The 227,096-nt window shown below is 71.8% G+C and carries 197 protein-coding genes, 1 tRNA gene and 8 pseudogenes (1 of these 206 running past the window's edge); 113 read left to right on the forward strand and 93 right to left on the reverse strand.

Annotated elements, in window-relative coordinates:
• The 5 genes from PV419_RS24285 to PV419_RS24305 all read right to left on the reverse strand — a co-directional run.
• On the reverse strand, positions 1-579 hold a 579-nt coding region (locus PV419_RS24285), incomplete at its 3' end, for an AMP-binding protein (RefSeq protein WP_319692185.1).
• A gap of 18 nt (positions 580-597) precedes the next feature.
• Positions 598-1,983, reverse strand: a complete 1,386-nt coding sequence (locus PV419_RS24290) for a hypothetical protein (protein ID WP_319692186.1) — start codon at positions 1,981-1,983, stop codon at positions 598-600.
• Between the two features lie 15 nt (positions 1,984-1,998).
• Positions 1,999-2,232 carry an MbtH family protein gene (locus PV419_RS24295; RefSeq protein WP_319692187.1) on the reverse strand — a complete coding sequence of 78 codons (234 nt, stop codon included), beginning with the start codon at positions 2,230-2,232 and terminating at the stop codon, positions 1,999-2,001.
• Positions 2,233-2,598: 366 nt separating this feature from the next.
• Entirely contained in the window at positions 2,599-3,018 is a 420-nt protein-coding gene (locus PV419_RS24300; RefSeq protein ID WP_319692189.1) for a type II toxin-antitoxin system VapC family toxin, read from the reverse strand.
• Positions 3,015-3,245, reverse strand: a complete 231-nt coding sequence (locus PV419_RS24305) for a FitA-like ribbon-helix-helix domain-containing protein (RefSeq protein ID WP_319692191.1) — start codon at positions 3,243-3,245, stop codon at positions 3,015-3,017. The genes PV419_RS24300 and PV419_RS24305 overlap by 4 nt, the downstream gene beginning before the upstream one ends.
• A gap of 222 nt (positions 3,246-3,467) precedes the next feature.
• On the opposite strand from PV419_RS24305, the gene PV419_RS24310 reads away from it, so the two are divergent.
• Positions 3,468-3,653: a hypothetical protein gene (locus tag PV419_RS24310; RefSeq protein WP_319692193.1), complete on the forward strand. Its 186-nt coding sequence runs from the start codon at positions 3,468-3,470 to the stop codon at positions 3,651-3,653.
• 702 nt (positions 3,654-4,355) lie between these two features.
• Here PV419_RS24310 and PV419_RS24315 read toward each other — a convergent pair.
• The 4 genes from PV419_RS24315 to PV419_RS24330 all read right to left on the reverse strand — a co-directional run bounded on the left by PV419_RS24315 (position 4,356) and on the right by PV419_RS24330 (position 17,111).
• Complete coding sequence (locus tag PV419_RS24315) at positions 4,356-4,946, reverse strand: Imm21 family immunity protein (protein ID WP_319692551.1); 591 nt, start codon at positions 4,944-4,946, stop codon at positions 4,356-4,358.
• Positions 4,886-11,665, reverse strand: a complete 6,780-nt coding sequence (locus tag PV419_RS24320; protein ID WP_319692195.1) for a polymorphic toxin-type HINT domain-containing protein — start codon at positions 11,663-11,665, stop codon at positions 4,886-4,888. The genes PV419_RS24315 and PV419_RS24320 overlap by 61 nt, the downstream gene beginning before the upstream one ends.
• 188 nt (positions 11,666-11,853) lie before the next feature.
• Positions 11,854-15,456: a LamG-like jellyroll fold domain-containing protein gene (locus tag PV419_RS24325; RefSeq protein ID WP_319692196.1), complete on the reverse strand. Its 3,603-nt coding sequence runs from the start codon at positions 15,454-15,456 to the stop codon at positions 11,854-11,856.
• A 77-nt stretch (positions 15,457-15,533) separates the two neighbouring features.
• The gene (locus PV419_RS24330) at positions 15,534-17,111 is read right to left on the reverse strand and encodes a VCBS repeat-containing protein (protein WP_319692198.1); all 1,578 of its coding nucleotides are present in this window, start codon (positions 17,109-17,111) and stop codon (positions 15,534-15,536) included.
• 399 nt (positions 17,112-17,510) lie between these two features.
• Between PV419_RS24330 and PV419_RS24335 the strand changes: the two genes are divergently transcribed.
• A complete protein-coding gene (locus tag PV419_RS24335; protein WP_319692201.1) occupies positions 17,511-18,404 on the forward strand; it encodes an alpha/beta hydrolase in 894 nt (297 codons plus the stop codon).
• A 116-nt stretch (positions 18,405-18,520) separates the two neighbouring features.
• Positions 18,521-20,287, forward strand: a complete 1,767-nt coding sequence (locus PV419_RS24340) for a stealth family protein (protein WP_319692203.1) — start codon at positions 18,521-18,523, stop codon at positions 20,285-20,287.
• A 492-nt stretch (positions 20,288-20,779) separates the two neighbouring features.
• On the opposite strand, the gene PV419_RS24345 is transcribed toward PV419_RS24340, so the two are convergent.
• From PV419_RS24345 to sucC, 4 genes are all read right to left on the reverse strand, one after another.
• Positions 20,780-20,864 (reverse strand) — tRNA-Leu (locus PV419_RS24345).
• Positions 20,865-21,009: 145 nt separating this feature from the next.
• A complete protein-coding gene (locus tag PV419_RS24350; RefSeq protein WP_319692205.1) occupies positions 21,010-22,554 on the reverse strand; it encodes an aldehyde dehydrogenase family protein in 1,545 nt (514 codons plus the stop codon).
• Between the two features lie 39 nt (positions 22,555-22,593).
• Positions 22,594-23,511: a succinate--CoA ligase subunit alpha gene (sucD, locus tag PV419_RS24355; protein WP_319692207.1), complete on the reverse strand. Its 918-nt coding sequence runs from the start codon at positions 23,509-23,511 to the stop codon at positions 22,594-22,596.
• A 14-nt stretch (positions 23,512-23,525) separates the two neighbouring features.
• Positions 23,526-24,662, reverse strand: a complete 1,137-nt coding sequence (sucC, locus tag PV419_RS24360; RefSeq protein ID WP_319692209.1) for an ADP-forming succinate--CoA ligase subunit beta — start codon at positions 24,660-24,662, stop codon at positions 23,526-23,528.
• A gap of 195 nt (positions 24,663-24,857) precedes the next feature.
• Here sucC and PV419_RS24365 point away from each other — a divergent pair, with 195 nt between their 5' ends.
• From PV419_RS24365 to PV419_RS24380, 4 genes are all read left to right on the forward strand, one after another.
• On the forward strand, positions 24,858-26,540 hold the full coding sequence (locus PV419_RS24365; protein ID WP_319692211.1) for a thiamine pyrophosphate-binding protein: 1,683 nt from the start codon (positions 24,858-24,860) through the stop codon (positions 26,538-26,540).
• Positions 26,541-26,552: 12 nt separating this feature from the next.
• Positions 26,553-27,782, forward strand: coding sequence for a formyl-CoA transferase (gene frc, locus PV419_RS24370; protein ID WP_319692213.1), 1,230 nt, complete (start codon positions 26,553-26,555; stop codon positions 27,780-27,782).
• Positions 27,782-29,929 (forward strand): acetate--CoA ligase family protein, encoded by a 2,148-nt coding sequence (locus tag PV419_RS24375; protein ID WP_319692215.1) that lies wholly within the window; start codon positions 27,782-27,784, stop codon positions 29,927-29,929. The genes frc and PV419_RS24375 overlap by 1 nt, the downstream gene beginning before the upstream one ends.
• 76 nt (positions 29,930-30,005) lie before the next feature.
• Positions 30,006-31,397, forward strand: a complete 1,392-nt coding sequence (locus PV419_RS24380) for an OFA family MFS transporter (protein ID WP_319692217.1) — start codon at positions 30,006-30,008, stop codon at positions 31,395-31,397.
• A gap of 142 nt (positions 31,398-31,539) precedes the next feature.
• On the opposite strand, the pseudogene PV419_RS24385 reads toward PV419_RS24380, so the two are convergent.
• Positions 31,540-31,665, reverse strand: a pseudogene (locus tag PV419_RS24385) (oxidoreductase); the annotation flags it as partial.
• A gap of 100 nt (positions 31,666-31,765) precedes the next feature.
• Between PV419_RS24385 and PV419_RS24390 the strand changes: the two are divergent.
• Positions 31,766-32,044 carry a ribosomal protein L7/L12 gene (locus PV419_RS24390; RefSeq protein ID WP_319692219.1) on the forward strand — a complete coding sequence of 93 codons (279 nt, stop codon included), beginning with the start codon at positions 31,766-31,768 and terminating at the stop codon, positions 32,042-32,044.
• A gap of 55 nt (positions 32,045-32,099) precedes the next feature.
• Here PV419_RS24390 and PV419_RS24395 read toward each other — a convergent pair whose 3' ends face one another.
• Positions 32,100-32,777 (reverse strand): GntR family transcriptional regulator, encoded by a 678-nt coding sequence (locus PV419_RS24395; RefSeq protein WP_319692220.1) that lies wholly within the window; start codon positions 32,775-32,777, stop codon positions 32,100-32,102.
• A 106-nt stretch (positions 32,778-32,883) separates the two neighbouring features.
• On the opposite strand from PV419_RS24395, the gene PV419_RS24400 reads away from it, so the two are divergent.
• The 3 genes from PV419_RS24400 to PV419_RS24405 all read left to right on the forward strand — a co-directional run bounded on the left by PV419_RS24400 (position 32,884) and on the right by PV419_RS24405 (position 35,355).
• Positions 32,884-34,299, forward strand: a complete 1,416-nt coding sequence (locus tag PV419_RS24400) for an OFA family MFS transporter (RefSeq protein ID WP_319692222.1) — start codon at positions 32,884-32,886, stop codon at positions 34,297-34,299.
• On the forward strand, positions 34,296-34,406 hold the full coding sequence (locus PV419_RS53365) for an MFS transporter small subunit (RefSeq protein ID WP_415925377.1): 111 nt from the start codon (positions 34,296-34,298) through the stop codon (positions 34,404-34,406). The genes PV419_RS24400 and PV419_RS53365 overlap by 4 nt, the downstream gene beginning before the upstream one ends.
• A 112-nt stretch (positions 34,407-34,518) precedes the next feature.
• The gene (locus PV419_RS24405) at positions 34,519-35,355 is read left to right on the forward strand and encodes an RNA methyltransferase (RefSeq protein ID WP_319692223.1); all 837 of its coding nucleotides are present in this window, start codon (positions 34,519-34,521) and stop codon (positions 35,353-35,355) included.
• A gap of 94 nt (positions 35,356-35,449) precedes the next feature.
• Here the strand turns inward: PV419_RS24405 and PV419_RS24410 are convergent, their stop codons facing one another.
• Positions 35,450-36,124 carry a hypothetical protein gene (locus tag PV419_RS24410; RefSeq protein ID WP_319692224.1) on the reverse strand — a complete coding sequence of 225 codons (675 nt, stop codon included), beginning with the start codon at positions 36,122-36,124 and terminating at the stop codon, positions 35,450-35,452.
• Between the two features lie 183 nt (positions 36,125-36,307).
• Between PV419_RS24410 and PV419_RS24415 the strand changes: the two genes are divergently transcribed.
• Genes PV419_RS24415 through PV419_RS24425 form a run of 3 tightly spaced genes read left to right on the forward strand, consistent with a single transcriptional unit; the run spans position 36,308 to position 41,078 of the window.
• A complete protein-coding gene (locus PV419_RS24415; protein ID WP_319692225.1) occupies positions 36,308-38,257 on the forward strand; it encodes a molybdopterin oxidoreductase family protein in 1,950 nt (649 codons plus the stop codon).
• A gap of 2 nt (positions 38,258-38,259) precedes the next feature.
• A complete protein-coding gene (locus PV419_RS24420; RefSeq protein ID WP_319692226.1) occupies positions 38,260-40,215 on the forward strand; it encodes an NAD(P)H-dependent oxidoreductase subunit E in 1,956 nt (651 codons plus the stop codon).
• Positions 40,212-41,078, forward strand: a complete 867-nt coding sequence (locus PV419_RS24425) for a 2Fe-2S iron-sulfur cluster-binding protein (protein ID WP_319692227.1) — start codon at positions 40,212-40,214, stop codon at positions 41,076-41,078. Before PV419_RS24420 ends, PV419_RS24425 begins: the two co-directional genes overlap by 4 nt.
• A gap of 59 nt (positions 41,079-41,137) precedes the next feature.
• On the opposite strand, the gene PV419_RS24430 is transcribed toward PV419_RS24425, so the two are convergent.
• Positions 41,138-42,094, reverse strand: a complete 957-nt coding sequence (locus PV419_RS24430) for a transposase (protein WP_319692228.1) — start codon at positions 42,092-42,094, stop codon at positions 41,138-41,140.
• 157 nt (positions 42,095-42,251) lie between these two features.
• On the opposite strand from PV419_RS24430, the gene fdhD reads away from it, so the two are divergent.
• The 7 genes from fdhD to PV419_RS24465 all read left to right on the forward strand — a co-directional run bounded on the left by fdhD (position 42,252) and on the right by PV419_RS24465 (position 49,120).
• A complete protein-coding gene (gene fdhD, locus PV419_RS24435; RefSeq protein WP_319692229.1) occupies positions 42,252-43,106 on the forward strand; it encodes a formate dehydrogenase accessory sulfurtransferase FdhD in 855 nt (284 codons plus the stop codon).
• Between the two features lie 139 nt (positions 43,107-43,245).
• On the forward strand, positions 43,246-43,830 hold the full coding sequence (locus tag PV419_RS24440) for a TetR/AcrR family transcriptional regulator (RefSeq protein WP_319692230.1): 585 nt from the start codon (positions 43,246-43,248) through the stop codon (positions 43,828-43,830).
• Positions 43,831-43,913: 83 nt separating this feature from the next.
• The gene (locus tag PV419_RS24445) at positions 43,914-45,323 is read left to right on the forward strand and encodes an MFS transporter (protein ID WP_319692231.1); all 1,410 of its coding nucleotides are present in this window, start codon (positions 43,914-43,916) and stop codon (positions 45,321-45,323) included.
• 54 nt (positions 45,324-45,377) lie between these two features.
• Complete coding sequence (locus tag PV419_RS24450) at positions 45,378-46,136, forward strand: SDR family NAD(P)-dependent oxidoreductase (protein ID WP_319692232.1); 759 nt, start codon at positions 45,378-45,380, stop codon at positions 46,134-46,136.
• A gap of 123 nt (positions 46,137-46,259) precedes the next feature.
• Entirely contained in the window at positions 46,260-47,528 is a 1,269-nt protein-coding gene (locus tag PV419_RS24455; RefSeq protein ID WP_319692234.1) for a serine hydrolase domain-containing protein, read from the forward strand.
• The gene (locus PV419_RS24460) at positions 47,525-48,694 is read left to right on the forward strand and encodes a serine hydrolase domain-containing protein (protein ID WP_319692235.1); all 1,170 of its coding nucleotides are present in this window, start codon (positions 47,525-47,527) and stop codon (positions 48,692-48,694) included. Before PV419_RS24455 ends, PV419_RS24460 begins: the two co-directional genes overlap by 4 nt.
• Before the next feature lie 63 nt (positions 48,695-48,757).
• A complete protein-coding gene (locus PV419_RS24465) occupies positions 48,758-49,120 on the forward strand; it encodes a MerR family transcriptional regulator (protein ID WP_319692553.1) in 363 nt (120 codons plus the stop codon).
• On the opposite strand, the gene PV419_RS24470 is transcribed toward PV419_RS24465, so the two are convergent.
• Complete coding sequence (locus PV419_RS24470) at positions 49,092-49,463, reverse strand: helix-turn-helix domain-containing protein (RefSeq protein ID WP_319692555.1); 372 nt, start codon at positions 49,461-49,463, stop codon at positions 49,092-49,094. The two genes, PV419_RS24465 and PV419_RS24470, sit on opposite strands and share 29 nt — an antisense overlap.
• A 176-nt stretch (positions 49,464-49,639) precedes the next feature.
• Between PV419_RS24470 and PV419_RS24475 the strand changes: the two genes are divergently transcribed.
• The 6 genes from PV419_RS24475 (at position 49,640) to PV419_RS24500 (ending at position 56,228) form a co-directional block, all read left to right on the forward strand.
• The gene (locus PV419_RS24475) at positions 49,640-50,281 is read left to right on the forward strand and encodes an NAD(P)-dependent oxidoreductase (RefSeq protein ID WP_319692237.1); all 642 of its coding nucleotides are present in this window, start codon (positions 49,640-49,642) and stop codon (positions 50,279-50,281) included.
• A gap of 206 nt (positions 50,282-50,487) precedes the next feature.
• Entirely contained in the window at positions 50,488-52,440 is a 1,953-nt protein-coding gene (locus PV419_RS24480) for a sialidase family protein (RefSeq protein ID WP_319692238.1), read from the forward strand.
• Positions 52,441-52,600: 160 nt separating this feature from the next.
• Positions 52,601-53,503 carry an ABC transporter ATP-binding protein gene (locus PV419_RS24485; RefSeq protein ID WP_319692240.1) on the forward strand — a complete coding sequence of 301 codons (903 nt, stop codon included), beginning with the start codon at positions 52,601-52,603 and terminating at the stop codon, positions 53,501-53,503.
• Positions 53,500-54,276, forward strand: a complete 777-nt coding sequence (locus tag PV419_RS24490; protein ID WP_319692242.1) for an ABC transporter permease — start codon at positions 53,500-53,502, stop codon at positions 54,274-54,276. The genes PV419_RS24485 and PV419_RS24490 overlap by 4 nt, the downstream gene beginning before the upstream one ends.
• A gap of 7 nt (positions 54,277-54,283) precedes the next feature.
• On the forward strand, positions 54,284-55,594 hold the full coding sequence (locus tag PV419_RS24495; protein ID WP_319692244.1) for a sensor histidine kinase: 1,311 nt from the start codon (positions 54,284-54,286) through the stop codon (positions 55,592-55,594).
• Positions 55,587-56,228, forward strand: coding sequence for a response regulator transcription factor (locus tag PV419_RS24500; protein WP_319692246.1), 642 nt, complete (start codon positions 55,587-55,589; stop codon positions 56,226-56,228). The genes PV419_RS24495 and PV419_RS24500 overlap by 8 nt, the downstream gene beginning before the upstream one ends.
• Before the next feature lie 63 nt (positions 56,229-56,291).
• Here PV419_RS24500 and PV419_RS24505 read toward each other — a convergent pair whose 3' ends face one another.
• Positions 56,292-57,353 (reverse strand): bile acid:sodium symporter family protein, encoded by a 1,062-nt coding sequence (locus PV419_RS24505; RefSeq protein WP_319692247.1) that lies wholly within the window; start codon positions 57,351-57,353, stop codon positions 56,292-56,294.
• Between the two features lie 183 nt (positions 57,354-57,536).
• Between PV419_RS24505 and PV419_RS24510 the strand changes: the two genes are divergently transcribed.
• The 5 genes from PV419_RS24510 to PV419_RS24530 all read left to right on the forward strand — a co-directional run bounded on the left by PV419_RS24510 (position 57,537) and on the right by PV419_RS24530 (position 63,721).
• Positions 57,537-58,394: a LysR substrate-binding domain-containing protein gene (locus tag PV419_RS24510; RefSeq protein WP_319692249.1), complete on the forward strand. Its 858-nt coding sequence runs from the start codon at positions 57,537-57,539 to the stop codon at positions 58,392-58,394.
• Positions 58,395-58,607: 213 nt separating this feature from the next.
• Complete coding sequence (locus tag PV419_RS24515) at positions 58,608-60,434, forward strand: AMP-dependent synthetase/ligase (protein ID WP_319692251.1); 1,827 nt, start codon at positions 58,608-58,610, stop codon at positions 60,432-60,434.
• A gap of 20 nt (positions 60,435-60,454) precedes the next feature.
• Positions 60,455-61,168: a hypothetical protein gene (locus tag PV419_RS24520; protein ID WP_319692253.1), complete on the forward strand. Its 714-nt coding sequence runs from the start codon at positions 60,455-60,457 to the stop codon at positions 61,166-61,168.
• 223 nt (positions 61,169-61,391) lie between these two features.
• Positions 61,392-62,225, forward strand: coding sequence for an aldo/keto reductase (locus PV419_RS24525; protein ID WP_319692255.1), 834 nt, complete (start codon positions 61,392-61,394; stop codon positions 62,223-62,225).
• A gap of 305 nt (positions 62,226-62,530) precedes the next feature.
• The gene (locus tag PV419_RS24530; RefSeq protein ID WP_319692257.1) at positions 62,531-63,721 is read left to right on the forward strand and encodes a S1 family peptidase; all 1,191 of its coding nucleotides are present in this window, start codon (positions 62,531-62,533) and stop codon (positions 63,719-63,721) included.
• Between the two features lie 100 nt (positions 63,722-63,821).
• On the opposite strand, the gene PV419_RS24535 is transcribed toward PV419_RS24530, so the two are convergent.
• Together PV419_RS24535 and PV419_RS24540 are read right to left on the reverse strand one after the other, a co-directional pair.
• Positions 63,822-64,748: a class I SAM-dependent methyltransferase gene (locus tag PV419_RS24535; RefSeq protein ID WP_319692259.1), complete on the reverse strand. Its 927-nt coding sequence runs from the start codon at positions 64,746-64,748 to the stop codon at positions 63,822-63,824.
• An 85-nt stretch (positions 64,749-64,833) separates the two neighbouring features.
• Positions 64,834-65,139 (reverse strand): 4a-hydroxytetrahydrobiopterin dehydratase, encoded by a 306-nt coding sequence (locus tag PV419_RS24540; protein WP_319692261.1) that lies wholly within the window; start codon positions 65,137-65,139, stop codon positions 64,834-64,836.
• Between the two features lie 94 nt (positions 65,140-65,233).
• Between PV419_RS24540 and PV419_RS24545 the strand changes: the two genes are divergently transcribed.
• On the forward strand, positions 65,234-66,037 hold the full coding sequence (locus PV419_RS24545) for a helix-turn-helix transcriptional regulator (protein ID WP_319692263.1): 804 nt from the start codon (positions 65,234-65,236) through the stop codon (positions 66,035-66,037).
• Here PV419_RS24545 and PV419_RS24550 read toward each other — a convergent pair.
• Both PV419_RS24550 and PV419_RS24555 read right to left on the reverse strand, forming a co-directional pair.
• Entirely contained in the window at positions 66,027-66,413 is a 387-nt protein-coding gene (locus PV419_RS24550) for a nuclear transport factor 2 family protein (protein WP_319692265.1), read from the reverse strand. The two genes, PV419_RS24545 and PV419_RS24550, sit on opposite strands and share 11 nt — an antisense overlap.
• A gap of 152 nt (positions 66,414-66,565) precedes the next feature.
• Complete coding sequence (locus tag PV419_RS24555; RefSeq protein WP_319692266.1) at positions 66,566-67,324, reverse strand: hypothetical protein; 759 nt, start codon at positions 67,322-67,324, stop codon at positions 66,566-66,568.
• A 115-nt stretch (positions 67,325-67,439) separates the two neighbouring features.
• On the opposite strand from PV419_RS24555, the gene PV419_RS24560 reads away from it, so the two are divergent.
• Together PV419_RS24560 and PV419_RS24565 are read left to right on the forward strand one after the other, a co-directional pair.
• The gene (locus PV419_RS24560; RefSeq protein WP_319692267.1) at positions 67,440-68,024 is read left to right on the forward strand and encodes a TetR/AcrR family transcriptional regulator; all 585 of its coding nucleotides are present in this window, start codon (positions 67,440-67,442) and stop codon (positions 68,022-68,024) included.
• Positions 68,021-69,349 (forward strand): annotated as a pseudogene (locus PV419_RS24565) (MFS transporter); the annotation flags it as partial. The gene PV419_RS24560 and the pseudogene PV419_RS24565, both read left to right, overlap by 4 nt.
• Here the strand turns inward: PV419_RS24565 and PV419_RS24570 are convergent.
• The 5 genes from PV419_RS24570 to PV419_RS24590 all read right to left on the reverse strand — a co-directional run bounded on the left by PV419_RS24570 (position 69,350) and on the right by PV419_RS24590 (position 75,715).
• The gene (locus PV419_RS24570) at positions 69,350-70,738 is read right to left on the reverse strand and encodes an amino acid permease (protein WP_319692268.1); all 1,389 of its coding nucleotides are present in this window, start codon (positions 70,736-70,738) and stop codon (positions 69,350-69,352) included. It lies immediately after the preceding pseudogene.
• 37 nt (positions 70,739-70,775) lie between these two features.
• Entirely contained in the window at positions 70,776-73,004 is a 2,229-nt protein-coding gene (locus PV419_RS24575) for a phage holin family protein (protein ID WP_319692557.1), read from the reverse strand.
• Between the two features lie 102 nt (positions 73,005-73,106).
• Positions 73,107-74,144, reverse strand: a complete 1,038-nt coding sequence (locus PV419_RS24580; RefSeq protein ID WP_319692270.1) for a dipeptidase — start codon at positions 74,142-74,144, stop codon at positions 73,107-73,109.
• 139 nt (positions 74,145-74,283) lie between these two features.
• Positions 74,284-75,138, reverse strand: coding sequence for a DMT family transporter (locus tag PV419_RS24585; RefSeq protein ID WP_319692272.1), 855 nt, complete (start codon positions 75,136-75,138; stop codon positions 74,284-74,286).
• Between the two features lie 7 nt (positions 75,139-75,145).
• Positions 75,146-75,715, reverse strand: coding sequence for a MarR family winged helix-turn-helix transcriptional regulator (locus PV419_RS24590; protein ID WP_319692273.1), 570 nt, complete (start codon positions 75,713-75,715; stop codon positions 75,146-75,148).
• A gap of 113 nt (positions 75,716-75,828) precedes the next feature.
• On the opposite strand from PV419_RS24590, the gene PV419_RS24595 reads away from it, so the two are divergent.
• Both PV419_RS24595 and PV419_RS24600 read left to right on the forward strand, forming a co-directional pair.
• Positions 75,829-76,611, forward strand: coding sequence for an MBL fold metallo-hydrolase (locus tag PV419_RS24595; RefSeq protein WP_319692275.1), 783 nt, complete (start codon positions 75,829-75,831; stop codon positions 76,609-76,611).
• On the forward strand, positions 76,608-77,270 hold the full coding sequence (locus PV419_RS24600; protein WP_319692276.1) for a DedA family protein: 663 nt from the start codon (positions 76,608-76,610) through the stop codon (positions 77,268-77,270). The genes PV419_RS24595 and PV419_RS24600 overlap by 4 nt, the downstream gene beginning before the upstream one ends.
• Before the next feature lie 457 nt (positions 77,271-77,727).
• Here PV419_RS24600 and PV419_RS24605 read toward each other — a convergent pair whose 3' ends face one another.
• Positions 77,728-78,495, reverse strand: coding sequence for a 2-phosphosulfolactate phosphatase (locus PV419_RS24605; protein WP_319692277.1), 768 nt, complete (start codon positions 78,493-78,495; stop codon positions 77,728-77,730).
• A gap of 176 nt (positions 78,496-78,671) precedes the next feature.
• Positions 78,672-80,300: an FAD-dependent monooxygenase gene (locus PV419_RS24610; RefSeq protein WP_319692278.1), complete on the reverse strand. Its 1,629-nt coding sequence runs from the start codon at positions 80,298-80,300 to the stop codon at positions 78,672-78,674.
• Positions 80,301-80,459: 159 nt separating this feature from the next.
• Between PV419_RS24610 and PV419_RS24615 the strand changes: the two genes are divergently transcribed.
• The 12 genes from PV419_RS24615 to PV419_RS24670 all read left to right on the forward strand — a co-directional run bounded on the left by PV419_RS24615 (position 80,460) and on the right by PV419_RS24670 (position 91,185).
• Positions 80,460-81,662: a SchA/CurD-like domain-containing protein gene (locus PV419_RS24615; protein ID WP_319692280.1), complete on the forward strand. Its 1,203-nt coding sequence runs from the start codon at positions 80,460-80,462 to the stop codon at positions 81,660-81,662.
• A gap of 118 nt (positions 81,663-81,780) precedes the next feature.
• The gene (locus PV419_RS24620; protein ID WP_319692282.1) at positions 81,781-82,188 is read left to right on the forward strand and encodes a cupin domain-containing protein; all 408 of its coding nucleotides are present in this window, start codon (positions 81,781-81,783) and stop codon (positions 82,186-82,188) included.
• The gene (locus tag PV419_RS24625) at positions 82,185-83,450 is read left to right on the forward strand and encodes a beta-ketoacyl-[acyl-carrier-protein] synthase family protein (protein WP_319692283.1); all 1,266 of its coding nucleotides are present in this window, start codon (positions 82,185-82,187) and stop codon (positions 83,448-83,450) included. The genes PV419_RS24620 and PV419_RS24625 overlap by 4 nt, the downstream gene beginning before the upstream one ends.
• Before the next feature lie 118 nt (positions 83,451-83,568).
• Positions 83,569-84,828: a beta-ketoacyl synthase N-terminal-like domain-containing protein gene (locus tag PV419_RS24630; protein ID WP_319692284.1), complete on the forward strand. Its 1,260-nt coding sequence runs from the start codon at positions 83,569-83,571 to the stop codon at positions 84,826-84,828.
• On the forward strand, positions 84,828-85,085 hold the full coding sequence (locus tag PV419_RS24635) for an acyl carrier protein (RefSeq protein ID WP_319692286.1): 258 nt from the start codon (positions 84,828-84,830) through the stop codon (positions 85,083-85,085). The genes PV419_RS24630 and PV419_RS24635 overlap by 1 nt, the downstream gene beginning before the upstream one ends.
• A gap of 1 nt (position 85,086) precedes the next feature.
• Positions 85,087-85,551, forward strand: a complete 465-nt coding sequence (locus PV419_RS24640; protein WP_319692288.1) for an SRPBCC family protein — start codon at positions 85,087-85,089, stop codon at positions 85,549-85,551.
• Between the two features lie 2 nt (positions 85,552-85,553).
• Entirely contained in the window at positions 85,554-85,883 is a 330-nt protein-coding gene (locus PV419_RS24645) for a TcmI family type II polyketide cyclase (RefSeq protein WP_319692290.1), read from the forward strand.
• 24 nt (positions 85,884-85,907) lie between these two features.
• Positions 85,908-87,674, forward strand: a complete 1,767-nt coding sequence (gene accD, locus PV419_RS24650; protein WP_319692291.1) for an acetyl-CoA carboxylase, carboxyltransferase subunit beta — start codon at positions 85,908-85,910, stop codon at positions 87,672-87,674.
• Positions 87,671-88,279, forward strand: a complete 609-nt coding sequence (locus tag PV419_RS24655) for an acetyl-CoA carboxylase biotin carboxyl carrier protein (protein ID WP_319692293.1) — start codon at positions 87,671-87,673, stop codon at positions 88,277-88,279. Before accD ends, PV419_RS24655 begins: the two co-directional genes overlap by 4 nt.
• 5 nt (positions 88,280-88,284) lie before the next feature.
• Positions 88,285-89,766 carry an acetyl-CoA carboxylase biotin carboxylase subunit gene (locus PV419_RS24660; protein WP_319692294.1) on the forward strand — a complete coding sequence of 494 codons (1,482 nt, stop codon included), beginning with the start codon at positions 88,285-88,287 and terminating at the stop codon, positions 89,764-89,766.
• 66 nt (positions 89,767-89,832) lie between these two features.
• Positions 89,833-90,399 carry a hypothetical protein gene (locus PV419_RS24665; RefSeq protein ID WP_319692296.1) on the forward strand — a complete coding sequence of 189 codons (567 nt, stop codon included), beginning with the start codon at positions 89,833-89,835 and terminating at the stop codon, positions 90,397-90,399.
• A 114-nt stretch (positions 90,400-90,513) separates the two neighbouring features.
• A complete protein-coding gene (locus PV419_RS24670) occupies positions 90,514-91,185 on the forward strand; it encodes a class F sortase (protein WP_319692297.1) in 672 nt (223 codons plus the stop codon).
• Positions 91,186-91,240: 55 nt separating this feature from the next.
• On the opposite strand, the gene PV419_RS24675 is transcribed toward PV419_RS24670, so the two are convergent.
• The 4 genes from PV419_RS24675 to PV419_RS24690 all read right to left on the reverse strand — a co-directional run bounded on the left by PV419_RS24675 (position 91,241) and on the right by PV419_RS24690 (position 96,149).
• Entirely contained in the window at positions 91,241-92,359 is a 1,119-nt protein-coding gene (locus PV419_RS24675) for a methyltransferase (protein ID WP_319692299.1), read from the reverse strand.
• Complete coding sequence (locus PV419_RS24680) at positions 92,356-93,429, reverse strand: nitrous oxide reductase family maturation protein NosD (RefSeq protein ID WP_319692301.1); 1,074 nt, start codon at positions 93,427-93,429, stop codon at positions 92,356-92,358. The genes PV419_RS24675 and PV419_RS24680 overlap by 4 nt, the downstream gene beginning before the upstream one ends.
• Before the next feature lie 96 nt (positions 93,430-93,525).
• On the reverse strand, positions 93,526-94,548 hold the full coding sequence (locus tag PV419_RS24685) for an MBL fold metallo-hydrolase (RefSeq protein WP_415925378.1): 1,023 nt from the start codon (positions 94,546-94,548) through the stop codon (positions 93,526-93,528).
• 353 nt (positions 94,549-94,901) lie between these two features.
• Positions 94,902-96,149, reverse strand: a complete 1,248-nt coding sequence (locus PV419_RS24690) for an aminotransferase class I/II-fold pyridoxal phosphate-dependent enzyme (RefSeq protein WP_319692303.1) — start codon at positions 96,147-96,149, stop codon at positions 94,902-94,904.
• A gap of 161 nt (positions 96,150-96,310) precedes the next feature.
• On the opposite strand from PV419_RS24690, the gene PV419_RS24695 reads away from it, so the two are divergent.
• Positions 96,311-96,847: a hemerythrin domain-containing protein gene (locus PV419_RS24695; RefSeq protein WP_319692305.1), complete on the forward strand. Its 537-nt coding sequence runs from the start codon at positions 96,311-96,313 to the stop codon at positions 96,845-96,847.
• Here the strand turns inward: PV419_RS24695 and PV419_RS24700 are convergent.
• Positions 96,783-97,565: an ANTAR domain-containing response regulator gene (locus PV419_RS24700; protein ID WP_319692307.1), complete on the reverse strand. Its 783-nt coding sequence runs from the start codon at positions 97,563-97,565 to the stop codon at positions 96,783-96,785. The genes PV419_RS24695 and PV419_RS24700 overlap by 65 nt on opposite strands.
• Positions 97,566-97,679: 114 nt before the next feature.
• Here PV419_RS24700 and PV419_RS24705 point away from each other — a divergent pair, with 114 nt between their 5' ends.
• From PV419_RS24705 to PV419_RS24750, 10 genes are all read left to right on the forward strand, one after another.
• Complete coding sequence (locus PV419_RS24705; RefSeq protein WP_319692309.1) at positions 97,680-98,960, forward strand: PAS domain-containing protein; 1,281 nt, start codon at positions 97,680-97,682, stop codon at positions 98,958-98,960.
• 130 nt (positions 98,961-99,090) lie between these two features.
• A complete protein-coding gene (locus tag PV419_RS24710; RefSeq protein WP_319692313.1) occupies positions 99,091-100,056 on the forward strand; it encodes an LLM class F420-dependent oxidoreductase in 966 nt (321 codons plus the stop codon).
• 23 nt (positions 100,057-100,079) lie between these two features.
• Positions 100,080-101,888 carry a thiamine pyrophosphate-requiring protein gene (locus PV419_RS24715; protein ID WP_319692315.1) on the forward strand — a complete coding sequence of 603 codons (1,809 nt, stop codon included), beginning with the start codon at positions 100,080-100,082 and terminating at the stop codon, positions 101,886-101,888.
• A gap of 9 nt (positions 101,889-101,897) precedes the next feature.
• Entirely contained in the window at positions 101,898-102,392 is a 495-nt protein-coding gene (locus PV419_RS24720) for a hypothetical protein (protein ID WP_319692317.1), read from the forward strand.
• 53 nt (positions 102,393-102,445) lie between these two features.
• Complete coding sequence (locus tag PV419_RS24725; protein ID WP_319692319.1) at positions 102,446-103,024, forward strand: gluconate 2-dehydrogenase subunit 3 family protein; 579 nt, start codon at positions 102,446-102,448, stop codon at positions 103,022-103,024.
• A 30-nt stretch (positions 103,025-103,054) separates the two neighbouring features.
• Positions 103,055-104,764: a GMC family oxidoreductase gene (locus tag PV419_RS24730; RefSeq protein ID WP_319692321.1), complete on the forward strand. Its 1,710-nt coding sequence runs from the start codon at positions 103,055-103,057 to the stop codon at positions 104,762-104,764.
• Positions 104,761-105,852, forward strand: a complete 1,092-nt coding sequence (locus tag PV419_RS24735; protein ID WP_319692323.1) for an enolase C-terminal domain-like protein — start codon at positions 104,761-104,763, stop codon at positions 105,850-105,852. The genes PV419_RS24730 and PV419_RS24735 overlap by 4 nt, the downstream gene beginning before the upstream one ends.
• 109 nt (positions 105,853-105,961) lie before the next feature.
• Positions 105,962-107,425, forward strand: coding sequence for an ornithine decarboxylase (locus PV419_RS24740; protein WP_319692325.1), 1,464 nt, complete (start codon positions 105,962-105,964; stop codon positions 107,423-107,425).
• 109 nt (positions 107,426-107,534) lie between these two features.
• Positions 107,535-108,092, forward strand: a complete 558-nt coding sequence (locus PV419_RS24745; RefSeq protein ID WP_319692561.1) for a type 1 glutamine amidotransferase domain-containing protein — start codon at positions 107,535-107,537, stop codon at positions 108,090-108,092.
• On the forward strand, positions 108,089-110,185 hold the full coding sequence (locus PV419_RS24750) for a catalase (protein WP_319692327.1): 2,097 nt from the start codon (positions 108,089-108,091) through the stop codon (positions 110,183-110,185). Before PV419_RS24745 ends, PV419_RS24750 begins: the two co-directional genes overlap by 4 nt.
• Before the next feature lie 57 nt (positions 110,186-110,242).
• Here PV419_RS24750 and PV419_RS24755 read toward each other — a convergent pair whose 3' ends face one another.
• The 3 genes from PV419_RS24755 to PV419_RS24765 are packed head-to-tail and all read right to left on the reverse strand — an operon-like array spanning position 110,243 to position 112,295.
• Positions 110,243-110,818: a TIGR03086 family metal-binding protein gene (locus PV419_RS24755; RefSeq protein WP_319692329.1), complete on the reverse strand. Its 576-nt coding sequence runs from the start codon at positions 110,816-110,818 to the stop codon at positions 110,243-110,245.
• Positions 110,811-111,884 (reverse strand): SDR family oxidoreductase, encoded by a 1,074-nt coding sequence (locus PV419_RS24760; protein ID WP_319692331.1) that lies wholly within the window; start codon positions 111,882-111,884, stop codon positions 110,811-110,813. The genes PV419_RS24755 and PV419_RS24760 overlap by 8 nt, the downstream gene beginning before the upstream one ends.
• Positions 111,885-111,890: 6 nt before the next feature.
• On the reverse strand, positions 111,891-112,295 hold the full coding sequence (locus PV419_RS24765) for a phage holin family protein (RefSeq protein ID WP_319692333.1): 405 nt from the start codon (positions 112,293-112,295) through the stop codon (positions 111,891-111,893).
• Positions 112,296-112,434: 139 nt separating this feature from the next.
• Here PV419_RS24765 and PV419_RS24770 point away from each other — a divergent pair, with 139 nt between their 5' ends.
• The 6 genes from PV419_RS24770 to PV419_RS24795 all read left to right on the forward strand — a co-directional run bounded on the left by PV419_RS24770 (position 112,435) and on the right by PV419_RS24795 (position 116,795).
• Positions 112,435-113,163, forward strand: coding sequence for an SDR family oxidoreductase (locus PV419_RS24770; RefSeq protein WP_319692335.1), 729 nt, complete (start codon positions 112,435-112,437; stop codon positions 113,161-113,163).
• A gap of 207 nt (positions 113,164-113,370) precedes the next feature.
• On the forward strand, positions 113,371-114,537 hold the full coding sequence (locus PV419_RS24775; RefSeq protein ID WP_319692337.1) for a Vms1/Ankzf1 family peptidyl-tRNA hydrolase: 1,167 nt from the start codon (positions 113,371-113,373) through the stop codon (positions 114,535-114,537).
• A gap of 24 nt (positions 114,538-114,561) precedes the next feature.
• On the forward strand, positions 114,562-114,945 hold the full coding sequence (locus tag PV419_RS24780) for a DUF2795 domain-containing protein (RefSeq protein ID WP_319692339.1): 384 nt from the start codon (positions 114,562-114,564) through the stop codon (positions 114,943-114,945).
• Positions 114,946-115,026: 81 nt separating this feature from the next.
• Positions 115,027-115,467 (forward strand): CBS domain-containing protein, encoded by a 441-nt coding sequence (locus PV419_RS24785; RefSeq protein ID WP_319692341.1) that lies wholly within the window; start codon positions 115,027-115,029, stop codon positions 115,465-115,467.
• A gap of 126 nt (positions 115,468-115,593) precedes the next feature.
• Positions 115,594-116,409 (forward strand): class I SAM-dependent methyltransferase, encoded by an 816-nt coding sequence (locus tag PV419_RS24790; RefSeq protein ID WP_319692343.1) that lies wholly within the window; start codon positions 115,594-115,596, stop codon positions 116,407-116,409.
• A 26-nt stretch (positions 116,410-116,435) separates the two neighbouring features.
• On the forward strand, positions 116,436-116,795 hold the full coding sequence (locus tag PV419_RS24795) for a VOC family protein (RefSeq protein ID WP_319692345.1): 360 nt from the start codon (positions 116,436-116,438) through the stop codon (positions 116,793-116,795).
• Between the two features lie 9 nt (positions 116,796-116,804).
• On the opposite strand, the gene PV419_RS24800 is transcribed toward PV419_RS24795, so the two are convergent.
• The 6 genes from PV419_RS24800 to PV419_RS24825 form a co-directional block, all read right to left on the reverse strand.
• Positions 116,805-119,153: a DUF5107 domain-containing protein gene (locus PV419_RS24800; RefSeq protein WP_319692346.1), complete on the reverse strand. Its 2,349-nt coding sequence runs from the start codon at positions 119,151-119,153 to the stop codon at positions 116,805-116,807.
• Between the two features lie 110 nt (positions 119,154-119,263).
• Positions 119,264-119,818, reverse strand: a complete 555-nt coding sequence (locus PV419_RS24805; RefSeq protein WP_319692348.1) for a GNAT family protein — start codon at positions 119,816-119,818, stop codon at positions 119,264-119,266.
• Positions 119,819-120,025: 207 nt separating this feature from the next.
• A complete protein-coding gene (locus PV419_RS24810; RefSeq protein ID WP_319692350.1) occupies positions 120,026-120,784 on the reverse strand; it encodes a 4'-phosphopantetheinyl transferase family protein in 759 nt (252 codons plus the stop codon).
• A 116-nt stretch (positions 120,785-120,900) separates the two neighbouring features.
• Positions 120,901-123,153 carry a prolyl oligopeptidase family serine peptidase gene (locus PV419_RS24815; RefSeq protein ID WP_319692351.1) on the reverse strand — a complete coding sequence of 751 codons (2,253 nt, stop codon included), beginning with the start codon at positions 123,151-123,153 and terminating at the stop codon, positions 120,901-120,903.
• 128 nt (positions 123,154-123,281) lie between these two features.
• Positions 123,282-124,622: a M20/M25/M40 family metallo-hydrolase gene (locus tag PV419_RS24820; RefSeq protein WP_319692353.1), complete on the reverse strand. Its 1,341-nt coding sequence runs from the start codon at positions 124,620-124,622 to the stop codon at positions 123,282-123,284.
• Positions 124,615-125,448, reverse strand: coding sequence for a M55 family metallopeptidase (locus tag PV419_RS24825; protein ID WP_319692355.1), 834 nt, complete (start codon positions 125,446-125,448; stop codon positions 124,615-124,617). The genes PV419_RS24820 and PV419_RS24825 overlap by 8 nt, the downstream gene beginning before the upstream one ends.
• Positions 125,449-125,577: 129 nt before the next feature.
• On the opposite strand from PV419_RS24825, the gene PV419_RS24830 reads away from it, so the two are divergent.
• Positions 125,578-125,934 (forward strand): DUF4333 domain-containing protein, encoded by a 357-nt coding sequence (locus PV419_RS24830; protein ID WP_319692563.1) that lies wholly within the window; start codon positions 125,578-125,580, stop codon positions 125,932-125,934.
• 11 nt (positions 125,935-125,945) lie between these two features.
• Here PV419_RS24830 and PV419_RS24835 read toward each other — a convergent pair whose 3' ends face one another.
• Complete coding sequence (locus PV419_RS24835; RefSeq protein ID WP_319692357.1) at positions 125,946-126,359, reverse strand: ATP-binding protein; 414 nt, start codon at positions 126,357-126,359, stop codon at positions 125,946-125,948.
• Between the two features lie 121 nt (positions 126,360-126,480).
• Here PV419_RS24835 and PV419_RS24840 point away from each other — a divergent pair, with 121 nt between their 5' ends.
• Both PV419_RS24840 and PV419_RS24845 read left to right on the forward strand, forming a co-directional pair.
• Positions 126,481-127,302, forward strand: coding sequence for a helix-turn-helix transcriptional regulator (locus PV419_RS24840; RefSeq protein WP_319692358.1), 822 nt, complete (start codon positions 126,481-126,483; stop codon positions 127,300-127,302).
• Positions 127,299-127,535 (forward strand): DUF397 domain-containing protein, encoded by a 237-nt coding sequence (locus tag PV419_RS24845; RefSeq protein WP_319692360.1) that lies wholly within the window; start codon positions 127,299-127,301, stop codon positions 127,533-127,535. The genes PV419_RS24840 and PV419_RS24845 overlap by 4 nt, the downstream gene beginning before the upstream one ends.
• On the opposite strand, the gene PV419_RS24850 is transcribed toward PV419_RS24845, so the two are convergent.
• Positions 127,532-128,257 (reverse strand): alpha/beta hydrolase, encoded by a 726-nt coding sequence (locus PV419_RS24850; protein WP_319692362.1) that lies wholly within the window; start codon positions 128,255-128,257, stop codon positions 127,532-127,534. The genes PV419_RS24845 and PV419_RS24850 overlap by 4 nt on opposite strands.
• 130 nt (positions 128,258-128,387) lie before the next feature.
• Here PV419_RS24850 and PV419_RS24855 point away from each other — a divergent pair, with 130 nt between their 5' ends.
• The gene (locus PV419_RS24855; RefSeq protein ID WP_319692364.1) at positions 128,388-129,248 is read left to right on the forward strand and encodes a helix-turn-helix transcriptional regulator; all 861 of its coding nucleotides are present in this window, start codon (positions 128,388-128,390) and stop codon (positions 129,246-129,248) included.
• Between the two features lie 185 nt (positions 129,249-129,433).
• Here the strand turns inward: PV419_RS24855 and PV419_RS24860 are convergent, their stop codons facing one another.
• Both PV419_RS24860 and PV419_RS24865 read right to left on the reverse strand, forming a co-directional pair.
• Positions 129,434-130,186 (reverse strand): tectonin domain-containing protein, encoded by a 753-nt coding sequence (locus PV419_RS24860; protein WP_319692366.1) that lies wholly within the window; start codon positions 130,184-130,186, stop codon positions 129,434-129,436.
• Positions 130,187-130,761: 575 nt separating this feature from the next.
• Positions 130,762-131,493: a hypothetical protein gene (locus PV419_RS24865; RefSeq protein WP_319692368.1), complete on the reverse strand. Its 732-nt coding sequence runs from the start codon at positions 131,491-131,493 to the stop codon at positions 130,762-130,764.
• A 66-nt stretch (positions 131,494-131,559) separates the two neighbouring features.
• On the opposite strand from PV419_RS24865, the pseudogene PV419_RS24870 reads away from it, so the two are divergent.
• A pseudogene (locus PV419_RS24870) lies at positions 131,560-131,682 on the forward strand (recombinase family protein); the annotation flags it as partial.
• Positions 131,683-131,754: 72 nt separating this feature from the next.
• Here PV419_RS24870 and PV419_RS24875 read toward each other — a convergent pair.
• The 4 genes and pseudogenes from PV419_RS24875 to PV419_RS24890 form a co-directional block, all read right to left on the reverse strand.
• Positions 131,755-132,150 carry an SRPBCC domain-containing protein gene (locus tag PV419_RS24875; RefSeq protein ID WP_319692369.1) on the reverse strand — a complete coding sequence of 132 codons (396 nt, stop codon included), beginning with the start codon at positions 132,148-132,150 and terminating at the stop codon, positions 131,755-131,757.
• A gap of 5 nt (positions 132,151-132,155) precedes the next feature.
• Positions 132,156-132,296: pseudogene (locus tag PV419_RS24880) on the reverse strand (CGNR zinc finger domain-containing protein); the annotation flags it as partial.
• Positions 132,297-132,336: 40 nt separating this feature from the next.
• The gene (locus tag PV419_RS24885; RefSeq protein WP_319692370.1) at positions 132,337-133,611 is read right to left on the reverse strand and encodes a HAMP domain-containing sensor histidine kinase; all 1,275 of its coding nucleotides are present in this window, start codon (positions 133,609-133,611) and stop codon (positions 132,337-132,339) included.
• Complete coding sequence (locus PV419_RS24890) at positions 133,601-134,278, reverse strand: response regulator transcription factor (protein ID WP_319692565.1); 678 nt, start codon at positions 134,276-134,278, stop codon at positions 133,601-133,603. Before PV419_RS24890 ends, PV419_RS24885 begins: the two co-directional genes overlap by 11 nt.
• A gap of 128 nt (positions 134,279-134,406) precedes the next feature.
• Between PV419_RS24890 and PV419_RS24895 the strand changes: the two genes are divergently transcribed.
• Positions 134,407-136,173 (forward strand): glycosyltransferase family 39 protein, encoded by a 1,767-nt coding sequence (locus tag PV419_RS24895; RefSeq protein WP_319692372.1) that lies wholly within the window; start codon positions 134,407-134,409, stop codon positions 136,171-136,173.
• Here the strand turns inward: PV419_RS24895 and PV419_RS24900 are convergent.
• The 5 genes from PV419_RS24900 to PV419_RS24920 all read right to left on the reverse strand — a co-directional run bounded on the left by PV419_RS24900 (position 136,073) and on the right by PV419_RS24920 (position 143,833).
• Positions 136,073-136,807 carry a class I SAM-dependent methyltransferase gene (locus tag PV419_RS24900; RefSeq protein WP_319692374.1) on the reverse strand — a complete coding sequence of 245 codons (735 nt, stop codon included), beginning with the start codon at positions 136,805-136,807 and terminating at the stop codon, positions 136,073-136,075. The genes PV419_RS24895 and PV419_RS24900 overlap by 101 nt on opposite strands.
• Positions 136,808-136,894: 87 nt before the next feature.
• A complete protein-coding gene (locus tag PV419_RS24905; RefSeq protein WP_319692376.1) occupies positions 136,895-139,444 on the reverse strand; it encodes a SpoIIE family protein phosphatase in 2,550 nt (849 codons plus the stop codon).
• 113 nt (positions 139,445-139,557) lie between these two features.
• Positions 139,558-140,502 (reverse strand): hypothetical protein, encoded by a 945-nt coding sequence (locus PV419_RS24910; protein ID WP_319692378.1) that lies wholly within the window; start codon positions 140,500-140,502, stop codon positions 139,558-139,560.
• A 96-nt stretch (positions 140,503-140,598) separates the two neighbouring features.
• Positions 140,599-142,998 carry an MFS transporter gene (locus PV419_RS24915; protein ID WP_319692566.1) on the reverse strand — a complete coding sequence of 800 codons (2,400 nt, stop codon included), beginning with the start codon at positions 142,996-142,998 and terminating at the stop codon, positions 140,599-140,601.
• Between the two features lie 385 nt (positions 142,999-143,383).
• Positions 143,384-143,833: an SRPBCC family protein gene (locus PV419_RS24920; RefSeq protein WP_319692380.1), complete on the reverse strand. Its 450-nt coding sequence runs from the start codon at positions 143,831-143,833 to the stop codon at positions 143,384-143,386.
• A 200-nt stretch (positions 143,834-144,033) separates the two neighbouring features.
• Here PV419_RS24920 and PV419_RS24925 point away from each other — a divergent pair, with 200 nt between their 5' ends.
• Positions 144,034-144,507 carry a hypothetical protein gene (locus tag PV419_RS24925; RefSeq protein WP_319692382.1) on the forward strand — a complete coding sequence of 158 codons (474 nt, stop codon included), beginning with the start codon at positions 144,034-144,036 and terminating at the stop codon, positions 144,505-144,507.
• 21 nt (positions 144,508-144,528) lie between these two features.
• Here PV419_RS24925 and PV419_RS24930 read toward each other — a convergent pair whose 3' ends face one another.
• From PV419_RS24930 to PV419_RS24940, 3 genes are read right to left on the reverse strand one after another with little or no spacing between them, the layout of a single operon-like run.
• Complete coding sequence (locus tag PV419_RS24930) at positions 144,529-145,689, reverse strand: oxygenase MpaB family protein (RefSeq protein ID WP_319692384.1); 1,161 nt, start codon at positions 145,687-145,689, stop codon at positions 144,529-144,531.
• A gap of 52 nt (positions 145,690-145,741) precedes the next feature.
• Positions 145,742-146,797 (reverse strand): polyprenyl synthetase family protein, encoded by a 1,056-nt coding sequence (locus PV419_RS24935; RefSeq protein ID WP_319692386.1) that lies wholly within the window; start codon positions 146,795-146,797, stop codon positions 145,742-145,744.
• Positions 146,787-147,065 carry a polyprenyl synthetase gene (locus tag PV419_RS24940; protein WP_319692388.1) on the reverse strand — a complete coding sequence of 93 codons (279 nt, stop codon included), beginning with the start codon at positions 147,063-147,065 and terminating at the stop codon, positions 146,787-146,789. Before PV419_RS24940 ends, PV419_RS24935 begins: the two co-directional genes overlap by 11 nt.
• A gap of 205 nt (positions 147,066-147,270) precedes the next feature.
• On the opposite strand from PV419_RS24940, the pseudogene PV419_RS24945 reads away from it, so the two are divergent.
• Positions 147,271-147,669, forward strand: a pseudogene (locus PV419_RS24945) (radical SAM protein); the annotation flags it as partial.
• Here the strand turns inward: PV419_RS24945 and PV419_RS24950 are convergent.
• Both PV419_RS24950 and PV419_RS24955 read right to left on the reverse strand, forming a co-directional pair.
• A complete protein-coding gene (locus PV419_RS24950; protein WP_415925379.1) occupies positions 147,569-148,834 on the reverse strand; it encodes an IS630 family transposase in 1,266 nt (421 codons plus the stop codon). The pseudogene PV419_RS24945 and the gene PV419_RS24950 sit on opposite strands and share 101 nt — an antisense overlap.
• Positions 148,723-148,980, reverse strand: a pseudogene (locus PV419_RS24955) (maleylpyruvate isomerase N-terminal domain-containing protein); the annotation flags it as partial. The pseudogene PV419_RS24955 and the gene PV419_RS24950, both read right to left, overlap by 112 nt.
• 170 nt (positions 148,981-149,150) lie before the next feature.
• Between PV419_RS24955 and PV419_RS24960 the strand changes: the two are divergent.
• The 3 genes and pseudogenes from PV419_RS24960 to PV419_RS24970 all read left to right on the forward strand — a co-directional run.
• Positions 149,151-150,053, forward strand: a complete 903-nt coding sequence (locus PV419_RS24960) for a hypothetical protein (RefSeq protein ID WP_319692389.1) — start codon at positions 149,151-149,153, stop codon at positions 150,051-150,053.
• Between the two features lie 127 nt (positions 150,054-150,180).
• Entirely contained in the window at positions 150,181-151,266 is a 1,086-nt protein-coding gene (locus PV419_RS24965; protein ID WP_319692391.1) for an IS630 family transposase, read from the forward strand.
• A 579-nt stretch (positions 151,267-151,845) separates the two neighbouring features.
• Positions 151,846-152,415: pseudogene (locus PV419_RS24970) on the forward strand (radical SAM protein); the annotation flags it as partial.
• A gap of 36 nt (positions 152,416-152,451) precedes the next feature.
• On the opposite strand, the gene PV419_RS24975 reads toward PV419_RS24970, so the two are convergent.
• Both PV419_RS24975 and PV419_RS24980 read right to left on the reverse strand, forming a co-directional pair.
• Complete coding sequence (locus PV419_RS24975) at positions 152,452-152,808, reverse strand: MerR family transcriptional regulator (protein WP_319692393.1); 357 nt, start codon at positions 152,806-152,808, stop codon at positions 152,452-152,454.
• 48 nt (positions 152,809-152,856) lie between these two features.
• Positions 152,857-153,639: an SDR family oxidoreductase gene (locus PV419_RS24980; RefSeq protein WP_319692395.1), complete on the reverse strand. Its 783-nt coding sequence runs from the start codon at positions 153,637-153,639 to the stop codon at positions 152,857-152,859.
• 58 nt (positions 153,640-153,697) lie between these two features.
• Here PV419_RS24980 and PV419_RS24985 point away from each other — a divergent pair, with 58 nt between their 5' ends.
• Positions 153,698-154,234 (forward strand): GNAT family N-acetyltransferase, encoded by a 537-nt coding sequence (locus PV419_RS24985; RefSeq protein ID WP_319692398.1) that lies wholly within the window; start codon positions 153,698-153,700, stop codon positions 154,232-154,234.
• A gap of 33 nt (positions 154,235-154,267) precedes the next feature.
• On the opposite strand, the gene PV419_RS24990 is transcribed toward PV419_RS24985, so the two are convergent.
• On the reverse strand, positions 154,268-154,927 hold the full coding sequence (locus PV419_RS24990) for a HEAT repeat domain-containing protein (protein WP_319692400.1): 660 nt from the start codon (positions 154,925-154,927) through the stop codon (positions 154,268-154,270).
• A gap of 365 nt (positions 154,928-155,292) precedes the next feature.
• Between PV419_RS24990 and PV419_RS24995 the strand changes: the two genes are divergently transcribed.
• From PV419_RS24995 to pssA, 9 genes are all read left to right on the forward strand, one after another.
• Positions 155,293-157,182 (forward strand): 3-hydroxybutyryl-CoA dehydrogenase, encoded by a 1,890-nt coding sequence (locus PV419_RS24995; protein WP_319692401.1) that lies wholly within the window; start codon positions 155,293-155,295, stop codon positions 157,180-157,182.
• A gap of 97 nt (positions 157,183-157,279) precedes the next feature.
• The gene (locus PV419_RS25000; protein WP_319692403.1) at positions 157,280-158,101 is read left to right on the forward strand and encodes a TetR family transcriptional regulator; all 822 of its coding nucleotides are present in this window, start codon (positions 157,280-157,282) and stop codon (positions 158,099-158,101) included.
• A 375-nt stretch (positions 158,102-158,476) separates the two neighbouring features.
• A complete protein-coding gene (gene ccrA, locus PV419_RS25005; RefSeq protein WP_319692405.1) occupies positions 158,477-159,841 on the forward strand; it encodes a crotonyl-CoA carboxylase/reductase in 1,365 nt (454 codons plus the stop codon).
• Positions 159,838-161,859, forward strand: coding sequence for a protein meaA (locus PV419_RS25010; protein WP_319692408.1), 2,022 nt, complete (start codon positions 159,838-159,840; stop codon positions 161,857-161,859). Before ccrA ends, PV419_RS25010 begins: the two co-directional genes overlap by 4 nt.
• Positions 161,856-162,821: a CoA ester lyase gene (locus tag PV419_RS25015; RefSeq protein WP_319692410.1), complete on the forward strand. Its 966-nt coding sequence runs from the start codon at positions 161,856-161,858 to the stop codon at positions 162,819-162,821. Before PV419_RS25010 ends, PV419_RS25015 begins: the two co-directional genes overlap by 4 nt.
• A gap of 5 nt (positions 162,822-162,826) precedes the next feature.
• Positions 162,827-163,345 carry a MaoC family dehydratase gene (locus PV419_RS25020; RefSeq protein ID WP_319692570.1) on the forward strand — a complete coding sequence of 173 codons (519 nt, stop codon included), beginning with the start codon at positions 162,827-162,829 and terminating at the stop codon, positions 163,343-163,345.
• Position 163,346: 1 nt separating this feature from the next.
• Positions 163,347-164,576, forward strand: coding sequence for an acyl-CoA dehydrogenase family protein (locus PV419_RS25025; protein WP_319692412.1), 1,230 nt, complete (start codon positions 163,347-163,349; stop codon positions 164,574-164,576).
• A gap of 181 nt (positions 164,577-164,757) precedes the next feature.
• The gene (locus PV419_RS25030; protein ID WP_319692413.1) at positions 164,758-165,414 is read left to right on the forward strand and encodes a phosphatidylserine decarboxylase; all 657 of its coding nucleotides are present in this window, start codon (positions 164,758-164,760) and stop codon (positions 165,412-165,414) included.
• Positions 165,401-166,279, forward strand: coding sequence for a CDP-diacylglycerol--serine O-phosphatidyltransferase (gene pssA, locus PV419_RS25035; protein ID WP_319692415.1), 879 nt, complete (start codon positions 165,401-165,403; stop codon positions 166,277-166,279). The genes PV419_RS25030 and pssA overlap by 14 nt, the downstream gene beginning before the upstream one ends.
• 104 nt (positions 166,280-166,383) lie before the next feature.
• On the opposite strand, the gene PV419_RS25040 is transcribed toward pssA, so the two are convergent.
• Genes PV419_RS25040 through PV419_RS25050 form a run of 3 tightly spaced genes read right to left on the reverse strand, consistent with a single transcriptional unit; the run spans position 166,384 to position 168,097 of the window.
• A complete protein-coding gene (locus PV419_RS25040; RefSeq protein WP_319692417.1) occupies positions 166,384-166,767 on the reverse strand; it encodes a hypothetical protein in 384 nt (127 codons plus the stop codon).
• Positions 166,764-166,907: a hypothetical protein gene (locus tag PV419_RS25045; RefSeq protein ID WP_319692419.1), complete on the reverse strand. Its 144-nt coding sequence runs from the start codon at positions 166,905-166,907 to the stop codon at positions 166,764-166,766. The genes PV419_RS25040 and PV419_RS25045 overlap by 4 nt, the downstream gene beginning before the upstream one ends.
• An 8-nt stretch (positions 166,908-166,915) precedes the next feature.
• Positions 166,916-168,097 carry a glycerate kinase gene (locus tag PV419_RS25050; RefSeq protein ID WP_319692421.1) on the reverse strand — a complete coding sequence of 394 codons (1,182 nt, stop codon included), beginning with the start codon at positions 168,095-168,097 and terminating at the stop codon, positions 166,916-166,918.
• Between the two features lie 168 nt (positions 168,098-168,265).
• Between PV419_RS25050 and PV419_RS25055 the strand changes: the two genes are divergently transcribed.
• Positions 168,266-169,354, forward strand: coding sequence for an ADP-ribosylglycohydrolase family protein (locus PV419_RS25055; protein ID WP_319692423.1), 1,089 nt, complete (start codon positions 168,266-168,268; stop codon positions 169,352-169,354).
• A 75-nt stretch (positions 169,355-169,429) separates the two neighbouring features.
• On the opposite strand, the gene PV419_RS25060 is transcribed toward PV419_RS25055, so the two are convergent.
• A complete protein-coding gene (locus PV419_RS25060; protein WP_319692424.1) occupies positions 169,430-170,146 on the reverse strand; it encodes a hypothetical protein in 717 nt (238 codons plus the stop codon).
• 105 nt (positions 170,147-170,251) lie between these two features.
• Here PV419_RS25060 and PV419_RS25065 point away from each other — a divergent pair, with 105 nt between their 5' ends.
• Positions 170,252-170,998 carry an SIR2 family NAD-dependent protein deacylase gene (locus tag PV419_RS25065; RefSeq protein WP_319692425.1) on the forward strand — a complete coding sequence of 249 codons (747 nt, stop codon included), beginning with the start codon at positions 170,252-170,254 and terminating at the stop codon, positions 170,996-170,998.
• A 77-nt stretch (positions 170,999-171,075) separates the two neighbouring features.
• Here PV419_RS25065 and PV419_RS25070 read toward each other — a convergent pair whose 3' ends face one another.
• On the reverse strand, positions 171,076-171,585 hold the full coding sequence (locus PV419_RS25070) for a methylated-DNA--[protein]-cysteine S-methyltransferase (protein ID WP_319692427.1): 510 nt from the start codon (positions 171,583-171,585) through the stop codon (positions 171,076-171,078).
• A gap of 26 nt (positions 171,586-171,611) precedes the next feature.
• Positions 171,612-173,084 carry a DNA-3-methyladenine glycosylase 2 family protein gene (locus tag PV419_RS25075; protein WP_319692428.1) on the reverse strand — a complete coding sequence of 491 codons (1,473 nt, stop codon included), beginning with the start codon at positions 173,082-173,084 and terminating at the stop codon, positions 171,612-171,614.
• 127 nt (positions 173,085-173,211) lie between these two features.
• On the opposite strand from PV419_RS25075, the gene PV419_RS25080 reads away from it, so the two are divergent.
• From PV419_RS25080 to hemC, 5 genes are all read left to right on the forward strand, one after another.
• Positions 173,212-173,706 (forward strand): CU044_2847 family protein, encoded by a 495-nt coding sequence (locus tag PV419_RS25080; RefSeq protein ID WP_319692430.1) that lies wholly within the window; start codon positions 173,212-173,214, stop codon positions 173,704-173,706.
• Between the two features lie 3 nt (positions 173,707-173,709).
• Positions 173,710-176,124 carry a trypsin-like peptidase domain-containing protein gene (locus PV419_RS25085; RefSeq protein ID WP_319692432.1) on the forward strand — a complete coding sequence of 805 codons (2,415 nt, stop codon included), beginning with the start codon at positions 173,710-173,712 and terminating at the stop codon, positions 176,122-176,124.
• Positions 176,121-177,080 carry a MoxR family ATPase gene (locus PV419_RS25090; protein ID WP_319692433.1) on the forward strand — a complete coding sequence of 320 codons (960 nt, stop codon included), beginning with the start codon at positions 176,121-176,123 and terminating at the stop codon, positions 177,078-177,080. Before PV419_RS25085 ends, PV419_RS25090 begins: the two co-directional genes overlap by 4 nt.
• A gap of 3 nt (positions 177,081-177,083) precedes the next feature.
• Positions 177,084-181,235 carry an SAV_2336 N-terminal domain-related protein gene (locus PV419_RS25095; protein WP_319692435.1) on the forward strand — a complete coding sequence of 1,384 codons (4,152 nt, stop codon included), beginning with the start codon at positions 177,084-177,086 and terminating at the stop codon, positions 181,233-181,235.
• Between the two features lie 79 nt (positions 181,236-181,314).
• The gene (gene hemC / locus PV419_RS25100) at positions 181,315-182,250 is read left to right on the forward strand and encodes a hydroxymethylbilane synthase (RefSeq protein ID WP_319692436.1); all 936 of its coding nucleotides are present in this window, start codon (positions 181,315-181,317) and stop codon (positions 182,248-182,250) included.
• Positions 182,251-182,333: 83 nt separating this feature from the next.
• Here the strand turns inward: hemC and PV419_RS25105 are convergent, their stop codons facing one another.
• On the reverse strand, positions 182,334-183,233 hold the full coding sequence (locus PV419_RS25105; RefSeq protein ID WP_319692438.1) for a PhzF family phenazine biosynthesis isomerase: 900 nt from the start codon (positions 183,231-183,233) through the stop codon (positions 182,334-182,336).
• Positions 183,234-183,330: 97 nt separating this feature from the next.
• Between PV419_RS25105 and PV419_RS25110 the strand changes: the two genes are divergently transcribed.
• Positions 183,331-184,233 carry a LysR family transcriptional regulator gene (locus PV419_RS25110; RefSeq protein ID WP_319692440.1) on the forward strand — a complete coding sequence of 301 codons (903 nt, stop codon included), beginning with the start codon at positions 183,331-183,333 and terminating at the stop codon, positions 184,231-184,233.
• A gap of 15 nt (positions 184,234-184,248) precedes the next feature.
• Here the strand turns inward: PV419_RS25110 and PV419_RS25115 are convergent, their stop codons facing one another.
• The 4 genes from PV419_RS25115 to PV419_RS25130 form a co-directional block, all read right to left on the reverse strand.
• Positions 184,249-184,695: a nitroreductase family deazaflavin-dependent oxidoreductase gene (locus tag PV419_RS25115; protein WP_319692441.1), complete on the reverse strand. Its 447-nt coding sequence runs from the start codon at positions 184,693-184,695 to the stop codon at positions 184,249-184,251.
• 90 nt (positions 184,696-184,785) lie between these two features.
• Positions 184,786-186,195: an NAD(P)/FAD-dependent oxidoreductase gene (locus PV419_RS25120; protein ID WP_319692572.1), complete on the reverse strand. Its 1,410-nt coding sequence runs from the start codon at positions 186,193-186,195 to the stop codon at positions 184,786-184,788.
• 62 nt (positions 186,196-186,257) lie between these two features.
• Positions 186,258-187,088 (reverse strand): inositol monophosphatase family protein, encoded by an 831-nt coding sequence (locus PV419_RS25125; RefSeq protein WP_319692442.1) that lies wholly within the window; start codon positions 187,086-187,088, stop codon positions 186,258-186,260.
• 119 nt (positions 187,089-187,207) lie between these two features.
• Entirely contained in the window at positions 187,208-187,648 is a 441-nt protein-coding gene (locus PV419_RS25130; protein WP_319692443.1) for an amidohydrolase family protein, read from the reverse strand.
• 155 nt (positions 187,649-187,803) lie between these two features.
• Between PV419_RS25130 and PV419_RS25135 the strand changes: the two genes are divergently transcribed.
• A complete protein-coding gene (locus PV419_RS25135; protein WP_319692444.1) occupies positions 187,804-188,721 on the forward strand; it encodes a zinc-binding dehydrogenase in 918 nt (305 codons plus the stop codon).
• A 5-nt stretch (positions 188,722-188,726) separates the two neighbouring features.
• Here PV419_RS25135 and PV419_RS25140 read toward each other — a convergent pair whose 3' ends face one another.
• The gene (locus tag PV419_RS25140; protein WP_319692445.1) at positions 188,727-190,859 is read right to left on the reverse strand and encodes a sulfatase-like hydrolase/transferase; all 2,133 of its coding nucleotides are present in this window, start codon (positions 190,857-190,859) and stop codon (positions 188,727-188,729) included.
• A 233-nt stretch (positions 190,860-191,092) separates the two neighbouring features.
• On the opposite strand from PV419_RS25140, the gene PV419_RS25145 reads away from it, so the two are divergent.
• Positions 191,093-191,932, forward strand: a complete 840-nt coding sequence (locus tag PV419_RS25145) for a hydrolase (protein WP_319692447.1) — start codon at positions 191,093-191,095, stop codon at positions 191,930-191,932.
• Positions 191,933-191,944: 12 nt separating this feature from the next.
• On the opposite strand, the gene PV419_RS25150 is transcribed toward PV419_RS25145, so the two are convergent.
• A complete protein-coding gene (locus tag PV419_RS25150; RefSeq protein ID WP_319692448.1) occupies positions 191,945-192,718 on the reverse strand; it encodes a helix-turn-helix transcriptional regulator in 774 nt (257 codons plus the stop codon).
• A 128-nt stretch (positions 192,719-192,846) separates the two neighbouring features.
• On the opposite strand from PV419_RS25150, the gene PV419_RS25155 reads away from it, so the two are divergent.
• Together PV419_RS25155 and PV419_RS25160 are read left to right on the forward strand one after the other, a co-directional pair.
• A complete protein-coding gene (locus PV419_RS25155) occupies positions 192,847-194,025 on the forward strand; it encodes an MFS transporter (RefSeq protein WP_319692573.1) in 1,179 nt (392 codons plus the stop codon).
• A 41-nt stretch (positions 194,026-194,066) separates the two neighbouring features.
• Positions 194,067-194,858, forward strand: coding sequence for a maleylpyruvate isomerase family mycothiol-dependent enzyme (locus tag PV419_RS25160; RefSeq protein WP_319692450.1), 792 nt, complete (start codon positions 194,067-194,069; stop codon positions 194,856-194,858).
• 25 nt (positions 194,859-194,883) lie between these two features.
• Here PV419_RS25160 and PV419_RS25165 read toward each other — a convergent pair whose 3' ends face one another.
• On the reverse strand, positions 194,884-195,486 hold the full coding sequence (locus PV419_RS25165) for an NAD(P)H-dependent oxidoreductase (RefSeq protein WP_319692451.1): 603 nt from the start codon (positions 195,484-195,486) through the stop codon (positions 194,884-194,886).
• A 148-nt stretch (positions 195,487-195,634) separates the two neighbouring features.
• Between PV419_RS25165 and PV419_RS25170 the strand changes: the two genes are divergently transcribed.
• Both PV419_RS25170 and PV419_RS25175 read left to right on the forward strand, forming a co-directional pair.
• Positions 195,635-196,492, forward strand: a complete 858-nt coding sequence (locus PV419_RS25170; protein WP_319692453.1) for a helix-turn-helix transcriptional regulator — start codon at positions 195,635-195,637, stop codon at positions 196,490-196,492.
• 126 nt (positions 196,493-196,618) lie between these two features.
• On the forward strand, positions 196,619-198,175 hold the full coding sequence (locus tag PV419_RS25175) for a serine/threonine-protein kinase (RefSeq protein WP_319692455.1): 1,557 nt from the start codon (positions 196,619-196,621) through the stop codon (positions 198,173-198,175).
• 53 nt (positions 198,176-198,228) lie between these two features.
• On the opposite strand, the gene PV419_RS25180 is transcribed toward PV419_RS25175, so the two are convergent.
• Positions 198,229-198,900 carry a hypothetical protein gene (locus PV419_RS25180; protein WP_319692456.1) on the reverse strand — a complete coding sequence of 224 codons (672 nt, stop codon included), beginning with the start codon at positions 198,898-198,900 and terminating at the stop codon, positions 198,229-198,231.
• 14 nt (positions 198,901-198,914) lie between these two features.
• Between PV419_RS25180 and PV419_RS25185 the strand changes: the two are divergent.
• The 4 genes and pseudogenes from PV419_RS25185 to PV419_RS25200 all read left to right on the forward strand — a co-directional run.
• Positions 198,915-199,740, forward strand: a pseudogene (locus tag PV419_RS25185) (SDR family NAD(P)-dependent oxidoreductase); the annotation flags it as partial.
• Complete coding sequence (locus PV419_RS25190; RefSeq protein WP_319692457.1) at positions 199,730-200,107, forward strand: PIN domain nuclease; 378 nt, start codon at positions 199,730-199,732, stop codon at positions 200,105-200,107. The pseudogene PV419_RS25185 and the gene PV419_RS25190, both read left to right, overlap by 11 nt.
• Positions 200,108-200,210: 103 nt before the next feature.
• Positions 200,211-200,717: a hypothetical protein gene (locus PV419_RS25195; protein WP_319692459.1), complete on the forward strand. Its 507-nt coding sequence runs from the start codon at positions 200,211-200,213 to the stop codon at positions 200,715-200,717.
• A gap of 76 nt (positions 200,718-200,793) precedes the next feature.
• Entirely contained in the window at positions 200,794-201,849 is a 1,056-nt protein-coding gene (locus PV419_RS25200) for a lipoyl protein ligase domain-containing protein (protein ID WP_319692461.1), read from the forward strand.
• A gap of 25 nt (positions 201,850-201,874) precedes the next feature.
• Here the strand turns inward: PV419_RS25200 and PV419_RS25205 are convergent, their stop codons facing one another.
• Positions 201,875-202,435: a TetR/AcrR family transcriptional regulator gene (locus tag PV419_RS25205; RefSeq protein ID WP_319692462.1), complete on the reverse strand. Its 561-nt coding sequence runs from the start codon at positions 202,433-202,435 to the stop codon at positions 201,875-201,877.
• 83 nt (positions 202,436-202,518) lie between these two features.
• Here PV419_RS25205 and PV419_RS25210 point away from each other — a divergent pair, with 83 nt between their 5' ends.
• The 3 genes from PV419_RS25210 to PV419_RS25220 all read left to right on the forward strand — a co-directional run bounded on the left by PV419_RS25210 (position 202,519) and on the right by PV419_RS25220 (position 205,366).
• Positions 202,519-203,205, forward strand: coding sequence for an SDR family oxidoreductase (locus PV419_RS25210; RefSeq protein ID WP_319692463.1), 687 nt, complete (start codon positions 202,519-202,521; stop codon positions 203,203-203,205).
• 73 nt (positions 203,206-203,278) lie between these two features.
• Entirely contained in the window at positions 203,279-204,334 is a 1,056-nt protein-coding gene (locus tag PV419_RS25215; protein ID WP_319692464.1) for an aldo/keto reductase, read from the forward strand.
• A 27-nt stretch (positions 204,335-204,361) separates the two neighbouring features.
• Positions 204,362-205,366, forward strand: coding sequence for an NADP-dependent oxidoreductase (locus PV419_RS25220; RefSeq protein ID WP_319692465.1), 1,005 nt, complete (start codon positions 204,362-204,364; stop codon positions 205,364-205,366).
• 30 nt (positions 205,367-205,396) lie between these two features.
• Here the strand turns inward: PV419_RS25220 and PV419_RS25225 are convergent, their stop codons facing one another.
• From PV419_RS25225 to ggt, 7 genes are all read right to left on the reverse strand, one after another.
• Positions 205,397-206,938 (reverse strand): NCS1 family nucleobase:cation symporter-1, encoded by a 1,542-nt coding sequence (locus tag PV419_RS25225; protein ID WP_319692466.1) that lies wholly within the window; start codon positions 206,936-206,938, stop codon positions 205,397-205,399.
• A 26-nt stretch (positions 206,939-206,964) separates the two neighbouring features.
• Entirely contained in the window at positions 206,965-207,966 is a 1,002-nt protein-coding gene (locus PV419_RS25230) for a TIGR03842 family LLM class F420-dependent oxidoreductase (RefSeq protein WP_319692468.1), read from the reverse strand.
• A 40-nt stretch (positions 207,967-208,006) separates the two neighbouring features.
• Positions 208,007-209,410, reverse strand: coding sequence for a dihydropyrimidinase (hydA, locus tag PV419_RS25235; RefSeq protein WP_319692470.1), 1,404 nt, complete (start codon positions 209,408-209,410; stop codon positions 208,007-208,009).
• Positions 209,407-210,750: an aspartate aminotransferase family protein gene (locus tag PV419_RS25240; protein WP_319692472.1), complete on the reverse strand. Its 1,344-nt coding sequence runs from the start codon at positions 210,748-210,750 to the stop codon at positions 209,407-209,409. Before PV419_RS25240 ends, hydA begins: the two co-directional genes overlap by 4 nt.
• On the reverse strand, positions 210,747-211,589 hold the full coding sequence (locus tag PV419_RS25245) for a nitrilase-related carbon-nitrogen hydrolase (RefSeq protein WP_319692474.1): 843 nt from the start codon (positions 211,587-211,589) through the stop codon (positions 210,747-210,749). The genes PV419_RS25240 and PV419_RS25245 overlap by 4 nt, the downstream gene beginning before the upstream one ends.
• 145 nt (positions 211,590-211,734) lie before the next feature.
• Entirely contained in the window at positions 211,735-213,771 is a 2,037-nt protein-coding gene (locus tag PV419_RS25250; protein ID WP_319692475.1) for a hypothetical protein, read from the reverse strand.
• Between the two features lie 194 nt (positions 213,772-213,965).
• Positions 213,966-215,846 (reverse strand): gamma-glutamyltransferase, encoded by a 1,881-nt coding sequence (gene ggt, locus PV419_RS25255; RefSeq protein WP_319692476.1) that lies wholly within the window; start codon positions 215,844-215,846, stop codon positions 213,966-213,968.
• A gap of 132 nt (positions 215,847-215,978) precedes the next feature.
• On the opposite strand from ggt, the gene PV419_RS25260 reads away from it, so the two are divergent.
• Positions 215,979-216,722, forward strand: a complete 744-nt coding sequence (locus PV419_RS25260; protein ID WP_319692477.1) for a hypothetical protein — start codon at positions 215,979-215,981, stop codon at positions 216,720-216,722.
• Between the two features lie 74 nt (positions 216,723-216,796).
• Here the strand turns inward: PV419_RS25260 and PV419_RS25265 are convergent, their stop codons facing one another.
• The 3 genes from PV419_RS25265 to PV419_RS25275 are packed head-to-tail and all read right to left on the reverse strand — an operon-like array spanning position 216,797 to position 219,434.
• Complete coding sequence (locus tag PV419_RS25265; RefSeq protein WP_319692575.1) at positions 216,797-217,516, reverse strand: FAD:protein FMN transferase; 720 nt, start codon at positions 217,514-217,516, stop codon at positions 216,797-216,799.
• Between the two features lie 37 nt (positions 217,517-217,553).
• Positions 217,554-218,009 carry an FMN-binding protein gene (locus tag PV419_RS25270; protein WP_319692478.1) on the reverse strand — a complete coding sequence of 152 codons (456 nt, stop codon included), beginning with the start codon at positions 218,007-218,009 and terminating at the stop codon, positions 217,554-217,556.
• A gap of 57 nt (positions 218,010-218,066) precedes the next feature.
• A complete protein-coding gene (locus PV419_RS25275) occupies positions 218,067-219,434 on the reverse strand; it encodes a ferredoxin reductase family protein (protein ID WP_319692479.1) in 1,368 nt (455 codons plus the stop codon).
• Between the two features lie 206 nt (positions 219,435-219,640).
• Between PV419_RS25275 and PV419_RS25280 the strand changes: the two genes are divergently transcribed.
• The 4 genes from PV419_RS25280 to PV419_RS25295 all read left to right on the forward strand — a co-directional run bounded on the left by PV419_RS25280 (position 219,641) and on the right by PV419_RS25295 (position 225,634).
• Positions 219,641-220,384 (forward strand): response regulator transcription factor, encoded by a 744-nt coding sequence (locus PV419_RS25280; RefSeq protein WP_319692480.1) that lies wholly within the window; start codon positions 219,641-219,643, stop codon positions 220,382-220,384.
• Between the two features lie 8 nt (positions 220,385-220,392).
• Positions 220,393-221,898 carry a sensor histidine kinase gene (locus tag PV419_RS25285; protein ID WP_319692481.1) on the forward strand — a complete coding sequence of 502 codons (1,506 nt, stop codon included), beginning with the start codon at positions 220,393-220,395 and terminating at the stop codon, positions 221,896-221,898.
• A gap of 117 nt (positions 221,899-222,015) precedes the next feature.
• Positions 222,016-223,623 carry an alpha/beta fold hydrolase gene (locus tag PV419_RS25290; RefSeq protein ID WP_319692483.1) on the forward strand — a complete coding sequence of 536 codons (1,608 nt, stop codon included), beginning with the start codon at positions 222,016-222,018 and terminating at the stop codon, positions 223,621-223,623.
• A 130-nt stretch (positions 223,624-223,753) separates the two neighbouring features.
• On the forward strand, positions 223,754-225,634 hold the full coding sequence (locus tag PV419_RS25295) for a hypothetical protein (protein WP_319692485.1): 1,881 nt from the start codon (positions 223,754-223,756) through the stop codon (positions 225,632-225,634).
• A 21-nt stretch (positions 225,635-225,655) separates the two neighbouring features.
• On the opposite strand, the gene PV419_RS25300 is transcribed toward PV419_RS25295, so the two are convergent.
• Both PV419_RS25300 and PV419_RS25305 read right to left on the reverse strand, forming a co-directional pair.
• The gene (locus PV419_RS25300) at positions 225,656-226,519 is read right to left on the reverse strand and encodes an amino acid ABC transporter permease (protein ID WP_319692487.1); all 864 of its coding nucleotides are present in this window, start codon (positions 226,517-226,519) and stop codon (positions 225,656-225,658) included.
• On the reverse strand, positions 226,516-227,096 hold the 3' portion of the coding sequence (locus PV419_RS25305) for an amino acid ABC transporter permease (protein ID WP_319692488.1). It continues 64 nt past the right edge of the window; 581 of the gene's 645 nt are visible here — the last part of the coding sequence; its start codon lies off the right edge, out of view — the gene reads right to left on this strand; it ends in the stop codon at positions 226,516-226,518. Before PV419_RS25305 ends, PV419_RS25300 begins: the two co-directional genes overlap by 4 nt.

Consider the following 227,096-nt stretch of genomic DNA (forward strand, 5'->3'; position numbering starts at 1 on the left):
CGACGTCACCCCCAACCGCTCCACCTGCGCCGCCAGCAGACTCGCCAACCCCGCATGAGTAACCGCCACACCCTTGGGACGACCGGTGGACCCAGACGTATAAATGACATACGCGGTGTTGCCCACCGACACCGAACCCAGCCGGTCCGCATCCACCAGGGCAGCGGGATCCGCGTGCGCGACCGCCGCGGCGGTCCGCGGATCGTCGAGGCGCAGCACCGGCACCGCAAGCCGCGGCAGTTCACCCACCGTCGCCGTGTTCCCCAGCACCACGCGCGCACCGGAGTCCTCCACCATGAACCCGATCCGCTCAGCGGGATAGTCCGGGTCCACCGGAAGATACGCACCGCCGGCCTTCATCACCGCCAGCACCGCCACCACCCACTCCGGCGACCTCGGCAGCGCCACCCCCACCACCACCTCGGGCCCCACACCACGGCCCACCAACACCCGCGCCAACCGGTTCGCCCGCCCGTCCAGCTCCCCGTACGACACCGACTCCCCACCACACACCAACGCAACCGACCCAGACCGCACCGCCACCTGACGCTCGAACAGTTCGGACATCACTTCCTGCACTTTGAGCCCTCCCCCCGCTCAGACGTCGCGGCGGGGCGGCCGAGTGAACGGGGTGCGCTGGGAGAAGAAGTTCTGCCGCTCCTGCACGTCGGGGAAGTTCGACTGCGTGGCCTTGCCGGTCACGGCGAGCAGCAGCATGTCGGACGATTCCGGCCCGTCGAGGTAGTCGGCGAGCGGGCCGGCGGAGCTCGTCGGGTGGTTCCGCTTGGTGCAGCGCGCCAACGGGTCGGCCGTCGTCGCGTTGTCCCGCATCTTGCGGACGGTACGGACCGCGTCCGGGGCTCCCGTGAGCGACTTGGTCTCGTTGCCCCCGAGGTTGTTGCGCGGGAGATGGAGGTGCATATCGCGCCAGGCGAAGATGAAGACGCGCAGGTCGACGGCGTGCCGTCGCAGGCGCGGCAGGAGCGGGTGGTCGTTGCCGGACTCCTCCAGCTCCACGAGCGTCTGGGTGAACTGCTCGTACAGATCGGTGAAGAGGTGGAACCGCATGCCGACCGAGTGGCTGCCGCTGGTCAGCCCGAGGTTCTCCCGGATCTGGTGGTAGTCGTGAGTGCTCAGGTTGTCGACGATCGGCGGCAGGCACGCCTCGATCACGGCGTACAGCTCGGCCATGCCGTCCAGCATCTCGACGGCGGCGGAGATGCCGCCGTCGCGCGCGCTGCGGGTCGCGATCTCGATCCGGTCGTTCATCTCCCGTACCAGGAGCTCGGGTATCTGGTGGAGCGCCCGGAACTGCGTGAAGTAGGTATCGCCGGTCAGGTGGTGCTCATGGACCGCGTGCCGGAGGTACTCCGAGGCGAGCAGCAGGTCCGTAGCGACGCCGGGCGCGGGGTGTGCCGCCTTGGACAGGTTTGTGCTCCACACGCGGGCGTCGTGATTGGCGATACGGGCGCAGTGCAGGATGCCGTATCCGGGGTTTTCGAGCGAGGACTCGGCGATCGTTGTCTGCACGTCCAGCCCGTCTTCCGCGACTAACTGGGTGAGCGTCTTGTCGAAGCGCTGCAGCGCCGGGAGGAATTCGCCGTAACCCGGGGTCGCGTCGATGGGCCAGCGCGGTGCTTCGCCACTCCAGTCGCCGCTGACGCGAAGCGCGTCGTGGCTGAGGCGAACCAGCACGCGGTGAAAGCTGCGCACCCAGTGCAGGTTTGTCACGCACTGGTCGATGTCGTGGTTGGCCAGGTGGTTGCCGGCCCGGTCGAGGAGGTCGGCGAGGTTGTACAGCGCGATCTCGGCCGACTGGTAGAGGCCGACCAGCAGCGCCTCCTTGGTGGCCGGTTCGACCTGCATGGCCTCGCGCGCGGCCTCGATGGCGCCGAGGCTCTGCAGTGAATAGTAGTGTTCGGCGATGACGCCGCGCTCGTTGTGCGTCGGCGGCAGTTCAGTGGTGGTCTGCTCAGCGGACAAGGGATTCTCCTCGTATCAAGTGCGGCGCACCGCCACGTCGGCGGCCATGGACTCGCGCAGGCTCTTCGGCCGCAGATCGGTCCAGTTCTCCTCGACATGTCCCAGGCAGGTCTGACGGCTTTCCGGACCGAACGCGGTTTTCCAGCCCGCCGGAACTTCGGCGAAGGCAGGCCACAGAGAATGCTGTTCCTCGTCGTTCACCAGAACGAAGAATTGGCCGCCCTCGTCGTCAAATGGATTCGTGCTCACATCTACTCCTCCACCCGCCGCAAGCGCGTTTTGAATGATCACGGAAAGCCTAGCCAGGGGTGATAACCGATCGTTAACGTCGGCGATAACGCGCAGGGCCGGAGGTGGCTGTTCCTGCCGCGGGAGTGGGTCAGGGCTTCCGCGCCCGACACGAAGAAGAGGGTTGTGACCGTAGAGTCACAACCCTCTTGGATATGTACATGCAGAGTGTCCGAGGGGGAATTCGGACCGATGCCCCACGGCTCACGCCGGCACGGAGCCGCACGAGCCCGTGGACAAGACCATCTGGGCGGAGCTGGACTCCCGCCCCGCCTGACCGCCCGCGAGGCACCTCCGAGAGGACGGGAAAACCATGTGGCGGCTGCTTCAGCCGGAGGTCTCGAACGTCTCGATCTCGCAGCGTGCCACGCCGCTCTTGTCGATCCTGGCGTCGCTGGTGATCAACGGCAGTCCCAGACTCTCGGCCAGGGCGACATACTGTGCGTCGTAGGCGGAGAGGTTGCTCGACAAGCCCTTGACGCGCTCCCAGAGGATCAACGTCTCATGCCGGTCGAGCGCCAGATCGCGGTACGTTGCCACGGCCTTGCGGAGCTGCTTCTCGCTCAGCTTGGGCTCGCCGCCACGCCGGCCGCGCGCCAGGCCGAGCAATGCGGACATGATCTCGTAATCGATCAGGTGCGGTGCGGCGAGACGGTCCTCCTTGGCGACACGTTCGCGTACCCGGTGCCCGGTGGGACCCTCGTCGCTCAGGAAGAAGACGAGTGCCGAGCAGTCGACGACGATCAACGGCCCGCCCTCGCGTCGTCGATCGCGGCCAGCACGTCCGACGTACTCAGGCTCGCCCCGGCCTCGGCTTCCGCGCGGGTGGCGGCCTCGGCGAGGGTGGGCCTGGCGGCTTCAGAGACGAGGAGGTCGAGTGCGTAGGCCTGTAGCGACTTGCCCGCCTTCGCGGCGCGCGCCTTCAGCGTGGCAAGGGCATCGTCCGGCACATCGCGAATAGTCAGAGCAGTCATGCCTGCATTTTAGCAGCATTGCATGCGAAGTGCAGTTTCGTTCGCTCGCACTGCTGATGTCGGAGACTGTCAGTGGCTCTCAGTGCGCCGCACCCGAGGCGTGACGGCCCAGGCGTGCCCTCGCACCGGTCGCGGGCTCCACCGACCCCGTCGCATGCGTCGCCTTCGCCTGCAAGTTTCCCGCTCCGTGGCATCCTCGCCGGCCAGGGCTCGGTGCGCGCGATGATCGCCGCCATCGTCATCCGGCCCGAGACGGTGACCACGCTGCCCGGCATCCGCTTCGGACTCATCGACCATGCCCTCCTGTTGCTGGAAGGGACGCTCGGCACGGCGGACCCGAACGCGTGCGTCCTGCTCAAGCGGGACCCGGTCGCGCACCTCCGCAGCGAGGCGATCTCGCTGATCTAAGGGGACCGAAACGACGAACACCCGCGTCCGGCCGGGAGCCGGAGACGGGTGCCGATTCCGCCTGCCCTGGAAACTGACAGTGCGGGGGAAGGTTGTGTCCGAGGGGGGATTCGGACCGATGCCCCACGGATCACGCCCCTCACGACGGTGCTGGTGCTGGCGTAGCCGCGGGTTCGACACGTGAGGGGCGGTGCCCGGGCCACGGCCGGAGAGCGCGGCAGATGCGAAGCGTCTCCTCCCGGCCCCGCAGCGCGAGACCGCCGGCGCCGGCGGGAGAGGCACCGCGCTCAGGTGACCTCCATCAGCCGATGGCCGTCTCTCTATTCGGGCACCCACTCCGACGCCGGGAGAAACCCCCGGATCAGGCACCACTCCACACAGGACGCAACCGATCACGAGACCAGCCCGGCAGGCGCGATCAGGTACGGGTCATCGAACGCGGCGAACAGCGCCGCCGGGGTGTGGAAGACTTTCACTTACGAGGTGCCTTGCTTCGTGGAACTGATGAGGGCGTAGGAACTCCCATCATCCCAAATCAGCAGGCACCTCTTCTCATTTCGTCGTCCACAGACCGACTACCACGCGATGGATCGAGGATCAGTTGGGCGGCCCGAGGTCGACATCCTTTCAATCTCTTCGAGGGCCGTGGATTCAGCGAGTAGCCCCGCCGGAGAGCACCAGCGGGGCTACCGTGCTAATTGGTCACCCGCTTTTTTCAGGGCGGAACTGGTGGAGCCGTCCCGATACATCACTGCCGCGCGAGTAGTCAGCCGTGAAACATTCATAGCGCCCCGGAGGCAAGGAAAGATCCAGGGATTCCTCGCTCGTCAGCGAACCTCCAGAGGCCGCCGCATCAAACATGAGTACCGGTTCGCGCAGCTCGAACAGCGGCCCTTCCTGCCAATCGAGAGGACCTTCGATTGACTGCCGAGCAGCCGAAACTAGTGCGCTCTCGGACGGCGCGTACTGCCATTGCAGAACACACCGAAGATCCGGAATATACGTGGCGGGAAGAGGCTCGTCCGCGACGACGAGCCCCGTCTTTTCTCGTTCCGGTGCCCCAACTCTCACCAGACCGAGATACTCTTCCACTTCGCAGGTAGCGTCGAAGTCAGCCCCGTAACTGCCGAGCCAACCGGGTACGTGCGATACAGGAAGAACCACCAGCGGTCCCCCGGAGGATTCAATCCAGTGAAATCTCTCCCGCGGGCGGGGCCCCTCACGGTCTCCCGTCATTTCTTCCACCTCAATTCGTACAACGGCTTCATCACCGGTGCCAGTTGACGAGCCCATCCTGCCTGCTGCCTGCTGCAAGGCAGGCACTGTGGATAAAGGCGCTGCGGCGTTCCGTCAGGAACCCAGGAACTGATCGGCTGATGGTCGGGAACAAAGTTTCGCCCCTTGGAGAACGGATCAGTCGAACCACAGGTGTGGCAGCCAAACTTATACCCCAAATCATTGATCTGACGCCGCTCTTCGGCCGTGAATTTTTGAGACTTGCTGGCGGCAGGAATGGACTCCTGCGCAAAGTTGCCGATCGTGCAGACACCCTCAGGATCACTGCGGCCGCCCGCATTATGAACGAGTACCGGTGTGGCCCCCGCCAGCACATAGTACGTGTGCTCGCTCGCAACGGTGAGGTTGTAGACCGTGGCTTTCTGAGCCGCCCACCGTTTGACTGCCCCAACCTGAACACGGGTGCCCGCGCTGGTGCGCAGCCATTCCCCGGCCTTCAGGTCTGTGGCCTCGACCCACTCGCCCAGCTCCGGTACCCAGAAGGGATGCCCGTCCGTGGCCGTCACCGAGGCTGTCTTGCTGCTCTTCTCCCCGTCGATGTCGATGGTGACCTTGACAAGGTGCTTCAGCCCCTTGCCCTTGATCTCGGCGGTGACGGTCTGGGTTTTGGTCTCTCCGGTTTCAGGGTCAGTGGCCAGGACCTTGTCGCCGATATCGACGTCCTTGATGGCCTTGGTGGAACCGTCGGCCATCAGTACTTTGGTGTCGGGCGTGAAGCTGTTGCATTCGTCAGCCTCTTTTGCTGCTTTTTTCGCCTTGCGGGACAGGCGAATGTAATCGGCGCTTCTGTCGATCAGGTCGTCGCCGAGCCCCCACAGCCGCTTGCCAAGTGCGGCCGCCTTGTTCCACTGCCACGGCATCCCGTACTTCTTCACCAGCTTGGCGACGATGCCGCCGATTGCGCTCGTGATGATGTTGACCGCGGTGGCCCCGCAAGCTCCCAAGGAACCGGTGGTGAAGCAGTCCAGGGCATCGGTGATGCCGAGTTCGTCGGCGATGATGCCGGCGAGCTCCTTGGCCACAGCGACCGCCCGCTGCTTGGCCACATCTGCCTTCGTCTGAGCCTGACGGGCCTTGTAGCTGGCCGTCGACTCCTTCGGGGCCTGGACTCCGTAGTACGTGTAGTACGTCTTGGTGGCCTTGACGTTCCAGCCGCCGTTGCTCTTCAGGCTGCACTGCACGCCGGTGTAGATGCAGTCGTCCGGCTTGAGGCCGTCCGGGTCGGAGAAGGTGACCGGGTTGTTGTAGCTGTAGGCGTACCCGTTGATCTGCTGCGGGTCCGTGTAGTCGACGATCGGGTCGGCCGAGATGAAGCGGCCTGTCGATGCGTCGTATTCACGGGCGCCGAGGTTCACCAGGCCCGATGTCTCGTCGTTCGTGCCGCCGACGAAGCCCTTGTCGTCCACCCAGCTCGAGGTGTCGGAGGAGTCGGTGTCGCGGTCGTTGCCGAACGGGTCGAGGCGGCGGCGCTGGGTCTCGCCGGTGGTGGCGTCGATGGCCAGTTCGGACGTGCCGTGGCGGTCACCCGCCAGGAACGTGACACCGCCCGAGTCGCGCACCGCCACCGTCTGGTCGCCCAGCGAGTAGTAGCGGGTGGCGGTGACGGCCTTGCTGGACTTGTCGAGATGCAGCTCCATGCCGGGCAGGTAGAACGTCGTCTCCGCCGGCGATTTCTTCAGCAGGCGGCTGCCGCTCGCATCGTAGACGTATGACGATGCGCTGCCGTCGGCGTTGGTGACCTTGGTCAGGTCGTTGTTCTTGTCCCAGGTGAGGGTCTGGGTGTCTCCGTTCAGGACGCGGGTCTCGGTGTTGCCGGTGGCGTCGTAGGTGTACGTGTTCCGGGACTTGACCGCGGGCGTCGTGTCCGTGGCCGTGGTGTCGGTGACCTGGGTTGTCAGCTGGTGCGGGCCGTCGCCGTTCTCGCCGTAGGTGTACGTCTTGGTCGAGGTGGCGCTGCCGTCGATGCCGTGGTTGACCTCCGTCTTGCGGTTGCCGGTGGCGTCGTAGGTGTACGTGTTCCAGTACGGGGCCGTGCCGCCGACCGTCGACGCCGACGCGTCGGGCTTGCAGGCCGCGTCCGTGCCGCCGGTGCCCACCGCGCCGTCCGGGGTCTGCGAGGACGTCCAGTCCTCAGTCATCCGGCGCAGGCCGTCATAGGCGAAGCACTGCACGTCGCGAGTGCCGCCGGTGGGGTTGTCGACCATGGAGGTGACGTTGCCGCCATCGTCGTATGTGTAGTCGGCGTCGTATGCGTTCGAGGGGGCGTCTTCGACGCGGACCAGGGCGTTGGTGAGCTGCTTGGTGCCCTGCTCGTAGGAGTAGTTCAGCCACGTCTTCTTCGCGTCCGCCTCACCCGTGGACAGCTGGAGTTGTTCGAGCTGGTTGGTGGGCGAGTAAACGGCGTCGGAGACGTAACTGCCACCGCCCAGCGAGCTGTTGAGTGCGGTGGGGCGCTGCAGATTGTCGTACTGGTATGAGATGCCCTCGGCCGAAAGGCCGCCCGCCGCTGGGAAATTGGTCCCCTGGACGGTGCCGTCGTCGTTGTACTGGGTGTTGAACTCGTAGGTGCCGCCCAGTTCCGGCTCGGCCGTCTTGGACAGCGTGTACTTCGTCGAGGTCGGCTGGTAATCGTTCTTCTCGTCCAGGACCGGATAGATCACCGACGAGTACGCCGTGCCGTCCCTGTACGTGTACGAGCCGTACAACTCGCCCTTGGCGATGGTGTCGTACGTGGAGACCGACAGCTTCGTGCCCGTGTCAGCGGCGCCCTGCCAGGTCGACTTCACCCGGCTCAGCACGTCGTAGACGGTGGTCGTCGTGTTGTCCCGAGCATCGGTGACCGACGTCTGGCGGTCCAGGTCGTCGTAGCCGAACCTCGAGGTGCCGACGTCCGGATCGACGGCCTTGGTCTTGCGGCCCCGCTGGTCGTACTCGTACGTCCAGGTGTTGCCGTCGTTGTCGACGACCTTGTTCACCTTGCCGTCGGGCGTATACGCGTACTTCGTCGTTATGTAGTCCGCGGACGTGCCCGAGGGCAGCGGGGTGTCGCCCTTGTACTGGCGCAGTTCGACCGTACGGTCCCGGGCGTCTGTGATCGTGGTGGTCGGGGTCCGGCCGTTCGGCGGGTCCACGTGGACGCGGTCGCCGCCGTAGGTGTACGTGGTGCGGTTCTTCTCCTGCCCGGCGACCTTGAAGATCGTCGCGGTGGTGCGGCTGTCGCCGTCGTACTCGGTGACCGTCTGCGCGTCGATATCCGCGTTCAGCGGCACGAAGAGCGTCGAGGACGGGGCACCGGTTGTCCAGTAGGTGTCGTTGGTCTTGACCGTCCGGCCCGAGCCGTCGTAGTAGGTGTCCGCGATCAGACGGCCGCCGTCCTGGCCTTCCGTCTGCACCTGGCGGGGCCGGAGCAGGCCGTCGTACAGCGTGTACTCGCTGCCGTACGTCTTCCCGCCGTTCTCGATCTTCTCCGTCTTGACGTAGTTGGGTCCGGTGGTGCGGATGCCGTACGTGTATTTGATCGACGCGGAGAAATCGGACGCCTTCGGGCGGTCGGGCAACCAGACCGAGCTGAGGCGACCCAGGCCGTCGTAGGCCATGTCGGTGCGCCTGCCGTTGATGTCCACCTGGGCGGTCGTGGCGCCCCATTGGGGGGCGTACTTCGTCGTGGTGGTCCAGCCGAGCGTGTTCGTCTCGGTCTTGGCGGTCGCCAGACCGTACGTGTCGGTGTAGGTGATCGTCTTCGGGGTGCCCAGTGCGTCCTTGAGGGTGAGCGGACGGCCGTACTTGTCGTACGACGTCGTGGACACAGTCTGGTAGGTGCCGGCCGTGCCGTTGTGCGAGGCGAGGCGCTTGACCGTGGTCGCGTTGCCGACCGTGGGGGCCGCGCCGACCGTCGTGGTGTCGTCGTACAGGGTCACGTCGTCGGAGACGACGTCCTTGGTGCGGTCGGGCGTGGTGGCGCAGTCGACATCCACCACCTCCACCCGCGCGGTGAACGCATACAGGTGCTTGGAGGCGTTGTCCGCGTACTCGGTGCGCGTGCACTGGTTGTCAGCCACGTTCAGTTCGCCGTAGTCGGCGACCTGAGTCGCACGGCCGGTGGTGTCGTCGTATGTGGTCGTGGACGCGGTCTGCCGCCAGCCTCCGGCGGCGAGGGCCTCGTAGGTGTCGGTGCGCCAGGGTCTGATGAGCCGGGCGGTGCGGGTGCCCCAGTCCTCCGTCTGGGTCGCGGTGACCTTGTTCCATACCGTGTTGATCGACTTGGTGACGACGTCGTCGCCGTCGTAGGTGGTGGTCTCCAGTTCGAAGCCCGACTTCCAGTCGGAGTCGGTGTAGCTGGTGCCCGTGGAGTCGGTGACCGTGGAGGACTTGGTGCCGCCGTCGGGGTCGGTGTCGCCGTCCAGGCCCTGGAAGAAGACGTGTTCGGTCTTGGTGTTCGAGTCGCTGTTGGTGCCGTCGGAGGTCTCGACGCGGACCTTGCCGTAGCCGCGCCAGTCGCTCCAGGTCAGGTACTCGGACTTGGTGAAGCCGTCGGCCTTGGCTTTGCGCCAGCCCGCGTCACCGAGGTACGTGTACGAGGTGACCTGGTCGGGGCTGTTGCCCACAAGGTCGGTCTCCACGACCGAGGAGACGACGTACTTGTGGAACCAGTCCGTGATCGGGTCCTCTTCGCCTGGCGGATTCCACTTGACCGGGTAGCAGCGGACGGTGGACTTGCCCGCAGTGGGCAGGTTCGAGGAAGTGCACTGGGTGTCTTTGTAGTTGACGGACAGGACGCTGCCGGACTCGCTCTCCACCGCGGACATGCGGAAGCGGATGAACGGCTGGATGTTGTCACCGGCCACGTCGATACGGTTGGCGAGCTGCTTGCCGTGCAACTTCACCGACGGCACGGAGGTGTCGGTGCCGACCTTGCCGGTGTGGTCGATGGAGTTCAGCCACAGGGAGCTGGAGCCGTCACCGTTGTCGGTGAAGACGTGGCCGAGCGACCACACGTCGACGTCCTCGTACGTGGAGTCGCCGGTGCGGATCTGGGTGGTGATCTTGTCGAGCTGCTTGCGGGTCCAGAACGTGGGCGAGTTCTGCCCGGCGCACTTCGTGTCCACCTTGCAGTTGCGGTCCCACGGGACATCGGGCCAGTCGGCAGCCGTGGAGTCCGTCAGTGCGGAGGGCGAGCAGTCGGTCAGGTCGCCGATGCAGCGCTCGGAGGTGGTGAAGGTGACCCGGGCCGCCGGCTTGGTGTCGTAGACCTCACCCGCACGCTGGCCGTAGTCGACACGCTTGAGGTAGCCACCGCGGATGTACGGCTTTCCGTTCTCGTCGGTCTTCAGGCCCTGCGTGTAGTAGTTGGTCTCCTTGCCGTAGAAGTACGACATGGTGTTGCCGTGGATGTCGACGACGTAGTCGAGGTTCCAACGCCAGGCCTGGGTGCAGTAGGCGTCGGCAAACGTACCGTCGTAGCAGGGCTCGCCGGAATCGTCGCCGTAGACCGGGACGGTCCAGGTGGAGTCGGTCTCCTCGTCGCCGGAGGCGTAGCCGGTGAGCTGGTTGAGGCCGAAGTAGTACTGGGTGCCGTCGTTGGTGGTGACCTTCCAGTGCTCGCCGTTGTTGTCGCCGTTGATGGCGCCGGTGAGCTTTTCGACCTTGGAGAAGTCGTCGGAGCTGACGCGCCACTCACCGGTGGTGTCGTCCTTGATCAGCTCGCCGGAGGTGCCGCCGCCCAGCGAGATGGTGGCGTTGTCGCCACCCCAGCACTGATCGCCGTTGGTGTCGTCGTGGCCGTCGTCGGCGCACGGCTGGTAGCGGCGCTCGATGTAGCCGGGCTCGTAGCCGAAGCCCTGGCCGATCCAGGAGCCCTGGTTGTTGGTGGCCGCGGTCTGCCCGTCGATGGACTGCGAGCTGTAGTCGAGCGAGACCTCGGGGGCCAGGCTGCCCGGCACCGGCGGGGCCGTGATCGGGTACGACCAGTTGAAAGCGCCGGAGGCGTTGGACACGCTCCACTTCGAGGACGCGTTCAGCGAGGTGGCCGAGAAGTCGCCCTGGTCGCCGGAGGTGCCGGCGGTGGCGGCGAGCACGGTCACCGGCGCGGAGGCGTCGTCGGCCGCCGACACCTTGGCGGTGAGTGTCTGCTTGGTCGTGTCGTTGCTGCTGGCCAGGGGTTTGGGCGTGCTGCACGCCTTCTTCTGCGGGGTGGTCAGTACGCAGGCGGGGTATTGGACCAGGCTCAGCCGGGAGCCGTAGCTGCCGCCGTAGGCTCCCGCGAAGTCGCTGTAATCGAGGTCAAGTCGGACGGGTGCGGACGTCTCGGCGCCGTCACTGCGGGCCACCGTCATCAGCGGCCCGTCGATCCCGGCAGCCTTGGCCTTCTTGCGGTCCAGGACGGAGACGCGGACCGAGCCGGGACTCGTCTTGCCGGTGGCGGTGACTTTTACCGGAAGTCCGTCGGCCTGAGTGGCATTCTTCGTCTTCGCGGTCGGTGCGAGGGTGACGTCGTCGGATGCGGCCTTGGGCCACTTCCCGCCGTCGGCGGACTTGACCGCGGCCTTCGATGCCTGGTCGGTCTTGCCGTACTTCTTGGCCTTGGCGTTCTTGCCGCCGACCGGGTCGTCCAGGTTCTTCTGGGTAGCTGGTCTGGTCAGACCGCCGTCCTTGGCCGCCGCCACTGGGGCGTATTGCGGCAGCAGGCCGACGGTCAGGGCGATACCGACTCCGAGCACGGTGCTCCGAGCCGGTATTCGCCACCGTGACCGGAAAGGCGAACGCATGACAACTCCATTGGGAGGATGATTTTCGGGGTTGTTGATCCGGTGGATGGACTGCGAAGGGTCCGACGAAGAGGGGCGGGCGCCCCGCGCCCGGGTCCTGTGCCCTGTCGCGGCGGAGCACCCGCCCCTGCTTCATGCCGTCAGGTGACGGTTTCCTCGATGCTCGAACCCGCCGGCAGTACCGCCACCGTGGGCACGGTGGACGCGTCCAGCGCACCGCGGTACATGCGCAGTTCATCGACAGCCCCGTCGAAGTAGTCGGAGCCGGTCGATCCGGTCAGGGTCCGGCCGACCTGGAGCGAGGCGGAGGTGAAGTCCCACGCGTTGTCCCAGGGCGCCTGTGCGGCGAGCGTGCCGTTGACGTAGAGGAGCACGTCACCGAAGACCGCCGAGTACGCCAGGGCCAGGTGGTCGCCGTCACCCTCGCTGCTGGGCAGCACACCGGTGGCATCGGCCGTCGACGTGGTGGCGGTCGTGGCGTCCTTGTCCGTCACGGCCAGCTCCCAGCGGTCCGCGGAGGCGCGGTACCTCACCGTGACCGCACTGCCGCGGGCGCCCGCCAGGGACAGGACCGTCTGGTCCTTCGTCGATCCGGCGGTGGCCAGGCGCGCCCGTGCCGTGAGGGTGAAGCTGTCCTCCTTGGCCAGCAGGCCGGCCGCGCGCGTGGCGTAGGCGTCGCTGCCGTTGAGGACCATGTGCCCGTCACCCCAGAGCGGTTCGGCGGGTGGTACGCAATCCGGGTCGAGCACCGGGTCGCAGGAGTCGTCCGGCAGATAGATCGAGGCGGCGCCACCCAGCGTCAGCCCGGTCCCGCCCGCATCCTCCGGAGCGACACCGCTGGTCGCGGAGTCGACCTGCCAGTAGGCGAGCTGGCTGGCGGAGATGCCACCCAGGACCTCACCCTCAGCCTCGGGGATCACCCGGTCGTAGACCTTGACGTCCGCGATGCTGCCCTTGAAGTTGCTGGTGTAGCCGTCCAGGGACAGCTTGCGGCCGATCTGCAGGCCGCCGGTGGCGTCCCACTTCGTGCGGCGCTTCTGAATGTCCTCCTCGATCAGGTCGCCGTTGACGAACAGGCTCAGGGTGCCGAGCTCGTCGTCGTAGACGCCGATGAGGTGGGTCCAGCTGCCCGGCACGGCGGTCGCCCCGGACACCTTCCAACTGCCCATGGCTTCCAGGTCGTTCATGGGCGTGCGGAACGTCCACGACTCGGTGTCCACGTCATAGCCCAGCTCGAAGCCGGGTGCGCCGGTGCCGTCCTGACTGACGATCGTCACGTCGTCCGTGGGTCGCTCGGGGAGGTTCACCCAGGCGCTCACCGAGAACGTGCCGCTGGTGTCGACCGCGGGCTTGCCCGCATCGAGGTAGGCGTTCGCCGAACCGTCCAGGGTGGCGGCGGTGTCCGTCGGGCCGAGCGGGCCTTCGGCCCCGAAGGTCACGCCGGATCCCGGCGTCGCATCCGGGGAGCCGGTGGTGCCGACCGCGACCGCCGATCCCTTGGCGTCACCCAGCGTCCATCCGGCCGCGGGCGCACGGCCATCGCTGACCATGAAGACGTACGAGGTTGGCGTCTTCTGCGCGTTGCCCGCCCCGTCGACCGCTTTGGCCTCCACATACATCGGGCCCTCGTCCGGGGGCATCCACCGCACGGCCGCCGGACCGCCGGTGGACTCGGCATTTACATTCGTCCATGAGCCGCCCTTGAAACGGTACTTGTACGAAGCGACATCGGTGGACGGCGAATCAAAGGTAAAGCTGCCGTAGTCGCCGACGCCCGCATGCCAGGCGTCGTCGTTCGGATACTGGGCCGAGGTGATCGTCGGGGCCTTGGGCGCGGTGGCGTCGTAGATGAACTCACAGCGCGTGGCACCCCCGCCAAGACTCCATGGTCCCCAGGAGGTGCCGTCATAGCCACGTACCGCCCAGCCGATGGTCACGTTCTGCGGCACGGTGAAGCCTGCCTCTCCGTCACCGGCGACATCGGTCCCCGCAACGTAGGAGAAGGTGGCGATGCCGGTCTGCCCGCTCTTGGACCCGTCGACCGTGCTCTTGGCGGCCGTGGTCGCGTAGTGGTCGACCGTGGTGCTGCCCGAGGTCCAGAACACGTGGAACTGCGCTTGCAGAGTCTCGGAGTTGCTGCCCGTGTCCCCGTGATCCAGGTCCTTGACCGACGCGATCAGCTTCGGCTTCTCTGCCACGTAGTGCTCAGCAGCGTTGCCGTACTCGCACGAACCGCCCGGCGTCATCTTCAGGTCGTCCATGTCGGGCTGCAACGGTGGCCGGTTGTACGTGACCTCAAGGTGCGCGTTGCCGCAGAACCGCTTCCAGTACGAGTAGTCGCCCTCGTCACCCGCCTTGAGGCGGAACGTTGTGGTGTCCCAACCGCTGTCCGCGGCCTTCTGCACCGTGCCCTTCACGTTGAAGCGCACGTTCTGGTTCGTGGACGTGCAGGAACCCGCCGGATTGGTGGGCGACTGCGAGGTGATCGCGTCCTTGAGGGAGGGTTGGTTCTTCCAGGTCGTGCCAGAGTTGATCGCGCTGGCACCGGAGGAGTTGACTCGGCCCAGCTGTACTTCCTTCGCGGAGTCGCTGTAGGTGTGCACCATCGTCACCGCGAACTCGGCTTCGACGATGTCCTTGTCCTCGAACGAACCGGTCGGGATCGCGAAGAACTGCCGCTTCACGTCATCGGAGCTGGCACACGTGTACGAGACGTCATTGGGGCAACGGCCCACGCCCTCGTGGTCGTCGAACTTCCAGAACGACGCACCCGAGTAATGGGAGGACACCATGGTCCAGCCGGTGCGGTTCGCCGTCTTGTACACCGGGTCGATGTAGACCGGGTAGACGGTGTCCTCGCCCTTGAGCAGGTCGGCGTCGGGGGTGAGCGTCACCGTGTCCGCGGAGGCGCTGACCGCGACATCAGCGACCTGAGCGCCGTCGGGCGGCGTGGCCGCGTCGCCCGCGCCCGGATCGACGCTCGCGGAGGCCGACGCCATCCGGCTCGGCGAGGCGGTCGCTTCGCCACTGCTGACTGTATGGCTGGAGTCCCACATCGTCGGCTGCGGCGCCTCAAAGACCGTGCTGCCGCCACCGTTGGTCTTTGCTGCCAAGCCGCCGTCGTCGGTCTCGACCAGCTTCACTGATCCGGTGTCCACCGGGAGTTCGAGTTTGGCCAGTGCCGGATTGGCCGCGGCCTTCGCGTTCTTGACGACCAGGACGTGCGAGAACCCCTCGGCGCTTGCCGTGATCTTCAGGTCCACGCCGTCGAGCACGTTCGCGTACGTGGCCGTGGCCCCGTCCACCTTGGGCTTGGGCAGCTTGTGCGGCCAGGCCAGGGAGAGCGAACGCCCGTCTTTCTCCATCTCGGCGAAGGTGGTGCCCCCGCCGCCGGAGAACGACATCGCCGTCAGCGCGGCCTTCGGCGCGTACGTCCCGTTCGGCTGCTTGACGAGCGTAGTGTCGATGTCCGCCCACTTGCCGCCCGCCCTGGTACGGATCGGCTGGACGTACTCGGTGGTGGTGAAGGTGCCGTCCGGGTTGGCGGTCGTGGTGCTGCGCTCGTCCCGTAGGGCCAGCACTTCCACCTTCTTGCCCAACTTGGCCGCCTTGGACTGGGCATCCGCTGTGCTGGCGGCCGTCAGCGGCCCCGTGTCCGCGGCGGCGGCAGGCTGGTCCCCGCCGAGGTTCGGCAGGACACCGAGTCCGCAGGCCAGGAGCGCGGTGAGCGTTGTCGTGATCACCACCGTCCGTCGCTTGGCACGGGCGCCCGGTCTGTGCCGGTTCTCTCTCGTCTGCTTCTCTCGCGTCATGGCGCCGTTCACCCGACCACGCCGAAGGAGGTGCTTGAGTCGGGGATGCCGCCCGCCCCCGGCACATACGTTGTGGTGCCTGTACTGGCGGTGCCGTTGATGTCCGACCACGGGATCACGTACAGGACGCCCTTGGAGGTGCCGGACTCCTTGCTGTAGGGCACGCCGACGTACAGGTTGGCGGTCCCGGAGGTCAGGCTGATCCCGGTGTAGTCACGGGTCGTGGCCGTACCCGGCAGGACACTGCCGCTGGACGCCCGGGTGAGGATCTTGTCGTTGGCGCCGATGGAGGTGTCGAGCGGCCGCAGGATCTGGACGGCACCCGCGTCCTTGACCCCGCCCACGTCACGACCAGGGATTCCGACCGCGAGGCGGATCGTGGCATCGCTGCTCACCACCGAGGTGTCGGTGTTGGCGAGAGCGACCCGCTGACCGAAGAAGTCACCCTCGGCCGGGAACCCGTCCACCCCGTCCGAGGAAGCGTCGATCGCCGCCAACTCCGTGTAGGTGCCCGAGGGCTGGATCCGGACCACCGACACCGCGCCGGAACTCGTCACCGAGCCGACGGCCTCGCCCGGGGTGCCGATGGCCAGCAGGGCGTCCGAGTTGTACGTCTGGCCGCTGGGCCAGTAGCCGGTCATGTCGATCGACATGCCGAACTGGTCGTTGGACTCCGCGGTACCGGCCAGGCCCTCACCCGAGGCGCCCTGGTCGAGCCCGGCCAGAGCCGTGGGCACGCCGTCGGTGATCGTGTGGTTGAAGACCGTCACAGCCCCGGCGAAGACCGCGTCGTCGCCGATGGTCTCGCCCGGGGCCCCCACCGCGAAGTACCGGTTCGTCCCCGCCAGCGAGTAGCCGAAGCGGTCGTGCGCTTCCACCACGCCCGGCACTCCGGGATCGTCCTGGTTGACCGTGTACCTCGTGGAGCCCTGCAGGTAGTGGATGCAGCCGGCGTCCGCGTAGTCCTTGCCGTCGGCGGTGATGTTCTCGCCCGGTGCACCAGTCACCAGGTAGGAAGCGCCGGCCGACGTGGTGCCCGACTGGAGCGCGAAGCCGAAGCGGTCGTAGGCCTCGGTCACCGTGCTCGTATCGAACTGGTGCTGGGTGTAGCTCTCGATCTTCGACCCGGCGCCAATCCCGGTGGGGGTACCGTGGATGACCCAGATGCCGCCCGCGTCGATGAGGTTGCCGCCGTCCTGCGGCACATCCTCGTACGGCGCTCCGACCACCAGGTCCGTGCAGCCATCGCCATCCGCGTCGTAGGCGGCGCGCGAGTATCCGAACTGGTCGCCCCGCTCCGGTGTCGCGTTCATCCCGCTCGTCGCCTGCGAGATCTCGAAAACGCCCTTGCCACCGCCGAGCATGACGCGGACCAGGCCGGCCCGGACCGCTCCGTTCACGGTCGCGCCCGGGTCCGCGGTGATCGTGTCTGTGACGCCGTCACCGTTGAAATCGGTCCCCGTGCCGGCCGTGCACGTGGCAGCCGCCGCGGCCGGCGGCCCGAGCGAAATCAACCCCCCGGTCGCCGCCGTCATTACCGCGGCAGCCGTGACGGCAAACGCGGCCACACCCATGCGTCTACGCATGAGTTATCCACCCCACCCCTCTATATGTCGTTTTCATGCCCGACCGATGCATGCGCGATGAAACATCCCTCGAAACATGATCACGTCAAGCGAAGGTAAAAGTAGCGACCTGGGAGACCGCCACGTCAAGACCGCGTCCGTTTTATGGCAGAGAATTCAGCGCAATCACTCTAAATGAGTGAATCACCCCCTTCCGCTAAAAACACGGGCAAGCCGGACATGGCGGCAGGTTGGCGCTTGACGAGCCGTCAACTCCAAGTCCATAGTTCGTTCACATCAAAACTGCAGGGCGTTCATGTCTACGAACGCTCGGTGGCGAAGACGCCGCCCAGGAGTGTGCAAATTGGGCAATTCTGGCATGCGTGCCTGTGTCGGAATCGGAGAGCGAGAGAAAATCCTGTGAAACGCCTCTGGGTGAGCTTCGTGGCGTGTGTGGCCCTGATTCTCGGATTCACGACGCAGAACACTGGTACCAGCGAGGCCGCCGATCGCAGTGAGGAGACGTACTCCTACGGTTCGCACACGCGACAGAAACTCGACGCATACTGGAACGCAGCCACCTCGAAACAGCCCGGAGTCGTCATTCTGCACGGCGGATACTGGTACGAGGATTCCGGCTGGGCGACCTGGTCCCGCTATTTCGCCGACAAAGGCTATGCCGTCTTCTCTGTCGATTATCGGCTGAATTTCGACGCCGCCTGGCCCGCCCCGCGCACCGACGCCATCTCCGCGATCGACTGGATCAGGGACAACGCTGCGGCGTTCGACCTCGACGCGGACCGCCTCGTGGTCCTCGGCTCCTCCGCGGGTGGCCAGATCGCGACGGCGCTCGCCACGTACGGCTCGGGCGCCGACCGGGTCAAGGGCGTCGTCGGACTCTCCCCCGTCGCCTCGCCCTACCGGGCCTGGAACGACGGCAACCACGACACCAGCACTGACAAGCAGCGCAAGGTCCGCGACAACGCGACCATCCTGGCCCGCTGCTTCCCCGACTCCACCGACACCGACGCCACCCTGCACGGGAGCTGCTGGGACACCTGGAAGGACATGGTCGTCAAGAACCGCGCCTCCGGCTCCAATGACGCCCCCATGTACCTGATCCACTCTGAAGGCGACTTCGTCCCCGCCCAGCACTCCCTCGACCTCGAGGAGGCCGAGGAGGTGGGTCACGACATGCCCGCGGACGGCGTCACGGTCGAGACCGTCGCGGGAAGCGGCGCCCACGGCGGGGCCCTCCTCGACGAACCCGGTATGCCCGGCAAGATCCTGCAATGGATCGAAAGCCACGTCTGAGCGGCCACCGGGAACTATCTGCGCCTCTTGCGCCTGAAGGGGCATCCCAGCGATTGCTTTTCGATCTCTTGCGGTTCGTACGCCGCCCCGCCCCACAGGGAAGGACCACCCCTGGTATGCCGTCGCGCCTCACCACGATCCATGAGCGCTTCCTGCCCGCCCACGTCCGGCAGGAGCGTGTCGAGCAACGCCTCGCCGCCCAGCGCGAAGCCGACGCGGCAGCAGCCGAACGCCGGCGCTTGGAGAAACTCGCCGCCCGGCGCACCGCACTCCTCGCGCGAGACAGTGACCTGCGCGAATTATCCGGGCAGGGAGAGGTCTACGTCGGCCGCCGGGTCCACTCCCTCGCCGAGACCGACGCCCGCACCCGCAACCTCGTCCTGATCACGGACGCACTGGACCACGCCGGCCTCGACTACTTCCTGGTCCCCGGCCGCTCGCACCTCCGTCACGTCGTCGGCGTCCGCTTCGCCGACCGCAAGTCGTTCCTGACCGCCCTGCGCGAGCTGTACGCCACCACTGCTCTCTACGCGCTTGCGCCTACAAAGGACCGCTGGCCCACGGAAGCCGCCCTGTACGCGGATGGTGCCCTGCCCGCCTCACTCAAACGCCAGGACATCATCCGCTTCGGCGAAATCCTCCTCGGCCCCGACGACCAGATCCTCGCCGACCTCACTCACGGCTGCGACGTCGAGTTCTGGCGCGACGGCCATGCGCTCCTCGCCAAGGCCACCGAGCCCCGCACCGCCGAACGCCTGGCCGCCCTCCGCGTCCAAGCCCCCGCCGCCGTCCTGTCCGACGCCCTCGTCGCGCCCCGCCCCAACACGGTCGCGGACGTCCTACCCACCGAGGCCCGCGTGCCCGCGACCCGCTCGATATCCGGTCGCACCTACCCCACCTGGGACGCTTTCCAGCAGTCGCGCATCGACACCGTCGACTTCCCCATCGACGTCGTCTACACCTGGGTCGACGGCAACGACCCGCGCCTCACCGCCACCCGCGAAGCACACCGCCCGACCGACGCAACCCCGCGCATCCATGCCCGGGAAACCGGTGCCTCGCGCTACACCAGCCGTGACGAACTCAAGTACTCCCTGCGCTCCCTGCTGATGTACGCCCCTTTCATACGCACCATTTACCTCGTCACCGACGGCCAGACCCCTGCTTGGCTCGATACCACCGCACCCGGCATCCAGGTCATCGACCACAAGGACATCTTCAGCGACCCCACCGCGCTGCCGGTCTTCAACTCCCACGCCATCGAAACCCAGCTCCACCACATCGACGGCCTCTCCGAGCGCTACCTCTACCTCAACGATGATGTCTTCCTCGGCCGCCCGATCACCGCCAGCCACTTCTTCCACGGCAACGGCATCGCCAAACTCCCCTTTTCCTCAGCCCAGTTAGGCCTGGGCGCACCGCACCCGGACGAACCCGCCCCCAACTCCGCGGGCAAGAACGTACGCGACCTCATTCAGGCCACTCACGGCCGCCTCACCGTCAGCAAGTTCATGCACACCCCGCACCCACAGATCCGGACGGTGATGCGCCAACTGGAGGACCACTTCGCACAGGAACTGGACCGCACCAGCCGCTCCAGATTCCGCGCCGTCACCGACATCGCCCAGGCCGCGTCCCTGCACCACCACCACGCATACCTCACCGGCCAAGCCGTCCCCGGCAAGTTCAAGCTCCGCTATGTCGACGTGGCGCAGCCCGACGCCCAGGAGAAGATGACGGCACTGCTCGACGAGCGCGCCCTCGACTTCTTCTGCCTCAACGACGTCAACACACCCGTCGACCAGCAAGAACGCATCTCGAAGGAAGTCCACGACTTCCTCGAGACCTACTTCCCGTTCCCCAGCCGCTGGGAAGTGTGCTGACGACAACAGGTGGCCCTTCCCACATCCGGATCGGCCAGTCCGACCGCGTCTAGGTGCCGTAGCAGCCGTAGCAGGGCGAGCAGTGAACCGGGCCCGCCCGGCATCGGCTGCCCTGCCCGGGGGGCACGGTCAGCGTCCGCGGCAGCCAGTCTAGGAGGAACCCCTCTACATGGGCTGCCCGCCACCCCCGGACGACCGTCCGCCGTCCCGCGGTGATGACCGCTGCCGTCGCAGTCGCCCGTAAGGTGATCGCCGACTGCGACACCAAGCTCGCTACCCACCGCGCGGCCCTCGAAGCAGGGCGACGGGATCGCCCGTCTCGTCCGTTCGATCAAAGATCTGGCCGCTGGTACGGCAGGCCGAGGCCCAAGACAAGGCTGAGATCCACCGGCAGCTCGGGGCGCGACTCACGTACGACTCCGGAAAACACAAAGCGCCGACCGAGAGGAAACTCGACCAGCACTCCCGCGAAGTCCCTGGGCTATCAGTAAGTGTCCGAGGGGGGACTTGAACCCCCACGCCCGATAAAGGGCACTAGCACCTCAAGCTAGCGCGTCTGCCATTCCGCCACCCGGACCAGGTGTGCTCCGCGGTTCCCCGCGGCGACAGGGACAACGATACCAAGGTTTTGGAGTGCGTTTCACCTGCGTAAGGGCGCGGCCCCGAGCGGCGTCGACCTGCGGTGACGCGGCTCGGGGCCGGGTGGGGGTCACGGAGGGTGGTCAGGCGGGCATCAGGTGGTAGTCGGGGAAGTTGCCGGGGGTGCGGTCGGGGTCGGCGCCTTCGGTGACGGCGTGGACGAGGAGGTCGCCGCCGACGAAGGCGCCGCGCCAGGAGGCGCCGAAGCCGCCGAAGAGCTCGTCGCGGTCGCCGCGGGAGCGGGGGGTGCCGTGGCCGGTTTTGAAGGCGCGGATCTGGGGGGCGAGGCGCTGGTAGGTGGTGGCGTCGTCGCAGGAGAGGGTGGCGACGAGGGCGCCGTTGCTGGCGTTCATGGCGGCCAGCAGCTCGGCCTCGGTGTCGACCAGGACGACGGTGTCGACCGGGCCGAAGGGCTCGGCGTGGTGGAGCGGGGAGGACGGGGGCGGGTTGAGGAGGGTGACCGGGGCCAGGTAGGCGGAGCGGTCCTGGCCGGGGAGGAAGTGGCCGTCGGCGAGGTCGCCGCGGTGGAGGGGGACGGCTCCGCGGTCGATGGCCTCGGCAACCTGGTCGTCGAGTTCCTTGGCCTTGGCTGCGTTGATCAGTGGGCCGAAGTCCAGTTCGGGGAGGGGATCGGCCGGGTGCTCGACGGCCAGGGGGTGGCCGAGGCGGATGGCGCGTACGGCCGGGAGGTAGACGGCGAGGAAGGCGTCGAAACAGGAGCGCTGGACGACGAAGCGGGGGTAGGCGGTGCAGCGCTGCTTGGCGTAGTCGAAGGTCTTGCGGATCTGTGGGCCGAGTTCGTCCCAGCCGGTGAAGTTCCAGATGCCCCAGGCGCCCCGGCCCTCCTGTTCGAGGATGTGGCGTTTGCCGAGGTCGGCGACGGCGGTGGCGACGCGGGCGCCGGTGTCGCGGCCGCCGACGAAGGAGACACAGCCGATCTCGGGCGAGCGGACCAGGGCCTCGGAAAGCTCGCCGCCGCTGCCGCTGAGGAGGGTGAAGGGGACGCCTTCGCGGGTGGCGAGGGCACAGGCGAGGGTGAGGCAGGCGAGGCCGCCGTCGGTGGGGGTCTTGGCGATCACGGCGTTGCCCGCGAGGGCCTGGACCAGCATGGCGTGGGCGAGGACGCTCATCGGGTAGTTCCAGCTGGCGATGTTGGAGACCGGGCCGGGGAGCGGGGAGCGGCCCTCCAGCATGCGGTCGATCTCCCCGGCGTACCAGCGGACGCCGTCGATGGCCCGGTCCACGTCGGCCTGGGCGAGCCGCCAGGGTTTGCCGATCTCCCAGACCAGGAGGAGGGCGAGCAGTTCGCGGTGGGCGGCGAGGGCGTCGAGGGTGGCGGCGACGCGGGCGCGGCGCTCGGGGAGGGCGATGTGGCGCCAGGCGCGGTGCTGGTCGAGGGAGGCGCGTACGGCCTGGCGGGCGGTCGCCGCGTCCAGGCGTGGCGGGCCGGCGATGGGGGTGCCGTCGATGGGGGTGGTCGCGGGGAGGGGGTGGCCGTCGGCGTGCCAGCGGCCGTCCCACAGGTTGCGGACGCGGTCGTCCCGGAATGCCTCGGGCGCGGCGGCAAGGCTGCGCTGCCAGGCGTCGGCCCAGGTGGTGCCGGGTTTATGGGTGAGGGTGGCTGCCATCTGTGGACTCCGCTCTCGGGGCACGGGCGCGGTCACCGTTCACACCACCTTGCCCGGTCGGGCGCGGCTCGCCTCGCCCGCGTCGGCCAGAAGGGCGAACACCAGCCCGGCGGTCTCCGTCGGGGTGGCCCCGACGCGTACGCCGGCCGCCTCCAGCGCCTCCTTCTTGGCCCGGGCGGTGCCCGAGGAGCCGGAGACGATGGCTCCGGCGTGGCCCATGGTCCTGCCCTCGGGGGCGGTGAAGCCCGCTATGTAGCCGACGACCGGTTTGGTGACATGCGACGTGATGAATGCGGCGGCGCGCTCCTCCGCTTCGCCTCCTATCTCGCCGATCATCACGATCAGGTCGGTGTCGGGGTCCGCCTCGAAGGCGGCCAGGGCGTCGATGTGGGTGGTGCCGATCACCGGGTCGCCGCCGATGCCCACGCACGTCGAGAAGCCGATGTCCCGCAGCTCGTACATGAGCTGGTACGTCAGCGTGCCGGACTTGGAGACGAGACCGATGCGGCCCGGCTTGGTGATGTCGGAGGGGATGATGCCCGCGTTGGACTGGCCCGGCGTGATCAGGCCCGGGCAGTTCGGGCCGATGATCCTGGTGGCGCGGGCCCGGGCGTGGGCCCGGAAGGCGACCGCGTCGTGCACCGGGATGCCCTCGGTGATCACGACGGCGAGCGGGATCCCGGCGTCGGCCGCCTCGGTGACCGCGTCCTTGGCGAAGGGCGGCGGGACGAAGAGGACCGTCACATCCGCGCCGGTGGCGTCCATCGCCTCGCGTACGGAGCCGAAGACCGGCACGGTACGGCCGTCGACGTCGACCCGCGTCCCGGCCTTGCGCGGGTTGACCCCGCCGACGATGTCGGTGCCGGCCGCGAGCATCCGGCGGGTGTGCTTCATGCCCTCCGCGCCGGTCATGCCCTGGACGATGACCTTGCTGTCCTTGGTGAGGAAGATCGCCATGACCCGGAGCCCCCTTATGCGGCTGACGCCGCGAGTTCGGCGGCCCGCGCCGCGGCGCCGTCCATGGTGTCCACCTGGTGTACGAGCGGGTGGGCGCGCTCGGCGAGGATCGCCCGGCCGCGCGCCGCGCTGTTGCCGTCGAGCCGGACGACCAGCGGTTTGGTGAGGGTGACGGTGTCCAGGGCGCGGACGATGCCCTCGGCCACCGCGTCGCAGGCGGTGATGCCGCCGAAGACGTTGACGAGGACGGACCGTACGTCGGGGTCGCCGAGGACGACGGAGAGGCCGGCCGCCATGACCTCGGCCGAGGCGCCGCCGCCGATGTCGAGGAAGTCGGCGGGGCGGGCGCCGCAACCCGCGACCACGTCGAGGGTGGACATGACCAGGCCCGCGCCGTTGCCGATGACGCCGACCCGGCCGTCCAGCTTGACGTAGTTCAGGCCCTTGGCCGCCGCCTCCGCCTCCAGGGGGTCAACGGCAGTGCCGGTGTCCGGCCCGTACGCGTACGTGCGGCGGAAGCGCGCGTTGTCGTCCAGTGTCACCTTGCCGTCCAGGGCCACGATCGCCCCGTCGCGCGTCACCACGAGCGGGTTGACCTCGACCAGCAGCGCGTCCTGCTCGGTCAGCACGGTCCACAGACGGCGCAGGATTCCCGCCACCTCGGCCGGCAGCCCGCCCGCCGCGGCGATCTCGACGGCCTTCGCCTCGGTCACGCCCTCCTCGGGGTCCACCGCGATCCGGGCCACCGCCTCGGGGCGGCGCGCGGCCACTTCCTCGATCTCCATGCCGCCCTCGGCGGAGGCGATCGCCAGGAAGCGGCCACGGGCCCGGTCCAGGGCGTAGCCGACGTAGAACTCACGTTCCACCTCGACCGGTTCGGCGACCATCACGCGGTGGACGGTGTGTCCCTTGATGTTCATGCCGAGGATCTGACGGGTGGTCAATTCGGCCGCCGTCGGGTCCGCGGCGAGCTTGACGCCGCCCGCCTTGCCCCGTCCCCCGGTCTTCACCTGCGCCTTGACGACGACTCGGCCGCCCAGCCTCCCGGCCGCCGCACGGGCCGCGGGAGCCGAGTCCGCGACCTCCGCCCGTGGCACCAACACGCCGTAGTGCTCGAAGAGTTCCCGTGCCTGATGTTCGAACAGGTCCATGCCCGCTCCTTTGGTCCCGGTCGCAGTGGTCCCGGTCGCAGCGCTTGGTCAAACACTTGCCGAACGCCCCCTGGACATCGATCAGTCGATGCGGGATAACAATGTTCATACCGCATAACGTCGACTGTATGCAATCTGCCTTTCGCGAGACCGCGAGACCGCACCTCCACCCCCGACGAAGGGACGCGAATCGCCATGCCCGACGACAGCCAGGACCTCATCTCCGGCGGGCACTTGGTCGCCAAGGCGCTCAAAGCCGAGGGCGTCGACGTCATCTACACGCTCTGCGGCGGCCACATCATCGACATCTACGACGGCTGCGTCGACGAGGGCATCGACGTCATCGACGTACGCCACGAACAGGTGGCCGCCCACGCCGCCGACGGCTACGCCCGGATCACCGGCAAGCCCGGCTGCGCCGTCGTCACGGCCGGCCCCGGCACCACCGACGCGGTCACCGGCGTCGCCAACGCCTTCCGCGCCGAGTCGCCCATGGTGCTGATCGGCGGTCAGGGCGCCCACACCCAGCACAAGATGGGGTCCCTCCAGGACCTGCCGCACGTCGACATGATGGCGCCGATCACCAAGTTCGCCGCCACCGTCCCGGACACCGCCCGCGCCGCCGACATGGTCTCCATGGCCTTCCGCGAGTGCTACCACGGCGCCCCGGGGCCGTCGTTCCTGGAGATCCCGCGCGACGTCCTGGACGCCAAGGTCCCGGTCGCCAAGGCCCGTGTCCCCGAGGCCGGGAAGTACCGGGCCTCCACCCGCACCGCGGGCGACCCCGAGGCCGTCGAGAAACTGGCCGACCTGCTGGTGCGGGCCGAGAAGCCGGCGATCCTGCTGGGCAGCCAGGTGTGGACCTGCCGGGCCACGGACGCGGCCATCGAGCTGGTGCGGACGCTGAACGTGCCCGCGTACATGAACGGCGCGGGGCGCGGCACCCTGCCGCCCGGCGACCCGCACCACTTCCAGCTCTCCCGCCGCTACGCCTTCTCCAACGCCGACCTGATCGTCATCGTCGGCACCCCGTTCGACTTCCGCATGGGCTACGGCAAGCGCCTCTCCCCCGATGCGACGGTCGTCCAGATCGACCTCGACTACCGCACCGTCGGCAAGAACCGCGACATCGACCTCGGCATCGTCGGCGACGCGGGCCTGGTGCTGTCCGCCGTCACTCAGGCCGCCTCCGGCCGGATCGACGGGGGCGCGGGCAAGCGCAAGGAGTGGCTGGACGAGCTGCGCGCCGCCGAACAGACCGCGATCGAGAAGCGGCTGCCGCAGCTGCGGTCGGACGCCTCCCCCATCCACCCGTACCGGCTGGTCAGCGAGATCAACGACTTCCTCACCGAGGACTCGATCTACATCGGCGACGGCGGCGACATCGTCACCTTCTCCGGCCAGGTGGTGCAGCCCAAGTCGCCCGGCCACTGGATGGACCCGGGGCCGCTGGGCACCCTCGGCGTCGGTGTGCCGTTCGTGATGGCCGCCAAGCAGGCCCGCCCCGACAAGGAGGTCGTCACGCTCTTCGGGGACGGGGCGTTCTCCCTCACCGGCTGGGACTTCGAGACGCTGGTCCGCTTCAACCTGCCCTTTGTCGGCATCGTCGGCAACAACTCCTCCATGAATCAGATCCGTTACGGCCAGAAGGCCAAGTACGGCGAGCAGCGCGAGCGGGTCGGCAACACCCTCGGCGATGTGCCGTACGACCAGTTCGCGCGGATGCTCGGCGGCTACGGCGAGGAGGTCCGCGACCCGGCGGACATCGCCCCGGCCCTGCGGCGCGCCCGCGAGTCCGGCAAGCCATCGCTGATCAACGTCTGGGTCGACCCGGACGCGTACGCCCCCGGAACGATGAACCAGACGATGTACAAGTAAAGGGGCCATGAGATGACCAAGGCTCTTGAGGGCGTGCGCGTCCTCGACATGACACACGTACAGTCCGGTCCCTCCGCCACCCAGCTGCTGGCCTGGCTCGGCGCGGACGTCATCAAGCTGGAGTCCGTCACGGGGGACATCACGCGGGGGCAGCTGCGCGACCTCCCGGACGTCGACTCCCTCTACTTCACGATGCTCAACTGCAACAAGCGGAGCATCACCCTCAACACCAAGACCGAGCGCGGCAAGGAACTGCTCACCGAGCTCATCCGGCGCAGCGACGTCATGGTGGAGAACTTCGGGCCGGGCTCCGTGGACCGCATGGGCTTCAGCTGGGAGCGCATCCAGGAGATCAACCCGCGGCTCGTCTACGCCTCGATCAAAGGCTTCGGCGAGGGCCCGTACACCAAGTTCAAGGCGTACGAGGTGGTCGCGCAGGCCATGGGCGGGTCGATGTCCACGACCGGGTTCGACGACGGGCCGCCGCTGGCGACCGGCGCGCAGATCGGCGACTCGGGCACCGGGGTGCACTGTGTGGCGGGCATCCTGGCCGCGCTCTACCAGCGCACCCGCACCGGGCGCGGCCAGCGCGTCAATGTGGCCATGCAGCACGCGGTGCTGAATCTGTGCCGGGTCAAGCTGCGCGACCAGCAGCGGCTGGCACACGGCCCGCTCACGGAGTACCCGAACGAGAGCTTCGGGGACGAGGTGCCGCGCTCGGGCAACGCGAGCGGCGGCGGGCAGCCCGGCTGGGCGGTCAAATGCGCGCCCGGCGGTCCCAACGACTATGTGTACGTCATCGTGCAGCCCGTCGGCTGGCAGCCGATCACGGAGCTGATCGGGCGGCCGGAGCTGGCCGAGGACCCGGAGTGGGCGACGCCCGAGGCGCGGCTGCCCAAGCTCGCCAAGATGTTCCAGCTGATCGAGGAGTGGTCCAGCACCCTGCCCAAGTGGGAGGTGCTGGAGGCGCTGAACGCCCACAACATCCCCTGCGGGCCGATCCTGTCCACCAAGGAGATCGTCGAGGACGCGTCGCTCGCGGCCAACGAGATGGTGGTGAAGGTCGACCATCCGCAGCGCGGCACCTTCACCACCGTCGGCTCGCCGCTGAAGCTCTCCGACTCCCCGGTCGAGGTCGAGCGCTCGCCGCTGCTGGGTGAGCACAACGAAGAGGTGTACGTCGGGGAGCTGGGCCTCGGCGACGAGGAAGTGCGGCTGCTCAAGGCGAACGGAGTGATCTGATGGTGGCAGAGGCAACCTATGACACGGCGGCCGTGCGGGCCGTACTCGATGCCGCGCGCGCCGAGGGGCGCTCGGCGCTGACGGCCCCCGAGGGCAAGCTGATCACCGACGCGTACGGGATTCCGACGCCGGCCGAGGGGCTGGCGGAGTGCGCGGACGACGCGGTGGCGCTCGCCGACCGGATCGGCTTCCCGGTCGCCCTCAAGATCGTCTCCCCGGACATCCTGCACAAGACCGACGCGGGCGGGGTCCGGGTGGGGCTGACGTCGGCGGCCGAGGTGCGCGGCGCGTTCACCTCGATCGTCTCGAACGCCCGCGCGTACGACCCCAAGGCCCGGATCAAGGGCGTGCAGGTGCAGCAGATGGTGCCGGCGGGTGGCCAGGAGGTCATTATCGGCGCGGTCACCGACCCGACCTTCGGGAAGGTCGTCGCGTTCGGCCTGGGCGGGGTGCTGGTGGAGGTCCTCAAGGACATCACCTTCCGGCTGGCCCCGGCGAGCAGGGACGACGCGCTGTCGATGCTGGACTCCATCCGGGCCGCCGAGGTGCTGCGCGGCGTACGCGGCAGGGCGGCGGTCGACCGGGAGGCGCTGGCCGACCTGGTGGTCCGGGTCTCCCGGCTGGCCGCCGATTTTCCCGAAGTGGCCGAGGTGGATCTGAATCCGGTGTTCGCCTCCGCGAGCGGCGTCCTGGCCGCCGACGTACGGATCCTGCTCAGCGACGCGCCGCCCGCCGAGCGCCGCCGCTACTCGCGCGAGGAGATCCTGGCCGCGATGCGGCGGCTGATGCAGCCGCGCTCGGTCACCGTCATCGGCGCCTCCAACGAGCCGGGCAAGATCGGCAACTCGGTGATGCGCAACCTCATCGACGGCGGCTTCCCCGGCGAGATCCACCCGGTGAACCCCAAATCCGACGACATCCTGGGCCGCAAGGCATACACGTCGGTGACGGAGGTGCCGGGCGAGGTGGATGTGGCGGTCTTCGCGATCCCCGCGAAGTTCGTCCCCGCGGCGCTGGAGGAGGTCGGCCGCAAGGGCATCCCCAACGCCGTCCTCATCCCGTCCGGCTTCGCCGAGACCGGCGAACACGAGCTGCAGGAGCGGATCGTGGCGATCGCCGAGGAGCACGGGGTCCGGCTGCTGGGGCCGAACATTTATGGCTACTACTCCACCTGGCAGGACCTGTGCGCCACCTTCTGCACCCCGTACGACGTCAAGGGCCCGGTGGCGCTCACCTCGCAGTCCGGCGGCATCGGGATGGCGATCCTCGGCTTCGCCCGCACCACCCGCACCGGCGTGTCGGCCATCGTCGGCCTCGGCAACAAGTCCGACGTGGACGAGGACGACCTGCTCACCTACTTCGGCGAGGACCCCAATACCCGGTGCATCGCCATGCACCTGGAGGACCTCAAGGACGGCCGCGCCTTCGTCGAGGCCGCGCGCGCCACCGTGCCGAAGAAGCCGGTCGTGGTGCTCAAGGCGGGCCGTACGGCGGCGGGCGCCAAGGCCGCGGGCTCGCACACCGGCGCGCTGGCCGGGGACGACGCGGTCTACGACGACATCCTGCGCCAGGCCGGGGTGATCCGCGCCCCGGGTCTGAACGAGATGCTGGAGTACGCGCGGGCGCTGCCCGTGCTGCCCACGCCACAAGGTGACAACGTCGTCATCATCACCGACGCCGGGGGCTCCGGGGTGCTGCTGTCCGACGCCATCGTCGACAACGGGCTCTCGCTGATGGAGATCCCGGCGGACCTGGACGCGGCCTTCCGCCGCTTCATCCCGCCCTTCGGCGCGGCCGGCAACCCGGTCGACATCACCGGCGGCGAGCCGCCCGCCACCTACGAGGCGACCATCCGGCTGGGGCTGGAAGACCCGCGCATCCACGCGCTCGTCCTCGGCTACTGGCACACCATCGTCACTCCGCCCATGGTGTTCGCCGAGCTCACCGCGCGGGTCGTCGAGGAGTACCGGGAGCGCGGGATCCACAAGCCCGTGGTGGCCTCCCTCGCGGGCGACACCGAGGTCGAGGAGGCGAGCCAGTACCTCTTCGAGCGCGGCGTGGTGGCCTACCCCTACACCACCGAGAAGCCGGTGGCCGTCCTGGGCGCGAAGTACCGCTGGGCCCGGTCGGCGGGGTTGCTCACGTAAAAGCGCACCGTTCTCCCGAGCACGAAGAGTTTGGACAGGGGGCGCTGGCCAGTTCCTTCGAAGCCAAGGGGACGTCATGAGCACAGAGCAACACCGGGATGGGACCGTGCCATTCCGCGAAGTGCAGGACGGCAAGGGGCGCGTCTACCGGATCGGCGAGACCGACCGCGACATTCTCGGCCACAGCCGGAAGTTGATGGTCTATCTGCCGTGGATCGCGATGATGGCCATCAGCGTGTCCGAGTACGCCTACGGGTCGGCCGAGGACACGCTCTCCGAAGCACACGGCTGGAGCCAGAGCAACACCTTCTGGATCCTGAGCGTGTGGGTGTTCTTCCAGGCGGGAATCGCCTTCCCGGCCGGCTGGATGCGGGAGAGGGGGATACTGACCGCCCGCAGGGCGATGTTCACCGGCTCGGCGCTGTGTCTGGTCGGCTTCCTCGCCCTCTCCCACCTCGACAACGTCGCCGCCGCGATCTTCGGCTTCGGCGTCATCGGGGGGCTTGGCTCCGGGCTCGTCTACGCCACCTGCATCAACATGGTGGGCAAGTGGTTCCCGGAGCGGCGCGGCGCGAAGACCGGATTCGTCAACGGCGGCTTCGCGTACGGCGCGCTGCCGTTCATCTTCATCTTCAACTACTGGTTCGACACCGGGAACTACAACGAGGTGCTCGACCTCATCGGTGTCTATGTGCTGATCGTGGTGGCGGTCTGCGCCTGGTTCTTCAAGGACCCGCCCAAGAACTGGTGGCCCGCGCACATCGACCCGATCCGCTTCAGCGGCAACGCCAAGACCGCGGCGAGCCTCGCCAAGAACCCGCCCGCGGTGCGGCAGTACACGCCCAAGGAGGCCATCAGGACGGGCATGCTGCCCCTGATGTGGCTGTCCCTCGTGATGACCGCCGGGGTGTCCATCTTCGGCATCTCCTTCCAGGTCGACTACGCCAAGGACGTGGGCTTCGGCCCGCTGGTCGCGGCCTCCTCGATGGGCGTCATGTCCGTCATCAACGGCGTGGGGCGCGCGGTCGTGGGCTGGCTGTCGGACATCTGGGGGCGCAAGAACACCCTGGTCTTCGTGATCATGATCCTGGGGCTCGCGCAGTTCGGGGTGATCTGGGCCGGCAACCTGCACAACGAGGCGCTGTTTCTCGTCTTCGCCTTCCTCTCCGGCTTCGGCGGCGGCGCCTTCTACCCGATGTTCGCCGCCCTGACCCCGGACTACTTCGGCGAGAACTACAACGCCACCAACTACGGCCTGGTGTACAGCGGAAAACTGGTCAGCGGGCTGTTCGGCGGCGGCCTCGGCTCCATGGTGGTCGACGACTGGGGGTATGACGGGGCGTACGCGCTGGCCGGAGGCATCTCCATAGTGGCGGCCGGGGTCGCCCTGCTGCTGCGCCAACCGGGCCGCCCACGGGTCCGGGACATCGCACCCAACCCGCAGCCGATCAGCCGGGAGGCGGTCTGACGGTGAGGTGAGACAGGCCGCCGGACGACGGCGTGAGGACGGCCGCCCGACGACGGCGGATTCGGGACGGCGGCGCGCCTGGCACCACGGGCGTGCCGCCGTCCCGCGTTTCCCCAAGGGCTACTGGGCGCTCGCGGCGGGCGCCCGGGGACACGACGCTGACCCCGATGTCGCCGCCCGATTCCTGGCGCAGCCCCTCGGAGAGCGCGCGTACGGCGAACTTGGTCGCGCAGTACACGGCGGCGGTGGGCGACACCTCGTACGGGCCGGGCAGCCCCAACGCCCAGGCCCTGCCTCCTCGGCTCCGTCCACGCCACCCGGCGCCGGGCGGATTCCCCGCGCCACCGTGGTCGTTAGTGTTGCGGAGCATGACACTGACAGCAGTAGCCCTGGTCGTTATGGTCATCGCGGTGTTGGCGTCGGCCGTCGAGCGCAAGATCGACAAGCTGAACCGCAGGACCGCGCAGTTGACCCGCAAAGTCGACCTGATTCTCGAGCACCTGGGCATCGAGGAACCCCAGCCGGAACTGGCGCCGGTGCGGGCCCTCATCGTGGAGGGGAAGAAGCTCCACGCCATCAAGGCCTACCGGGAGATCACCGGGGCTGACCTCAAGGAGGCCAAGGAGGCGGTCGAACGCATGGCGTGACACGCCTCCGCGGCACTCCCCGGCGTCGCCCGCCCCTGACCCGCGGCGCGCCCCCTCAGCCGCGCTCGCGCTCGTGGTAGGTGCGCCGGGTGTGCTCGGTGTGGGCGCGCATGACGTCCGTGGCGCGCTGTTCGTCGCGGGCGGAGATGGCGGCGATCAGTTCACGGTGTTCGATCCAGGACTGCTTGCCGCGCTGCCGGGCCACCGGGGTGTAGTACCAGCGGACCCTGCGGTCCACTTGGGAGGCCAACTCGGCCAGGACCGCGTTTCCCGCGAGCTCCATGACCTTGGCGTGGAACTCGGCGTTCGCCGCGACCGCGCCGTCCACGTCGTCGGCGAGCACCGCGCGCTCGCCCTTGACGCACAGCTCCTCCAGGGTCTCGACCCCGGACGGGCCGGCGCTCGCGGCGGCCAGCCGGGCGGCCTCGGCCTCCAGGAGGGTGCGGACCGTGAGCAGCTGGTCGGCCTCCTCCTCGGTGGGCTCGTGGACGAACGCGCCCTGGGCGGGGCGCAGATCCACCCAGCCCTCAGTGTTCAGCCGCTGCAGCGCCTCGCGCACCGGCTGGCGGGAGACTCCGAGGTGGCCGGCGAGCTCGCTCTCGACCAGGTGCTGACCGGGGCGCAGGGCACGCGTGGTGATCAGCTCGAGCAGCGCCTCGTAGACGCGCTCGCGGAGCGGCCCCGGGCGCTCCAGCTTGGGCACCGCACCCTGCGGAAGTCCTCTGGCCAGCATCGGGGCCCCCTTCGGATTGGTTATTGTCTACAGTTTACCCATACTGTCCACGCGGCGCCGTCTGACATCTGGTCAGGCGGTGGCCGGATTCCTTAAAGTCCGGGCCATGCCCTCCACTCCCCGCCTCGCCCTCCTCGACCGCTCCCGCACCCTCGCACCGCCGGGCTGGAGCCGGTGGCTGGTCCCGCCCGCCGCGCTGTCCGTCCATCTCGCCATCGGCCAGGCATACGCCTGGAGCGTGTTCAAGGCCCCGCTGGAGTCCTCGCTCGACCTTTCGGGGACCGCGAGCGCGCTCCCCTTCCAGCTGGGCATCGTGATGCTGGGCCTCTCCGCCGCCTTCGGAGGCACGCTGGTCGAGCGCAACGGCCCACGCTGGGCGATGTTCGTATCACTGGTCTGCTTCTCCTCCGGCTTCCTCGTCGCCGCGCTCGGCGCCGCCACCCGCCAGTACTGGCTGGTGGTGATCGGCTACGGCTTCATCGGCGGCATCGGACTCGGCATCGGATACATCTCACCGGTCTCGACGCTGATGAAGTGGTTCCCCGACCGGCCGGGGATGGCCACCGGCATCGCCATCATGGGCTTCGGCGGCGGCGCGCTCATCGCCTCGCCCTGGTCGACCCGGCTGCTGGAGGCGTTCGGCACGGACAGCTCCGGCATCGCGTCCACCTTCCTGGTGCACGGGCTCACCTACGGGGCCTTCATGACGCTGGGCGTGCTGCTGGTGCGGGTGCCGCCGGACGGCTGGCGGCCGGCCGGCTGGGAGCCGCCGAGTGCCCCGGGCCGCCTGGTCAGCACCGCCCACGTCTCGGCGCGCAACGCCATCCGCACCCCGCAGTTCTGGTGCCTGTGGGTCGTGCTGTGCATGAACGTCACGGCCGGCATCGGCATCCTGGAGAAGGCCGCGCCGATGATCACCGACTACTTCGAGGACACCTCGACCCCCGCCGCCGCCTCCACCGCCGCCTCCGTCGCCGCGGGCTTCGTGGCGCTGCTGTCGGCGGCGAACATGACGGGACGGCTGCTGTGGTCGTCGACCTCCGACCTGCTCGGCCGCAAGAACATGTACCGGATCTACCTGGGCGTGGGCGCGCTGATGTATCTGGCGATCGCACAGCTCGGGGACTCCTCCAAGCCGCTGTTCGTGGTCTGCGCGCTGGTGATCCTGTCCTTCTACGGCGGCGGGTTCGCGACCGTACCGGCGTACCTGAAGGACCTGTTCGGCACCTACCAGGTGGGCGCGATCCACGGGCGGCTGCTGACCGCGTGGTCGCTGGCCGGGGTCCTCGGCCCGTTCATCGTCAACAAGGTCGCCGACCACCAGAAGGAAGCCGGACACAGCGGCCCCGGCCTCTACTCGCTCTCCCTGTCCATCATGATCGGCCTGCTCGCCGTCGGCTTCGTGGCCAACGAGTTGATCCGGCCGGTCCATCCGCGCTACCACGAGCCCGCGGAAGAGCCCGCCGAGCGATCCGGAGCGCAACCCGCCGCGCAAACCGCCGAGAAGGGAACAGACCGATGAGGAACCGCACGGCTCTGACCGTGGCCGTCTGGGCCTGGGTGGTCCTGCCGTTCGGATACGGGGTCTACGAGCTCGCACGCAAGGCCAGCCAGCTCTTCACCGGCTGAGCCGAGATCTGCGACACCCGGCCCTGAGACCCGCCGCCATGCCGGTCGCCTGCCTAAACCCTCTTAGGCTGGCGTGAACACACCCTCAATACTGGCTCACCTTGGAGAACACGTGCCACCGGTCCAGCGAATCACCTCACGCAACGCTCGCTTTCAGCAGTGGGAGTCGCTGCTGAACAACCGCAACAAGCGAACGCGAGCGCGGGAGTTCCTGGTGCAGGGTGTTCGTCCCATTTCGATGGCAGTCCTGTACGGCTGGCCCGTCAAGGCGCTGATATACGACGGCAAGCGGACGTTGTCGCAGTGGGCGGAGGACCTGCTGCGGACCGTCGATGCCGAGCGGATCGCTATGGCGCCGGACATGCTGGCGGACCTGGGGGAGAAGAACGAAAGCGCACCGGAGCTCGTCGCCGTCATCGAGATGCCGGCCGACGACCTCGGCCGGTTCAGCGCCGGCGACGACTTCCTGGGTGTCCTGTTCGACCGGCCGACCAGTCCTGGGAATATCGGCAGCATCATCCGGTCAGCGGACGCCTTCGGGGCGCACGGGCTCATCGTGTCGGGACACGCGGCCGACGTGTACGACCCCAAGTCGGTGCGGGCGAGTACCGGTTCTCTGTTCGCCGTGCCTGCGGTACGCGTGCCCTCGCCCGGCGAGGTGATGGCCTGGATCGAGGCGAAGCGGGCCGAAGGGCAGTCGATCGTCCTGGTCGGCACCGACGAGAAGGGGGATTGTGATATCTTCGACTTCGACTTCACCCAGCCGGTGTTGCTGCTGATAGGCAACGAGACGTCCGGGCTGAGCAGCGCCTGGCGGGGCCTGTGCGACCACACGGTCAGCATTCCGATGGCCGGCTCGGCGAGTTCGCTGAACGCCGCGAACGCCGCGACCGCCGTGCTGTACGAGGCTTCCCGGCAGCGGATCGCCGCGAGGAAGCATCCGGCCTGACTGAGTCGGACGCGGATGAGGACCTCGTGGTCCTGCTCGTCGACACGGAGCACCCTCGGGTGCGGGCCGCGCTTGTCGGAGTGCGCGCGCGAGGCTAGGTTCGGCGACGGCACCAGTCGCGGGTGGCCGGGAGTACGGCCATGACCACGGCACCAGCCCCCGCCAAGGCCGTCAGTGGGGCGATGACGTAGACGACCGTTGCGATGGGCGAGTCCTCCGTCAGGTTCGCGCCCGTCAGAAGGGCTTGTGCGCTCGCGCTCGCGCCCTGCAGGACCACCACGGCGCCGGTTGCCGCGATGATCCGGCGCCCGGCCGGAGCGCGCTGGGACAGCAGCCACGCGCCCGTGACGAGCATGACCATCGCCACCACGCCCACCACCAGATTCGCCCACAACACCCCCATCGGCGCACCGGGCTCGTCCAGGAATCCGGCGGCCTTGTCGACAAGGACCAGAAGCCCTGGGAGGCACAACAACGCCAGCACTATCGCTCCGGTCGCGGTACCGCCACCGTCCTGGATGGCCGGCGTCTGGCGGCCCGCCGCCCGGGGGCCGAGTGGCCGTGTTTCACCATCGTGTTGTGCGGGGCGAGTCGGCTGCGGCCCGCCGCCGGACGGCGTACCGAACAGGTCGCTGAGGTCGAATGTCGGGGTGTCACCATCGTGTCGTACCGGGCGAGTCGGCTGCGGCCCGCCGTCCTCGCCCATGCCGCCCTGCCCGAGAGGGGCCTCCAGCCGGTATCGCCCGGCCAGTTCCAGACCGCTGCGCATCAACTCTCCTCAGCTTGGGAGGCGTTAGCCAGATATACGCCACTTGGCTTGATCAGCTTAAGGGTCGCACCAGGCCTGCTCTGCGGACTTCCCTAACGACTTCAACGGGCATACTGTATTCAATATCCTGTCGACGATGCCGACGTTGCCGACGATGTAACGAGCCGTCATAAGGAGCCCGTCGTGGCCCGTAACCGCAACCGACAGCCCAAGCGCTACCCCCGCCTCACCCATCCGCTCGTACGGGACCCCGCGAGCGGCGAACTGCGCCGCGCCACCTGGGAGGAGGCGCTGGAGCGGGCCGCCGCCGGGTTCGCCGCCGCCACCGGGACGTACGGGCCCGACGCGTTCGGGATGTTCTCCTGCGCCCGCGCCACCAACGAGATGAACTACGTGGCCCAGAAGTTCACGCGTGTGGTCATCGGCACCAACAACGTCGACTCGTGCAACCGCACCTGCCACGCGCCCAGCGTCGCGGGCCTGTCGGCGGTCTTCGGCTCCGGGGGCGGCACCTCGTCGTACGCCGAGGTCGAGGACACCGACCTGATCGTGATGTGGGGCTCCAACGCCCGCTTCGCGCACCCCATCTTCTTCCAGCACGTGCTCAAGGGCATCCACAACGGCGCCCGGATGTACGCCGTCGATCCGCGCCGCACCTCCACCGCCGAGTGGGCGGAGAGCTGGCTGGGGCTCAACGTCGGCACCGACATCCCGCTCGCGCACGCCGTCGGCCGCGAGATCATTCACTCCGGGCTGGCCAACCGCGCCTTCATCGACCGCGCGACCAGCGGCTTCACGGAGTACGCGGCCGAGGTCGAGCCCTGGACGCTGACCGCCGCCGAGAAGGTCACCGGCGTCCCCGCCGCCGCGATCCGCGACCTCGCGCACGCCTACGCCACCGCAGAGCGCGCCCAGCTGTGCTGGACGCTGGGCATCACCGAGCACCACAACGGCACGGACAACGTGCGGGCGCTGATCAACCTCTCCCTGCTGACCGGCCACATCGGCCGCCACGGCTCCGGGCTGCAGCCGCTGCGCGGGCAGAACAACGTACAGGGCGGCGGCGACATGGGCGCCATCCCCAACCGGCTGCCCGGCTTCCAGGACATCCTGGACCCGGCGAGCCGGCACACCTTCGAGACGGCGTGGGACGTGGTCATCCAGCCGCGCTACGGGCTCAACCTCACCGAGATGTTCGAGGCGATGGAGGACGGCCGGCTGCGCGCGGTCTACTGCGTCGGCGAGAACCCGGCCCAGTCCGAGGCCGACAGCGAGCAGGCCGTACGGCGGCTGAAGGCCCTGGACCACCTGGTGGTCCAGGACATCTTCCTGACGAAGACCGCCGAGCTGGCCGATGTCGTGCTGCCCGCCACCGCCGCCTGGTGCGAGACGGACGGCACGACCACCAACAGCGAGCGGCGGGTACAGCGGGTGCGCAAGGCGGTCGATCCGCCGGGCGAGGCCCGCGAGGACATCGACATCATCTGCGAGCTGGCCCGGCGGCTCGGCCACGGCTGGAAGTTCACGGACGCCGAGGAGGTGTGGAACGAGCTGCGCTCCGTCTCCCCCGACCACTTCGGGATGACGTACGAGCGGCTCGAGGAACACCACGGCATCCAGTGGCCCTGCCCCAGCACGGAGCGGCTGGAGCCCAGCTATCTGCACGGGCGGCTGTGGGAGGCGGACCCGGCGCGGCGCGGCCCGCGCGCCCCGTTCGGGCCGGTCAAGCACGACCCGCCGGTCGATCTGACCGACGACCGCTACCCCATCCGGCTGACCACGGGGCGGCGCCTCGACTCGTACAACACCGGGGTGCAGAGCGGTGGTTTCGCCTCCCCGCTGCGGCGCGGCGAGTACATCGAGCTGTGCCCGGAGGACGCGGACCGCTACGGGGTGGTGGCCGAGGAGGAGGTACGCGTGGCGTCGCGGCGCGGCGCGGTGGTGGCGCCGGTGTGGATAGATCCGGGGCTGCGGCCCGGGCTGGCGTTCATGACCATGCACTTCCCCGACGAGGTCGACACCAACTCGCTGACCATCGAGGCGAATTGCCCGATCGCCGGGACGGCCGAGTTCAAGGCGTCGGCCATCCGGATCGAGAAGCTCACCGAACAGCACACAGCCGTGAGGAGCTGAGCGTGGATCTGCACTTCGGCGACAGCAAGCCGACGGACGAGGAGCGGGCCGCCGTCGACGCGCTGCTCGGCCCGCCCGAGTCCGCCTGGGAGGGCTCGGGCGACCGTACAGACGCCGATCTGCGCTGGGCGCGCGGTGGGCGGGCCGCGCGCGAACGGCGCGAGCTGCTGCTGCCGGGGCTGCACGCGGTCAATGACCGCGTGGGCTGGATCAGCGAGGGCGCGCTGGACTATCTGTGTCGTCGGCTGACCGTGCCGCCCGCCGAGGGCTATGGCGTGGCGACCTTCTACGCGATGTTCTCGGTCCGCCCCCGCCCGGCCACCGTCGTCCACGTCTGTACGGACCTGGCCTGCGCGGCCCGCGGCTCCGCGGAGGTGTGCGCGGGGCTCGAGCGGGACCTCGGGGCGGCGGGGTCGGCCCGGGCGGGCGGTGTGGTCTGGCAGCCGAGCCCGTGCCTGGGCCTGTGCGAGCGCGCCCCGGCGGCGCTCGCCATCCGCGCGGGCGCGCCCGGGGCGCCGCCCCCTCCCCGGGCCGCTTCCCCTGCCCCGGCCCCGGCCTCCGCCGACGCCCGTGAGTCGGCGTACGCCACCGCCGTCGTCGGCCCCGCCACCCCTGCCGCCGTCGCCGCGGCCGCCCGCGCGGTGGCGGAGGCGCCGCCCGAGCCGCCCGCCATGGCCGCTGTGCCGCAGGCCGGGGGTGGGGCGGGGGCCGACTGGGGCAGCCTGCGGCTGCTGCGGCGGGTCGGGGTCGTGGATCCGGCGAGCCTGGACGACTACCGCGCCCACGGCGGCTACGCCGCCCTCCGGCGGGCCTTCGCGCTCGGGCCCGCCGGGGTGATCCGCGAGGTGAGCGACGCGGGTCTGGTGGGGCGGGGCGGGGCCGCGTTCCCGACCGGACGGAAGTGGGACGCCACCGCCCGGCAGCCCGACCATCCGCACTACCTGGTGTGCAACGCGGACGAGAGCGAGCCGGGGACGTTCAAGGACCGGGTGCTGATGGAGGGCGACCCGTACGCGCTCATCGAGGCCATGACCATCGCCGGGTACGCGATCGGCGCCCACCACGGCTATCTCTACCTGCGGGGCGAGTACCCGCGCGCCCTCGCCCGCCTGGAACACGCCATCGGCCGGGCCCGCGCCCGCGGCCTGCTCGGCCCGGACGTGCTGGGCCAGGGCTTCGCGTTCGACATCGAGATCCGGCGCGGCGCGGGGGCGTACATCTGCGGCGAGGAGACCGCGATCTTCAACTCGATCGAGGGGCGGCGCGGCGAGCCGCGCAGCAAGCCGCCGTTCCCCGTCGAGAAGGGCCTGTTCGGCAAGCCGACCGCGGTCAACAACGTCGAGACGCTGGTCAACGTCCTGCCGATCCTGACCGAGGGCGCCGAGGCGTACGCGGGCATCGGCACCGAAGCCTCCACCGGCACCAAGCTGTTCTGCGTCTCCGGCGCCGTGGACCGCCCCGGCGTCTACGAGCTGCCGTTCGGCGCCACGCTCCGCGAGCTGCTGGCCCTCGCCGGGCCGCCGCCCACGCTGCGCGCGGTGCTGCTCGGCGGCGCGGCGGGCGGCTTCGTACGCCCCGACGAGCTGGACGTCCCGCTCACCTTCGAGGGCACCCGGGCCGCGGGCGCCACGCTGGGCTCGGGGGTGGTGCTGGTCCTCGACGAGAGCGCGGAGCTGCCGCGCGTGCTGCTGCGCATCGCGGAGTTCTTCCGCGACGAGTCCTGCGGCCAGTGCGTGCCCTGCCGGGTGGGCACGGTGCGGCAGGAGGAGGCGCTGCACCGGATCAAGGACCGTACGGGGGCGGCCGCGGCCGGTGACATCGCGCTGCTGCGCGAGGTCGGGCAGGCGATGCGGGACGCCTCGATCTGCGGTCTGGGCCAGACCGCCTGGAACGCCGTCGAATCCGCCATCGACCGGCTCGGTGTCTTCGGACAACCCCAGAACGGAGCCTCCGTATGACCGCCGTCCCGCTGCAGCCGCCGCGCCGCCTGGTCGACTTCACGCTCGACGGGGAGCCGGTGCGCGCCCCCGAGGGGTCCACGCTCCTGGACGCGTGCCGCGCCTCGGGCAAGGAGATCCCGACGCTGTGCCAGGGCGACACGCTCACCCCCAAGAACGCCTGCCGGGTGTGCGTCGTGGAGGTCGAGGGCGCGCGGACCCTCGCCCCGGCCTGCTCGCGCCGCGTGGAGCCGGGCATGGAGGTGCGTACGGACACCGACCGGGCCCGGCACGGCCGAAAGGTGGTCCTGGAGCTGCTGGCCTCCTCGACGGATCTGTCGACGACGCCGCGCGCCGCCGAGTGGATCGAGGAGTACGGGGCCGAGCCGGGCCGCTTCGGGCCGGACGCCGCCCGGGTGGACGAGCAGCCGAAGGTCGACAACGACCTCTATGTCCGCGACTACGACAAGTGCATCCTGTGCTACAAGTGCGTGGACGCGTGTGGTGAGCAGTGGCAGAACACCTTCGCCATCGCGGTCGCGGGCCGCGGCTTCGACGCCCGTATCTCCACCGAGCACGACGCGCCGCTGACCGACTCGGCCTGTGTCTACTGCGGCAACTGCATCGAGGTGTGTCCGACCGGCGCGCTCAGCTTCAGATCGGAATTCGACATGCGGGCGGCCGGGACCTGGGACGAGTCGGCGCAGACCGAGACCACGACCGTGTGCGCCTACTGCGGCGTCGGCTGCAACCTCACGCTCCATGTGCAGGACAATGAGATCGTGAAGGTCACCTCGCCGCACGACAACCCGGTGACCCACGGCAATCTCTGCATCAAGGGTCGCTTCGGCTACCAGCACGTACAGAACCGGGGCAGGGGCTGACAGGACTGATCGATGTGACTCCACCCACGCGTGAACGCGCGGGCTTCCCGCGTCGCCGGCTAAGCGGCGTCGCAGAGGACCAGCCCGGCCCTGTTGAGAACGTTCAGTGCGCCTATGTGGTCCGCGTTCGCGATGAACCCGCAGGAGACGCATTCGAACTTCGCTTGAGTGATGCGGTTCCTCTCGTCGACGTGCCCGCATGCGGTGCATGTGATCGAGGTGTTGCGGGCGCCCACCGGGATCACGCGGCGACCGGCACTCTCAGCCTTGTCTGCCAGGATTCGGAGGAACTGTCCCCAACCCGCGTCGAGGATGCTGCGGTTCAGCCCAGCCTTCGCGGCGGCCCCGTTCGCAAGGAACGCTCCATCGCGATGAGGGTCGGGCTTGGGTGCGGGCGCTTTGGTCATGCCCGCCGTGTTCAGCTTCTCGTGGGCGATCACGTCGTGCTCCCGCACGAGCGCCAGTGCCCGCTTGTGGTGGTGGTCCAGGCGCTGACGCCGGATCCTGGCGTGCAGCTTGGCGACCTTCCGGGCCGCCGTCTTGTGCTTCTTGGTCCGGCGACGGATGCGCCTGGGGAAGGTGGACAGGTACCGCTGCGCTTCGGCCAGCTCCTCGGCCATGGCGTGCGGGGTGGAGTCCCAGCGGCAGCCGTCCCCGTCCTTCGGGAAGACAACGGTGTCGAAGTGGCCGACGCCCTTGAACCTGGGGTATCCGGGCTTCCCACCGCTCCTGACCCGGCGGAAGAACGCCTGGAACGCCTTGTCGAGCCGCCTAAGAGTCGCCTGCTGGCTGGAGAACGACCAGCGGCCCTGACGCTCCGCATCGAACGCCCGGATCTCCCTCAGCTGCGCCGACTGATCGCCGTACCTGATGCTGGTCTTCGACGCGTGCCGCCAGGCATCGCGGCGCTCCTGCAAGGCCTCGTTGTAGAGCGAGCAGTGGTCCCGCAACATCTCCGTCAGGGCCTGCGCCTGCCGTACGGTGGGCCGCAGCAGGAACTTGTACGCACGCAGCAACGCAGCCCGCCCCCTCAACGTCTCCCCTGGTCAAAGCGTTGCGATCACTCTAACGGTCACCACTGACAACGCAGCGTACTCCGCCGCTTCGCGGCTCCGTTTCAAGAATTCGATCCCCCACCGGCCAAAGCCGGTGGTCCCCTCGAAAGAAGGTCTGATGGGACGGGTCACCGAGCGCCGCCGCGTCATCCGCATCCGGGACGGGGCGGTCAGCACGCGCCCGGACACCCTGGTCGCCGAGGAACCCCTGGAGATCCGGCTGAACGGAAAGCCGCTGGCGATCACCATGCGCACGCCGGGCGACGACTTCGCGCTCGCCGCCGGTTTCCTGGTGAGCGAGGGGGTTCTGGGGCGGGCGGACGAGCTGGCGAACATCGTCTACTGCGCGGGCGCGATCGAGGACGGCTCGAATACGTACAACGTGGTGGACGTGAAGCTCGCGCCCGGCGTCCCCGTCCCCGACATCACCCTGGAGCGCAACGTCTACACGACCTCGTCGTGCGGGCTGTGCGGCAAGGCCAGCCTGGACGCGGTGCGCACCACGGCGCGCTGGCCGGTGGGCGACGACGAGAACGCCCCGGTGCGGATCGAGCCGGAGACGCTCGCCTCCCTCCCCGACCGGCTCCGCGCCGCGCAGCGGGTCTTCGACCGGACCGGGGGGCTGCACGCGGCCGCGCTGTTCACGCCCGAGGGCGAGCTGCTGGACGTGCGCGAGGACGTGGGCCGGCACAACGCGGTGGACAAGCTGGTCGGGCGGGCGTTGCAGCAGGGGCTGCTGCCGCTGTCCGGGGCCGTGCTGCTGGTCTCCGGCCGGGCCTCGTTCGAGCTCGTGCAGAAGGCGGTCATGGCGGGGATCCCGGTCCTCGCGGCCGTCTCGGCGCCCTCGTCGCTGGCCGTGGACCTGGCCGCCGAGACCGGGCTGACGCTGGTCGGCTTTCTGCGCGGCGCCTCCATGAACGTGTACGCGGGCGAGCACCGGCTTGCCCTGCGGACAGCGGCCGGCAGGGCCTGACACCGGTCCGCCCGCTGCACGGGAGACGGACCGGCCGGTGAGGAGCGCCCCCTGCGCCGGCCGGTCCTTCCCCGGGCCTCAGCTGACTGGACCCATCCTTTATTGACTGATCGTTCTTATTGAGTCTAGGGTCTGATCCATGGCCAGGACCAAGGAATTCGACCCCGACGCGGCGCTCCAGTCCGCGCTTGAGCTGTTCTGGCGGCGCGGCTACGAGGCCACGTCGATGGCAGACCTCGTCGAACACCTCGGCATCGGCCGCGCCAGCATCTACGCGACCTTCGGCAACAAGCACGAGCTGTACCTGAAGGCCCTGGACCGGTACGCCGAGACGCGCGACCCACGCCTGGTGGGCGAGCTGTCTCAGCCAGGCCCCGCACTGCCCGCGGTACGGGCGCTGGTGCGCGGCTTCGCCGCCGAGGCCGCCTCCCCCGAGGACCGGCGCCACGGCTGCTTCATCACCAACAGCGCGGCGGAACTGGCCCCGCACGACCCCGCGGTGGCCCGGCGGGTCGAGATCAGCTGGGAGCATGTCGAGACCCCGCTGCACGCCGCGCTGATCCGCGCCCAGGCCCAGGGCGAGCTGCCCGAGGACCGCGATCCGCGCGCGCTGGCCCGCATGCTGCTCGTCCTGATGCAGGGGCTGCGGGTGGTCGGCAAGGCCTCTCAGGACCCGGCCAGGGTGCGGGACGCGGCCGAGCAGGCGCTGGCCCTGCTGGACTGAGCCGCACCCCGCACGCCGGAGCCACTCGGGCACTCTCACCCCTACCCTCATAACGAACCGTTCGGTCAAGAAATCGGAGGGCCATGACCGTCATACGCAGCGACGCGTCAGACGAGGCGAACGCCACCGGCGCCGCCACCGTCCGGCAGACCCGGCACCGCGGCGCCTTCGCCCTGCTCGGCAGCGTCCAGGCCACGCTGATCTTCACGCTCGCCGCGATCTCCGTACCGCTCCCCCGCATCGGGCGCGAATTCGGCCTCCAGCGCTCGGACCTGATCCTGCTGAGCGCCGCCTACGGGCTCACCTTCGCCGGGCTGCTGCTCTTCGGCGGGCGCCTGGCCGACCGGTACGGCGGGCGGCGGACGCTCACCGCGGGGCTCGCGCTCCTCGCCGCCGCCTCGGCCGCCGCCCCGCTCGCCCCCGGCTTCGAGGCCCTGCTCGCGGCGCGGTTCGCGCAGGGCGCGGGGGCGGCGCTCAGTGCGCCCGCGGCCATGGCCGTGCTGCGCGCCGTCTTCCCCTCTCCCGCCGCGTACGGCAGGGCGATGGCGACCTGGGGCGGTCTCTCGGTGCTCGGCGCGACCGCGGGCAATCTGCTCTCCGGTGTCATCTCGACCCTGTTGTCCTGGCGCTGGACCTTCGCCGTACCGCTCGTGGTGGCCGGCGCGGCCCTCGCCCTCGCGCCGCGGCTGCTGCCGGACACCGCGCCGAGCGGGGGCAGGGCGCTCGACCTCCCGGGCGCCGCCCTCGCCACCTGCGGCATCACCCTGGCCAGTTACGGGCTCGTGGTCACCGACGCCCACCCCTGGTCGTCGGCCCGCGTGCTGGTGCCGCTGCTCGCGGGGGCCGTGCTGCTCGCCGCGTTCCGGGGCGCCGAGCGCCGCGCCCGCGACCCGCTGCTGCCGCCCCGCTTTCTGCTCGACCGGCGACGGGCGATGGCGCTGTCGGCGATCGCGTTGACCGCCTGCGGGACCGCGATGACCTTTGTGACCCTCTCGCTCCACCTCCAGCAGGAGCGCGACTGGTCGGCGCTGCGGACCTCGGCCGCCTTCGTGCCGTTCGCCGTCGCGCTGCTCGTCTCGGGGCGAGCGGCGGGGCCGCTCATCGGGCGGTACGGAGCCCGGCCCGTGACCGCCGCCGGGCTCGGCACGGGCGGCGCGGGGCTCCTCCTGCTCGCGCTCGGCGGGCTCGACGCCAGAACGCCGTACGCGTACGGGCTGCTGCCGGGGCTGGTGCTGCTGCCGATCGGTACGGCGGCCTCCTTCGCGGGCGCCGCCGTGCTCGCCACCGACGGTGTGGAGCGGGGGCAGGCCGGGCTCGCGGGGGGCGTGATGAACACGGCGATGGAGTTCGGCCCGACCGTCCTGTTCGCCGTCCTGCTCACGCTCGGCGGCGACGCCTCGTCCCTGGCCGCGACGGGGGCCGCCCTGGCGGCGCTCGCCACCCTCACCGCGCTGAGCCACCGCCCGCTTCCTGAACCACCGCCTGCCTCCTGAACCGCTACGCCACATCACCCATCACCTCACCACCCCTCTCTCAAGGAGCCGTCCATGAACCGCTTCCCCGGCAAGACCGCGCTCGTCACCGGCGCGGGCTCCGGCCTCGGCCGCGCCATCGCGCTCGCCTTCGCCGCCGAGGGCGCGTCCGTCGTGGCCGCGGGGCGTACCGCTGCCACGCTGGACGAGACCGTCGGGCTCATCGAGGCCGCCGGTGGGACGGCCGCCGCGGCCGTGGCCGATGTCACCGACTCCGGGCAGGTCCACGCGCTCGTCCAGGAGACCGTCACCCGGTTCGGCGGGCTGGACATCGCCGTGAACAACGCCGGGATCCTGCGCGGCATGGGGCCCATAGGCGAGGTGAGTGAGGAGGACTGGGACGCGGTGCAGCGGACCAATGTCACCGGTGTCTGGCTGGCCATGAAGCACGAGATCGCGCACATGAAGGACCACGGCGGCGGCGCCATCGTCAACATCTCCTCCAACCTGGGAGCACACCGCCGGATCCCGGGCGCCGCCGCCTACCTCACCTCCAAGGCGGCGGTGTCCGCGCTCACCCGCGCCGCCGCCCTCGACCACATCCACCAGGGCATCCGCATCAACGCGGTCAGCCCCGGGGCCGCCGCCACCTCGATGTCGCTGCGGCCCGGCGAGACGGAGGCCGGGCGGGCCGAGCGGATGAAGCGGGACACCCCGCTGGGCCGGGTCGCGGAGGCCGAGGAGATCGCGGCCGCCGTGCTCTACCTCGCCTCGCCCGCGGCCGGCGCGGTGGTCGGCACGGACCTGGTCATCGACAGCGGGGCCTCGGCCTGACAGTTCGGGCGGATTCCGGGGCTGGGTAGGGCTGGCCATACCGGGGAGGTAGGGCTGGCGTGACCTCGGGACTAGGGCTGGCGTGATGGTCGCGGCGCCACCGCCTCCGGGATGGTGGTAGGCATGAAAGCACCCGCAACGGCACCCTTCATCACAACCACGACGTCCGCGAAGAAGCTTCGATTAAGAGGGCTCGCCGCGGCCGCGGCGCTCGCCCTGGCTGTGACAGGAGGCGTCGCGGCGGTCCCGGCCGCGGCATCCTCCCACGCACCGCTGGACACCTCGCTCAGCCAGGACGAACTGCGGAGTGAGGTGGCCAGGACCATCCGGGAGGCCGGGTTCATCGGCATGACCGTGGAGGTGCGCGACGGCCGTCGGCGGATCCACGCCCGCGCGGGCGAGGCGGAGTTGAACACCGGCCGCCCCCTGCCATACGGCGCCGAATTCCGCGCCGGCAGCGTCACCAAGACGTTCCTGGCCACGGTCGTGCTGCAACTGGCCGCCGAGGGGCGGCTGTCGCTGAGCGACACGGTGGACACGTGGCTGCCCGGCGTCGTCCACGGCAACGGGAACGACGGCCGCCGCGTCACCATCCGGAATCTGCTCCAGCACACCAGCGGCATCTACAACTACGACCTGACAGAAGACCTGGGAGACACGGCCGCGGACTTCGAGCGGACGAGGTTCTACCACGTCAGCCCGGAGCGGTACGTGGCCACGACGATGCGGCACAAGCCCGACTTCCCGCCCGCCGACCCTGACGACCCGGAGCCGGACTGGAACTACTCGAACCCCAACTACCTCCTCGCCGGGATGATCATCAAGAAGGTCACCGGGAAGTCATGGGCCGAGGAGGTGCGCGACCGGATCATCCGCCCGGTGGGGCTGAAGGACACCTACGCGCCCGGGGACGACCCATACCTGAAGCAGCCGTACGCGCACACGTACCACCGCTTCCCCGGCTCCGCTCAGTGGACCGACACCACCGTCCGGAATGTGTCCTGGGCCGATGCAGCCGGGTCACTCGTGAGCACCGAGCGGGACCTGGACCGGTTCTTCGCCGCGCTGCTGGGCGGCCGGCTCCTGCCCGCCGCGCAACTCGCCGAGATGCGCAAGACCGTGCCGGTGAACGCGGACTTCGAGATGGGGTTTCCCGGGATGCGGTACGGGCTCGGGCTGGTGCGGCAGCCGCTGAGCTGCGGTGGATACCGGTGGGGCCACGGTGGCGACCTCGAAGGCGGCACGGTCGTGACCGGATTCAGCCCGGACGGGCGGCGCTCGGTCGTGGTCAGCGCCAGTGGGACATCCTCCGATGACGAGGAGTCGCTCAGGTCCGTAAAGGCCGTGCAGGGGCTCCTGGACCGTGTGATGTGCGGTGAGGTGCGGCGGTGAGCGCGGTGAGGCGGCGGCTGTCCGCGCCCGTGGCCGCCTTGGCGGCCGTCGCCGCTCTGGCGGCCGCGGCCCCCGCCCCAGGGGACGGCGGTGCGGAGATACTGCGGCGCGACACGGCGGCGGTCCACCGGGCCGGGGCGGTGGGGGTCGCGGCCGTGCTGGACACTCCGTCCGGCACCGCCGCGGCCCGCGCGGGAGAGGCCGATCTGCGCACCGGCGCTCCCATGCGGACCGATGCCCACTACCGCGCCGGCAGCACGGTGAAGACCTTTGTGGCCACCGTCGCGCTGCAGTTGGTCGGCGAGGGGCGGCTGGCGCTGGACGACACGGTGGACAGGTGGCTGCCCGGCGTCGTCAGCGGCCATGGCAACGACGGCCGCCGCATCACGGTCCGGCAGCTGCTGCAGCACACCAGCGGGGTGCCCGGCTATACGGGCATCCGCGAGGTGTTCCCCGCGGGATACTCCGCACGCGGCTACTACGAGAACCGCTTCCGCCACTACACCGCCGAGGAGCTGGTGGCCGCCGCGGTGGGCCGTCCCCCGAATTCCGAGCCCGGGGTGGCCTATCGCTACTCCAACACCAACTATGTCCTCATCGCAATGATCATCGAGAGGGTCACCGGCCACCCCTGGCGCACGGAGGTCCACGACCGGGTCATCCGCCCGTTGGGGCTGACCGGGACGACCCTGCCGGGCGACCACCCGTATCTGCCCGCCCCGTACTCCCACGGGTACCACACCTATGCGGAGGACGGGCGCCGCGTCGACACCACGGTCTTCAACTCCACGGCGGCCGATGCCTCCGGTGATCTGGTCACCACCCCGTATGACGTCAACCGGTTCTTCCGCGCGCTCATCACCGGCCGGCTGCTGCGGCCCGCCGAGCTCGACGAGATGCGGCGGGCTGTCCCGATACCCGACGAGCCGGGGCGCCGCGCCGGTCTGGGTCTGGAGACGACCCCGCTGAGCTGCGGCGGCTTCTACTGGCACCACGGCGGCAACGCCCTCGGCTACTCCAGCGAGAACGGTGTCACCACCGACGGGCGCCGCGCGGTGACCGTGTCGACCAACAGCTTCGACGAGTCCGGCACGGGGCGGCAGGAGCAAGCCGACCAGGCGGTAAAGGCGCTGATAGATCACGCCCTGTGCGGGCGCGACGGGTAAACTCTGACATCCATGAGAGGCCTGCTGGGCGACGTCCGGCGGCGGCGTGACGAGGGGAGTGGCATGCGCATCGGTGAACTGGCCCGGCGTACCAAGGTGAACGAGCGGCTGCTGCGCTACTACGAGCAGCAGGGCCTGCTTCAGCCGGAGCGCCTGCCCAGCGGCTACCGCGTCTACGGGGAGTCCGACGTGGCCGCGGTGCACCGCATCCGCTCGCTGCTCGCCGCCGGGCTGTCGACCGCGACGATCTCGCAGATCCTGCCGTGTCTGCGGGACGACGGTGAGCGTCTGGTGCCCACCTGCGCCGACCTGATCGCGCAGTTGGAGGAGGAGCGGGCGCGGATGACGTCGGCCATCCAGGAGCTCGAGACCTCGCGCTCGCTGCTGGACACGGTGATCACGGCCGGCCTGTCGACGGTGGCATAGCGACGCGCCGCTCGTACGCCTCGCGCGCGTCGAGCAGCTCGCCCAGGTGGCGTCGGCCCCACTCGCACGCGGCGTCCATCGGGGCGAGCAGCGAGCGCCCGAGGTCGGTCAGGGCGTATTCGACGCGGGGCGGGTTCTCGGGGTAGGCGGTGCGTGTGATCAGGCCGTCGCGTGCCATCGCACGCAGTGACTCACTGAGCACCTTGGGGGTCACCCGGGCGAGCGGTACCCGCAGCTCGGAGAAGCGGCGCGGGCCTCCTTCGAGGCAGCGGATGATCAGCCAGGCCCATTTGGCGTCGAGCCGGATGGGCATGGCACGGTTCGGGCAGTCGGGGCCGAACATATCGGCGGTCAGCGGCTCGGGGAGGGGCTTGGTCAGGGGCTCGGTCAGCGACTCGGTCACCGTTCCGACGGTAGCGGAGGTGCGTGACCGACATCGCCGACGGGCGCCGATACCTTTGAAGTAACCGGCACTTCCGCGGTTACGGTCCGGGCACTCGATCCGAAGGGAGTGCCGCCATGGCACGTATCGCTGTTTTCGGGGCCGGCGGAAGGGCCGGCCGACTTCTGGTCACCGAGGCGGCCGACCGTGGCCACCAGGTCACCGCGGTCGTCCGCGACCCGGCCAAGTACCCGGGCCTGGCCGCCGGGAGTGTCACGGTCGTGGCGGGCGACGTCGCCGACCCGGCCGGTGTCGCGGCGGCCGTCGCCGGGCACGACGCGGTGATCAGCTCGATCTACCGTGAGGACATCGACCCGACGGAGCTGTACGAGGGCACGGCGCGGGCCCTGCTGGCCGGGCTGGGCGAGGCCGGGGTGGGGCGGCTGGTCGTCGTCGGGCTCGCCGCCACGCTGGAGACCGAGCCGGGGGTACGGGTCCTGGACACGCCCGACTTCCCCGAGTCGTTCCGCACCTTCGCCCTCGGACACGCGGCGGGTCTCAAGGTGCTGCGCTCCGCGCCCCCGCACATCGACTGGCTGGTGGTCAACCCGCCGATGAACTTCGAATGGGAGGGCGCGCGCACCGGCCGTTACCGCCTTTACGGGGGTCAGCTGCCGCCGGGCGGCGGCCGGGTCTCGTACGCGGACTTCGCGATCGCAGCGCTCGACGAGATCGAGACGCCCCGGCACCACCGCACCCAGCTCGCCATAGCCGACTGACCGCCCGCCTCGGCAGACCAACCCAGCAACCCCGGCAAACCAATCCAACAAATCGGCCCAACCCGCCTGGTCCGCACACGATCTGACGCACGGTCCTTGTCCGGCGCGGGGGCGAGACGGGACACTGCTCCGGCAGCACTCGATCAGACGTGGGATGTCTTGATGTCGTGATGTCCAGATGCCACTGAAAGGGCAGGTCGGTGACGATGGCGTCAGATCTTCACGCTCCGTATAAGCGGTCCAGACCATGGCGACGCCGTGCGTCGGTGTTCCTCGCCGCCGCGGCGCTGGCCCTGATTCCGATTCCGGTACGGGCCGCGGAAGCGGATGACTCCGCCTCCGCGGCCCGTACCGACTTCGAGCAGCAAGTCCTCTTCAAGTCTTCCCAGGACAGCGGATACTCGTGCTTCCGGATCCCGGCCATTGTGAAGTCGAAGGACGGCACGCTGCTGGCCTTCGCCGAGGGGCGGACGGACAACTGCGGCGACGCCGGCGATATCGACCTGGTCCTCAAGCGCTCCACGGACGGCGGCCGCACCTGGGGACCGCTGCAGGTGATCAACGAGGGCGCCGGCGACACCCACGGCAACCCGGCGCCCATCGTGGACCAGCGCACCGGCCGCATCCTGCTCGCCAGTACGTACAACACCGGGCGCGACGACGCACAGGGCTGCGATGTGCCCTGTGACCGGACGCCGCACCTCCAGTACAGCGACGACGACGGCGCGACATGGTCCACCCCGCGCGATCTGAGCGACTCGCTCCTGCCCGCCTCGTGGAACTCCTGGTACGCCACCGGGCCCGTGCACGGCATCCAGTTGACGCACGGCCGGCACCGGGGGCGGCTGATCTTCACCGTCAACACCGAGAGCCACGACGGCACCCGGATCACCGCCAACCACGCGGCGCTGGCCTACAGCGACGACGGCGGCGACACCTGGCGTATCGGCGCGGTGGACAGCTGGCCGGTCGCGGCGGACGGTACCTTCCGCCAGAAGCCCTCCGAGATGACGCTGGTGGAGCGCGAGGACGGATCGGTCTACGTCAACGGGCGCGAGCAGGACGGCACGGACCTCGGCCACCGCGACTTCGCCGTCAGCCGCGACGGCGGCGAGAGCTTCACCGGGCCGTTCCGCACCATCCCCGACCTGTACACGCCCCAGGTGCAGGGCTCGATCCTCCGGCTGCGGAGCGAGGACCGGGACGGCTACAGCCGCCTGCTGTTCGCCGCGCCCGCCGACCCCGACCGGCGCCGCACCATGATGGTCCGCTCCTCGTGGAACGAGGGCCGCGGCTGGGACGGCGTCGACCGCGGCAAGGTCGTGACCACCGACTGGTCCGGCTACTCGGACATGGTCGCCATCTCGCATGACGAGGTCGGGCTGATGTACGAGGGCGGCGCGGTCGACGCCCGGGACGAGATCCGCTTCGCCCGTTTCACCGAGGACTGGCTGGGCCCGCGCCGCGGCCCCGACCCGACCACGGCCGACCGGGCGCCCGGCGCCCGCCCGGCCACCGTGCTCGGCGGCCCGGCCGGGACCGAGGGGCGGTTCGGACGGGGGCTCTCGTTCGACGGCACGGACGACGCCGTGCACGTACCCTTCCGGCCCTCGCTGCCGCTGGGCACCCGCGACTTCACGGTGAGCCTGTGGTTCCGCTACACCGCCACCTCGGGCCAGCAGCCGTTCCTGTGGATGGGCGGCATCGGCAACAAGCAGCCGCAGGTATGGCTGCGCGGCGAGCCCTCCAGCGGCCGGGTCCGGGCACTGATCACCACGGTCAACGGCACCGCCACCTTCACCAGCGCCTCGGTGAGCACCGACGCCGCGTACAACGACGGGCAGTGGCACCACGCCGCGCTCACCCGGGCCGGGGGCCGGCTGACCCTGAGTGTGGACGGGGGCACGCCGTTCTCCACCCCCGATGTGCCCGGGCCGGTCACCCGCACCTCGCCGTTCGGCATCCATGTGGGCGAGGCCGTCGACAGCCGCTCGCACCTGACGGGTGATCTGGACGAGGTGCGGGTGTGGGGGCGTGCGCTGTCGGAGACCGAGCTGCGGCGGGTCCGGGAGTTCAACGCCGCCCCGGGCGACCCTGACGGCCTGGGCGGCAAGGACCCCACCGCGCTCGTACGGCTCCCCCTGGACCGCGTCCGCTAGCGCCTCTCATCGCCTGGTTCTCCTGCCCGGAGCCCATAGGACAGCGGCAAGGAGAACCAGGCCGCGCCAGGTCGTACCCCGCCATCCGCCGATCGGCTGATGCTCCTTCGAGCGTGATGGCCGATGTCCGCCCCCGCCCCGCCACGGCACGCTCTTGCGCATGGCAGTCATCGAAGTCAGCGGCCTGCACAAGGCGTACGGGGGCAAGAAGGCGGTCGACGGCGTGTCCTTCGCCGTCGAGGAAGGGGAGATCTTCGGGATCCTCGGGCCGAACGGCGCCGGCAAGACCACCGCCGTCGAGTGCGTGGAGGGCCTGCGCCACCCCGACGGCGGCAGCGTCCTCGTCGCCGGGTACGACCCCGCCGCCGACCGCGACTCCGTCACGCGCGTTCTGGGCGCGCAGCTCCAGGAGAGCGAACTGCAACCCAAGATCACCGTACGGGAGACACTCGAGCTGTACGCCGCCTGCTACCCGGACCCCGCCGACTGGCGCGCCCTCGCCGAGCGCCTCGGAATCACCGACAAGCTCCACACCCGGTTCGCGAAGCTCTCCGGCGGCCAGAAGCAGCGTCTGTTCATCGCGCTCGCCCTGGTCGGCAACCCCGGCATCGTCGTACTGGACGAGCTGACCACCGGCCTCGACCCGCGCGCTCGCCGCGACACCTGGCAGCTCATCGAGGACGTACGGGACAGCGGCGTCACCGTGCTGCTGGTCACGCACTTCATGGAGGAGGCCCAGCGTCTCTGCGACCGGATCGCCCTGATCGACAAGGGGCGGGTCACCGCGCTGGACACCCCGTCCGGGCTGATCGGCCGCACGGCGAGCGGCACCGAGATCTCCTTCAAGCCCTCCACGGCGCTGGACATGCGGCAGTTGGCGGCGCTGCCCGCGGCCGCGTCGGTGACGGAGAAGGACGGGCGGGTCGTCGTCAAGGGCACCGACGAGACCGTCACCGCCCTGCTTTCGCTGCTCGCCGGACAGGGCATCACCGCCCACCAGCTCCGCGTCGTCGAAGCGACCTTGGACGACGCCTACCTCAACCTGACGGGGACGGACGCATGAGCACCATCACCCACCCCCGCCCATCCGCCGTCAAGGGCAGCGCCACCGCCGTTCTCAAGGCCGAGACACGTCTCTTCCTGCGTGAGCCCGCCTCTTTCTTCTGGATCCTCGGCTTTCCCACGATCCTGCTGTGCGTCCTGGGGGCCATCCCGTCCTTCCGGGAGCCCTCGACCGATATCGACGGCCTGCGTGTCGTGGACCTGTACGTCCCCGTCTCCGTTTTGCTCGCCATGATCACGTCCGGTATCCAGGCCATGCCGCCCGTCCTCACCGGCTACCGCGAGCGGGGCATACTGCGCCGCATGTCCACCACCCCCGTGCGGGCGGGCTCCCTCATCGGCGCGCAGATCGTGCTGCACGGTGCCGCCGTGGCGGTTTCCGCGTCGCTCTCCCTCGCCGTGGGCCGGATCGTGTTCCATGTGGCCCTGCCCCGCCAGCTCTTCGGATACCTCGCGGCCTTCGTGCTCGCCACGCTCGCCACCCTGGCACTCGGCGCCACCGTCTCCGCTGTCAGCCGTACAACCAAGATCACCCAAGCGGTGGGCACGGTGGTGTTCTTCCCCGCGATGTTCACCGCCGGTGTCTGGCTGCCGGTGGCGGCCATGCCCGACGTTCTTCAGCGCATCGTCAGCCTCACCCCCCTGGGCGCCGCGGCGCAGGCCCTCGACGAGGCAGCCGCGGGACACTGGCCGAGTTGGACACACCTCGGGGTCACGGCGCTGTGGACAGTGCTGCTGATCGCCGCGGCCCGGCGCTGGTTCAGGTGGGAGTAGTGCGTAGATGACGACGACGGTCGAGGAGCGCTGGGCGCAGTTCTTCCGGTACGGCCCTTACGCCCTGCTGGGCCTCGCCACGCTCACCGGGGCAGCGGCCGCCGACGTGGTGATGACCCGGCGGGAGACGTACGCCGCCGGGGCCCTGCTCCTCGCCGCGCTGGTCCTCCAGGCGTGGTGGACCTGGGCCGTACCGCGGCTGCTGGCGGCGGAGTCGCCCGACGGCCGCGCCCTGGCCGAGAACCCTGTCGGCGTGGCAGGCGCCGGTATGGGCATCGGCGCCCGGGTGCTCCCCGAGGGGACCACCGCGGGGCGCGTCTACTTCGCGCTGCGCACCGCCCTCGCCGCCGTCCTCACCTGGCTCAACCCCTTTTTCGCGGTCTACGCGTGCCTCGGCTACTTCGAGGCCGCCCATCTGTTGTCGCCGCGCGCCGCCCGGGCCGGGCTCGTGCTCACCGCCGTCACCATGGCGGGCTCCCAGTCCGGCGGCCTTCCGCCCGCCTCTTCGATGAACTGGGTCGCCTTCGGCGCACTGTTCGTCCTGAACGCAATGCTCGCCATCGTCTTCAACCACCTCGGCACCAAGGAGGCCGAGAAGACTCAGGAGCGCGCCGAGACCATCGCCGCCCTGGAGCAGGCCCTCGCCGAGAACGCCGCCCTGCAAGCCCAACTCGTCCTCCAGGCGAGGGAGGCAGGCGTCGCCGACGAGCGCCGCCGCCTCGCGGCCGAGATCCACGACACCATCGCCCAGGGCCTGACCGGCATCATCGCCCAGCTCCAGGTGGTCGCCGCCACCGCGGACCCGGACCTGGCCCGCGAGCATCTGGACCGCGCCCAGGCGCTGGCCCGACAGTCCTTGGGCGAGGCCCGGCGCTCCGTACAGAACCTTTCTCCGGTCGCCCTGGAACACGACACGCTCCCCGAGGCACTGAAGAAGACCGTCACCGAGTGGTCAGAACGCACCGGTGTCACCGCCCGGTTCACCGTCACCGGCACCGAGGAGCCGCTGCACGACGAGATCGCCGCCACCCTCCTGCGGGTCGCCCAGGAAGCCCTCGCCAACGTGGCCAAGCACGCCGGCGCCAGCCGCGCGGGCGTCACCCTCTCCTACATGGGCGACGAGGTCACCGTGGACGTACGGGACGACGGGCTCGGCTTCGCCCCCCTCGCCGTGGCGCCGCGCACCGGCACCGGCGGGTTCGGCCTCGACGGCATGCGCGCCCGCGTCGAACGCATGGCGGGCGCCGTCGCGGTCGAGTCGGAGCCCGGTCAGGGCACCGCCGTCAGTGCTCGCGTACCGTTGGTGCGCCATGGCTGACCGGATCATCACCCTGCTGATCGTCGACGACCACCCCGTCGTACGGAACGGTCTGCGCGGCATGTTCGCCTCCGATCCCGGCTTCGACGTCCTCGGCGAGGCGGGAGGCGGCGTCGAGGGAGTCGGCCTCGCCCTGCGCCTCGACCCGGACGTCGTCCTCATGGACCTGCGCATGCCCGACGGCAGCGGGGTCGAGGCGATCGCCGAACTCACCCGGCGCGGCGCCCGCGCCAAGGTCCTCGTCCTGACGACGTACGACACGGACGCCGACACGATCCCCGCGATCGAGGCGGGCGCCACCGGCTACCTGCTCAAGGACGCGCCCCGTGACGAACTGTTCACGGCGGTCCGCGCGGCGGCCGAAGGGCGCACCGTCCTGTCGCCCGCCGTCGCGTCCCGCCTTGTCTCCGCCGTCAGGAAGCCCGCCGCACCCGTGGGCGCGGTGCTCTCGGCCCGCGAGCGCGAGGTTCTCGAACTGGTCGCCAAGGGCACGCCGAACCGTGAGATCGCCCGAGAACTCTTCATCAGCGAGGCGACGGTCAAGACCCATCTGACCCACCTGTACGGCAAGTTGGGGGTGAAGGACCGGGCGGCCGCGGTGGCGGTGGCGTACGACCGCGGCATTCTGGGGTGAGCCCGCCCGCATGCGCCGTTGCCGACTCGCCTGGCCTGGGGGTCGGGACGTCGCGGGCCCCTCTCAGGCGCCGACGGGCGCCTGAGCCTTGTGTGCCTGAGCCTCGTGCGGCTGCACCGTCGCGTGGGCCGGCTCCGGGGCCACCGGCTCCGGAGCCGACCTGGCGAAGCGCCGGGCCAGCACCGCGCAGACCATCAGCTGCATCTGGTGGAAGAGCATCAGCGGCAGCACGGCCAGGCTCGCCTGCGCCCCGAACAGCACGCTCGCCATGGGCAGCCCGGACGCCAGGCTCTTCTTCGACCCGGCGAAGGCGATCGCGATCCGGTCCTCGCGGTTGAAGCCCAGCCGCCGGGACCCGTGCCAGGTGAGCGTCAGCATCACCGCCAGCAGCACCGCCTCGACAGCCAGCAGCGCACCCAGCCGCGCCAGGGTCACCTGGTGCCAGATGCCCCGGACCATGCCCTCGCTGAACGCGGCGTAGACGACCAGGAGGATCGAGCCGCGGTCGGCGTAGCCGAGGACCTTGCGGTGGCGGGCGACGAAGCCGCCGACCCAGGGCCGCAGCAGCTGCCCGGCGAGGAAGGGCGCCAGCAGCTGCAGGGCGATCTTCACCATCGAGTCCGCCGAGACCCCGCCGCCCCCGCTGCCCAGCAGCAGCGCGGCCAGCAGCGGGGTGACGACGATGCCGACCAGGCTGGAAAAGGAGCCCGCGCAGATGGCGGCCGGGACATTGCCCCGGGCGATCGAGGTGAAGGCGATCGAGGACTGGACGGTGGAGGGCACCAGGCACAGAAAGAGCAGGCCGGTGTAGAGCGGGTGCGTCAGCACATACGGCACCAGGCCGCGGGCGGCCGCGCCCAGCACCGGGAAGATGACGAAGGTGCAGGCCAGCACGGTCAGATGGAGCCGCCAGTGGCGCATTCCGTCCAGCGCCTCGCGGGTGGAGAGCCGCGCGCCGTACAGGAAGAAGAGAAAGGCGACCGCGACGGTGGTCGCCCCGTCGGCGGCGGTCGCGGCGGTGCCGCCGGCGGGCAGCAGCGCGGCGAGGACGACGGTGCCGATCAGAGCGAGGATGAACCAATCCAGTGGGAGCCAGGACGGGAGGGTGATCTTGCGGCGGTGCATGTGCTCTCTTTCTCGGCTCTCTGGGCTCTCTGGGCTCTCTGGGGCAATCTCGGCTCTCTCGGCGTCCCGGGCGGCATGGACGGAGGGCCTCTCCAGCATGCTCTTGATCACCGCCATCGGGAATCCCGCTGACCGCTCTGACTGTCATCGCGAACCGCGATGACCGCCGCTTACACTCGCGGTGTGTACGACCCCTCCCAGCTGCGCACGTTCCTCATGGTCGCCCAGACGCTGAGCTTCACCCAGGCCGGCCACCGCCTCGGCCTGCGTCAGTCCACCGTCAGCCAGCATGTGCGCAAGCTCGAGGGCGAGGTCGGCCGGCCGCTGTTCACGCGCGACACCCACGGGGTGGAGCTGACCGAGGACGGCGAGGCGATGCTGGGCTTCGCCCGGACGATCCTGGAGGCGAACGAGCGGGCGGCGAGCTGGTTCCAGGGCACCCGGCTGCGCGGACGGCTGCGCTTCGGCGCGTCGGAGGACTTCGTACTGACCCGGCTCCCCGAGATCCTGGAGGGGTTCCGCCGCGACCATCCTGAGGTGGACCTGGAGCTGACCGTGGAGCTGTCGGGCACGCTGCACGAGCGGCTGGCGGCGGGGAAGCTGGACCTGGTGCTGGCCAAGCGGTCCGAGGAGCGGCCGGAAGGCCGGCCGGTGTGGCGGGACAAGCTGGTGTGGATCGGCGCGGAGCGGCTGCGGCTCGACCCCGACCGCCCGCTGCCGCTGATCGTCTTCCCGCCGCCGGGCCTCACCCGGGCCCGTGCGCTGGAGGTGCTGGAGCGGCACGGCAGGCCCTGGCGGATCGTGTGCACGAGCGGCAGTCTCAACGGGCTGGTCGCCGCGGCACGCGCGGGCCTGGGGGTCATGGCGCATACGCGCGGCCTGATCCCGCCCGGCCTGGCGCGCATCCCGGACCGGGCCGGGCTGCCCGATCTGGGCCCGGTGGAGTTCGTCCTGCTGCACGGGAGACGGCAGCGGGACTCCGCGGCCCGGGCTGCGGCCGACCGGCTGGCCGCCGCGATCCTGGCGGGGCCCGTGCCCTGAGCCGCGCGCCGCCCCGTGCCCCGGCCCGTGCCCCGGCCCGCGCGCCGCCCCGCGCACCCGCCCGTGCCCGATGCATTGACCCGTGCCCCGAACTGTGCCCTGATGGGAGAGATTCGGTGGAGAAAGTCGTCACACATGAGCCGCACAACGGGCTCATCGCCCCAGATCAGATACGGTCACGGCGCTGTGCGGAGCGCTTCAAGGAGCTAGTCATTGCGCGAGTTCACCGTCCCCCCGTTGACGAGCCCTCCGCAGACCGGAGGCCTGGCGGATCCCGTCTTCGAGCATGCGGACGCGGACCCGGACCGGGTGGCGCTGGGGCGCAGAACAGCGGATGGCCAGTGGCTGGATGTGTCCTCGGGCGAGTTCCGTGACCAGGTGCTGGCGCTCGCCAAGGGGCTGCTGTCCCAGGGCGTGCGCTTCGGTGACCGCGTCGCCATCATGTCCCGTACCCGCTACGAGTGGACGCTGTTCGACTTCGCGCTGTGGTCCATCGGGGCGCAGAGCGTGCCGATGTATCCCACCTCCTCCGCCGAGCAGGTCTTCTGGATGCTGCATGACGCGGAGGTCTCCGCCTGTGTCGTGGAGCACGAGGACCACGCCATGACGATCGGCTCGGTGGTCGGGCGGCTGCCGATGCTGGCCCGGCTGTGGCAGCTGGACGCGGGCGCGGTGGACGAGCTGACCGCGGCCGGTGAGTCGGTGGACGACGAGGTGGTGCACCGCCACCGCAAGGCGCTGCAGCCCGAGAACCCCGCGACCATCGTCTACACCTCGGGCACCACCGGCCGGCCCAAGGGCTGTGTCATCACGCACGCCAATCTGATGGCCGAGTGCGACACCGTGGTCGCCCGCTACGAGGAGGTCTTCCACTCCAGACGGGGCGACGAGGCCGCGACGCTGCTGTTTCTCCCGCTCGCGCATGTCTTCGGCCGGATGGTCGAGGTCGCGGCCGTCCGTGGCCGGGTGAAACTCGCTCACCAGCCGAGCCTCACCGCGGCCGCGCTGCTGCCCGATCTGCAGTCGTTCCGGCCGACGTTCTTCCTGGCCGTGCCGTACATCTTCGAGAAGGTCTTCGCCGCGGCCCGCAGAAAGGCCGAGGCGGAGGGCCGGCTCGGCCCGTTCGACAAGGCCGTGGACATCGCGGTGCGGTACGCGGAGGCGCAGGAGGCCAGGGCGTTCGACGTCGGGCCCGGGCCGAGCGCCTCGCTGCGCATGCAGCACCAGTTCTTCGACAAGATGGTCTACAGCAAGGTGCGGGCGGCGATGGGCGGCCGGGTCCGGCACGCCTTCTCGGGCGGCTCGGCCATGGAGCGGCGGCTCGGGCTGTTCTTCGCGGGCGCGGGCGTCACGATCTTCGAGGGGTACGGGCTCACCGAGACCACCGCGGCGGCCGTCGCCAACCCGCCCGACCGGACCCGCTTCGGCACGGTGGGCGTCCCGCTGCCGGGCACCACCGTGTACATCGAGGACGACGGTGAGGTCCTGCTGTCGGGCGACCAGATCTTCGACGGCTACCTCGGCGACCCCAAGGCGACCGACGCCGTGCTGCGGGGCGGCTGGCTGGCCACCGGTGACCTGGGCACCCTGGACGACGACGGCTATCTGACCATCACCGGGCGGAAGAAGGAGATCCTGGTGACCTCCAGCGGCAAGAGCGTCTCGCCGGTGGTCCTGGAGGAGCGGGTCAGGGCGCATCCGCTGGTCGCCCAGTGCATCGTCGTCGGCGACGACCGGCCGTATGTGGCGGCGCTGGTCACGCTGGACGCCGAGGCCGTCGCGCACTGGCTGACGATGCGCGGCCAGCCGGAGCTGCCCGCGCAGGAGCTGGTCCGCGAGCCGGATCTGGAGACGGAGATCCGGCGGGCCGTGATCGCCGCCAACACGCTGGTTTCCCAAGCCGAGTCGATTCGTACGTTCCGGATACTTGCCGCTCAGTTCTCGGAGGAGCATGGTCTCCTGACGCCTTCGCTGAAATTGAAGCGGAAGGCGATCGAGCAGGCGTATGCCGTCGAAATCGAGGCGCTCTACCATTCCTGAGCCGCAAAGGGGGCACGGAAATGATCGACATCATTCTCCCCGAACTTCCCGAGCGCGAGCTGGCACTGGTATCCGAGGAATTCACCGGGCCTTCGGGCCATGTCCCGCGGCGGCCCGCCGCGGCCACCACCCTGGCGGGGCGCGTCGCGCTGGGCGGGCCGCTGTCCGTGCCGGTCACGACGGAACTCGTGGGCCGGGTTCCGGAGCTGAAGGCGTATGTGGAATCGGAGGCCAACAAGGCCAACGAGACAGACAGCGCGGCCTACCACTTGGTGTATTTTTCGGTCAGCTGCCCGCAAGAAACAGCCAATCCCCAACTGCATACGGTCAATCTTGATCTGACCCTCTCGGCCGATCCGGCCGGAAATCGCCGGGCCGTCTTCCAGCCCGTGGCCTGGTCCATGACGCCGCTGCAGCTCAGCGGGGAGGCGCGGGGCGCCGGCCCGGCCCACCTCGGCCCGCGGCTGGGGTTCGTGGGGCAGGACCGAGCCACGCGGGGCGCGCGGGTCTGTCTGGAGGCACGGCGCGAACTCAGGTCCGACCCGGGCTGGGAGATCCGCCGCACCCCCACGGCGAGCATCAAAGGCACCTACCGGCTGGCCATGGTGGTGCGGGCGCCGCGCGCCACGGTCAGCCGGGCCGTGGTCGAGGTGGGCGCGACGGTACGCGAAGGGCATGCGCTGCGGCGGTTCCGGGCGGAGCTCCCCGAACCGCTGCTGCTCGCCACGGGATGAGGAACGGCCGGAGAAGGTCCGCGGTGGCCGAGGCGGCCGCCGCGGGCCGCTCGCCTCCCCGGTGGTGCCGGCCGGGCCGGGAAGCGCCGTGAGTGGCGTGGGTATGGTGCGCGGGCGCGCCGGGTAGCAGCGGACGTAGCGGCCGGCCGGGAATGCGACCCCGCCGTCGACCGTTCACCCTGAAGAGGTACGTACCCGTATTCGACGTAAGGATCGACCGCTCGTGAGCAAGGTCCCCTTCATCACCCTCAGCAACGGCGTCCGGATGCCCCAGCTCGGCTTCGGCGTCTGGCAGGTCCCGGACGACGAGGCGGCCGACGCGGTCAGCACGGCGCTCGACGCCGGGTACCGCAGCATCGACACCGCCGCGATCTACGGCAACGAGGAGGGCACGGGAAGGGCCATCGCCGCGTCGGACATCCCGCGCGACGAGCTGTTCGTGACCACCAAGCTCTGGAACTCCGACCAGGGCTATGACTCCACCCTGCGCGCCTTCGACACCTCGCTGTCCAAGCTCGGCCTCGAGTATGTGGACCTGTACCTGATCCACTGGCCGCTGCCCGCGGTCGACAAGTACGTGGCGACGTGGAAGGCGTTCGAGAAGATCCATGCCGAGGGCCGCGCCAAGGCCATCGGGCTCTCGAACTTCCACCCGGCCCACATCCAGCGGCTGCTCTCGGAGACCGAGGTCACCCCGGTCATCGACCAGGTCGAGCTGCACCCGCAGCTCCAACAGGCGGAGCTGCGCGCCTTCAACGCCCGGCACCGCATCGCCACCGAGGCGTGGTCCCCGCTCGGCCAGGGCAAGGGCCTGCTGGAGGACGACCGGCTCGAGGCCATCGCCGACAAGCACGGCAAGTCCCCCGCCCAGGTGGTGCTCCGCTGGCACCTGGACCTGGGCAATGTGGTGATCCCCAAGTCGGTCACGCCGTCCCGCATCAAGGAGAACATCGACGTGTTCGACTTCGAGCTGGACGCCCAGGACCTCGCCACGATCGACGCGATGGACTCCGGCAACCGCCTCGGCCCGGACCCGGAGACGTTCAACATGGTGTGATGCCGCGCCGCACACACGGCATGCCGAGCGCCCCCGCCCTCCCGAGAGGGCGGGGGCGCTCGGGTAACCGCTGGATCGGCGGCGGCTGTTCGGGTGGCGTCCCCGCGCTCCGGCCCGATCAGCGTGTCCCGGGGCGCCGCGCGGACCGCCTCGGAAGACCGGCTGGGGCGGGCTCGCGGGCGGTCGGGCCGGGTGTGCCGCGGGGCGCAACCGGGGAGAGCGGGCAGATGCGCGGCGCGTGTCGGACCGGCTTACGTTGACGCAAGCCCCCACCCCACAGCCCCGAACCACGGAGGAGACACCCGATGCTCCGCAGCCACAGACCTGCCCTCACCGCTGGTTGTGCCCTCGCCATCGCCGCGCTCTCCCTGACCGCCATACCCGCCCTGGCGTCACCCGCGGCGGCCGAACCCGGCCCCACGGCCGAAGCCCCCACCGGGATCCCCACCGAAGTCCCCACCGAGATGCTGGACGCGATGCGGCGCGACCTCGGCCTCACGGCCGACGAGGCGAAGGCCCGGATCACCAACGAGTACCGGGCCGGTACGGCCACCCCGGCCCTGCGCAGAAGCCTGGGGACCGCGTTCGGCGGCGCGTGGGTGACCGGCAAGACCGCCGAGCTCACCGTCGCCACCACCGACCAGGACCGGCACGGCATGATCACCGCCGCCGGCGCCAAGGCCGTGACGGTCAGCCACAGCCTCGACGACCTCACCGCCGCGAAGGGCGCCCTGGACCGGGCGGCCGAGCTGCGCGCGCCGACGGCCACGGCCGCCGCCGTCTGGTACGTGGATGTGAAGAGCAACAGCGTGGTGATCCAGGCGGCCGACCCCGACGAAGCATCCGACTTCGTCACCGCCAGCGGCGTGGACCGCGGCATGGTGCGGATCGTGGAGTCCGCCGAGCAGCCGAAACCGCTGGACGACGTGCGCGGCGGCGAGGCGTACTACATCAACGGCACAGCGCGCTGCTCGATCGGGTTCGCGGTGACGAAGGCCTCCCAGGACGGCTTCGTCACCGCGGGCCACTGCGGCCAGGCGGGCGCCACCACCACCGGCGTCAACAAAGCCGCCCAGGGCACCTTCCAGGCCTCGCGCTTCCCGGGCAACGACTACGCCTGGGTGGCGGTCAACAGCAGTTGGACGCCCAAGCCCGTGGTGCTCGGCCCCGGCGGCTCGGTCGTCACGGTCGCCGGCTCCCAGCAGGCGCCGGTGGGCTCCTCGGTCTGCCGCTCCGGCTCGACGACCGGCTGGCACTGCGGCACGATCGAGCAGCTCGACACCAGCGTGCGGTACTCCGAGGGCATGGTCAGCGGTCTGTCCCGGACGACCGTGTGCGCCGAGCCCGGCGACTCCGGCGGCTCGTACATCTCCGGCAGCCAGGCCCAGGGCGTCACCTCCGGCGGCTCGGGCGACTGCACGACCGGCGGCACGACGTACTTCCAGCCGGTGAACCCGATCCTCCAGGCGTACGGCCTCACCCTCACCACCGGCTGAGGGCCCGGCGCGCCTTCGGCGACCCTCCCGCGGCCCGGTCGCTCCGGTGACCGGGCCGCAGGCGTGGCCCGATCGCCGGGGCCCGATCAGCTGGGCCCGGTCACCGGGGCCTGACCGCCGCGTGGACGGTCTGCGCACTCAGCCAGAACACGTCCGGCCGGCGCAGCAGCCCCGCCTCGTCGTCCGGGTCGAGCAGCCGGTCGAGCGTGGCGCGGTCCGTCGCGTCGAGGCGGTCGGCCAGCCCCTCCGCCAGGCGGGTGAGGTCGGCGTGCAGCAGGCGGCGGGCCGGGGCGTCGAGCGGGGCGGGCAGGTCGAGCAGGAACGTGCGGCTGGTGGCCCCGGTCAGCCCGGCCGCCGAGAGCATGGCCGGCCAGTCCTCGACCGTCTCCTTGGCGTCGGGCAGTGCGGCCCGCATCTCGGTGAACCCCTCCTCCTGCACGGCGTCGAGGCGGGCCTGCAGGCCGGGGCGGCCGATGCCGATGTCGCGGGGCAGCGCGCGCAGCGGCAGCCCGCCCTCGGCCAGGGCCAGCACCCCGCCGGGGCGCAGCGCGGCGGCGAGCCGGTCGACGGCTCCCCGCTGGTCCCCCAGGTGGTGCACCGCCTTGCTGGACCAGATCAGCTCCGCGTCACCCACCTCGGCCAGCCCGTCGGGCAGTTCGGCCAGGTGGGTCCGTACGCGGTCGGCGACCCCGAGCCGCGCGGCGCGTTCGCGGGCCCGCGCCAGCAGCTCCGGGGTGCCGTCCACGGCCACCACCTCGGCGTCGGGGAAGGCCCGGGCGAACAGGCACGCGGCGCCGCCGGGCCCGCTGCCCACGTCGAGCGCGCGGCGCACGTGGCCCTCATCGAGCCTGAGAAGCCCGCGCAGCCACTCGGCGGCCTGCTCGACGGCGGGGGTGTGCAGATCAGCGCTCAGTTCGAGGAGCTGTCCGAAGGCGGCCCAGTCCATGGGCGAGTGATCGGCGTAGCCGGGGCCGCTGTGGGTGTGGCCGTGAGTGTGGTTGGCGTGGGTGTGCTGGTGTCCGGTCATGCCACGAGCCTGCTCCCGCGCCGCGGGACCGACAAACTTTGTTGCCGATTCCGCAAAACCGGCCGCCCCATGTCCCGGGCGGCGGTTACGCCACGCCCTGCCCGCGCGCGATGTCCTCGATGCGGTGGGCGAGCCGGAGGTCGAGCTCGGTCACCCTGCCGCCGACGCTGTGGGTGTTCACCGAGACGCCGACCTTGTTGTAGCCGAGCGTCAGGTCGGAGTGGTGCCCCAACTCCTCCTGCGCCTCGGCGACCTCGGCCACCAGGCGGGCCGCGGCCAGGTGTCCCGGGAAGGAGTACCCGCGCACCAGCCGGTCCTCCCGCAGCGACCAGCCGGGAAGGTCCTCCAGGCCTCGCTCGATCTCCTCGTTCGCCAGCGGCTCGACTGCCATGGCCCATCCCTTTCGTCGCGGCTCCTCCCACCTTCCCACGCCCCGCGCAACCCGCACGCGAGGCGGGAGTTTCGTGTTCGGTTACCTTCGGGGCATGACGACTGCCGTGATTGCCCCTGGGGTGGGCGCGCTGCTGCGCGAATGGCGGGACCGGCGGCGGATCAGCCAGCTCGAGCTCGCGCTGCGCGCCGACTCCTCCGCCCGCCACATCAGCTTCATCGAGACCGGGCGGGCCAGGCCCAGCCAGGAGATGGTGCTGCGCCTCGCGGAGCACCTCGACATACCCGTGCGGGAGCGCAACGCCCTGCTGATCGCGGCCGGTTACGCACCGCACTACCCGGAGACCTCTGTGGACGACCCGTCGATGGGCCCGCTGCGCGAGGGGATGGAGCGGCTGCTGACGGGCTACGACCCGTACCCGGCCATCGTGGTCGACGGCATGTACCAGGTGGTGGCGGCGAACCAGGGCATGGCGATGCTGCTGGAGGGGGTCGCGGACCACCTCCTCCGGCCGCCGATGAACGCCATGCGCATCACCTTGCACCCGGACGGCCTGGCCCCGCGCATCCTCAATCTGCGCGAGTGGCGCGGCCATCTGCTGGAGCAGATGGAGCGGCAGCTGGCGCTGATGCGGTCCTCCCCGCTGCGGAAGCTGTACGAGGAGGTCAGCGCCTATCCGCTGGGCGCGGGGGGCCGGGAGGAGGCGGCCGTGGGCGGGGACCACGCGCCGTTCGCGCTGCCGATGGTGATCGAGCACGCCGGACAGGTGCTGTCCTTCGTGTCCACGATCGCGACCTTCAACACCCCCATGGACGTCACCGTCTCCGAGCTGGCGATCGAGACCCTTCTCCCGGCCGACCCGGAGACGGCGCAGGCCCTCCGGCGGCTCATGCCGTAGGCGCCGGAGGGACCCGGTCCAGGAAGCCGAGGACGGTGCGGATCCGGCCGTCCTCGGCCAGCATGATCACATCGGTCCCGGCGACCGGTGCGGAGCCGTCGGCCGCCCCGACCAGCTCCCAGGTGAAGCGGGCGGTGTCGTGGTGTCCGTCGACGGTGCCGGTGTGCTGGAAGACGAAGCCGGGGAACTGTTCCTGGCTCCCGGCGATGACCGCCGCGAGCTGGTCGTGGCCGCTGACGTCGGCGAGGGGGTCGGTGTAGCTGCCGTCCTCGCTCCAGGCTGCGGCGACGGCCTTGGCACGGGCCTCGGCGTCGGTCGCGTTCCACGCCTCGAAGTAGCGGGCGACGGCGGTCTCGTACGGCGACTGGGCGGTCATGACAGGGCTCTCCTCATGATGAACATCGCTGGTGGGGCCGGGTTCCGAGCCGGAGTGCGCCGGCCCGGAACCCGATGCCTCAACCTTGCCGCCAACGGCTCGTCCGGTCGATTACCCACCAGGTAATGGAGACGGCCCCGCGCGAGACCTGCTCAGGACATTTCCGACCAGGCCGCGTTCACGATGTCCGCGACCTTCTCGGGCCGGTTGGCCACGCCGCTGCCGGCCGGGCGGATCTGGACGGTGAGCCCGTCGCCCGTGCGCTGGCAGTAGGTGACGTGCACGGAGTCCGCGGCGGGCTCGGAACCGGCGTTGGTGGGCTGGTTGTACAGCACGCACGAGACGTCGCCGAACGTCTTGAGTTCCTCCAGCGGCTTGACCAGGCCGAGGCGCTTCGGGTCCACATAGGTGACGTACGGCTCGGGGGAACGGCTGCGGACCGCGGTCAGCGTCACCGTCGTCTGGCCATCGCCATCGGCATACTGCTTCATCACGGCGGCGGCACCGCCGTACGCCTCGGACAGCCGCTCGCCGCTCTTGCGCTCATCTTTGGTGATGCCGTCCGCGTTCTTCTCGGCCTTGGCCACGCCGTTCGAGCGCTGGATCTCCGCGAGGGGCCTGAGCCCGTCGAGCTTCGCGGGAGCGCTGAGCTCACCCCTGCCGCCCCCGCCGCCGAAGCCCCCGCCGCCGTCGTCGTCCGAGAGCAGTACGGGTATGCCGACCGCGGCGAGGCCGACGACAAGGCCGATGGCCGCGCTGACCAGCGGGTTGCGCAACGAGATCCGGCCCCGCGGCTGCGGGGGCGCGACCGGGACCGCGGCGGGAAGCTGTCCCGGCTGCGGCGGGACGCCCGCGGGCAGCGGGGGAAGCCCTTGGGGCGCAGGGGGCGTCGGGGGCGGCTGCTCAGTCATGTCGGCCTCAAGGTTTCTCACGAGTCGTCACCTATGTGTCGGTGCATCATTTTGGCCCAGCCAGCTGGACTTGAACCTGGTAGACACTGTCTACTCTTCCTGGTAGACAGTGTCTATGAGCGAGCACGACACGGGGCTGCGGTCCCGTTTGATCGAGGTCGGCGTGGAGCTGGTGACCAGGGAGGGGATGCAGTCCCTGTCGCTGCGGGAGATCGCCCGCCGGGCGGGGGTCTCCCATGGAGCGCCGCGCCGCTACTTCCCCACCCACCTGGAGCTGTTGTCCGCCATCGCGCGTCAGGGCTTCGCCGAGCTGGCCGCCGGGGTCGCCGAGGCGATCGGAGACAGGCGGGCGGAGCCCCGCGCCCAGCTGATGGCGCTGGGCCGGGTCTATCTCGGCTTCGCGCTGACCAACCGCGGCATGTTCGAGCTGATGTTCCGCCATGACCTGCTGGAGAGCGACCACCTCGGGCTGCGCGAGACCAGCCTGCCGCTCTTCGAGGTGCTGGTCGACCTGGTCGCCCGGGCGCGGCCGGCGGCCGACGCCGCGCCCCAGGTCGTCGCGGGCGCCCTGTGGGCCAATCTGCACGGCATCGCCCAGCTGTGGGGGTGGGGCAGCCTCCAACTCGCGACGGGCGCCGAGGACGTCGAACCCCTGCTGCGCGCCGCGCTGGACGCGCACCTCGGACTGCAGCCGCGATGAGCTCCCATCGGCTGCTCACGCTCGTCGGCAGCGTCACCGGGGCCGCGATCGTCGCCCTGGACGGGACCGTGCTGACCATCGCGCAGCCCGCCATGCGGCGGGATCTGCACGCCTCGTTCGCCGAGGTGCAGTGGACCAGCACCGGCTATCTCATCGCGGTGGCGGGCCTGCTCGTCTTCGCCGGCCGCCTGGGCGACCGGTACGGCCACCAGCGGCTGTTCGCCCTCGGCACCCTGGGCTTCGCCGCCGCTTCGGCGGGCATCGGCCTGGCGCCCGGGGTCGGCTGGGTGATCGGCCTGCGCGTCGTCCAAGGGGTGTTCGGCGCGCTGCTGCAACCGGCCACCCTCGGGATGCTGCGGGCCGCCTATCCGCCGGACCGGATCGGCATGCCCATCGCGCTGCGCACCAGCGCCATCGGACTGGCGGCCGCGGCCGGCCCGCTGGTCGGCGGGGCGCTGACGGACCAGTTGGGCTGGCGCTCCGTCTTCTTCCTCACCGTGGCGCCGGCGCTGCTGATCGGTGTCCTGGCGCTCGTACTCCGAGTCGTCCCGGGCGCCCCGGAGCCGAAGCGGGTGCCCGCCCCCGGGCTCGATCTGCCCGGCGCCCTCCTCCTCGCGCTGGCTCTGGCGTCCCTGGTGTACACGCTCGTCGCGCTGCCGGAGACCGGCTGGACGGCGGCGACCGCGGTCGGGTTCCTCGCCACGGCGGCGGCCGGCGGCGCGTATGCCTGGCAGGCGCGGCGCACCCCGCATCCCCTGCTGCCGCCGGGCCTGCTGCGGTCGGCGGCCGTCGCCCCGGCGCTCGGCATCCTGGTGGCGGCGTCGGCCGCGGTGTTCGGGGCCCTGTTCCTCGGCACGTACTTCCTGCAGGACGTGCTCGCGCTGGACCCGCTGCAGAGCGGGCTGCGGGCGCTGCCGCTGCCCGCGATGATGGTGCTGGGCGCGCCCGTCTGTGCCGTACTGCTGCGCCGGTACGGGCCCCGCCGGACGGCCATGGCGGGGATGGCGCTGCTCGCCCTCGGCGTCCTGCTGTTCTCCCGGCTCGACGAGGGTTCCACGGCCGTGGCGATCGGCGGCTGCTTCCTTGCGATCGGCGCCGGGTTCGGCGCGGTGATGGTCACCGCGACGGCCGTGGTCGTGCGCCATGCGCCGGTGGACCACGCCGGGGTGGCCGGCGCGCTTCAGCAGACCGCCCTGAACGTCGGCCCGGCGCTGGGCGTCGCGATGGCGACCATGCTGACGGCCCTCACCACGACGGGCACCACACTCGCGGTCCTGGCGGCCGTCGCCGCGGCCGGGGTGCTGCTCGCCGCCGCGCTTCCCGGCTCAGGCGACGGTGCCGACCGCCGGGGCCTCACCGTCCGCGGGAAGCGTCTGCGCGGCGGCCTCGGGGCCGGGCCGGGCGGCGGCGCGGCGGGCGGCCATGAGGATGTAGACCAGCACTCCGGCGAAGAGGAACAGCGTGCCCTGGTACACGGCGGCGTATCCGGCGCCCGCGACCAGCCAGAAGGAGAATCCGAAGCCGGCCAGCGCGAGCACCAGGTCCCGGGCGAAGCGGCCGGCGCGCACCTCGTCGCGGCGCCCCGACAGCAGGAAGTGGACCTGGGCGCCGGCGGCCAGCAGATACGGGACGGTCGCCGAGAAGGTGGTGATCAGGACCAGGGACTCGAAGACCCCGCCCGAGCCTGAGGTGTAGTTGAGGACGGTGAGCAGCGAGGCGAGGGCCGTGCCGACGAGCACGCCGAAGGTCGGCACCCCGCGCCGCTTGGCGGCGAACGCTGCGGGGAAGAGCCCGTCGCGGGCGGCCGCGTACGGCGCCTGGGCGCTCATCAGGATCCAGCCGTTGAGCGCGCCGACGATGGACACCACGGCCGCCAGCGCGATGAGGGTGCCGCCCCAGGAGCCGCCGAACATGGCGTCCACGGCGTCCGAGAAGGGCGCCGTGGAGTTCACCAGGTCCCGGTGGGCGACGGTGCCGAAGACCGACAGCGTGCCGAGCAGGTAGACCACGGCGGCGCCGACGGTGCCCAGCACACTGGCCCGCCCGACGTTGCGCTCCGGGTCGCGCACCTCGCCCGCGCTCATCGACGCCGACTCGACGCCCACATAGCTGTAGAGCAGGATCGCGGCCGCCGCCGACAGCCCGCCGATCGCGCTGCCGCCGCCGGCGTGGAACGGCCCGAGGTTGTCCGGGTCGAAGAAGAAGAGCCCGGCGACGGCCACGAAGAGCAGCGGCACGAACTTCAGCACGGTGGAGACGATCTGCACCGCGCCGACCCACCGCGTGCCCGCCAGGTTCGCGAGCGCCGGGAGCCACAGCGCGAGCAGCGCCACGGCCAGGTCGACGCCCTTGGACTCGTGGCCGGGGGCGAGCACATGGACATAGCCGACGGCCGCGACCGCGAGCGCCGCGTTGCTCACCCAGGTCATGGTCCAGTACGACCAGGCGGACAGAAAACCCGCGAAGTCGCCGAACGCCGCGCGGGCGTAGACGTACGGTCCGCCGGTGCGCGGATCGCGCTCCGCCAGCCGCCCGAAGACCAGCGCGAGCGCGACCGCGCCGACGGTCAGGACGACGAAGGCGAGCAGGCTGACGGTGCCGTACGGGGCGACGGAGGCGGGCAGCAGAAAGATGCCGCCGCCGATGATGTTGCCCATGACGAGCGCGGTCGCCGTGGGCAGGCCGAAGCGGCGGGCGGGGTGCGGGTCGTGCATCCCGCCATGGTCAGGGGAAGGTGCACCGTACACAAAATCACCGGGTTTTGTCCGGCAGGGGCGGCGCGACCGCCGGAGATGCTGCGGTGACATCGCCGGGCCGCCGTGATTCCTCGCCCGGCCTGCCGTCGGCGCCGCCCCTGCCCGCGGCGGCCGCCTGCTCCGGAACCTGTGGCACCTTCGCGACCTGCGGGATCCGCGGGATCTGCGGGCCGTTCGTCTCCCGCAGCCAGCGCCGCAGCACCTCGTGCACCGCCTCGGCCCCCACCAGCTCCTCCCCCGGTCGGATGGGCGGGCTGAGTTCGAGGGGCCACAGCAGAAAGGGATGGCTCTGCGCCCCGCCAAGCCCGCCGTGCGAGCCGATCTGCCCCTCGAAGGCGTGTACCTCGCCGGTCGCCGGGTCGTAGGCGGAGTTGACCATGATGTCGGGGGCGTTCGGGAACCGCGCGGTGCGCCGTACGGCGGCCACGGCGCCGCCCCCGAAGACCCCCAGCGGGCTGTGCCCCACGACCCGGCCGGTGTCGAGATGGTGCTCGGCGCCGTCCGCGCCCAGCACCACGGCGCCGTGCCGCTCGGACCATACGAGCAGGAAGCCCACGCCGGGGTGGTCGGCGAGGGTGCGCAGCAGCGCGGGGTGGCGGCGGTCGATCTCCTCGCGGCTCATCCGGCCCGGCACATCGGGGAAGGACACCAGCCCCAGATTGCCGGAGGCGAGCACCACCGGGTCGGACGGGCCGTGCCCGTCGCCGTCCCGCTCTGGTCTGCGCAGCGCGGCGCGCGCCGCCTCGCGCGCCTCGGCGCCTCCTCCGGCTACCGCTGGGCGGTGCCCCTTGAGGGTGCGCCCGGCGCGCCGGGGCACGGGCAGTGCGCAGCCGGCCCGCACCAGGTCCTCCAGGGTGAGGCCATAGGCGTCGGCGAAGGTCGTGCCGGGGCTCTGCCCGTGGTCGGAGAGCAGCACGATGCGGTAGTCGCGCGGCGCGTGCTCGACGACCTTGGCGATCAGCGCGATACAGCGGTCGAGGCGGCCCAGCACCTGGTGGGTGTCGCGGCTGCGCGGCCCGGAGTGGTGGGCGACCTCGTCGTACGCCACCAGGTCGGCGTAGATCGCGGTGCGCCCGGACAGGATGTCCCCCATCACGGCGGCGACCACGACGTCGCGCTCCACGACGGTGGCGAAGGCGCGGATGAACGGGTACAGCCCGCCCCGCCCCACGCGCGGCGTCTCCCGGCGCAGCCTGGCCCGCGCCGCCTGGCCGAGCTCGCGGAAGACCTCGGCGAGGAAGGAGCCCGCGGTGCGGGTCGCGTTCGCGGGGTCCCTGAAGTACGCGAAGTAGCCGCTCCGGGAGCGGTTGTGCCGGCCGCGCCGGGCGGCCACCGAGAGCACCAGGGCCAGTTCCTCGGCGCCGCCGGTGAACAGGTTGCCGCGGCTGGCCCCGTCGACGGTGAGCAGCCCCTCGTCGCCGGTGCGGGCCGCGGCCCGGCGCTGCAGCTCGGCCGCGCCGGTCGGCCGGTTGCTGACGATGACCTGCCGGGTCTCCTTCTCGTACCAGCGGAAGGCGGGCACGTTCTCGGTGGAGCCGTGCAGGATGCCGAGCTGGCTGGCGCCGGTCTGGCTGGACCAGTCGGTGCGCCAGGGGGTGAGCGTATGGGTGGTGTCCACCCAGCCGGCGACGGTCTCCATGATCGGCGGCCGGTTGCCGCGGGGCCGCACCGCGTCCCGCAGCACATCGTGCCCCACGCCGTCGATCTGCAGGAACACCATCCCGGGCGGCTGCGGCGGCCCGCCCGTCTCGCCCTGCCGGCGCCGTCGGCGCCGTCTGCGGTCCGCGAGCCGCGCCAGCCGCCAGTGGTAGGCGCCGTCGTCCCGTACGGTCAGGAACGTGCTGGTCGCCGAGGACGCGGCGGACATCACGGCCGCGACCACCACGGCGGTCTCCGGCTCGGCGGTGCCGCGCCCGTCCGGTATCAGATTCAGCGCGATCAGCAGCAGCGAGCCGTTGAGCGCGAACACCAGCAGCCCGAGCACGAACGCGGGCACCAGCAGCAGGGCCCGCACCAGCAGCGGCCACACCAGCTCGCTGAGCAGACCGAAGGCCCCGGCGCCGCTCGCGGCGGTGATCGCGGTACGGGTCGCGCTGTCCCCGTCGGCGGACTGCAGCCGGAAGTCGGGCAGGATGCCCGCGAGGGCCAGCATGGTGAGTGTGGACACCGCCCACACCGCGATCACCCGCAGCAGGGCCGCGCCCACGGATTTCCAACGGGGCATCTGCACGCCGCACTCACCTCGCGTATCCACGCCCGCTCGGCACTCGCGGGCCGTCCCCCAGCCTGTCACAGCGGATCTCGGGCCCGGCGGGATCGTCCCCGCTTACCCGGAATGGCTCGCGGGGCGGCCGAGCTCCTTGCGGAACAGCTCCAGGACGTTCCCGCCGAGGATCTTGCGGATGTCGGCCTCGGGAAGGCCCCTGCGGACCAGCGCCTCCGTCACCAGGGGCAGGCCGCGGGGGCCTTCGAGGCCCGGCACCACCAGCTCGGCGTACTCCAGGTCCTCGCAGCACGGCGGGCTGGTGTCCGCGCTGACCTCCTTGATGAAGTCGGGCCCCAGCCCCGCCCGGTCCACGCCCGCGACCTCGACGATGTGCAGGATGTGGTCGGCCAGCCGGTCCACCGTGCGCTCGGCGGGGTCGGTGGCCAGGAATTCGCCGAGGAAGTTCACGCACACCATGCCACCGGTCGCGACGATGCCCCGGATCTGCTCGTCGGTGAGGTTGCGGTGGTGGTCCAGCAGGGCTCGGGCGGAGGAGTGGGTGGCCAGCACGGGCCGGGTGGCCAGCTCCAGCACATGGGCGACGCCCGAGGCGCTGAGATGGGAGACGTCGAAGAGGATCCCCGAGCGCTCCATCTCCGCCAGCGCCTCCACCCCGGCCTCGGTGAGCCGGCTGCCGGTGGCGTCCTCACCGCTGCCGTCGGCCAGGGCGGTACGGCCCCAGTGGGCGATGGACGCCATGCGCACCCCGAGCCGGTGCAGGGTCGGAATCAGCTCCACGTTGGCGTCCAGTCCCGGGGCGCTCTCCAGCGCCAGGACCAGCGCGATCTTGCTCTCGTCCAGGGCGCGGTCGATGTCGTCCCCGTCCAGGCACAGCCGTACCTCGTCCGCGTTGCCCTCGGCCAGGGTGTGTGCGCATTCGATCATCCGCAGCGTCTCGCGCAGCGCGCCCTCGGGGCGGAACTGGTCCTCGATGAAGACCGGCAGCACCTGCAGATCCACCCCGCCCTCGCGCAGCTGGGGGAGCCACTGGTCGCGGAAGAAGGAGGCCCAGCGGCGCGGCGGGCGGGCGGTGACCGCGATCAGCAGGTCGTTGTGGGCGTCGGCGACCACCGCGCGGTGGTGAAGTTCCAGGGACACGTACGGAGGTTTCCTTCGTGCTGGGGGAACCAGCAGGCAGTGGCGGTGGGGCCCGGCAGGGCAAGTCGGGTCATCGTGCCGTACCGGTCGGGCATCGGGCCACGGAATATCTGGCAGGACATCGCGTTGGTGACCGCGGTCAGTTGAGGGCGATCAGCGCCACGGCCGCCACCGCGCCCAGCAGGCCGACGGTCTGTGCCCCGGTGAGCCGCTCCCGCAGCAAGGTCAACGCCAGCAGTACGGGCACGGCCGGATAGAGCGCCGAGAGCACGACGGCGACCGACAGCAACTCCTGCCGCGTCGCCAGCAGATACAGAACGGTGGCGGCGGTGCCCAGCGCACCGGCGGCCAGGGCCCCCGCGGCCGGGCGCGCGGGCAGGGCCAGCGGTGCGCGGGCCACCGGAAGCAGGGCCAGGACCACGGCCACGGACAGGGCCCGGCTGAGCACCACGGGCCACCAGCCCGCGGCCGCCGGGATCCGCGCGAGCGCGACGAAGTGCAGGGCGATACCGAGTCCGGCGACGAGGGCGGCGAGCAGCGCCGGTGGGCCGGCGCCCCGGCCGCCGCTCGCGCCATCGGACCCGCCCCCGCGGGAAACCAGCCACAGCGCGGGCAGGCCGAGCGCGATGCCGGTCAGCGCCGGGAGCGAGGGCCGGTCGCCGAGGAGGGCGAGCCCGGCGAGCACCGGCACTCCCACCGCTGTGACATCGCTGACCGGCACGACCACGCTCATCGGGCCTCGGGCCATCGACCAGTACAGGCAGGCCACGCCGACACCCGTGCCCAGGCCCGACAGGGCCCCCCACACCAGCGCACCCGACGGCGGGGCCGCCGCGCCCCGCGTCACCAGCGCCGGAACGAGGCTCACCACCGTGCCGCCCGCCTGCGCCCAGGCCGCGACCGTCACACCGTGGTGGCGGCGGGAGAGCAGCCCGCTGATGAAGTGCGTCGCGCCGAAGCACAGGGCCGATGTCAGGGCGAGCAGTTCACCCACGGCCCGCTCAACTCCCGGGCGAACCGGGGGCGTCGGGCGTGCGGCCCCGTGCCGCCCGGTCCGCGGCCCCGACGGGGCACTGGCCGCCCTCGGGTGTGCACGCCGCGCGGTCGCACAGTCGGCACATCCGGTCGGCGGCGCCGCAGCCCTGGTACAGCCGGTCGAGCAGCTTCTCCAGCAGCCCGCCCAGGGCCCGGACCTCCGCCTGGTCGAGGGCGTCCAGCGCCGTGGCGAGGTGCGACGTGCGCGCGCTCAGCAGGTGTTCGGCGGTCCGCCGGCCCTTGCCGGTCGGATGGACGCCGGTCCAGTTGCCGACGGTGCGCCGCCGCTCCACGAGCGTGCCGCGCTCCAGCCCGTCGACCATCCGTACCGCCGCCGACTGGGTCAGGCCCACTCTGCGGCCGAGCTCGGTCACGCTCACGCCGGGGTCGGCGTGCAGCACGATCAGCGCGGCGGCGGCGCTCATGCTGAGGCTGGAGGCGGCCACGGGGGCGGTGAGCAGGTCGTCGGTGATGGCCAGCGCCGCGGCCCCGAGCAGGTTCGCGACGCGTTCGGTGTCGTTCCCGCGCACATGCATGAGTCATGCATACCCCGGGGGAGGGCCTGTCAACCGCCGTCGTGCGCAGTGAGAGGATGCGATGAGCACATGCGCCCGCCGGCGCGGGCGGCACGACAGGAGGGAGGCTCCGAGTGTCGGTGGAGATCACCTGGTGGGGGCATGCCACCACCACCGTGCGCGACTCCGGCGTCCGGGTGCTGACCGACCCGCTGTTCGTACGGCGGCTGGCGCATCTACGGCGGCGCCGGGGGCCCGTGCCGCCGCCCGCCGCCGCGGTCGCCGATGTCGCGCTGGTCTCCCATCTGCACGCGGACCACCTCCACCTCCCCTCGCTGATGCGGCTGCGCACCGGCACCCGGCTGGTGGTGCCGCGTGGCGCGGGGCGGGCGGTGCCGGGGCTGCGGCGGGTGGCCCGGGCGCGGGACCTGCGGGTCACGGAGGTGCGGCCGGGCGAGGAGTTCGCGGTCGGCGAGGTGCGGATCCGGGCCGTGCCGGCCGCGCACGACGGCAGGCGGCTGCCGTACGGCCCGAGCCGGGTGCCCGCGCTCGGCTACGTCCTGCGGGGCGAGTCCACGACGTACTTCGCGGGCGACACCGGGCTGTTCGACGGCATGGCGCGGGCGGTCGGCGACTGCGACGTGGCGCTGCTGCCGGTCGGCGGCTGGGGCCCCTACCTCGGCCACGGCCACCTCGACGCCCACCGGGCCGCCCAGGCGCTGGCCCGGCTGGGCGCGCCCAGCGCGGTGCCCGTGCACTACGGCACGTACTGGCCCATCGGCCTCGACGGGATCCGGCCGCACGAATTCCACGCGCCCGGCGACGACTTCGTCCGGCACGCCGGACGGCTGGCCCCTGACGCGGTGGTGCACCCGCTGCGGCACGGCGAACGCGTACGGCTGGAGACCGCCGGATGACCGGCGACGTGCTGGATGCCCTCGGCGAGTTCGCGCGGAGCATACCGCCCGAGTCGACCCAGCGGGCCGTGGGCTATCCCTCGCTGTTCCTGCTGGTGGTGCTGGGCTCGCTGGTGCCGGTGGTGCCGACCGGCGCGGTGGTGAGCTCGGCGGCGGTGGTGGCGATCCACCAGAGCGTGCCGCCCCTGTCGCTGCTGATCGTCTTCTGTGTGGCGTCCTTCGCGGCCTTCCTCGGGGACATCGCCCTGTACTGGCTCGGCCGCCGCGGCTCCCGCTCGAAGAACGGCTCCCGCTGGCTCGCCCAACTCCACGGGCGCGCCGCGCCCGAACGCCTGGCCCAGGCGCGCACCCGCCTCGACGAGCACGGGGTCGCGGTGCTGGTGCTGTCCCGGCTGCTCCCGGCCGGGCGGATCCCGGTGATGCTGGCCTGCCTGCTCTCCCGCATGCCGATGCGCCGCTTCGCGCGCGGGGACGCCCCGGCGGTGCTGGCCTGGTCCGGGACCTACGCCCTCATCGGCATCCTGGGCGGGACGCTCTTCGCCAGGCCCTGGGAGGGCGTGGCCGCCGCGATCGCCCTGACCGTCCTCGTCAGCACCGCCCCCACCCTCTGGCGCCGCACCCGCGCCCGCCGCGAGGCACACGGCGAGGCGACGGGCTGACCTACGCCCTCGCTCCGTCGGCCTGGGCACGGTCCGTCCCCGTGAGTCGCCCGTACACCGCGGCACACCATCTCCTCCCCGGGGCCACCGCGACCACCGCGACCTTCTGGCAGGACAAACCACCTCCAGAGCTACCTCGACGCCCGCTCGGACAAGGACGGCGACTCCGCGCTCCCGGCCGAACGGCTCCGGAGCCTGTCCGGCTACGCCTACCGTGTCCAGGTCCATATCCCCGGCAAGGCCTGGCACGTCCTGGACGGTGAGGCGGAGCTGAAAAGGTTCGTCGCCGACCCTCAGGGTGTGGTCGGACCGGTTGTCTTCCGGCGGCCCGCTCCGTCCGCGGCGGCAGCGCCCGACCCCGTGAAGCGTCGCCTCGGTGACTCATCGGTTTTCGAGGCGACCGACGTGCTGCCCGAAGCCGCACGGTGCCGGGATGCCTGACGCCCCTCCCGGCTGTTCACGCGGTCGTCTCCGACGGACGGGTGAAGGCCCCGTCGGTGAGCACGGGCACGACCGCCGAGGCGTTCGACTCGACCGCGACGGCCACGTCGTCGGCGAATCCGCCCCGGGCCAGTTCGATCCCCGATGAACAGGCGGCGACGGCGCCGGCCACGTCGGGGGTCTGCGCGAAGGAAGACCGTGCGGCAGCCGCCTCGGGAGACAGCGGGCCGACGCCGCGGGCCTCCAGTTCGGCGGTGATGGCTCCGGCCCCCAGCAGATCCTCCAGCGCGGGCCGCAGGGATCCGTCCGGCCAGCGCTCCCCCGCGGCGATCACCGCGAGCGGCCGTTCCGGCGTCCCGTAGCCGCGTCCCGCCAGCCACCGGCCGACGGCCGTCACGTTCCGCAGACAGCCCGCGACCACCGTCGAGCCTTCCGCCGCCGCGGCGATGGCGGACCCGTTGGGCGAGGGCAGCACGAGCCGGGGAGTGAACGGGGCCCGCCGGAGTGCCGCCGGGGACAGTGACCACGGCGAGGCCGCGGTGGCGGCCCGTCGGCCCACGGCCAGTTCCGCGCCGTGCTCCCGGGCGAACACGAACGCCGTCTCGTCACGCCAGGCGTACGGAAAGACCCGGGTGCCCGCCTCGACGGCGACGCTCACCGAGGTCGTGAAGGACAGCACGTCGACCACCACGAGGCAGGCCACGTCCGGCGCGAGCCGCCGGGCGCCGGCGGGACCCCACTCGAATCGCACTCCATGGCCTCGCTGTAGATACCAGTCGCTCATGGGGGTCGAGTCTGGCACCGGACGGATCGACGGGGTGGCCCGGCCCCGCGCGATGAGTTTCGGCGCCCACGCCCTGCTGCGCTGCGGCACTCCCGAGGAGCTGGCCGCGCCCCATGAAGGCCGTACTGGGCCCGGCCGACGCGCGGTCGGCCGAGCCCGCCCGGCTCGGGCTGCAGTCAGCTGCGGCACAGGACGGATTGGAGGACGTCGGTCAGGACCCGCTCCGGCTCGCGCTCGGCGCCCTCGGCGCGCCAGGCGATGAAGCCGTCGGGGCGGACGAGGACCGCGCCTTGGGGGGTGGTGCCGTGGAGTTCGGTCCAGTCGGTGCCGGCGTCGGGGGTCAGGTCGTGGGTGGGGTCGGGGCCGAGGCGGTAGGCGGCGAGGGGGATGTCGAGGCGGTCGGCGACGCGGAGGGCGGCGCCGTGCCAGGCGGCGCCTTCGGGGCCGGTGAGGAGGACGCAGGTGCGCTCGTAGAGGTCGAGGGTGGACAGGCGGACGCCGTCGCGGTCGACCCAGAGGTGCGGGGCGCGGCTGCCGGGTTCGCCGGTGGCGGTGAAGCGGTCGGGGACGACGGGGGTGGCGGGGTCGGCTCCGAGGACCGCGTCGGAGGCGTAGCGGTAGCCCATGGCCACGGCGAGCACATCGCGCTGCCGGCCGGTGGACGGTGGGGCGGTGTAGCCGGGGTGGTTGTGTTCGGCGGAGCGCGCGGCGGCGCGGGCGCTGGTGGCCACGGCGACCGGCTGGCGTTCGGCGCCGTAGGTGTCCAGCAGGCCGGGGCCGGCCCAGCCGCCGAGGACGGCGGCGAGTTTCCAGGCGAGGTTGTGCGCGTCCTGGATGCCGGTGTTGGAGCCGAAGGCGCCGGTGGGTGACATCTCGTGGGCAGAGTCGCCGGCGAGGAAGATCCGGCCGTCGCGGTAGCGCTCGGCCACCCGTTCGGCCGCGTGCCAGGGGGCCTTGCCGGTGATTTCGACCTCCATGTCGCGCACGCCGGTGGCCATGCGGATGTGTTCGGCGCACCGCTCGTCGGTGAAGTCCTCCAGGGTCTCGCCGGTCTCGGGGTGCCAGGGGGCGTGGAAGACCCACTGTTCGACGTTGTCCACCGGGAGCAGCGCCCCGTCGGCGGCCGGGTTGGTGAGGTAGCAGGCGATGAAGTGGCGGTCGCCCACGATGTCGGCGAGCCGCTTGGCGCGGAAGGTGATGCTGACGTTGTGGAACAGCTCGCCGCGGCCGGTCTGGCCGATGCCCAGGCGCCTGCGTACGGAGCTGCGGGGGCCGTCGGCGGCGATGAGGTAGTCGGCGCGCACCACGGAGGTACGCCCGGACTCCCGGTGCTGGACGACGGCGGTCACCCCGTCGGCGTCCTGCTCGAAGGAGATCAGTTCGGTGGAGAAGCGCAGCTCGCCGCCCAACTCCTGGGCGGTCCGCAGCAGGACGGGTTCGAGGTCGTTCTGGCTGCACAGACACCATCCGGAGGGGCTGAGCCCGCGCATGGCGCCGCCCGGGTCGATCTCCCGGAAGAGCCAGTGGTGGTCCACTCCGGTGAGGGATTCGGCCTGCAGGATGCCGTGGTTGCCGGCCAGGACGGACGCGGCTTCGTGGATCGCGGACTCCACTCCAGCGGTCCGGAACAACTCCATGGTGCGGAGGTTGTTCCCGCGCCCGCGTGGGTGGGTGGAGGTGCTCGCGTGTTTCTCCACGAGCAGGTGTCCGACGCCCAGACGGCCCAGGAAGAGTGAGGCGGACAGTCCCACCAGGGAGCCGCCCACGACGAGTACTGGCACACGCTCATCGACATGGGGATTCATCTCGCTGCTATTCCCGGGGTTTTGAGCCTGGTCAGGCGTCTGGCGGGCCCCTTCGCCCGGATGGCTCACATATCTCGCGGCATCCGTGGGAGCGCTCCACGATCGTATCCACGGGCGCCGCGTCCGGCGAAGGACGCCCCCGGAGGAGGAGTGGAATCTATGAGCACCCTGCCCAAGACTTCGCGGGCCGCGAAGTCCAAGACGACGGCCGAGCCCCCGCCTCGGCCTTCCATGCTCACCGACGCCCGGCTGCGTGTGGTGTTGCTGGTGTCGGTCCACGCCGGCGCCGAAGAGCGTTTCCTGCATGCGTACGAGCAGTTGTCCCAGCAGGTGGCCGCGGTCCCGGGACACATCAGCGACCAGTTGTGCCAGTCGATCGAGAACCCCTCGCAGTGGCTGATCACCAGCGAGTGGGAGAGTGCCCCGCCGTTTCTGAGCTGGGTGGAGAGCCCCGCGCACCGCGAGATGGTCAAGCCTCTCCACGGGTGTGTGGAGGACACCCGGTCCCTGCGGTTCAGCGTGCTGCGGGAGACCTCCTCGGCCAAGGGCGCGGCCGGCCGCCGCGCCGCGCCCGCCGTACAGCTGGCCCCGCGGGTCGGCGACGGCCTGGTGCGGCACGCCCTGACCTTCACCGTCAAGCCGGGCAGCTCGCGATGCGTGGCCAAGATCCTGGCCGACTACGCCGCGCCCGAGGCCCGCGTGGACGAGAACACGCGGCTGTGCCGCACCTCGCTGTTCATGAGCGGCAACCGTGTCGTACGGGCGGTCGAGGTCAAGGGCGACCTGGTGGCGGCGCTGCGCCATGTGGCCAGGCAGCCGGAGGTCCGGGCGGTCGAGGAGGCCATCAACCCGCATCTGGAGGAGGACCGCGACCTGGATGACCCGGAGGCCGCGCGGGACTTCTTCATGCGGGCGGCGCTGCCCGTGGTGCACCATCTGACGGCGGACCCCAGCCGCCCGCCCCATCTGCGGCGCCACATGCTGCTGTACCCGGTCAAGGAGGGCTGCGGGCCGGCGGTGGCCAGTCTGCTGGCCCGTCAGGACGACCTGGCGGTGACCAAGGCGAAGGCGGCGATGGCGGCCGGCGGCGGCAAGGGGCAGCACGCGATCGTGAGCAGCACGGTCTTCCAGCGCGACGACATCGTCGTACGCATGGTGGACATGGACGTGCCGCTCGACCGTGAGCTCGCGGTGGCGGCCGGGGTCAGCGGGCCGCGCGCGGCCGCCGTGCTGGGCCGGCTCCTCGACGGGGGTGCCGATGGCAAGAAGAAGATCGATCTGTCGAGCGAGGCCGGGCTGCGGCGCTTCCTCACCGACTGCGACATGGAACCGGTCACCGACCGCCGCGCGGCGGATTACTGACACTTCCCCTCCCCTCATTCCCGTTCCGTTCCCCCTGCCCCCTTGTCCCCTTGCCCCCGTGTCCCCCTCCCCCGTTTTCCGTCGTGCGCGGCGGCCGCGCCGCCTTCTGGAGGCCACTATGACCACGCAGTCCCACCTCATCGTCGACCTGTCCGCGGTCGCCCCCAACCGCCGCCGCGGTGGCGATGTACGGGCCATGCTCACCCCCACCACGGTGGGCGCCACGAGCGGCTTCATGGGCATGGCCGTCGTGCAGCCCGGCGAGCGCGTCACCGAGCACTACCACCCGTACTCCGAGGAGTTCGTGTACGTCGTGTGCGGGGAGCTGGAAGTGGATCTGGACGGGACGGCGCACCCACTCCGTGCCGACCAGGCGATTCTGATCCCCACCCACATGCGCCACCGGTTCCGCAACGTGGGCGACACCGAGGCCCGGATGGTCTTCCACCTCGGCCCGCTGGCCCCGCGCCCGGAGCTGGGCCATGTGGACACCGAGACCGCCGAGCCCGCCGAGGCGGCGTCGTGACCCGACGGGTGGTGGTCACCGGACTCGGTGTCGTCGCTCCGGGGGGCGTGGGCGTTCCGGCCTTCTGGGACATGCTCACCGCGGGCCGCACGGCGACCCGCGGCATCACGCTGTTCGACGCCGCGAGGTTCCGCTCGCGGATCGCCGCCGAGTGCGACTTCGACCCCGTGGCCAGCGGGCTGTCGGCCGAGCAGATCGAGCGCTCGGACCGGTATGTGCAGTTCGCGCTGGTGGCGGCCACCGAGGCGATGCGGGACGCGGGCCTGGAGTCGGGGGGCGAGGACCCGTGGCGGATAGGCGTGTCGATGGGGTCCGCGGTGGCCGCCTCCACCCGTCTGGAGCAGGACTACGTGAAGGTCAGCGAGTCCGGCGCGCGCTGGGACGTGGACCACCGGCGGGCGGGCCCGTATCTGCACCACGCCTTCTCGCCGAGCGCGCTGGCCTCCGGCGTGGCGGAGCTGGCGGGCGCCCAGGGGCCGGTGCAGACCGTCTCGACGGGCTGTACGTCGGGTCTTGACGCGATCGGGTACGCCTTCCAGACGATCGAGGAGAACCGGGCCGATGTGTGTGTGGCGGGGGCGGCGGACACCCCGGTCACCCCGCTCACGGTGGCCTGCTTCGACTCCATCAAGGCGACCTCGACGAACAACGAGGACCCGGCCCACGCGTCCCGGCCGTTCGACGCCCACCGCGACGGCTTCGTCCTCGGCGAGGGCGCGGCCGTGCTGGTCCTGGAGGAGCTGGAGCACGCCCGAGCCCGGGGCGCCCACGCGTACTGCGAGTTCAAGGGGTTCGCCACCTACGGCAACGCCTACCACATGACCGGTCTGACCCAGGAGGGCCTGGAGATGTCCGAGGCGATCAACCATGCGCTCGGCCACGCCCGCATCGACAGCACCGAGATCGACTACGTCAACGCGCACGGCTCCGGCACCAAGCAGAACGACCGGCACGAGACGGCCGCGGTGAAGCGGTCGCTGGGCGCCCACGCGTACAAGACGCCGATGAGCTCGATCAAGTCGATGGTGGGGCATTCGCTGGGGGCGATCGGCGCGATCGAGCTCGCCGCCTGCGCCTTGGCGCTGGCCCACGGCGTGGTCCCGCCGACCGCGAACTACGAGACCCCGGACCCGGAGTGCGACCTGGACTATGTCCCGCGCACCGCGCGCGCCCTGCCGCTGCGCAATGTGCTGTCGGTCGGCAGCGGGTTCGGCGGCTTCCAGTCGGCGGTGGTGCTGAGCCGGGCGGGGGGTTCGAGATGAGCGTGTCTTGGCGCGCTGCGCGGGCTGGACTGAGGAGCCGCGCAGCGACGAAGGAGCGAGCAGTGACGAAGGAAGCCCGCGCGTTGGAGCGCGCTGGGACTGAGCGGGAGGGAGCCGCATGAGTGCCCTGAGCGCCCGGACCTCCGGCCACGCTCGCGGGGCGGTGGTGACCGGGCTCGGTGTCATCGCGCCGAACGGCGTGGGCACCGACGCCTTCTGGAAGGCGACCCGGGAAGGGATCAGCTTCCTGGACCGGCTCACCCGCCGGGGCAGCGAGAACTTCCCGGTCCGGGTCGCGGGCCAGATCCGCGGCTTCGACCCGGCCACGATGATCGAGGAGCGGCTGCTGGTCCAGACCGACCGCTTCACCCATATCGCGCTGGCCGCGGCCGACCTCGCGCTGGAGGACTCGCGGCTGCCGGTCGACACCCTCTCGCCGTTCGCCGTGGGGGTGGTGACCGCGGCCGGTTCCGGGGGCGGCGAGTTCGGCCAGCGCGAGCTGCAGCAGCTGTACGGCAAGGGGCCGCGCCATGTGGGCCCGTTCCAGTCCATCGCCTGGTTCTACGCGGCCAGCACCGGCCAGGTCTCCATCCGCGGCGGCTTCAAGGGGCCCTGCGGTGTGCTGGCGGACGACGAGGCCGGCGGTCTGGACGCGCTGGCGCACGCGCGGCGGTCGATCCGGCACGGGGCGGACGCGATCGTCGTGGGCGCCACCGAGGCGGGGCTCGCCCCGTACTCGATGGTGTGCCAGCTGGGGTGGCCAGAACTCAGCCGGGCCCGTGAGGCGGGCCGGGCCTATCTGCCGTTCACCACCGACGCGTGCGGCTTCGTACCCGGCGAGGGCGGGGCGATGTTCGTCGTGGAGGAGGAGGGGGCGGCCCGGCGGCGCGGGGTGCCGATCCGCGGGTTCATCAGCGGCCACGGTGCGACCTTCACGGGGGCGTCCCGGTGGGAGCGGTCCCGGGAGGGGCTGGCCCGCGCGATCCGCGTGGCGCTGGAGGACGCGGAATGCGCGCCCGAGGAGATCGACGTGGTCTTCGCGGACGCGCTCGGCGTGCCGGAGGCGGACCGGGCCGAGGCGCTGGCGATCGCCGACGCCCTGGGCCGGCACGGCACCCGCGTCCCGGTGACCGCGCCCAAGACCGGCTTCGGCCGGGCGCACTGCGCGGCACCCGCGCTGGACGTGGCGGCCGCGGTGCTCGCCATGGAGCACCGCATGGTGCCGCCCACCCCGTATGTCACCGACGTCTGCCATGAGCTCGACCTGGTCACCCGCAGTCCCCGCCCCGCCGAGCTGCGGTGTGCGCTGGTGCTCAGCCGCGGGCTCATGGGCTACAACGCGGCGCTCGTGCTCCGCGGCCCGGAAGGAGATATGTGATGTCACGTCAATTCAGCCACCAGGAGTTGGCCGCGCTCATGAAGAAGTGCGCCGGCCTGACCGTCGACCCGGCCGCCCTCGCTGGGTCGCCCGAGATGACCTTCACCGAGTTCGGGCTCGACTCGCTCGGTCTGCTCGCGATCGTCGGCGAGCTGGAGAACCACTACGGCACCCCGATCGAGCCAGGTGCCGAGAGCTGCAAGACCCCCAATGACTTCATCGACGTCATCAACGCCTCAATCACCGCAGGAGCATGAGATGCCCGGGCACACCGACAACGAGATCACGATCGCGGCGCCGTTGGACCTTGTGTGGGACATGACCAACGACATCGAGGGCTGGCCGGACCTGTTCAGCGAGTACGCCTCGGTCGAGGTGCTGCGGCGGGAAGGGGACACCACCACCTTCCGGCTGACCATGCACCCCGACGAGAACGGCAAGGTCTGGAGCTGGGTGTCCGAGCGCGAGACCGCCCGCGATGTGCACACCGTGTGGGCGCGCCGGGTCGAGACCGGCCCGTTCGCCTTCATGAACATCCGCTGGGAGTACGACGAGACGCCGCAGGGCACCCGGATGCGCTGGACCCAGGACTTCGAGATGAGACCCGAGGCGCCGATCGACGACGCCGGGATGACGGACCTCATCAACCGCAACTCCAAGGTCCAGATGGAGCTCATCCGGGACAAGATCGAGCAGCGCGCCCGCTCGACGGTGGAGGCCTGACGATGTACCGCACCATGATCGTCGCCAAGATGAACCGGGACGCGGGACCCGACATCGCCAAGGTCTTCGCCCACTCCGACCGGGGCGAGCTGCCGACGCTGATCGGTGTCACCGGCCGCAGTCTCTTCCAGTTCGGCGATGTGTATCTGCATCTGATCGAGGCCGAGCAGCCGCCGGCCGAGCAGGTCGCCCGATACGCCAAGCATCCCGAGTTCCGTGACGTCAGCGCGCGGCTCCAGCCGTTCGTGCAGGCGTACGACCCAAAGACCTGGCGCGAGCCGAAGGACGCCATGGCGCACGAGTTCTACCGCTGGGAGCGCGACCGCGCCTGAGGAGGGCCGGAAGGGAGCACCACTGTGGTCGCGGACTGGGTGCGCTGCGAGCGCTGCGCCGACCTGATCTACGGCAAGAGGTTCGCGCGCACCCTGCGCGTATGCCCGGACTGCGGCTGGCACAGCCCGTTGACCGCACGGCAGCGGCTGGACCAACTGCTCGACGCCGGCTCCGCGGCGCCGGTCGGCGAGGTGCGGCCGCTGCACGATCCGCTGGAGTTCGCCGACACCCGGCCGTACGCGGAGCGGCTGGCGGACGCGCGGGCGAAGACGGGCCTCACGGAGGCGGTGATCTGTGCCCTGGGCCGGATCGAGGATCAGCCGGTGGTCGTGGCGGCGATGGACTTCCGGTTTCTCGGCGGCAGCCTGGGCTGCGGGGTGGGCGCGCTGATCTGCGAGGCGGCACGGACCAGCCTCGCCCGGCGCGTCCCGCTGCTGCTGATCACCGCCTCCGGCGGGGCCCGGATGCAGGAGGGCGCACTGGCCCTGATGCAGATGGCCAAGACCGCGCAGGCGATGGCCGAACTGGACGAGGCCGGGATCCTGACGGTCTCGCTGATCACCGATCCGACGTACGGGGGTGTGGCGGCGTCCTACGCCACCCTCGCCGATGTGATCGTCGCCGAGCCCGGCGCGCGGCTGGGCTTCGCCGGGCCCAGGGTCATCGAGCAGACGACCGGGGAGCGGCTGCCGGAGGGTTTCCAGACCGCGGAGTTCCTGATGGAACACGGCATGGTCGACGACATCGTGCCCCGCTCCGCCCTCCGCCCCACCCTGGCCCGGCTGCTGGCCCTGGGACACGTGGCCCCGCCGGAGCCCGCGACCCCGGCATCCGCCGACGAGCCGGAAGCAACCGCCGCCGGCCCGCGCGGCGGGCGGCACGCGGCCCATGAGGAGACCGCGCGGAGCGCGGTCGTGCGGTGTGTGGGGGAGGTGGTGGAGCGGGACGCCTGGGAGGCGGTGCGGGGGGCGCGGCATCCTGAGCGGCCCACGGTGATGGACTACATCGGCCATATCCTCGACGACTTCCTCGAGTTGCACGGCGACCGGCTCACCGAGGACTGCCCCGCCGTGGTCGGCGGTCCTGGGCGGTTGGGCGGGCGGCCGGTGATGGTGATCGGGCAGCACAAGGGCGGGGCGAGCCTGACGGAGCGTCAGGCACACCGGTTCGGGATGCCCGCACCCAGTGGCTACCGCAAGTCCGCGCGGCTGATGCGGATGGCGGCGAAGCTCGGACTGCCGGTGGTCACGCTGGTCGACACGCCGGGGGCCAACCCGGGCCCGGACGCGGAGCGCGGCGGCCAGGCGCTGGCCATCGCGGAGAATCTGCGGCTGATGGCGCGGCTGCCGGTGCCCGTGGTGGCCGCGGTGGTCGGGGAGGGGGGCAGCGGCGGGGCGCTCGCGCTGGCCGTCGCCGACCGGGTACTGATCAGCGCGGGCGGCGTTTACTCGGTCATCAGCCCCGAGGGCTGCGCCGCCATCTTGTGGAAGAACCCCGAGGCGGCCCGGACCGCCGCGGCGGCCCTGCGGCTGGCCCCGAGGGAGCTGTTGCGGCTCGGGGTGGTCGACGGGGTCGTACCGGAGCCGCCGGACGGCGCCCACCGCGATCCCGCCAAGGCGGCCGCCCTGCTCGGCGACGCGCTCGCCGAGGCGCTGGGCGAGCTGGTGCCGTGGGACCCGGACCGGCTGCTGGGGGCGCGGGCGGAGCGGTTCCGCCGCTTCGGGCTCGATACGGGGGTCCCCGCCGGGTCGGCCGGCGCGCAGCCACACACCGGGAGAGGTGCATCGTGACACCGGACAGCCACATCACGGACCATCGCGAGAACGGGCACCGGCCGGGCGCGGTCGTGCTGCCCCCGCACGCCACGCTTGATTCCCTGTGCCGCAGTGTGACGGAGCTGGCGAAGGCCGCGGACAAGCAGCCGCGCCGTATCACGCTGCGGCACGGGCAGACGTCGGTCGAAATGGAGTGGCCCGATCCGGCCGCGCCCGACCACGCGTCGCCGTCCGTGCCCGCCGCCGCTCCCCCGCCGGCCCCCGCTTCCCCGCCGCAGCCGCAGGTGGCCGCGGCCGGGCCGGCGACCGCCGTGGCCGGCGGGGTGCGGCCGGAGGCCGGTCCGCAGCAGGCGGGGGCCGGGCTGCGGTATGTCTGCGCGTCGACGGTCGGCACCTTCTACCACGCGCCCGAGCCGGGTGCCCCGCCGTTCGTCGGGGTCGGGGACACGGTCAAGCCTGGGCAGCCGGTGGGTGTGCTGGAAGTCATGAAGATGATGAGCACCATCGAGTCGGATGTCGCCGGGCGGGTGGTGGAGATCCTGGTGTCCAACGGGCAGCCGGTGGAGTATCAGCAACCCCTGATCGCGGTGGAGCCCGGGCCCGCCGCCGGGCCGGTGTGATCCGCGTGTTCTCCACCGTCCTCGTCGCCAACCGCGGCGAGATCGCGCTGCGTGTCCTGCGCGCCTGCCGGGAACTCGGCATGCGCACCGTCGCGGTGTACTCCACCGCCGACCGCGACTCGGCCGTGGTCCGGCTCGCGGACGAGGCCGTGCACATCGGTCCGCCGCGGTCGAAGGCCAGCTATCTCAGCGTCCCGGCGATCATCGAGGCGGCGCACCGCACCGGATCGCAGGCCATCCACCCCGGATACGGATTCCTGTCCGAGGACCCGGACTTCGCGGAGGTGTGCGAGGACTCCGGGATCACCTTCATCGGCCCGCCGGCCGCGGTGATGCAGCGGCTCGGCGACAAGGCGGCGGCCCGCGCGCTGATGGCGGAGGCGGGCCTGCCGGTGCTGCCGGGCAGTACGGGCGCGGTGGCCACGCCGGCCGAGGCCAAGGACATCGCCGGGCGGATCGGCTATCCGCTGATCCTCAAGGCGGTGGCAGGCGGGGGCGGCCGCGGCATGGCGGTGGTCCGCGACCCGGACGCCCTGGTGCCCGCGTTCAACGAGACGCGCGCCCACGCCCGCGCGGTGTTCGGCGACGAGCGCCTCTATATGGAGCGGTTCGTGGAGGGCGCGCGCCATGTGGAGGTGCAGGTGCTCGCGGACCGGCACGGCAAGGTGGTCCACCTCGGCGAGCGCGACTGCTCCGTACAGCGGCGGCACCAGAAGATGGTGGAGGAGGCCCCCGCGCCGAACCTGCCCCAGGAGCGGCGCACCGCGATGTGCGCGGCGGCGGTGCGTGGCGCGGCGGCGGTGGGCTATGTGGGGGCGGGCACCTTCGAGTTCGTGCTCACCCCCGACCATGAGTTCTCTCTGATGGAGATCAACTGCCGGCTGCAGGTCGAGCACCCGGTCACCGAGATGGTGACCGGGATCGACATCGTCCGGGAGCAGATCCTCATCGCGGCCGGGCAGCCCCTGACGTTCGGTCAGAGCGAGGTCGTACCGCGCGGGGTGGCGATCGAGTGCCGGGTCAACGCCGAGGACCCGGAACGCGACTTCGCGCCCACACCCGGCTCACTGACGGAGTTCGTGCCGCCCGGGGGGCCTTTCGTACGGGTGGACACGCACGCCTTCCCGGGCTGGCGGGTGGGCCCGGACTACGACTCGCTACTGGCGAAGGCCGTCGCCTGGGCGCCCGACCGCGAGCAGGCGCTCGCCCGCATGGACCGGGCCCTGAGCGAGTTCCGGGTCGGTGGCGGGGGCGTACGGACCACGCTGGGCTTTCTGCGACGGGTGCTGGCGCGCCCGGAGTTCCGGTCGGCGACGCACACCACGGGGCTGATCGATGCGATGGGCCGAAAAGATGACTCGACGTCAGCCCGTTCGCGCGGCGAACGAGTGAAGACCACGGGGATCTCCACCCGGAGGGCTTACAACCAGCCCGAAAGCGGGCCGCGCCAAGTGGCAGCCGGGACCCGCGTCGCTGACGGTTGTTGAGACACCTACGCGATCCCTTTATCTGGCAAATGTCAGTAATCGTACAGGTGCCGGAAGGAATGACTCATGCGATCTACTCGCGCACTCATCGCCGGGGCGACGCTTGCCGCATCCCTGACTCTGGGCGCACCCGCCGCCGCGTTCGCCGCTGACGTCTCGGACCCGGGCGGCCACGGGGGCTACTCCAGCGGTCAGGAGTCGACCGACGACTACGGCTCCGGCGGCTCCTGGAAGGAGAAGGAGAGCAAGGGCAAGGAGGAGGGGGACTGGAGCGGCAAGGGCAAGGAAGAAGAGTCGGGCTACGGCAAGGGCAAGGAAGAAGAGTCCGGCTACGGCAAGAGCGATTACGACAAGGGCGGCTACGGCAGCAAGGAGAAGGAAGAGAGCTGGGGCGGCAAGGGCAAGGAGGAGAGCTGGGGCGGCAAGGGCAAGGAGGAGGGCGGCTGGGGCGGCAGCAGCTCGTACGGCAAGGAGCGCGAGCACGGCAAGCCGCACGGTGGCGTTCACACCGGTGGCGGTGGCATGGCCACCACCGGTGGCGGCATGGCCGCCGGCTCGGTCCTGCTCCTCGGTGGCCTCGGCGCCGGCGCCTACGCCCTGCGCCGCCGCAAGCCCGCCGGGACCGCGATCTGAGCTGACCGCTTTTCGTAGCCTCGCTGCCGTGGCCAACACCGCTTGTGGCGGTTGGCCACGGCAGCGCCACGCTCTTTGCCGGCGAGCTCTCCGCCGGCCGGAAAGGCAGATTTCATGGGCAAACAGGGCGGTGCCGACAGCAACCCCCGCGTCATCCGCTGGGCCGCCGCGTCGGCCCTCATCGGCGTCTTCCTGATCTACAACTCGGTCGACGCGGCCTCCACCCAGCCGGCGCAGGTGAAGCCCGCGGCCTCGGGTCCGACGCTCACCCCCCGCCCGCAGACGGCCGCCCCCCAGGGGATCCGGCTCGGGCCGGCGCTGCCGCGCTCGCCCGCCAGGCATCTGGACATCCCCTCCATCGGGGTGAGCGCGCCGTTCACCGAGCTGACGCTCGACCGGTCGGGGGTGCTGATCCCGCCGCCCGCCGACAACAAGAACCTGGCCGGCTGGTTCAACGGCGGCCCCTCACCCGGCGAGCGGGGCAACGCCATCGTGGCGGGGCATGTGGACACCAAGACGGGCCCGGCCGTGTTCTATCCGCTCAGCGCGCTGAAGACCGGGAGCCGGGTCACCATCACCCGCGCCGACGGGATCGTCGCGACGTTCGTCGTCGACTCGGTGGAGACGTTCAGCAAGGCGAACTTCCCCGACGAGCGGGTGTACGGGCAGACCCCCGACGCGCAGCTGCGCCTGATCACCTGCGGTGGTTCGTACGACCGTGCCGTCCGCGACTACACCGCCAATGTCGTCGTGTTCGCCCACCTCGACGCCTTCCGGTGGGCCTGATCACGCACTGAGTGCCCGCGTGAACACCGTCACGCGGGCACTCGGTTGTGCGCGGTCACGCGGCCGCGCGGCCCGGCACGCGGCTGTCGAAGGCGTGCAGATAGGGGTTGACCGGGCTGATGCCGGTGACGCTCAGCCCGGCCTCCGTCATGCGGGTCACCAGGCTGTCCGAGGAGTGTTTCCGGCCTCCCACGTTGAGGAGCAGGAACAGGTCCATGGCGGTGGTGAACCGCATCGAGGGGCTGTTGTCGAGAAGGTTCTCGATCACCAGCACCCGGGCGCCCGGCCGCGCCGCCGCCACCACGTTGGCCAGGGTGCGGCGGGTGGACTCGTCGTCCCATTCCAGGATGTTCTTGATGATGTACAGATCGGCCTGTACCGGGATCTCACGGCGGCAGTCGCCGGGCACCAGCCGGGCGCGCGAGGCCAGCGGCCCGCCGTCGCGCAGCCGCGGGTCCGCGTTCGCCACCACCTGCGGGAGGTCGAGCAGCGTGCCGCGCAAGCTCGGGTGCTTCTCCAGCAGGGACGCCAGGACATGTCCCTGGCCGCCGCCGATGTCCGCCACCTCCGCGGCCCCGTCGAGGTCGAGGAAGGCGGCGAGCTCCACGGCGGACTGTCCGCTGGAGGTGGTCATCGCCCGGTCGAACACGCGGGCCGACTCGGGCGCGTCCTCGTGCAGATAGGTGAAGAAGTCCTTGCCGTGGATGTCGTTGAAGGCGCAGGTCTCGGAGCGTACGGCCTCGGCGAGCCGCGGCCAGGTCTGCCAGGTCCACGGCTCGGTGCACCACAGACAGATGTACTTCAGGCTGTCGGGGGCGTCCTCGCGCAGCAGCCGGGACATCTCGGTGTGCGCGATGCGCCCGTCCTCGGTCTCGGCGAACACACCGCAGCAGGACAGGGCGCGCAGCAACCGGCCGAGCCGCTCGGGCTCGGCGTCCACGGCGGTCGCCAGTTCCGCGACGGTGGCGGGCCGTTCCCCCAGGGCGTCGGCGACGCCCAGGGCGGCCGCCGCGCGGACGGCCGCCGCCCGGGCGGCGCCGAAGACGAGCTCCCGCAGCTGCGGGGCGGCCTTCGACGGAACGCCCTCGGCGGGGGCCGGGCCGGCGGGGTCGGTGGCAGTGTCAGCGGGGGCGGCGGTCGCCGCGGTGGGCGCAGCGGTCCTTATCGACGTCATGACGTCTCCTTCGCGCACCGGCCTGCGGGCTCGGAGACCGTGCAGGTGTTGCCCTCGAAGGTGTTGCCGGGGCCGGCGTCCCGGTCGGCGAGGTCGGCGGGCAGGTTGTTGGTCAGCACGTTGTCCTTGACGGTGTTACGGGCGTTCTTGGCGCCCACGACGCTGGGGAAGAGCACGATCCCGCCGGACATCGGCGAGGCGCCCACGTTGTCCCGCACCGCGTTGCCCGTGACCCGCGCGTCCTCCACACCGGTGAGGAGGATCCCCGTGCCCTGGATGAAGGCGAGGCGGGGGTTGGGCGGGCAGTACTTGTTGTTCTCGTAGACCTTGTTGTTGATGACCGACAGGTCCCCGGCGCGGGGCGTCCCCTCGTCGCCCACGACGAACACGCCGCCGCAGTTGCCGGTGAGGGCGTTGCCCTGGACGGTGAGGGCCCGAAGGCGCCGGATGCCGACCCCGACGCGGTTCCCGGTCAGCCGGTTGTCGCGGACGACCGCGCCCTTGGTGTCGATGGCCGCGCCCTCCTCGTCGACGGTGTTGGCGAGGAAGATGCCCGACTGGCCGTTGTCCTTGGAGGTGTTGGAGCGGAAGGTGCCGCGGAGGGACTTCTCCTGGCCGATGCCCTGCTGACCGTTCTGCGCGGCGGTCACCTGGCGTACGTCCATCCGGTCGGTGTGCTTCCCCCAGATGCCGTTCTTGGCGAAGCCGGTGACCTTCAGCGAGCGGATCCGCACACGGGTGACGGGGCGTTCGGCCGTACCGGTGACACAGATGCCGGTCTCGGCCTTGCCGCAGTCGTTCGTGGACGCCTTCCCGGGCGGCTTGAGGACGGTCTTCTTGCCCTCCCCCCGCAGGGTCAGGCGCGAGGTGGTGATCAGCACGTTCTCCCGGTAGGTACCGGCCTTGACGAGGATGGTGTCGCCGGGCTTGGCGGCCTTCACCGCGGCCTGGATCGACTCGCCCGGGTGGACGACGTGCTGGGTCTTGGCGTGGGCGGTGGGCAGCGGACCGAGTTCGACGACAAGGGCTGCCGTGAGGACCGCCAGGTAGCGAAGCTGTCGAGTGCGCATGAACAGGAAGCTAGGTGGGGTGCGCACCACCTGCCACTTATGACCACTGATGCACTAATTGCCACGACTCATCAGGGTGCATACCCTCCTGGTGGTTCAGCCGTCGCGGTCGAGCACGCGCGAGCCGCCGACCGGCAGGTCCCACAGCGCCTCGCGCGGCAGGCCCGCCGCCTCCCACGCCGCGCGGACGCGGAGCAGCGGCTGCAGCGGGGGCTCGGCGGAGAGCAGGAAGGTGGACCAGTGCATGGGCATCATCCGCCGCGCGCCCAGATCCTCGAACGCCCGCACGGCCTCCTCCGGGTCGGTGTGCACCGGACGGAGCATCCAGGGCGGGTCGTACGCGCCGATGGGCAGCAGCGCCAGGTCGATGCCCGGGTAGCGGCGGCCGATCTCCCGGAACCAGTGTCCATAGCCGGTGTCGCCCGCGAAGTAGATCCGCCGGCCGCCCGGGGCGGTAATGATCCAGCCGCCCCACAGCGAGCGGCAGGTGTCGGTCAGGGTGCGCTTGCTCCAATGGTGGGCGGGTACGAAGTCGAACCGCACCGGCCCCTTTGGGCCCGGCACTTCGGCCGCCTCCCACCAGTCGAGCTCGGTGACGTCGGTGAAGCGGCGCTCGCGGCACCAGGCGGCGAGCCCGGCCGGTACGAACAGGGGGGTGTCGCGCGGCAGCCGCCTGAGCGTGGGCGCGTCGAGGTGGTCGTAGTGGTTGTGGCTGATGACCACCGCGTCGATGGGCGGCAGATCCTCCCAGCGCACCCCGACCGGGGTGACCCGGGCCGGGGTGCCGAGGATCCGGCGGGACCAGACGGGGTCGGTGAGCACGGTCAGCCCGCCGGTCCACAGCACACAACTGGCGTGCCCCGCCCAGGTGACCGCGGTGTCGCCGGACCCGACGACCGGCGGCGGGCCCGGCTCGAAGGGGAGCTCGGGGATCTGCAGCAGCGCCTCGACGGGCGGGCGCAGCCGCCCCTCCCGGGCCAGCCGGGCGATCGCCCGGACACCGGGCAGCGGGGAGGTGAGGCGGTGGGCGAACGACCGCGGCCAGGTGCGGAGCTCACCGCGGGGGCGCGGGGTGGCCAGGCCCTCCGTGGGCGGTCTTTGAGGCTGGTCCTCCCCCAGCCGCCGACCGGGGGGTGCCCCCTGCGGCAGCCGCCGCGGGGCGCGCGGCGGCAGCCGCAGAGGGTCCCTCCCAGCGGCAGCCGGGGGAGGATCGCACGGCAGAGGATCTCCCCCGTACGGGGCGCCGCGGTCGATATGCCTCCCCCGGCCGCCGCCGGGAGGTGCCCCCTCCGGCGGCGTGGGGGGCGACCCCGACAACCCGGCGAGGCGCCGCAGCCGACGCCGCGGGCCCGAGAAGATCGCCCGGAGAGAGCCCAGCGGGGGCGTCGGCGGGGCGGGGTGGGCCCGCCCGGCGGGGCGTCGCTCGGCAGGTTGAGCCTGGTCGGCCGGTTGGGCCTGGTCGGCCTGATCGGTCATAGCAGAGGGCTCCCTTCGGTGCCGGTCGGCCTCGGCCCGGCCTGGGTCAGCTCGCGGAAGGCCGTATCGAAGGTGGCCAGCGCCTCGGCCACCTGCGGCACCCGCAGCGGGTCCGCGGCGGCGAGGGCGGCCAGCCGCGCCTGGTCCCCGGTGCCGAGCAACGGCAGGGTCGACAGCCGCACCCGCAGGGTGTGCGGGGCGTCGCCGAAGCGGTGGCCGCCCGGCACGGGGCGGCGAAGCCGCCGGGTCAGCTCGCGCTCCAGCTCCACCGAGTCGGTGATACCGCGGGCGGCGAGGCCGCCGCGCAACTCGTCGAGGTCGGCGTACAGCTGGCGGCCGGCCTGCGGGGGGCGGCACAGCGCGCCGACCGCGGTGAGCGCGCGGTACGCCGCCGCGGCCACCGCCCCATGGGCACGGGCCGCGGCCGCCGCGCGCTCGCGGACCGGCTCGGGCTCGTCGAGGGCGTGGGCGGCGGCCGCGGCGACGGGCGGCAGCAGCACGGCCCGCAGCGCGTCCAGGGTGGACAGCACCCGGGCGCGCAACTCGACGCCGCGCTCGGTGGCAGGGAACCGGGCGACCGCGGCGGGCCAGCCGGGCGGGGTGAAGGCGCCCGCCAGGTCGGTGAGCACCACCACGCCCTCCGGACACATCTCGGCGGGGCTGAGCAGCACCGTGCCATGGGGGTGGTGCACGGTGTCCCGCCAGGTCTCGTCGCTCACGATCAGCATCCCCTCGGCCACGGCCGCCTCGCACACCTCGTGCAGCAGCTCGGGCGGGGCGGTGGTGCCGGTCGGGTCGTCGGCGACGGACAGCAGCAGCACCCGCGGCTCACCGCCCTCCGCGCGCACCCGGCGGACGGTCTCCAGCAGCGCGAACGGGTCGGGGACACCACCGCACTCGGCGGGTACCGGCGCGTGGTAGGCGGGGCGGCCGACGAGCCGGGCCAGCGGCGTGTACCAGGAGGCGCTGGGCCGGGTCAGCAGGACGTCGCCGCCGGCCGCGGCGAGCAGGGAAAGCAGCAGCGGCTGCCCGCCGGGGGCGGCCGTGACATGCTCCGGGTCGGTCCACAGGCCGCGCCGCTCCCAGTAGCCGCAGGCGGCGGTGCACAGGGCCGGGCCGCCGCCGACCGGTTCGGGGGCGGTCCGGCCGGCCGCCCCGGCGAAGCGCGCCGCCAGCTCCGGGAGGACCGGCAGACCGCCGTCCTCCGGGTCCGCCGGAGCCGGGGCGGTCAGCTCCCGCTGCATTCGAAACACACCTCCGGATCATCCGACTCGGTCGTGTCCGCTGTGCGACAACTGTCCCGACCTGTCCACCTTCGCAGATCGGCGGATGCGGCGGCGGAGCCGACACGTGGCCGGTGCCGTTTGCCCGGGGCGGCGGCGGGCACCCGGCCCGCATGACAGGGATGCCTCAGCAACGCGACGTGGTGGACCTGCTCACCGCGGACCACCGCGAGGTGCAGGGTCTCTTCGAGGGGTACCGGGCGAGCGCCGACCCCGGGGAGCGGCGGCTGCTGGTGGAACGGATCACCGTCGAGATCGTGCGGCACTCGGTCGCCGAGGAGCAGTACCTGTACCCGACGGTCCGCAAGGCGCTGCCCCATGGGGACGAGGTCGCCGAGCGGGAGATGGAGGAGTTCTCCGAGGCCGAGCGGATCCTGGGCGACCTGGAGCAGCTGGACACCGCGGACCGGCGGTTCGACGCGCTGGTCCGCGAGCTGTACGACGTGGTGTCCATGCACATCCGGGGCGAGGAGGACGTGATCTTCCCCGAACTGCGCGAGCGGCTCACCCCCGAGGAGCGGCTGGCCCTCGGGCTGCGGGTAGGCGAGGCCAAGACCGCCACCCCGGCCGACGCCGGCGGGGCCGGCGAGGGCGTCAGCAAGGATCTTCCGCTGGCCGAGCGGGTGCGGGAGTGGCTTTCCGGTTCCGGCCCAGCCTGATCAGATCACGCTCGATGCCGCGGCCCCGGGTGCGTACGACGGTCTCGGCGAGCTCGGCCAGCTTGCGGTTGGACCGCTGGGAGGTGCGCCGCAGCAGGTCGAAGGCGGCGTCCGCGTCGCAGCCCAGCACATACATCACGATGCCGCACGCCTGGTCGACCACCGGGCGCGTGCGCAGCGCGGCGTCCAGCTGGTCGAGCTCGGTCAGCGCGGCCCAGTAGCGCCGGTCGCGCGCCAGGCTCTCGGTGGCCAGATCGCCGAGCAGCCGGGTGGCTCCCTGGGCCGCCTCCTCCAGCGAACCGGGGCGCAGCCCGTAGAGGGAGACGGTCACCGCCAGGCCCTCGCATACGAAGGGCAGGGTGGCGCTGGAGCGCACGCCGGCCTCCAGGGCCCTGGCCCGGTAGCCCGGCCACCTCCGGTCGTGCAGCAGGTCGTCCGCGCCCGCCGGGCGGCCGGTGGCCCGGGCGGCCGGGATCGGGCCCTCGCCCGAGGCCAGCTGCACCGAGACCAGCGCGGACAGGTCGGGATGGGTGGCCCCGGTCGGCTGCTCCTCGGGGCCGGCCCCGTCGGGGTCCGGGCCGAGGAGCGCGGTGGCGGTGGCTCCGCAGCTGGCGGGGGTGCACGACGCGGCCTGTTCCGCCAGTTCGGCGAGGCCGCGGTCCAGCGAGGGCGTATCGGTCCGGCAGGACCAGCCACGGGTGAGGGCGCGCTCCGGCATGGTCGGGTCCAGTCCTTTCTCTTCGCTCCGTCCGGTGTGACGGGTGATGGGTCCGGCTCTCCTCAATGCATCCCGTTCCTTCGGCTGCCCGCTCCGTCCGGGGGGAAACAGGCGATGCCGACGATGCCCCTCATCCGGGCGGGCTACGGTGTGCGCATGTCCGGGGCACAGGAGTACAGCGCGGAGCTGACGGATTTCCGCAGACGCGTTGCCGAATTGCAGACCGCGCGGGCCCTGCCCTCGCACGAGCGGCTCTCCGTACTGGACGCCGCCCTGATCGAGCTCCAGCACGTGGCGGATGTGCTGTGGCCGTGGTACGAGGAGCTGGCCGCGGCCGCCCGGGTGCCCGGCGGGGGCCGTGCCGACCCGCGCGAACAGCAACTGCTGCGCGCCCTCTTCCAGCGGCTGCCGATCGCCGCCGTGCTGCTGGACCGCGACTGTGTCGTGCGGCGGATGAACTTCTCCGCCACGGAGCTGTTCCAGACCCGCGCGGGCTACGCCACCGGTCGCCCGCTGACCGACTCGCTGCGCCCCGACGGGCGGGCGGTGCTGCGCTCCCAGGTCGCCGCCGTCGCGCGCGGCGAGGGCGGACGCAGCCTGGTGGTGCACCTGCCGGGGCCGGGAAGCGGCGGGGCGCTGCGGGTGACCCTCACGGCGCTGCGCCCGCCGGGCGAGTCGCACACCGCCGTACTGGTCACCTTCCAGCCCACCGGTGAGGGCGCGGTGACCGTCGCCGCCCCCACCGCGCCCGACCGGGCCGCCGGGGGCCGGCTGCCGGGGGCACGTCCCGGCCTGGACGCGGTGACGCGCCACGCCGAGCTGCTCGACCTGGTCGACGATATGGCGACCGCGCTGCTCGACGCGGCGCTCGCCGACAGCGGGCCCGAGGCGGTGCTCGGCCGGGCGGCGGCGGTGCTGCACGGCCGCTTCGCGGACTGGGTGATCGCCGATCTGTGCCCGGACCCGGGGCGGCCCGAGACCGCCCGCCGGGTGGTGGCGCTGGCCCCGCCCGAGGCCGCGGGCGACCGCGCGGCCTCGGTGGCGGGACAGGATCCGGCCGACGCTCCGCTGGTGGCCGAGGCGATCCGCGACGGGGTGTCCGCGCTGCGGGTGCAGCCCCATGCCCCGGACGCCTTCGGCCGCGACGCGTCGAGCGCGCCGATCCTGATCCGCGAGGAGGTGACCTCGCTGCTGTGCGTCCCGCTGCGCGCCTCGCCCTCGGAGCCGGTCCGGGGCGTGCTCACACTCTTCCGTACGGGTGGGCGCGGAGCGTTCGAGATGGCGGAGGCGGGTGTGGCGGACCGGGTCTGCCGCCATATCGCCGTGGCCATGGGCCCGCCCTCACCCCACGCACCCGAACCGGCGGCGGAACCGGCGGCGGCGCCCGGCTCGTAGCCGCTCCCCGCTTCACTCCCGCCCCGTCCGTCCCGTCCGTCCCGTCCCAAGGTTTCCTTCTCCGTCCCCCGGTTACCCGTCGCCTCGTGGCACCAGCGCCTGGACAGGCACGAGGTATCGAGGAGGGCCCATGACGGAGTACGGCTATTTCCTGGCCGCCGAGGAACACGGGCCCGCCGAGCTCGTCGAGCAGGCGCGGATGGCGGAACAGGCGGGCTTCTCCCACCTGTGGATCTCCGACCACTACCACCCCTGGAACGGGGCGCAGGGCCAGTCGTCCTTCGTCTGGTCGGTGATCGGCGCGCTCGCCCAGGCGACCTCGCTGCCGGTGCAGACCGCGGTGACCTGCCCCACCATCCGTATCCATCCGGCGATCGTCGCCCAGGCGGCCGCCACCAGCGCGGTGCTCCTGGAGGGCCGCTTCCGGCTGGGGGTGGGCACCGGGGAGGCGCTGAACGAGCATGTGCTGGGCGACCGCTGGCCGCAGGCGCCGGTCCGGCTGGAGATGCTGGAGGAGGCCGTGACGGTCATGCGCCAGCTGTTCGAAGGGCACGAGGTCAGCCACCACGGCAAGCACTACACGGTGGAGAACGCGCGCCTGTACACCGTGCCCCCGGAGCCGGTGCCCATCGACATCGCGGCGTTCGGCTCGTCCGCCGCCGCGCTGGCCGGCCGGGTCGGCGACGGCTTCATCACGATGGTCCCCGACCCGGAGCTGGTCGCGCGCTTCCGGCGCGGCAGCGGGGCGGGCGGCAACGCCAAGCCGGTCCGCGGGGGCCTGAAGGTGTGCTGGGGCCAGGACGCCGACGAGGCGCTGCGCACCGTCCACCGGCTGTGGCCGAACATGGCGTTGCCGGGCGAGCTGTCGCAGGTGCTGCCCACCCCGGCCCACTTCGAGCAGGCCAGTGAGCTCGTCACCCCCGAGCGGCTGGCGCCGAGCGCGACCTGCGGGGACGACCCGGACGCGCATGTGGCCGCGCTCAGCGCCTACGCCGAGGCCGGATTCGACACTGTCTACGTCAACCAGATCGGCCCCGAGCAGCGCGGCTTCTTCGACTTCTACCGCACCAAGGTACTGCCGCAGCTGACCGGTTGAGCCGGTCGTCAGGAGTGACCACCATGACCGAGAAAGTCGCCGACTACGTCCTCGCCCGGCTGCGGGAGTGGGGCGTCGAGCAGGTCTTCGGATACCCGGGCGACGGGATCAACGGGCTGCTCGCCGCGTGGGGGCGGGCCGACAACGAGCCCCGGTTCGTGCAGTCCCGGCACGAGGAGATGTCCGCGTTCGAGGCGGTCGGCTACGCCAAGTTCAGCGGGCGGCTGGGGGTCTGCACGGCGACGTCGGGCCCGGGCGCGATCCATCTGCTGAACGGCCTGTACGACGCGAAGCTCGACCACGTGCCCGTGGTGGCGCTGGTCGGCCAGACGCACCGCAGCGCGATGGGCGGCTCGTACCAGCAGGAGGTGGATCTGCACAGCCTCTTCAAGGACGTCGCCTCCGACTTCCTGGAGACGGTGACGGTCCCCGAGCAGCTGCCGAACGTGCTGGACCGGGCGATCCGCACCGCGTACGCCCGCCGCGCCCCGACCGCCGTGATCATCCCGGCGGACGTCCAGGAGCTGGACTACTCCCCGCCCACCCACGAGTTCAAGATGGTGCCCTCCAGCCTGGACCGCAGCGGCTGGTCGGCGGTGCCCTCCGCCGGCGCGGTGGAGCGGGCCGCGGACGTGCTGAACGCCGGCGAGAAGGTGGCCGTCCTGGTCGGCCAGGGCGCCGCCGGGGCACGCGCGGAGGTCGAGCGGATCGCCGAACTGCTGGGCGCGGGCGTGGCCAAGGCGCTGCTCGGCCTCGATGTCCTCAGCGACGAGCTGCCGTTCGTCACCGGCTCCGTCGGGCTGCTGGGCACCCGGCCCTCCTACGACATGATGCGGGACTGCGACACGCTGCTGACGATCGGCTCCAGCTTCCCGTACACCCAGTTCCTGCCGGAGTTCGGCAAGGTCAGGGCCGTGCAGATCGACCTCGATCCGCACATGATCGGCATGCGCTACCCCTACGAGGTCAATCTGGTCGGCGACGCCCGCGAGACCCTGCTGCGGCTGATGCCGCTGCTGCGGCCCAAGGAGGACCGCGCGTGGCAGGAGGGGATCGTCGCGCAGGTGCGGCGGTGGCACGAGGTGATGCGGCGGCGCGCCGAGCTGACCGCGGACCCGATCAACCCCGAGTACGTCGCCCACTGCCTGGACCCGCTGCTGCCCGGCGACGCCATCCTCACCTGCGACTCGGGCTCCGTGGCCAACTGGTACGCCCGGCATCTGCGGATGCGCGGCCAGATGCGCGGCTCGCTGTCCGGCACGCTGGCCACGATGGGCTCCGGGGTGCCGTACGCGATCGGCGCGAAGTTCGCCCAGCCCAACCGGCCGGTGGTGGCGCTGGTCGGGGACGGCGCGATGCAGATGAACGGCATGTCCGAGCTGATCACGGCGGCCAAGTACCGCCACGCGTGGGACGACCCCCGGCTGGTGATCGGGGTGTGGAACAACCACGACCTGAACCAGGTGACCTGGGAGATGCGGGCGATGAGCGGCGCCCCGCAGTTCCTGCCCTCGCAGCAGATCCCGGATGTGCAGTACGCGCGCTTCGCCGAGTCGCTGGGTCTGACCGGCATCCGGGTGGAGAAGCCCGAGTACGTCGAGCAGGCGTGGCGCGACGCCCTGAACGCGGACGGCCCGGCGGTGGTGGAGTTCCTCACCGACCCGGACGTGCCGCCGATTCCGCCGCACGCGACCTGGGAGCAGATGGAGGCCACCGTCGAATCGATCGTCAAGGGCGACTCGGACCGGACGGGCATGGTGCGCCAGGGCCTGAAGGCCAAGGTGCAGGAGATGCTGCCGCACCGGCCGCACCGCAAGAAGAGCGAGGGGTGACGGGCCGTGATGACACGGCTCACGCGGGACGCGCGGACCCTCGCCCGGGCCGGCCGCGCGGCGCGCCACCCGGCCGCCCGCCGCGCCGCGCGGCTGGCCCGCGACGTGCGGCACGGCCGGCTGGAGCGGTCGCTGTCGCTGATGACGGCCCTGGGGTCGGCGGTCACGGCGGCCGAGATCTACCTGGAACACGACCGGGCCGGGTTCGGCAACCGCGTGATGTGGTGGCCGGTGGCGCTCGGGCCGGTCGGCGTCGCCGCGGGCGTGGCGGGGTTCGCCAGCGAGCGGGCCGCGCACACCGCGCTTCCGCTGGCCTCGGCCGCCATCGCGGCCAACGGCCTGCAGGGCACCTATCTGCATGTGCGCGGGATCGCCGCCAAGCCCGGCGGCTGGCGGATGGCCCGCTACAACATCGAGCTGGGCCCCCCGCTGTTCGCGCCGCTCCTGATGAGCATGGTGGGCGGAATGGGGCTGCTCGCGAGCGTGCTGCGGCGGGAGCGGTGACGGCGCGCGGCGGCCGGGGCGCGCGCACCGAGCCTTCAAAAAAGCACGGGGTCATGAGCCAGGCGCATACCTGGGACGCGGCGACGGCCGGGGTGGTGCTGGCCAGGCTCGGCCCGCGGCCGCCGCTGTCCTTCTTCACCCCGGCCGAGGAGGCGGCCGCCGGCCCGCTGCTCGACCTGCTGCTGGCGCGCCGGCACGACGATCCGCCGGTCCACGTGCTGCCGGTGATCGACGCCCGGCTGGCCGCCCGCGAGTTCGAGGGCTGGCGGTACGCGGACATGCCGGAGGACGACGAGGCGTGGCGCCGCTCGCTGGCCGCGCTGGACGAGGAGGCCGCGGTGCGGCACGACGGCCGCACCTTCGGCGCGGTGACCCACGGCGACCGGCACCGGCTGCTGCGCCACATCCAGGACCTGGGCGCACACGACTGGTACGGGATGCCCGCCGGCCACGTGTGGACGCTGTGGACCCGCTACGCGTGCACCGCGTACTACGCCCACCCGTACGCATGGGACGAGATCGGCTTCGGCGGCCCGGCCTATCCGCGGGGCTATCTGCGGCTGGGGCGCGGGGTGCGGGAGCCGTGGGAGACCGCGCCCGTGCAGGACCAGGCGACGGAGACGGACCGATGAGCGGGGAGGGCCGATGAGCGGAGAAGGCCGATGAGCGGGACGGACCGCCGTGCCCGCTGGTGGCGCCCGGCCACCGGCACGCTGCGCGAGACGCTGCGCCCCCAGGGCTCCGTACGGGCCCGCAACGCCTCCGCCTGGCTGCCCCATGTCACCCGGCTGCGCTCGTCCATGCGGCGCTTCGAGGACTTTGACGAGGTCGACATGGTGGTCATCGGCTGCGGCGCGGGCGGCGCGACCTTCACTCAGCGGCTGGCGCACGCCGGGTGGCGGGTGGTGTGCCTGGAGGCGGGCCCGTTCTGGGATCCGGAGCACGACTGGGTGAGCGACGAGGCGGGCTCCCGCCACCTGTACTGGAACGAGCCGCGCGTCATCGGCGGCAGCCACCCCGTGCCGCTGGGGGCGAACAACTCCGGGCGCGGGGTGGGCGGTTCGATGGTGCACTTCGCGGGCTACACCCCGCGTTTCCACCCCTCCGACTTCCGCACCCGCGCCGAGGACGGCGTCGGCGCCGACTGGCCGATCCGGTACGAGGACCTGCGCCCGTACTACGAGCGCCTGGAGCGGGAGTTGCCGGTGGCGGGCCAGTACTGGCCGTGGGGCGACCCACACCCGCATCCGCACGCCCCGCACCCGGTCGGCGGCAACGGCGAGGTGATGCTGGAGGGCTGCGCGCGGCTGGGCATCCGGGCCCGGGTCGGGCCGGTGGCCATCGCCAACGGCCGGTTCGGCAACCGCCCGCACTGCGTCTACCGGGGTTTCTGTCTCCAGGGCTGCAAGGTCGACGCGAAGGCGTCGCCGCTGATCACCCATGTCCCCGACGCCATCGCGCACGGCGCCGAGATCCGCGACGGCGCGATGGCGACCCGCGTGGTGCTGGACGGCCGGCGGGCGACGGGCGTGGCGTACGTACGCGGCGGCCGGGAACGCGTCCAGCGGGCCAAGGCGGTCGCGGTGGCGGGCTACTCCATCGAGACGCCGCGCCTGCTGCTGAACTCCGCGGGCCCGGGCCATCCGAACGGCCTGGCCAACGGTCACGACCTGGTGGGCCGCTACGTCATGGTCCAGGGCGCCCCGCAGACCGCGGGCCGCTTCCCCGACGAGATCCGGATGTACAAGGCGCCGCCGCCCGAGGTGTCCAGCGAGGACTTCTACGAGACCGACCCCGCCAAGCCGTACCGGCGCGGCTTCTCGGTGCAGACGGTCTCCCCCCTGCCGATCACCTGGGCCGAACACGTGGCCGCCCAGGGCCACTGGGGCGCCGACCTGCGCAGCCGGATGCGGGACTATGTGCACTGGGCGACCCTGGGCGCGCTGTGCGAGTTCCTGCCGCAGCCCGGCAACCGGGTCACCCTCGCCGACGAGACCGACCGGCTGGGGCTGCCCGTGGCCCGCTTCGACCACAACCGGTGCGCCAATGACGACCTGCTGATGGACGCGGCCCGGCTGGTGATGGAGGACATCCTGCGCGCGGCCGGGGCGAGCGAGCTGATGACCATCGAGCGGTACGCACACCTGGTGGGCGGCTGCCGGATGGGCCGGACCCCCGAGGAGGGCGTGGTGGACTCCGATCTGCGCACCTTCGCCGTGCCCAACCTGTTCATCACCGACGGCAGTGTGCTGCCGACGCAGGGCAGCGCCAACCCCGCCCTGACCATCATGGCGCTCGCGGACCGGGCGGCGGACCGGCTGGTCCACGGCCGGGTCCCCGAGGTTCCTGCCAGGAAGGCGGCCGGAACATGAAGGTGGACCGGCTCGACGTCACGGCGTACACGGTGCCGACCGACGCCCCCGAGGCGGACGGCACCCTCGCCTGGAACGAGACGACCATCGTGGTGGTGGAGGCCCGTGCCGAGCAGGTGACCGGGCTCGGCTGGACCTACGCCCCGGCGGACGCCGGGTCGGTGGTGTGCGACCTGCTGAGCGGCGAGGTCCTGGGGCGCTCCCCGCTGGATGTGGCGGGAGCCAACGAGGCGATGAGCCGCGCGGTGCGCAACGCGGGCCGCCCGGGCCTGGTGGCCTGCGCCATTTCCGCGGTCGACCTGGCACTGTGGGACCTCAAGGCGCGGCTGCTGGGTGTGCCGCTGATCCGTCTGATCGGCGCGGTGCACGAGACGGTGCCGGTCTACGGCTCCGGCGGCTTCACCACGTACCACGACACCCATCTGGCCACGCAGCTGACCGGCTGGGTGCGCGGACACGGCATCGACCGCGTCAAGATCAAGATCGGCGAGGACTGGGGGCGGGCCGTCGAGCGGGATCTGGCACGGGTGCGCCACGCCCGGGAGACCATCGGCCCGCACGCCGAGCTGTACGTCGACGCCAACGGCGCGTACACCCGCAAGGAGGCGGTGCGGGTGGGCCACGTGCTGGCCGAACACGGGGTGGGCTGGTTCGAGGAGCCGGTGTCCTCCGACGACCTGGAGGGACTGCGCGTCGTCCGCGACGCGGTGGTGTGCGATGTGGCGGCCGGCGAGTACGGCTACGACCTGCCGTACTTCGCCCGGATGACACCGGTCGTCGACTGTCTGCAGGCGGACGCGACGCGCTGCGGCGGGATCACGGGGTGGCTGCGCGCCGCGGCCGTCGCCGAGGCCCACGGCCTGGAGCTGTCCGCGCACTGCGCGCCGCACGCACACGCCCACGCCGCCGCGTGCGTGCCCAATCTGCGCCACATGGAGTGGTTTCACGACCATGTGCGCATCGAGTCCATGTTCTTCACGGGCGCGCTCGACCCGACGGGGGGCACCGTGCGGCCGGGCGTGAGCGGCGAGCCGGGCCATGGCATGGACTTCCGGCACGAGGCCGCCGGCGCCTATCGCGTGTTGTGACCCGTCTCCCCCGGCCTCTCCGTCTGTGCTCGGTCGCGGTTTCGGCCCCGTGCGGCTGGCTACCCGCTCTGCGGACCGGACGCCACCTGCCCGGGAGGACAACTCCGCGATGGATCATTCGCACGCCCCCGTTCTCGCCGCCCTCGCCGACTACCGACGGCGCCATATGCGCCCCTACAGCCCACCCGGGCACAAGCAGGGCGCCGGGACCGATCCGCGCGTGGCCGAGGTGCTCGGCCAGGGCGTCTTCGCCTCGGACCTGCTGCTGATGAACGGCCTCGACGACCGCCGGCTGTCCGGCGAGGTGCTGGCGCAGGCGGCGGCGCTGATGGCCGACGCGGTCCACGCCGACCACACCTTCTTCTCCACCTGCGGCAGCTCGCTGTCCGTCAAGTCCGCGATGGTCTCGGTCGCGGGACCGCACGAGAAGCTGCTGGTGGCGCGCAACGCGCACAAGTCGGTGGTGGCGGGGCTGATCATCGCCGGGATCGAGCCGGTGTGGGTCCACCCCCGCTGGGACGCCGGCCACCACTTCGCGTACCCGCCCGGCCCGGAGGAGGTCGAGGCGGCGTTCGAGCGCGAGCCGGACGCCAAGGGGATGCTGCTGATCTCTCCCACCGCCTACGGCACCTGCGCCGATCTGCGGGGCGTGGCCGAGGTGTGCCACCGGCGGGGCAGGCCGCTGGTGGTGGACGAGGCGTGGGGCGCCCATCTGCCCTTCCACGAGGACCTGCCGACCTGGGCGATGGACGCGGAGGGGGACCTCTGCGTGACCAGCGTGCACAAGATGGGCGCGGGCCTGGAGCAGAGCTCGGTGTTCCATCTGCGGGGCGACCTGGTCGACCCCGACGTCCTGAAGGCGCGCGAGGACCTGCTGGGCACCACCAGCCCCTCGGTGCTCATGTACGCGGCCCTGGACGGCTGGCGGCGCCAGATGGTCGAGCGGGGACACGAACTGCTGGGCCGGGCGCTGGACCTGAGCCGCCGCACCCGTGCCGAGATCGCGGCACTGGCGGGTCTGGCCCCGCTGGGGGCGGACGAGCTGACCGGCCCGGGGCGGGCCTTCGACCACGATCCGCTGATGCTCACCATCGATGTGTCGGGGCTGGGCACCAGCGGCTACGGCGTCGCCGACTGGCTGCGCTGCAACCGCCAGGTCGACGTGGGCCTGGCCGACCACCGCCGGGTCGTCGCCCAGCTCACCCACGCGGACACCGAGGAGAGCTGCCTGGACCTGATCGACGCGTTCACCGAGTTGGTCAAGCAGCGGGACGAGCTGCCGCCCCCGGCCGGGGTCCGGCTGCCCAGCCCGGCGGGCCTGGAGCTGGACACCGTGATGCTGCCGCGCGACGCGTTCTTCGGCCCGGCGGAGCAGGTCCCGATCCAGGACGCGGCGGGCCGGGTCGCGGCCGAGATGGCGAGCCCCTATCCGCCGGGCGTGCCGGCGGTCGCCCCGGGCGAGCGGATCAGCCGCGAGGTCGCGGACTACCTGCGCAGCGGCATCGAGGCCGGGATGTACCTCCCGGACGCGGCCGACCAGTCGCTGCGCACGCTGAGGGTGGTGGCGCGGTGAGGAACAGGGCCACGCCGCACCCGCCTCCCGACCCGGTCGACCCCACGACGGCCGGCCCCGCGCCGGCCCGTACGACGACGCAACACCGAGCCGAAAGGACGTGAACACCATGCAGGTCGCCTTTCTCGTCGCGCCGGAGGGCGTTGAGCAGGTGGAGCTCACCGACCCCTGGCAGGCGGTCCGCAACGCCGGCGGCACGCCCCGCCTGGTGTCCACGAGGCCGGGCCGTGTGCAGGCGTTCCACCATCTCGACAAAGCGGACACCTTCGCCGTGGACCAGGTCCTCACCGACACGACGGTCGACGAGTACGACGGTCTGGTGCTGCCGGGCGGGGTCGCCAACCCCGATCTGCTGCGTCTGAACGCGAGGGCCGTGGCCTTCGCCAAGGGCTTCTTCGACGCGGGCAAGCCGGTCGCCGCGATCTGCCACGCCCCCTGGACCCTGGTGGAGGCCGACGTGGTGCGCGGCCGGACCCTCACCTCCTGGCCGAGTCTGCGCACCGACATCCGCAACGCGGGCGGCACCTGGGTGGACGAACAGGTGCAGGTCTGCGAGGGCGGCCCCAACACCCTGATCACCAGCCGTAAGCCGGACGATCTCAAGGCGTTCTGCGAGGCGTTCCTCGACGTGTTCGCCGGGCTCGGCAAGAAGGGAGCATCCCGATGACCGATCGCAAGGAACGGCAGCGTGAGGCGTACCGCGCGGCCGACCCCGCCGAGGGCCCGCTGACCACGGACCAGGGGGTGGCGGTCGACCACACCGACGACTCGCTCACCGTGGGCGAGCGCGGCCCGACGCTGATGGAGGACTTCCACTTCCGTGAGAAGCTGATGCGCTTCGACCACGAGCGGATCCCGGAGCGGGTGGTGCACGCGCGCGGCGCGGGCGCGTACGGGTACTTCGAACCGTACGAGTCCTGTGCCGAGTTCACCCGGGCCGCCTTCCTCCAGGACCCGTCCGTGCGCACTCCGGTGTTCGTGCGGTTCTCGACGGTGCAGGGGCCGCGCGGCTCGGCGGACACGGTGCGCGATGTGCGCGGCTTCGCCACGAAGTTCTACACCTCCGAGGGCAACTACGACCTGGTCGGCAACAACATGCCGGTGTTCTTCATCCAGGACGGCATCAAGTTCCCCGACTTCGTGCACGCGCTCAAGCCCGAGCCGCACAACGAGATCCCCACCGGCGCGTCCGCACACGACACGCTGTGGGACTTCGTGTCGCTGCAGCCCGAGACCATGCACATGATGATGTGGCTGATGTCCGACCGGGCCATCCCGCGCAGCTTCCGCATGATGCAGGGGTTCGGGGTGCACACCTTCCGGTTCGTGGACGCGCGGGGCCGGGGGACCTTTGTGAAGTTCCACTGGAAGCCCAAGCTCGGGGTGCACTCGCTGGTGTGGGACGAGGCGCAGGAGTGCCAGGGCCGGGACCCGGACTTCAACCGGCGCGACCTGTGGCAGGCGATCGAGTCGGGCGAGTACCCGGAGTACGAGCTGGGGGTTCAGCTGGTCCCGGAGGAGGACGAGTTCACCTTCGACTTCGATCTGCTCGACGCCACGAAGATCATTCCGGAGGAGCAGGTGCCGGTCCGGCCCATCGGCCGGATGGTGCTGAACCGCAACCCGGACAACTTCTTCGCGGAGACCGAGCAGGTGGCCTTCCACACGGGCAATGTGGTGCCCGGCATCGACTTCACCAACGACCCGCTGCTGCAGGCCCGCAACTTCTCGTATCTGGACACCCAGCTGATCCGGCTGGGCGGGCCCAACTTCGCGCAGCTCCCGGTGAACCAGCCGGTGGCGCCGGTCCGCACCAACCAGCGCGACGGGTACCACCAGGGCGCGATCCACACCGGGACGAACTACTCCCCGAACTCGCTGGGCGGCGGCTGCCCGGCCCTCGCCGGCGTGGACGGGTACGCGTTCTCCCACTACGCCGAGCGCGTCGACGGCGCCAAGATCCGCAAGCGCAGCGAGAGCTTCAAGGACTTCTACAGCCAGGCGGCGCTGTTCTGGAACAGCATGAGCGACTGGGAGCGGCGGCACATCGTCGACGCGTTCCGCTTCGAGCTGGGCAAGGTCGGCGCGGTGCAGGTGCGCGAGCGTACGGTCGGCGAGCTGGCGCACATCGACCCGGGCCTGGCGACGGCCGTGGCCGAGGGCATCGGGGTGGCGCCGCCCGCCCCGGCGAACACCGAGCACAAGCCCGTGGCCTCCCCCGCGCTGAGCCTTGCCAACCTGCGTGGCAACGGCTCCATCCGCACCCGCCAGATCGCGGTGCTGGTGTCCGACGGCGTGGACACCGACCAGCTCACCCAGGCCCAGGAGGCGCTGAGCGCCCAGGGCGCGGTCGTCGAGGCCCTGGCCGCGCACGACGGGAAGGTGCTCGGCAGCGACGGAAACGGCTATGCGGTGGACCGGGCGCTGCCGACGGTCGCCTCGGTGCTCTACGACGCGGTGCTGCTGCCCGGCGGACCGACCGGCACCCCGGACCTGCGGTCGGATGAGACGGCGATGCGGTTCGTCCGGGACGCCTACCGGCACGGCAAGGCGATCGCGGCGCTGGGCTCGGGCGTGGGCATCCTGTCCGCGCTGGAGCCGGAGGCACTGCACATCGCCTCGGGCCATGGGCATGTGTGCGCGGACCGGGGCGTGGTCACGGACGCCACGACCGGGACGGCGAGCGAGGAGTTCACCCAGGCCTTCACCGAGGCCATCGCCGCACACCGGCACTGGGACCGCCCCCCGCTGCGCTGCTAGCCATATGAACAAACGAATACGGGCACCGCGCCTCACGCGCGGTGCCCGTGTTTTTGTTCAGGCCTCGCGGCCGAGGAGGGCGAGCAGCCTGGTCTGCGCGTCGGCCCCCTGCGGGGGCTCGATGGCGGCGGCGAACATCCCACTCTTTTCCAGGTCCGCCGCGTACGGCGCCACCGCCCGCACCGAGAAGTCGACCAGCGCCTTCGGGATCCGCTCGTCCGCCCCGATGGCCCGGGCCAGGTCCCACGCGTGGACCGCGGCGTCGATCGTCGTCTCCGCACAGTACTCCGCGGCGGGGGTCTCGCCGAAGGAGAGGCCGACCGTCCGCTCCAGGGCCCCTGGGGCGGTGAACGCCTCGCGGGCCGCGGCGGCCGCCTCCTCCCAGGCGGCGACGGGGTCCTCGCCCAGCAGGTCGCCGTCGAAACTGTCGCCCTGCTCGGCGATCGTCTCGCCGTCCCGTACCAGCGGCGGCACCCACATCTGCTCGACCGCCAGATGGTTGACCAGGTCGCGTACGGTCCACTCGGTGCACGGCGTCGGGTCGTCCCACTGGTCCGGCCGGATGGCGTGCACCCGTTCGGTGAAGAGGTCCAGCGCCTCGCCGTGCCTGGCGAGCAGCGGATTGTCAGCCATGGCGTCGTCCCTTCCCCTCGCACAGACGGGCGGCGGCGACCGCGCCGCAGGCCCCGGCGGCCACCGCGGCAGCGGTCAGGACAAGGCCGGGGCGGTGGCGGGCGAGCCAGGGCTGCATCACGTGGCGCGCCGTCCGGCCGTCGAAGCTGCCGTGCGCGCCGAAGTCGCGGCCCTCGGAGCCGTCCGCGGGCCGCCACAGGTTGCCCGGGGCGTCCGGGTCGGCGGGTTCGGGGCGCTCCTGGGCGTCGAAGCCGGTGCGGGCCAGATAGCGGTCCAGCAGGCCGGGGACGACGGCGTTGGCCAGCAGGGTGGCGACAGTGCTGCCGCCGACCCAGTGCTCCCGGCGGCGCGGGTGGTCGGCCGCGTACCGCACGGTGCGGGCGGCGACCTCGGGCTGGTAGATGGGCGGCACGGGCTGGGCCTTGCGCGGCAGGCGGGTCAGCCCCCAGTCGAACTGCGGCGTGTTGACGGCCGGGAGCTGCACCATCGTCACCCGCACCCGGCTGCGGCGGTGCAGCAGCTCACAGCGCACGGACTCGTTCCAGCCCTGGATGGCGTGTTTGGCGCCGCAGTAGGCGGACTGCAGCGGGATCCCGCGGTAGGCGAGCGCGGACCCGACCTGGACGATGGCGCCGCGGTCGCGGGGCAGCATATGGCGCAGGGCGGCGCGGGTGCCGTTCACAAAGCCCAGATAGCAGACCTCGGTGATCCGCCGGAACTCCTCCGGGCCCACCTCGGTGAAGGGCGCGAACACCGTCGTGAAGGCGTTGTTCACCCAGATGTCGATGGGCCCGAACTCCTCCTCGACCTGCGCCGCGGCCTCGTCCACCGCCTTGTGGTCGGCGGTGTCCACCGGCACGACCAGCGCCTCTCCGCCGCGCCGTACCACGTCCTCGGCGGTGGCTGCGAGCCCGGTGCCGCCTCTGGCCAGCAGGGCCACCCGGTCACCGCGGTCGGCGAAGGCGCGGGCCGTGGCCCGCCCGACGCCGGCGCTGGCACCGGTCACCACGACGACCTTGGGCCGCCGGTGCACCCCCGCTCTCAGCGGCTTTCGCGTGCCGGCCACGCCGGCTCACCGGGCCCCGTGGTGCGGCCTCGGGAAGTGCGGCCTCCGTCCGTGATGGGCCGCGCCGTGGTGCTCCCCCGCGGAGTTCTTGAGCGCGGCGGCGACCAGCATCAGCAGCACTCCGACGATCAGCGCGGCGATCCACACGGGCATCGCCAGCCCGAACAGCAGCACCAGGCAGGCGGCCAGCGCGCCACCTCCGTACAGGGCCGCCGCGGCCGCGCCGCCGTACAGCCGCACGGTGCGCCGCCGGGACTGCTCGCGCAGCTCGGCGCCCAGCTCGTCGCGGACGACCTGCAGCTCTTCCCGGACCTGCTCGCGGATGGCACGGGCCATGGGCTCGGAGAGGTCCCCGGTCGAAGGGCCGGGTATACGATCCCCCGCCCCGGAGTAATTCGGCTTATCGGTCATATACGGCGGGTACCCATGCCCCGCGGGCCTAATACTGCAACTCCGCCGCGCCCCTGGCTCACATCGGTGTCACACGTCGCCGGGCTGTCCGGTCAGTAGTCGTGTAACGGCAATAAACGATCCCGACGAAAGGCATGTCATGAAGTTCGCAGTCATCGGCGGCACCGGGCTGATCGGGTCGCAGGTCGTCGAGAACCTGAACGCCGCCGGACACGAGGCGGTACCGCACTCGCAGTCCGCCGGAGTCGACATCATCACCGGCCAGGGACTGGACGAGGCGGTGGCGGGAGCCGACGTCGTCGTCAACCTGACGAACTCCCCGACCTTCGACGAAGCCTCCCTGGCCTTCTTCGAGACCTCGATGGGCAACCTCCTGGCCGCGACCCAGAAGGGGGGCGTCGGCCACTTCGTCATTCTGTCGATCGTCGGCGTGGACCAGGTACCCGAGCTGGACTACTACCGGGCCAAGGCGCTCCAGGAGGAGATCCTCGCCGCCGGACCGATCCCCTACTCGATCGTCCGCGCGACGCAGTTCATGGAGTTCATGGACGCCGTCCTGTCCTGGACCGCCGACAGCGACACCGTCCGGCTGCCCGCCACGCCGATCCAGCCGATCGCCGCCAAGGACGTGGCCGGCGCGGTGGCGGAAGTCGCCGCGGGCACCCCGCTGAACGGCATCCGCAACATCGGCGGCCCCGAGGTCTTCTCCCTGGACGAGCTGGGCCGGTTCATCCTGTCCCGCAAGGGCGACAGCCGTACCGTGGTCACCGACCCCACCGCCGGCATGTTCGCCGCCGTCAAGGGTGACGTCCTCACCGACAAGGGTGCCCACCTCGCCCCCACCCGCTACGCCGACTGGCTCTCCTGACCCGCTCGCGGGTCATCCGGACACGGCATCGGGCACGGGCCCCTGAATTTCCCGCACCCGGTGCCGTTCCTCACTCCCAATGGCCGCTCGGCCGACGCTCGGGTCCCCACCTTCGGCATCGTCAAACCCCCCTCGTACCTCGTGTCGATGGCCGCGCGACGGGTACGCGGGGAGGACGCGAAACCGGGACCGCCCGGGAGGGAACACATGCAACTCGGATTCCTCAATCCGCTCTTCGAACGCCCAGGTCCCTGGGCCACCGTCTACTTCGACACCTCGCACCACGACCAGTCCTCGGCCGAGGAGCGGGAGCGCTCCGCCCGCGACGCCTGCCGCCGGCTGGAGCGGCAGGGCGCCGACCAGGACACCTACCGCGCGGTGTACGACGCGCTGTGCGCGCTGCCACCCGCGGCGGAGCCGGTGGGCCGGGCCGTCTTCGCCACCGATGGCGAGGTGGTGCTGGACCCGCCCCTGACCACTCCCCCGGGCGGAGCACACGCGTGCTGGTCGGCGCTGCCGCACGTGGGGCCGCTGCTGGACCTCGGCGGAGACGACCCGTCCTGCCTGGTGGCGTACATCGACCGCAGGGGCGCCGACTTCGAGCTGCGCGGCGCGCGGGGCGCCACCCCCGCCGGGCGGCTGAACGGGCAGCAGTGGCCGGTGCACCGCACCGCCACCGCCGACTGGTCCGAACGCCACTTCCAGCTCAAGGTCGAGAACACCTGGGAGCGCAACGCCGCCCGGATCGCCGACGAGCTGCGCGTCTGCCAGGAGCAGACCCGCGCCGACCTGCTGGTCCTGGTCGGCGACGCGCGGGAGCGGCGGGCCGTGCACGACCGGCTGCCGGAGCGGCTGCGCTCCGCGGCCGTCGAGACCGACCACGGCGGCCGGGCCCCCGGCTCGGCCCCGCGTGGCACCCATGCCGCCCGGCTGCTGGACCGCGATGTGGACGAGGCGCGCGCCCGGCACACGCGGAACCACGTCGACGAGGCGGTCGAGCGGTTCCGGGCGGGCCGCGTGCCCGCCGACGGGCGGGTGGACGCGGCCGAGGGCGTGCCCGCGCTCGTCGACGCGGCACGCGAGCACCGCATCGACACCCTGCTGGTGCGGACCGACGGCGCCGATCTCTACCGCGAGGTGTGGGTGGGCGCCGGCCCCGACCAGGTGGCGCTGCGCCGCACCGACATCCAGTACCTGGGCGACACCCGGCCCTCGGCGGCCCGCGCGGACGACGCCCTGATCCGCTCCGCGGCCACCACCGGGGCCGAGGTGGTCGCCGTGCGCGCCGCGCCCGACGCCCCGGACGCCCTGCCGGTCGGCGGGCTCGGGGCGCTGCTGCGCTGGCCCTACGGGGGAGATCCGGCCGAGCCGTGAACCGCGAAGGTGAGGACGAGAAACATGCAACGAGGCAGCAATCGGCTGAGCGTCCACAAGGACGACGAGATGAAGCACGAGCTGCAGGGCCTGATCCGCTCGGGCCACCCCACCCGGGCCATGGAGTGGAACGACCCGGAGCCGGGCGCCGACGACGACCCCGAGGTCGCCACCGGGCCGGTGCCGCCGCGCGGTGCGGGCGGCGAGGCCGAGGCACTGCGCTTTGAACTGGCCCGGCATGTGGGGCGCACGCCGTTCCCGGCCAAACGCGGGGCCCTGCTGCATGCCCTGCACGAGGCGCACGCGCCGGACCGGCTGCTCGAACTGGTGGCCCGGCTGCCCGAGGACCATACGTACCGCACGGTGCAGGAGGTCGTCGGCGGGCTCGGTCTGCGCCCGCGCGCGTAGCGACCGGTGCATGGCCGGCGCGCCGTGGGGTACTGCGGCAGCACCCACCGAAAAGAAGGCGAGAAGAGAAGGCGAGCTGACATGGCACAGCAGGTGAAGGACGTCATGACGCCGACCGTCACAACGGTGCGTCCCGACGCCTCACTGGTCGAAGCGGCCCAGTTGATGCGTGCTCAGGACATCGGCGATGTGATCGTGGCCACGGACGGAGATGTGCTCGGCGTGCTCACCGATCGCGACATCACGGTGCGCGCGGTGGCCGACGCGGCCGACCCACTGACGGTGAGTTGCCAGGCGGTGTGCACTTTGGGCCCGATCACGGTGGGCCCGGAGGAGGACGTCAGGGAGGCGGCCGCGCTGATGCGCCGACACGCGGTGCGGCGGCTTCCGGTCGTGGCGGACGGGCGCCCGCTGGGCATGGTGAGCCTCGGGGATCTGGCACAGGAGCGCGATCCCGGCTCGGCGCTCGCGGACATCAGTCGCGCCGCCCCGGACAACTGGCCGGGCCCGTCCCCCCACTGAACCGCGCGACCCGCACACTCCCCTCCGCGACACCCTGATCGGATGATGAGACGCCACTCTCGCGATGTGAGATGGTGGCGTACGGTGGCGAAAGCCCATCAGGTCGTCTCGAAGGGGAGCCGAGCCATGCCCGAGAACGCCGCCACCGCCGTCTACACGCACGGACATCACGAGTCGGTGCTGCGCTCGCACACGTGGCGCACCGCGGCCAACTCGGCCGCGTATCTGACCGGCCTGCTCAAGCCGCATATGCGGATCCTGGACATCGGCTGCGGCCCCGGCACCATCACCGCCGACCTGGCCGAGCTGGTCCCCCAGGGCGAGGTCATCGGGGTGGACGCCGCGCCCGCCGTCCTGGAGCAGGCCCGGTCGGCGGCCGCGGAGCGCGGAGTGTCCAATGCCCACTTCGCGGTCGGCGATGTCCACGACCTGGACTACCCCGACGACTCGTTCTGCGTCGTCCACGCCCATCAGGTGCTGCAGCACCTCGGCGACCCGGTGGCCGCGCTGCGCGAGATGCGCCGGGTGTGCAAGCCGGGCGGCCTGGTGGCGGTGCGCGACTCCGACTACTCCGCCATGACCTGGTACCCGGCCGTCCCCGGCCTGGACGACTGGGCGGCCCTGTACCAGCGGGTGGCCCGCGGCAACGGCGGCGAGCCGGACGCCGGCCGCAGGCTGCTGTCCTGGGCCCGCCAGGCGGGCTTCGCCGACATCACCGCGACCGCCGGGACGTGGTGTTACGCCACGGCCGAGGAGCGGGCCTGGTGGAGCGGCCTGTGGGCCGACCGTACGGTCGCCTCGTCGTACGCCCGGCTGGCGGTGGAGGGCGGCCACACCACCGAGCACGAGCTGCGGCGGATCGCGGACGCGTGGCGGGAGTGGGGCGAGCGGGAGGACGGCTGGTTCACCGTCCTGCACGGTGAACTCATCTGCCGCGTCTGACTGCCTCGTCAACTAGGCTCGCCCGCATGAACATTCTCGGGACTTCGCTACGGGTGTGCGTCAAGGATCTGGACGCGGCGATCGCCGTGTACGAACGGCTGACCGGCGCCGAGGCGCTCCGCTTCCAGCGCGGGGGCGTCGCGGTGGCGGCCGTCGGCTGCTTCTTCCTGATGAGCGGTCCCGAGGCGGAGTTGTCCATCCTCCGCAAGGTCACGGCGACGCTCGCGGTGACGGACGTGGACGAGGCGGTGGCCGACCTGAAGGCGGTGGGCGCGGAGATCATCGCCGGTCCGCTGCCCACCCCGATCGGCCGCAACCTGGTGGCCCGTCACCCCGACGGCTCGGTCTTCGAGTACGTCGACCGCAACCAGGGACAGGCGGCCTGAGGGCCGCCGTTACGCGGGCCTCATCCGGAACTCGTACCGCTCCGGGAGCGGGTGCTCGGCGCGCGCCCGCTCCCGTACATCGTCGGCCGCCGAGCCCCCGTCGCCCGCGACGATCCGCTCCGCGATCGCGTACCAGGTGTCGCTGAGCGTCTCGTCGCCCTCGCGCAGATCCGCCACCTCGAAGCCCTCGTCGAAGATCACCCGAGCGGCCGCGGCATCGCCCTGGGCCAGCAGCACCTGGGCCATGAGCAACCGGAAGCGGCCCCGCTCGCGGACGGCGGGGCGCAGCGCGTCGAGCACCGCCCGCGCGTCCTCGGCGCGCCCCACGGCGAGCAGCGCGGCCACCGCCTCGCGGCCGAGCGCGGCCTCGGCCGCCTCCGTCGCGGCCGGATACGCGAACCCGGCCGGCGGGACGGGGGCGGCGCCCCCGCCCCCGCTCTCCCCCGCCGACACTGGGAGGTCCGGCGACACCCCCGCGCCCGGTACGTCCAGAGCCCCCGCGAACTCCGGGGCCTGCGCACGCTCGTCCGATCCGACCACCGCGGCCGGGCCCCGCGCCGGCCGCCCGCCGTTGGTCCGGCCGGACAGCGAGGCCGACGCCGGGCCCGAGGCCGAGGCCAGGACCGGGTCCCGGTCCAGGCCCGGGGCCGGGGCCGGGGCCGACGCCAGGTTCGGGCCCGAGGCCACGTCCCGGTCCCGGCCCCGCTCCCGGCCCTCCGCGAGGATCAGGTCCATCGCCCGCAGCAGCCGATCCGCAGCACGCGCCGGATGGCCGGCGGCGGTGTCGGCGACGGCCAGACAGCGCAGCGCCCACGGCGTCTCCGTGCACCGCAGCGACCGCTCCCAGCTGCGGGTGGCCTGGGCGCGGTCGCCCGCGTGCCACTGGGCCACGCCCAGGTGGTATTCGGCGGCGGCCGTGGAGGGCGCCGACTCCAGGAGGTCGCGCCAGGCCGGGGAGACGAGCGAGCAGCCGGGGTCGGTCAGGGGCTCGCCCGCCGCCCAGGCCGGAAACGCTCCGGTGCGCAGCAGGCGGCGCCACGGCTCCTGGGGCTCGCCCAGCGTGTCCGGGTCGAAGGGGGTGCCGGGCAGCCGGTAGCCGCCGCGCTCCACCTCCAGCGCGCCCCAGCCTGAGCCGGTGGCCAGCCGCTCCCCGGGCTCGGCGTCGGCGTACGGGCGCCAGGCGGCGTAGGCCGTCGCCACGGCGGCGCGCGGCGCGGCAAACTCCAGCCGGGCCTCGACCTCCCGCCGGGCCGCCGCCCAGTCAGCTCCGTGGACCGCCGCCGGGTCGGCGGAGAGCGGCCCGTACGCCTCCAGCCAGGCGAACTCCTCCCCCGCCTCCAGCCGGACGTGCTCCAGCTGGGTGCGGGCGAGCCCGGCCTGGATCTCGGCGTAGCCCGGGGTGCCGGGCTCGGTCAGCCACTGCTGCCAGCGCCGGCCGCCCGGCCCGGCGCCCCACAGGAAGAGCTTGCGGCCGCGCAGCAGGTCGGTGGAGGTCTGGACGAGGCCGTGGCCCTCCCCGTCGAGCGAGGCGATCCAGGGGCGCGTTTCCTCAGGCAGGTCGTAGAAGTAGTCGGCGGGGTAGGTGCCGCCCAGCGGGTACGTACGGTCGGCGCCGTCCCACGCGGGAACGGGGACGTGGCGCAGGGTGCGGCTGTAGCCGAAGTGCCAGGCGGTGTCGGCGGGGGCGAGGACGCGGGTGCCCTCCCGCTCCGGCACGGCGATGTTGGACCACCAGTAGACGGGCGCGGGCTGGTGGTGCGGGTTGCGGATGCGTACCCCCACATACAGGAAGTCGGAGTCCCGCGGCAGCCACAGGTCGACCTGGAAGGGCAGGTCGCGCAGCCGCTCCCACTCCCACAGCCGCACCATGTCGCCGCCGTCGGGCGCGGGGACGCGGGCGGCGTGCAGCGGGGCGCAGGCGAGGGTGGTGTGGCCGGTGGCGCCGATGTTCCACTCGATGCCGCCGGAGAACCAGGCGCCGCTCAGGCCGAAGTCGGCGGGCTGCAGCACGGGGTTGCGGTAGAGGAGTTCACGGCCGGTCGGCTTGTGGTGGAGGGAGTGCACCCGGCCGCCGAGACCGGGCAGCACGGTGGCCCGCAGCCGGTCGTTCTCGAGGACGAGTGCGTCGAGCCCGGCGGGGGCCCGCCCGCGCCCGTAGCCGTCGCGCAGCCGCACCGGCAGCACCGAGCGCAGCGGCTCGTACGCGGCCTGACGGGCCATGTCGGCGGGCAGTGTGGCGCGCGTGGGCTCGTCGATGCGGTGCGCCTCGCGCGGGAGCCGCAGCGCGGGCAGGGGGTTCTCGGGCCCGAGCGGGGCGGTGGGAAGGGTCAGGGTGGTACGTCGCAGGCTCGTGGCCACGGGCTGCCTCACTCCGACTGCCTTGGGTCGCCCCCGGCTGCGGCGACCGTCCGTTGACCATGGAACAACGGCGCGGTCGACCTGAACAGAGCGTCAGCTGAACAGAGGTGTCAGCCCTGTGCGCCCTGCGCTTCGAACATGTCGCTGGTGATGGCGTAGCGCTCGTGGTCGCGCCACGCGCCGTTGATGTGGAGGTACCCGGGCGAGTAGCCCTCGAGCCGGAAGCCGTACCGCTTCACCAGCGCCAGCGACCCCTCGTTGCCGGGTTGGATGTTGACCTCGATGCGGTGCAGCGCGAGCGGCCCGAAGGCATAGCCCAGCACGAGCCCGAGCCCTTCGGAGACATAGCCGTGCCCGGCGTGGGGCGCGAAGGCCCCGTAGCCGATGGAGGCGCCCTGGAAGGCGCCGCGGATGATGCTGTTGATGTTGATGAAGCCGGCGATCGCGCCCGTCTCCGGCAGGCAGACCAGGAACCCCTCGTGGTCGTCCCGCTCCAGCTTCGTCATGAAGGTGTCGAAGGCCTCGTCGGTGGAGGGCGCGGTCAGCCACGGGTGGTGGAGGGCGGCGCTGGTGCGGGCCAGCCGGGTGAACTCCGCGCGGTCGGTCCGCTCGATATGGCGGATGGCCACGCGGGGTCCCACGGCGACGTACGGCGTGTCGGGCATCCGCACATCCTAAGCCGGTCGTGCCGCTGCCCGTCCGGCGAACCCTAGTGCCGCATCAGCCAAGGTTTGCCCCGCTCGCCGCCCTGGCACGAACGCTCGCCGCGTTGGCCGAAAGCCCGAGTAGGCCCACTACGAGGGCTTCCGGCCGCCTTGCGATCGCACGCACCAGGACGCCTCGCTACCGGGCAAACCTTGACTGACGCGGCACTAGGAAGCCTTCTCCAGCAGCGCGTACGCCGCCGCGTACCCAGGTCCATCGGCAGAGCCGGAGTCGGCGGCGGCCGTGGCGAGGTGGTCGGCCGGAAGGTCGGTCAGCGTCCAGGGGCCGACCGGCACCGGCCGCTCACCCGTGCCGACGTAAGCGATGGCCGGGTCCTGGGACAGGCCCGTGCCGATGCCCTTGAGATACGCCTCCTTGCGCGTCCAGCAGCGCGCGAAGGCGGCGGGGCGGTCCGCCTCGGCGAGCGCGGTCAACTCGGCGCGCTCGGTGGGGTGCAGGCTCTGGGCGACCTGGGCCACGACGGACGCGGGCTGCACCTTCTCCACATCGGCGCCGATCGGCGAGCCCGCGAAGGCGAACAGCACCAGGTCGCCGGCGTGCGACATGTTGAAGTGCAGCGGCGTGCCGACGACGGCGGGGCGGCCGTGGGGCCCGCCGCAGCCTGGGCAGTCCTCCCGGGTGAACGGCACCGCCGCGGGCTCCAGGTCCAGATAGGCGCCGAGCAGTTCCCGCAGGCCCAAGTGCGCCGCCGTGTACCGCTGCTGGTCCTCCGTCCGCACAAACCTCGCGGCGCGCTCCCGCTCCTCGCCATCGAGGATCTTGCCGGGCGCGCCCTCATCCATGGCCGAGATGTACCGCGAGACGCTGAGCAGCCAGGTCTCGGGCGCGCCCGGCGGCCACGCGCCGGCCGCGGCGGCGGGCAGCGGATCGCGGCCGACGACACGCGGGGCCCTTAGGGATGTCAACTCGCTCCTCCAGATCGGTCGGGTCGAACGGATCGGACGGGTCGAACAGGATCGGACGGGTCGGACGGCGGATCCGTGGCGCCGCTGATCACGCCACGCGGCTCACGCTACGCGGTTCATCCGGTGAGCTCCAGGGCCGGAACGCCGGGCGGGGTCAGGCCGAACGTCCGTGCGTACAGACCCAGTTCGGCCTCCAGGGCGCGCACCATGGTGTCCGCCCGGCGGAAGCCGTGGCCCTCGCCCTCGAAGGTGAGATACGCGTGCGGGACGCCGCGCCCGGCGACCGCCGCCAGGAAGCGCTCGCACTGCACGGGCGGACAGACCGGGTCGTCCAGGCCCTGCAGCAGCAGAAAGGGGGCAAAGACGCGGTCGGCGCGGTGCGCCGGCGAGCGGTCGCGGTAGCGGTCGGGGACCTCTGCGAGGGGCCCGATCATCGTCTCCATGTAGCGCGACTCGAAGTCGTGCGTCCCGTCGTCGGTCCAGTCCGTGAGGTCGAGGACCGGGTATTTGACCGTGGCGCACGCGTACAGCCCGGTGGCGGTGAGGGAGGCGGCCGCGGTCCAGCCGCCCGCGCTGCCGCCCCGGATGGCGAGCCGGGCCCGGTCGGCGCTGCCCTCCTCGGCCAGCGCCTCGGCGACGGCCGCACAGTCCTCGACGTCCACCACGCCCCACTGCTCGCGCAGCCGGTCCCGGTACGCGCGGCCGTAGCCCGTCGAGCCGCCGTAGTTGACCTCGGCGACGCCGATGCCGCGCGAGGTGAAGTACGCGATCTGCAGGTCGAGTACGAGCGGGGCACGGTCGGTCGGACCGCCGTGCGCCCACACCACATACGGCGGCAGCTCGCCGTCCGGCGCGGTGTGGTCGGGGTTGTGCGGCGGATAGATGTGCGCGTGGACGTCCCGCCCGCCCGGCCCGGTGAAGGTGCGCTCCACCGGCCGCGGGTAGTAGGCCGGGTCGACGGGGTCGGTGTGCGCCGCGCCGATGACCCGGGCGTGGCCGGTGCGGGTGTCCAGCTCCACCACCTCGTACGAGCTGTGCGGGCTCGCGGCCACGCCGACCACCCGGCTACCGGCCACGGCGAGCGTCGCGTCCCACTCGGTCCACGGCCCCGGCACGTCGGCCAGCTCGCGGGTGCGCGGATCGAGGATGCCGAGGCGAGCGGCGCCCCGGCCGTGCACGACGGCGACCAGCCCACCGGGCAGCGGCGCGAACCAGCGCAGGCCGAGCTTCCACATAGGCCCGCCGAACTCCTCCTGGCGGGGGCAGAGCGCGACCGGCCGTCCCGCCCCGGCTGCGGCGCCGGCACCCGGAGCGGCGTCGGCGTCGGGGTCGCCAGCAACCACCCCGGCGCCCGCAGCCGCGCCAGCACCCCGAACGACGTCGGCACCCCCAGCCGCGCCGGCACACCCAGCCGCGCCGGCGCCGGGCGCCGCGCCGGCTTCGGGACGGCCGCCCGCGTCGCCCGCCGGGCTCGCGACTCCGCCCTCGGCGAGGGGCGCGCCGCCTCCGGCCCCAAAGGCCGTGTCGGCGCATGCCTCCTCCGGGTCGAGCTGGTGCAGATTCCACCAGCCCGTGCGGTCGGTGGCCGCGAGCAGCGTGCCGTCGGTGCCCCACTCGGCCTGGGCGACCGACTCGCCCGGCCCGCCCAGCACCGCGCGGGCTCCCGCGAACCTGCCGTCCTCCGCCACCTCGGCCACCATCACGACCGTGCCGTCCCACGGCATCCGCGGGTGGTCCCAGGCGATCCAGGCCACCCGCCGCCCGTCCGGGGAGAGCTGGGGCCCGGTGACGAAGCGGTGGCGGTCGTCGGAGAGCTCGCGTACCGCCGCGCGGTCCTCGGCGGCCGAGCCGTCCAGCGGCACGGCGGCGATCACGCGGCGCACGTCGGTCGGCCCCTCGCCGGTGAACTCCTCCAGCACCCCCCACACTTCGCCCCGGTCGGCGTGGAGCCGCAGGTCCGCCCAGCGCAGCCCGCCGCCGAGGTCCGACACCGGGGTCAGCGGACGCGGCGGGGCGCCCGCCGGGTCGTCCGGCTCGTACACGTACAGCCGCTGGTCGGCGAAGTGCGCGAAGACGACGAGCGGGCCGCCCGACGGGCGGGGCACGGCGGCCCACGGCAGGCCGCCGTACTCCATGACCCGGCTGCGTACGTTCCACGGCGCGGGCAGCGCGCTGATCTCCGCGCCGCCGGGCCGGCGCCGCATCAGCGTGCGGCGGCCGCCCTCGTCCGGGCGCGGCGCGGTCCACCACACCTCGTCGCCGACGGTGCCCACATACTCAGGGTGGCCGTCGTGGGAGGCGGCGAGCGCGGCGTCGATCGGGGACCGCCAGGCCCCGTACGGGGTCGTGACCACCGTGCTGTCTCCCATCGCGTCACCCATTCCGTCAGCCAACCCCAATGCCATTGATTCTGTAGTGAGTTTGAGACAGCGACACGCCGTCGCTTCGGCGTGTCGCCGTCTCATACTCACTACAAGTCCAGCCTCGTCGACCTGCGTCAGGCCCTCCGCAGGAAGTGGTCGAGCACCCGGACGCCGAAGTGCAGCGCGTCGACCGGCACCCGCTCGTCCACGCCGTGGTAGAGCGCCTGGTAGTCGAAGCCCTCAGGCAGCCGCAGCGGCGAAAAGCCGTATCCGACGATGCCGAGCCGGGAGAACTGCTTGGCGTCCGTGCCGCCGGACATGCAGTACGGCACGGCGTGTCCGCCCGGGTCGAAGTGTTCGACCGCGGCCCGCATGTCCGCGAAGGCCGGGCTGTCGGGCGGGGCCTGAAGGGCCGGCGACCGGTGGTGGAACTCCCAGTCGACGTCCGGCCCGGTGAGCCGGTCCAAGGTGGCGTGGAACTCCTCCTCGCCGCCCGGCACGATCCGGCCGTCCACGTACGCCGTGGCGCTTCTGGGGATGACGTTGACCTTGTAACCGGCCTCCAGGACGGTCGGGTTGGCGCTGTTGCGGACCGTCGGCTCGATGAGGGCCGCGGCCGGCCCCAGCTCGGCGAGCAGCGCGTCGACGTCGAAGTCGGCGGCGTCCACGTCGGCCTTGACGCCCCGCAGCGCCGCGATCTCGGTCAGCGCGGCCTTCACGGTCGGCGTCAGCCGCACCGGCCAGCGGTGTTCCCCGATCCGCGCCACGGCTGCGGCCAGCCGGCTGACCGCGTTGGCGCGGTTGACCTTCGAGCCGTGTCCCGCCGTGCCCCGGGCGGTGAGCCTCAGCCAGGCCGTGCCGCGCTCACCCGCCGCGATGGGGTACAGCCGTATCCCGGCCCCGGCGTGAAAGGTGAAGGCGCCCGATTCGCTGATGCCCTCCGTACAGCCCTCGAAGAACTCGGGGTGCTCGTCCGCGAGGAAGCCGGAGCCGGCCTCCGCGCTGTCCTCCTCGTCGGCGGTGAAGGCCAGCACGATGTCCCGGCGCGGCCGCACGCCCGCGCGGGCCCAGGCGCGGACGGCCGCGAGCACCATCGCGTCCATGTTCTTCATGTCGATGGCGCCCCGGCCCCACACCACGCCGTCGCGCACCTCCCCCGAGAAGGGGTGCACGCTCCAGTCGGCGGACTCGGCGGGCACCACGTCCAGATGGCCGTGGACCAGCAGCGCGGGGGCGGACGGGTCGGTGCCCTCGACGCGCGCGACGACGTTCGTCCGCCCCGGGTCCCGCTCCAGCAAGGTGGTGTCGATGTCCGCCTCGGCCAGCCGCTCCGCGACGTACTCGGCGGCGGGGCGCTCCGTGCAGTCGCCGCCGCCGCGGTTGGTGGTGTCGATACGGATCAGCTCGGACGTGAACCGCACCGCCTCCTCCAGCGCCCGCTCGTCGATCGCCTCGGCCGGCTCCAGCTCACCCATACTGCTCCTCCACCGCGGCCGAGACGAGCGTGGTGACCGCCTTGAAGCAGCGGATGCCCTCGTACATGCTCGGTGAGGTGTACGCCACGCGCCGCACCCCGCTGCGCTCCACGCCCGGCACGACCGTCGCCGCCCCCACCAGGTGCTCCGCGTCAAACTCCAGCTCCACGGTGAACGGCCCGGCCTGCACCGGTCCATGACGCACGGCCAGCGCCGTCGCCTCCCGGGCCGCCTCCCGGATGTCCGCCGCCGTACGGGCCGGGGTTCGGCACACCGCCGCGTACCGCGACACGTAGTCCTTCACCGCCACCGACCGCGCCCCGGGCGCGTACCCCTTGGCATCCTCGCAGGTCCGGTCGTCCCCGGTGACCAGCACCACGGGAACCCCGTACTCGGCGACGACCAGCGAGTTCAGCCGACCCTCGCTCGCGGGCACGCCGTCCACCCACACGCCGGTGATGGAGTTGGCGAGATAGGTGTGGGCGAGGACGCCCTCGGTCCCGGCGCCGGTGTGATAGCCGACGAACGCGATCCCGTCGACATCGCCGTGCTGCACTCCCTCGACCATGCTCAGGCTCTTGTGCTTGCCCGTCAGCATGACGGCCCGCTCGTCCAGCTCCTCCAGCAGCAGATTGCGCATGGTCCAGTGCGCCTCGTTGATCAGCACCTCGTCCGCGCCCCCGTCGAAGAACCCGGTGACCGCCGCGCTCACATCGGAGGTGAACAAACGGCGGCAGCGCTCCCACTGCGGGGTCCCGGGCAGCACGTCCGCCGGCCAGGTCACGCCCGTGGCGCCCTCCATGTCGGCACTGATGAGGATCTTCATGACTCTCCCCGCTCCTCCCAGGTCATTGTGGTCAGCCTTTCATCTGCACCCCGATCACGACCGGATCTTTCCTGCCAACTATGCTTCCCGTGTCTTCTTGTCATGATCACCAAGACCGGAGTTCCCCCCATGTCCGTCATCCGGTTGTCCGCAACAACCTCGATCCTCACGGCCGTGGCCGCCGGCGCGCTGCTCGCAGGCTGCTCGGCCTCGGGCAGCGCCGAGAAGTCCACGCCGAAACTGTCGGCGGACAAGCTGGCCACCACAGTCGCCGAAAGGCTCGCCGCCACGACAGGTCGGCCGAAGCCGAACATCACCTGCCCCAAGGAGCTTGAGGGCAAGGTCGACACCACCACCCGGTGCAAGCTCACCGCGGACGACGGCAGCACCCTGGGCGTCACGGTCACAGTGACCGGCGTCGACGGCGACAACATCAAGTTCGACGTCAAGGCCGACAACACGCCCACCCCGGCCCCGAAAAGCTGACCCCTGACGCCTCAGAGACGGACCCGAGCCCAGACGGTCTTCCCGACGACCCGCTCCCGCACGCCCCACGCCTCGGCGAACGCCCCCACGATCGCTAGCCCGCGCCCTGACTCGGCGTCCGGCGTCGCATCGGTGATGACCGGTAGCCCCTCGCTGGGGTCCGACACCTCGATGCCGATGAGCTTCTCGCCGTCGTAGGCCATCCGCACCTCGTAATACCTCCCCGGTACGCGGCCATGCCGCACCGCGTTGGTGGTCAGCTCGGACAGAACAAGCAGCGCGGCCTGGGCGGAGCCCGAGGGCACCCTCCACGCGCAGAGAACGGCTGCGGCCGTTTGGCGAGCGTGATGGACGGAGAGCGGGACGGGTGTAAACCTCTGCTTCCAGCCATGGCGGGGATTTACGTCGTGACTTTGTGCGTTCATGCCCCCACTGTCAGTGCAGGTGTCTAGCGTGGCCAGTAACGGAACGTCGACTGCGGCTGCCGACAACTCCTGTCGAACGGAGGTTGATCGGCGTTGAGCCGCGTTGAGGGGGTGGTTGGGGATGTCGCAGCCCAAGAAGAAGGACTCGGCGCCGCCGACGATGCAGTACTTCGCCGCTGTGCTGCGGATTCTGCGCGAACACGCAGGGTTGACGCAGGAGCAGCTGGGCGAGCTGATGCACTACACGGGGTCGGCGGTGAGCGCGGTGGAGACGTGCGCGAAGCCGCCGACGGACGATTTCGTCGAAGCGGCTGAGAAGGCACTGGACGCGGGCGGGTTGCTGCGGTCGGCTATTGGGTTCTTGCGGTTGGAGCGGTACCCGGAGTACTTCCAGGGGTTCGTGCAGTTGGAGCAGGAGGCGCTGAGTGTGTCGTCGTACTGCACGCAGGTGATCGACGGCCTCTTGCAGACCGAGGAGTACGCCCGTGCGCTGCTCCGGTGCAACTACCCACCGTTCGAGGAGGGGAAGCTGGAGCAGCTTGTCGGAGCCCGAATGGACCGCAAAGCGCTGTTCGACCGCAAGCCGATGGCGCTGACTCACACCGTCCTCGAAGAAGCAGCGCTCCGACGAATGATCGGCGGTTCGGAAATTATGCGCGCCCAGCTCCATCACCTCATCGAGTGCGCCGAGCGTCCGAATGTGACGATCCAGGTCATGCCACTGAGCCGCGCAGAACACGCCGGACTACGGGGCTCGTTTACGATCCTCGAGGCTCCCGACCAGACAACCCTGGCCTACCTGGAGAGCCACGATGAGAGCATCCTGGTCTCCAAGCCGCACAAGGTGAACCCACTGGCCCGCCGCTATGCCATGATCAGGTCCCAGGCTCTTGGGCCGGAGGAATCCGTAAGCTTCATCGAGCAGTTGATGGGTGAGCTATGAGCAGACTCGCATGGTTCAGGAGCAGCTACAGCGACTCTGGCGGGGGCCAGTGCGTCGAGGTCGCCCTCGACTGGCACAAGTCGAGCTACAGCGACTCCAGCGGCGGCGACTGCGTCGAGGTCGCCACCACCCCCGCCACCGTCCACGTCCGGGACTCGAAGATCCCGGACGGCCCGAACCTCCACATACCCGCCGACGCCTGGGCGGACTTCCTTGCCTTCGCCGCCCGCTAGCCGAGCTTCAGCAGCAGGTCGGCGAGCTCGACCGGCGTGGTGATCATGCAGTCGTGGCCGGTCGCCAGCTCCCACACCTGTGCCGGGGTGCCGTTGGGCTGTATCGCGGGGACGGGGCGCCGGACAAAGCCTTCGGGCTCGCCGACAACGCAGTGGATATGCGTCCGTGGGATCGCGTTCACGGCCGGGTTGTCCAGTCGGACCGGTTGCTGGAGGCAGCGCACGGGCTGATCCGACAGCATCGTGCGCAGCCAGGCGACGTCCGCCGGGTCGGTGACCCCGAACAGCCCTGTGGGCGGCGGAAACTCAGGGAGCGGTGGGACCCGCCAGCCGCTGTCGGACTTAAGCGCGCGGTCGATCTGGGCCTGGGCGACGGGCATGACATCGACCGCGGTCTCGCCGTCCTCCGGGACCATCGCGTCGAGGTAGACCAAGTGCGCGATGCGATCCGGAATTTGGTTGGCCGCGGACGAGATGACCAGCCCGGCGTAGCTGTGGCCCACGAGGATCACCTCACTCAGGTCTTCCTCGGTGATCAGCCCGACGACGTCGTCGACGTGCGTGTCGAGCCCCACCTCGGGGCTGAGCAGATGCGCCTTCTCGCCGTAGCCGGTCAGCGTCGGCGCGGCCACCCGGTGTCCGGCCGCCGCCAGCAAGGGGACCACTCGCTCCCAGCACTGTCCGCTGTGCCAGGCGCCGTGTACCAGCAGATACGTGGACATGGTTTCGCTCCTTGCTGTCGCTTGTCGGCTGACCACGCTGCCGACCGGGCCCCGGCCGAGCCAGGGCCCCCGCGATCCTGGGGGTGACAGGACCAGGCACGCGCGCACCGGTGCGCATTACGGTGGCGAGATGACCGACGAACCGAACCTGTTGGGCGATTACGTACGCGCCCGCCGTGAGCTCGTCACTCCTGAACAGGTCGGTATCCCCGCTGTGGGGGTACGGCGCGTGCCGGGCCTGCGCAGGGAGGAAGTGGCGATGCTCGCAGGCATCAGCGCCGACTACTACCTGCGTCTGGAGCAGGGCCGGGACCGCAACCCCTCCGTGCAGGTCCTGGAGTCCCTTGCGCGCGTGCTCCGGCTCGACGACGACGCGACGGCGTACCTGCTGCGCCTTGGCGCCGACAAACCCCGACGGCAGCGGCGTCGGCGCCCGCGCCGGAGGGAGACCGTGCCGCCGGGCATCGCCAAGTTGGTGGCCACGCTCCCGCTGCCCGCGTACGTCGAGGGCCGCTACTTCGACGTGCTCGCCGCCAACGCCTTGGCGACTGCCGTGTCACCGCGCCTCACGGTGGGAGGCAACCGCCTGCGGGACGCGTTCCTCGACCCGGCCGAGCGGGCCCTCTACCTGGACTGGGAGCACGCCACCGTGGGCATGGTCGCCGGTTTCCGCGAGTCCGTCGGCACCGACACCGACGACCCCCGCTTCATCGAGCTCGTCGGTGAGCTCTCCCTCGCCAGCCCCCGCTTCAGCCGGCTCTGGGCCCGCCATGACGTAGTGGTGTGCGAAGGCACGACCAAGCGCATCGACCACCCCCAGGTCGGTCGCCTGCGGCTGAACCAGGAGCGGCTGGGCATCGGCGGCGCGGCAGGCCAGACGCTCATCGTCTTCCACCCGGACCCCGGAACCGACAGTGCCGACAAACTGGCACTCCTCGCCTCCGCCATCCAGACACCGGCCGCACCTCAAGGAGCGGGCCACCCGCAGTAGCCGATGGTGGTCACATGCGCGGATCCGCTACCAGTTCAACTTCGCGGCCAGAGGGCCGGGCGAGGGCCTGCGGCCCCTGCGCGCCTCGGACGCGACGGAACCGGACGACGCGGAGCACTGACCAAGTCATCCGTGCGGGCCCCGGCCCATCCCGGCAAGGGCCCGCACGGATGACAGGGCCGGAATCAGCTCGGCTGGTCGCCGGTGTACCGGTAGATCTCGGCGCCGCTGTTGATGTGCCACACGGTGCCGTCGGCCCCGGCAGCGATGTCGGTGGCGGTGCCGGGGATCTTGATCCACGGGTTGACGCCGCTGGCGTCGTTGTTGGTGTACCGGTAGATGCTGCCGGCGGGATCGACGCCCCACACGTTCGTCCGGGAGCCCACCGCGATCCGCTTGAGGCTGCCGGAGACGTTCACCCACGGGTTCGAGCTGTTCTGGTCCCCGGTGTACCGGAAGATCTGGTTGCCGCCGTTGACGCCCCACACCGTGCCGTCGGCACCCGCGCCGATGTCACTCAGCGCCCCCGGGACCTTGATCCATGGGTGGGCGTCGTAGTTGGTGTACCGGTAGATGGCGTTGGCGGAGTCCACCCCCCACACGTTCGTCCGGGATCCCGCGTCGATGCGGACCAGGCTGCCGGTGATGCCCACCCAGGGGTTCGACGCGCCCTGGTCTCCGGCGTACCGGAAGATCTGGTTGCCGCCGTTGACGCCCCACACCGTGCCGTCGGCACCCGCGCCGATGTCACTCAGGCCCCCGGGGATGTGGATCCACGGGTTGGCGTCGTAGTTGGTGTACCGGTAGATGCTGCTTGCCGCGTTCACCCCCCACACCGTCGTCCTGGACCCCGCCGAGATGGCAGTGAGACTGCCCGCGACCTTCACCCAATCCACCATTGCACAACTCCCCTTCCCTGAACCGGTGTTGACTGCCATCGTCGACCAAGGGACGAGCTGATAAAGCGGGTGAATTCTTGTTCTGATATGAAACACGCCAGTAAATCAGTGTTTCAGTTCCTGCCGCGCCGCGGGGCGCGGGCGGGAGCGGTCCAACCGGAAGCATTTTGGCTGGAAGCGCCGTCCCGCCCAGGGGGGATCGACGCGAGCGCCGGCCCATGCTTCCGGCACAAACGGTCCTTGGTCCGAGCAGGATCAGGTACGGAGTGGACGAGGCCGCCGTATCGCCGGGGAGCTCCCGGCGCCAGGTCTATGTGCTGCTCGGACGGTGGCGGGCGGCGCGGGAGAGTGGTGTCGGACCTGTTGCACGGACTCCTACCGCCTCGCCCGGACCAGAGCCCGCGCCGAACAGGCAGCCACAGTCTGACCCCACCCCGGCGCTTCGCGCCGGGGAATGCTCTCCGACTCAACCTCGCCGATCAGCGACAAGTGCTCCTCTTGCCTCCATCTCTCCGGCCACTGCCCGGCAGGGGGCATTGAGATCTCCCGGGGCATTCCCGGCGGGCGGGTCGGCCCCTTCGCCGGTGATCTACGCCCCTGCGCAGCCACTCCGCTCAGGCCGAACGCGGCCCGAAAAGAAGCGCAAGCCGAGCCAGGTTCAATTCCATGCGCGCGGCGGCCGGGTCAGCGGCGTCAAGGAAGAAGAACACGCGGCGGAAATGGGCACGGGCCTCCGCCAGGGATCCACCGGAGCCGCTGCTCTCGGCGTCAGACGCGCCGTTGAACGCGTCCAGCACCGGGGCGGTCATCGTGGCCAACCGGATCCGGGCCACCGCCGTAGTGCGCTCGGGTTCTTCAATGGGGAGGTCCCGCATGCCCCGCAAGGCGGTCTGGAGGATGTCGATCGCCTCACGCAGCACGGCGATCGCCTGCTCGGGGTCGGGGATCGCCGCCGACGGCTCAGTCATGGCACCGGTGACGGGGGCATTCACCCGGGCCTCCGAGGCCGATATCCGATATCCCTCCCGCTCCGACCACGGCGGGAGCGTTTCGCGCGTGAACAATCTCAGGTCGGCAGGGTCCGGATGCAAGGCCAGGTTCCACAGCTGCAGTTCCGTGTCCCGCTGCCCGGGGACCCATCCGAGTTGGTGTGCCTCCTCGATCACTGCGGCAACCACTCCCGGCGTGATCACAGCCGACTGCTCGAAATGCGTCGACAGGCGTTGCCCTTCCTCTTCCGCGCGTTCGACGACAAGGACGATGGATCCGCTGTCGGGTGAAACCACCCAGCGATAACGCTCCCCGTCGACCACGATGATCCGTGTGCCCCTCTTCGCGATGGCCATGCCGTCGCCCCTTCCACGAACCCGGCGAAGCCAGACAGCGTCTGGGGTTGAAACGCGCGGGTTTCCACCACCGGGCAGAGCCTGGCACGCCGGCTCGAGGCGCTGAGCACGGCGGGCATCCCCGACGAACGGACCTACGTCGACAAGAAGAGCGGCGCCACCGTCGACCGCCCCGGCCTGGCCGGCCTCCTCGCCTACCCCGCCCCGGCGACCTTCACGGGTAGCCGCGCCGGAGCAGGCGGTCAGGTATCACGGGCCAGGTCACTGCCGGTCGAGAGCGGCAGCGACCTGGCCCATGACGCGCTGCCAGTGCGCCCGTTGCCGTTCGCGTTCTTCGCTGCTCGCCAGGTGCTCCTGGTGGAAGCGGAGCATCGTGCGGGCCCCATCGGCGGCGGGAGCGAGGGCGACCTGGACAGTGGTGGTGCCGTGGGTGACGCGGATGCGGTCTGCCGGACGGTAGCCGCGTACCTCGCCGGTCACTCCTGCGGCCGTCCGGTAGGAGGAGCCACGTTCCGCAGCGAGGACCGCGCCAGGGCCGAGCCACAGGGCGAGTCCTTCGGGGCTGCTGATGAAGTCCCAGACGATGGATGCGGGGTGGGGCAGCGTGCGGGACACGCCGATCTGCCAGCCGGCGTCCTTGGTGAGTCCTGTGGGCATGGCGGTCATCCTTCCTCGGAGTGGCGGGCGCGCAGCGCCCTGACCTTGTGGCGGTTACCACAGTGCTCCATGGAACACCAGCGGCGGCGGCCGCGGCGCGAGGTGTCGACGTAGATGAGGTGGCAGTCCTCGGCGGCGCAGAACCGGTAGGCGACGCCGGTGTGGGAGTGCGGTGTCAGCCCTCGACTACTCACACCCGGTGGCCGACGGCAGTCGCCCCACGGCACACGTCCCGGACTCCGTGTCCGCGAAGTGAAGCGTGCCGCCGTGGCGGACGGCGATCTCCCGGGCAATGGCCAGGCCGAGCCCGGCTCCGCCGGACTTGCGGGTGCGGGCGTCCTCCAGTCGGCTGAAGCGCTTGAAGACCCGTTCCCGATCGGCCGGGGGGATGCCGGGGCCGTCGTCGCGGACCTCGAACACGACGGTGTCCCCGTCCTCGTGGCGTACGGTCCCGACCGTGACCTCGACCGTGGTGCGGGCGTAACGGCAGGCGTTGCCCAGCAGGTTGCGCAGCAGCCGTTCGAGCTGGGGGTCGCTGCCGCGAACCCAGGCCGGTGGATCGCCGGCGACGCAGCGGATGTCGAGGGGGCGGGGGTGGGGCAGATGGCGGTGTTCCACGGCCAGGTCGTGGGCGAGGTCGGTGAGGTTGACCTTCGTGTCGGCGACAGGCGCGCCGCCGTCCAGCTGGGCCAGGAGCAGCAGGTCGTGGCTGAGGTTCTGGAGCCGCACGATGTCCCTGAGGGCGTCGCGTACGCGGGCCTCCCAGTCGACGCCTTCCGGGTGCGTCAGTGACGATTCGAGGGAGGCCCGCAGCCCGGCGAGGGGGCTGCGCAGCTCGTGGGAGGCGTCGGCGACGAACCGCTGCTGGAGTTCGGCGGCCCGCTCCAGTCGGTCCAGGGTCGTGTTGATGGTCCGTGCGAGCCGGGCGATTTCGTCGGCCGAGGCGGAGACCGGCACTCGGCGGCCCAGCGACCGGGCCGTGATGTCCTCGAGTTCCCGGCGGATGGCCTCGACGGGGCGCAGCGCCCGGCCCGCCGCCGTCCACGCGGTGACGGCGAGGACCACGACGACGAGGGGTGCCCAGAACGCCAGGTCCCAGCCGAGGCTGGGCAGGTAGCCGAACGCGGATCCGCCGGTCTGGATCGACCACCAGAGTTCGCCGACGAAGAGGAGGGCCGTGCCGGCGCCGATCACGAGCGCGAAGCGGAGGCGCAGGGACAGCGCCCGCCTGGCGGATCGCGAGAACGCCCACACCGTGGCCCCGGCGATGAGCATGATGGCCGGGGCCCCGACCTCGCGCCTCCGCAGCAGGGCCACGGCATCCGCGTACCCGAGCCACACGACGGCCGCGATGAGCAGGCAGCCCGCGGTGAGCCCGGCCCGGACGGCGGCGCGTACGTGCGGCGTGATCGCCTTGCGCCGGGGGCGTGCCGCCGGGGTGTTCGGTGCTTCAGGCGCCATGGCCGGTCATGCGGTAGCCGGTGCCCCGTACCGTCTCGATCGACGCGCGGCCGAAGGGCGTGTCGATCTTTCGGCGCAGGGCGCTCACGTACACCTCGACGATGTTCAGATCGCCTTCGAAATCCGCCGACCAGACCTGATCGACGATGTCGATCTTGGGTACGACCTCACCGGCCCGCCGCGCGAGGCATTCGAGCACCGCGAACTCCTTGGCGGTCAGTCTGATCTGGACGTCGCCGCGGCCGGCGGACCGGTTGGCGGGGTCGATCCACAGGTCGCCGATGCGCAGCACCGTACGGGTCCGGGCGCCTCCGCGGCGGAGGAGTGCCCGCAGCCGGGCCTCGAGCACCACATACGAGAAGGGCTTGGCCAGGAAGTCGTCGGCGCCGGTGTCCAGCGCCTCGGCCTCGTCGTACTCGCCGTTCTTGGCGGTCAGCATCAGGATGGGCGTCTCGTTGTCCTCCGCCCGGAGCCGGGCGCAGACCCGGTATCCGTTCAGGCCGGGCAGCATGATGTCGAGCACGATCGCCTGATACGGGTTCTGGCGCGCCATGTACAGGCCGACCAGGCCGTCATGGGCCACGTCCACCGCGTATCCGGCCGCTTCCAGGCCTCTTTTCAGGGCGACAGCGAGCCCTTCCTCGTCTTCCACCACCAGTAGCCGCACCACGTAAGTATCCACAGCCGTTCCCGCCGTCCCTGAAGAGGTCTTCAGAATCCTTCAGCGTCGTCTCAGCACCTCCGGGTGAGCATCGGGCCCGTTCCCCGCCTGCCCTCCGGCCCTTGAGGTGACCTATGACCACCGCCCCCGTGATCAGCCCCGGTTCGGTCCGCGGCGCCCCGGAGACCTCCGGAGAAGTCAGGACGCCGCGGGGCCGGCGGGTGGCTCTGGTGGTGGCCGTCGTGGCGGCGCTCGCCGCCGTCGTGCAGCAGGTGCTGCTCGCGGTGGGGATCGGTGGCGGGCAGCCCTGGCCCTGGTTGCTGGTCGCCGTCCCGGCGTGGCTGCTCGCCCGAAGGGGCCTGCGGGTGGTGCCCGCTCCGCCGCCCGTGGTCGCCCGGGCCGTGGACCGGCTGGGGCGAATACCCGCGTGGGCGGGCGCCGCCGGGGTGCTGGCCATGGCCGCCGCCGTGTGGGCCGCTCTTCAGGACGACGAGCCGCTGATCGGCCACGAGGAGGCGGTGTACGCCAACAAGGCCCGCTCGTGGCTTGACGGCACTCCGGACGCGGGCTGGGGCACCTACCGCCCGGTGGGACTGCCCGTGCTCGGCCGGATCGCCCTGGCCGTGCACGACGACGTCGGGGCGCTGCGGGTGGTCGCGCTGCTGCTGACCCTGTTCACCCTCATCACGACCTATCTGGTCGCCGCCCGCCTGGCCACCCCCCGACGGGCCGTCGTGGCGACGCTGCTGCTCCTGGGCGGGCTGGGCTTCCTGCGCCGCGTGCCGCAGTTCCTCAATGACATCGGCGCCACGGGCCTGCTCCTGATCGTGGTCTACCTGCTCGTCCGCGCACAGGAGAAGCCCGGTTCACGCGCCCTGTATGCCCTGCCCTTCGCGGCGCTCGCCGCCTTCTATCTGCGGTACGGCGTGGTGGGCACCCTCGCGGCCGTCGTCGCCGCCGCCGTCCTCGCCTACGGGCCCCGGGCCTGGCTGGCCCAGAGCCGCCGACTGGCCCTGGGCGTGGGCGTCTTCCTCGCGGGGCTCGTACCGCACTTCGTCTACGCCACCGAGGTCACGGGCAGCCCCCTCGGCCTGATCCTCTCCGCGACCGAGCACGCCGGCCGGAGCTATGTGGGCGACGGTCTCGTCTACTACGTGTCCATCTTCCCGTACCGGCTGGCCGGTGACCTCGGCGCCGTCGTCATGGCCGCCGGGCTCTGGGGCCTGGGCGCCGCGATCCGGCGCCGCCGACAGCAACACCACGATCGGCGCAGCGTCTTTCTCGGCATGTCCGCGATCCTCACCTTCGTGGTGCTCGGTGTGGCCACGGACGGCGAGCCTCGCTTCGTCTACCTGTCGGTCGTCCTGCTGACCGTGCTCGGCGTGCAGACCCTCGCCGAGGCGGCCGGCCGCTGGTCCGCGACCGTGCTCGCCGCCGTCGCCGCACTCGCCGCCGTCACTGTGCCGGCGACCGCGCAGTACGTGGCGCACGACGCGATGCCGGGCCCCAACGCCCAACATCTCTCAACCGTCGCCGTGGCACGGCAGCTCGCGAGCGACCGCCCCTGTCTGCTGGTCACCGGCTACGAGCCCGACCTCGGCTGGTACTCCGGCTGCGACGCGGTCACCTTCGGCCAGTACCGGCGGATGGCGCCGCCCTCCGGGGCCGAGGTGAGCCTCATCCTCTTCGAACGGGGCCGGTCGCAGCCCGGCCCCGCGTCCTTGCGGCGCCTCATCGGCGGGCGCGCCACCACGACCCGTACGATTCCCACCGAAGGCTCCCTCGGCACGGCCACGGTCATCACCCTGCGCGCCGAGCGGCCGGGGCCACCACGAACCACTGCGCCGGCAGGTCGATCCGCGTCCCGTCCGCCCGGTACTCGGTCTGCGGCAGCGTGGTGAGCCCCTGGGCCAGGACCGTCAGCCCCGCCTCGCGCAGCAGCTCGGCCACCTCCGCCGTCCGCGCGTCGGCGGGGCGCAGGCCGTGGTCGAACACCCGGCGGAGCTTCGGCGGCGGGCCGCCCGGGGCCTGCGCGAGCTCCCGCAGCACGGTCTTGGACTCCTCGGTCAGCTCGGCCACGAACGCCCGCCCGCGCCGCCCCAGCAGGGTCGCCACCGCTTCGGCGACCGGCTGCCGGTCCGGCGGGTCGCTCTGGTGGATGACGGCGCGCATATAGACATTGGAGTCGCCGAGCCTCTCGTGGAGTTCGCGCACGCGCGCCGCGTCGGTCAGGTTGAGCTGTTCGAACTCCGCCACCTTCGCCCTGTCCGCGCGCCGTGCGTGTTCGACGGCCGCCCGGGACAGGTCGACGCCGAGGGCGCGCGGGAAGTGGGAGGCCAGATAGCGGGTCTGGGTGCCGTTGCCGCAGCCGAGGTCGACGATCGGCAGCCCGGTGTCGGCGTGCGGGGCCAGCAGGTCCAGGTGCGGGGCCGCCGACAGCGACGGGTCCGCGTCCCAGATGGCCTCCCCCGGCGCGTCCGAGGTCTCCCGCCAGTAGCTTTCCCACGCTTGCGTGTAACGCTCCGACACACTCATCCGCCGCTCCTCGGAACAGAGGCCAACCGTACGGTCCCTGTGACTATCGCCGCTCCCCGGAGCCGGACAAGGGCCTGGCGCATTCCTTCACGCGACATTCGCGCCCGCGCCCGCGCGCGCCGGGCCGGGAAGACGGGGAAGACTCTGCTCGAACCAGACGGTCTTACCGTCCGCCGACCGGCTGCCGCCCCACTCCCGCGCCAGGGCGCCGACCACCCGCAGCCCGCGCCCCGCCTCGTCGTCGCGGCCCGCGCTCAGCAGCACCGGCAGTTCGTGGTCGTCGTCGAAGACCTCCCACAGCAGCGCGTCCGTACGCACCAGGCGCAGCACGACATGATGGGTGTGGGCATGCCGTATCGCATTGGTCACCACCTCGCTGACCAGCAGCTCCGCGGTCTCCACGGCCTCCGGTAGGCCCCATTGGAGCAGCCGCTCCCGCACCAGCCGGCGCGCCCGGCCCACTTCGCGCGCCTCCAGCGCGAGCCGCCACTGCGCCACGTCGCGGGCCGGGATGCCGCCCAGCCGGGCCATCAGCAGCGCCACGTCGTCCTTGCGGCCGCCCTGGGTGTTGAGGGCTCGGATGATGGTGTCGCAGGCCTCGTCCATCGACGCGGCCGGGTGTGCGGCGGACTCGCACAGCGCCGCGAGCCCGGCGCCTATGTCCTGGCCGCGCACCTCCACCAGGCCGTCCGTGCACAGCACCAGGCGGTCGCCGGGCGCCACCCGTATCCGGGCCGTCTCGAACGGCACCCCGCCGACCCCGATGGGCGCTCCGGTCGGCAGGTCGAGCAGCTCGCTGCGGCCGTCCGCGGCGCGCACCAACACGGGTGGGATGTGGCCCGCGTTGGAGATCAGCAGCTCGGAGCGGATGGGGTCGTAGACCGCGTAGAGGCAGGTGGCGAGGTAGTGCTCACCGAGCCGCTGCGCCAGGTCGTCGAGGCTGCGCAGCAGCTGGGCGGGCGGCAGGTCGAGGGCCGCCATGGTCTGTACGGCGATGCGCAACTGGCCCATCATCGCGGCCGCGTTCAGGCCGTGCCCCATGACGTCGCCGACGACGAGCGCGGTGCGCGAGCCGGACAGCTTGACGCAGTCGAACCAGTCACCGCCGACCCGTCCGAGCCGGGTGCCCGGCAGATAGCGGGTGGCGGTGTCGCATCCGGCCATGCGCGGGGTGACCTGCGGCAACATGCTGTCCTGGAGCGTCTCGGCGACGTTCTCCTGGTAGGTGTACATCCGGGAGTTGTCGAGCACCAGGCCCGCGCGGGCGGCGAGTTCGGCGCCCGTCGTACGGTCCATGTCGTGGAACCGCTCCCGCCCCGCGCGGCGCATCAGCACCATGAAGCCCAGCACCACATCACGCGCCTTGAGCGGCACGATCAGCAGCGACCGGCCGTTGATCAGCGGCCGCAGGTCCCGCTTCTCGAACTCCCCGGCGATCCGGTCGCCCAACGCGTCGTCGATGTACGGGATCAGCACGGGCTCGCCGGTGACCATGCACTGGAAGAACGGCGTGTGTTCGGGGAACGCGATGGTCTCCCCGACCGGCACCGTGTCGTCCCAGCGGCCGGGTTCGTCGTTGTGCTCGACCCACACCCGGTGCCAGACGGTGGTGACATCGGGCGGGCCGTCGGGGAATCCCTCGCCGGCCAGCACCTGGGCGCGCAGATGCGTCCCCGCGAAGTCGGCGAAGCGGGGCACCGCGGCGCTGGTGACCTCGCGGATCGTGCGGGCGAGGTCGAGTGAGGTGCCGATGCGCCCGCTGACCTCGTTGAGGAATTCCAGGCGCTCGCGGACGGCCGCGTACTCCAGGTCGAGGTCTTCGGATGCGTACGGGTCTTCGGATGCGTACGGCACACCGCAGGCGCGCGACGCTTCCCCCGCGCCCCTGGCCCCGGTCTCGCCCCCGGTCCGGCCCCCGGTCCCGGCGGACGCCGCGCGCCGGGCGGCCTCCTGCCGCGCCTGCCGCTCGCGATAGCGGGGCATACCCCAGTCCGGGGTCACCGGCACCCGCTCGTGCCTGCTGATCTCCAGCACCGGATAGCCGAGTTCAAGGACCTGCGCGACGATCCGGCCGGCCCTGGCCGGGCCCATGTTGGGCAGGATGTCCGGCAGCCGCCCGGCGAGCCGGTCCGCGCCGGGGAACTCGGTGTGCAGCGCGAAGCCGGGCGAGAACCGCTCCCGATCCCCGCCGGCCGCGCGCTCCACCTCGGCCAACCCCGAGGCGTCGGCCGCGAGCACGAGCAGCCGCTCCGGACCCGGCCCGAGCAGCGGATACGCCCACCACAACACATCGACCGGGCCGCCCTCCCGATCCCCCATCCGGGCCCGCCCGGCCGTGGGGCAGGGCACCGCCCCGGCCGGCGAGGCGTCCAGGTCCGGCCCGCGCTCCCCGCCCTCCCAGTCCGCTCCGCCGAGCGCGCCCGAGACCGGCATCAGATCGACGGCCCGACAGCCCACGGCCTCCTCACGGCTGCGCCCGAAGAGCCGACGCGCACCCGAACTCCAGTGCGTCACCAGCCCGTCGGCGTCGACGACCACCACCGCGAGCGGCATCCTCCCGGACCCGCCACCCCGCTGCACCGGCACCCGGCGCACCCCGCCCAGCTCATCGTCGCCGCGCGACGTGCCACGGTCCATAGGGGGAAGACTCCTTAGCCAGGCAAGATCTGCGCCACCGCTCCCCACGGTACGACCGCCGCGGGCGGCCGCGCGCCGCAATACCCGAATAGGGGGATGTCTCAGCCGCTGTCTCAGCCGCGTATGGTCACGCCGTGGCGCGTGCGCAGTCGGCGCAGCTCCCACAGGGAGAGCCCGGTCACCGACAGCGGGCCGCCGAACAGGGCGCAGAACTGGGCCCACAGCGGCCCGCCCGGCATACCGCTCCCGGTCGCGTTGAGGACGGCGATGATCCACACCATCACCACGGTGATCACGGCCGGCAGCGCGGCGTGCACATAGGCGGTGTTGAAGGCTGAGCGGGCGACGTAGGCCGAGGCCATGAAGAAGAACGGCAGCCCCCACAGCACGAACACGAGCGCCGGGACCGCGGCCACGAACAGCCACACCCCGTGCAGCTCGTGCTTCAGCCTGGTGGAGATCACCCACAACGTGGCGACGAGAACGGCCACGGTCAGGACGTACCAGCCGACGGTCTTGGCCGGGACACGGAGCCGGGAGCGCAGCAACCGCCGCCGCTCCGCGGGCGCGTAGCGGATGAAGAGGGCGATGACCACCGGTCCGGCGATGAGGAGCAGGACCGGGGTCACCATGAGTTGGCCGGCACTCTCGCTGGCCTGGTCCTTCAGGTCGCCGTCCGACCCGTACGTGTAGTAGAGGGCGAACGTCGCGAGGAGGCCGAGCACCGTGCGGGTGATCTGGACGCGGTCGACCACGGGGTCGTGGACGCGTCCGCCGCCGTCCTGGTCGAACAGGTGCCGCGCGGGCCGGTGCGACAGACGGAGCAGGGGGACGAGGAAGGAGAGGAAGGGCACCCGCCGGTACCAGCGCCGACCCCTGGGCGCCGGACGGTACGGCCCGGGGGGCGGCGGGGGCGGCGGGCCGTAGGGGTTCGGCGGCGGCGGCCCGTACGGATCGGGCGTCGGCGGCGGCCCGTACGGACCGGGTGCCGGGGGCGGTCCCCAGCGGTTGCCTCCCTGCCCGGGGCCGTTCGGCTGGCCCCATCCCCCCGTTGCCATGGCGGCTCCTCCTTGCCCCTGCGCTCGACCGCGCGTTTTCGCCAGTGGCCGGGAAGTCTAGGGCACGAAGACGAACCGCCCCCTGCCCCGGAGCGCTCAGTCGTCGTGGCCGAGTTGGAGGTCGCGTTCGGTGCGGCCGCCGCCCGCGACCTGCAGGACGGTGGCGACGGGCGGGTAGCCTGCCGCGATCACCGTGTACTCGCCCGCCGAGAGGTCGACGAAGCGGAAGGCGCCGTCCGCCGTGGTGGTCGACGTGTCGACCACGTTGCCGGCCGCGTCCAGGAGCGTGACGCGCGCGTCCTCGACGAGCCGTCCGCCGCCCGCCCGCACCACGCCGCGCAGCACCGCGCCGCCCGCGAGCTCGATGTCCTGGCGCGTCTCGCGGGCGGCCTGGACGGTGACCGGCAGCGCGGCGGGGCGGAAGGCGGGGGCGCTGGAGGCGAGGGTGTACTCGCCCGCCACCAACTCCGTGATCACATAGCCGCCGTCGAGGCCGCTGCGGGTGGTGGCGACGACCTCGCCGCGCACATCGGTGAGGGTGACCGTCGCGTCCCGCACCGGCGCGCCGTCCGCGGTGCGCACCGTCCCGGCCAGCCGGCCCGCGCCGCCGAGCACGACGTCCAGGTCGACGGGGCGGTCTCCGACCGTGACGCTGACCGCCCGCGGCTGATGGCCGCCGGCCGCGGCGATCAGGATGTACGAGCCGGCGCCCGGCGTGCTCAGCGCGTACCGTCCGTCCTCGCCGGTGGCCCCGCGCCCGATCTGGCGTCCCGCGACGTCGATGAGGGTGAGTGCCGCCCGGGGGACCGTGGTGCCGTCGTGGTGCTGGACGGTGCCGCAGACCGGGATGCCGGCGGTGGTGGGCGCCGGGGCGGTCCGGGGCACGGTGCGCGCGGCCGGGACGACGGGGTCTTGCTGGACGGCAAAGTCGGTGTGGGACACCAGAGGTTTCTCCTTCAGCAGGAAGGCGAGCAGGAAGCCCAGGACGAGCACCGGCACGAGATAGAGGAAGATCCGCGGCATGGCTTCGGCGTATGCCGCGATGTAGCCGTCGCGCAGCGCGCCGGGCATCGAGTGCACCAGCTGCGGGGTGACCGACTCGGGGTCGAACAGCCCGGGGCCGGACGACCCCGGATCCGAGCCGGTGGCGGGGAGTTCTACCGCGAGCCGGTCGGCGAGACGATGGGCGAAGAGGGTGCCGAAGACGGCCGCGCCGACGCTGCCGCCCATCTGCCGGAAATAGTTGTTGGCGCTGGTGGCGGCGCCGATGTCGGCGGGGCGTACGGAGTTCTGGACGGCAAGGACCAGCACCGGGAGGGCCAGCCCGATGCCGAGCCCGAGAATCCCCATCCACAGGCTGTAGTCCTGGCGGGAGGTGTCTTCGTCCAGCCGGGAGAGCAGCCACATGCCGATGACGGAGAGCACGCCGCCGAGGAGAGGGAAGATCCGGTACCGGCCGGTGGCGCTGATGAGCTGGCCCGTGGCGACGGAGGCCACGATCATGCCGCCCATCATGGGCAGCAGCAACAGCCCCGATTCGGTGGCGCTGACGCCGTCGACCATCTGGAGAAAGGTGGGCAGATAGCTGGCGGCCCCGAAGAGCGCCACGCCGAGGACCGCGCCGATGAGCCCGGTGACGCAGAAGACCGAGTCGCGGAAGAGCCGCAGCGGGATGATCGGTTCGAGCGCCACGGACTCGACGACGACGAAGAGGATCGCGCTGCCCACCGCCCCGAGCGCGAGCCCGAGGATGACGCGGGACTTCCACGGGTACTCGGTGCCGCCCCAACTCGTCAGCAGCACCAGGCAGGTCGAGGAGGTGGCCAGGAGCAGCGCGCCCAGGTAGTCGAAGCGCGCCCGCCCGGTCGGCTTGGGGAGCTTGAGCGCGACGGCCACGACGGCCAGGGTGACCAGGCCGAAGGGCACGTTGATGTAAAAGCACCAGCGCCAGGACAGGTGGTCGGTGAAGAAGCCGCCGAGCAGGGGGCCCGCGACCGACGCGAGGCCGAACGAGGCGCCGATGAGCCCCATGTAGCGGCCGCGCTCGCGGGCCGGGACGATGTCCGCCATGATCGCCTGGATGCCGATCATCAGACCGCCGGCGCCCACGCCCTGGACCGCCCGGAAGGCGATCAGCTCGTCCATCGTGCGTGACCAGCCCGCGAGCGCGGAGCCGATCACGAAGACGACGATGGCGAAGACGAAGACGCCTTTGCGGCCCATGAGGTCGCCGAGCTTGCCGTAGACCGGGAGCACGATGGTCGAGGTGAGGAGATACGAGGTGACGGTCCAGGACATCTTGTCCACGCCGCGCAGTTCACCGGCCACCTTCGGCAGGGCGGTGGCCACGATGGTCTGGTCGAGGGCCGCCAGCAGCAGGGTGAGCACCAGCCCGAAGAAGACCATCCGGATACGGGCCCGGCTGAGCCCGGCCGACGCGCTGCCGCCCGCCGTGCCGGGGCCCCCGGTCTCCCGGGCGGCCTCGGGCGCCGTCAGCCGCGCCGCCTCGCATACCTGTTGGGCCGCCTGCTGGGCTTGTTGCCCCTGTTGGGCCTGGGGCGCCTGCTGGGCTTGTTGTGTCTGCTGGTCCTGCAGGGCCGCTTCTTGCGCCGTCCGGGCCCAGGCGGGTACGGGACCGGCGGCGCGCCCCGGCTCGCCCCCCTTGGCCAGGGGGGTCCAGGTGATCCCGCCCACGTCCTTCTCCCCTCGTCGCGCCTGCACCGCCGCCCATTTCTCGCATTACGCGACAACTGTGAGCAAGCGCGACGAATCGCCGCTGACCGGTGGGGAGAGGGACGTGCGAGGCTTTCGCCCCGGTCGGAGGGTATGCGGCGGCTACACACGCCGCTGAGGAAACCACCCGATCCGGTGAGCCTTCGGGTTACTTCTCCTTCGCGACCTCGGCCGCGAGGTTCGCGAGCAGCGCGTCGTAGATCCGGGCCAGGCCCTTGGGCGCGAAGGTCCGCTCGAAGAAGCCGCCGATGCCGCCCGCGCCCTGCCAGGTCGAGGTGACGACCACGCGCGCCTGGCCCTCGCCCGCCGGGGTCACGGTCCAGGTGGTGACCATGGAGGAGTTGCGGTCCTTCTCGACCAGCTGCCCGTCCGTCGGCTCGGTCACCTCGAGCAGACAGTCGCGCACCCGCTTGCTGGTGGCCTGGAGCTTCCAGTGGACCAGCGTGCCCTGACCGTCGCCGCCCTCGCGTACCTCGTACTCGCTGTACTGCTCCGGGAGCACCCGGCCGCGCGTGCCGCTGTAGTCGGCCAGCGCGTCGAACACGTCCTCGGGGCTGCCCGCGACGATCCGCTCGGTGGTGGCCTCGACCTGGCCCATTGCTCTCCTCCGCTCGTTCCCCGGCGCCCCGGCCTGCGGCGCCCTCGACTGCGGCAAGCCAACCATTTTTGCTGGGACTTTGCACAATTGACGGGAAGCGGCTGCTGGTGGCGGGCGCCGCGCCCGGGGCTGACCGGGGCCGGGCAGCCCGGTGAATAATGTCTGGTGCCGCTGGTGCGTCTCGGGCAGGCTCCGCAGCGATGAACGACGAATCAGCGAGTGACCACGCGTACGCGCCGGCGCGCTCGCTCAAGGGGTTGCTGCACCGGGGGCGGGGCCTGGGCGCGCTGCTGGCGCCGGAGGATCCCGCGACATCCGCCGAGCTGGTGTATGACGCCGTCCGGCAGGACTGGCGGTGGGGGACCGGCATCCTGGTTCTGGCCGAACACGGCGAGGCCCAGGACCTGCCCGCACTGATCGACGAACTCGCGGCCCACGCGCAGGCACGCCAGTGGTGCGGCCCCGACCGGCTCGCCGCCGGTCTGGCCCGCTTCGGGCCGGCGGCCGCGGAGGCAGCTCCGGTACTGCGACGACTCTGGCTGTGCACCCCGCACTCCTGCGAACGGCCTGCCTACCTGAAGGCGCTGGCGGCTATCGCCCCGACCGGACTCGACCGGGCGTACACCGAGTCACTCAGGGCAGCCGCCAGGGACCGCCTTGCCACCACCTCATGAGTGCGCTTGAGCGCGCGGTGATCAAGAGACCGTGGCGGCCGGTGGGGTCCACTGGTGGGTGCGGGGCACCGTGCTGGAGACGCCGTAGTCCTTCTTGAGTTGTTCGGGGATGGCGTAGTGCATGACGCGTCCGCGGGTGAGGGAGGACAGCTCGAAGACCGTGGTGAGGTGGCCGAGGCGGTCCAGGGCCCAGGCGCCGAGCGGGGAGTTGTCCTCGATGGTCTCCAGGATGCCGAGGAGGTGGGGCACGGCCTTGACGACCTTGTCCCACGGGGTGTGCGGCACGTTGAGCCAGTCGGCGCAAGTGTCGCCGATGAGGTAGCGGATGAGGGCGGAGACGATCGGGTCGAAGAAGGTGCCGGGCACCACCTCCTCGTAGAGGTCGATGAGCTGCCGGGTCAGGTGGCTGCCCTCCTCGGAAGGCCCCATGTGCCGGATCATGTATTGGTCGAGGAACCGGCGTGCCTCGTCGAGGGTCTTGGGGACGGCGTCCTGGTCGACGCCGAGCATGGCACCGACCACGCGCCAGGCGTAGTAGTAGGCTTCCGCGCCTTCCTGTGACATGTGGATGCCGAGGCGGTGCAGACTGTCCAGCACGAGCAGCGAGAAGAACATCTGCCCGCCGATCATGTCCTCCTGGCAGATCGGCACCCCCAGCACGTCGGTGTCCCACTGGTTCTCGCGTTTGAGGTGGTGGCGGATGGAGGCGTGCAGGAGGCGCACCTTCTGGGCGGCGGGGATGAAGCGGCTGCCGGCCTCGAAGGCGTCGGGCTGCATCAGATAGACGGTGAACTGGCCGGTCTCCGCCATGCGTTTGGAGGGGTACTTCAGCCCGTGGGCGGTCGACAGCAGTTTCGCCACGTGCGGGACCAGGTAGCAGGCGGGCATGGAGGCGAAGGACAGCGCGGTGGAGATGTGCACGTTGTTGTCGATGAAGAACAGCCGAGCCTTCTCCATCTCAGCCCAGTCCACCCAGGACGGCGGGACACGAGTGGCCTCGAGATAGTCCCGCGCGACGTCGGGCAGCCCCTCCGGCAGGGGAGCGCCGACGGTGGAGACGTAGCGCATCAGGGTGTTGAACGTGCCCACCTCCCCCCGTTCGAAGAGTGCGGCGACGGTGGCGTCCGCGAGTTCGTCACCGGCTTGCCGCAAGGCGTCCATCGATGCCTCGGTGCAGGTCATGGCAGGGCCTTTCTGGTGGAGGGCACGGGTCTGTGCCACCCCGGTGCGGGGGTCAGGACAGGCGGACCGCCGCCGAACGCGCCAGCGCGCTCAGTGCGGCGGCGGCGTGCGCGGGTATATCCAGCTCGTGGAGGGCATCGAGCGCTTCCTCGACGCGTGCGCTGATCATGTCCTCGATGCGGTCGGGTGCCCCGAGCCGGCGCATCACCTCGCGGACCGCGTCCAGATCCTCCGCGTCCGGATCGCGTCGGCCCAGTAATGCGCGGAGCCCCTCCCGGTCGTCGTCGCGGGCGAGGCGCCAGGTCTCTGCCAGCAGGGCCGTGGGCCGGTGGCCGCGCACGTCGTCGGCGTTGGCCTTGCCGGTGCGTTCCGGGTTTCCGAACAGGCCGAGCAGGTCGTCCCGCAGCTGGAACGCCTCGCCCAGCGGCAGCCCATACGCGCAGTAGCCCTCGCGCAGCCGCGCGCCGGCCCCGGCCAGGGCGCCGCCGATCAGCAGGGGCTGCTCGACGGTGTACTTCGCGGTCTTGTAGCGGATCACCTTCAGCGACGCTGCGGTGTCCGGACCGGCTCCGGTACGCAGGATCTCCAGGCACTCGCCCGCGATCAGCTCGCGGGCCATCACCGACCACAGGGGGCGGGCCCGGGCGAGATAGGCGGCGGGCAGACCGCTGGTGGCGAACAACTGCCCGGCCAGCGCCATCAGCAGGTCTCCCACCAGCATCGCCAGCGACCTCGCGGCGGCGTCGGCGCGCGGGCGACGCCGTACGGCACTTCGCAGAGCGACATGTGCGGTGGGGCGCCCGTGCCGCAGCGGGCTGTCGTCGATGAGGTCGTCGTGCACGACCGCGGCGGCGTGCACCAGCTCCATGGAGGCCGCCGCCCGCACCAGCGCGTCGCTGTCCGGCTGTCCGACCGCACGCCAGCCCCAGTAGCAGAACGCCGCCCGCAGCCGTTTGCCGTCCGCGACCGCCGCCTCCAGTTGCTCGGCCACCGGGCCCAGGAGCGGGTCGATCGCCGCGAACTGGTCGGCTTCCTGGGCGACGAACCGGTGCAGTACCTCGTCGACGCGGGTCTTGAACGCGGCCGGCTCCCACCGGTCAGACATCATCAGCGGTCTTCCGAGCCAGGGCGTGCCGGGCGAGGATCTCCAGGTGGGCCGGGGGTACGGCCGCGTACCGGTCCAGCGCCAGGCGCCCACGCGCCATCAGGTCGTCCCCGGCCTCCGCCGCCAGCTCCGCGGCGTCCGAGCGGCGCAGCAGCCCCCGCACCGTCCCCAGGGCCGCACCCAGCGTGCTCACCGCCAGATCGGCCAGCCCGGCCGCCAGCAGCACCGCCTTGCCGTCCAGGCCCCCGCCCCGTCCCACTTCCCGCGTCATGGCATCTCCCCACCCACTGCACATCCGGGCGGCGCCGGTCACCCGCCGTCCTTCCCACACCCGCACTCCATGCTGCTCACACTCCGATGGCCCGAAACTTTCCGATCACCAACCTTCAGTGACAACGATCATCCGGGGTTGACACCTATGAATGAAACATGTGTTCTAATTCTGGGCACGAGCGAGACCCCCGGAGGTGCGAGCCATGCGCTGGGACAACCTGACCGACGGCGACGGGGCGGCCGCGCCCGCCCTCTTCGCGGCGGACGCGGTGACCACCCGCACCTTCGACACCCCCGAGTTCCGCGGCATCACGTTCCACGAGATCCGCGCCCGCTCGATCGTCAACCGGGTGCCCGGCGCCTCCCGGATGCCGTTCGCATGGACGGTGAACCCGTACCGCGGCTGCACCCACGCCTGCGTCTACTGCTTCGCACGCAAGACCCACAGCTACCTCGACCTCGACACCGGGCTCGACTTCGACACCCAGATCGTGGTGAAGGTCAACGCCCCCGAACTGCTCCGCCGCGAGCTGGCCTCCCGCCGCTGGCGCGGCGAGCACATCGCCATGGGCACCAACGTCGACTGCTACCAGCGGTCCGAGATGGTTGCACACCAGCAGTAGAGGCGACTGACCAGGTAAAAGCCCCCGTCATGCACCACGGGGGACAACGGGGGCCGCACCGACTCCCTGAGCTGTCTTGCTCGCCGTCGCTACGAGCCTGTTCGTTCCAGGTCTTGATCCACTCTTCGAGCCCGGTCTTCAGTTCATCAAGTGAGCAGAACACGCCGCGTTCGAGGCAGCGTCGTTCCAGCTCCGCGAACCACCGCTCGACCTGGTTGATCCAGGACGAGTAGGTCGGGGTGAAGTGCAGGCGGAACCGGGGATGCGCAAGCAGCCACTTGTGCACCACCGGCGCCTTGTGGGCGGAGAGGTTGTCGCAGATCACGTGGACCGCCAGGCCGGGATCGGTCTGGCGGTCGATCTCGTCGAGGAAGTCACGGAAGTCGACCGCGCGGTGCTGTGCGGACAGCTTCCCGATCACCTCGCCGGTGGCGGTGTTCAGGGCGGCGAACAGGTCCACGGTGCCGTGCCGGACGTAGTCGAAGCTGCGGCGCTCAGGGGTGCCGGGCACCATCGGCAGCACCGGCGCTGTCCGTTCCAGGACCTGGATCTGCGGTTTTTCGTCGACCGCGAAGACGGCCGTGTTCGCCGGCGGGGCGAGATACAGTCCGACCACGTCACGGATCTTGTCGATCAGCAGCGGGTCCGGAGAGATCTTGAAAGTTTCCGTGCGCCAGGGCTGCAGCCCGAACGCCCGCCAGATCCGCAGCACGCTCGTCGGTGAGATCCCCACCCGCCGGGCCAGCTCCCGCTTCGACCAGTGGGTCGCACCCTCGGGCACCTCTTCGAGCGTGCGCACCACCACCTCTTCCACCTGGGCATCGGTGATAGTGCGCGGGACCCCGGGGCGCGGTTCGTCAGACAGCCCGTCCAGCCGGTCGCGTAGGAACCTGGTACGCCACCGCGCCACCGTCTTGCGGTCCATCCCCAGCAGGTCAGGAACGCCTTCGGGTCTTCGTAGACCTGGAGGCGGGGGTTGGCGACCAGCGCGCGTAGTTCGCGTTTGCCGAGGTAGGTCCCGGCGTAGCGGTCCTCCTCGGCACCGTCGTCGACGAAGGAGCCCGGCGACACCAGCGCCTTCTCCACCAGGACGTGGAAGGCGTCCGTGTCGGTCGCGGCCAGCAGCGCCGAATGGTCCGTCCAGGCGAGATGCCCGATCTGGTGGGCGACGCTCCAGCCGGGCGCCGGGGTGGCGAGCGCCCACTGCTCGGCGCTCAACTCGGCCACCAGCCGGTCGAGTTCCTCGCTCTCCTCGCGCAGGTCGTCGAACACGGGCGTCGGATCGGACACGGGACGCTCCCCTCGGGCATGGCAGCGCCGAAGAAAACAAGCAGGCATGCTTGCATAATTGCGGCCGTTCGGTGCACGACCCGGGGCGAGGGCTGCGCGGACCCTGTGTGCTCAATACACTCGGCGATCGGGCCCATCGCGGCGCGCACTCGCATATCGGGGGACGAACGATGAGCAACTGGAACCCGGGCGGACAGCCGCCCCAGGGGCCGCAGCCCTACCAGCCGCAGCCACCTCAGCCCTATCCGCCCCAGCCCTACGTGCCGCCACAGCCCCAGCCGCCCTACCCGGGGCCGCCGGTGCCGCCGCCGGGCGGGCCGATCACCCGGCTGCGGCGGCGGATCGGCCCCATCCACACCGCGCGCAGGGTCTTCACCCCGTCACGGCCGGGCATCGTCTCGGATCCTGAGGTGGCGCGGATGCGGAAGATCAGGACCCTGGTCGGCGTGGGCGCGTTCCTGTGGATGTCCTACGCCTACAAGCTCGCCCCCAAGCTCAGCGATGCGGCGGACGAGCAGGTCGACAAGTCGTGGACCAGCGCCCTCGTGCTGGCGGCGACCCTCCCGGTCGTCGTCGGCGTCCTGTACGGCCTGGCCGCTCCGGCGGCGCGACGGGACCTGCTACGCCGGGCGGGGCGGTGCTTCGGCGCGATCGTGGCCATGATGGCGGCGGCATCCGTCTTCCCGATCATCGTGCTCTCAGGATTCTTCGAGGGCCAGGAACCCCTCGTGGAGGGCCACTTCACCGTGACGAAGGGCCTCATCCTCGCGTTCACCCTCTTCGTCTTCTTCTGGGTGACGCCGTTCGTCGTCTGGGGCGTGGGACTCGCCGCCCAGCACGTGTTCCGCACCGCGGACATCCACGAGACGGTGCCGCCGCTGCTGATCATGGCGTTGGCGTGGGAGATGGCACTGATCGACATGTTCACCGGCGCCCACGAGGGCGTGCCGACGGTGATCCGGTACGTGTTCATCCTGGGCGCCCCGCTCTCCGTCACGGCGGTGGGCCTGTGGGAGCTGCACCGGCTGCGCGTGCACTACGGGCTGGGGATGCGGGGACTGCTGATGCGCTAGGAACGGCGCCTCGCAGGACGTACTAGTGATCTGGTTTTGAGGTCGTGGGTCGCCACGTGAGGCGTCCCCTCTTTCAGAATGCGGCGTTCTGCTGCGGCGGGTAGCGCGCTCGCGCTGTGCTGCGTGGATGGGCGATACCCGGCTGGAACCTGTCGTGTTGTCGGAGGCCGAGCGGCTGACGCTGGAGAGCTGGGCCAAGCGCCGCTCGACCGCCCAGGGACTGGCCGTTCGCGCACGCATCGTGCTGGCGTGCGCGAACGGCTGGAACAACACCGTGGTCGCCGCGCGACTCGGTGTCGGCAGAGATACCGTGCGCCGCTGGCGCACACGGTTCCTTGCCCGGCGACTGGACGGACTCGCCGACGAGCCGCGGCCCGGGGTGCCGCGGACCATCACCGATGCCCAGGTGGAAGAGGTCGTGGTCCGCACCCTGGAGCAGACGCCACAGGGCGGGACGCACTGGTCGAAGCGGGAGCTGGCCAAGGTCGTGGGCATCTCGCCGGCGAGCGTGCTGCGGATCTGGCACGCCTTCGGCCTGCAGCCGTGGCGGACTGGGACCTTCAAGATCTCACCCGACCCGTTCCTGATCGACAAGATCCGCGATGTCGTCGGCCTTTACCTCGCCCCGCCGGCCAATGCCGTCGTCTTCGCGATGGACGAGAAACCACAGATCCAGGCTCTTGAGCGGACCGCACCGGTCCTGCCGATGATTTCGGGAGTGCCCGAGCGGCGGAGTTTCGACTACGTCCGGCACGGGACCGTCGACCTGTTCGCCGCACTGAACACCGCCACGGGCAAGGTGATCACGAAACTGTCCGCCCAACACCGGGCCGTCGACTTCCGCGACTTCCTCGACGAGATCGACCGCCAGACCGACAAGAGCCTTGCGGTCCACGTCATCTGCGACAACCTCTCCGCCCACAAGGCGCCCGTGGTGCACAAGTGGCTGCTCGCGCACCCCCGCTTCCAGCTCCACTTCACCCCGACCTACTCGTCCTGGATCAACCAGGTCGAACGGTGGTTCGCCGAGCTGGAACGACGCTGCCTCACACGCGGGGTGTTCTGCTCACTCGACGACCTCAAGACCGCACTCGAAGAGTGGATCAAGGTCTGGAACGACGATTCCAGGCCCTTCAAATGGACCAAGACCGCCGACCAGATCCTCGACCGCATCTGCCGCTGCTGCGACAGGATCTCCGAACCAGATCACTAGACACTTTGGACGACACACAGGCGCACATTGACGCTGTGGCAGCCATCCACGGCCTTAGCGACGCTGACCTATTCAGTGTGATTACCAATGCCCCCACCTCCGAAAATCCGTAGGCGCCCCCATGCCATACCGACCCCGGCGCAATTGCCCTGCCGTACCCAACTGCCCTAACAGCATCAGCAAACGCCGGGGCCGTCCGTCTTGCGGCTCAACAATGCTGAGGATTGCTCCTGCCCCGCGCCGGGTCCACCGGTCAAGACGGAATCCCCAGAGCGCGCCAATCTCGCCTTTCTCACGTGCCTGCAAAGCTAGGTCTTGCTGGGCCACCTTCTTGCTTCGGCGGAACCGGCTAGCGCTGCCGACTTCCCGCCAGACATGCCGCACGGTGAGACCCAGCTCAGCCGCTGTGCGTCTCCCCCGTGCTTCCTGCGCACTGACGGAGATCTCCCGGCGCCCGGTCTTCGACTTCACGGCTTGGCTCTTGCGGCACACCAGATCAATGAGGGTGCTGGTGTCTTCAGTTGGGGTGCTCATGGGCCAAGATTCGCACGTCAGAGGCTGGGACCTCAGTGTCCAACGGGCACCCTGATCCTGCGCGACCTGGAGCTGCTGCGGCGGGCCTCCCGCGTCACCGACATCGGCGTCTCCGTCTCGGTCGGCTTCACCGACCCCGAGCTGTGGCGCACCGTCGAGCCGGGCACGCCCTCGCCCCAGCGCAGGCTGGAGGCGGTACGCACGCTGACCGACCACGGCATCCCGTGCGGTGTGCTGATGGCCCAGGTCATCCCCTTCCTCGGCGACTCCCCCGAGCAGCTGCGCGCGACCGTACGGGCCGTCGCGGCGGCCGGGGCCACCTCCGTGACACCGCTCGTGCTGCATCTGCGGCCCGGCGCCCGCGAATGGTTCACGGCCTGGCTCGCCCGCCACCACCCGCGTTTGCTGCGCCGCTACGACGCGCTGTACGGCGGCGGGACGTACGTGCCCCGGTGGTATCAGCGGCGGATCACCGGGATGGTCCACGAGTTCGCCGACGAGTACGGCATCGGCCCGTGCCGCGCGGGCGCGCACCGTGGCGTCCCGGACGCGGCCGGTGGGCCAAACGACGCCCCGGCCACGGCTGACGCGCCCGACCAGCTGACGCTGTTGTGAGCTTCCGGGACCCGTACGGCGCCGGGCGCGGCGGCGTCAAGCGGGCGTGTCCACCCCGCTCAGGGCGGCCGCCAGCCGGTCGCGGGCCTCGGTCTGGGCGGCGATGCGCGCGTCGAGGACGGCGAGCCGGTCCCGGGCGATGCCAAGCCCTTCTTGGCTGGGTTTCACGCTCGTCACATCACCGTCCAGGCAGGGCAGGAAGCAGCGGACGTCGTCGAGCGTGAGGCCCACGGAGAGCAGATGGCGGATGTTGCGGACGCGGACGGCGGCGCGCTCGTCGTAGTCGCGGTAGCCGTTGTGCTCGCGCGAGGACGTGATCAGCCCCGCCTGCTCGTAGTGGCGCAGCGCGCGCGGCGTCGCGCCCGTGGCCTTCGCCAGTTCCCCGATCCGCACCGGTCCCACCTCCGGTGCCGTTTCTATCAGCTCTCGCTCAGCTGCCCATCAGCCGACCACCGCCCCGCCGTCCACCGGCAGCACGACCCCCGTCACGAACGACGCCCCGGGCGAGGCCACCTGGACGATCGCCCACGCCACCTCCTCCGGCCGCCCGATCCGTCCCAGCGGGGTGTGGGCCAGCTGCCAGGCCCGTACCTTCGCGCGCTGCTCGGGCGTCAGCCCCTGGTGCTCCCCGATCGGGGTCTCGATCGCCCCGGGAGCGACGGCCACCACCCGCACCCCGCGCGGCGCCAGCTCCACCGCCCAGCTGCGGGTCAGCGTGTCCAGGGCCGCCTTCGTCGCCGCGTAGAGGGAGTTGCCCGCCCAGCCTCGCTGGCCGACGGAGGTGCTGACGTTCACCACCACGCCGCCGCTCTCCTCCAGGGGGCCGAGGGCCGCCCGCGTCAGCAGGACGGGCGCGAGGAGATTGGTCGCCAGGAGCGGTGTGGCCGACTCGGGGGTGATGTCGCCCAGCGGCGCGGCGCGCACGACCGCGGCGTTGTTGACCAGCACGTCGAGTCGGCCGTACGACCCGGTCACGCGCCGCAGGATGTCCTCGGCTGCGCCCTCCGCGGTGATGTCGGCCGAAAGGGGCTGAATCCGCGGGTGGCCCTCCGCCGCCTCCTCCAGCGGCCCGGGCCGCCGCCCGACCGCCACCACCCGCGCCCCCTGCGCGGCGAGGGCCCGGGCGGTGGCCCGGCCGATCCCGGTGCCCGCGCCGGTGACGAGGGCGACCTTGCCGTCGAGCGGGTGTGGGGCTGTGCTGTCGGTGTCGTTGGTGTGGTTCATGGCCAGGATCCTGCGACCCTGCCGCCAATGGCAGGGTCAAGCGGCCTACGGTGGGCGGATGGACGGCGTACGTGTGAGGGACATGACGGAGGCGGACATCGACGCCGTGGCGGCGGTGCGGGTGCGCGGGTGGCAGGCGGCGTACCGGGGGCTGGTACCGCAGGCGCACCTGGACGGCCTGAGCGTCGAGAAGGACGCGGAGCGGCGGCGGGAGTTCTTCTCCAGAGGCGTGGGGGACGTCGTCAACCTCGTGGTCGAGAACGCGTTCGGCGAGGTGGTGGGCTGGGCGTGTTTCGGCCCGTACCGGGACCGCGATCTGCCGTCGGGCGACGCGGAGCTGTACGCGATCTACGTACGCCCCGACCTGATCGGCACCGGCGTCGGGCACGCCCTGCTGACGGAGTCCGTCAGCAGGACCACCGAACGCGGCTTCCCGCGCCTGCGGCTGTGGGTCCTCAAGGACAACGCCCACGCCCGGCACTTCTACGAGCGCGCCGGCTTCACCCCCGACGGCGGCCAAGAGGACTACGAGGTGGACGGCGTCCCCGTCCCCGAGGTCCGGTACGCCCGCGCTCTCGCCCCCATGACCGTCTGAGCCCCTGGCACACGGCCCGGCGCTTGGCCGGCCTCACCGCACCCGCGCCCGCCCCGGCTTGTCCGGGGCGGGGCGGCGTGGGGCCGGGCCGCCGCCCCCGCCGCTGATGCGCGCCAGCGCCGCCGCCGCGGCCGCGCTCAGGCGGGGGTGGCGGGCGGCGGAGGTCAGCGCCGGGGCGGCGCGTTCGTCGCCGATGGCGCCGAGGCCCTCGACGCAGGCGCGGGCGATCGGCCAGTGGCGGTCGCGGGCGGCCAGTTGGCGTTCGAGGGCGGCGACGAGGGCCGGGACGGACTCGGGGGCGCGCAGTTCGACGAGCAGGCGGATGGGGTGGAGGGAGTAGGCGGTGCGCAGCGGGTTGGTGGCCAGGGCGGCCGCGGCGCGGGCGGTGCGCGGGTCGCCGAGGCGGGCCAGGACGCGGGCGGCGGTCGCGCAGCGGGCCGGTTCGCGGTAGTTGAGGAGGAGGACGAGGGTCTCGAAGGCGCGCCGGTCGCCCGCGCTGCCGAGCACGAACGCGGCGGTCTCCCGCGCCCACAGGGGCTGTTCGGGCGCGACGAGGATGCGGGCGAGCTGTTCGCGGGCGGCGGGGGTGCCCTGCCGTACGAGCGCGAGCAGCGAGGCGTGGGCCCTGGTCTCCTCCGGGGACGAGAGCGAGGCCCGCACCCGGTCGGTCAGTACGCGGAATTCTTCGTCCATGTCGAGTGATCTCCCCTCCCCGGTGACCGGCGCCCGGGCGGCGGGCGCGCGCGTCACAAAATGAGCTCTGGCGTCTTGGTTACCCGCGAGTTAAACTGTCGACACGAGCAGCACCCCTGCTCTGGCGGCCTGGTGACGCAGCCGCCGTGTGAAGTCGGTTCGGCAGTGCAGATGTGTACGGCGTGGCCCCGGGACAGGGCCGGCCATGTGTCTCCCACGGGCAGTTTCCTCCGTGTGACGCTGTCCGTCAGGGAGCGTGCAAGCCCTTCCGCCGGAGTTTCGTGTCAGCCCGCCGCGCATGACCGAAAGCTCCTCTCAGTCGTCACGTCATCCCCACTTCCGGGGAACACCCTCTGGAGTCCGCGATGGACCGTCTTCCGACCAACGACGCCGGCCGTCCCTCCGGCCGTCCTTCCGGCCGTACGCCCAGCCCCGCGCCCAGCCGTACGTCCTCCCCAGATCTCTCCCCCTCCGAAGCCCCGCTCACTACTGTCGCGGTCATCGGACTCGGCACAATGGGCACCGGCATCGCCGAACTGCTGGCCCGGGCGGGCCGCGAAGTGGTCGGCATCGACATCAGCGAGGCCGCCGCCCGCCGGGCCGTCACCGCGCTGGAGACCGCCACCGCCCGCGCCGTGCGCCGCGAGCGGATGACCGAGCGGGAGCGACAGGAGGCACTGGCCCGCTTCCGCGTCCGCACCGAGCTGCGCGCCGCGGCCGACGCCGACCTGGTGATCGAGGTGGTGCCGGAGAGCTATGAGATCAAGCACGAGGTCTTCACCGCCCTGGACGCCGTCGTCCGGCCCGACACCATCCTGGCCACCGGCACCAACGCGCTGTCCGTGACCCGGCTGGCCGCCGACTCCGCCCGCCCCGAGCGCGTCCTCGGCCTGCATTTCTTCAATCCCGCACCCGCCATGAGGCTCGTCGAGATCGTCTCCAGCGTGCTGACCGCCCCGACGGCCGTCGCCGCGGTCACCGCGCTCGCCCGTGACCTGGGCAAGGAGCCGGTCGCGCTCGGCGACCGGCCGGGGTTCGTCGCCGACGGCCTGCTGTTCGGCTATCTCAACCAGGCCGCCGCGATGTACGAGGCGAAATACGCGGCGCGCGAGGACATCGACGCCGCGATGCGGCTGGGCTGTGGCCTGCCGATGGGCCCGCTGGCGCTGCTGGACCTGGTCGGCATCGACACGGCCCGTACCGTCCTGGAGGCGATGTACGCGGCCTCCGGCGACCGGCTGCACGCGCCCGCGCCCGTCCTGGGCCAGCTCGCCGAGGCCGGGCTGACCGGCCGCAAGGCGGGCCGCGGCTTCTACACGTACGAGGCGCCGGGCAGCGGCGTGACGGTCCCGGACGCGCTGACCCCGGACCCCGCCGACCGGGCCCCGGCCGCCGCGCGCCCGGTCCGCGCGGTGGGGGTCGCGGGCTCGGGCACCATGGCGAGCGGGATCGCCGAGGTCTTCGCCAAGGCGGGCCACGACGTCGTCCTGGCGGCCCGCACGCCCAAGAAGGCGGAGGCGGCCAAGGCCAGGATCGCCCGGTCCCTGGAGCGGTCGGTGGCCAAGGGCCGGCTGACCGGGCAGGCCCGCGACGAGGCGCTGGCCCGGATCGCCCCGGCCGGAACGCTGGACGCCTTCGCGGACGTGGACCTGGCGGTCGAGGCGGTCGCCGAGGACCTGGCCGTCAAGCAGCAGCTGTTCGCGACGCTGGACAAGGTCTGCAAGCCGGGCGCGGTGCTGGCCACGACCACCTCCTCGCTCCCGGTGATCGCCTGCGCCCGCGCGACCTCGCGCCCACAGGACGTGGTCGGCCTCCACTTCTTCAACCCGGCGCCCGCGATGAAGCTGGTCGAGGTGGTGCGTACGGTCCTCACGGCGGACGATGTGCGGGCCACGGCCCACGCGGTGTGCCGGGCGGTGCGCAAACACCCGGTGGACTGCGGCGACCGGGCCGGCTTCATCGTCAACGCCCTGCTGTTCCCGTACCTCAACAACGCGGTCAAGATGGTCCAGGAGCACTACGCCTCGCCGGACGCCATCGACGCCGCCATGAAGCTCGGGGGCGGCTATCCGATGGGCCCCTTCGAGCTGCTGGACGTCGTGGGCCTGGATGTGTCCCTGGCCATCGAGAAGGTGCTGCACCGCGAGTTCCGCGAGCCGGGCCTCGCGCCCGCGCCGCTGCTGGAACACCTGGTCGCGGCGGGGTGCCTGGGGCGGAAGACGGGGCGCGGCTTCCGCGAGTATGCGAAGGCCTGAGGAGCGGCCGGGCTGGGGCGGGCTGCTGGAGCCCGCTCCAGGTCCGGCCCCAGGGGGCCAGGGCGCATCCCCCCGGGAAATGCAGTACGTTCCCCACATGTCCCAGCCCCTGAAGGCCACTCGTACGCCGCGTACGAACCGCTCGAACTCCGCCGGCAGCGGAAGCACCGGCAACCGCCGGGCCACCGCACAGCGCCTGACCATGCGCCGCAAACTGGCGGCCGCGGCCATGGAGTTGTTCGCCACCCAGGGCTACGAGGCGACGACAGTCGACGAGATCGCGGCGAGAGCAGGGGTCGCCCGCCGCACCTTCTTCCGCCACTTCCGCTCCAAGGAAGAAGCGATCTTCCCGGACCACGACGACACGCTGGTACGGGCAGCGGACGTACTGGACGCGGCGCCGCCGCACGAGCATCCGCTGGACACGGTGTGCCGGGGGATCAAGGAGGTCATGCGGATGTACGCCGCCTCCCCCGCGGTCTCCGTGGAGCGCTACCGGCTGACCCGCGAGGTGCCCGCCCTGCGCGAGCGCGAGATCGCCTCGGTGGCCCGCTACGAGCGGCTCTTCACCCGCTATCTCCTGGGCCACTTCGACGAGGGCGCCCACCACGACGGCGACGACGACCCGCTGCTCGCGGAGGTCGCCGCCTCCGCCGTGGTCACCGCGCACAACCATGTCCTGCGGCGCTGGCTGCGCGCGGGCGGTGTCGGCGATGTGGAGGCGCAGCTGGACCACGCCTTCGACATCGTCCGCCATGCCTTCGGCACGGGCATAGGCGCCCCCCGCCCCGTCACCGGCCGCCCGGCGGCCACGGTGTCGGCCAAGGGCGAGGAGGAGGACGTGGTGGTGATGGTCGCCCGCACGGACGCCCCGCTGGACGAAGTGATGCGGACGATCGAGCGAGCGCTGAAGCGCTAGCGCCCACGACAGGGACTGTTCGCACACCATCACACACCGAACGCAACGGCCGTCCCTTCCGGGGCGGCCGTTGCCGCTCATGTGTGCCATCAGGATGACAACTGAGAGAAATTGTTGGCACGCAGTGTCTTGCGGCCTGGCACAGAGTGCCATACGGTGATGTTGTCCGGGTGGACGACGCGCAGGAAAACACACGACGCGTCGGCTGTCCCCGCAAGCCGCTTCGCGCGCCCGGACCGCCTGCGTCACCAGGCACCCTCCGCGCTACCCGCGCGCCGCTCAGCACCACCTCCGCCGAACCGACGGCACCAGCAGCAACCGTCAATGAGCCCAGCGTTCCCTCAAGCGTCCCCCGACGCTTCGCCGGAGGCACCGATGAACGAAATCCTGGACGCGATCCTGGCATCGACAGCACCCGACCACGGCTCCCCCGCGGTGAGCCCCGAGGACTTCGCGGCCCTGCCCGTCCCCGAGTCGTACCGCGCGGTGACCGTCCACAAGGACGAGGCCGAGATGTTCGCCGGCCAGACCACCAAGGAGAAGGACCCCCGCAAGTCACTGCACGTGGACGAGGTGCCGGTGCCCGAACTCGGCCCCGGCGAGGCGCTGGTGGCCGTCATGGCCAGCTCGGTGAACTACAACTCCGTGTGGACCTCGATCTTCGAGCCGCTGCCCACCTTCGGCTTCCTGGAGCGGTACGGCAAGCTCTCCCCGCTCGCCAAGCGGCACGACCTGCCGTACCACATCATCGGCTCCGACCTCGCGGGCGTCGTGCTGCGCACCGGCCCGGGCGTGAACATCTGGCGGCCCGGCGACGAGGTCGTCGCGCACTGCCTCTCCGTCGAGCTGGAGTCCGCGGACGGCCACAACGACACCATGCTCGACCCCGAGCAGCGCATCTGGGGCTTCGAGACCAACTTCGGCGGCCTCGCCGAGCTCGCGCTGGTCAAGTCCAACCAGCTCATGCCCAAGCCGGGGCACCTGAGCTGGGAGGAGGCTGCCGCCCCCGGCCTGGTCAACTCGACCGCCTACCGGCAGCTGGTCTCCCGCAACGGCGCCGGGATGAAGCAGGGCGACAACGTCCTGATCTGGGGCGCCAGCGGCGGGCTCGGCAGCTACGCCACCCAGTTCGCCCTCGCCGGCGGCGCCACCCCGATTTGCGTGGTCTCCTCGCCCCGCAAGGCCGAGATCTGCCGGGCCATGGGCGCCGAGGCGATCATCGACCGCAGCGCCGAGGACTACCGCTTCTGGAAGGACGAGCACACCCAGGACCCGAAGGAGTGGAAGCGCTTCGGCAAGCGCATCCGCGAGCTGACCGGCGGCGAGGACGTGGACATCGTCTTCGAACACCCGGGCCGGGAGACCTTCGGCGCCTCGGTGTACGTCACCCGCAAGGGCGGCACCATCGTCACCTGCGCGTCCACGTCCGGCTACACCCACGAATACGACAACCGCTACCTGTGGATGTCGCTCAAGCGCATCGTCGGCTCCCACTTCGCCAACTACCGCGAGGCCTGGGAGGCCAACCGCCTGATCGCCAAGGGCAAGATCCACCCCACCCTCTCCAAGGTCTACCACCTGGAGGACACCGGCCAGGCCGCCCACGACGTGCACCGCAACATCCACCAGGGCAAGGTCGGCGTCCTGTGCCTCGCCCCCCAGGAGGGCCTGGGCGTGCGCGACCCGGAGCTGCGCGAACGCCACATCGACGCCATCAACCTCTTCCGGGGCGCCGCATGACGGCCCGCGACCGTAAAACCAGGGACCGGCCCTGGCTGATGCGGACGTACGCGGGGCACTCCTCCGCCGAGGCGTCCAACGAGCTGTACCGGCGCAACCTCGCCAAGGGCCAGACCGGCCTGTCCGTCGCCTTCGACCTGCCGACCCAGACCGGCTACGACCCCGACCACATCCTGGCCCGCGGCGAGGTGGGCCGGGTCGGCGTCCCGGTCTGCCACCTCGGTGACATGCGGCGGCTGTTCCAGGACATCCCGCTGGAGCGGATGAACACCTCCATGACCATCAACGCCACCGCCATGTGGCTGCTGGCGCTGTACCAGGTGGTCGCGGAGGAGCAGGGCGCGGATGTGGCCGCGCTGCAGGGCACCACGCAGAACGACATCGTCAAGGAGTACCTGTCGCGCGGGACGCATGTCTTCCCGCCCGGGCCCAGCCTGCGGCTGACCACCGACATGATCGCGTACGCGGTCGGCGCCATGCCCAAGTGGAACCCGATCAACATCTGCAGCTACCACCTGCAGGAGGCCGGGGCCACGCCGGTGCAGGAGATCGCCTACGCGATGTCGACCGCGATCGCCGTACTGGACGCCGTACGGGCCTCCGGGCAGGTGCCCCAGGAGCGCTTCGGCGATGTGGTGGCCCGTATCTCCTTCTTCGTGAACGCGGGCGTCCGGTTCATCGAGGAGATGTGCAAGATGCGCGCCTTCGGCCGCATCTGGGACCGGATCACCCTGGAGCGCTACGGCGTCCAGGACCCCAAGCACCGCCGCTTCCGCTACGGCGTCCAGGTCAACTCGCTGGGGCTGACCGAGGCCCAGCCGGAGAACAACGTCCAGCGCATCGTGCTGGAGATGCTGGCGGTCACCCTCTCCAAGGACGCCCGCGCCCGCGCCGTACAGCTCCCGGCCTGGAACGAGGCGCTGGGGCTGCCGCGCCCCTGGGACCAGCAGTGGTCGCTGCGCATCCAGCAGGTCCTCGCCCACGAGAGCGACCTGCTGGAGTACGACGACATCTTCGCCGGCTCGCACGTCATCGAGGCCGAGGTCGGCACCCTCGTCGAGGCCGCCACGGCCGAGATCGACCGGATCCAGGAGATGGGCGGGGCCATGGCCGCCGTCGAGTCCGGCTATCTCAAGGCGCGACTGGTCGCCTCGCACGCCGAGCGCAGGGCGCGCATCGAGGCGGGCGAGGAGAAGATCGTCGGCGTCAACTGCTACGAGTCCACCGAGCCCAATCCGCTCACCGCCGACCTGGACACCGCGATCATGACGGTGGACCCGGCGAACGAGGCGCGGGTGGTCCGGGGCTTGCGCGCCTGGCGCGACGGGCGCCGGGAGGGCCGGGCCCAGGACGCCCTGGCCGCGCTCAAGAAGGCCGCCGCGGGCAGCGACAACCTCATGGCCGCGACCCTGGAGTGCGCCCGCGCGGGCGTGACCACGGGCGAGTGGGCGTGGGCGCTGCGGGATGTGTTCGGCGAGTTCCGCGCCCCGACCGGGGTCGGCGGCGCGCCCGTGGCGGTCGCCGCCGAGGCGGGCACCCCGCTCGCCGCCGTCCGCGCCAAAACCGCCGCGACCGCCGCCGACCTCGGCGCCGGCAAGCTGCGGCTGCTGGTCGGCAAGCCCGGCCTGGACGGGCACAGCAACGGCGCCGAGCAGATCGCCGTGCGGGCCCGGGACGCCGGCTTCGAGGTGGTCTACCAGGGGATCAGGCTCACCCCCGAGCAGATCGTCGCGGCGGCCGTCGCCGAGGACGTGCACTGCGTCGGCCTGTCCATACTCTCCGGCTCGCACGCCGAGCTGGTGCCGGATGTGCTGGCCCGGCTGCGCGCGGCCGGGGCGCCCGACATCCCCGTGATCGTCGGCGGGATCATCCCGGCCGCGGACGCCGCCGCGCTGCGCGAAGCCGGAGTGGCGGCCGTCTTCACCCCGAAGGACTTCGGTATCACAGAGATCATCGGTCGTATCGTCGACGAGATCCGCACCGCGAACCAGCTCGACCCCCTGGAGGTCCCCGCATGAGTACGCCTGTCAACCGTCTCCGTCCGCGGCGCTCCTGCCTCGCGGTCCCGGGAAGCAACCCGCGCTTCCTGGAGAAGGCACAGGGCCTCCCCGCCGACCAGGTCTTCCTGGACCTGGAGGACGCGTGCGCGCCGCTGGCCAAGCCCGAGGCGCGGCACACCATCGTCAAGTACCTCAACGAGGGCGACTGGACGGGCAAGACACGGGTCGTACGCGTCAACGACTGGACGACCGAGTGGACGTACCGCGACGTGGTGACGGTGGTGGAGGGCGCGGGCCCGAACCTCGACTGCATCATGCTGCCGAAGGTGCAGAACGCCCAGCAGGTCGTCGCGCTCGACCTGCTGCTGACGCAGATCGAGAAGACGATGGGCTTCGAGGTCGGGCGGATCGGCATCGAGGCACAGATCGAGAACGCCCAGGGCCTGAACAACGTCAACGAGATCGCGCAGGCCTCGCCGCGCATCGAGACGATCATCTTCGGCCCGGCCGACTTCATGGCGTCGATCAATATGAAGTCGCTGGTCGTGGGCGAGCAGCCGCCCGGATACCCGGCCGACGCCTACCACTACATCCTCATGAAGATCTTGATGGCCGCCCGCGCCAACGACCTCCAGGCGATCGACGGACCGTATCTGCAGATCAAGAACGTCGACGGCTTCCGCGAGGTCGCGGGCCGCGCCGCCGCGCTCGGCTTCGACGGCAAGTGGGTGCTGCACCCGGGCCAGGTCGACGCCGCCAATGAGGTCTTCTCGCCCTCGCAGGAGGACTACGACCACGCCGAGCTGATCCTTGACGCGTACGAGTACTACACGTCCGAGGCGGGCGGCAAGAAGGGCTCGGCGATGCTCGGCGACGAGATGATCGACGAGGCCAGCCGCAAGATGGCGCTGGTGATCGCCGGCAAGGGCCGGGCCGCCGGCATGGCCCGTACGTCCCGCTTCGAAGCCCCGGAGGCGTGAGCGCCATGCAGTTCGGCCGCACCTATGAGGAATTCGCGGTGGGCGATGTCTACCGGCACTGGCCGGGGAAGACCGTCACCGAGTACGACGACCACCTCTTCTGTCTGCTCACCATGAACCACCACCCGCTCCACCTGGACGCCAACTATGCCGAGAAGACAACCGACTTCGGCAAGAACGTGGTGGTCGGGAACTACATCTACTCGCTGCTGCTGGGCATGTCCGTGCCGGACGTCTCCGGCAAGGCCATCGCCAATCTGGAGGTCGAGTCGCTGCGGCACGTCGCGCCCACCTTCCACGGCGACACGATCTACGGGGAGACGACGGTGCTCGGCAAGACCCCGTCGAAGTCCAAGCCCGACCGGGGCGTGGTCCATGTGGAGACCAAGGGCTACAAGCAGGACGGCACCCTCGTCTGCGTCTTCCGGCGCAAGGTGATGGTGCCGACGGCGACGTACATCAAGGAGCGGGGCGGGGAGCAGCCCGGCCGCCCGCCCGTCTCCTCCGAGCTGGGAGAGGACTGAGATGAGCCGCCTCGCGCAGACCGACGGCCTGACGGACGTCCAGCAGGAGATCCTGGCCACCGTCAGGGACTTCGTCGACAAAGAGATCCTCCCGGTCGCGACCGAGCTGGAGCATCGCGACGAGTACCCGGCCCAGATCGTCGAGGGCCTCAAGGAGCTCGGCGTCTTCGGGCTGATGATCCCCGAGGAGTACGGGGGGCTCGGCGAGTCGCTGCTGACCTACGCGCTGTGCGTGGAGGAGATCGCCCGCGGCTGGATGAGCGTGTCCGGCATCATCAACACCCACTTCATCGTCGCGTACATGCTCAAGCAGCACGGCACACAGGAGCAGAAGGAGTACTTCCTGCCCAAGATGGCGCTGGGCGAGATCCGCGGCGCCTTCTCGATGTCGGAGCCGGGCCTGGGCTCGGATGTGTCCGCGATCACCACCAAGGGCGTCCGGGACGGCGACGACTATCTGCTCACCGGCCAGAAGATGTGGCTGACCAACGGCGGCACCTCCACGGTGGTGGCGGTGCTGTGCCGAACCGATGAGACCGGCGCGACGGGCGCGGAAGGCGCGGCGGACGGCGAGATCGCCCCGCACCGGTCCATGACCACCTTCCTGGTGGAGAAGGAGCCGGGATTCGGCGAGGTCCGCCCCGGGCTCACCATCCCCGGCAAGATCGAGAAGATGGGCTACAAGGGCGTCGACACCACCGAGCTCATCCTGGACGGACTGCGCATTCCGGCGGATCGCGTCCTCGGCGGCACGACCGGCCGCGGTTTTTACCAAATGATGGACGGAGTGGAGGTCGGGCGGGTCAATGTGGCCGCCCGTGGCTGCGGTGTGGCGCGCCGCGCCTTCGAGCTCGGCGTTGCATATGCACAGCAGCGGCACACCTTCGGCAAACCCATCGCGCAACATCAGGCCATCCAGTTCAAACTGGCCGAAATGGCCACAAAGGTCGAGGCGGCTCATGCGATGATGGTCAACGCGGCCCGCAAGAAGGACTCGGGCCGGCGCAATGACCTGGAGGCCGGGATGGCCAAATACCTGGCCTCCGAGTACTGCAAGGAGGTTGTGGAGGACGCCTTCCGCATCCACGGCGGCTACGGCTTCTCGAAGGAGTACGAGATCGAGCGTCTCTACCGAGAGGCCCCCATGCTTCTCATCGGTGAAGGCACCGCCGAGATCCAGAAAATGATTATCGGACGACGACTGCTGGAGGAGTACCGTATCAACGGCTGAATGTACGTTTTGGCATGGTATTGCGGTGGTAGCCGCGAGAAGAAGATCACACCACGCCGGGGAGACTTCAGCCATCGACAGGCCCTGGCGCTTGCCCAGTTACCGCTCGCAACCGATACCATCCCGGAAAGCCGCCGTCCCCAGTCTCATGTCGCGGCACCCACCGCTACGAAGGTCAACCATGCCCCACAGCCAATCCTCTGCACCACGCGACAGCCTGGCCGGCGTACGCCTCGCGCGCGGAGCGTCGCCGTGGCTCCTCCCGACCGTCGCCACCGCGGCGGTCAGCCTCACTCGCGCCCGCCGCTCCGGACGCTGGGCGGCCGTCGCCGTGCCCGCCACCGCTCTCGCGGCGGGCATGCTGTGGTTCTTCCGCGACCCCGAGCGAGAGATCGCTCAGGGCCGGGTCATCTCTCCGGCCGACGGCGTGGTGCAGAGCATCATGCCGTGGAAGGACGGGCGCACTCGCGTCGCCATCTTCATGAGCCCGCTGAACGTCCACGTCAACCGCGCCCCGCTGGCCGGCACGGTGACGTCCGTCGAGCACATCCCCGGCGGCTTCGTCCCCGCTTTCAACAAGGAGAGCGAGAACAACGAGCGGGTTGTCTGGCACTTCGACACCGAGCTCGGCGACATCGAGATGGTGCAGATCGCCGGGGCCGTCGCCCGGCGCATCGTGCCGTACGTGCCCCAGGGCACCAAGGTGGAGCAGGGCGAGCGGATCGGCCTGATCCGCTTTGGTTCGCGCGTCGACATCTACCTCCCCAAGGGCGTCGACGTCGCGGTCGAGGTCGGCCAGGCCACCACAGCGGGGGTGACTCGCCTTGACCGTCACTGATTCCGAGGCGCAGGCCGCCACCTGGGTCCCCGAGGCCGAGGTGGGCGGGGTCGACGAGGACATCGACGAGGCGGACGACATGCCGCTGTCGACGCGCCTGTCGATAGCGGACACGCTCACCCTCGGTAACGCGACCTGTGGCTTCCTGGCGGTGTACTTCACCACCACCGGCGTCCTCATCCCGCACCTGACGGGCAGCGAGGACGGCGGCATGACCCGGCACAGCGCCGCCTCCGCGGTCATGCTGATGCTGCTCGCCTCCGTCTTCGACCTGTTCGACGGGCTCGTCGCGCGCAAGCTGCGCAGCTCGGCGATGGGCGCGGAGCTGGACAACCTCTCCGACCTGATCAGCTTCGGGCTCGCCCCCGCGTACTTCGTGGTGGTGTGGGGCATGGTCGCCGCCCCCGACGCGTACCAGCGGGTGTCGGCGGTCGCCGCGATCGTGGTGCTGCTGGCGGTGGTGCTGCGGCTTGCGAGATTCTCCTGCGTGACCATGCCCAACGGGGTCTTCCAGGGCATGCCGAGCCCCTTCGGCGCGCTGACCGTGGTGTCGGTCGTACTGCTGGGCCTGCCGTTCGTCCCCACGCTGCTGGCGATCGTCGGCGTCGCCTGGCTGATGGTGAGCCGGGTGGAGTACCCCAAGCCCCGGGGCCGGCTCGCGGTCGCCATGCTGAGCTGGATCGTCACCAGCATGGCCCTCCTGGCGGCCTGGGCCTTCGAGGCCCCCGGCGGCGAGCTGCTGCTCCAGACGGCCTGCGCCCTGCAGCTCGTCCTCGGCGCGGTGATCCCCCTCTTCGCCATGACCCGCCGGGTCAACGCCTTCCGCGACAACCGCCGCGAGGCAAGGGCGGCGCAGCTGCCGTAGCGCGGGATCAGGCATAGGGATGCGGGGTGGGCCCGAGCGAGATCGCTCGGGCCCACCCTGTTTTCGGTGTTCTCGCGGCCCTTCGGGCCCGTGTGGCGCTCCGGTCACGGCCCCAGGTCGAGGACGCGTACCGCCTGCTTCTTCCACGCGTCCGCGGCGGCGGTCACCACCACTGCGCCGTCAGGGCGCTCGGGCGTCGGCTGAGCCGCGTACCGCGTGTGCGCGACGGCCCAGGCGGAGGTGTCCCGTGCCACCGCCAGGGCGGCCGGCAGATCGAGCTCCAGGACGGTGATGCCGGGCAGAGCGGCGATGTGCTCCGCGGTGCCGGGGCGGGCCCGGTCGGCCTCCACCAGCGCGCAAGCGGGAGCGTAAAGGAACCAGCCCGCCTCGGCGTGCGCCCGGTGGATGAGACGGGACGCCAGGATGTTGCCCTGCCCCGCAGCGACCATGGCCGCGTCGTCGAGCACGATGTGCAGGCTGTCGCTCACCGGGCGGCCGCCTCGGCCAGGCGCCGGTCCAGCTCCGCGTCGAGACCCGCCTCATCGGCCGGGCTGGGGTCGTAGCCGTTCCAGGCCCGCAGGGCGGTGCGGGCCTGCTCGGCGCGCGCGGCACGCTCGGCCGGGGTCAACAGGGCGCTCAGGCGAGGAAATCCCCCGCGAGCCGTTCCGCCGCGCGTTCCAGGAGGGGGCCCGCCTCGGCGATGCAGCGGGCGGGGTCCGGCTCCAGGGCGGTCAGCGGGTAGGCCCGGCTGATGCCCGCGCCGGCGAGGGCCGCCGGGGTCAGCGCGAGACGGCCGCAGACCGCGACCACCTCGACGCCGCGCGCCCGCGCCGCGGCCGCCACGCCCGCCGGGGCCTTGCCGTGCAGGGTCTGCTCGTCCAGCGAGCCCTCGCCGGTGATCACCAGGTCGGCGCGTTCGAGTGCCGGGGCGAAGCCGAGCACGTCCAGCATCACCTCGATCCCGGGGCGGAAGGTCGCGCCGAGGCCGACGAGCGCGCCATAGCCGATGCCGCCCGCCGCGCCCGCGCCGGGCGCCTGCGCGCACTCCGCGGCCCGCGACCCCACCGCCCGCCCCAGGACCTCCGCGTAGTGGGCGAGCGCGGCGTCCAGGGCCGCGACGTCGGCCTCGGTCGCGCCCTTCTGCGGGCCGTACACCGCCGCCGCACCCTTCGGCCCCGTCAGCGGATTGTCCACATCGCTGGCCAGGACGATCTCCGTGTCCGCCAGGCGCGGATCCAGACCGCTCAGATCCACCGTGGCCAGCTCCCGCAGCGGACCACCCCCGTGTTCGACCGGCTCGCCCGCGGCGTCCAGCAGCCGGGCGCCCAGCGCGGCCAGCATGCCCGCGCCGCCGTCGGTCGTCGCGCTGCCGCCGACCCCGAAGACGACGCTGCGGGCGCCCGCGTCCAGCGCCGCGCGCAGCAGCTCGCCACTGCCGTACGTGGTCGCGGTCAGCGGCGCGAAAACCCCCGCCGGCAGGTGGCGCAGCCCGGACGCCTCGGCCATCTCGACCACCGCCACCTCGCCGCGCAGCGCGTACGCCGCCGTGACCGGCTCGCCCAGCGGCCCGGTCACCCGTGCCTCGCGCCGCTCGAACCCGGCCGCGACCGCCGCGTCCACCGTCCCGTCGCCACCGTCGGCGACGGGCAGCGCCTCGACGCTCACCGCCCCGGCCCCGCCCGGCGCCCCGCGCCGCAGCCCGGCCGTGACATGCGCGGCGACCTCCACGGCCGTCAGCGAGCCCTTGAACTTGTCCGCGGCGACCAGCACCCGCGTCCGCGAGACCGCCTCCGCCCGAGACTGCGCGCCATCCGCCACCGTCGTCACCCCTTGCTCTCGCCCCCAGCCGATCAACCACCCCGCAGCGACCCTATCCGGGCGACGGCCGCGCCGAACAGGGCCCTGAGCTGCGCCGAGCGGCAGGCCGCGGCCGGCGGGCCACGGTGTCGACCTGCGGCCCGGCGTCGGCTCGGGTACACCGGACTCATGGCCCTTGGCGGGAGCGCACTCGCGGATCGGATCCTCGGCGGCTGGCTCGGCCGCATCGCCGGGAACATGCTCGGCAAGCCCGTGGAGCGCGGTGATCATTGGACCCGTGAGCGGATCGACCGCTATCTGCGCCGCGCGGACGCCCTGCCGCTGACCGACTACTTTCCCGCGCTGGAGCCCCCGCCCGACCCCGTGGAGTTCGAGCTGCGCCCGGAGTGGCAGGAGTGCACCCGGGGCCGGATCCACGGCAGCTGCCGCGACGACGACGTGGACTACACCCTGCTGGGGCTGCACCTCCTGGAGACCCACGGCTTCGACTTCACCACCGAGCAGGTCGGCGACCTGTGGCTGCTGCGCCTGCCGTATCTGCAGACCTTCACCGCCGAGCGCGTCGCCTACCGCAACCTCACCGCCGGGGTGAAGCCGCCGCTCACCGCCACCCTCGACAACCCCTACCAGGAGTGGATCGGCGCCCTCATTCGCGCCGACATCCACGGCTGGGTGAACCCCGGCGATCCGCGCGCCGCCGCCACGATGGCCCGGCGCGACGCCGTGCTGTCGCACACCGGCAACGGCGTGTACGGGGCGATGTGGGCGGCCGCGCTGATCGCCGCCGCATTCACCGCCGACGGCCCGCGCGACGCGATCGAGGCGGCACTGGAGCGGATCCCGCCCCGCTGCCGCCTGGCCCGTACGGTTCGCAAGGCCGCCGCCCTGTACGAGGCCGGGGTGAGCCGACCGGACGCGCTGGACCAACTGGAGCGGGAGACCAGCGGGCTGCACTGGATCCACGCCGTGCCCAACGCGGCCGTCATCACGGCCGGGCTGCTCTACGGAGAGGGCGACTTCACCTCGACCATCGCCCTCACCGTCCGCGGCGGCCTGGACACCGACTCCAACGGCGCGACGGCCGGGTCGGTGGCGGGCGTCCTGTACGGAGCCGCGGCGATCCCCCCGCAGTGGAGCGAGCCGCTGCGGGACCGGGTGCGCAGCGCGGTGTTCGGCTTCGACGGGGCCCGGATCACCGACCTGGCGGCCCGTACGCACCGGCTGGCGCTGGCGGGGGCGCGGGCGCCGGTGGGCTGAGCGGCTTCCCCTGGCCGCGCCCTTCCCGTGGCCGCGGCCTCCCGACGGCCGCGCGCCGGGCACGAGCCGGGCGCGTCACCGGTCCACCGTGTCCCACGCGTTGCCCAGCCAGCTGTCGTGGCTGTCGAGCAGCGCGAGGAGCGATGCGGTCACGCGTTCGTCCCACCCGTCCGTCTCCACATCGAGCTCGAAGCTGTCCCCCACCCCGCTGTGCCAATCGAGGACGACCCGGTCCCCCGCGCGCCACTTCGTACGGCGCGGCATGCGCGCGACGTCGCCACTGGCCGCGACGATGCTGCCGACCATGATGACCAGCTGGATCGGGGAGATCAGCCACCACACGGCCCACCAGAAGGGCCGCCCCTTGAGCCCGACGACGGGCTGGGCCCCGGCCTGCTGGACGGTCCAGCGGGTGCGAATCCTGCCGCCCTTCATGGCCGGTTCGCGGACGATGAGGGCCAGGGGCTCACCGGCGGCGCCCAGGACCTCGTGGGTGGCGGGGCCGCCCTTGGCCGCCGACTTGGTCACGACGTGGGCGAACACCTGCGTGCGGTGCGGGTCGGCCCAGAGGGTGAAGGCGCGGGTGCCCTGCTTGCGGGCGGCGCGGTACTCCTTCGGGCCACCGCCGGGTGGGAGCCGCCGCTCGGGGAAGGCCACGGTCCGGATGGTCCGCCCGCCCGCGGGGTCGGGCCCGTCGGAGGTGCGTATCTCCCAGGTGACGCGCCCGTCTTGGGGCGGCTGATCACCCTTTCGCCGCACGCTCGCATCGCTCAGCCACACAGACCGCGTCATCTGGAACTCTCCGCCTCCGCCGCGCCGATCACCTATGGATGCGGACTCTACCTCTCCGGATAAACGTGCTCGCGGCCGTCCGCGCCCGGTGCGTACGCTCACGACATGAGCACCGAAGCGACGCGCCGGCCTCTCGTGGCGATCCTGAGCGGGGCGGGCATCTCCACGGACTCCGGGATCCCCGACTACCGCGGCCCGCAGGGGCTGTGGCGGCGCGATCCGGAGGCCGAGAGGCTGGTGACCTACGAGTACTACATGTCCGACCCGGACATCCGCCGCCGCTCCTGGCAGATGCGACGGGACAGCCAGGCGCTGCGCGCCCAGCCGAACCGGGCACACGAGGCCGTGGCGCGGCTGGAGCGGTCGGGCACGCCGGTCCGGGTGATCACGCAGAACGTGGACGGACTGCACCAGCTCGCCGGGTTCCCCGCGCGCAAGGTCCTGGAGCTGCACGGCACGGCGCGGGCCGTGCGGTGCACGCGCTGCAAGGCGCGCTCCGAGATGGCGGAGGCCCTGGAGCGGGTGGCGGGCGGTGAGCCGGACCCGGCGTGCCTGGCCTGCGGCGGAATCCTGAAGTCCGCCACGGTGATGTTCGGCGAGAGCCTCGACCCGGAGGTGCTGACGGGCGCGGTCGCGGTGGCGAAGGCGTGCGAAATCTTCATCGCGGTCGGCTCCAGCCTCCAGGTCCAGCCCGCGGCCTCGCTCGCCGGGATGGCCGCCGAGGCGGGCGCCCGGCTGATTATCGTCAACGCCAAGCCCACCCCGTACGACGAGCTCGCGGACGAGCTGATCCGCGAGCCCATCGGCACGGCCCTGCCCACGCTGCTGGAGCGGATCGCGGCGGAGAGCTGAGGGGGCGGGGGCGCGGCGTGGGTGTCGCCGCCGTCAGCTCTTGGACGTGTGCGGGGGCGCTCCGCTGTGCCGGTCCGTCAAAAAAGTTGGAGACCGGGCTGCCGCCCCCGCGCCTCGAACTCCAGCAGCTGCCGCTTGCGGTCAAGCCCGCCGCCGTAGCCGGTGAGGCTGCCCGTGGACCCGACCACGCGGTGGCAGGGGACGATGATGCCCACCGGGTTCTTGCCGTTGGCCAGGCCCACGGCGCGGGCCGCGGTCGGCCGGCCGAGGCGGTCGGCGAGCTGCCCGTACGAGAGGGTCTCGCCGTACGGGATGCGCCGCAACTCGGACCAGACACGGCGCTGGAACGGGGTGCCGGACAGCCGCAGCGGCAGGTCGAACTCGGTCAGCTCGCCCGCGAAGTAGCGGCGCAGCTGGCGGATGGTCTCGGCGAACGGGGACTCGTCGGGGTCGCCGGGGGCGCCGAAGGTCTCCTCGGCCGGGCGGTGGCGCTGGTCGGTCATGTAGAGCCCGGTGAGGGCGGTTTCGTCGGCGACCAGGGTGAGCGGCCCGTAGGGGCTGACGATGACGGTGTGCAGGCGGGACATGGCGGGATTCTTTCGATTCCGGTTGCTTACGGTGCGGGCATGAGGTTGATGGGGTGGTCGTCGGTGGCCCACAGGTACTGGACGGCGTACGCGCGCCAGGGCCGCCAGCGGGCCGCGTAGCGGGTCAGCGCCCCGGGGGTGGCGGGCAGGCCCAGTTCGGCCGCCGCGCGCCGCACCCCGAGGTCGGTCGGGAGAAACGCGTCCGGGTCGCCCAGCGCGCGCATCGCGATGACCTCGACGGTCCACGGCCCGATCCCGGTCAGCTCGGCCAGGCGCGCCCGCGCCTCGTTCCAGTCGCTGCCGACGCCGAGGGCGAGGCGGTCCGAGGCGAGTGCGTCGATCAGCCCGATGAGCGTGGCGCGGCGGGTGCGCGGCATGGCCAGCGCCTCGGGGTCCAGGCCCGCCAAGGCCCGCGCGGTCGGGAAGAGATGGGTCAGCCCACCCGCCGGGTCCTCGATCCGCTCGCCGTGTGCGGTCACCAGCCGGCCCGCGTGCGTACGGGCCGCCGCCGTGGACACCTGCTGCCCGAGCACCGCGCGCACCGCGAACTCATCGGCGTCCACCGCGCGCGGCACCCGGCGCCCCGGCGCCTTGTCGACCAGCGGCGCGAGGTCGGGGTCGGTGCGCAGCAGGTCGCAGACCGCGGCGGGGTCGGCGTCCAGGTCCAGCAGCCGCCGGCATCTGCTGATCGCCCCGGCCAGGTCGCGCATATCGGTGAGGGACAGCTGGCAGTCGATGTGGTCCGGCTCCGGACGCAGGGTCACCACCCCGTGTCCGTACGGCAGGCGCAGCGTGCGGCGGTACGCGCCGTCGCGCCACTCCTCCACGCCGGGCACGGCGGTGGCGGCCAGGTGGCCGAAGAGGTTGTCCGGGCACAGCGGCGCCCGGAAGGGCAGCCGCAGTCTCAGCGCGCCCGGCGCGGCGGACCGCCCGCCGCGTCTGGCCCGCTGCCGCAGCTCGGTGGGCGAGAGCGCGAACACCTCGCGGACGGTGTCGTTGAAGGCCCGGATGCTGGCGAACCCGGCCGCGAAGGCGATGTCCGCCATCGGCAGCCCGCTGGTCTCGATGAGCAGCCGCGCGGTCTGCGCGCGCTGTGCCCGGGCCAGGGCGAGCGGGCCCGCGCCGAGCTCGGCGCGCAGCTGCCGCTCGATCTGGCGGGTGCTGTACCCGAGGCGCGCGGCGAGGCCGGGCACCCCATCGCGGTCGACGACCCCGTCGGCGATCAGCCGCATGGCGCGGGCGACCAGGTCGGCGCGCTCGTTCCACTGCGGCGAGCCGGGGCTGGCGTCGGGGCGGCAGCGCTTGCAGGCCCGGAAGCCGGCCTGCTGGGCGGCGGCCGCGCTCGGGTAGAAGCTCATGTTCTCGGGCTTGGGGCCGACGACCGGGCAGCTCGGACGGCAGTAGATGCGGGTGGTGACGACGGCCACGAAGAACCATCCGTCGAAGCGCGCGTCCTTGGCCTGGGCCGCGCGCAGGCACCGGTCGGTGTCGGTATGCATGGCTCAAGCATCGGACATCGGACGGCGCCTGGCTCGCGAGAATCCGACATCGAGGTCCGCGGGTCGGTCCACGGCGTATTGGCGCGAAAGGGCAGCCCAGAGGCGCTGTGATCGGCATCATGGGGGTGTGACGGACTACGCCGAGATAGTGCTTGCCGACGACACCTCCGTACGCCTGGAGCTGGCCCCCGTGGGCGCGGCCCCGAGCGGCGGGCCCGGCGGCGAAGCGGGCGGGCCGCGGCCCGGCAGACCGCGTGGGGTCGGCGGGGTGGGCGGCGTGACCCCGGTGTCGCGCCCTTCGCGCACCGCGGCGCTGGCCACGGATGCGCTGCGTACGGTGCTGCGGCCGCTGGGCCCGCTGCTCCAGGAGGTGCACGACGCGGTGAGCGCCGTGCCGAACCCGCCGCACGAGATCAATGTGCAGTTCGGTGTGCAGGTGGGGCAGGACCTCAAGCTGGGCATCGTGGGCGCCAACGGGCAGGCCAGCCTCACCGTTTCGGCCACCTGGCAGCTTCCGGCAGAGGCAGAGGCGGGCAGGCCGGGCGCCGGTCAGGGGGACCATCAGGGCCAGGTGGCCGCCGTGCGGCCGGAAGACGACCCCGGCTGCGGCCCGGCCGCCTGAGCCATGGGGTGGTTCCACACCCGCGGGCCCTCCTCGCGGCCCGCGGTCTCCGTCCTGACCGAGGCCGACGGCGAGCCCGCCGGCTCGGCCGTGCTGCTGTCCGGACAGCACCTGCTGACCTGCGCACATGTCGTCAACAGCGCCCTGGGCAGGCCCGATCTGCTGGCGCCGGACCACCCGGGCCCGGTCGCGGTGCGGGTGCGGATCATCGCCCGGGAGGTCACCGTCGAGCGCGAGGCCGAGCTGGCGGCCTGGATCCCGCCGCGGATGGACGACGGGGGGCTGGGCGGCTACGAATGGAACGGCGATCTCGCGGTGCTGCGCGTGACCGGGGCGCTGCCGCCCGCGTTCCAGCCGCCGCCCTGGCACCCCATGACGAAGGCACAGCGCGTCCGCGCCTGGCACGGCAGCGGGGAGCCGGGAGTCTTCGTCGACTCCAAAGTGACCAGCTGCGACGGCCGGTTCGGGTACTTCGACGGGGACGACCACTCCCTGGACGTCGGACCTTCGTACAGCGGCGGCCCGCTGTGGTCGGACGACGAGAGCGTCGTGGTCGGGCTCGTCACCGCGAAGCTGGACATCCACGGCGGTCGCCTCCGCCGCGCCTGGGGCATCCCCTGGCAGCGCGTCCGGCGGGAGCTGGACAGCGCCGGGATGGCCCACCTCGCCGCCGGTCCCGACGACGGCGCGCGCGACCACCCCGCCTACCCGGAGCTGGTCGACCTGCTGGACGGGCGGCTGCTGTCGGACAACGGCTGGGCACGCTGCGGGCGAGCCGTCGCCCGGCAGTGCGGCCTCCGCCATCGCGCCGAAGGGGCGCCGTCGGCCGAGGAGTTCGCCCGGCTGCTGCTCACCCAGGAGCGGGCGTTGCCCGCCCTGGTCGAGGCGCTGGGCGGCGCCGCCCATGAGCTGGCGGGGCGACTGCTGACCGTGGCGCGCGGACACGGGCTGGCCCGGCTGCTCACGCTCCAGGAGTACGGGCGGCTGGTCGAGCTGCTGGACGCGTTGCCCGCGCCCGCGGCGGCCTGGATCCCCGCCGCCGTACGGGCGGCGCTGCCGTTGGCCGCCGTGCCCGCGGCGCTGTTGAACGGCGGCGGGAGCTGTGCCGCGCTCGTCGAACATCTGGAGGCGCTGCACGGCGACAGCGCGCCCGACCCGCACGGCGTCGGCGCTGTGCCCGTGCCCAGGCTGCTGCGCGCCGTCGAGTACGTGGCGGCGGCCTGCTCCCCGGCTGGTGGAGCAGGCGCGGGCGGGGGCCTGGGGGCGGCGCTGCGGCAGTGGTGCGACCGGGTCGCCGAGCGGCTCGGCGTAGGCGCGACGGCCCTGTGGGACCGCCGTAAGGACGCCGCGGACTGGGCGAAGAAGTGGCGGCCGACCCCGCCGCGCGTGCTGGTCGAACTGCGCGCGGTGCCCACCCGCGACGACGGCCCCGAGCGCTATCGCATGCGGCTGTGGTGCGACGACGGAACCGGCCCGCAGCCGGTCTCGGAGCAGGACCAGCGGCCGCGTACGTCGGGCGAAGTGGCCCGGGAGATCCTGGCGGTCGTCGGCCCGCTGCCCCGGGCGGACGGGCGCCTGCTTCCGGTCGTCGAACTGGTCGTGGACCGCGACTCGCTGGAACTGCCCCTCGACGACTGGGAGGACCCGGACCAGCCGCTGCCGCGGGTGCTCGGCGCGGAGTACCCGGTCGTGGTCAACTGCCCCGAGCTGCGCGAGCGGGGCGGCGACGGCATCCTGTCCGACTGGCGGGAGCGGTGGCGCCGGCTGGACAGCGAGGAGCCGCTGCACATCGACGACGAGGCGGCCGAAAGCTCCCGGACCCTGTACGGGCTGCTGATGGAACGGCGGTTCGCGGGGCGGGCGCACATCGTGGCGTCGCGGCAGCGCCGTTCCGCCGCCGTGCAGACGTGTCTGGCCGCGGGGGTGCCCGTGGTGCTGTGGGACCGCGGCGACAAGCCCGGCTCCCCCGCCCTCGGCCACTGCACCGACCCGCGCGGGCATTTGCCGGAGCAGGTACGGATCTACCGGGCCATGGCGCTGCAGCGGCCCCTGACCTGCCCCGGCCGCCCGGTGCTTGCGTGGGCGGACCCCGACCTGCTGCCGCCGGACGGCGCGGGGCGGCCGGTACCCGAGGAGGACGAGCGGTCGTATGAGCTGCTGGAGGTGAAGGAATCCCTTTCGGCCGCGCCTGCCTACAGGGTCTCCGAGGTGTCCGTCCACTCGTTGGAGCGGGCCCGCGAATTCGCCGCTGCGGCCGAGGATTTGGAGCGCATGTCGACCGCCGCACGGGCCACCGATCCATCTCTGGACCGTCCACCGCCGCCCGACACCGACGGGCCGCCGCCGAACGCCGGCCGGCCGCTGCCCGTGCTGGAGCTGGCAGACCCGACCGACTCCGACCCGGAGGTATGCGCATGACCACGTACGACAGCTGGCGGCTGTTCCACGGAGACGGCCGACAGCGCCCGGTCGAGATGCCGCCCGCCCCGCCCTGGCGCACCTTCGGCCCCGTCGCGCCCGACGGCGCCCCGGCCGACGGCCCCGCCCGGCCGTACCTCATCTCCCCGGCCCACGCCGACGTGGTGAACGCCGCCCTGCACCTGCGCCGCCCGCTGCTGGTCACCGGCCATCCGGGAACGGGCAAGTCCTCCCTGGCCCGCGCCATCGCCCATGAGCTCGACCTGGGCGAGGTCCTGCACTGGCCGGTCAACAGCCGCTCCACCGTGCAGGACGCGCTCTACCGCTACGACGCGATCGGGCGGCTGCGGGAGACCGCGCTCAGCCGCGACCGCGGCGAGGCCGAGCCGCCCCTGGGCAGCTTCGTACGGCTCGGGCCGCTCGGCACGGCGCTGGTGCCGGGCCCACGGCCCCGCGTGCTGCTGGTCGACGAGCTGGACAAGGGCGATGTGGATCTGCCGAACGACCTACTGACGGTCTTCGAGGAAGGCGAGTTCGAGATCCCCGAGCTGGGCCGGCTGCCCGAGGAGCAGTCGGTGGTCGAGGTGCTCACCGAGCGCGCGGACGAGCGGGCCACCGTACGGCGGGGGCGGCTGCGCTGCCAGGAGTTCCCCGTCGTCGTGATCACCAGCAACGGCGAGCGGGACTTCCCTCCAGCCTTCCTGCGCCGCTGCGTACGCCTTGAGCTGCCCACCCCCGACGAGGCCCGGCTGCGGGAGATCGTCACCGCGCATCTGGGCGAGGACGCGCTGGAGGAAGTCGACCGCCTGCTGGAGGCCTTCCTGCGCCGCCGCTCCGCCCGCCAGCTGGCCACCGACCAGCTGCTGAACGCGGTGTTCCTGCGCGCGAGCGGCGTGGACCTGTCGGCGGACGGGCTGCTGGACGCGGTGCTGCACCGGCTGGGCGGGGTGGTGTGACCCGTGGCGGGGGAAGGCCGGGGCGGGCGGCGGCCGGGGCGGCCGGGGGCGCTCGGGCGGCTGGATGACGCGCTCGCGATCCTCGCGGACAGCGGTGCGCGGCTGTCCCAGGAGCAGCTGCTCGACGCGCTCTGGCTGGCCACACGGCTGCCCGCCGGAACGGCCGGGGCGGGGGCGCCGCTGGAGCGCGCCCGTACGGCCGCCACCTCCGACACCTCCTCCGCCATCTCCCCGCGCCCCGCCACCCGGTCCCGTCCCCCCGCATCCACCACCTCGCCCCCGCCGCCGAGGCCGCCCATCGGGCCCTCCACAACGCCTCAGCGGACCAGGCCGCACGACAGCGCAAGCGATCTGTACGGCGCGATCGAGGCGCCGCCCGCCCCCGGCGCTCCCCCGCCGCCCGCCGCTCGCCGCGCGCTGCCGCTGCGGGTGCCAGAGGCCAAGGCGCTCCGCGCCGAGCTGCCCATCGGCCGGGCGCTGCGCCCGCTCAAGCAGCACCGTCCCAACCCGCTCAAGCGGGAGGTCGACGAGGTCGCCACCGCGACGGCGCTCGCCGAGACCGGCCTGCCCGACGTGGTCACCCGTCCGTCCCGCGAGCGCTGGCTGGACCTCGCGCTCGTGGTCGACGACGGGATGTCCATGCTGCTGTGGCGGCGGCTGGCGGTCGAGCTGCGCACCCTGCTGCAGCGCGCCGGCGCCTTCCGCGTCGTACGGGTCCTGGGCCTGCACACGCGCGGCACCGACCCGCCCGTACTGCGCGCCAAGCCGTACGTCCCCGAGGCGCCCACCCTCCCCGTCACGGCGGTGTCCGACCCGTCGGGGCACACGCTGGTGCTGGTGCTGAGCGACGGGGTGGGCGCGGCGTGGCGCGACGGCCGGATGTCCACGGTGCTGGAGCGCTGGGCGGGCCTCGGCCCGACGGCCGTCATGCACGCCCTGCCGCCGCGCCTGTGGGAGGGGTCCGGGATCCGCGCGCAGCGCTGGCAGGTACGCACCCGCAGGCCCGGCTCGCCGGGCACGGACTGGACGGTCACCGACCCCGTACTGCCCCCGGAGCTGGCACGCTTCGACCACGTCCCCGTACCCGTCCTGGAGCCGGACGCCGGGCCACTGGCCGACTGGGCCCAGCTGATCGCCTCCGCGAGCGGCACGGCCGTACTCCCCCTGCTGGCCCCACCGCGCCCCCGCCGCCCGGCCGCCGCGCCGTCCGTCCCTGCCAGGCCCGGGGACGACCTGAGCCGGCTGAAGCGCTTCCGGGAGGCGGCCTCGCCCGAGGCGTACCGCCTGGCCGCCCACCTGGCCGCGGTCGCCCCGCTGCCGGTGCCCGTGATGCGGCTGGTGCAGACGGCGGTGGAGTGGCAGGCGGACACGGGGCATCTGGCCGAGGTCTTCCTCGGCGGGCTGATGCGCCCGACCGAGCCGCCGACCTCGGCGGGCCCGGGGCCGTTCCCGCCCCAGCAACGCCCCTTCACCTTCACGGACACGGTCCGGCGCGCGCTGCTGGGCGCCGTGCCACTGCCCGAACTCAACGAGACGCGCGAGCTGATCGGCCGCCGCCTGAAGGAACTCGCGGGCAGCTCCCCGGATTTCCCGGCCTGGCTGGCCCACCCGTCGGGTGCCGACCGCCTCCCGGCGGAAACCCAGCCGTTCGGCACGGTGGCGTGGCGGCTGGCGGCCCGGCTGGGCGCGACCTTGCCGATAAGCCTCGCCCGGGGACGCCGCTGGCGCCCGTTGAGGCCCGAGGACCCGCGCACCATCGGCCCGTACACGCTGCGACTGGCCGACCACTCGGGATCGCGCGTCACCGCCTACCTCGGCGAGGACGCGTACGGCGAGCAGGTCATCGTGCACACATCCCGCCGTCTGCGCGGGGCACCGGCCGCCGCCCTGCTCGGCGTGCAGGCGGAAGCGCTGCGCCGGATGGACGGACGGTACGCGCGCACCCTGCTGCGGGAGCACCTGCACGGCGAGACGCCGTGGATCGCCGAAGAGCCCTTCATCCTGGACCGGCTGGACGACAACCTCCGCGCGGGCACCGACCGGTGGACACCGGAGGCCGCCTTCGCGCTCGCCCGGCAACTCGTGGAAGCCGTGCGGGTATGCGCCGCGGAGGGCATGGTGCACGGCGACCTCACCGCGAGCACGGTGTACGTGGCTGATGAAGACCTCATCCTGACCGGCTGGTCGTCGGCCTGCATCGACGGCGTGCCGTCCCCGGCGCTCGCGGACGCCCGCCCGCCGACCCCCGAGGACAACGTCCGGGCGCTGGGAGACATCCTGCTGTGCCTGGGCGGCGGAGGGTGGTCGCGTCGCGCGGGCGATGTGTACGACATGTCCCGCTGGAACACCCCCCACTGGGCCCCGATCCGGGACGCGGTGATGGCGTGTCTGTACATGCGCGGCCGGCCGACGGCGCAGCAGGTCTGGGAGGTCTTCGAGCGGTTCGATCCCGCCGATCCGGCGTCCGCGCCCATGTCGGAGCTCAGCCGCGAACAGCGGGCTCACGGCTGGGTCCCGCTGTCGGACGCCGACCCCCAGGCGCTCGGCCCGTACACCCTGCGATGTCACATCCGCACCCGCAGCGGCACCACCGCGTATCTGGGGCGCGCTCCGGACGGGGAGAACGCCGTACTGCGCACGGTGGACCAGGAGTCCGGACGGCGGGGCGCGTTCACCGAACTCAGCACGGCCGCGGAGGCGCTGCGCCGGATGTCCGGGCGCTATGCGCCGAAGCTGCTGGGGCAGGGCCTCGAAGCCGAACCGCCATGGATCGCGGAGGAACACGTCCTCACCTCCGACGGCTCCCCGGCCCGCACCCTCACCGCCCTGCTCTCCGACGGCGCGGCGGACGGCTGGGACGCGCGGACGGCGGCGCACCTCGGCAGGCAGGTGGCCGAGGCGGTGAGCCTCTGCTCGGCCGAGGGAATGGTGCACGGCCGGCTGACGACGGACACGATCCTCGTCGCCGACGGTGCGGTGAAGCTGATCGGCTGGCAGACGGCCGTCATCGACCGGAAGCGCCGACGGCTGAGCAGGCGCCCCACGCCCGAAGACGATGTCTTCGCTCTCGGCGAGATCCTGATGGCGCTGGGCGGCGGCCGGCCGACCACCCACGAACGGCGCCAGATCAACACCATCGGGCCGTACGCGGGCGCTCAGGTCCACACCTCTTTCGGCAAAACCGTCGACTGGGCCGGGTCCCGATGGGACGGCGCACCCTGGGAGCCGCTGCGGACGACAGTCGCCTCCTGCTTGTTCAACCCGCGCCGGGACCGGCTGACGGCGGCCGAGATCGCGGATGTCTTCTCCCGCATGGTGCGCACAGTTCCCAGCTCGGGAACCGACGACGGCACTCGGGAACGCGAGCTGCAACTCCTCCGCGCGCCGTTGCCGTCCGGCCACCGCGTCGTGGTGCTCGGCCTCCGAGGAGATACCGAAGCAACCGGGATGACCCTCCAACTCGGCCTGATCTTCGCTCAGGCACGGCCCGATCGCGTCATCGTGCTCGGCATCCGACCGGGGGCCGGCAGAGTGAGCCGCCCGCCACAGCGCGAGGCCAGTACGGAGTTGCGGGACCTGGCCGACCTGCTTGGCCGCCTGCTGCCTGATCTGCATGTCGTCACGGAGCTGCGACGGGCCAGTCACGGCGGCATCAGAGTCACCCGCGAGAGGCCCTCTCCCGACGGCCGTCCCAGCAACGAAGCGGACTACCCGGCCCAGCCGGTCGTAGAGGCGCTGAGCGAAAGGCATCCGCTCGCGCTCATCCACGTGACGCCCGACACGGAGGGGACCGTGCCGCCCGGAGTCCTCGACCTCGCCGATCAGTTGGTCATCGTCTGGTCGGCGAAGGACGGCAGAAGACCGACCGACGTCGATGCGACCTTTGACCGGATCACCGCACAGGGCCACGCCGAGCTGCTGCGCCGCAGCATCGTCGTGATCACGGGGGTGGACGGCTTCGACCCGCTCGAATACTCCAAGCTTGTCCCCCAACGCAAGTGCCGTGCCATGGTAGCCATCCCTTACGACCCCAGCCTGGCGAGCGGGCTGATGGTCCTCGACGCCCTGCCCCCGAAGACTCTCGCCGCATACCAGCACCTGGCCGCCAGCCTCGCCGAGGGCTTCACCCCACCGGACGGCGGTCCTCCAGGCTGACCAGCCCGGACGGGGGAAGCGTACGGGGTGCCACCGGCCGGTGCCCGAGGCGCGCGGCCGAGGCCCTATCGTGTACGCCATGTCGTCCACCGACCTCATCCGCATTGTCTCCCGCTCCTCCCCCATGGCCCTCGCCCAGGTCGAGCGGGTCCGCGCCGAACTGACCGCGCTGCGTCCCGGCGTCCGTACCGAGGTGGTGCCGGTCACGACGTCCGGCGACCGGTGGATGGGCGATCTGTCGGCGCTCGGCGGGAAGGGCGCGTTCACCAAGGAGGTCGACGCGGCGCTGCTGGCGGGCGAGGCCGATCTGGCCGTGCACTGCGTCAAGGACGTGCCCGCCGACCGGCCGCTGCCCGCGGGCACGGTGTTCGCGGCCTACCTCAAGCGCGACGACATCCGCGACGCGCTGGTCCACCCCGGCGGGTTGACGCTCGATCAGCTGCCGGAGGGCGCGCGGATCGGCACCTCGTCGGTGCGCCGGATCGCGCAACTGGCCGTCTCCCACCCGCATGTGGAGTGCGTACCGATGCGCGGCAACGCCAACCGCCGCCTGGAGAAGCTGGACGCGGGCGAGTGCGACGCGCTGCTGCTGGCCGTGTCCGGGCTCGAGCGCATCGGCCGCACGGACCGGATCAGCGAGATCCTGCCCGTCGAGACGATGTGCCCGCCGATCGGGGCCGGGGTGCTGGCGCTGCAGTGCCGCGAGGACGACACCGCGACCATCGACGCGGTCTCCGGGCTCGGCGACGCCGACGCCTGGAAGGAGATCACGGCGGAGCGCATGCTCCTGCATGTGCTGCAGGGCCACTGCAACTCCCCCATCGCGGGCTACGCCAGGGCCGAGCGTGACGGCCGCCTCTCCCTGCGCGCCCGTGTCTTCAGCCCGGACGGCAAGACGGTGCTGGACGCCCACGAGTGGGCGGGCCCGCTGGACCCGGCCACGCTCGGCACCTCGGTGGCGGTGGCCCTGCTGCGCCAGGGGGCGCGCGAGGTGATCGACACCATCCCGCACTGAGCGGCCACTGGATTCGTCGTGAGTATGGGACAGCGACACGCCGACGGCTCGGCGTGTCGCTGTCTCATACTCACTACGCACACCTACGCCCCAGGGATCCGCACCGCCCGCCCCGTGACCCGCACCCGCTCGTCGTCGGGCCGTACGTCGACGAGGAGATCGCTGGGGCGCCCCATGTCCTCGCCCTGCCGGATCCGGACCCTCGTCGGCTCCGACACCAGCCCGAGCGCCCGCAGATAGCCGCCGAAGGCGGCGGCCGCGGCGCCCGTGGCCGGGTCCTCCACCACGCCGCCGGGCGGGAACGGGTCGCGGGCGTGGAAGTCGAAGCGGTCCGCGGCCTCGCGCCACACCAGGTGGACGGTGGTCCACCCATGGACCCGCATCAGCTCCTCCAGCGCGTCGAAGTCGTAGTCCAGGGCGGCGAGCCGCTCGCGGGTGGCGGCGGCGAGGACGAGGTGGTCGTTGCCCGCGAAGGCGATGTGCGGCGGAAGGGCCGGGTCCAGGTCGTCCCGCGTCCAGCGCAGGGCCTTCAGCACCTGCTCGGTCAGGGCCTCGTCGGCCGGGCGGGAGTGCGCGGGCGCGCTGGTGAGAGTGGCCTGCGGCGCCCGGCCGGCCCCGGCGCCCTCCTCGTCGAGGGTCGTCGCCACGCGGATCTCGCCCGCCATCGTGTCGAAGACCAGCTCGCCCGGGCCGATGCGCTCGGCGAGCGCGACGGCGGTGGCGATGGTGGCATGCCCGCAGAACGCCACCTCGGCGCGGGGGCTGAAGTAGCGCAGCCCGTAGCGGCGCGCGGCCTCGTCCCGCGTCGTGATGAACGCCGTCTCGGAGTAGCCGACGCGGGCGGCGACGGCGACCATCTCGGCGTCGTCGAGCGCCGCGGCGTCGAGAACCACCCCGGCGGGGTTGCCGCCGGAGGGGTCGGTGGTGAAGGCGGAGTAGCGCAGGACGTGGTCAAGCGTGCGGTCAGTGCTCTGTGCGGTCATGGAACAACCGTGTCACCGGCCCGCCCATCGCGTCCAACGATTGTTTTCGCTCAAGCCCATCGAGAACCCCGATAGCCCCAGCTAGGCTGCGGTACCCATGGACACCAGACTTCTTCAGACCTTCGTGGCCCTCGCCCGCACCGGCAGCTTCACCGCCGCGGCCACCGAGCTGCACCTCGCCCAGTCCACCGTCACCGTCCAGATCCGCTCGCTGGAGCGGGAGCTCGGCACGCGCCTGTTCGACCGGCTGCCCGCGGGCACGACACCGACCCGGTCCGGGCGGCGGCTGCTCGAAGAGGCGGAGCGGGTGCTGGACGCCGAGGCCCGGCTGCGGGCCGCCGCGGCGGCCGGGAACGGCGAGGGGGCCGACGGGGCGGTGGAGGGGCAGGTCGCCCTCGGCGCGGGCGAGTCGATGTGCTCGTCACATGTGCCCGGGGTGGTGGCCTCGCTGCGGCGCACCCACCCGGGGGTGGATGTACATCTCCACACGGTCGGCACCGCCGCGGCCCTGGAAGGGCTGCGCTCGGGACGGGTCGACCTGGCGCTGCTGCTGGAGCCGGAGATCGATGCCGCCGCCGACCTGGTGGCGCGGCCCATCGCACACGAGGCGCTGGTGTACGTGGCCGCGCCCGGCCACCGGCTGGCCGGGCGCGAGGCGGCGTGGCGGGAGCTGGCCGAGGAGAGCTTCTTCGTCCACGAGGAAGGCTGCTCGTACAGCGATCGGCTGGTGCGCACCTTGCTCGCGCTCCCCGGTGCGCGGCCCAGGCTGACCCGGTTCGGCAGCATCGAGGCCGCCCGTTCCTGTGTGGCCGCGGGGCTCGGGCTCACGCTGCTGCCGCGGGCGACCGTCGAGCGGCAGCTGCGCGACGGCCTCCTGGCCGAGGTCGACGGTCCCGCGATGCAGCCGGTGCCGGTGCAGCTCACCCGGCACCGCAGACGCTGGACCTCTCCTGCCGCCCGGCTGGTCGCCGACGAGTTGACGCGGCTGATCGGCGCATGACCCGCCGGCGGTTCGTCAGTGGTCCCCGGCCGCGGGCTCCAGGACGAAGACGGGGATCTCGCGGTCCGTCTTCTTCTGGTAGTCGGCGTAGTCGGGGTACGCCTCGACCGCGCGCGCCCACCACAGGGCCTTCTCCTCCCCGTGGACCTCCCGGGCCAGCATGTCCCGGCTCACTGTGCCGTCCCGCAGCTCGACCCGGGGGTCGGCCACGACGTTGTGGTACCAGACGGGGTTCTTGGGTGAGCCGCCCAGCGAGGCGACGGCGGCGTAGGCGCCCTCGTGTTCCACCCGCATCAGCGGGCTCTTGCGGATCTTGCCGGTCTTGGCGCCCCGGGTCGTCAGCAGGATGACCGGCAGCCCCCGAATCGACATCCCTTTGGTGCCGCCGGAGCTCTCGATCCGCTCGACCTGATCGCGTACCCACTTCTCGGGGCTCGGCTCGTACTCGCCCTGCAGAGGCATGGTTTCCGTCCCATCGTCGACGACTTCGCAGGGTTCAACGCCCGGCGCACGCCCAGCGATTCCAACGATCCGTCATTCCAGCGACCCGGTTCAGCCGCGGCCGCGCAGCCGCCGCCACACCGCGCGCGCCGCGTGGTGCCCGGACATGCCGTGCACCCCGGGCCCCGGCGGGGTGGCCGAGGAGCACAGGAAGACCGACGGGTGGGCCGTGGCGTACGGGACACGCGCCAGCTTGGGGCGGATCACGGTCTGCAGGCCCGCGAAGGCGCCGCACGCGATGTCACCGTCCACGTAGTTCGCGTTGCGCGCCGCGAGCTGGGGCGGCCCGGCCACCGCGCGTGCGAGCACCAGATCCCGGAAGCCGGGCGCGAAGCGCTCGATCTGCCGCTCTATGGCCTCGGTCGCGTCCCCGTCCCAGCCAGCGGGGACATGGCCGTAGGCCCAGAAGACGTGCTTGCCCGCCGGGGCGCGCGAGTCGTCGACGAAGCTGGGCTGGGCGGTGATCAGGAAGGGGACGGCGGGGGCGCGCCCCTCGGTGGCGGCCCGCAGCGCGGCACCGATCTCGCCGGCGGTGGGGCCGACGTGGACGGTGCCGGCGCGCCGGGCCTCCGGCGCCGTCCAGGGCACCGGGCCGTCCAGGGCATAGTCGATCTTGAAGACGCCGGCCCCGTAGCGGAAGTTGCGGTACGCGTTGCCGAGCCCGGCGATCCGGGCCAGGGCGGTCGGCGAGGTGTCGAAGACGTACGCGCGGGCGGGCGGCAGCTCGTCCAGCCGCTTGACCTCCACGCCCACGTGGATCGCGCCGCCCTGTTCGCGCAGATACGACCCGAGCGCGTCCGAGATCGCCTGCGAGCCGCCGCGCGGGACCGGCCAGCCGACGGCGTGTCCCGCGAGCGCGAAGAACAGCGCCAACCCAGCGGTGCTGATCCCGCTGGTCGGCGCGATGGCATGGCCCGCCATCCCGGCGAGTATCGCGCGGGCCTTCTCGTCGCGGAAGCGGCGGGTGAGGAGGGAGACGGGCTGGAGGGCGTGCAGCCCGAAGCGCGCCCAGGTCACCGGGTCGGCGGGCACCCCGTCCCACGCGGTGCGCAGAAAGTCACGGGCGAGGGTGTCCCACCTGCCGACGTACGGGGCGACCAGCCGGCGGTACGTACCGGCGTCGCGCGGGCCCAGGGACATGGCCGTCTCGCCGACCGAGCGTGCCAGGACGGCGGCCGTGCCGTCCGGGAAGGGGTGGGCCAGCGGCAGCTCGGGGTGCAGCCACTCCAGGCCGTGCCGGGCGAGCGGCATGCGCCGGAAGGCCGGGGAGCCCACGCCCAGCGGGTGCACCGCGGAGCAGGGGTCGTGCCGGTAGCCGGGGAGGGTGAGCTCTTCGGTGCGGGCGCCGCCGCCGATCGCGTCGGCGGCCTCGAAGACCTCCACCTCAAGGCCGCGGCGGGCCAGTTCGACGGCCGCGGTCAGCCCGTTCGGCCCGGCACCCACCACGACCGCGTCGAGCATGGACGGCACGTCGGGTCTCCCTCCCCGTCCTTGAGGAATGCGTGAGGACTCCTGAGAGTCGGTCAGCCGGCGGCTGACAACAGGCTCAGGATATGCCGTACGGTCGCCTCGTCCCGCGCCGCTGAGAAAGGAAGCGCGTTTCCACCCGCGATGCGGAACGGCTCACCGGCCAGCGTCGCGCTCGCGCCGCCCGCCTCCTCGACCAGCAGCAGCCCGGCGGCGTGGTCCCAGACGTTCTCCCAGGTGAACGCGGTCGCGTCGAGCAGGCCACGGGCCACGTTCAGATACTCCAGACCGGCCGAGCCGCACGGGCGCGGCGCGACACCCGGTGTCCGCAGTACGGACAGGGCGCGCTTCTCCGCGTCCGTGGTGAAGTCGTAGTGCGAGATGGCGACGTCGAGCACCCTGCCGGTCTCCGGGTGGCCGGAGCGGATCGGCTCGCCGTTCAGCACCGCTCCCCCGCCGCGGCGCGCGACGGCCATCAGGTCGAGCGCCGGGGCGTACGTCCACGAGGCCAGCACCTCGCCGCGGTGAGCGAGGGCGACCAGGGTCGCGAAGCCCGGGTCGCCGCGTACGAACTCCCGGGTGCCGTCGACCGGGTCGACGATCCACACCGGCGCGTCGCCGCCCAGCGCGCCGAGCACGGACGGGTCGGCGTGCACGGCCTCCTCACCCACCACGGCCGAGCCGGGCAGCAGCGCGGTGAGCGACGCGGTCAGGTGCTCCTCGGCCTGCCGGTCGGCGATGGTCACCAGGTCATGTGGGCCGTTCTTCTCGACGATCTCGTGGTCGGCGAGCTGCCGGAACCGCGGCATGACCTCGGCGGCGGCCGCCTTGCGGACCGCATCCTCGACGTCGTACAGATCACCGGAGGCGAGAAACTGCTCGATCATGCCTGTATCGAACCATGTCCCGGCGACGGCCGGTGGCCGGGCGGCGGCCACAGGATGGCCGCCGCGTGAACGGCCTCAGCGGCACGTGTCTCAGCGGCACGTGTCTCAGCGGCAGGGTCTCAGCAGCAGGTGTGGTGGGCGTGCTCCTCTCGGTGCCACCAGTAGCGCTCGCGGGCGGGACCCTGCGGTACGTCGGCCGCGTGGGCGGAGCTGGAGGCGTTGCGTACGGACGCGCTGTGTACGGTGGCGGACCCTGCGGCCGCGGCGCTTCGTACGGACGCCGCGCCCGAGGACTTCCCGCTCACCAGGTCGTCCACCGAGTGCACCACACCCCCCAGCACCACGCTCCGTACCGCCGCGGCCGCGCGGATGTCGCTCAGTGAGTCGCCCTCCACCAGCACCAGGTCGGCGAGTTTCCCCGGCTCCACGGTGCCCATCCGCGCGCTCATGCCCAGCGCCCGCGCGCCCTCGACGGTCGCGGAGCGCAGCGCCTGGTGGGGGGTGGCGCCGTAGCGGACCATGGCCTGCAGGTTCAGGTGGTAGTAGATGGCCGGGGGCACCAAGCAGGTGTTAAATCGCGGCTCCCGACCCGCCATCCTCATAACCGATGGCTATAACAGGAGGTCTTGGACGACGGCCACACCCCGACGCATCGTGAATCCCGACGGCGCCACCCCCGGCGCCGGGCCAAGCGACCGGAAAGGACGCGACCACGATGCGCGCTCTGCTGTACGACCCCGAGGCTCCCCAGGGCCTGCGGCTCGGCGAGGCACCGGAGCCAGTGCCACATGATGCGCAGGCCCTGGTCGAGGTCCACGCGGCCTCGCTCAACTTCGGTGAACTCGCCTACCGGGAAGAGCGGGCACGCCCCGGGCAGGTGCTCGGCTGGGACTCGGCGGGCGTCGTCGTCCGCGCCGCCGCCGACGACGGCGGCCCCGCGGTCGGCACCCGCGTGGTGTCCTTCGGACCGCCAGGCGCATGGGCCGAGCGGCGGGCGGTCGACATCGCGGACCTCGCCGTGGTGCCGGACACCGTCGACCTCGGCGCGGCGTCCGCCCTGCCGGGCGCGGGGGTCTCCGCACTCCAAGCCGTGCGGGCACTGGGCCCGGTGCTGGGCCGCCGGGTGCTGATCACCGGCGCGTCGGGCGGCCTGGGACGCTTCGCGGTCCAGCTGGCCGCCCTCGCGGGCGCGTACGTCATCGCGGTGGTGGGCAGCCCGCAGCGCGGCGAGGGGCTGCGCGAACTGGGCGCCGACGAGGTCGTCGTCGGCCTTGAGGGCATCACCGCACCGGTCTTCGGCGTACTGGACAACGTGGGCGGCTCGCTGCTGGCCGAGGCATTCGCCCTCGTCGAGCCCGGAGGCTCGGCCCAGTCCATCGGCAAGGCGTCGCTCGAACCGACCACCATCGACTTCGAGCGGGAGCGGCTGACGGGCGGCGACAGGCGACTCGAACCGTTCGTGGTGCGCGCCCCCTTCGGCCCCGACCTCGCGTATCTGGTGAGCCTGCTGGCCGAGCGGCGACTCGACCCGCAGGTCGGCTGGCGCGGCTCGTGGAAGCGCGCGCCGGAGGCTGTGGAGGCGCTGCTGGGCCGCCGCGTGCGGGGCAAGGCGGTGCTGGACATCGACGGCTGACCCGCTCAGCGGGACGACTTGGAACCGGCGGACTTGGGGTCGGCGGACTTGGGGTCGGGCGCCCCGGAGCCGGACGGCCCGGAGCCCGGCTGCGGGCCGTAGGCGGTCAGGAAGCGGTCCCGGAAGGTGTCCATCCGCCAGACCGGGGTGTCCGCGCCGGGCCTCAGCCCGTCCTGCCACCCCCAGTCGGAAATCCGCTTCAGCACGGCCGGGTCGTGCGCGACGACCGCGACCGGCACGTCCCGGCTGGCGTGGTCGCCGCTGACCTTCGCCATGGGCTGGTGGTCGCCGAGGAAGACGAGCACGGTGTTCTTGTTGCCGTACTTCACCACGTAGTCGATGAGGCTGTTCAGCGAGTACTGGATGGACTTGCCGTACTCGGTGCGCGCCTGAGTGGAGTCCGTGAACACGTCCTTGGGGTCCTTGCCCGCCTTCTCGATGTCGTCGTAGACCGAGCCGTCGCCGACCTCGTCCCAGCCGATCATCTTGGGGATGGGCGCCCAGGGCTGGTGGCTGGAGGTCAGGATGATCTCCGACATCAGCGGCTTGTCGTGCCGCTTGCCGTGCTCCAGGCGCTCGAAGGCCGACAGGGCGTACTGGTCGGGCATGGTCGACCAGCTGAACTTCGGGCCCTGGTAGCCGAGGTTACGCGAGTCGTAGACGTTGTCGAGGCCGTAGAACTTCGCCTCCGGCCAGCCCTTGGTGACACCCGGCATGATGCCGACCGTGCGCCAGGCGCCGGTGCGCTTGAAGGCGCGGGTGATGGTCAGGTGGTCGCTCGCGGTGACGGTGCGGTAGCGGCTCTGGTTGTTGATCCACAGGCCGGACAGGAAGGTGGAGTGACCCAGCCAGCTGGAGCCGCCGTACGTCGCCGAGGTGAGCCAGCCGCTCTTGGCTGAGTACCCGGCGTCGCTCAGCTCCTTGGTCTTCTCGTCGAGCACCGCGTCGACCCCGGGCGCGATCAGCGGGTCCTCGATGGCGCTGCGGCCGTAACTCTCGATGAACGTGAAGATGACGTCCTTGCCGCGCAGTCCGGTCAGCAGCTGGTCGCCCGGGGTGTCGCCGAAGGAGTCGACGGCGGCCACCTTCTCGAACTCCCGCTCGTCCTTCAGCGTCGCCTTCACCCACTTCACCCGGTTCTGGACGAGCACGACCGTGTTCCTGGAAGCGATCGGCGCGCCGGACACCTGGAGCCCGAGCGCCGCGCAGACCACCCACGCGGTGCCGAGCACCAGGACGGTACGGGTCGCCACGGTGTTGTTCCGGGCCATGACATTGCCGAGCCGGAGGCAGGCCAGCGTCATGACGGCGAGCAGGACGAGGACGAGGACCCCGGCCGCGATCACGGCGAGCGTCGCGGTCGTCGAGCCGAGCGAGTCCTTGAGGTACGACTGGGCGTCGTCGAGCAGGATCCAGTCGAGCACCACGTTGAACCCGCGGCCGAGGAACTCGTTGAAGCCGATGTCGAGGAGGTTGAGGATGGTCAGCAGGCCGAGGAACACTCCGGCGAGCACCGCCGCCACCCGCCTCGGGATCGGCGGCAGGAGGAGCAGCACCCCGGCGCCGAGGACCGCCTCCACCGGGATGTGCACGAAGGCGCTGGGCGTGATGAGGACGAGACGGTTCGGCAGGAGCAGGGCGAACAGCACCAGCGCGACGGACACGGCCGTGACGCCCCAAGCCAACGCCCGCGCCGCGACGGGGTACTTGTCACGCCAGCCGCCGCCTGCGGCTGCCTCGGCTGGGGATTGGTCGGCGGCAGGGTCGTGGTGGGAGGCGGCGTCGCCGGTGGCGGCGTCGTTAGCCACCACGGCCTCGCCGACAGCGGCGTCACCCGCGGCTTCGCCCGCGGAGGTGTCGCCACCGACCCCGCGCTCAGCGGCGGCGCCCGGCGCGGCGTCACCCACAGAGCCGCCGCCCTTGGGGGCAGCCTCATCCAGCGGCGCGGCGGCACCCGCAGGGCTGTCCGCAGCCGTGCCACCCGAGGCGGCCGCGTCCGCTGACGTGCCGCTCGCGGCGGTATCACCCGTGGCGGCCTCGTCCAGCGAGTGCGCCGGGAGGCCGTCTGGCGCCGGGCCCTCCTCAGCGTTCGCCTTGTCCCTGTCCGGCAGCTGACGAGAGCGCGTGAAGAGCGACACCCCGAAGTTCCTTCCGTGCTTGCGAAACCTGATGGTGGCACGGCGGACCAGGCTCGGGAGGTCCGGGCCGCCGTTATCCCTATACGGCTCGTCGACCGCGTCGGTTCAAAACACCGCGACCTGACTTCCGGACTGTCATGCCCACGGCTACATTCATGAGTGGGAGCGCTCCCATATGCCACTCCTGCATCCCTGAGCGCGCAGCCTCAAAGCAGCTTCAAAGGAGGATCTCCATGGCACCCGACCCGCAACCCCACCCCCGCCCCCGCCCCCGTACGACCAAGCGCATCCGCGCCCTCGCGGCCGCGACCGCCGCGCTGGCCGCCGCCGCGGCCATCACCCCTGCCGCGTCCGCCTCGTCCGCACCCGCCCGCGCGGCGGCCGCGTGCTCGGCGAACGGCTTCTGCGAGGACTTCGAGTCGCAGACCGGCACCGCCCCCTCAGGCCGCTGGACCACGAGCGTGGCCAACTGCTCCGGCACCGGCACCGCGACCGTGGACTCCACCGTCGCCCACGGCGGCGGCAAGTCCGTCCGGGTGACCGGCAAGGCCGGGTACTGCAACCACGCCTTCGCCGGCACCTCCCTGTCCGACGTCCCGGCCGGCTCCCAGCTGTACGCGCGCTTCTGGGTCCGCCACACCACCGCGCTCCCCACCCAGCACGTCACGTTCGCCGCCCTGCGCGACCCCAACGACAACGCGAAGGACCTGCGCATGGGCGGGCAGAACAAGGCGTTGCAGTGGAACCGCGAGTCCGACGACGCGACCCTGCCCGCGCAGAGCCCGGCGGGCGTGGCGCTGTCCACGCCGCTGCCGGTCAACGCCTGGACGTGTCTGGAGTTCCGGCTCGACCGCTCGGCGGGCCGCCTGGACACCTGGGTCAACGGTTCCCTCGTCACCGGCCTGGTCGTGGACGGCACCCCGACCCAGGACGTCGACCAGCAGTGGCTGGCCCGGGGCGGCTGGCGCCCCGCGCCCACGGATCTGCGGTTCGGCTGGGAGAGCTACGGCGAGGGCGACGACACGCTCTGGTACGACGACATCGCCGTCGGGACCTCGCGGATCGGCTGCTGACACGCCTTGGGTTCAGGTCCGCGCGCGGTAGCTGCCGGGGGTGTCCCCGAACGCGCGGCGGAAGACATCGATGAACGCGCTGGCGGAGGCCCAGCCGCAGCGGTGCGCGACCGCGGTGACGGTGACGCCCTCGGAGAGCAGCAACAGCGCGTTGTGCAGCCGCAGTTGGGTGCGCCACTGGGGGAACGTCATCCCCATCTCGGCGCGGAAGAGGCGGGCGAGCGTGCGGGCGCTCGCCCCCACCCGGGCGCCCAGCTCGGCGAGCGGCCGGGGATCCGCGGGGTCGCGCTGGAGGATCGCGCACACGGCGGCCAGGCGCGGGTCCTGGGCCGTGGGCAGATGCAGGGGCTGCTGGGGCGCGTGCCGCAACTGGTCGAGCAGGACGGCGAGCAGGCGGCGGGACTCGGCGGCCTTGGGGTCGGTGTCCGGGTTGCTGTACGCGATGATCAGCTCGCGCAGCAGCGGGCCGACCGCCAGCACGGCGGGCCGGTCCAGGCCCAGCGGGTTGGCCTCCACCGGCAGGCCGACGCCGTGCAGCACGGTCTGCCCATAGGCCCGGTGTTCGTGCAGGGTGCCGACGGGGACCCAGATCGCCCGGGTGGCCGGGGCGACCCAGCTCCCGGCCTCGGTGGTCACCGACAGCACGCCGCGGCCCGCGTAGACGACTTGGTGCACATCGTGGCGGTGGGCGGACACTCCGGTGCCCGGGTCCAGGAAACGGGTGGTCGTCGGCATATGCGACCGGGCGGGCACGGTTCGGCGGGGCACTTGGCGGGATACCGACATCACGTGGCAGTTTACCGGAAGCCTGCCACCCGCCTCCCGTCGAGGATCGTTGGGTGACCAGGAAGACCCACCCCGTATCGAACGACCTCTCCGAGCCGAACGACCGCTCCGTATCCAGACCGATCACGATGATGGCCATCGGCCACGCCACCGTGGACTTCTACCAGGGCGCCGTGCCCACGCTGGTGCCGTTCCTGGTGGCAGAGCGCCACTATGGCTATGCGGCGGCATCCGGCATCGTGCTGGCGGCCACGCTGCTGTCCTCGATCGTGCAGCCCCTGTTCGGGGCGTTGACCGACCGGTGGACGATGCCCTGGCTGATCCCCGCGAGCTCCCTCGGCGCGGGTCTTGGCATCGCCCTGTCCGGGCCCGGCGACTCGTATGTGCTCACCTGGCTGGCGGTCGCCCTCTCAGGCATAGGGGTCGCCGCCTACCACCCCGAGTCGGCGCGGCTGGCCCGGACGGCGAGCCGCGGCAGCCATGTGGCGATGGGCTGGTACTCCCTCGGCGGCAACATCGGCTTCGCCCTCGCCCCCGTCGCCGTGTCCCCGGTCCTGTCCGCCGGAGGACTGAGCGCGTCGCCGTGGCTGGTGGCGCCCGCGGTGGCGGGGGTCGTGCTGACGGCGTCCGCGATCCGGTCCCTGGCCCGGCGCGCGGCGGTCGAGCAGGCCGCCGCGCGAGGCACCGGCCGTGACAACTGGCCGGAGTTCCTGCGGCTGTCGGCGGTCATCGTCTGCCGCTCGATCATCTTCGTGGGCCTGAGCGCGTTCATCGCCCTGTACGCCCAGCAGCGCGTGCCCCAAGGCTCCGCGACAGGATCGGCGGCGCTGTTCACGCTGTTCGCCGGGGGCGCGGTCGGCACCGTACTGGGCGGTCCACTCGCCGCGCGCTGGGGGCGCGTCCGTACGCTCCGCATCGCCTACGGGGCGGCGGTCCCCACCGTCGCCGGGCTGGTGTTCATCCCCGGGCCGGCTCTCTACGCCTTCGCCGCCCTGACGGCCGCCGCCCTGTACGTGCCGTTCTCGCTGCACGTCACGCTGGGCCAGGACTACCTGCCCAACCGGGTCGGCACGGCCAGCGGCGTCACGCTGGGCCTGGCCGTCAGCGTCGGGGGCGTGGCCAGCCCGGCCATCGGCGCCCTCGCCGACGTCGCCGGCCTGCGCACGGCGCTGGCTCCGCTGATCGCGCTGTGCGCCCTGGCCTGGCTCATCGCGGGCACGCTCACGGAACCGGAACCGGAACCGGAACGGAAGCCCGAGCCCGAGCCCGGGGCAGAGGCCGGGGCCGGGGCTCCCGGCGCTCGCTGACCTCCCATTCGTTGTCAGTGGTAGGTCCTACCGTGGCGGGCATGACCCTTCTGAGCCACGATCGCCGATGTACCGAGATCGCTACGCAGACCGACCGGCTGCGGCCGCTCATCGAGGGCGCGGACCTGACAGCCCCCGTGCCGTCCTGCCCCGGCTGGAACGTCGGCCAGCTGCTGCGCCACCTCGGCGGCGGCCAGCGCTGGGCCGCGGAGGTCGTACGGACCCGGGCGACGGGCCCGCTCCCCGACGACCACTTCCGCGATCTGTCCGCGTACGCCCATGAGGACCCCGCCGTGCTCGGCCCCTGGCTCACCGAGGGCGCCGCGCTGCTGGCGGACACGCTGCGCGCGGCGGGGCCCGACGCGGAGCTGTGGACCCCGGTGGCCGGCGGGACCGCGGCCTTCTACGCCCGCCGGTTCACCCACGAGACGGTCATCCACCGGGCCGACGCGACCCTGGCCCTCGGCGCGGAGTTCACCCTCGCCGAGGACGTCGCCCTCGACGCTCTCGACGAGTGGATGGAGCTCGGCTCGCTCCCGATGCACTTCGAGGTCCATCCCCGGATGCGTGAGCTGCTCGGCCTCGGCCGCACCATCCACCTCCACGCCACCGACACCGCCCCCGATACGGCGGCGGAGTGGGTGGTCGACCTCACCGGCGAGGTGATCGCCTGGCGCCGAGCGCATGAGAAGGCCGCCGTCGCCGTGCGGGCCCCGCTGACCGAACTCCTGCTGCTGGTCTACCGCCGACGCCCGGCCCACGGCGAGGGCGTCGAGGTGCTCGGGGACGCGCGGCTGCTCGACTTCTGGCTGGACCGGGTCCCCTTCGGCTGACCGACCCCGCCCCGGGCCGCGTCCCCTACGCCGCGGCGAAGGGGCGGTCGCGCCGGGCGTCGTGGAGGACCGAGCCCCACCACTGGAGCTGGTCCAGCATCACCTTCGCCGCGGCGTTCGGGCCCTCGGGGTCCTTGAGCGTGCCATCGGGGCCGAAGAGCTCGTAGTACCGGGGGAAGGAGACGTAGTCGCGGACCGTGTGGGCCTGCAGTTCGTTGAAGACCTGCCGCAATCCCTCGATGGCCAGCAGGCCGCCGCTGGCCCCGCTGTAGCCGACGAAGCCGATCGGCTTGGTCTGCCACTCGGTGTAGTGCCAGTCGATCGCGGCCTTCAGCGCGGCCGGGTAGGCGCGGTTGTAGTCCGGCGTCACCACGACGAACGCGTCGGCCGCCGCGAGCCGCGCCGTGAGGTCCGCCATCTCGGCGGGGCGGGACAGGTTCGGGTCCATCGCGGGCGGGACAGGCGGCAGGGCGAGCGGCAGCGGGGTGTCGGCCAGGTCGATGAGGTCCACGTCGAAGCGGCCGTGTGCCTCGGCCTGTTCGACGAACCAGTTCGTGACCGTCGGGCCGAACCGCCCCTCCCGGACGCTGCCGAGGATCACTGCGAGCTTGAGGGTCTGACTGGACATGGCTGGGATCGCTCCTTGTGAAGTGACGAGGTGACCGGAAGGGCCACGCCCTCCAATCTGCCGGGCCGCGCCAAGGCCAGGAAGGCCGGGCCGAGACTGGTAGTGGCAGGGCCACGATCCGGCTCGGCGCGGCTGTTACGTTCGGGGGGTGAGCGACAACGAACTGGGCCTGTTCCTGCGGGTGCGTCGGGAGGCGGTCAGCCCCGCCGAGGTGGGGCTGCCCACCGGGCCCCGCCGCCGTACGCCCGGACTGCGCCGGGCCGAGCTGGCCACGCTGGCCGGGGTCAGCGTGGAGTATGTGACCCGGCTGGAGCAGGGCCGCGACCGCCGGCCCTCCGCGCAGGTGCTCTCCGCGCTGGCCGACGCGCTCCGCCTCGCCCCCGCCGAACGCGTCCATCTGCACCGGCTGACCAAGGGTGCCGAGGGCGGCTTCACCTGCAGGGGCGACGCGACCCCGGCCCGTATGGTGCGCCCCACCGTGCGGGCCCTGCTCGACCGGCTGGAGCCCGCCCCGGCCGTACTGCTCAACCGGCTCAGCGAGATCCTCGCGCACACGGCCGGCTACGAGCGGCTGGCGGGCCCCATCGGCCTGCTCGACGGCAGCCCGCCGAACCTCGCCCGCTTCGTCTTCACCGACGCCCGCGCCCGCACCGCCTACCCCGACTGGGCCCATGTCGCCGACGAACAGGTCGCCGCGCTCAAGCAGGGCCCCTTCCGCGCGGATCCCCATGTCGCCCATTTCGCCGACGAGTTGACCGTCACCACGGGAGACGCCTTCACCGAGCGCGTGGCCGCCCTGCCCGGCCTCCCCAGCTCCAGCGGCGTCACCCGGCTGCGCCACCCCGAGGTGGGCGAGCTGCGCCTGGCGTACGAGACCCTCGAACTGCCCGCCGACGACGACCAGCGCCTCATCGTCCACCTCCCCGCCGACGACGCCACCTCCGCCGCCCTCGACCGCCTCACCGGCCTCCGCCCGGGGGCGCTGCGGGCGGTGTCGTCCGCCTGAGGTCAGCTCACCTCGCGAGGGCAGCCTCCGCCGCCGCGCCGTCCAAAGACTCATAATGGCCTCGGCTCCTGACCCGCATTGAATCGAGGTCGGGGCAGGAATGTCCGATACGGGGGAGGCATTGGAGTGCGAGACCAGCTCCTCGGGGGCCGTTACCGGCTGGTGCGACAGCTCGGCGAGGGCGGCATGGGCCAAGTATGGGAGGCGCAGGACGAAACGCTGGGCCGGCCTGTCGCAGTCAAGGTGATCTCCCTGCTCGCCGGTGGCGGAAGCCGGGGCGACGAGGCACGCGCCAGGTTCCTGCGCGAGGCACGGATCACCGCCCGGCTACAGCACCCCAACATCGTGACCATCCATGACCTCGGCGAGACCGTCACCGAGGGCAACAGGGTTCCGTTCCTGGTGATGGAGCTGGTCCGGGGCGAGGGCCTGGACGCGGTGCTGCGCCGAGGCGCCGTCACCTTGCCGGACGCGGCCCGATGGGGCGCGCAGATATGCGACGCGCTTGCTGACGCGCACGACGCCGGAATCATGCACCGGGACATCAAGCCGTCCAACATCCTCATCACGCCGTCCGGCATCGTGAAGGTCCTCGATTTCGGCGTCGCGCGGGCGGCCGACCCGTACGCGACCGCGGACCGCCTCACCCAGACCGGGTTCATCGTGGGCACACCCCCGTACATGGCACCCGAACAGGCACGTGGTTTCCCGGAACCGCGCAGCGACCTGTACGCACTCGGCTGTCTGCTCTTCGAGCTGATCACGGGCCGGTTGCCGTTCCAGGCCCCCGACACCGTGGGCTACCTCACGGCACACCTCACCCAGGACCCCCCGGCCCCCAGCTCGGTGTCCATGGGCATCCCATCCGCCTGGGACGAACTCGTGCTGAGCCTGCTGGACAAAGACCCCGACCAGCGGTACCCGAACGCCGCCGGCCTCGCCCAGGCACTGCGACAACTCGACCACGCGCCCGAGCCCGCGCCATCAACAGGCGAGTCCGCCCCACCCCCCACCATGCCGGCCACGACTCCGCTCCGGGTTGTCCATGGCGACGCCCCGAGGCGCATCGCGCTCGCCATGCGCGCCCTGCTCGCCAAACGCACTGCGGAAACCGTCACCCACCAGGCGACGCCGCTGGATCATCTCCTTAAGGTCGCTCCACCTCCGTCACCGCCCCTGGCGGTCGATGCCGAGAAAACCGCGCCGCAGGTCCGCGCGGACCCCTCGCCGCCGAGGCCGGCTCCGGAGCATCCCGGGGGCCGTGCCCAGTGGGAACGGTTCGGCCCTCCAGCGGCCGTGTTCGTGCTCGTCAATGTGTCATCCGACTTCTGGCACACCGACAGCGAAGCCGATGCCTCGAGCTGGGGCGTCTTCGTGTGGCTTGTGCGCTTCCTTGTGGTGGGCCTTCTCGTGTTCACGGCTGTACTGACACCGCAGTCCAAGGCCGTGACCCGAGGCGTGGGTTACGTGTTCGCAACCTGCAACGCCATCGGCTTCGTGCTGGGGCTGGTCCTGGGCCCGGGGCCCACACTCGCCCACAACGTGTCCCTGTACTGCACGGCGATCTTCCTGAGTGTCGCAGCGTATTGCTACCGCGACATAAAAACCCGGCGAGCCCGGTCGGCCCACCGCAGGTCCACGCACACAACCTCGGACACCCGTGGGAGCGACCTCGGCAATTGACACTCGGGGACGTCGACCTGCGGCGTCGGAACAAGCGCCGTGCTTCCTTGCTGTCAGGATCCTGCGGCCCTGACAGCACGCAGCGCCTGCCCGTGTGGGGTGAAGGTGAAGGTGTCCGCGAAGCGCTGCGTGCCGCAGCGGATCGCGAGCAGCAAGGGTTCGTCGTGGTCCGGCGGCCAGGACGAGGCGGCTTGGGGCGCGGTGCCGTTCCATAGATGGAAGAACACCATGGGGTCCTCATTGCGCGCCGTCAGATAGCCGAGCGTCTTGCCGTAGAGCGGGTTCGTGCCGCCGAACAGCACGGAAGGCGGCCCGAATGCGGCGACCACATCGGCCCATCCCCGGTCCTGACGGACCCACTCCGCGATCCGCCCCCTCATCGACGCGTACGCCTCGGCGTCCAGCACACGGTCCGCCTCCAGCCACCCCGCCCGGCGGGCGAACTCGGCGTAGGCCGAGGCCACATCGTGCCCATGAGCGCCCGGCAGCAGAGACTGGAACGCCCCCGCCACCCCGGTCGCCGTCCAGGCCCCGCGCTCCTCCCACGCCCGGCGCTCCTCGGCCCAGACCTCCTCCCGGCGCTCCACGAACAGCAGATGATCCAGCAGCAGCCGGAGGCCCAGCTCCCCGCCCATCATTCCGGGCCTGCGCAGGGCCAGGTTGAGGCGGCGCACGAGATAGTCCCGTATCTCGTCGGGGGACGCGAGGGCGGCGGGAGGGAGCACGCTGCCAGTCTCCCGCCGCGGTCGTACTCGCGCTACGTGAGCAGGCGGCCGGTGAGCCTGGAGTCAGGGGCCCGCGACCACCAAGAACTGCCTGCATTCGGTCCCGGGTTCCCGGCGCGCGGGTGCGCTGGGACCCGGCTGGACCTCGCCGACCTCTCCTCGCTCAAGGCGTCGGTGGAAGCGCTGCGGCTTGACCGTCTCGACGCGGTCGTCCTCAAGGCGGGGGTGCTGCTCGACCACCAGCCCCGCCGCGAGACCAAGGACGGCCACGAGCTGATGTTCGCCACCAACCACCTCGGGCACTTCGCGCTCACCCGGTGGCTCGCTCCGCTGCTCGCGGCCGCCCCCGCGGCCCGTATCGTCACCACGGGCAGCTTCGCGGCGAAATCCGAGCGGCTGGACCTCGACGACCTCCACAGCGCCCGGGATTACCAACCCAAACGCACCTACGCACGGTCGAAACTGGCGCAGATGCTCTTCGGCCTGGAACTCGACCGCCGCCTGCGGGCGGTCGGCAGCACGGCGCTGAGCGTGGTCACCCACCCCGGCGGCGCCCTGGACTCCCTCACCCCCTCACGCCCACCCGTCCACGTCCGCACCACCGGCGACCGGCTGCGCGGCCTGCCGGCCGGCCTCTTGGTCCAGGGCAAGGAGGCCGCCGCATGGCCTGCCGTACGGGCCGTCCTCGACCCGTCCGTGACCGGCGGGCAGCTGTGGGCTCCCCGGGTGTTCGGGCTGCGGGGCCTGCCACGGCTGGAACCCCTCTGGGACCATCTGACCGACGCCTCGGTCGCGGCGCGCCTGTGGGACGCGAGCCGCGAGCTGACCGGTGTCGACCCGAGCGTCCGTTCGAGCCGCCCTCGACCCGCTTGTCCAGCGTGGACTGATCGCTGTCAGCGGTGCGGTCGAAATGGAAATCCTCTACTCCGCTCGCAACAGTACAGAAGCCGACCAATTGCGTTACTGGCTGTCCGGCTTCGAGTACCTTCCCTGCCCGGACGAGGTATGGGACCGCGCCAAGGAAGTTCAGTCGCTGGCAACGCGGACCGGCAACCATCGCGCCCTGTCCATGGCAGATCTTTTGATCGCCGCCACGGCCGAGCGCCACTCGGCAACCGTCCTGCACTACGACGAGGACTATGAGCAGATCGCTGCGATCACCCGTCAGCCCCACCGGTGGGTCGTCCCCTCCGGCACTGCCGACTGACGTCGAGATCAGGCGCTGGTGAACACATCACGCCGCAGGTGAGCCACGGCGAGATCACCGGTAACCGTCACCACCTCCATGGAAAGGCGATTCCACTATCCGCGTGTTCGACTTCGGGATCGAGGGCTACCGGCCGCACTGGACGAGCGGCCCCCGCGCGGTCAAGGAGGTCCACGGAGCCCGGCTGCGGGCCTTGGCCGGCCGCGCCCTGACCCGGCTGTGGGTGGTGTGGGACCTTGAGGACGACGAGTGGTTCCCGGACTGCCCCGTGTTGCTCGACTTCGACGGCGAGCAAGTGGAGATCAACCACTGGAAGCTCGACGAGCTGTCCCTCACCTGGAGCGCCATCGATCCGCGCCGCCCCGTCGAATGGCCGGGCTTCGCCCTCCGATGGCGCGACAACGCCATCCCCGAGGCGGCGCCCCTCCTGGGCCTTCCCCTCCGGAACGTCGAGCTCCTCGAATGGACCGGCCCCGACGCGGCCCGCGGAACCGTCGACGTCAGCTTCGTCTTCCCGGAGGGCCGGATCAGCGTCCACAACGCCCTCGACGAGAACGGCTTGTCCTTCGCCTCGCCGCACCGCCAGTCGCGACCGCACCCGCTCGGCTGAGTCCCCGTGGCGGAATAATTCTCGGTGACGCCGAAGCCAGGGACACAGAGGCAGCAACGAGAACGAGGGTGCGCGGATGCACGGTGAGTACAAGGTGCCGGGCGGGAAGCTCGTGGTCGTGGACCTCGAGGTCGAGGACGGCAGGCTGCGGGACGTCCGGGTCGCCGGTGACTTCTTCCTGGAGCCCGACGAGGCGCTGCTCGCCATCAACCGCGCACTGGAGGGCACGCCCGCCGATACCGACGCGCGCGGACTCGCGGCCCGGGTCGAGGCGGCGCTGCCGGAGGGCACGGTCATGTTCGGGTTCACGGCCGATGCCGTGGGCGTCGCGGTGCGGCGGGCGCTGGCGCACGCCACCGACTGGACGGATTACGACTGGCAGCTGATCCACGAGGGTCCGCAGCCGCCCGCCCTGCACATGGCGCTGGACGAGGTGCTGACCGAGGAGGTCGCGCTGGGGCGGCGGCCGCCGACGCTGCGGGTGTGGGAGTGGGCCTCCCCGGCCGTGATCATCGGCAGTTTCCAGTCGCTGCGCAACGAGGTGGACCCCGAGGGCGCGGAGCGGCACGGCGTCGAGGTGGTGCGGCGGATCAGCGGTGGCGGGGCGATGTTCGTGGAGCCCGGCAACACCATCACGTACTCGCTGTATGTGCCCGAGTCGCTGGTGTCCGGCCTGTCCTTCGCGGACTCGTACGCGTATCTCGACGACTGGGTGCTGGGTGCGCTCGGCGACATGGGCATCGCGGCGTGGTACCAGCCGCTCAACGACATCGCGACCGACGCCGGGAAGATCGGCGGCGCCGCGCAGAAGCGGGTGGTGACCGGGGATGGGGCGGTGCTGCACCACGTGACGATGTCGTACGACATCGACGCGGACAAGATGGTCGAGGTGCTGCGCATCGGCCGGGAGAAGCTGTCCGACAAGGGGACCAGGAGCGCGAAGAAGCGCGTGGACCCGTTGCGCCGGCAGACGGGCCTGCCGCGCGCCGCCGTCATCGACCGGATGATCGCCTCCTTCCGCGAGCGGTACGGGCTCGCGGACGGCAAGGTGACGGAGGAGGAGGCGGCACGGGCGCAGCGGCTGGAGGCGGAGAAGTTCGGCTCGCGGGAGTGGACCACGCGGGTGCCGTGACGGGGGCTGAGGCTCCCCTGGATCTCTAGCTGGTTGCCGTCAAGGCTGCGCGCGCGGTGGTGAGGATCTCCTCGGAGAGTGGGGAGCCCTTCGTGGCGCGGGCCAGGACAAGTGCGCCGACCATGGTGCACAGCCGGGTGATGCCGTCCTGGTCTTCGGTGGCGAGCCACTCGGCGAAGTCGCTCACTCCCTCGGTGTAGACGCGGTGGGCGTCGCGGTCGCCTGCTCCGCGCGCCATGTCGGCGGCGAGGGCGGCGGCGGGGCATCCGTCGGCCGCGTCGTCACGGTGCTCGGTGGAGAGGTAGATGTCGATCAGGGCCTGCTGGGCGGCCTCGCGCTGTCCTGCGTACTGCTCGAGTCCGGCATCGCGGAGCTGAGTGAGTCCCTCGAACGCGTGGGCGGTGGCTTCGTCGATGAGCGCCTCTTTGGAGGCGAACTGCTTGTAGAAGCCGCCGTGGGTCAGACCGGCCGCCTTCATGAGGTCGGCGACGCTGACATGGGTTCCCTGCTCCCGGAACAGCCGGGAGGCGGTTTCCACGACCCTCCTGCGGTTCTCCTCCGCCTGCGCCTGCGATACGCGGCCCATCAGCCACCTCCCCATTGAATGTCGACCGCCATCTATCTTAGGGTAGGCTTTAGATTGCAGTCGTAATCTAATCAGGAGTACACATGGAACTGAAGGACGCGGTCGCCGTGGTCACCGGAGCCAACCGGGGACTGGGCCGCCATCTGGCCACACAGCTTCTGCAGCACGGAGCGAAGGTGTACGCGGCGGCTCGCCGCCCCGAGACGGTCGACCTGCCGGGCGTCACCCCGCTGCGGTTGGACGTGACGGACGAGGAGTCGGTCCGGGCCGCGGCCCGCGCCGCGGCCGACGCGACGCTGCTGGTGAACAACGCGGGCATCTCCACCGCCACACCGCTGATCGCGGGTGGCCTGGACGCGGTGCGCCTGGAGATGGAGACGAACTTCTTCGGCCCGCTCGCCGTGACACGGGCTTTTGCCCCGGTCATCGAGGGCAACGGCGGCGGCGCCGTACTCAACGTCCTGTCCGTCCTGTCCTGGCTGCACCCGGCCGGCCTCGGGTCCTACGCCGCGGCCAAGGCCGCGGCATGGGCGCTGACCGACGCGGCCCGGGAGGAACTGGCGCCACGCGGCATCACCGTCTCGGCGCTGCACGTCGGATACATGGACACCGACATGGCCGCGGGCGTTCCCGCCGACCAGAAGACCGACCCCGCCGATGTCGCCGCCCAGGCCCTGCACGGCGTCGAGGCGGGCCTGCCCGAGATCCTCGCCGACGAGACCACCCGGTACGTCAAGCAGAGCCTGGCCGCTTCGCCGAACGCGGCGTGAGGCGCGCCCACCGCTCTCCCGCCTCCCCCTGGCTATCCCTTCAACCCTCTCAATCCTTGAGTAAGGACACCTGATGCGTTACACGACCTTCGGACACCGGACGGGACTGCGCGTGTCCGAGTACGCGCTCGGCACGGCGAACTTCGGCACCCGCTGGGGAGCCGGCGCCGAGCCGGACGAGGCACGCCGGATCTTCGACCGATTCGCCGAAGCGGGCGGCACCTTCCTCGACACCGCGGACACCTACCAGTTGGGCGAGTCGGAAGAGCTGACGGGGAAGTTCGTCTCCGCCGACCGGGACCACTTCGTCCTGGCCACCAAGTTCACCCTCGGAGCCGCGCCGCAGCCGGGCATCTCCACGACGGGCAACAGCCGTAAGAACATGGTCGCCTCGGTGGAGGCCAGCCTCAGGCGCCTGGGCACCGACTACATCGACCTGCTCTGGGTGCACTTCCCCGACGAGCTCACCCCCGTCGAAGAGATCCTGCGCGGGCTCGACGACCTGGTGACCTCCGGCAAGATCCACCACGCCGCCCTGTCCAACTTCCCCGCCTGGCGCGTCTCCCGCGCCGTGACCCTCGCGGACCTCAAGAACTGGGCGCCCATCGTGGGCATCCAGCACGAGTACAGCCTGGTGGAGCGGACCGCCGACCGCGAGCTGCTGCCCATGGCCGAGAGTCTCGGGCTCGGCGCCGCCCTGTGGTCCCCGCTCGGCGGCGGACTGCTCACCGGAAAGTACCGCCGCGGCACCGAGGGGCGCCTCAGCGATCTGGGGGCGGTCATCCACACGGAGAGCACCGACCAGAAGACCGCCGTCGTCGACACCGTCCTGGCCATCGCCGAGGAGACCGGCGCGACGCCCGCCCAGGTGTCGGTGGCCTGGGTGCGCGAGCGCGCCGCCCAGTCCGCGACCTCACTCGTCCCGATCATCGGGCCGCGCAACCTCACCCAGCTCGACGGCTACCTGGGCGCTCTTGACGTCCAGCTGGCCTCCGAGCAGTTCGCCCGCCTGTCGGAGGTCAGCGCGGTGCCGCTCGGCGCACCTCACGAGGCGATCGCCGCCTCCCTGGGCCGCATCCAGGGCGGCGACTCGGGCCGCGTCATCGCCCCGGCCGCACCGGTGGCATGACGCCCCCTACAAGAAACGGAGACGACGATGAAGGTCTTTATTGTCGAGCGGTACGGCGACAAGGCCGGCGTGCGCGCCGGTGAGATGCCCGACCCGCGGGTGGGCGCCGACGACGTCCTGGTCCGGATCCACGCGGCGAGCGTCAACCCGCTCGACCTCAAGCTCCGCGACGGGGACTTCAAGGCGATCCTGCCGTACCGGCTCCCGCTCGTCCTGGGCAACGACCTCGCCGGTGTGGTGGTCCAGGCGGGATCGGCCGTCACGCGGTTCGCGGTGGGCGACGAGGTCTACGCGCGGCCCGACAAGGACCGCATCGGCACATTCGCCGAACTCATCGCCGTCCACCAGGACGACGTGGCGGCCAAACCAGCCACGCTCACCATGGCGGAGGCCGCGTCCCTTCCCCTGGTCGCCCTGACCTCGTGGCAGGCGCTGGTCGAGCGGGCAGGGGTGCGGCCGGGGCAGAAGGTCCTGATCCACGCGGGCTCCGGCGGCGTCGGCACCATCGCCATCCAGCTGGCGAAGCAGCTGGGCGCGCACGTGGCCACCACCGCGAGCACGGCCAAGATCGACCTGGTGAGGGAGCTCGGCGCCGACGTCGTCGTCGACTACCGGAAGCAATCCTTCGAGACGGTCCTTGACGGCTACGACGTCGTCCTGGACCCCCTCGGCGGCGCGACGCTCGAGAAGTCCCTGCAGGTACTCAAGCCCGGCGGGAAGGCCATCGGCATCGCGGGCCCTCCCGACGCGGCCTTCGCCCGCGAGCTGGGCGCGAACGCGATGCTCCGGATGGCGATGAGCGCGTTGAGCTTCAACACCCGGCGCCGCGCCAAGCGCCGCAACGTGACGTACTCGTTCCTGTTCATGAAGGCCGACGGCGAGCAGCTGCGCGAACTCGCCCGGCTCGTCGACGCCGGGAAGATCCGTCCGGTCGTCGACCGGGTCTTCCCGTTCGAGGAGACCCGGGAGGCCATGGAGTACGTCGAGAAGGGCCACGCGAAGGCCGGCAAGGTCGTCGTCGCGATGACGTGAGAGGGCAGCAAGCCGGAGAAGGCCCGCGGACTACGCCCTGGAAGCCGCCGCGCCCCGCCGGCCCAGCATCAGCAGGGTGTACACGACGAGGGAGGTCCCGAGCCCGACCGCCCAGCCGTAGTCGCCCAGCGGCTTCAGGAACGGGATCAGTCCGTCCTGAGGGAACGGGCCCGCCTTTCCGGGGTCGGTGTGCGCGCCGCCGATGGCGAGCACCCCGCCCGCCGCGAAGGCGGCGAGCGCCCGCCAGTTCCAGCCGCCGGAGTACCAGTAGCGGCCGCCCTCACGGTAGAGGTCGGCGAGGTGGAGGAAGGTGCGGCGGATGATCCAGTAGTCGGCGATCAGGATGCCCGCGACGGTGCCGAGGAGGGCGCCGACCGTGTCGAGCCAGGTGAAGATGTAGACATCGGGGCTGGAGTACAGCTTCCAGGGGAAGATGACGACCCCGACGAACGCGGCGATCATCGCGCCCACCCGGAAGGTGATCTTTCCGGGGGCCATGTTGGACAGGTCGAAGGCGGGTGAGACGACATTGGCCGCGATGTTCACGGACACGGTGGCGATCAGGATCGTGATCAGGGCGAACAGCACGCCCGCCCAGTTGTCGATCTTGGCGGCCACTTGCTCGGGCTGCCAGATGGGCGCGCCGTAGACCGCCTGCGTACCGGAGGTCACCAGGACCGAGAGCAGGGTGAAGAGGGTCATGGTGGTGGGCAGGCCCAGCGACTGGCCCCAGAACTGGGACCGCTGGTTGGCCCCGTAGCGCGTGAAGTCGGGGATGTTGAGCGACAGGGTCGACCAGAAACCGATCATCGGCATCAGGGCGGGGAAGAACACCGACCAGAAGTCGTCGCCCCAGCCGAGCTTGGAGGGCTGGTCCAGCAGCGGGCCGAGGCCCCCGGCCTTGTTCGCTATCCAGATCAGCAGGGCGACCGCGCCGACGATGACGAACGGGGCCGCCCAGTTCTCGAAGCGTCGCAGCGTGTCCATGCCGCGCACGATGATGGCGAGCTGGAGGACCCAGAAGAGCGCGAACGACAGCCAGTGCGTCCAGGGGTAGCCGCCGAAGCCGGCCGCGCCGGTCCACCAGTCGCCGAACAGCTTCCCCGCGAGGAGGAAGATGGCGGCCCCGCCGATCCACGTCTGGATCCCGAACCACGCGCAGGCGACGGCCGCGCGGATCAGCGCGGGGAAGTTGGCGCCCCGGACCCCGAAGGAGGCGCGGGCGAAGACCGGGAAGGGGATGCCGTAACGCGGGCCGGCATGGCCGGTGAGCAACATCGGCACCAGCACGATCACATTGGCCACGGCGATGGTCAGCACGACCTGTTTCCAGTCCATGCCCAGCTGGAAGAGGCCGGAGGCGAGCGTCCAGGTCGCCGCGTTGTGGGCCATGCCGACCCACAGAGCGGTGAAGTTGTACGTGTTCCAGGTCCGCCGGGCGACGGGGACGGGCAGCAGGTCCTCATTGGCGTACCGCCCGGTGGGGACGGCCGCGCCCACGGGGAGCTCGACGCGGCCGTCCGGGTGGGTCGTCTGGGCGGCGGATGGCGGGGGCGGTGCGGTGGCGGTCATCGGACCCCTCTCAGTCGGCCGGCGTCTCAGTCGGCCAGCGCCGGGATGACGCGTTCGCCGTACGCGTCGATGGTCGCCTCCTTCGCGTCGTGCATGGCATAGACCGCGAACTGGTCGACCCCCAGCGCGCGCAGCGCCCGCAGCTTCTCGATATGCGCCTCGACCGGGCCGAGCAGGCAGAAGCGGTCGACGATCTGGTCGGGGACGAAATCCGTGCTGGGGTTGTCGGCGCGGCCGTGGTGGCTGTAGTCGTAGCCCGCCCGCTCCTTGATGTAGGCGGTCAGGGACTCGGGGATGGCGTCGGAGTGCTCGCCGTAGCGGCTCACCAGGTCGGCGACGTGGTTGCCGACCATGCCGCCGAACCAGCGGCACTGCGCGCGGGCGTGGTCGAGGTCGTCCCCGACGTACGCGGGGGCGGCGACGCAGATGGTGAGCGCGTCCGGGTCGCGCCCGGCCTCCGCGGCGGCCGCCCGCACCGCCTTGACCATCCACTCCGTCAGAAACGGGTCGGCGAGCTGCAGGATGAAGCCGTCGGCCTTGCGACCGGTGAGGGCGAGCGCCTTGGGGCCGTAGGCGGCCATCCAGACGGGCAGCTTGCCGCCCTTGACCCAGGGGATGCGCACGGGGGTGCCGTCGACGACCGCCTCCCGCCCCTCGGCCAGGTCGCGGATGGCGTCGATGGCCTCGCCGAGGCGGGCGAGGGTGTTGGGCTTGCGGCCCGCCACCCGCATGGCGGAGTCGCCGCGGCCGATGCCGCACACGGTGCGGTTGCCGTACATCTCGTTGAGGGTGGCGAAGGTGGAGGCGGTGACCTCCCAGGTGCGGGTGGACGGGTTGGTGACCATGGGGCCGACGATCAGCCGCTTGGTATGTTCCAGGACGCGGCTGTGGATGACGAACGGCTCCTGCCACAGCACGGCCGAGTCGAACGTCCAGCCGTGTGTGAAGCCGGCGCTCTCCGCACGCCGCATCAGATCGACGACCGCCGCCGCCGGCGGATCGGTCTGCAGGACGAGTCCGAAGTCCATAACTCGCTCCCAGCTTGTGGTGTGGTGCTCGGATGAGGGGTCAGTCCAGGTACTGGCAGGTGTCGCGCGCGATGAACCGCCCGTGCCCCGCGCGCCCCGTGAACCGCCGCCGGTCGATGACGGTCTCGCCGCGCGACAGCACGGTCTCCGCCTGCCCGGTGACCCGCTTCCCCTCGTACGCCGAGTAGTCGACGTTCATGTGGTGGGTCTCGGCGGACAGCGTCTGCCCGGCCCGCGGGTCGTAGATGACGAGGTCGGCGTCCGCCCCGGGGGCGATGGTGCCCTTCTTCGGGTAGAGGCCGAACATCCGGGCGGGGGTGGCGCAGGCGATCTCGATCCAGCGGCGGCGTGAGATATGCCCGTCGACGACCGCCTGATGGAGGAGGTCCATCCGGTTCTCCACGCCCGGCAGCCCGTTGGGGATCTTGGAGAAGTCGCCCAGGCCCAGCTCTTTCTGGCCCGCGAAGCAGAAGGGGCAGTGGTCGGTGGAGACGACCTGCAGGTCGCCTGTGCGCAGGCCCCGCCACAGCGCGGCCTGGTGTTCGCGCGGCCGCAGCGGGGTGGAGCAGACGTACTTGGCGCCCTCGAAGTCGGGCTCGGCGAGGTTGTCCGTGGACAGGAACAGGTACTGGGGGCAGGTCTCGCCGAAGACGGGGAGCCCCTTGTCGCGAGCCTGGGTCAACTCGGCCACGGCCTCCTCGGCCGAGACGTGGACGACGTACAGCGGGGCCCCGGCCACCCGGGCCAGTTGGATCGCGCGGTGGGTCGCCTCCGCCTCCAGCAGCGCCTTGCGGACCTCGCCGTGGTAGCGGGGGTCGGTCCTGCCCTCGGCGAGGGCCTGCTCGACCAGGACGTCGATGGCGATGCCGTTCTCGGCGTGCATCATGATCAGCCCGCCGTTGGCCGCGCCGCGCTGCATGGCCCGCAGGATCTTTCCGTCGTCGCTGTAGAAGACGCCCGGGTAGGCCATGAACAGCTTGAAGGACGTGACGCCCTCCTCGACGAGGAGGTCCATCTCCTTCAGCGAACTCTCGTTGACGTCGGAGAGGATCATGTGGAAGGCGTAGTCGACCGCGCACTGGTCCGCCGCCTTGGCGTGCCAGGCGTCGAGCCCCTCGCGCAGCGAGTGGCCCACCGACTGGACCGCGAAGTCCACGATGGTCGTCGTCCCGCCCCAGGCCGCGGCGCGGGTGCCCGTCTCGAAGGTGTCGGAGGCGGACGTGCCGCCGAAGGGCAGCTCCATGTGGGTGTGCGCGTCCACCCCGCCCGGGATGACGTACTTGTCGGTGGCGTCGATCGTACGGTCGGCCGTCCAGCCCTGGGCGTACGCGCTGTCGGGCGCGGCGAGGGCGGCGATGCGGCCGTCCTCGACGAGGACGTCGGCCCGGGTCTCCTCGGCGGCGGTGATGACGAGGCCGCCGCGGATCACGGTGCGGGACATCACAGTGCGCTCCTTCCGGCCTCGTCGGCCGCTTCCGCTGATCCGTCCGCCATGGCCTGCGCCCCGCGGAGCGCCGTCGCGAGGATCTCCGCGCCCTTCTCGGCCTCGGCGGCGGTCAGGCTCAGCGGCGGGGCGATGCGCAGCACGCTGCTGTTGTGGCCGCCTCCCTTGCCGATCAGCAGCCCGCCCTCGCGCGCGGCCTCCAGGACGGCCGAGGCCGCCTCGGGCGAGGGCCGGTCGCTGCCCGGCTCGACCAGCTCGATGCCGATCATCAGCCCCCGGCCGCGCACCTCGCGTACGACGTCGAGCCCGGCAGCGGCGGCGTGCAGCCGCTGCATGAGCAGCCCGCCCACGCGGCGCGCGTTGCCCTGCAGGTCGTGTTCGAGGAGGTGGGTGAGGTTGGCGAGGCCGGCGGCCATGGTGACCGGGGTGCCGCCGAACGTGGAGATGGAGTTGGCGCCCAGGCAGTTCATGACCTCGGCGCGGGCGACGACACCGCCGATGGACATGCCGTTGCCGATGCCCTTGGCGAAGGTGAGGAGGTCCGGCGGGCCGGAGGCGGCGTGCGCCTGCCAGCCCCAGAAATGGTCGCCGGTCCGCCCCCAGCCGGTCTGCACCTCGTCGCTGATCCACAGGATCCCGTGCCGGTCCAGGACCTCGCGGAAGGCGGCGAACAGCCCGTCCGGCGGGGAGGTGAACCCGCCGACGCCCTGCACGGGCTCCGCGATCAGCGCCGCGACCTGGCCGTATGCCTGACCCAGCACGTCCTCCAGGTCGGCGACACACGCCTTGATGAACTCGGCGTCCGACAGCCCGGCGTACGGGCCGCGGCCGCGCACCCCGCCGTGTACGTACAGCGTCTGCAGCGGGGACAGGCTGGTCGGCGACCAGGAGCGGTTTCCGGTGATGCCGACGGTCGAGAACGACCGGCCGTGGTAGCTGTTGCGCATCGCCAGGATCTGGTTGGAGCGCCGGTGGGTCGTGGCCAGGAGCAGGGCCGTGTCGTTGGCCTCGGTGCCGGAGGTGGTGAAGAAGACGCGCGGGTCGGGGATGCCGGACAGCTCCGCGACGCGCTCGGCCAGCTCCACCATGGGGCGGTCGAGATAGAGCGTGGAGCTGTGCAGGATCCGCGCCGCCTGCTCGCTGACCGCCTTGGTGACCTCGGGAAGGGCGTGGGCGGTCATGGTGGTGAGGATGCCGCCGAAGAAGTCGAGGTAGCGGTTGCCGTCGGCGTCCCAGACGTGGCGGCCCTCGCCGTGCGTGAGCTCGATCGGCCGGTCGTAGTAGAGAGCGAGCCAGTCGGGCAGGACGGCCCTGTGCCGGGCATGAAGCTCACTGCTCACGGCTTCACCAGCCCCTCGTACGCGTCCGGCCGTCGATCCCGGTAGAACGCCCACTGCTGGCGCACCTCGTCGATCACGCCGAAGTCCAGGTCCCGGACGACCAGCTCCTCCGTCTTGTCGCTGGCGGCCTCGCCGACGAGCCGGCCACGCGGGTCCACAAAGTAGCTGGTGCCGTAGAAGTCGTTGTCGCCGTACTCCTCCACGCCGACGCGGTTGATCGCGGCGATGAAGTACTCATTGGCGACCGCGGCCGCCGGCTGTTCCAGCTGCCACAGGTACGCCGACAGGCCGCGCGAGGTCGCCGACGGGTTGTAGACCAGCTGGGCCCCGGCCAGGCCGAGCTCGCGCCATCCCTCGGGGAAGTGGCGGTCGTAGCAGATGTACACGCCGACCTTGCCGACGGCGGTGTCGAACACCGGCCAGCCCAGGTTGCCCGGTTTGAAGTAGTACTTCTCCCAGAACCCCTTGACCTGCGGGATGTGGTGCTTGCGGTACTTGCCGAGGAAGCTGCCGTCCGCGTCGATCACCGCCGCGGTGTTGTAGTAGAAGCCGGACTGCTCCACCTCGTACACCGGCACCACGATCACCATGCCGGTCTCCCGGGCCAGCTCCCGCATGCGCCGGACCGTCGGCCCGTCCGGGACCGGCTCCGCCCAGCGGTAGTGCTCCGCCTCCTGCACCTGGCAGAAGTAGGGGGCGTTGAACACCTCCTGAAAGCCGATCACCTTGGCGCCTTGGGCGGCCGCCTGCCGGGCGTACTCCTCGTGCTTCGCGATCATCGATTCGGTATCGCCGGTCCAGGTGCACTGGACGAGCGCGGCACGTACGACGTTGGCCATGGTCAGCTCCTTCGCCTTGGCAGGCGTCTACGCACGTAGATTCCGGCTGTGGAAAGAACGTAGAAGCGCACTGACCACTCTGGCAATACCGCGGCAGTTACTCAACGAAGACGTTCACGTTTCGCGTTATGTCAGGTAAGTGACGTCAAGCGAGGCCGGGCACGCCCGGCAGCCCCGCGACGCGCAGGGCGTGCGCGAGGTCGTGGTGGCTGCTGGAGGACACGCCGCTCGCGGCGTCCAGCAGCAGCGGCACCAGCTCGGCCGGGGCGTCCACCGCGGCCTGCGCGGCCTCGTCGGGTCTCCGGGCCCGCACCAGCGCCTCCAGCAGAAACGCCGCCTCCGCGCGGCTGCCCGAGGCCAGCAGGGCGAGCACGGTCTGCGCCACCTCGGTGACGGGGCGCGCGACGCTCTGCCGCAGCAGCCGCGCGCCGTCGTCGCCGCGCCCCGCGGCGACGAGCGCGCCGGCGGCGGCGGCCAGGGCGGCAGGCGGCAGACAGGCCACCTCCCACAGCAGGGTGGCCACGTCCGCCTCGAGCCCGGCGCGCTCCAGCTCGGCGGCGAGCAGCGGGAGCCAGGGGGCGGGTCCGGCGGCAGCCTCGCACAGCAGGACGTGCGCCTCCCCGCCCCGGCCGTCCGCCCGCAGCCGCGCCAGCCGGTCCACGGCCTCGGCCGCGGTCCGCCGCGCCTCGGCAGCCCGCGCCGACTCCTGCGCCGCCCTCCGCTCGGCCTCATCCCGCGCCTTGAGCCGCCTGCGCCGCTTCGCGCCGTCCCCGCCCTCGTACGCCCCGGCGAACCGCGCACCCCGGGGTGTGGCCGCGCCCCCGGCCGCAGCCTCCTCGGCCCGGAAGGCCCCGGCGGCCTCTGCGGCCGCCGCCTGTGCGGTCCCGGCCGGCTCAGCCGGCGCGGCCCCGGCGAACCGGGCCCCGCGCGGCCGCGACACGGGCGCGGGCTCCTCCAGCCCGGCGAACCGCGCCCCACGCGGCCGGGAACGCGGAGCCGCTCCCCCACCCGCACCGGCCGCCCCCGCCGCCGCAACGGACCCGCCACCGCCCGGCCCCACGCCACCCCCGCCACCGCGCCCCGCAGCCGCCCCGGGACCGCTGGCCCCCGCAGCCGCACCCCGACCGCCGGGCCCCGCAGCCGCCCCGAAACCGCCAGCCGCCGCAGCCGCCCCCCGACCACCAAGCTCCTCAGCCATCCCGGGACCGCCAGCCCCCGCAGCCGCCCCGGCCCCGGCCCGAAGCCCGGCGCCGCCGTCGGCCGACCCGGCGCCGTCCGCGTGTGAAGCCCATCCGGCCTCGGCCGAACGGGCAGGCCCGGCAGCCCAGTGGCCCCGCCCGGCGCCCGGCGCGCCGGCCCCGGCGACTTCCGCACCAGGCGCCCCCGGTCCGGCGGCCGCCCCGAAAACCCCGGGCTCCTCTGCCGCGCGCCCGGCGCCGCCGAGCCCGTCCGCCGTATCAGCCCCGCCTGCCCCGGCCGCCGCCGCGCCGGGCCACCGTGCAGCGGGCTCGTGGGACGCGGGCCCGGCGGGCTCCTGCCCGCCGACCGCTCCGTCGTACGCCGTGGCGAACCGCGACCCGCGAGGCCGCGCGACGGCCCCCGCTCCCGCGTTCGACCGGCCCCCGTCCCGCAGCCGGTCGTCGTAGGCGTCGCGGGGGGAGGCGGTACGAGCGTCCAGGGCGTCGAGGCGAGCGCGGAGCTCCTCGCAGCGGGCGGTGGCCCGCTCCCAGTCGTCACGGGCCCAGGCGAGGTCCGTCGAGAGGCGTTCGCGGGCGTCGGAGTCGTCTTCGGCGGTGGGCTCGCGTACGGCGGCGTGGAGTTCGCGTTCGCGCTTGGCCGCGCGGCGCTGCTCGCCGAGCATCGCCTCCAGCCGGTCCTGGAGGGCGGCGCGCCCGCCGGCCGTGGTGTCGTAGGCGGTGGCGGAGGCGCGGTAGAGCCCGGCGGCGCGGGCGGCGGCCTCCCGGGCCACGTCGGGGCCGCGCTGGGCGGACAGGTCCTGGAGCAGGGCCTGGACGACATCCCAGGGCGGCACCTCCCGGCCGTCGAGACACGCGCGCATGCCCTCCGGGTCGCGCTGCGCGAAGACCCCGTACCAGCCCTGCTCCGCGTCCAGACGCCGTGTCAGTGCACGTAGATAACGCGCGAACTCCTCAACCTTGGACGGGAGTTGACCGCCAGCCATGGTCATCCCTCTCCCCGTGTTCCCGTGGACGATTCCCCCTCCAATGGGCACGCATTCGACACCCTTTGTGTTACGGGAATGGTTACGAACGTGCTACGGGCGTTTTTCCGGCTCCGCACACACCGGCCGACCGACGTCGACCAGCCACGACGGACCCGTCATTTCACCAATCACTTCACCGGTCACTTCACCGGTCACTTCGCCGGGCTGACCACCATCGCCGAGCCGCCGCCCCGCCGTACCGTCTCCGCCGCCGCGAGCCAGCGCCCGCCGGACAGCCGCTGCACACCGGTCGCCGCCCCGATCTCGGGGTTCTGCTTGAAGGAGTGGCCCAGCGTCGTGAGCTGTCCGCGCAGCGGGCTGTTCCACAGCCCCGGCTCCAGCTCGGTCTGCGCCGCGTTGCGCTGGCTGGCGCGTGGCGCGGCGATCGCGTCGACCAGCGGCATGCCGCGGTCCAGGTGGTTCAGCAGGGTCTGCAGCACGGTGGTGATGATGGTGGCGCCGCCGGGCGAGCCGAGCGCGAGCACCGGGCGGCCCTTGTCCGTCACGATCGTCGGCGACATGGACGAGCGCGGCCGCTTGCCGGGGCCGGGCAGGTTGGGGTCGTGGACGGCGGGGTTGGCGGGCGCGAAGGAGAAGTCGGTGAGCTCGTTGTTGAGCAGGAAGCCACGGCCGGGCACGGTGATGCCGCTGCCGCCGGTCTGCTCGATGGTGAGGGTGTAGGCGACGACGTTGCCCCACTTGTCGGCGACCGTGAGGTGCGTGGTGTTCTCGCCCTCGTACGTGGTGGGGGCCGCGGTGCCGCCGCTGTCACAGCCGGTGGGCCGGCTGGGGTCACCGGGCGCGAGCGGGCTGCTCAGCACGGCGTCGGCCTTGATCAGGCAGGCCCGCGAGTCGGCGAACCGCTGCGAGGTGAGGCCCTTGGTCGGCACGTCCTCGAAGGCCGGGTCGCCGACCCAGCGGCCCCGGTCGGCGAAGGCTATCCGGCTCGCCTCGATGTAGCGGTGCAGGTAGTCGCGGTCGCTGTCCTTGGTGAGGTCGGTCTTCTCCAGGATGTTGAGCGCCTCGGCGACCGTGGTGCCGCCGGAGGAGGACGGGGCCATGCCGTACACGTCGAGGCCGCGGTACGAGGTCTTGGTCGGGGCCTGGCGCTTGACCTTGTACGCGGCGAGGTCCCGGGCGGTCAGGTCGCCGGACCGTACGACGCGCTGCGCCGCGGGGTCCACGGGCGGCTTGCGCACCGTCTGGACGATGTCGCGGCCCAGGTCGCCCTTGTAGACGGCGCCGACGCCCTTCTTGGCCAGCAGCGCGTAAGTGCCGGCCAGGTCGGGGTTGGTGAAGGTGGAGCCGACGACCGGCAGTTCGCCACCGGGCAGGAACAGCTTGGCGGTGTCCGGGAAGTCCTTGAAGCGGGCCTGGTTGTCGGCGGTCTGCTGACGGAACGTCGCGTCCACGGTGAAGCCGTCGCGGGCGATCCGCTGGGCGGGCTTGAGCACCTGGGCGAGCGAGCGGGTGCCCCAGGTGTCGAGCGCGGTGTCCCAGGTGGCGGGGGTGCCGGGGGTGCCGATGCTGAGTCCGCTGGTGACGGCGTCGGCGAAGGGGATCGGCTTGCCGTCCTTGCCCAGGAAGAGCTTCTCGTCCGCGCTGCGCGGCGCGGTCTCGCGCCCGTCGAGGGTGAACACCTTGTGCTGCTTGGCGCTGTAGTAGACGAAGTATCCGCCGCCGCCGACGCCCGCCGAGTACGGCTCGGTGACGCCGAGCGCGGCCGCGGTGGCCACGGCCGCGTCCACCGCGTTGCCGCCGCGCCGCAGCACCTCGATGCCGGCCGCCGAGGCGTCGGCGTCCACGCTGGAGACCGCGCCGCCGTAGCCGACGGCCACGGGGGTCTTGGCGGGCGTACCGGCCGGGGCCACCCCGCCCGGTGCGCCGCCTCGTGCCCCCGCCGGGGCGATGCCGAGGGCGACGACCAGACCGGCCGTCGCGGCGAGGGCCGGCAGGCGGCGCAGCGCGGCGGAAGTGGCTGGTGGCGCGGCTGTTGTCGGGGACGATGCGGCTGGTCTTGCGGCGTGCTCCATCCGGGCCTCCCAAGCAAGCGGCAGGGGCCGGAGCCTACCGGTGACCGTCCCGGAAACGACAGGGGGCGAACAGAAGGCCAACGCGTCCACACGCTCGAACAAACACCCACATCGCGGCTACGATGCGCGGCCATGACTGACACCGTGCAGGACCTGATCGCTTCCGGCGCGGCCCTCGTCGTGGGCCTGGCCCTCGGCTGGGCCGTGCACTCAGCCTACGCGCGCCGCAAGCGCACCCGCGAGCAGACGTTCTTCGGTCTGCCGGACGGCTCGGAGTGCGTGCTGGTCACGCACCGGGACAGCACCTCCGCGCACTGGAGCATCCCGCGCCACGACGCGCTCGCGCTGCTCGGGCTCGCCGCCGTCGTGGAGAACTGCGGCGCACACGCCGAGGTGGCCCCGCACGACACCGGGCTGCAGGGCTTCGGCTCGCGCACCGAGTTCTGCGTCGGCGACCCGACCGCGCACCGCCGGCTGGCCGCCCATATGGGCAATCTGCTGCCGGGGGTCGCGGTCCACCAGGGCGACGAGACCCAGGAGCGGGGCTCGTTCACCATAGGCGGCACCGAATACCGGCCGGAGCCGGGCGCGGTGGAGCATGTGCTGCTGGCCCGGCTCACGGCGGCCGACGGCGGCCGCCCTGTGTTCCTGGCCGCGGGCCAGCGCCCGGTCACCCACCGCGCCGCGATCCGCCACCTCGTGCGCAACCGCACCCGGCTGGCCCGTAAGTACGGCGCGCACGGCTCCTTCTGCCTGCTGCTGAAGGTTGTCAACTCGCAGGCGTACGGCCCGGACGTGGTCGAGCTCGTCGCGGACGTCACCAAGGCCGCGACCTCGGCCCCGGGCCGCTCGCGCGCCGCCCACAAGTCGGACTGAGCGCGTTTGCGGTGAGTACGGGACAGCGACACGCCGTGGCGTCGGCGTGTCGCTGTCCCATACTCACCACAAACTCAGGTGGGGAAGCCCGGGGTCTGCCACAGCTCGCCGGTCGCGGTGACCGCCAGGGCCTCGTGGGTCTCCAAGGACGCGGTCCAGGCGCGGGCTCCGGCGCCCATGGCGAAGGCCGCCGTGGCCAGGGCATCGGTCCAGGTGAGGCCGGGGCCGGTCAGGGTGAGGGAGGCCAGGGTGGTGGCCGGTTCACCGGTGTGCGGATCCAGAACGTGGGAGCCGCGTTCGGCCGTGCCGGAAGTGGCGACGGCCAAACCACCTTCCCGGCCGGTGACGACGGCGCACAGCGCCCCGGGGCGCAGGGGGTGCGCGATGCCGACGCGCCAGGGGACGCCCGGGGCAGCCTCGCCCCGCAGCTGGATGTCCCCGCCGCCGTTCACGCAGCTGTTGCGCGCCCCCGCCTCGGACAGGATCCGGGAGGCCCGCTCCACCGCCCAGCCCTTGACCATCCCGGAGGGGTCGAGCCGGCCCCCGGGCGTAGGGCTGAACCAGCCGTCGGTGGCGCGCGCCGCCGCCTCGCACAGGCCCAGCACCTCGGCCACCTCGGGCCCGCACCGCTCCACGGAGAGCTCGCCCCGGCCGAGCCGGCTGACGGCGCTGGCCGGGCGGTAGGGGGAGAAGACCTCGTCCACGTGGTGCAGCCAGGCCACGGCCTCCTCCAGGGCCCGGCGGACGGCGGGCGTGGCCGGGTCGCGGATGTCGAAGGAGAAGACCGTGCCCATGACGTGCTCGACGTGGCGCAGGCCCCCGCGCCGCCGCTCAGACACCGGCCTTGTCCAGGGCGCTCTGCAGGGACTGGACGTAGCCGTCGCTGGTGTAGGTGGCACCGGAGACCGTGTCGATCTGCGCGCTCTGGGCTTGGAGCGTCTCGTCGGTGAGCTGCGGTACGGAGTACGAGGCGATCTGCTGGGAGCGGCCGTCGCCGGACGGGGTCCGCAGCGCCTTGACGGCGGTGATCTTCCCCTTGGAGAGGGTGACGGCGAGCTGCACGGGGCCGTAGCGGGTGTCGATCGTGTCGCCGGTGTAGGTGCCGGTCACCCCGGCCGAGGTGGAGTGCTGCGACGTGGACGGTGACGGCGAGCCGCTCGACGGGGAAGACGAAGACGACGGCGGCTGGGCCGCGACCGCGGTCGTGGCGTTGACGTGTGGTTTGAGCGACAGCAGCAGGACCACGCCCGCGACAGTCGAGACGGTGGTGATGGCGGCCTTGCGCACGGCCAGGCTCCTTTGCGGCTCGGGGTCAGAAGGTGCTCGGGTCGGAACGGGCTCGGGTCAGAAGGCGAACGACTCGTGGTGGATGCGGCGGCGTGGCACCCCCGCGCCGCGCAGGGCCCGCTGGGCGGCCTCCGCCATCCCCGGCGGCCCGCACAGGTACACCTCGCGCTCGGCCAGATCCGGGACCAGCGCGCGCAGGGCGCGCGAGGTCAGCGGGGACGCGTACGCGGCCGGCTCGTCGACGACGTAGTGGACGACCGCCCGCCGCGCCGCCGCGAGGTGGTCGAGCTCCGCGCGCAGCGCCAGGTCCTCGGGCCGCCGGGCGCGGTAGACGAGCGTCACGTCGCCGGGCAGGGTCTCGAAGAGCGTCCGCAGCGGGGTGATGCCGACCCCGCCGCCGAGCAGCAGCACCTTCGGCGCGCGCCGGCGGCGGGCGGTGAACGCCCCGTACGGACCCTCGGCCAGGACCCGGGTGCCGGGCGCGAGCCGGGCCGGCGCCGCGCTGTGGCCGCCGGCCGCCTTCACGGTGATCCGCAGGTACGAGGGGTGGGCGACGGCCGAGAGGGAGTACGGGTTGGCGGCCCACCACAGGCCCGGCGCGAGGAAGCGCCAGCGGAAGAACTGGCCGGGCTCGGCGCGCAGCTCGTCCAGCCGGTCGCCGGTCAGGTACACCGAGACGACGCCGGGCGCCTCCGGCCGGACCTCCGAGACCCACAGCCGGTGGCGCAGCGCCCGCCGTACGGGGACGACGAACCGGAACCACAGCAGGAGCGCCGCCACCCCGCCGTACAGGGCGTACCAGGCCAGCCGGGCCGGGCGGTTGCCGACGAAGTCGGCGCCGTCGGAGAGCTGGTGGCCGAAGACCAGGAAGACCGCCAGGTAGGTGGCGAAGTGCAGCAGGTGCCAGGTCTCGTAGGAGAGCCGGCGGCGGGCGGCACGCGCGGACAGGACGGCGGTGGCCAGGAAGAGCAGGAAGCCGGCAGTGCCCTTGAGGAGGTCGGGGTAGTGGAGGACGAGGGTGGTGGTCTGTTCGACGACGCCGGTGTGCGAGGTCAGCGCATAGCCCCAGATGATCAGCAGGGTGTGCGCGAGGGCGAGGGAGATCGTGTAGCGGCCGCCCATCGCGTGCCAGCGGGCCAGCCGGTCGCTGCCGATGTTGCGGTCCAGCAGGGGCACCCGGGCCATGAGCAGCAGCAGGACGGCGGTCGCGTATCCGGCGAGCAGGCCGGTGATGCGTCCGGCGCCGGTCAGCCAGCCGGCCGCGCCGACCACGGAGGTGGTGTCGCTCCACCACAGGGCGAGGAGGGCGGCGGCGCCCGCCCAGATCGCCAGCTGGGTGAGGGCGGGGACGAGGTCGGGCGGCCCGGGGGCGAGCGGTAGGGCGCGCGGCGCCTCGGTGCGGCGGTCGTGGACGGTGGTGGCCATCGGGGTCGGCCTTTCGCAGCTGGCGGGGAGTGCCGTCGGGGCGGTCAGGGCCGTCAGCCTCACAGGCCATCTTCTGAGGACCCTCTGAAAAGGCTTTGAAAGGGAGCCCCGGGCACGATTCAGACGAAACGCAGAGGAAATTCAGAGCGAACCCAGAGGGGCCCGGGGGCCCGTCGCGCCGCGCGCCGGGGGATGCTGGATGCGTCATGGAGAACCACATCACCGGCCCTTTGCTGCTGCGGCCCGACGGCACCCCCGTCCGTGTCCTCGTCGTCGACGACGAGCCCGACCTGACCGAGGTGCTGTCGGGGGCCCTGCGCTACGAGGGCTGGGAGGTCCGTACGGCGGCGGACGGGGCGTCGGCGCTGGCCACGGCCCGCGTGTTCCGCCCCGACGCGGTCGTGCTCGACTGGATGCTGCCGGACTCCGACGGACTGACGGTGCTGCGCGGGATGCGCGCCGAGCTGGAGGGCGTGTATGTGCTCTTCCTCACCGCGCGTGACGCCGTGGAGGACCGGATCGCGGGGATCACCGCGGGCGGCGACGACTACGTGACCAAGCCGTTCAGCCTGGAGGAGGTGCTGGCCAGGCTGCGCGGGCTGCTGCGCAGGGCCGGGATGGCGCGCGGGCTGGACCTTCACCAGGCTGACCGGCTGGTGGTGGGCGATCTGGTGATGGACGAGAAGGCGCGGGAGGTCACCCGGGGCGGGGTGGTGGTCGAGCTGTCGCGCACCGAGTTCGAACTGCTGCGGTTCTTGATGCGCAATCCGCGCCGGGTGCTGTCGAAGGCGCAGATCCTGGACCGGGTGTGGTCGTACGACTTCGGCGGCCGGGCCCATGTCGTCGAGCTGTACATCAGCTATCTGCGCAAGAAGATCGACGCGGGCCGGACCCCGCTGATCCATACGGTGCGCGGGGTCGGGTACGTGCTGAAGCCGGACGTGCCATGAGCCGTCTCATGAGCCTTCTGTCGTCACTCGCGCGTGCGCCGCGGGCCGCGCTCCCCCGGACCCTGCGGGCCCGGCTGACCGCCGGGCTCGTGGTGCTGCTCGCGGTCGCGTCCCTGGCGGTCGGGCTGACCACGGTCCTGGCGCTGGAGGGCTTTTTGGTGCGCCGTGTGGACCAGCAGCTGACCGCGGCGGGCGGCCGGTTCCCGGCGAGCCTGGAACACGGCGAGCGGCCGGACGCGGACAACCGGCCCGATACGCGCGGCCAGTCCGCGTACACGTTCGGCGCCCGGCTGAAGGGGGGCGAGGCGACGCAGGCGGCGGTGGTGCGTGACAACACGGACGCCCACGTGCCGCTCACCGACGCCGACCGGCGGGCGCTCGCCGCCCTGCCGGTCGACGAGCGCGGGCACGACATACGGCTGTCGGCGGTCGGCGCGTACCGGGTCGTCGCCGTACGCGGTGACGACGGCGACATCCTGATCACCGGCCTGCCGCTGCGCCCGGTGGAGGAGACGGTGCACCGGGTGGAGCTGGTGGAGGCCGTGGTCTTCGGGTCCGCACTCGCCGTGACGGGGGTGGCGGGGGCCCTGTGGGTGCGGTTGTCGCTGCGTCCGCTGCGGCGGGTGACCGCCACCGCGGCCGGGGTGGCGCGGCTGCCGTTGGCCAGCGGGGAGGTGGCGATGCCGGCGCCGGTGCCGGACACCGATCCGCGCACCGAGGTCGGCCAGGTGGGCGCCGCCCTGAACCGGATGCTCGGGCACGTGGGCGACGCGCTGGCCCGCCGCCACGCCGGCGAGGAGCGGCTGCGGCAGTTCGCGGCGGACGCCAGCCACGAGCTGCGTACGCCGGTGGCCACGGTGCGCGGCCACGCCGAGCTGGCGCTGCGCCACCCCGGGCCGGTGCCCCCGGAGGTGCGCCACGCGCTGGAGCGGATCCAGTCCGAGTCGGAGCGGATGAGCACGTTGGTGGACGATCTGCTGCTGCTCGCGCGGCTCGACGCGGGTCGGCCGCTGGCCCGCAAGCCCGTCGATCTGACCCGCCTCGTGCTGGACGCCGCGGGGGACGCGCGGGCGGCGGGGCCGGGCCACCGCTGGACGCTGGAGCTGCCCGAGGAGCCGGTGACCGTCACGGGCGACGAGCACCGGCTGCAGCAGGTGGTGGCCAATCTGCTCGCCAACGCCCGCACGCATACCCCGCCGGGCACCGAGGTGGCGGTCCGCCTGGTGGCGCGCACCGGACGGACAGAGCTGACGGAGCTGACGGTCACGGACGACGGGCCGGGCATCCCCGAGGCGCTGCTGCCGGAGGTGTTCGAGCGTTTCGCGCGCGCGGACCACAGCCGCTCGCGGACCGCGGGCAACACCGGTCTGGGGCTGGCCATCGTGCGGGCCGTGGTGGCGGCGCACGGCGGGACGATCGAGGTGGCGAGCAGGCCGGGGAGGACGGTCTTCCGGGTCGTGCTGCCGGACACGGGGGCGGCGGAGGCGGACCCGCCCATCGTTACCCAGGCGTAACTTACCGCTCTATTACCAGGGGTAAGCCGCCGCGGTTACCGTCGGGTCACTTAGCAGGACCTGTCAGGCGCCGGACAGGTCCCCCCTGCCGGTGCACTCCCCCCTCGAGGAGCGACAGTGACCCACGCCCCCAAAGCCCTGCGCACCACGGCGGCAGGCACCGTCTCGGCGACCGTACTGGCCACCGCCGTCCTCGCCCTCGCCCCCGCCGCGCAGGCGGCGCCCCTGGCCCCGCCGCCGACCGCCGCCCAGTCGGCGGACTCGTCCGTACGCTTCGTCGACATCCCCGGTGACGGCGGCATCACCCTGGCCGCCAACGTCGTCACCCCCAGGGGCGCCGACGGCTCGCAGCGCCTTCCGCTCGTCGTCCTGCCCACCAGCTGGGCCCTGCCCCAGGTCGAATATCTCGCCCAGGCCCAGAAGCTGGCCGACTCCGGCTATGTCGTGGTCAGCTACAACTCCCGCGGCTTCTGGCAGTCCGGCGGGGAGATCGAGACCGCCGGCCCGCCCGACGTCGCCGACGCCTCCAAGGTCATCGACTGGGCCCTCGCCAACACCCGCGCCGACCCCGACCGGATCGGCATGGCAGGGGTGTCGTACGGCGCCGGGATCAGCCTGCTCGCCTCCGGCTTCGACAAGCGGATCAAGGCCGTGGCCGCGATGAGCGGCTGGGTGGATCTGGTCGGCTCCATCTATAGCGGCCGCACCCAGCACGTCCAGGCCGCCGCCCTGCTCAGCGGGTCCGGTGAGCTGCTCGGCCGCCCCAGCGCCGAACTCCGGCAGATCTTCCAGGACTTCATGGGCTCGAACCTCGCCAAGGAGCAGGAGATCGCCGAGTGGGGCAAGAAGCGCTCCGCCGCCACCTACCTCGACCGGATCAACGCCAACGGCGCGGCGATCATGCTGGCCAACGCCTGGGGCGACTCCATCTTCCCGCCCAACACCTACGCCGACTTCTACGAGAAGCTGACCGGCCCCAAGCGCCTGGAGTTCCGGCCGGGTGACCACTCGACCGGCGAGCTCACCGGGCTGCTCGGCCTGCCCAACGACACCTGGAACGACGCCAGGCGCTGGCTCGACCGCTACGTCAAGGGCGACCGCAACGGCATCGACCAGGAGCGGCCGGTCCAGCTCAAGTCCCGCACCGCCGACGGCTACGAGTCCTATCCGAGCTGGTCGGCCGTGCCCTCGGGCAAGCGCCGGATCGACCTCGGCGAGACCCGGGAGATCGCCGCGAACGCCGACTCCGGCGCCAGCGCGGGCACCGTGCTGCTGACCGGCGCGCTGGACCAGTTCCTGAAGATCCCACCGCTGGTCTCGGTCCCGCTGCTGTCGCGCGACCGCGCCGCCGTCTGGCAGACCGGCCGCTACGACGCGGCCCAGCGCATCCGCGGCACGGTGACCCTGCACACCACCGTCACCAGCGACAAGTCCAGCGGAACCGCCGTGGCCTACCTCTACGACGTGGACGCGCTCGGCGTCGGGAAGCTCGTCACCAACGCCCCCGTCACCTTCCACGACCGCACCCCCGGCACGCCCTTCGCCGTCGACCTGGACCTGTTCTCCACGGCGTACGACGTCCCGGCCGGACACCGCCTCGCGCTGGTCGTCGACACCGTCGACCCGCTGTACATCGAGCACAACCCCGACGGCGCGCACCTGACCTTCTCCTCGCCCAAGGACGACCCGTCGTACCTGTCGGTCCCGGTCCGGGACCAGCCGTGAGCCGACCCCCCGAACCGTCGCCGTGCCGCCTGCTCCGGCACCGAGCTGTGACAGTCCAGATCTTGAACCGTCACCCGGGCGTCGCCCAGGCTGGGTAAGCGGTGCGAAAGGCGAGAACCGGGGGGGCTCCGTGGGGGCGGGCATTGGATTCGCGGCGGCCTCCGTCGCCGCGTTCATGGTGGTCACATGCGTCGTGGTCGCCTGGACCGACTGGGGGCCCGCCAAGCCCGCGGGCGCGGTCCGGCAGGACGAGGGGTGGAGCCCGACACGCGTCGTCTTCACCTGTTCGGGGCTGCTCGCCTTCCTGCTGCTCCTCGTCGGCGTGATGGTCGCGGTCTTCGACCCCGGATGGCGCGACGAAGCGATCTGGGTCCAGGCCGCGGCGGCGGCCTTGGCTGTGGCCCTGTGTCCTGTGTCGCGGTTCACGAAGAAACACGCGCGCGGTCTGCCGCTGGCCGCGGACATCGTGGCGGCCGCGGCGTTGGTGGCCGGTTGCGGTGCGGCGGCTGCGCTGCTCACCACGCCGTCCGCCCACGTACTGGGACGGAGCCTGCTGGCCGCCACCGTGGCCGGGCTTTTCGTCGCCGCCGCGCTCGCCGTGCTGCGGGCCCCCGTGGGCGAGCGGGCGTGGCGGGCCCGGCCGGTGGCCGGACGGCCCTCCGTCAAGCGGATGCTGTGGGCCGCGGTGTGCACGGCGACAGCCTGCGCGGCGGCCGGGCTGCTCGCCCCCGGTGTGCCCTCCGGGGCAGCGCTGTTCGCGGGCGAAGTGCTGCTCGCGGCCGTCCTGCTCCCCGTGGCGGTCGCGGCCATGGTGGCCACGCGCACCGCCCGGCGGAGCGGCGAGCCCGTTCTCGGCCACGTCGCCTGGTGCTCGGCGGTACTACTGCTGCTCATCGGGCTGGGCGGGGTGCTCGGGCCGGACGTCCTGGTCCTGCCGGGGACCGTGGCGATGCTCGCCGCGGCGGGGCCGCTGATGCTGCTGCTGTGCCTGTGGCTGCTCAGCCGCGGGCCCCTGCTCCCGCTGAGGTCGATCAAGCCGCACCGGCGCGCGGGCGTGCTGGTGGCGGCGGTGGCCGCGCCCGTGGCACTGCTCGGCCTCCTCGCGTGGGACGTGCACGGGTCCGGCGCATACGCGATGAGATACGGTCAGCCCAGGACGCTGGGTCTACCCGGGAAATGCTCGGTCCGCGATGGCAACGACGGCGCCGCCTGCAGCTCGTCATGGCCCAAGGACGGCGACAGCGGCCAGGCGGTGTACGGCGACTGGGTCAGCGGCAGCGTGTACTTCTCGGAGCCTGCCTGGCAGCGTTACGCGAAGTTCTACGGCATGGCCGGTGGCTTCTACGAGCCGGGCAGCGCGGACGATCCCTCAGGGATCGAACTGGACACCCGTGTGGTGGGGACGAACGCGTACGTCGTCCTCGGGTACGGCACCAACAACATCGCGCCACTGGGCCTCCAGCCCATCCCCTGGCTGGCCGCCGCGACGCCCTTGGCGGTGCTGATCCCGCTCTGGATGGGCTGGAACGCCGCGATGCGGAGGAAGGCCCACCGCTCGGGGGCCTTCTCGCGTCCCGCGCCGCGGCCAAGGGCCGCCACGACGTCCCGTACGGCGACGTCCCGTACGGCGACCGCACCTCGCCCGGCGAAGCCGCACGGAAAGCCGAAGCCGGTGACCGTCGCCTCCGGCCGTGCCCGGGTGACCGCCGACCACGACGGATTCACCGTAGAGCAGCCGCGCGGGCCGTCGCGGGCGCCGCAGTGGCAGACTCATCTACGCCTGGACTGGTCGGAGGTGCGGCGGATCGAGTTCTCGAACGACACCCGCGACCCCGTCGTCGCCCTGTTCGTCCACCCCACCGACGGACTCCGCCGCTATGCCCTGGACGCGTCGCACCTGACGGCGGCCCAGTGGTCCGAACTCGCCACGGGCGTCGCCGCCCTGACCGACGGCCGCATCACACTCGACCTGGCCGGCCGGGACGGCCGCTGGGTGAATCCGGACTCCTGAAGCAGACCATGGGTGCGGCGGTCACGTCCTCGTGTCGCCGGGGAGCATCGTGGCCGGCTCGGCCGGGGCCACCTCCACCGCCTTGGTCTTCAGGCTGCGCCGCTCCCGCTTGGCGACCCAGTTGGCGAACCACGACAGCAGCATGCACATCCCGATGTAGACCGGGGAGATGATCATGACGACCGGGATGAAGGGGAGGCCGTAGTCGAGGTTGCCCGCGATGAGCTTGCCGGCGTGCAGAAACTCCTCGTAGGTGATGAGAAAGCCGAGCGAGGTGTCCTTCAGGGCCACCACCAGCTGGCTGATGATGGCCGGGAGCATCGCGCGCACCCCCTGCGGGACCAGCACATGCGCCATGACCTGGGTCTTGCGCAGGCCGAGGGAGTACGCCGCCTCGCGCTGCCCGCGCTCGACGGAGTTGACGCCCGTACGGAACACCTCGGCGAGCACCGAGCCGTTGTAGAGGGTCAGTCCGATGACGAGCGCGGGCAGTGGCTGCACCTTCAGCGCCACGAACACGAAGAAGATCATCACCAGCACGGGCATCGCGCGGAAGAACTCCACGACGAGTGTGGCCACCCAGCGCACCGAGCGGTGGTCGGACAGCCGCCCGGCCGCGAGGACCCCGCCGAGGGCGAGGGAGAAGACCGCGGCGAGGGCGAAGGCCTTGAGGGTGTTGCCGAGGCCGCGCAGCAGCAGGCGCTGGATGCCCTCGTACTCGAAGGGCCGCCACTTCTCGGCCGCGAACTGGCCGGTGTCGATGAGCAGATAGACGATCCAGCCGAGCAGGAGCAGCAGGAAGGCCGTGGCCAGCAGACCGTAGGTGCGGTGGCGGGCCCGGGCATGGGGGCCGGGGATGTCGTAGAGGGCGCTGCCGGTGGTCATCGGGGCACCCCCCAGCGGCGCTCCAGCACATGGAAGAGCCCGCTGATGGCGAGCGTGATGATCAGATAGCCGACGGCGATCCAGACGAAGGTCCAGATGATGCTGTAGCCGAGCTCGTTGAGCGGTTTGTAGGTGCCGAGCAGCTCGGTCACGCTGAACGAGCCGGCGATGGCGGAGTTCTTGGCGAGCGCGATCAGGGTCGAGCCGATCGGCGGGATGACCGTGCGGAACGCCTGCGGCAGCACCACCGTGCCGAGCGTCTGCGGGAAGTTCATGCCCAGGCTGCGGGCCGCCTCGCCCTGTCCGACCGGCACGGTGTTGATGCCGGAGCGCACCGCCTCGCAGATGAACGCCGAGGTGTAGCAGCCGAGCGCGAGCACCGCGAAGGTGAAGAACGGCAGGACGAGCCCGAAGCGGGGCAGGCCGAGCATCACCGCGAAGAAGAGCAGGGTCAGCGGGGTGTTGCGGAGCACCGTCACCCACCCGGTGCCGAAGGCCCGCAGCGGGGCGACGGGCGCCACGCGGAAGCCGGCCATCAGGACGCCGAGCCCGAGCGCGAGCAGCGAGGCGTAGACGG

Source organism: Streptomyces sp. ME19-01-6 (assembly GCF_033793745.1).
Lineage (GTDB): Bacteria > Actinomycetota > Actinomycetes > Streptomycetales > Streptomycetaceae > Streptomyces.

Excerpts from the sequence above, each read along its gene's own strand:
- PV419_RS24305 (WP_319692191.1), bottom strand. The coding sequence starts at position 3,245 with ATGACTGCTCTGACTATTCGCGATGTGCCGGACGATGCCCTTGCCACG.
- PV419_RS24310 (WP_319692193.1), top strand. The coding sequence starts at position 3,468 with ATGATCGCCGCCATCGTCATCCGGCCCGAGACGGTGACCACGCTGCCC.
- PV419_RS24315 (WP_319692551.1), bottom strand. The coding sequence starts at position 4,946 with ATGGGCTCGTCAACTGGCACCGGTGATGAAGCCGTTGTACGAATTGAG.
- PV419_RS24330 (WP_319692198.1), bottom strand. The coding sequence starts at position 17,111 with ATGCGTAGACGCATGGGTGTGGCCGCGTTTGCCGTCACGGCTGCCGCG.
- PV419_RS24340 (WP_319692203.1), top strand. The coding sequence starts at position 18,521 with ATGCCGTCGCGCCTCACCACGATCCATGAGCGCTTCCTGCCCGCCCAC.
- PV419_RS24350 (WP_319692205.1), bottom strand. The coding sequence starts at position 22,554 with ATGGCAGCCACCCTCACCCATAAACCCGGCACCACCTGGGCCGACGCC.
- sucD (WP_319692207.1), bottom strand. The coding sequence starts at position 23,511 with ATGGCGATCTTCCTCACCAAGGACAGCAAGGTCATCGTCCAGGGCATG.
- sucC (WP_319692209.1), bottom strand. The coding sequence starts at position 24,662 with ATGGACCTGTTCGAACATCAGGCACGGGAACTCTTCGAGCACTACGGC.
- PV419_RS24365 (WP_319692211.1), top strand. The coding sequence starts at position 24,858 with ATGCCCGACGACAGCCAGGACCTCATCTCCGGCGGGCACTTGGTCGCC.
- frc (WP_319692213.1), top strand. The coding sequence starts at position 26,553 with ATGACCAAGGCTCTTGAGGGCGTGCGCGTCCTCGACATGACACACGTA.
- PV419_RS24375 (WP_319692215.1), top strand. The coding sequence starts at position 27,782 with ATGGTGGCAGAGGCAACCTATGACACGGCGGCCGTGCGGGCCGTACTC.
- PV419_RS24380 (WP_319692217.1), top strand. The coding sequence starts at position 30,006 with ATGAGCACAGAGCAACACCGGGATGGGACCGTGCCATTCCGCGAAGTG.
- PV419_RS24390 (WP_319692219.1), top strand. The coding sequence starts at position 31,766 with ATGACACTGACAGCAGTAGCCCTGGTCGTTATGGTCATCGCGGTGTTG.
- PV419_RS24395 (WP_319692220.1), bottom strand. The coding sequence starts at position 32,777 with ATGCTGGCCAGAGGACTTCCGCAGGGTGCGGTGCCCAAGCTGGAGCGC.
- PV419_RS24400 (WP_319692222.1), top strand. The coding sequence starts at position 32,884 with ATGCCCTCCACTCCCCGCCTCGCCCTCCTCGACCGCTCCCGCACCCTC.
- PV419_RS53365 (WP_415925377.1), top strand. The coding sequence starts at position 34,296 with ATGAGGAACCGCACGGCTCTGACCGTGGCCGTCTGGGCCTGGGTGGTC.
- PV419_RS24410 (WP_319692224.1), bottom strand. The coding sequence starts at position 36,124 with ATGCGCAGCGGTCTGGAACTGGCCGGGCGATACCGGCTGGAGGCCCCT.
- PV419_RS24425 (WP_319692227.1), top strand. The coding sequence starts at position 40,212 with ATGACCGCCGTCCCGCTGCAGCCGCCGCGCCGCCTGGTCGACTTCACG.
- fdhD (WP_319692229.1), top strand. The coding sequence starts at position 42,252 with ATGGGACGGGTCACCGAGCGCCGCCGCGTCATCCGCATCCGGGACGGG.
- PV419_RS24440 (WP_319692230.1), top strand. The coding sequence starts at position 43,246 with ATGGCCAGGACCAAGGAATTCGACCCCGACGCGGCGCTCCAGTCCGCG.
- PV419_RS24445 (WP_319692231.1), top strand. The coding sequence starts at position 43,914 with ATGACCGTCATACGCAGCGACGCGTCAGACGAGGCGAACGCCACCGGC.
- PV419_RS24450 (WP_319692232.1), top strand. The coding sequence starts at position 45,378 with ATGAACCGCTTCCCCGGCAAGACCGCGCTCGTCACCGGCGCGGGCTCC.
- PV419_RS24455 (WP_319692234.1), top strand. The coding sequence starts at position 46,260 with ATGAAAGCACCCGCAACGGCACCCTTCATCACAACCACGACGTCCGCG.
- PV419_RS24465 (WP_319692553.1), top strand. The coding sequence starts at position 48,758 with ATGCGCATCGGTGAACTGGCCCGGCGTACCAAGGTGAACGAGCGGCTG.
- PV419_RS24470 (WP_319692555.1), bottom strand. The coding sequence starts at position 49,463 with ATGTTCGGCCCCGACTGCCCGAACCGTGCCATGCCCATCCGGCTCGAC.
- PV419_RS24475 (WP_319692237.1), top strand. The coding sequence starts at position 49,640 with ATGGCACGTATCGCTGTTTTCGGGGCCGGCGGAAGGGCCGGCCGACTT.
- PV419_RS24480 (WP_319692238.1), top strand. The coding sequence starts at position 50,488 with ATGGCGTCAGATCTTCACGCTCCGTATAAGCGGTCCAGACCATGGCGA.
- PV419_RS24485 (WP_319692240.1), top strand. The coding sequence starts at position 52,601 with ATGGCAGTCATCGAAGTCAGCGGCCTGCACAAGGCGTACGGGGGCAAG.
- PV419_RS24490 (WP_319692242.1), top strand. The coding sequence starts at position 53,500 with ATGAGCACCATCACCCACCCCCGCCCATCCGCCGTCAAGGGCAGCGCC.
- PV419_RS24495 (WP_319692244.1), top strand. The coding sequence starts at position 54,284 with ATGACGACGACGGTCGAGGAGCGCTGGGCGCAGTTCTTCCGGTACGGC.
- PV419_RS24500 (WP_319692246.1), top strand. The coding sequence starts at position 55,587 with ATGGCTGACCGGATCATCACCCTGCTGATCGTCGACGACCACCCCGTC.
- PV419_RS24505 (WP_319692247.1), bottom strand. The coding sequence starts at position 57,353 with ATGCACCGCCGCAAGATCACCCTCCCGTCCTGGCTCCCACTGGATTGG.
- PV419_RS24520 (WP_319692253.1), top strand. The coding sequence starts at position 60,455 with ATGATCGACATCATTCTCCCCGAACTTCCCGAGCGCGAGCTGGCACTG.
- PV419_RS24530 (WP_319692257.1), top strand. The coding sequence starts at position 62,531 with ATGCTCCGCAGCCACAGACCTGCCCTCACCGCTGGTTGTGCCCTCGCC.
- PV419_RS24535 (WP_319692259.1), bottom strand. The coding sequence starts at position 64,748 with ATGACCGGACACCAGCACACCCACGCCAACCACACTCACGGCCACACC.
- PV419_RS24540 (WP_319692261.1), bottom strand. The coding sequence starts at position 65,139 with ATGGCAGTCGAGCCGCTGGCGAACGAGGAGATCGAGCGAGGCCTGGAG.
- PV419_RS24545 (WP_319692263.1), top strand. The coding sequence starts at position 65,234 with ATGACGACTGCCGTGATTGCCCCTGGGGTGGGCGCGCTGCTGCGCGAA.
- PV419_RS24550 (WP_319692265.1), bottom strand. The coding sequence starts at position 66,413 with ATGACCGCCCAGTCGCCGTACGAGACCGCCGTCGCCCGCTACTTCGAG.
- PV419_RS24555 (WP_319692266.1), bottom strand. The coding sequence starts at position 67,324 with ATGACTGAGCAGCCGCCCCCGACGCCCCCTGCGCCCCAAGGGCTTCCC.
- PV419_RS24560 (WP_319692267.1), top strand. The coding sequence starts at position 67,440 with ATGAGCGAGCACGACACGGGGCTGCGGTCCCGTTTGATCGAGGTCGGC.
- PV419_RS24570 (WP_319692268.1), bottom strand. The coding sequence starts at position 70,738 with ATGCACGACCCGCACCCCGCCCGCCGCTTCGGCCTGCCCACGGCGACC.
- PV419_RS24575 (WP_319692557.1), bottom strand. The coding sequence starts at position 73,004 with ATGCCCCGTTGGAAATCCGTGGGCGCGGCCCTGCTGCGGGTGATCGCG.
- PV419_RS24590 (WP_319692273.1), bottom strand. The coding sequence starts at position 75,715 with ATGCATGTGCGCGGGAACGACACCGAACGCGTCGCGAACCTGCTCGGG.
- PV419_RS24600 (WP_319692276.1), top strand. The coding sequence starts at position 76,608 with ATGACCGGCGACGTGCTGGATGCCCTCGGCGAGTTCGCGCGGAGCATA.
- PV419_RS24605 (WP_319692277.1), bottom strand. The coding sequence starts at position 78,495 with ATGAGCGACTGGTATCTACAGCGAGGCCATGGAGTGCGATTCGAGTGG.
- PV419_RS24610 (WP_319692278.1), bottom strand. The coding sequence starts at position 80,300 with ATGAATCCCCATGTCGATGAGCGTGTGCCAGTACTCGTCGTGGGCGGC.
- PV419_RS24615 (WP_319692280.1), top strand. The coding sequence starts at position 80,460 with ATGAGCACCCTGCCCAAGACTTCGCGGGCCGCGAAGTCCAAGACGACG.
- PV419_RS24620 (WP_319692282.1), top strand. The coding sequence starts at position 81,781 with ATGACCACGCAGTCCCACCTCATCGTCGACCTGTCCGCGGTCGCCCCC.
- PV419_RS24630 (WP_319692284.1), top strand. The coding sequence starts at position 83,569 with ATGAGTGCCCTGAGCGCCCGGACCTCCGGCCACGCTCGCGGGGCGGTG.
- PV419_RS24635 (WP_319692286.1), top strand. The coding sequence starts at position 84,828 with ATGTCACGTCAATTCAGCCACCAGGAGTTGGCCGCGCTCATGAAGAAG.
- PV419_RS24640 (WP_319692288.1), top strand. The coding sequence starts at position 85,087 with ATGCCCGGGCACACCGACAACGAGATCACGATCGCGGCGCCGTTGGAC.
- PV419_RS24645 (WP_319692290.1), top strand. The coding sequence starts at position 85,554 with ATGTACCGCACCATGATCGTCGCCAAGATGAACCGGGACGCGGGACCC.
- PV419_RS24665 (WP_319692296.1), top strand. The coding sequence starts at position 89,833 with ATGCGATCTACTCGCGCACTCATCGCCGGGGCGACGCTTGCCGCATCC.
- PV419_RS24670 (WP_319692297.1), top strand. The coding sequence starts at position 90,514 with ATGGGCAAACAGGGCGGTGCCGACAGCAACCCCCGCGTCATCCGCTGG.
- PV419_RS24675 (WP_319692299.1), bottom strand. The coding sequence starts at position 92,359 with ATGACGTCGATAAGGACCGCTGCGCCCACCGCGGCGACCGCCGCCCCC.
- PV419_RS24680 (WP_319692301.1), bottom strand. The coding sequence starts at position 93,429 with ATGCGCACTCGACAGCTTCGCTACCTGGCGGTCCTCACGGCAGCCCTT.
- PV419_RS24690 (WP_319692303.1), bottom strand. The coding sequence starts at position 96,149 with ATGCAGCGGGAGCTGACCGCCCCGGCTCCGGCGGACCCGGAGGACGGC.
- PV419_RS24695 (WP_319692305.1), top strand. The coding sequence starts at position 96,311 with ATGCCTCAGCAACGCGACGTGGTGGACCTGCTCACCGCGGACCACCGC.
- PV419_RS24700 (WP_319692307.1), bottom strand. The coding sequence starts at position 97,565 with ATGCCGGAGCGCGCCCTCACCCGTGGCTGGTCCTGCCGGACCGATACG.
- PV419_RS24705 (WP_319692309.1), top strand. The coding sequence starts at position 97,680 with ATGCCGACGATGCCCCTCATCCGGGCGGGCTACGGTGTGCGCATGTCC.
- PV419_RS24710 (WP_319692313.1), top strand. The coding sequence starts at position 99,091 with ATGACGGAGTACGGCTATTTCCTGGCCGCCGAGGAACACGGGCCCGCC.
- PV419_RS24715 (WP_319692315.1), top strand. The coding sequence starts at position 100,080 with ATGACCGAGAAAGTCGCCGACTACGTCCTCGCCCGGCTGCGGGAGTGG.
- PV419_RS24720 (WP_319692317.1), top strand. The coding sequence starts at position 101,898 with ATGACACGGCTCACGCGGGACGCGCGGACCCTCGCCCGGGCCGGCCGC.
- PV419_RS24725 (WP_319692319.1), top strand. The coding sequence starts at position 102,446 with ATGAGCCAGGCGCATACCTGGGACGCGGCGACGGCCGGGGTGGTGCTG.
- PV419_RS24730 (WP_319692321.1), top strand. The coding sequence starts at position 103,055 with ATGAGCGGGACGGACCGCCGTGCCCGCTGGTGGCGCCCGGCCACCGGC.
- PV419_RS24735 (WP_319692323.1), top strand. The coding sequence starts at position 104,761 with ATGAAGGTGGACCGGCTCGACGTCACGGCGTACACGGTGCCGACCGAC.
- PV419_RS24740 (WP_319692325.1), top strand. The coding sequence starts at position 105,962 with ATGGATCATTCGCACGCCCCCGTTCTCGCCGCCCTCGCCGACTACCGA.
- PV419_RS24745 (WP_319692561.1), top strand. The coding sequence starts at position 107,535 with ATGCAGGTCGCCTTTCTCGTCGCGCCGGAGGGCGTTGAGCAGGTGGAG.
- PV419_RS24750 (WP_319692327.1), top strand. The coding sequence starts at position 108,089 with ATGACCGATCGCAAGGAACGGCAGCGTGAGGCGTACCGCGCGGCCGAC.
- PV419_RS24755 (WP_319692329.1), bottom strand. The coding sequence starts at position 110,818 with ATGGCTGACAATCCGCTGCTCGCCAGGCACGGCGAGGCGCTGGACCTC.
- PV419_RS24765 (WP_319692333.1), bottom strand. The coding sequence starts at position 112,295 with ATGACCGATAAGCCGAATTACTCCGGGGCGGGGGATCGTATACCCGGC.
- PV419_RS24770 (WP_319692335.1), top strand. The coding sequence starts at position 112,435 with ATGAAGTTCGCAGTCATCGGCGGCACCGGGCTGATCGGGTCGCAGGTC.
- PV419_RS24775 (WP_319692337.1), top strand. The coding sequence starts at position 113,371 with ATGCAACTCGGATTCCTCAATCCGCTCTTCGAACGCCCAGGTCCCTGG.
- PV419_RS24780 (WP_319692339.1), top strand. The coding sequence starts at position 114,562 with ATGCAACGAGGCAGCAATCGGCTGAGCGTCCACAAGGACGACGAGATG.
- PV419_RS24785 (WP_319692341.1), top strand. The coding sequence starts at position 115,027 with ATGGCACAGCAGGTGAAGGACGTCATGACGCCGACCGTCACAACGGTG.
- PV419_RS24790 (WP_319692343.1), top strand. The coding sequence starts at position 115,594 with ATGCCCGAGAACGCCGCCACCGCCGTCTACACGCACGGACATCACGAG.
- PV419_RS24795 (WP_319692345.1), top strand. The coding sequence starts at position 116,436 with ATGAACATTCTCGGGACTTCGCTACGGGTGTGCGTCAAGGATCTGGAC.
- PV419_RS24805 (WP_319692348.1), bottom strand. The coding sequence starts at position 119,818 with ATGCCCGACACGCCGTACGTCGCCGTGGGACCCCGCGTGGCCATCCGC.
- PV419_RS24815 (WP_319692351.1), bottom strand. The coding sequence starts at position 123,153 with ATGGGAGACAGCACGGTGGTCACGACCCCGTACGGGGCCTGGCGGTCC.
- PV419_RS24820 (WP_319692353.1), bottom strand. The coding sequence starts at position 124,622 with ATGGGTGAGCTGGAGCCGGCCGAGGCGATCGACGAGCGGGCGCTGGAG.
- PV419_RS24825 (WP_319692355.1), bottom strand. The coding sequence starts at position 125,448 with ATGAAGATCCTCATCAGTGCCGACATGGAGGGCGCCACGGGCGTGACC.
- PV419_RS24830 (WP_319692563.1), top strand. The coding sequence starts at position 125,578 with ATGTCCGTCATCCGGTTGTCCGCAACAACCTCGATCCTCACGGCCGTG.
- PV419_RS24835 (WP_319692357.1), bottom strand. The coding sequence starts at position 126,359 with ATGAACGCACAAAGTCACGACGTAAATCCCCGCCATGGCTGGAAGCAG.
- PV419_RS24840 (WP_319692358.1), top strand. The coding sequence starts at position 126,481 with ATGTCGCAGCCCAAGAAGAAGGACTCGGCGCCGCCGACGATGCAGTAC.
- PV419_RS24845 (WP_319692360.1), top strand. The coding sequence starts at position 127,299 with ATGAGCAGACTCGCATGGTTCAGGAGCAGCTACAGCGACTCTGGCGGG.
- PV419_RS24850 (WP_319692362.1), bottom strand. The coding sequence starts at position 128,257 with ATGTCCACGTATCTGCTGGTACACGGCGCCTGGCACAGCGGACAGTGC.
- PV419_RS24855 (WP_319692364.1), top strand. The coding sequence starts at position 128,388 with ATGACCGACGAACCGAACCTGTTGGGCGATTACGTACGCGCCCGCCGT.
- PV419_RS24860 (WP_319692366.1), bottom strand. The coding sequence starts at position 130,186 with ATGGCAGTCAACACCGGTTCAGGGAAGGGGAGTTGTGCAATGGTGGAT.
- PV419_RS24865 (WP_319692368.1), bottom strand. The coding sequence starts at position 131,493 with ATGGCCATCGCGAAGAGGGGCACACGGATCATCGTGGTCGACGGGGAG.
- PV419_RS24875 (WP_319692369.1), bottom strand. The coding sequence starts at position 132,150 with ATGCCCACAGGACTCACCAAGGACGCCGGCTGGCAGATCGGCGTGTCC.
- PV419_RS24885 (WP_319692370.1), bottom strand. The coding sequence starts at position 133,611 with ATGGCGCCTGAAGCACCGAACACCCCGGCGGCACGCCCCCGGCGCAAG.
- PV419_RS24895 (WP_319692372.1), top strand. The coding sequence starts at position 134,407 with ATGACCACCGCCCCCGTGATCAGCCCCGGTTCGGTCCGCGGCGCCCCG.
- PV419_RS24900 (WP_319692374.1), bottom strand. The coding sequence starts at position 136,807 with ATGAGTGTGTCGGAGCGTTACACGCAAGCGTGGGAAAGCTACTGGCGG.
- PV419_RS24905 (WP_319692376.1), bottom strand. The coding sequence starts at position 139,444 with ATGGACCGTGGCACGTCGCGCGGCGACGATGAGCTGGGCGGGGTGCGC.
- PV419_RS24910 (WP_319692378.1), bottom strand. The coding sequence starts at position 140,502 with ATGGCAACGGGGGGATGGGGCCAGCCGAACGGCCCCGGGCAGGGAGGC.
- PV419_RS24920 (WP_319692380.1), bottom strand. The coding sequence starts at position 143,833 with ATGGGCCAGGTCGAGGCCACCACCGAGCGGATCGTCGCGGGCAGCCCC.
- PV419_RS24925 (WP_319692382.1), top strand. The coding sequence starts at position 144,034 with ATGAACGACGAATCAGCGAGTGACCACGCGTACGCGCCGGCGCGCTCG.
- PV419_RS24930 (WP_319692384.1), bottom strand. The coding sequence starts at position 145,689 with ATGACCTGCACCGAGGCATCGATGGACGCCTTGCGGCAAGCCGGTGAC.
- PV419_RS24935 (WP_319692386.1), bottom strand. The coding sequence starts at position 146,797 with ATGATGTCTGACCGGTGGGAGCCGGCCGCGTTCAAGACCCGCGTCGAC.
- PV419_RS24940 (WP_319692388.1), bottom strand. The coding sequence starts at position 147,065 with ATGACGCGGGAAGTGGGACGGGGCGGGGGCCTGGACGGCAAGGCGGTG.
- PV419_RS24960 (WP_319692389.1), top strand. The coding sequence starts at position 149,151 with ATGAGCAACTGGAACCCGGGCGGACAGCCGCCCCAGGGGCCGCAGCCC.
- PV419_RS24965 (WP_319692391.1), top strand. The coding sequence starts at position 150,181 with ATGGGCGATACCCGGCTGGAACCTGTCGTGTTGTCGGAGGCCGAGCGG.
- PV419_RS24980 (WP_319692395.1), bottom strand. The coding sequence starts at position 153,639 with ATGAACCACACCAACGACACCGACAGCACAGCCCCACACCCGCTCGAC.
- PV419_RS24985 (WP_319692398.1), top strand. The coding sequence starts at position 153,698 with ATGGACGGCGTACGTGTGAGGGACATGACGGAGGCGGACATCGACGCC.
- PV419_RS24990 (WP_319692400.1), bottom strand. The coding sequence starts at position 154,927 with ATGGACGAAGAATTCCGCGTACTGACCGACCGGGTGCGGGCCTCGCTC.
- PV419_RS24995 (WP_319692401.1), top strand. The coding sequence starts at position 155,293 with ATGGACCGTCTTCCGACCAACGACGCCGGCCGTCCCTCCGGCCGTCCT.
- PV419_RS25000 (WP_319692403.1), top strand. The coding sequence starts at position 157,280 with ATGTCCCAGCCCCTGAAGGCCACTCGTACGCCGCGTACGAACCGCTCG.
- ccrA (WP_319692405.1), top strand. The coding sequence starts at position 158,477 with ATGAACGAAATCCTGGACGCGATCCTGGCATCGACAGCACCCGACCAC.
- PV419_RS25010 (WP_319692408.1), top strand. The coding sequence starts at position 159,838 with ATGACGGCCCGCGACCGTAAAACCAGGGACCGGCCCTGGCTGATGCGG.
- PV419_RS25015 (WP_319692410.1), top strand. The coding sequence starts at position 161,856 with ATGAGTACGCCTGTCAACCGTCTCCGTCCGCGGCGCTCCTGCCTCGCG.
- PV419_RS25020 (WP_319692570.1), top strand. The coding sequence starts at position 162,827 with ATGCAGTTCGGCCGCACCTATGAGGAATTCGCGGTGGGCGATGTCTAC.
- PV419_RS25025 (WP_319692412.1), top strand. The coding sequence starts at position 163,347 with ATGAGCCGCCTCGCGCAGACCGACGGCCTGACGGACGTCCAGCAGGAG.
- PV419_RS25030 (WP_319692413.1), top strand. The coding sequence starts at position 164,758 with ATGCCCCACAGCCAATCCTCTGCACCACGCGACAGCCTGGCCGGCGTA.
- PV419_RS25055 (WP_319692423.1), top strand. The coding sequence starts at position 168,266 with ATGGCCCTTGGCGGGAGCGCACTCGCGGATCGGATCCTCGGCGGCTGG.
- PV419_RS25060 (WP_319692424.1), bottom strand. The coding sequence starts at position 170,146 with ATGACGCGGTCTGTGTGGCTGAGCGATGCGAGCGTGCGGCGAAAGGGT.
- PV419_RS25065 (WP_319692425.1), top strand. The coding sequence starts at position 170,252 with ATGAGCACCGAAGCGACGCGCCGGCCTCTCGTGGCGATCCTGAGCGGG.
- PV419_RS25070 (WP_319692427.1), bottom strand. The coding sequence starts at position 171,585 with ATGTCCCGCCTGCACACCGTCATCGTCAGCCCCTACGGGCCGCTCACC.
- PV419_RS25075 (WP_319692428.1), bottom strand. The coding sequence starts at position 173,084 with ATGCATACCGACACCGACCGGTGCCTGCGCGCGGCCCAGGCCAAGGAC.
- PV419_RS25085 (WP_319692432.1), top strand. The coding sequence starts at position 173,710 with ATGGGGTGGTTCCACACCCGCGGGCCCTCCTCGCGGCCCGCGGTCTCC.
- PV419_RS25090 (WP_319692433.1), top strand. The coding sequence starts at position 176,121 with ATGACCACGTACGACAGCTGGCGGCTGTTCCACGGAGACGGCCGACAG.
- hemC (WP_319692436.1), top strand. The coding sequence starts at position 181,315 with ATGTCGTCCACCGACCTCATCCGCATTGTCTCCCGCTCCTCCCCCATG.
- PV419_RS25105 (WP_319692438.1), bottom strand. The coding sequence starts at position 183,233 with ATGACCGCACAGAGCACTGACCGCACGCTTGACCACGTCCTGCGCTAC.
- PV419_RS25110 (WP_319692440.1), top strand. The coding sequence starts at position 183,331 with ATGGACACCAGACTTCTTCAGACCTTCGTGGCCCTCGCCCGCACCGGC.
- PV419_RS25115 (WP_319692441.1), bottom strand. The coding sequence starts at position 184,695 with ATGCCTCTGCAGGGCGAGTACGAGCCGAGCCCCGAGAAGTGGGTACGC.
- PV419_RS25120 (WP_319692572.1), bottom strand. The coding sequence starts at position 186,195 with ATGCTCGACGCGGTCGTGGTGGGTGCCGGGCCGAACGGGCTGACCGCG.
- PV419_RS25125 (WP_319692442.1), bottom strand. The coding sequence starts at position 187,088 with ATGATCGAGCAGTTTCTCGCCTCCGGTGATCTGTACGACGTCGAGGAT.
- PV419_RS25135 (WP_319692444.1), top strand. The coding sequence starts at position 187,804 with ATGCGCGCTCTGCTGTACGACCCCGAGGCTCCCCAGGGCCTGCGGCTC.
- PV419_RS25145 (WP_319692447.1), top strand. The coding sequence starts at position 191,093 with ATGGCACCCGACCCGCAACCCCACCCCCGCCCCCGCCCCCGTACGACC.
- PV419_RS25150 (WP_319692448.1), bottom strand. The coding sequence starts at position 192,718 with ATGTCGGTATCCCGCCAAGTGCCCCGCCGAACCGTGCCCGCCCGGTCG.
- PV419_RS25155 (WP_319692573.1), top strand. The coding sequence starts at position 192,847 with ATGATGGCCATCGGCCACGCCACCGTGGACTTCTACCAGGGCGCCGTG.
- PV419_RS25160 (WP_319692450.1), top strand. The coding sequence starts at position 194,067 with ATGACCCTTCTGAGCCACGATCGCCGATGTACCGAGATCGCTACGCAG.
- PV419_RS25165 (WP_319692451.1), bottom strand. The coding sequence starts at position 195,486 with ATGTCCAGTCAGACCCTCAAGCTCGCAGTGATCCTCGGCAGCGTCCGG.
- PV419_RS25200 (WP_319692461.1), top strand. The coding sequence starts at position 200,794 with ATGCACGGTGAGTACAAGGTGCCGGGCGGGAAGCTCGTGGTCGTGGAC.
- PV419_RS25205 (WP_319692462.1), bottom strand. The coding sequence starts at position 202,435 with ATGGGCCGCGTATCGCAGGCGCAGGCGGAGGAGAACCGCAGGAGGGTC.
- PV419_RS25210 (WP_319692463.1), top strand. The coding sequence starts at position 202,519 with ATGGAACTGAAGGACGCGGTCGCCGTGGTCACCGGAGCCAACCGGGGA.
- PV419_RS25215 (WP_319692464.1), top strand. The coding sequence starts at position 203,279 with ATGCGTTACACGACCTTCGGACACCGGACGGGACTGCGCGTGTCCGAG.
- PV419_RS25220 (WP_319692465.1), top strand. The coding sequence starts at position 204,362 with ATGAAGGTCTTTATTGTCGAGCGGTACGGCGACAAGGCCGGCGTGCGC.
- PV419_RS25225 (WP_319692466.1), bottom strand. The coding sequence starts at position 206,938 with ATGACCGCCACCGCACCGCCCCCGCCATCCGCCGCCCAGACGACCCAC.
- PV419_RS25230 (WP_319692468.1), bottom strand. The coding sequence starts at position 207,966 with ATGGACTTCGGACTCGTCCTGCAGACCGATCCGCCGGCGGCGGCGGTC.
- PV419_RS25245 (WP_319692474.1), bottom strand. The coding sequence starts at position 211,589 with ATGGCCAACGTCGTACGTGCCGCGCTCGTCCAGTGCACCTGGACCGGC.
- PV419_RS25250 (WP_319692475.1), bottom strand. The coding sequence starts at position 213,771 with ATGGCTGGCGGTCAACTCCCGTCCAAGGTTGAGGAGTTCGCGCGTTAT.
- ggt (WP_319692476.1), bottom strand. The coding sequence starts at position 215,846 with ATGGAGCACGCCGCAAGACCAGCCGCATCGTCCCCGACAACAGCCGCG.
- PV419_RS25260 (WP_319692477.1), top strand. The coding sequence starts at position 215,979 with ATGACTGACACCGTGCAGGACCTGATCGCTTCCGGCGCGGCCCTCGTC.
- PV419_RS25265 (WP_319692575.1), bottom strand. The coding sequence starts at position 217,516 with ATGGGCACGGTCTTCTCCTTCGACATCCGCGACCCGGCCACGCCCGCC.
- PV419_RS25275 (WP_319692479.1), bottom strand. The coding sequence starts at position 219,434 with ATGGCCACCACCGTCCACGACCGCCGCACCGAGGCGCCGCGCGCCCTA.
- PV419_RS25280 (WP_319692480.1), top strand. The coding sequence starts at position 219,641 with ATGGAGAACCACATCACCGGCCCTTTGCTGCTGCGGCCCGACGGCACC.
- PV419_RS25285 (WP_319692481.1), top strand. The coding sequence starts at position 220,393 with ATGAGCCTTCTGTCGTCACTCGCGCGTGCGCCGCGGGCCGCGCTCCCC.
- PV419_RS25300 (WP_319692487.1), bottom strand. The coding sequence starts at position 226,519 with ATGACCACCGGCAGCGCCCTCTACGACATCCCCGGCCCCCATGCCCGG.